The sequence below is a fragment of the Paenibacillus uliginis N3/975 genome, assembly GCF_900177425.1.
Classification (GTDB): domain Bacteria; phylum Bacillota; class Bacilli; order Paenibacillales; family Paenibacillaceae; genus Paenibacillus_AQ; species Paenibacillus_AQ uliginis.
Genome location: NZ_LT840184.1, coordinates 5,355,189 through 5,585,874 on the forward strand (window position 1 = coordinate 5,355,189; position 230,686 = coordinate 5,585,874).

Sequence of the window (230,686 nt, forward strand, 5' to 3'; positions counted from 1 at the left end):
ACCGAAGTAAGATCGGTTTAACTCACTCGTTGTTCAGTTTTCAAAGGTCAACTTTTCAGTGTCACCAGCGAATCTCGTTCGCCTCAGCAACTTTTATATCATAACACACTCTATCGAAGTTAGCAAGCTTTTTTTGAATTATTTTTTTCAATTCATTTTTACTTGTTCACCGTGAAATTCGTGTGTGCCAGCCGTTGTTCTCGGCCGGAAATATAATATAACATGACACTCACCTAAATTGCAACTGTTTTTCACAAAAATATTGTATCCCAATGCATATATACTTATTCCTTAAATAATCCCTTCATTATATGTGTCTAAATAAGTGATTTGAAATTATGTATTTGAAGAACAAAAAAACCGCCTCTTATAGAAGAGGCGGCTCTGAAATCTTTGTTATTCGATACCCATGAATGCATATCGGAAAATGATAATTACGAATAGTACCCACATCAACCAATGAACTTTCGTGTCACGGCCAGTCATTTTCGCAAAAACAGACAATACCACATGAGAGATGATACCCGCGGAGATACCGTTAGCGATACCACCAGTGAAAGGCATCAAAATAATGGTCAGAAACGCAGGGAAAGCCAAGTAGAAGTCATCCCAATCAATATCGCGCACTTGGCTCATCATCAGAACACCGACAATGATCAGAGCTGGTGCAGTTGCTGCGGAAGGAACAACCAAAGCAAGTGGGGCAAGGAATAATGAAAATACAAACAGTACGCCCGTCGTTACAGAAGTCAAGCCTGTACGTCCACCAGCAGCTACCCCAGAAGCACTCTCTACAAATGCCGTTATTGTACTTGTTCCGAGGAAGGCACCGGCACTTACGCCGCCCGCATCAACCAACATCGCTTTACCAAGTTTCTTCTCGCCTTCCTCTTTGTTTTTCAAGAGACCGGCACGGCCTGCGGTACCAACCAGTGTACCGAAGGTGTCGAACAATTCAACGAATGTAAAGATAAAGATGACTTCTAGGAGACCAATACCGAGCGCTCCCTTTATGTCCATCTGTCCAACCGCGAGGTTATCGAATGAAGGAATCCAGCTCGCATCGCTAAGGCCCGATACATTCGTTACCCCCATAGGAATTCCGATCAGCGTTGTAGCTACGATACCGATCAACAAAGCTCCTTTAACTTTCAGAACCATCAGAATAGCAATCAGGAACAACCCGATCAGTGCAAGTAGTGTATCTTTCTGTTCAATAAAATTCCCCAAAGCCAAGTTAAAGGCTCCACCGGCAACCGGATGACTGATATCCGTACCTGGGTTAACATTCACCATGACCAGGTTAGCCAGTTTCAAACCGACAATTGTAATAAACAAGCCAATACCGACCGTGATTGCAATTTTCAAATTGTTAGGCACAGCGGTCAATAGCATTTGGCGTACTTTCGTTACTGTAAGAATGATAAAAACAATACCGGAGAGGAAAACCGCTCCCAAGGCAGCCTGCCATGTAATGGCTCCGTTCGAGCTCAGTACGACGGTCATAAAGTAAGCGTTCAGACCCATGCCCGGAGCAAGCGCGATCGGAATGTTAACGAACAATCCCATCACAATCGTTACGAGACCCGCACCTACTGCTGTGGCGAAAAATACGCCTTCTTGCGGAATGCCCGCACCATCAGGTCCGAGAAACAGGTTGTTGACAAAAAGAATGTAAGCCATCGTCATGAAGGTCGTCAATCCTGCGATAATCTCGGTTCTGACATTTGTTCCGTGTTCCTTTAGTTTAAAGAAACGCTCCATTGTTGAGATATCCCCCTTAAAATTAGTGACCAACGACGAAAAAAAAGCCCTGAGAAGAATTCTCCCAGGGCACCCGCTTCAAAAAAAGAGTCGCTTAACAACCATGCATCGCACCACACACTTCCATCCGGGACCTGAACAAAATCATTCATTCACACTCCGGATGCAGCATATCCGCATTTGCACCTTTGCAGCTCTTCTTTTCGTAGCCAGATCATTACGGTGACCTTGTAGAGACTCCCGGGCCGATTCCCAGGATTATACGAAAAAGCACTTATCGTTGTTGTCATTTACTAAACTCATTCTAGGACGAAGCTCGAATCTTGTCAACAATAAAAGCGAATGTTAATAGTTTTGATTATTTAAATCGTTCGGAAATTGACGTCATCTTCATAGTGGACGTAGTCAATGAGCCCTATTCCCATAAAAAAACACCCCCAGCTAGCTGAAGTATCCCGCATTTGCAGAATCATCTTCATCCTGGCTGGAGGTGCATGCCGTTCATTCTAGTTCTAAGCTGTTAGAGAGACTACTCCCACTCAATTGTTGCTGGCGGCTTAGACGTAACATCGTAAACGATACGGTTTACGTTATCAACTTCATTGACAATTCGAACGGAAATCTTCTCAAGAACATCCCATGGAATACGAGCCCAGTCCGCAGTCATTCCGTCAATGGACGTTACTGCACGGATACCAACCGTGTACGAATAAGTACGGGCGTCACCCATGACACCTACACTCTTCATGTTCGGCAGTGCCGTGAAGTACTGCCAGATCTCACGATCAAGACCTGCTTTGGCGATCTCTTCACGCAAAATGTAATCAGAGTCGCGGACGATGGTCAGCTTCTCCTCTGTAACTTCGCCAAGAACACGGATCGCAAGACCCGGACCTGGGAACGGCTGACGCCATACGATGGCTTCTGGCAGACCCAGCTCTTCGCCGACCTTACGAACTTCATCCTTAAAGAGCGCCTTGAGCGGCTCGATCAGTTGGAATTTCATATCTTCAGGCAGACCGCCAACATTGTGATGAGACTTAATGGTCTGCGCCGTATCTGTTCCACTTTCAACAATGTCTGTATACAGTGTGCCTTGAGCAAGGAATGCGAAATCATCAAACTGAGTTGATTCCTCATCAAACACATAGATAAACTCGTTGCCGATAATTTTACGTTTTTGTTCCGGATCATCCACGCCTTTCAGCTTGGACATAAATCGATCGCGCGCGTCGATTTTGACAACTTTCATATCGAATTTGCCGACGAAAGTCTCCATTACACTTTCAGCTTCGCCTTTACGCAGCAAGCCGTGATCAATAAACATACAAGTTAATTGATCGCCGATCGCTTTGTGGATAAGCTTCGCTACAACGGAGGAATCTACTCCGCCACTCAATGCGCAGAGAACTTTTTTGTCGCCGACTTCTTCACGAATCTCACGGATCTGATCTTCAATAAAAGTTTCCATCGACCAGTTACCTTCACATTGACAAACTTCATAAAGGAAATTGCGGATCATTTCATTACCGTGTACAGAGTGGCGAACCTCAGGGTGGAACTGCACCGCATACAGCTTCTTCTCTTCATTACTCATCGCTGCAATCGGAGCGGACTCCGTACCAGCATCCAGTTTAAACCCGGATGGCAGGGAAACCACATGGTCGCCATGACTCATCCATACCGTTTGCTTCAACTCCAAACCTTCTACCAATGTAGTGCCTGCATTAAACTCCAGATCAGCTTTGCCGTATTCGCGCTTTGAAGAACGCTCAACTTTGCCGTCCAGCTGTTGTGCCATCAGCTGCATACCGTAGCAAATTCCGAAGATCGGAAGTCCAAGATCGTAGATAGCTGGATCTACATGCGGTGCATTTTCTGCATACACACTGGATGGACCGCCGGAAAAGACGATACCCCGTGGTGAGAGTTCTTTGATTTTGTCAACTGGCGTGTTGTAAGGCAAGAGCTCACTGTACACACCAAGATCACGAATGCGTCGTGCTATTAATTGATTATACTGTCCACCGAAGTCCAAGACGACGATGATTTCATTAGGTTTATTCATTACCGGGCCTCCCTTGATTATTGAGATTAATTATACGCAACCCCAATTCATACCGTCAAGAAAGGGGAGGTGTAGATTTCATACCAGTTTTTTGGCAATCGTACGGCATTGGCGTAAATAGAGTCTCTTTTCGGTTCGGGAAAGCGGTTCTTCCTTATACGCGGCTCTTTCCCAAAGGCTTGCAAACAACTGAATTTCCGAACGCAGATCTTCATTATCGATGTTTAAGGATTGTATGTATTTTCTAATCGTAATGCCGGTTTCAATAGCCCCATACTTCTTCTCAAGCTTCTTCCATAGCTTAGCCGATACTGCGGTCAATTTATCCCGTTCTGTAACAGGTACAGCAAACGAACGCACAGCAGAGAACACCGTTTTCCTCCGCACCAGCGCTAATACGGCAACAATCAGGATCGGTAATAGTACCAATACAAAAATGGCGGCTGTCATAAGCTGTGCATCTGTAATCCATGCCTGAATAGAATTCGCTATCATTTGAATCATTTCAGTAAGCCGCCAAGGCGTATCCGAAGGTACTCCCGAAGATGTCTCTTGTGGGGAAACAGCATCAAGCCCGGCGTTGAACCCTGGCGTAGGATCAATAGCAGCCCATCCCTCTCCGGGAAAATAAACTTCAACCCAGGCGTGAGCCTCTTCCTGAGTAACCCGATACGAATCTGTTGTACCGTTAATTTTCTCACCAGGAGCAAATCCCATGACATAACGGGCAGGGATACCCTGGGTCCGCAAAAGAACCACCATCGCCGTTGCAAAATGTGTGCAATAGCCTTCCTTAGCATCAAACAAAAAATGATCGGTAAAGTCCCGTCCAGCCGGAGGGACTTTCGTTTTCAGCGTATAGGTATACTCTTGTTCTAAATAGGATTCGACAGCCATTGCCATTTCATACCTGCCAGTGATCCCTGCCGTAATATCTTTTCCCAGATCACGCACCCGCTGCGGCAATGAATCCGGAAGCTGCAAATAGGTTTTTGCAATCGGTTCCGGATCGGGTTGGTCAGAACGGAGTTGAAGTCTCTCACGAGGGGTCTGCAACCTTGTCTCTAACGTGTAACTGGATATACCGGGGCTTGCTTTTTGGAACCTAAGACTACCGGACTCAGAATCAGCCATGATCCCGGACTCCAGCTTCTTCTCGTCATTTCCTTGAACTCCAATAATTCTCGTAATTAATCCCCCTGAAAAGAGAGGAAGACCCGCAGAAGGTGGAGCTGCCAAAGTAATTTTCTGAACGATTTCATTGGTTGGAATAACCGTCTGTTGCGGTAGCATGCCGCTTAAATCCTCAGCTATTTCAACGCTGGTTCCCGCCATATCTCCAGCAATCCATCGTCTTCCGTCATAATACTGAAGTGCCTCACCTCTCCAGTATGTAGGCACAGACGTTTCCCCCGTGAAGAAAAGATCCTGGCTTATCGTCAGCGGTCCTCCCATCTCTTGTGCCAATGAATCGTATCCGGTCAGACTTACACTTTCGGCCGGCGCATCTTTGCCTGACAACCCTGAGGACCAATCCTGAAGCTTATCAGTTATAGCGGCAATCGTAAGGCCGGAGCCAGTCCGTGCAGGCACAAAATCTCCTCCTGCGCGTATCAGGCTTGTAAGAGCAGCTGTCAGGAGAATTACACATAAACTCCAGCGTAAGATGACCGCCATTGGACGTTTCGGTTTAACTCCGAGAACTTCAAAGCCCGTCTTCGCACTCTCTTCACTCTTCAGCCTAAGAAATAACATCAGGCCTTGTGTGGTTAGAATGAAGCAGGTTGCCCTGAACATATCATCATACACAGGCTGCTCAAGACCCGATTCCAACGCAGCCAAATAGACAATGGTTGCCCCCCCGAACAACCACACCGTCCTGCGATATAAAGCCAGCATGTACACCGCTGACACCATAATCCCCCATCCGAGAAGCAGTACGAGTACTCTCGTCTCCTCACTAAGTTCACTGAACTGCCATGTACCTAAACTTAAAACCGTATTCGTATCTTGAGGAAGGACGTCTTGCACATATCCGAGAAACCACGTGAATGGATCGTTAGAGTCAAACAGCCGCCCCCATAATAGCAGGACGATACAAGCATTTAACGGAAGCCACACCCACTCCCGTATTGTAAAAAGTCCCTGCAGCAGCAAAAAAGCGGCCAGTATGAACAGTGTCTCCAGCATAAGATCATCATCGCCACCCAGTCCCTGTAGGGGGAGGAGCCACCCCGTAAGTAATCCGAATATCGGCAAGCTAATGAACAGCCTCATGGCTAGCGGTCCTGGTGAAGGGCGGAATACCATGCGTAATCCTGTGGATGCTCTGTCTGATGAATTACCCGGGTTAACGAGTAAGCTGCTGATATTTTCCATCCCCGTCACCCCCTCCCCCGCTGGTTGTGATTTCGTATAACTTTTCACCGGATATGTACAACAATCGTCCACCAGCACGGAAATACGGGTCTTCCGATACTTCTCCCATATGTCCCGGCTGTAGCATCCCTCCGTGGGCGTACTGATCCAGCGCCAGTTCAGGAGTAGGCTTTATACTCGTTACCGGAATTGGACTAGTGCAATAGATGCTCACTTTTCTTCCCGAAGACAGTATTTGAATGGCCGATTTCATCAAAGCCGGATTTATCGTTCCCGTTACAACGTGGAGTTCGGTTGTGTGGTCCTCATCAGCTGCAGCTCTCTCCAAAATGTCAACAGCCGTGCCATTGCCGGGTTGAGACGGGACGGAGGCCAGCGGGATCAGCATATCATAGTCCTCACCCCGCGTTCTTTCAGGCCGAACGGATGATCGGCCCATTCCTCCGATCCACAGGGACGGTGTTCCAAGAGTCACGGCCGAAGAGTACAGCAACCCTGCTGAAGCTGCAATAGCATCTTCAAAAGATGTATCGAGCTTTGACCCCACAGAATTCGGGTATCCGTCTTGTGATGTGATCAAAATAATACATCTGTCAATATTCCGCCCCGGTTGAGGAAGAAAAGTCTGCAACTTACCGAGACGGGCGGAGTTTTTCCAATGAATTCGGTTTAAGGAATCACCCGGTATATAATCTCTTAACCCGTGTCCCGGAAGAGCGAATTGTGAAGGACGATGTACGCTATCAACTTCTTCATCCGATCCGTGGGAAAGGTTAAGCATACCTCGCATGCTCAGCGGTCGTGGCAGAACGATCAGTCCTGCAGGGTTTACAACCGTTCTGCCTGAGCGAAACCATCCAAACAGATCTCCCCATTCGATAGATGAATCAATAGACGGCCAGTTTCCTCTCTTCAAGTTTCTGAGTGAATAGGAATAGCTGACAGAACGTCGAAACCCGGGAAACCACAGCTTGCGGACGGTAAACTCTCCGATCCGGTCCGTTAGCATGATCCATGGCAGCGGCATCCAGGATTTAAATTGAATGGTAACCGTGATTTCCGCTTCCTCTCCAGCGTACAGGCAGGTAGGCGATATGTCTCGCTGAACAGCGATGTTCGAGGGGCCGAACCCTTGTAGAAGCGCTCCGTTAAGAAGTATTGCAGAGCAAAGCCACCAAAGAAACTGCAATGACTGGCCGCCTAGCCAAACGTACAGTCCCCAGCTTGCTAGCCATATACACAGCGCCCTCCCCCACTCCAGTCTACGACTGTTCACATCCGGCCTCCCTTTCGACTGCGCTGCCGCGGAAGCTCAAACAACTTGATCAGCGTCTCTATCGTTTCCAGCTGCCCTAATCCCGTTGCACGTGCATCATGGGTCAAGTGAATCCGGTGGGCTAACACAGGACCCGCTACCCGCAGACAATCATCCGGAATAACGTACATACGCCCTTCCATAAAAGCAGCCGCCTGGGATGCCCGCATCCAAGCCAAGGTTCCCCGCGGGCTGATTCCAAGCCGCACACCCTTTTGCCTTCGTGAAGCATCGGCCACTGCAACCAAATATTTTTTAATGCTCTCATCGACAAAAACCCGAGCCGCCATCCGCTGCATAGACACCATTTCCGAGCCTGCCATTATCGGCTTAACGCTTTCTATAGGACTCCGATTGTATCCTCGTTCAAGCATTAACATCTCGTTCTCAATTCCTGGATAACCAAGAGACAAGCGCATTAAAAATCGATCCATCTGCGCTTCCGGCAAACGGCTCGTTCCTTCAAACTCATACGGGTTCTGTGTTGCTAGCAGGAAAAATGGTGAAGGAAGTGGATAGCTCCTGCCATCCACCGTAACCTTACCTTCTTCCATAGCTTCGAGCAGTGCCGATTGAGCACGTGGTGAAGCACGATTAATCTCATCCGCCAATACGATGTTTGACAGCACCGGACCGGGCCGAAATTCAAACTCACCGATGTGAGGATAATAAACCGAAATCCCTGTAATATCCCCCGGCATCAAATCATATGTAAATTGAATTCGTCCAAAATCACAACCGAGACAAGCAGCAACAGAACGCACAAGCATGGTCTTTCCTACTCCGGGCACATCTTCCAACAGCACATGCCCTCCCGCCAGCATGGCTATAAACGTCAATCGAATCTGCTCTTCATGACCGACAATAACACCGCCAACCCGTTTGATTACTCTTTCCAACAGTTCAGGAGCCCACTCCGGATATGGAGTCTCTTCCTGATAAATAGATGAACTGAACAATGGCTTCAAACCTCCGCTTCCCGTTCATTTCCTCTCCTGCTCATTACGCAGAGAGGTTAGGAGAAACTATTCTATGAATAGGTTTTCCAAGAAAGCGGAAAGATAGACTCCCCGGCGGCTTCAAAAAAAAAACGAGCCTCGACTGAGGCTCGTTTGATTTATGTCTTAATTACTGCCAATCGGCTTAGTAAGCCAGTGTGAACAGACCTTTGATGTGGGACAAGTAACGAAGGTTACTAGCTTCCTTCATCATCGTTGCAGGCAGACCTTTAAGCTGAGTTTTGTTGGCACCGATCGTTCCGATCGCGTCCTTGCGACCCAAGCTTCCCAGTGTACCAGAGAACACAGGGATGAACGAAGCCAAAGCTCCGCCTTTGGTATAGGCGTACATATTGTAACCAGCAAGTTCGCCCATCTGCCAAGCTAACTGTGCAGTCGGAGGATAAGGACGTCCTTCTGGACCCATAACTACCGCACTGTCACCAGCCAGGAATACATCCGGATGGGATGTGGACTGAAGGAACTCGTTAACTACGGCACGGCCGCGGTTCACTTCAATACCGCAGTTCGCAACCACAGAATTTCCTTGTACGCCGCCAGTCCATACGAGCGTGCTCGTTTCGAATGTGCTTCCGTCTTTCAGTTCAACCGTTGTACCATCCATTTTCGTGATCGGAAGACCCGTCAGGAATGTTACACCGCGGTTTTGAAGACTTGTCGTTGCACGATCAACCAGCTCAGCTGGGAAGCCTGGCAGGATCGAAGGTGCAGCCTCAACGCAGTACAGATTGATCTCTTCAGGAGAGATGCCGTATTTACGGGCAAGCTCAGTCTTCATGTCAGCATACTCACCGACAAGTTCAACACCAGTCAAGCCGCCTCCGCCAACAACGATAGTAGCGTCAGCTTTGTTTTTCGTTTTGCTGTATTCTGCAATACGGCTTTCCACATGTGCACGCAGGCGGTTAGCGTCATTAACAGATTTGAGGATAAAGCTGTTTTCCTGAAGTCCGGGAATGCCAAAAAATGCGGTTTCACTGCCCAAAGCGACAACCAGCATGTCGTAAGTGAATTGGCCTCCACCTTCCAATGACACGGAACGCTCATCCGGCTTAATTTCCTTTACCGTACCGATGCGCAGATCGACGTTAGCATCGCGGAGCAGTTTATCCAGTGGGAGGGCAACGGCCTTCTCCGAGATGTTACCTGCAGCCAGACGATGCAGTTCTGTAATGATCTGATGAGTCGGGAAACGGTTAACCAATGTAATTTTAGCGTCATTCACGCCGAAATGCTCCCGGGCAGAAAGAGCGCTCAGCAGTCCGCCATAGCCTCCGCCCAAGATTAATATGTGTTTAGACATGACCATCCTCCGTTCTTCAAATAATTATTGAGAATTAACGCTTGTTCTGTTGGTCGCGTTCGTTCATAACGTCCATAAAAGCCTGTGCATAGCGCAGACCTTTTTGAACTTGAGGGTCTTTCAGCATCTTCATCAGACCGAATACGCTGATTGCTCCCTGATCATTCTGATTGTGCACACGGTCTCCGGCTTCGATCGCTGCGGAAGTTACACTCTTCAGCGTATCTGTTACAGGCTTCGTAAAGCCAGTCAGCGAGGCCATAGTGTCTTCTGCAAGTACTGGATCGGTGGCTACCGATTTACCGAAATCATATGCTTTCGTGAAGAACGTAAGCATTTCAGTAAGCTTCGGAAGATTGTCCACGAGAATAGTCAGCGATTCCTGAACTTCCGGCTTCATCAATTGGTCGAACACATCGAGGCGGTCCGTCATCGGAGCTCCTAGATTTTCAGCAACAGTCTCCGAAGCTTCGGATTGTTGCGGACGGGATGTTTCTGTCATTAGAATTGCCTCCTTTACTTTAAATGAGTTCCCAAGAAGAACTTGGCGGCGATTTGAACCGATTAGTTGTAATTTTAGGATAACCGGTAGCTATTATGCATCACTGTCAAAAGTGAGAACTTCCGTTATTCTCTATCGCCAAAATAAAGCAGGGGGAACAATTCCCCCTCCCTTATTAAAACACGTCCGTTGGGATTGTGATAAATATCTCTAACATCTATTAGTCTATAACTTGTGTAACATAATTACAAACACAAAATACGATTATTTTGTCTATAAAGTTACAATTCTGTATACGTCACCGCCTGAAACGACATCCTTTACAGGATGACCGGATATTTCTAAAACATCCCGGATCGGCACCCAGACCGTATGACCGATAAATTTAACTTCTGATACAGCCGTTTTTCCGCGGATTCCGCTCAACGTCATTGTTCCCTTGATAGGGTCGGCCTCCCAACGAGCATCTGTCAAGGATACTTGAACCGTCCTACTCTCAGCTTTCCAAAATACACCTCCCCCGAGCCGCTCAACAGCCGACCTCAGAGGAACCATAAATTTCCCATTCTCCATACGGTATTCTCCGGGAGCAAATTCAGTCGCAAGTCCGCCCATGTCCACAGCCAGCGTCCTGCCCTGTTTAAACAATGCCGCATTATGTGCCACATTCTCCGCAATCCACCGACTTCCCGGCTGTTCTTGTTTCGTCTTTACATTGCTATGAAGCTTGAACTGAACAGGCTCCATCTCCGGCGTCAGGACATCAAAGTTATACCCCTTCTCTTTATAAAAAGCGATGATACCAGGGAGCGCCTTCACCGTTTCCTCATGTCCTGCCCCATCATGCAGCAGTACGATCGCCTCATTACCGCTTACAGGGGTTGTTGCTCCTTTTAAAATCTCCTCTGCAGGAACTCCTCTACGTTTAGAATCACCACTGTCCACATTCCAATCAAACACCTGATACCCTCCCTGCTTCAACAGTCGGAAGTAGGTTTCGTCAAATTTGCCTGCCGTCCCGCCCGGAGCTCTTACAAGCTGCGGCCTGACTCCAGTAATGAGCCTAATAGTCTCTTCGGTTTGTTTGACCTGTCTCCAAAACTCTTGAAACTTCTCATAGAGTTTGTTGTATTCGTGATTATATGTATGATTGCCAATAGCATGGCCCTCTTCAAATATTCTTGCAATCAACTCCGGACGAACAGCAGCCTGCTCTCCAAGCACAAAAAACGTAGCTTTTATTCCCGATTTTTTCAATATATCAAGCACCTCTCCAGTGAGTCCGGAAGGACCGTCATCAAAGGTAAGGTACACTGTTTTAGCAGAATGTTTCTTCTCTTTAACAGCAGTTGCAGGCGCTAAGACCGACTTCGTCGATACGCTTACAGCACCACTGTATACTGTTGCTTCAGATGCGTTATGTACTTCTGCTGTAAAAGGCGCTGCCTCTGCCATATCCTCAGCCAATGATACATTTATCAAAGAATGTCCTGGCTGAAGGGAGGTCATGAAACCGGTCAAAATAAGAACTGCTGCCAGAACGAATAACAGTGCGATTCGAGTAATGATTACAACGTTTTTATACATATAAACTACCTCCACCATTTCTATGAGTTCGGTTTGGCTTTCTGATAGATTATATGGAGAGCTATTCAAAAAAAGACTAGAATCTTTATTAAAGAGTTTGGCCCGCCGCGGCGAGGATCTTTCCCTACATAAAAAGCGGTCCCCATGGCCTGTACAGGCATGATGCGGGACCGCTTTTTATATGATTAGATTATGACTGTACAGCTTGAAGCACCTCTTCGGCATGACCGGCAACCTTTACTTTGCGCCATTCCTTTACAAGCCTACCTCTTTCATCGATTAGAAATGTGGAGCGGACAATGCCTTCAAATTCGCGTCCGTACATCTTCTTCAGCTGCCATACGCCGAACAAAAGACTGACCGTATGATCCTCGTCGGATAGTAACAGAAAAGGAAGGTCATACTTTTGAATAAACTTATGATGCGATTTGAGTGGATCTGCGCTTATGCCAAGGACAACAGCCCCTGCTCGCTCAAGCTCCCCGTAGTTATCTCGGAAGCTGCATGCCTCGTTGGTACATGCGGGTGTCATATTTTTTGGATAAAAATATAAAACGACCTTCTTCCCCCGGAAATCACTTAGAGAAACGCGCTCTCCGTTCGAGGCTGGGAGGGTGAAGTCTGGAATTTCACTGCCGATCTGTACTTGAATTTGAGTCATTTTTGCAAGTTCATCTCCTTGTGGGACGAGGTTTTTGCCCGTAAAAATTGATTGTCTTTTCAAAAAAAATTATAATGGAATGAATGCGGATTTTTCAAATGTAATACCAAATTATTCATCAAGCGTAATCCGAAAGGAAGAACTCAATGAACAAAAGAACAAAAAAGACAATTATATGGACCGTAAGCATTATTATTGCCGGTATTCTAGGCTATGGAACTTATTATGTTTCATCCATCTACAGCGGTCTTGAAGGTCTGCAAAAGAAAGGGGAAGCCTCTCCTTTCCGGGAGATTGAAAAGGTCGATGCCAAAGCACCGGAGCCCCCAAAATGGGAAGGAACAGAACCTGTTAACATTTTGCTCATGGGTGTGGATGCCCGCGGTTTTGAAGAAGGCGAGATTCCGCGTTCGGACAGTATGCTCGTTGCTTCAATCGATCCAGTCCAAAAGAAAATACATTTGTTCTCCATCCTCAGAGATACATATACAGAAATTCCCGGACACAGCCAGAACCGGATTAACACCGCCATCACCCATGGTCCTAACACGGCTATGAAGGCTGTCGGAGATCTGCTCGGCATTCCTATTCAATACTATGTGTACACAGACTTTCAGGGCTTTATGAAGCTGGTGGATTCCGTCGGCGGCGTAGAATTTTACGTAGAAAAAGACATGAAGTATTCCAGTAAGGCTGACAAGAACGAGTACGACATCGATTTGAAGAAAGGCATGCAGCATCTTGATGGCAATAAAGCGCTGCAATATGCACGTTTCCGTTATGACAAAATGGGCGATTTCACCCGTACGGAACGTCAGCGCGAACTGATGAAAGCTGTAGGCAAAAAAATGCAGTCCACCACGTCCATCATGAAGATGCCGGAGATTCTGAACGCGGTAAGTCCTTATATTGATACCAATATGGACGTCAATGATATGTGGAAACTTGCTAATGTAGCATATCAGAGTAAAATGAAAGGCAGCGAACAAGTTCCCCCAATGAAACTGTTGGTTGAAGCCAATATCGGCGGCGCTGCGGTTCTGACTGTGAAAGATCCGGGTACACTGAAACAGTATGTCCAAGATGTGCTGAATTCTCCAGTGTCTGAATCCGAAACAAACAACAGTGATACAGAATCGGGTAAACAGAGTGATAAACAGGATGCAAAAACCACGAATAATGCCGGTCTATCCTCGGATTCCAACTGACCTTCGCAACATAACTAACATCTTATAACAAGATCAGGACAGGCCGCGAATCGCAGCCTGTCCTGATTCATGAAGAAAGGAACTCTAAAAATGTCTAAATCTAGAAAACGATCGGAAGTATTGTACCAAGAAGCGCTTCAGCATATCGTCGGCGGCGTCAACAGCCCCTCCCGTTCTTTTAAAGCAGTGGGTGGCGGCGCACCTGTGTTTATGAAACGTGCAAAAGGCGCCTACTTCTGGGACGAAGATGGTAACCAGTACATTGACTATTTGGCCGCTTACGGCCCGATTATTACCGGACATGCCCATCCACATGTGACTAAAGCAATTACGGCAGCGGCCGAGAACGGTGTTCTCTATGGTACACCAACGGAACTGGAGATTACGCTAGCTAACATGTTGAAAGAAGCCATCCCTTCCCTCGACAAAGTCCGGTTCGTCAATTCTGGCACAGAAGCCGTGATGACTACGATACGTGTTGCGCGTGCATATACAAAGAGGAACAAAATTATTAAGTTCGCCGGCTGCTACCACGGCCATTCCGATCTCGTGCTAGTTGCCGCAGGTTCCGGTCCTTCCACGCTTGGCATCCCGGATAGCGCCGGTATCCCGACAAGCATTGCCCACGAGGTTATCACCGTTCCGTTCAATAACCTGAACGGTCTGCGCGAAGCGCTTGATAAGTGGGGCGAAGATGTCGCTGCCGTCATGGTTGAGCCGATCGTCGGCAATTTCGGCATGGTTATGCCGGAACCGGGGTTCCTTGAAGGACTCTGTCAGATGACTCATGAAAACGGATCGCTTGTCATTTACGATGAAGTCATTACCGCTTTCCGCTTCCATTACGGCTCTGCTCAAACGTATGCGGGACTGGATAACCACGAAGCGATTCAGCCGGACTTGACTGCTCTGGGCAAAATTATCGGAGGCGGCCTGCCCATCGGTGCTTACGGCGGTCGCAAGCATATCATGGAGCAAGTTGCTCCGCTTGGTCCGGCCTATCAGGCCGGAACCATGGCAGGCAATCCTGCTTCCATCTCTGCTGGTATCGCCTGTTTGGAAGTGCTGAAAGGCGAAGGTGTATATGAAGAGATGGAACGCTTGACCATCAAGCTTACTGAGGGCTTGAAAGCATCTGCTGATCGAAATGCCATCCCACTCACGATTAACCGGATCCGCGGCTCCTTCTCGGCACATTTCTGCGACCACCCTGTAACTAATTACGATGAAGCACAGGATACAGACGGTGAAGCATTTGCAGCCTTCTTCCGCCACATGCTTGACCGCGGCATCAACCTGGCACCATCTAAGTATGAGGCATGGTTCCTGACCACCTCGCATACCGAAGCAGACATTGACGCTACTCTCGCAGCTGCAGAAGAATCGTTTAAGGCGATGAAACAATAGAATATATGACTTAAAAAAAGAGCTGTCCCAGGTTGTTAACCTTAGGTACAGCTCTTTTTTAATTAGATGGCCATTGTACTAAATAAAATGTTCATTACGGATTAATAAAGACAGTTCTGAGCTTTGAATTATACTGAACATCAAACCCTAGCCCTGAAGCCAATACCGCCAGAGGAACATATGTCTTCTGCTCTTTGCCTACCTTGTGTAAAAAGGCTGGTGTATCGATGCTAACAGGAGTTCCGTTCACTTTAACAGACTTCGAACCGATCTTGATCACAACTTCTTTGTCACCGTAGGTGATGGTCGCGCTGGAAGTTTTGTTACTCCACTTGCTCTCTGCTCCGACAGCATTTACGATATCTTGAATAGCTACGAAATTTTGATTTTTAACCATCACCGGTTTGTAAGGCGTCTTGATTTCTTTACCGCTGACGATAATCCCCATCGGCTGCTCTGCTTCGTATACAACAGGTTTGGTATAACCGCCCCAGATTGTTTCCGAGAAAACACGTGCCATTACTTCATAACCGTACTGATTCGGATGAATATCTTCCTTCAAAATATGAGTCATCGTCATTTCAGACCCGACAAACTCCTTGGCCACATGCGCTACTTTAACGGTTATTCCGTTCTTACCAAAAGTTTCTGCCATTCCATCAACCAGCTTAGTAAACTGGTCTGCTGCTTCTAACAGCTTCGGATAAACAACTTTATCCGCCATTTTCGGAATCGGCTGATACTGATCTGCCAGCACGATCACAGCATCAGGATTGATGCTGTGTAGATTATTTACCACTGCTGTTACATTGTCAGTATATATCTTCAGCACTTCCTCAACACGGGCCATAAGCTCCTCCGTAGTTAACGTGCCTGCCGTCTTCACCAGCCCCATCATATCGTTACCGCCAATGGTCACTGTAATGACATCCGCACCGGCAATCAGCGTTTTAGCCTGAGCAGCTTCCGAGCCGATAGTAGCAACACGAGGATCCTGCAATCCGCTCTGGATATCATTTGCTGAAATCGCGCGTTCATCAACAATGGCTTGAACATATTGATGAAGCCCATCTGTCTTAAGGCCGGCTATACCAAGATTAACGACTTCCGTGCGGCTATGGTATAGTCCCTGCTCCAGCAGACGTTCTACGAAACCGTAAGGCTTCGAGTTCATGTCCATCCCCGGTTCATAACCTACCGTAAGCGAGTCTCCTAAAGAAACGATGCGGTATGTATTATCGTTTTTCGCTAACTGCTGCTCCTGAGCAGACGCTGGCGCTACCGCCCATGATCCCAATAACAGCATAGCCATCAGCATGATGGTGGTGACTGGAGCCAAACCCTTTTTCCAAACTTGCAGCATTGTTACACCCCTTTAGCTAAAATATCCAACATGTCAATTTTACCATATCCATTTCAGAATACCGAATATAGAAATTAAAAAAGCAGCCCCTGAAGGGAACTGCTCTTTCGGTGAATATCGTCTATGTGCTGCTACCGGAATCTGACGAACCGTCATTATTACCGCCTGCCCGCTCCATATATTTATCATACCGGTCATCCATCTCCTTGGCGATGCTACGGTACTTACGGGTTTCCTCTACAATCGGATCCAGCGTCGTTTGAACACGAACCTCATACTTGGGTGGAATGAGGCGACGGCCCTCCTCCTCCTTGTTCTTCGATTCCATCTCACCATCCGTCAACAGTTCACTGAGCTGCCGCTCCAAATCCTGATCCCGCTTATCATTCATCACAGACACTCCTTTATCTGTTGTGGTAGAGGGTACAAATCACAAATCTTCTCTTTTACTTCTTTACGTCTTGATCTAGTCTTTCCTGAAACCCGTCGCCTCTGCCTCGGATAAGGTATCCAGCACGCTTTCATGTATAGCTCCGTTTGTGGCTACAACATTACGGACAGCTAGGTCGTAAGGCCGGCCTTCGGTATCAGTTACCTTTCCGCCCGATTCCTGGATGAGCAGAGCACCAGCAGCGACATCCCAAGCATTCAATCCGAGTTCCCAGTAACCGCTCAGACGGCCTGCGGCAACATACGCCATATGAAGAGCAGCAGATCCGCCTCCACGCACATTACGAACCTTCGGAAGAAGCGCCTGAAGTCCTGCCATGTTTTGCGGTAAATTGAAAGATGTATCCATCGGGAAGCCGGTAGCCAGCAGGCTTTGGGATAACGACGATTCCTTGGACACCAGGGTAGGATTCCCGTGGACATATGCCCCTTTCCCTTTCTCTGCAATAAACAACTCGTCACGCGACGGATCGTATACAACACCAACGATAACTTCGCCTTTGTGAGCCAGTGCAATCGATACCGAATAAAAAGGAAAGCCATGAACATAATTAGTCGTCCCATCAATCGGATCAACAATCCACAAATATGGTTCTTCTTTCGCAGCTTCCAGTGCTTTCATGGAAGCCTCTGCTCCCGGTTCAACACCCTCTTCACCCAAAATGGCATGGTCCGGAAAGTGGGTCAAAATCAGCTTGCGGATCATCTGCTCCGCACCCTTGTCCACCTCGGTTACCAAATCTTGAGCAGAGGTTTTGGTGCTGAGCTGTTTTACGGTTCCAATCCTGCTCTTGATCCATTCCCCTGCTTTTGCAGCACAGTTGATCGCAACGGCTGTGTAACTTTTGCTGGTTACCACATAAGGTACCTTTTCTTTTTTATTCAATGCGTTCACTCTACTTTCTATATGAATCTTAATTAAGAGATTTATATTATCCTATTCATTTTATACGAGAGAAGTAAGGGCATGTTTCGCGAATAATGCCTTTGTTTCAAATTGTGCTTCAATTCAACAAAAGTCCGTTCCGTGCTGCGCTTTTCAGAGCCTGCCAAGAACGAACCTTCACCAATCCTCTATATTTCAAACGTTACCGTAATTCCATCTCCGATGCAAGTCGACTGGGTCCGGAAGCCTTAGGGAGTGATTTCAACAGAGGCACCGTTCACCATTCTAACCCCGTCGTTCTCATAGCGCGATAGATCTTTCATTAACCCGAACAAGGCGCCGTCTTTCAGTTTTGCTTCGATCATCACATCAAGATGCTGCGTAACTCCAGCGATTTTTCTCAAAAAAGACAGCAGCGGCACAACATCCACACCATCAGCATGACTTCGGATATCGGTAGGGCTTTTCGGGCTGGACACATGAATCTTCGGAGGCAAAGGATGATCCGGCTCAGAACCGGCTTGTGCCAAAGTTGTGTCCCATGTAGGGAGAATTTCGGGCCACAGCTCCCAAGGAGCTTCCCCCTCATTGTTCACCCACTGGTGATGAATATCGAGTACCATCGGCAGTCCCAATTTCCGGCATACAGCGAGCGTCTCCAGAGCATTAAACGTCTTGTCGTCATTTTCCAGCGTAAGACGTTCCTTAATATTCTGATCCAGTAGCTGAAAATGCTCTTCAAACCTTGCGGCCGCAGAAGGCTTGTCCCCATACGCACCGCCGATATGAATATTGTTCTTCATGGATGCACTAAGCCCCATCGCCATCATCATGTTCGTATGATGTCTCAAATCTCGTATGGAATTATCGAGCACCTCAGGACGGGGCGTGCTCAGCACGGTAAAATGATCCGGGTGGAAAGAAACCCTCATCCCGTGCTGCTTCACAAACTGGCCAACTTCGGCAAATCCTTCTTTAAGTGCAGGATATGGTTCCCAATCGCTAAGATCTCTGTGTGTACCGAGAGGAATGAATTTAGATGTCATACGGTAGACTTGAATATCATGAGCGAGATTATGTTTTAGCAGACGCAGCGTATTGTGCAGATTCTCGGCAGCCAGACGCTCCAGTTTCCGGATCGCCGCCTCACGGTCATCCAGCTTTATGAAACTCTTCATCGTCATCGTCTTGGAGGGCGAACAATTCTGAACGACCGTGGACATGGCCACATATCCGAACCTTACAATCATGCCTGGTTTCCGAAAAACATTTCGTAAGCCAGATCCGTCTGCACTTTGGACTCCTCGTCGGTCAGTTTGCGTACAAGCTGCAGCTCGACAGAAGTCACTTCACGGCCCTGAAAGTTGATCTCTGCCACACTGGCCGTGATCAATACAATCGCAACCGCTTTGTTGTCAGGGGTATAGGCAATCACCTTTTGTCCTGCTGGAAAAACACGAAGCCCTTCCTTCAGCATTTTTCCCCGTCCGTATTCCAGAAGCTCGTAAAGCTCCTGCTCATTCTTAAACTTACAAACGGAATTGAACTCGGTTTGAAATCCCATGCGCCAGCCTCCCTTTCCGATATAAAAGATTAGAATCAAGGGGAGCCGTGATATGCGCGGACTCCCCTTGGTATTCACTTACTATAATACTTTTACTTCTTAAGCTTCATTCTCGTAAACCAATGCCTGCTTGCGGTTATGCCGCTCGATTCCCAGATCAATCATCCGGTCAAGCAGTTCGCGGTAAGATACGCCAGTCTCTCTCCAGAGCAGCGGATACATACTGTAAGGTGTAAAGCCCGGCATTGTATTCACTTCATTAATAAGAATAGCACTATCCGAGCGCCGAATAAAGAAGTCAGCCCGCGTAATACCATTGCCTTCAATAGCTTTGAATGCCGTAATGGCAAGTTCCCGCAGCTGATCAGCCGTATCCGGCTCCACCGGAGCAGGAATGAGCATCTCTGATTGTCCATCCGTGTATTTTGCCGCATAATCATAGTATTCACTGGAAGAGACAATTTCACCCGGTACCGAAGCCATTGGCTCGTCATTGCCAAGTACGCTGACTTCAACCTCGCGAGCGTCCACAAATTCTTCCACAATAATTTTGTTATCAAAACGCAGTGCTGTCTCAATCGAGCTTCTCAGTTCCTCAGCATCTCTCGCTTTCGAAATGCCGACGCTTGAGCCCAGATTAGCCGGTTTCACAAAGCAAGGATAACCAAGTTCGTCCTCCATGCGCTGCAGCAGTTCATGACTGCTCCGCTCCCACTGGGATCGGTTGAAATAGCAATATTTGCACTGCGGCAGGTCCACTTGTGCAAATAGCTTCTTCATGACTCCTTTATCCATGCCCGCCGCTGAGGCAAGTACACCCGTTCCGACATAAGGAACATCTGCCATCTCGAATAGTCCCTGAATCGTGCCGTCCTCACCAAAGGTGCCATGAAGAAGCGGGAACATAATATCAACCGCTGTTTCCTCGTTACCGTACAGTCTGCTGAAGACCGCATTGAGCGCAGCTTGTGTACCTTCTCCGTCCTCAAGCTTCAGCTCAGAGGCATCTGAGAACGGTGTAGCGAGCTTGCCGCCGATTCTCCACGTTCCCTGTTTAGTAATATAGAAAGGAATAATTTCGTATTTATCAAAATCGAAAGCGTTCATGACCGCAAAGGCCGTCGAAAGCGAAACCTCATGTTCTCCCGATTTACCGCCATATACTAATCCTACCGTTAATTTGTCCTGTCCCATGCGAAACCTCTCTTTTTTACGAATTGTAGCATATCATGCTGTCACGCTAAAAGTAATCGGGTATATGGTAAAAACGGTACACTGTATTATCATTCCAGGCATACGAGTCACGATAATCCCAGTAACGGTGCTTGCTGCTGACCGTATGAGCGTTCACAAGCGGCATACCGCCGGCATCAAATGCCGTAACGATCGTACTGTGCTGAAATGCTCCGTCACCATCCCAATCATAGACGATGACATCCCCGAGCATCAGCTGCTCCGGACGCTCCACCATTTCCGCTCTTAAACCGGAAGTACTGGTGTTCAAATACCGAGCGAAGCTGTTCGAAACCGCCCAGCTGTAGCTCCACCATTCCCGGCTGTTCACATAACCCTTGTACCACCATCCCGTTTCTCTTTTACCAGTATAGTGGATTGGGGCTTTGCCTGCAAAGAGGCATTGAGAGATATAATTCGTGCAATCCACAGCGAATGTCGTAAACTCCGGGTTGCCCGAATCCCACCATTTATCAGCGTATGAGGCAGCCGCTTCTCGTTCGTAACGGCCTGTGCGTGAATGAGTTCCTGCTGCATAAACTCCATTGTTGATCAGAGGTATGGAAGGAACGGGACCTGAGGCTTCATGATGGGCATTAAATTCCCTATCAGGCTCATTCAAAGGATGTCGTTCATCTTCAATCCGCTCCACGCCAACAATAAGCCAGGCGTCACCGTCGCGTACAACTGTCAACCGTTCCTGGCTGATGGTGTCTTCCCGATGAGTCACGCCTCTTTTTTCATAAAAGAACACCGTGTGCAGGCGAACATCCGCTACAACATCGTCCTCCGTCTCCCGAAGGATTCGGTGGAGCTTCGCTCTTGTCTCGCTCTTCTGGGGAGTTACCTCCCGCTCGGCGTACCAGGCCTGAATGCGGAACTGCCTTTCTCCCCGCTCCATCAGATAATCGAGATCCGTCACGATTTGTTCTCTCAGGCCCGATCCGTAATCCACCCGGCTCTGGTTATATTGATCCACATAAGTATACAAAGCATTTTTCCAAGGTCGCTGTGCTTCTTTCGTTTTCACCATCTTCTTCGCCCCTTTCCGGACTTTCCATCGCCGTCATCATCCCGGGAAGATATACATAACACATTATATGAAGAAACAGGCCCCGCTATGAACCGAGCTTTTCGTCGGAATCGCTGGAAAATTGGGCATAAATAAGCTCGTGGAAATGCGTTATTTCCTGCAAAAAATGCTTTACGTCAGAACTTGTAAACGTTATACTTAAAGTAAGTTAAATTTTGAAATTGTGTTTCACCTAATGAAACAACTGTGAAAAAATCGATATGACTCAAGGAGGTTCATCTATGTCAGTTAAGGACCAATTTTCGATCTCCCGAACGCTTGAGGTGGGCGGGAAAAATTACCGTTATTTCAGCCTACAGGCTCTGGAAGAGCAAGGACATGGCAGTGTATCGAAGCTTCCATTCTCCATCCGGGTATTGCTTGAAGCGGCTGTCCGTCAATTTGATGGACGTGCAATTACGAAAGAACATGTGAAGCAACTCTCCAAATGGAATGAGGGACTGGACAGCAATAAAGAAATCCCATTCATTCCAGCCCGTATCGTATTGCAGGATTTCACCGGTGTACCGGTCGTTGTAGACCTTGCAGCCATGCGTGATACGGTTAAAAAATCCGGCGGAGATCCGAAGCAGATCAATCCGCTCGTACCTGTCGATCTCGTTATCGACCACTCGGTTATGGTTGACGCTTTCGGTACCGACCAAGCTCTCGAATATAATATGAAAGTAGAATTCGAGCGTAACGAAGAGCGCTATCGCTTCCTTCGCTGGGCTCAAACTGCATTCAATAACTTTCGTGCTGTTCCTCCGGGAACGGGTATCGTTCACCAAGTTAACCTGGAGTATCTCGCATCCGTAGCAGCAACGAAGACGGTTGATGGCGAAACACTTGTCTTCCCAGATTCCCTCGTAGGTACAGACTCCCATACGACCATGATCAATGGTCTCGGCGTTGTTGGCTGGGGTGTCGGCGGCATTGAGGCGGAAGCTGGTATGCTCGGACAACCACTTTATTTCGTAACACCTGAGGTTGTCGGCTTTAAGCTGACAGGCAGTCTGGCAGAAGGCGCTACAGCAACCGACCTCGCTCTGACCGTTACTCAAATGCTCCGCAAAAAAGGCGTTGTCGGCAAATTCGTTGAATTCTATGGCCCGGGTCTGGCCAATATCAGTCTAGCTGACCGTGCGACCGTAGCGAACATGGCTCCAGAATATGGTGCTACCATCGGCTTCTTCCCGGTTGACGACGAGACACTCGCATATCTCCGGAATACGGGCCGCCCTGATGATCAGGTTGAGCTCGTGGAAGCTTACTATAAAGCACAGAATATGTTCCGCACAGCTGAAACAGCTGATCCGGAATTTACAGATGTTATCGAGCTGGATCTGGCTTCGGTTGTACCAAGCTTGGCTGGTCCTAAACGGCCACAGGACCGTATTGAGCTCACGAATATGAAAGACAACTTTAACGACATTATCCGTACCCCGATCGATAAAGGCGGTTACGGTCTAAGCGATGAGAAAATCGAGCAGAAAGTAACCGTTAGCCATAAAGACGGTACAACTAGTGAAATGGGAGCCGGCGCGGTTGTTATTGCAGCGATCACGAGCTGTACTAACACATCCAACCCGAGCGTTATGCTGGGTGCAGGTCTCCTGGCGAAAAAAGCGGTTGAGCGCGGTCTGAAAAAACCAGGCTACGTGAAGAGCAGCTTGACCCCAGGCTCCCTTGTTGTTACAGACTACCTGGAGAAGGCAGGCCTTCTGCATTATCTGGAAGCACTCGGCTTCTACGTTGCCGGCTATGGCTGTGCAACTTGTATCGGTAACTCCGGTCCGCTTCCGGACGAAGTCAGCCAGGCTATCACAGATAATGACATGACTGTTGCGGCTGTACTCTCCGGTAACCGTAACTTTGAAGGTCGTGTTCACGCACAGGTCAAAGCTAACTACCTGGGTTCGCCGCCGCTCGTCGTAGCTTACGCGCTGGCTGGTACGGTAAACATCGATCTGCAGAACGATCCAATCGGCTACGATCCGAACAACGAACCGGTATATTTGAAGGATATCTGGCCAACAAGTGCGGAAATCCGCGAAGCGATCGGCCAATCCGTAAGCGCGGATGCATTCCGCAGCAAATACGCGAACGTATTTACTGCCAACGAGCGCTGGAACGCGATTCCTGTACCAGAAGGCGAGCTGTATGAGTGGGATAACCAATCCACCTACATTCAGAATCCTCCGTTCTTCGAAAACCTTGGAAACAGCCTGAACGATATTCAAGATATCCGCGAAGCTCGTGTACTTGCTTTGCTGAGTGATTCCGTAACAACGGATCATATCTCTCCGGCCGGTAACATTGCAGTGAACAGCCCAGCAGGCGTTTACCTGAACGAACGCGGTGTTGCACGTAAAGACTTCAACTCCTACGGTTCCCGCCGTGGTAATCACGAAGTCATGATGCGCGGTACTTTCGCTAACATCCGGATCCGCAACCAGGTTGCTCCAGGTACAGAAGGCGGCGTAACGACTTACCTGCCAACCGACGAAGTGATGTCCATCTACGACGCTTCGATGAACTACCAAGATGGCGGTCAGAATCTGATCGTTATTGCGGGTAAAGAGTACGGTACAGGCAGCTCCCGTGACTGGGCGGCAAAAGGTACCTACCTGCTTGGCGTCAAAGCTGTACTGGCAGAAAGCTTCGAGCGGATTCACCGTTCCAACCTTGTAGGCATGGGTGTTCTGCCACTTCAGTTCCAGGAAGGACATGGATGGCAGAACCTTGGGCTGAACGGACGTGAGACATTTGATGTTCTCGGCCTGGACAACAACGTGAAGCCGGGTCAAGAGCTGACCGTTGTCGCCACCCGCGAAGACGGCACTCGTTTCGAAATCCCTGTCATTGCTCGTCTGGACAGCATGGTCGATGTGGACTATTACCATAACGGTGGTATCCTGCAAACGGTGCTTCGCCAGATGATCGCAAATAACCAGAAATAACACATATGACCGGCGCTTTAGCCTTAGTAAAAAATCCCCATCTTCTTTTCAGGAAGGTGGGGATTTTTGTATTTACTAAGACTTTTCTCCCCTTTTTGGTAAAAAACGTTTCATAACTCATCGCAGGTGGTTAAAATGTAAAAAATCATTTTTTAAATCCGGTATATCTATACAAATCCCGGTATTAGGAGGATCGTCACATGCTGACTGTACATACGATGGTACCGTTCCATCACCAGTACCCACGGCCACAAACCGTTAATACCATCAAGAGGGAACAGACTGGGAAGAAGCGCATTACCTTTCATGAAATTCTGAAACAGAAAATGAAAGAGAAAACAACGAAACGTTAATATATACCGTTAACCGTACCTATGATTCCAGTCACCGCCCCACTATCACTCTCCAGTTGGAGTTGCATGTTGCAGTTATGGTTCCCTGCTTCACAATATAGTCGGTTACCAGATCAGACATATCAATTTGAATCTCCCTCATGACCCGCTTCCCATTGTACATGTCGTAATCCCCGCCCCCTCCGGCACGGTAATTGTTCATGACAACATCAAGTTCCATATCATCTGTGAGCGCTGCCCCGCCCCGGCTTAGCTTGACTACTCGCCGGCCGATCGGCCTAGTAACGTCCAATTCATATTCAATGCCTTCCCACATATCGTAATTGTAATGCTGCGCCTTCGGCTCCAAGTAAGCTGGATTCACACCCAGTCGTCCGCCCGAATCAAGCATGAAGTAAGCAGCTGTCTGCTCCAGCGCCGCCCGGATATCCCAGCCGGTTAGCCTCAATACAGTCAGCGTATTCGGGTACATGAAGTTCGTTAAGACATCCCTCATCGTGATCACGGGCCCGAACCCCGCCGACTCGTTATTCAGCAGTGCTGTATTCGATACCTCCACCCCCGCCGCATCCATCTGCACCTTGTTTACAAACTCAATGAAAGGATGATCGGCAGAGCGGCAGGCCAGCGGGTCGGATATCGTCAGATCGCCAATCACATGACCTATCGGCCGATCGAGCCAGTCCTGCGTCTCGGTCTCGATCTCATGTGTCAGCTCTAACACCGTGTCATCAGCCACTACCGTCTCATCAGAGATAAGCAGTTCAGCCCTCTTCTCCTGTATTCTCCATCCACCCTCAGCCTTTCTGGCAAAATCAACTGTGATCCTGCCGAGCGCTTGTCCGTTGCAACCCGGCTGTACGATGGTGACTCCCCCTGCCTGAGCAGCCAGAAGCCGATGCTGGTGTCCAGTGATTAGCACATCGATGCCGTCAACTTCCGTGCACATCGCGTATGCCTGATTCTCACTGGTCAATCTCTCCGCCGGGTCGCCAGTAAGCAATTCGCGTTCAAATCCGCCGTGGTAAGCGACCACCAACAGGTCCGGCTGTTCTTCTCGCCGAATGCGGGGGACCCAGGCCCTGACCGTTTCTAAGGCATCTCTGAATTGCAGGCCCTGAATATGTGCCGGATTCTCCCAGTGAGGGATATAATGCGTCGTTACGCCCAGAATCGCTACTTTAACTGCGTCTCCTACAACCTTTACAATATACGGTTTACCAAAAGCCGGTTCGCCCGTCTCCGAATCCACGATTCCTGCCGACAGCCAAGGGAAGTCTGATTCGCATATCACCCGCTTTAGCAAATCCATTCCATAGTTAAATTCATGATTCCCCGGCACGGCAGCAATATAATGCAGCTCATTAAGCACGGTTACCGCAGGATGCACACCGTCCCTATGTTTCAATGCGTATGCAGCGAGCGGAGTCCCTTGAATCAAATCTCCATTGTCCACTAGCAGCAGCTCCGGCGCCCGTAGCCGTTCTGCACGAATCATCGTTGCTATTTTGGCAAGACCGAGGTTCCGCTCCTCGCGAGTCCGGTAATCCGTCGGATATATATGCCCATGAATATCGCTTGTAACCAGTATTTCGCACGTAATCTGATGGTTATCCTCCATATTTGCACTCCCTCATTCCTAGTTTAGACCAGCCTTCTTAAGAGTTATTTATCCGGACTCTTAAAGTTTAGCAAGTAAAATCAAGTTTTATATTAAAATTACATACTTTTTTCAAAAAATTAACATTCGGATAACAACGGCTTAATAAACTGTTTTTATAGTTATATAAGTAATGAAAAATAGAATGTGTGGAGGTCATATCGTTTGAGAAAAATCGTGAAATTTGTTATGCCCCTGTTCTTATCTATCGCAGTCATAAGCGGTTGCGGGGCTAACTCCCCGGTCAGCAGCACCACTAAAGAAGCGGCCGCTAATAATAGCGCGACAAACTCCGCTCAAGACAAACCGCAAGATAACGCCTCGAATAACGCAGCAACGATTGATACCGGTTACGTTCCCGAAAAGCTCACCGTACAGTTTGTCCCTTCCCAAAATGCGGATACGCTTGAAGCCAAGGCCAAACCATTGGAGAAGCTGCTGTCCGACCGGCTTGGCATACCGATAGAAGTGAGCGTATCGACCGACTTTAACACGATTATCGAAGCGATGGCTTCCAAAAAAGTCGATGTCGGCTTCCTGCCGCCAACCGCTTACGTCCTGGCTAAAGAAAAAGGCGCCGCAGAAGTAATCCTTCAAGCCCAGCGCTATGGAGTAAAAGATGAGACCGGTGAGCCAACAAATGAGTTGGTTGACTTCTACAAAGCGATGATCATCGTAAAGAAAGACTCCGGAATCAAGACCGTTGCCGATCTGAAGGGCAAAAAAATCGCCTACCAAAATGTGACCTCATCCGCAGGTTATGTATGGCCTGCCGGGAAGCTGATCGAGGCCGGACTGGACCCGTTGAAAGATGTGGAAGCCATCACCGTAAAAGGCCATGACCAAGGCGTTCTCGCTGTATTGAACGGCGATGTAGATGCGGCCGCGATTTTCCAGGATGCACGAAATATCGTGAAGAACGACTATCCAAACGTTTTTGAGGATACTCGCGTCCTGACTTATACCGATAAAATTCCGAATGATACCGTTACCGTTCGCTCCGATATGAGCCCAGAATGGATCGAGAAGCTCCAAAACGCCTTCATTGAGATCGGCAAGGACACTGAAGGCCACGCCATTATTGCCGATATTTATACGCACGAGGGCTATGTGAAATCGGAGGACAGCATCTTCGAAATCGTCCGTGAATATGGCGAGAAGGTCAAGACCGAATAGTCTAACGAATCCGGCCCCTCATCGCATTGAGGAATCGAGGTTGATGATGGGTATTTTTGAAGAGCCAGTCAGAGTGCTATCTGCACTGTGGCTGGCTATGCTATTTTTTACGATAACGCATAAAGGAATGGTGTTTACGTGATAGAGATGCGCAATGTATCCAAGGTATATCCCAATGGGACAAAGGGGCTGAACCAGATCAATCTGACGATAGACAAAGGGGAATTTGTAGCCATTGTCGGACTGTCGGGCGCTGGCAAGTCAACTTTGCTACGCTCCATGAACCGCCTTCATGACATTACCGAAGGCGACATCCTCATTGACGGAAAATCCATAACAAAAGCATCCGGCAAACCGCTACGGAAGATTCGCCGGGATATCGGCATGATCTTCCAGAGCTTCAACCTGGTCAAGCGCACCACCGTACTTCGCAATGTACTCGCGGGCCGCGTCGGTTATCACTCTACCCTGCGCACGGTGCTTGGACTGTTTCCGAAGAAGGATATCGACTTGGCCTTTCAGGCACTGGACCGTGTCAATATCGTCGAGAAGGCCTATTCGCGAGCTGACGAGCTCTCCGGCGGACAGCAGCAGCGTGTGGCGATCGCCCGCGTACTGGCACAGGAAGCCAAATACATCTTAGCCGATGAACCCGTAGCTTCTTTGGACCCCCTAACCACAACGCAGGTCATGGATGACTTGAAACGGATCAATCTGGAGTTCGACATTACGACGATCGTGAATTTGCACTTTGTTGATTTAGCCCGTCAATACGCCACGCGGATTATCGGCCTCCGGGCAGGTGAGGTTGTATTCGATGGCCCCGTATCGGAAGCGACGGATGAGCGTTTTGCGGAAATTTACGGACGCCCGCTGAAGCAGGACGAATTACTAGGAGAACCCATCCTATGAATACCCAGATGGAATCGGAACGCCCTCAAGCCCCAAGCAAGCTGAAGCATTATTTGACCGCGGCCGTCATTCTTCTGCTGCTATGGGGAAGTGCCGTTCAGACGGACGCCACAATTAAGGAACTTGTCGAGGGAGTACCCAATATGCTGGATCTCCTTAAGGAAATGTTCCCGCCGAAGTGGAGTTACTTCGACAATATCCTGGACGCCATGCTGGAGACGATCCGCATGGCGTTAGTGGGCACAACACTTGGCGCGATTGCAGCCGTTCCGGTCGCCCTACTGTGCGCAAGCAATTTGACAAAGAGCAAGTGGGTTCATCACCCGGTCCGTCTTATATTAAATCTCATCCGAACGATCCCGGATTTGCTCTTGGCCGCGATATTTGTGGCGATTTTCGGGCTCGGGCCTTTACCTGGCATATTCGCTCTATCTGTGTTCTCGTTAGGCCTGATCGCCAAGCTCACGTATGAAGCTCTGGAGACCATTGACCGCGGACCTCTGGAAGCGATGACCTCTGTCGGTGCCAACTCCGTGCAGCGTGTCGTTTACGGCGTCATTCCGCAGATTCAGGCTCACTTCATCTCGTTCGTCCTCTACACATTCGAAATCAACGTTCGGGCGGCCGCGATTCTCGGCCTGGTCGGTGCCGGGGGCATCGGCCACTACTATGAAGTCACGTTAGGATTTCTGGAATATGATAAGACGTGCATGATTATTATTTTCACACTAGCTGTCGTTCTGATCATCGATTATATAAGCACGAAGATGCGGGAGAAATTGTTATGACGAAATCCTGGAATGAAATTGTACTGAAACCGAAAAAAAACCGTTATCGATGGCTTATCTATGTACTGCTTGCTGCAATTTACATTTGGGCCTTTGCCGGCATTCCGTATACGGGAATCAAAGAAACGGCAGGTCAAATTACAGCAGCGATTATGTCCGGCATCTTCTCGCCTGACTGGGATTACGTTTACTTGCCTGATGGCGAGGACTTGCTCCGAGGACTGCTGGACACACTGGCGATTTCTATCTTAGGCACTATCATTTCTACGGTGCTCTGTATTCCGTTCGCCTTCTGGGCCGCAGTCAATATGAGCCGGTCAAAGTGGGTGTCCGGATCGGGTAAGCTGGTTCTAAGCTTTATCCGAACCTTCCCGGAAATCATCATGGCAATCCTATTCATCAAGGCAGTGGGACCCGGATCCTTTGCAGGCGTGTTAGCCCTCGGACTACATTCCGTCGGGATGCTCGGGAAGCTGTTTGCCGACGAAGTGGAGAACATGGACAAGGGTCCCACAGAGGCGCTGATCGCCTCGGGAGCAAGCCGTCTGCAAATCCTTTGGTTTGCCGTCATCCCCCAAGTCCTGCCTGGTTTTTTGTCGTACACGTTATACCGGTTTGAGATTAATCTGCGCTCCGCAACGATTCTCGGTGTGATCGGCGCAGGGGGCATCGGAACTCCGTTGATCTTCGCATTGAGCTCCCGCAACTGGGACCGCGTCGGAATCATTTTGCTCGGAATCATCATTATGATTACCGTGATTGATATGATTTCCGGAGCAATTCGGAGGAAGCTGGTGTAGTTTAGTCAGACCTTGGGGCAATGAATAAGTTGAGGTGAATCCTCCATAATAGGGAAAGTCGGGCTGGAGACGACCTTCATCAGCTCAAGCAGGAGCTGGCAGCCCTTCGGGGCCTGGGTGCAGAAGATACGGAAACTCAGGAACGCATCCGGATGGAGAATCAAATCTCGTTCATTATGAACAAGTGTGATATTAACCGTTAAAACAAACAACCGGACATCCAAATACGGAAGTCCGGTTGTTTTGTTTCCTGAATCATCAAATCATCAAGCCCATTTCTCTTGCCGCTTCCCTGAGCACCGGGGCATATTCACGTAGCGTCTCTGCAGACAGACGGTTAACCGGCCCTGACATCGACAGCGCCGCGGCAATTTTACCGCTCCGGTCTATAATCGGAACGGATACAGCCGCTGCGCCAGGCTCGCGTTCCTCAATACTTATCGCATAGCCCTTCTCCACAATTTCAACCAATTGACGGCGGTACTGCTCCTTGTCCACCACATCAGGCCAATTCGGCAAGTTGAGCAGCTCTTCTTGGTCCGAAGGAGACGCATAAGCCACCAGCACTTTGCTGGATGCTCCTACTGATAGCGGCAGTCGTGTACCCACCTGGGCAACCCGGCGTATCGCCTGATTGCTTTGTACGGCCTGTATACGGATACGTTCCGCACCATCCCGGAGATACAGGCTTACTGTTTCCCCCAGCCGATCGCGAAGCGATTCCATGGCGGGCAGCAGCAATACCGCCGGATCGTCACTGTGCGATAAATGCGTTGACAGCTCCCATATTTTCATCCCTAGCCGGTATTTGTCCGTTCGGCTATCCCGAACGACAAATCCTTTTTCCTCCAAAGTGGTCATCAGTCGATGTACCGTACTTTTATGCAGTCCAATGAGAGAGGAAATTTCCGTTAAAGCCAATTCATGATTCTTTGTAAAACACATTAATATATCAAGCGCCCGTTCAACGGCACGCACCGTTAATTTGCGATCTTCCATACCCGGTTTCCTCCTCTCGTGTTTCATCACATGAAACCTGGTTACAAGAATTATATGAAAAAAAAGACGGGAAGTAAACTGAAATTCCTCATTTTACATTTGTCTAACAATCTCCTAATTTACATTGACTTTGATCTCGTCCCGGCATACGATAATTATAATTTATAAATTTTCATTTTAATGAAAGAATTCATGGTAAGGAGGGGCCACTCATGAGCATGGTCACTGGTAATAACGCCCCACTCTCCCAAATGAACGATACAGCGACCGGTCTTTCTACCCGTATGATCCGGTTCAAACATATTTTTCTTGCTCTCATTTTGTCAGTCGTGTTCTTTCTCGTATTTTGCTTCATAGCTCTGCATGCCTATATCGCCTGGGTTTTGTCGAATCCTACCGTAGCCCCCCTCTACTCCAACCCAAAACTTGCGAAGGATATGGAATATGAGAATGTGCTTTTTCCTTCAATCGACGGGAAAAAGAATATGAGCGGCTGGTACATTCCTGCGGAAAACTCCTCGCGGACGATCGTATTTAGTCATGGTTACGGAGCCAATCGTGAGGAAACGTGGATTCCGATGTACGACCTTGCCCACTACGCGCACAATCTGAACTTTAATGTGCTCATGTTCGATTATGGTTTTGCATCCCAGACCAGCAAAGAGGTTGCTACTGGAGGTAAAGAAGAGAAACGGCAGCTTCTCGGTGCCATTCAACTGGCCAAGCAGCGTGGTGCGAAGCAAATCGTCGTCTGGGGTTTCTCCATGGGAGCAGGAACGGCTTTACAGGCTGGTTTGGAAACCAAGGATGTCGATGCAATGATACTCGACAGCTCTTTTTTGCTGGAACCGGACACCCTGTATCACAACATTAAAAACCAGATTGATCTGCCCCGCCATCCGTCACTTGAAATATTGGAGCTGTTGTTTCCTGTCTTGAACGGCACGAGTCTCGACCAAATTCCTTACACGGAAGTTAAAAAGAACGACTATCCGTTCCCGACGCTATTCATACACGGTACGAAAGACGACAAGGCGCCTTATCCGATCGCGGAAAAAATTGCGGCCAACCAGACCCATCCCGATTCCGATTCGTGGATTGTCGAGGGCTCACGTCATGAACTCATATTCCGGGAATATCCACGCGAGTATTTACGCCGAGTGTCCACATTCCTCGGAAAGCTGCAATCTCCCGACGGACCTATGCCTGAATAATATACCGGTACAGCTTAAACTTAATATGATCCACCCCAAAGTCCGCCTCATGTATCAGATGCGGGCTTTTTTCTGCTGTTCAACTTCATAATACAGGCTGGTATACGAATATAGTTTCATAGTGAAGGAATGTGACAGGAGGAATAGTTCATGCTGTATATTTACGGAGCGATGCTCCCGGCAAGGATTTTGGAAGAAGTCCGCTTCTGGAAACGTCAGGAGATGGAACATACGGAAGTCATTAAAGCGATTGTCCCCGGTCTCGAGGCTCCTTATGTCAAACTGCTAGACGATTGGGCTGTTGTATTCGGAGAAACGGAAAAGGTGGCGGATCAGCTGCTCAGTCAAGTCCTTGCTTCCCCGGGCCCGCTGTCTCCACAACTTATCGCCCAGATCGAACTGCTGCTGCGGGTCTCCATCGAACAATCGAAGGAATTCATACGCCATCTGTATATGATGAAGAGCAACAGTGCTGCCGTAAGGCAAGTCCCCCTTGCCGATACGGTACTGCTTCACATTATCCGGGAGTCAGAATATTTCATTGAGGTTCTGGAGGAGCTCAGCCAACCTGGGGCACTGAAACGTCTGATCGATCATCCTGATCTTATCCCAGGTGCTTTAAAGGACCCGGTAGCCACACCGTTTCAGGTCGAGGAAATTGAAGCCGTCATCCAAAGCGTCTCCTCCCCCCCTTCCAAGCAACAACCTGTCCCTATCGGAGGTCACCGTCTTCCTCCACTTCCTTATCCGTATAATGCGCTTGAACCATACATTGATGAGAAGACCATGCGCATCCACCATGACAAACATCATCAAAGTTATGTTGACGGTCTTAACAAGGCAGAGACCAAACTGGAGGAAGCTCGCAAAACCGGCAATTTCGATCTGATCAAGCATTGGGAGCGTGAGCTTGCGTTTAACGGCGCGGGCCATTATCTTCACACTTTATTCTGGACCATCATGAACCCGAAGGGCGGCGGAGCTCCCCAGGGAGAGCTTGCACAGCAAATCAAAAAAGATTTTGGAAGCTTCGAGCGATTCAAGAAGCAGTTTACGGAAGCGGCGGATAAAGTCGAGGGAGGCGGCTGGGCGATCCTGGTCTGGAGCCCTCGCAGCCACCGTCTAGAAATACTGCAGGCTGAAAAACATCAAAACTTGTCCCAGTGGGATGTCGTCCCTATCCTTGCCCTCGATGTATGGGAGCACGCCTATTATCTTAAGCACCAGAACAATCGCAAGGATTACATCAAAGACTGGTGGAACGTCATATATTGGCCAGAGGCAGCGGAGCGCTTCGAGCAGGCGAAGAAACTTATGTGGCAGCCTTTCTAATCTCTTCAAGTAGAAACGGCTATGCCGTCCTTTAAAGACGGCGGAAGTTTCAAAAAAAGGCTCCGCCGAAAAACCGGCGGAGCCTTCTCTATATCACTCATCTAAGATGAGTCTTAGTTCTTAATCAGCGACATAAATTCGGCGCGCTGTGCCGAATCGCTTTGGAATGTTCCCCGTACCGCCGAAGTAATCGTCTTGCTGCCGGGTTTCTTAACGCCGCGAGCACACATGCACAGATGCTCACCTTCTACTACGACCATAACACCTTGTGGTTGAAGCACCTCAACCATAATGTTCGCAATCTGGGAAGTGATACGCTCTTGTACTTGTAGTCGGCGCGTAACCGCCTCTACCAGGCGTGCAAGCTTGCTTAAGCCTGCAATCTTGCCACTAGGAACATAACCGATGTGCACTTTACCGAAAAACGGCGCCATATGGTGCTCGCATTGGCTGTAGTACACGATGTCCTTCACGATAACCAATTCCTCATGCTGCTCGTCAAACGTGACGCCGAGCACGTCACGGGGATCGATCTCGTAACCGGCAAAAATCTCCTCGTACATCCGTGTCACGCGGGCAGGTGTCTCCAGCAATCCCTCTCGCTCGGTATCTTCACCGATCAACTTAAGAATTTGCTCTACATGGTATTCAATCTGCTCACGATGTTCCCCAACTTTATTGTTAACATAATCTTTTACGCCCGCCACGGTATATCCCCCTTTCCGTTAAAAAACAAACGGTTATACTCTTAATCCTTTATTTACGCTTGCGTCCTTGGCCTTTGCCCGACGCAGGCTGGTTTTTCATCATTTGCTGCGCTTTCTGCATTTGTTTACCGTTCAGATTGTAACCCATCTGTTTAGCCATCTTTTGCAGCATTTGCGGATCACTTTGCATTTTCTCCAACTGTTTGCGGAGATAAAACACACCGATAAAAAATCCGCCGACCAGACCCACGATTAATGTAATAATCGGAATAACAATATTCATGACTTGACCACCTTTTACATACTAATATTTACCATTTAATGGCGCATATACGAACCTATCATAGCATGTCCTTTTGAGGACAGCAAATGAAAAAACCGTGGGTCTCTGGTCTTTTTACCGCCTGATTTTTAAAGGCCTTTACGATCCGGAAGATATCCTTCCAGCGTAAGCAGAGATCGTTTGATCTCCAGTCCTCCGCCGTAACCCACAAGCGTGCCGTCCATTCCAATTACACGATGGCAAGGAACGATAATCGGAACCGGATTTTTGTTATTTGCACCTCCGACGGCACGAACCGCTTTCGGCCGTTCTATGGCGTCAGCAATATCTTTGTATGAACAGATTTCACCGTAAGGAATTTCCTTAAGGGCTTCCCATACCTGCAGCTGGAACTGCGTTCCACGCATATCGAGAGGTATCGTAAATTCCTTCAATGTCCCCTCAAAATACTGCTTTATCTGAGATGTAACGTCAGCCAGACGCTCTTCATTGCGCTCATATCCGACACCTCCAGCCCAGGTCCGCGACCACTGCTGCAGCACAGCCTCTTTGACGGTAAAGGTGCCAAACTCAATCAAACACAGCCCCAGATCAGACGCTACAACCGTCAATGTTCCAATCGGCGTGTGTACCTCATTGTAATACAAAACATCACTTTCAATAGTCGGAGCAGCCATAGGTTCTACTCCCTTCGGTGCAATGTTGACCGAAGAGGTGCCTGGTGACTGCACATCCTGTCCTGCTTCTTCCGATTGTTGAGAGGAATGCTGGACGCCTTCTTGTTTCTCTGTCTCTGCTACTGCCTTAGTCTCCGGCTGCAATTTATTCAAGGCTTGTGTCAGCATGTTACGTACTTTATGATCCTGTTCCGATTTCATGCCTTTTTCTAAGTTGTTCAAAGCTTCTTCGCCTCCAATGCGGCCCAGAGCCCATGCGGCAGTTCCCCGCAGCTCCGGACGCGGATCTTTCAGCAGCACCTCGCTGAGCTTCGGTACTGCCGAAGCGTCTTTAAAGTTGCCAAGGGCGATCACGGCATTGCGCTGAATCGGTTTCCTCCCGCGCCATGCTGCCGAAGTATCGCCGAATGTTTCTTTAAATTCGCGGTTGCTCATATCAAGGATTGGGAGAAGAAGCGGCTTCGCCTTTTCGGGATCAGGCTGCAATTCCTCGTGCTGTGTCCAGTTCAAGCCTTTGTTCTTAGGACAGACGATTTGACAGGTATCACATCCATACAGCCTGTTACCGATTTTGCGCATCACTTCTTCATCCAGAAATCCTTTAGTTTGAGTAAGAAAAGATACACATCGCTGTGCGTTCAGCTGCCCCGGTCCCACGAGGGCACCTGTAGGGCAAGCATCAATACATTTGGTGCATTCTCCACAGTCTTCCGTCACCGGTGAGTCCGGCGGAAAAGGAATGCTGGTTACCATTTCACCAAGGTAAATCCAAGAACCGTATTTCGGAGAAATAATAGCACAGTTTTTAGCGCTGAAGCCGATTCCGGCCCGTTGCGAAACTGCTCTATCAACCAAAGCTCCGGTATCTACCATGCTCTCAAGGACTGCATCCGGAACACGTTCACGGATAAATGCCTCAAGCTTCGCCATCGCTTCCCGCAACACATGGTGATAATCCCTACCCCAAGCCGAGCGGGCCATAATCCCCCGATATTTACCGGGCTCCGATTTGGGCGGATTGCTCATTTTGGACGGATAGGCTACAGCTATTGCAATGATCGAAGCTGGAGTCGTTCCCGGTAGTGAGGGAGTGACCCTTTTATCAAGATCAGGCTCTTCGAACCCGGATTCATACCCTTTATCCCGGTGCTTTTGCAGAATCGATTTCAGCGACACAAACGGGTCTGCCGAAGCGAACCCTATATCATCAATGCCCATGCTGGGCGCAGCCCGCTTCAGCTCTTCTTTCAATTCCTCCCAAACGGAGGACGAAGGAGCGTAGGCTCCAAGTCGTGAAGTCATCTCCAGCGCCTCCTTTCCTGTTTGAGCCTTACAGTCCCTTTATTTTAGACAACGGCCAAAGAATAAACTCCGCCCGTCCTACGATGTCCGACTCCTTTACACTTCCGAATTCGCGGCTGTCCTTGCTCTTTCGAAGATGGCGGTTATCACCCATGACAAAATAACGGCCTTCCTCTAAGGTAACCGGACCGAAATCAGGATCTTCGATCGGAACGTCTGTATAAGGTTCCTCTTGCGCCTCACCATTCACATAAAGAATATGTCCCTTGACCTCGACCGTGTCACCTGGAAGGCCAATAACCCTTTTTACAAGAAATTCCTTTCTGTCCGGACCGGTACTTGGATCCTTCAGCACAATCACGTCACCGCGGTTTGGATCAGCAAAGCGGTATACCAATTTATTGATAAACAGCCGCTCGGACGCTTCCAGTGTCGGCTTCATCGATTCTCCTTTAACCATAGACAGATTAAAGACAAACATATTCAGTAGAACCATGATACAAAATGCAATGGCAATCGTCTTAACCCAATCCCACAGCTCAGCAGCCCAGCTATTCTTCTCGGCCGGTTTCCCTTGGGAATTCGATGCATCTCCATTCTCACTCGAACCCGGTGGAATTACTTGTCCCATGCTACACCTTCTTTACTATCAAGTTAGCCTCCACTTGGAGACCGCTATATAAATTGGTACATTAATAGAAAAGCATATCTCTCTCCCATTTGCAACGGTCGATAGATATGCTTCATATAGAAATAAATGTCGTTTCCCGCTTTTACGCGTCCATTTGGACACATGTCGTGAAACCAGTTTAATCCGATCTGACCATTACGGCTGAGCTACTATGCTCAGCTTCTGGAAGGCTGTCAGGATTTTATTTGCGCCGTATCCCATCGCTTCATACAACGGCATCGCAGCTGCATTATGTTCATCACCGGCAACGAGAATCCGGCTGACCTTACGGGATTGGAACCGCTGTTCCATAGCCTCGACAAGGGCTTTTCCAATTCCTTGTCTACGGTAATCGGGATGAATGGCAATGCGGTAATAACACCCACTATTGCGTTCGATGGTCCCAATCAAGGCACCAACAATTTCGCCATCTTCTTCTGCTACCATAATCAGGTCTGAATCCCAGGCAAGCTGTCTGGAAAAAGGTTCCATCGTATTTTCGTAGCATTCTTCCGACAAAGCAATCTGTAAAAGCTCAGTTACTTGGTTACAGTCACTCAACTGAAAGGAACGAACATGCATCTCAAAATCTCCCTTTTCGTTAGCATGATGCGGTTTACGCGGCTTACAATTAAGTATTCCGTTGATGCAAACCTAACATTAATAATTACTACAAAAAATGCGAAAATCCTGCGTTCTTGTCCATTAAACCACATATTACTCCAGAATTCACGAGTTTTCTTTTGAAAACGCTTTATATGAAGCGGTTACATTTTAATCGCTGGCTAAATTTCTATCTTTGTCCTTCAAATCAAAAAAATGGATTCGTATCCCGGACTCACTTTATAAAAAAACAGCACCCTTCCGGCTAAATACCGAGAAGAGCGCTGCTCTTTAAGATAGAATCTTCTTTTACTGCAGGACCACTGAATCGCCGGCCTTAAGTCCTGATAAAACTTCTGTTTTGTCCAGCGTTACCATACCGATCTTAATATCCTGCCGCTCAATTTGACCATTTCCCTTGTCCACCATAACGTACGATTCGCCGCCTTCAGTCAGAACAGCAAGCTTCGGAACAACAATGGCTTTATCCTTCTGTTCGCTTACAATCTCACCGTTGAGCGTCAACCCACCGATTAAGCGGTCATTTTTAGGTAGCGAGATGATAACCTTAAACTGTGGTGTCTGGGAAGTTTGCTTCTCCTGGGTGACCGCCTCAGCGAATTTTGCCACTTCCACCACTTTTCCCTTTAGGCGCAGGTCCTTAATGGAAGGCATCTTCACCTCGACAGCCATGCCCGGTTTAATGCTGAATACATCATTTTCATCTACATATGCCACAAAGCGCAGAGAGTTTAAATCAACTATTTTTCCGATATATTGATTCGCTGTCACCGATTGCGGCTGCGGCTTTTGCGTGCTGTCGAACAGAAAAATCCCTGAATCCGGTGATCTGTACGTAGACAGATTCAATTTGTCATGCAAGTCAGCCATCGCCTGACGTTCAATAATGTCGTTTACTTCTTCCAGCTGACTGCTCAGCTGCGCATTTTCCTGCTCGGTTAACGTCTTAAGTTGCTCGGCTAACGCCTTAAGTCGTTCGGCTTCCGTAGCTCCAAGTGGGGCATTGTCCAAACCCTGATTCAAAATGAACTCCTCTAGTTCCTGCTCCTTCTTCTTCTTCTCCTGCTCCTGCTTCTTCTTCTCCTGCTCCAACTTCCGCTTCTTCTGCTCTGCTTCCTTCTGTTGAAGCTGCTGGCGCAGCTCTTTTTGCTCCAGGTTAAAGAGAATGTCCCCTTTCTTGATCTGTTGGCCGTTCACTACTTTCCAGGATGACACCTTCGCTTCAAAAGGTGTGTATACATTCGTTTCCCGTCCATACTCGGACCTGCCCTTGACCTGAACGGTCGACATGATGGTTTCCTCGGTTACAGGAAATGAAATGACCTGCGGCTCTTCCATCATGGGATCGACAGGTGCTGCCGGCTTCATCTTTCCATATCCCCAATAGCCCACGAAGGCCAGAACAGCGACAAGCACCGTCCATTTTATGATCTTCTTCATGCTCCTTAGCTCCCTTTCCGATGCTAATTCATAATCCTAATCCCGCTTAATCGCGAGCAATGCATTGGTTCTTGCGGCGCTGATCGCCGGATAAATACCTGACATGACCCCTGTCATCACAGCGAATGCAATTCCAATGGGCAGCGTGTCCAGTGTAACTACAACCTGCAGCCCCGACATGCCTGCAGAAGCTGTAATGAATGAATTCAGCCCGGTGACAATCAAATTAGCGAATACGATACCAAGCAGACCGCCCAAAAACCCAAGCAAACTGGCTTCAACAATGAACATGTTGCGGATCTGCGGCATATTGGCCCCGAGCACTTTCATAATGCCGATTTGCCGTCGACGCTGATGCGTAGACATCGTCATGGCAACAATAATAGATATGGAGGCCAATAACAGAATGAATACACCAACGCCCAGTGCGATCGCCTTAAATGTGTTCATTTGAGAGGCAATCTGATCGCGCATCATCAAATTGTCACTCGCGTTGAGCGAAAGCTTTTGAATCAATTCTTCCAGCGGCTTAATGCTTTCGAGATCATCCACTTTAATCGTAAGGGAATCGTATACCCGCTGTTTCGGAGCCGTGCCTCCCTGTGGACTTAGGCTGTTGCTAAGCCATTCCGCGGTTTCAAAAGATACATATGCCTGACGATCATAAAAAGCAAATTGAGCATTTTCTCCCACGGGGACATCGAGCACGCCCCCTACATAAAGCTGCGGGCTGAGTACTGTCTTTTCGTTCTCCCATCGCTCCATTTGAATGTTTTTGCCGTACATATCCGAAACCATGCTTTCATACATTTGCCATTCTTCCCACAGCTTCGGGTTTTCGGGATCTGTACTCATCATTTGGTTCAATCGTTCACTTGTCTGCTTATCGATCCACCCTGTTGTGGCTCCATAGTTGAACACAACGGCACCAAGCTGCTCCAAAGGGCCACCCTGTTTAAACTTATTCCCCTGTTCTTTAAGCTGCGAGAGATCCATGGCGACAAGAGACAGGTTTTGGTTAACTAAATTATCTGACGATATGGACCTAAAGTTTCCGACCCGTTTAGTAGCTATCGCGGATTTAACATGATCAAAGCCTTTAATCACTTCAAGCTTATCGTCTGTAAGCAAGCCGCGGTCCCATCCGGCGGATTCGCCCGATCCACTGGCACCGCCACTGGCACCGCCACCGCCACCGCCACCGCCACCGCCACCGCCACCGCCCGAGCTTTGGGGGGTAACATTAATTTCGTCAAGCTTCAGGCTCCCTATAATCTCTTTCTCCAAATAGCTCTGAGCGGAGTTACCGAGGCTAAGGGCAACAATAATCGCCGCACAGCCGATGGAAATACCGGTCATGCATAAGGCAGTAACTACTTTACGGCGCTTAATCTGACCCCATGCCAGCCGCATACTGTCTGCAAGTCTCACTTGCCATCGCCTCCCTCATCCGCGCAGGCCGGGGCACCGGACAAAACCGGGACAGAATACATCGCCTTATCAACTGTTTTTGGGGCCTGATAGTCCTCCGGCTGCACCAAAAAACCGTCACGGAGCATGATCGTTTTTTTCATCTGCGCGGCGACTTCCATCTCATGGGTTACGATGACAAAGGTCGTGTTCATCGATTGGTTGAGGTTCATCATGATACTGATAATTTCCTCTTCTGTTTTAGTATCCAAGTTGCCTGTCGGCTCGTCCGCAAAAATAACGGAAGGCTCAGTGATCAGCGAACGCGCAATACTAACACGCTGCTGCTGTCCGCCGGACAGCTGGGCCGGATACATTCCGGACTTATCGCCAATCCCCGTCATTTCAAGAAGCTCCATCGCTTTCTTGCGGCGTTTAGACGATGAAATGGACTGAAAAACGAGCGGAAGCTCTACATTTTCCCGAATCGTCAGCGTAGGGATGAGTTCATATGCCTGAAAAATAAATCCGATGTGCTTGCGCCGAAACTCTGCCAGCTTGTTTTCCCCAAACTTAACGATATCCTGATCAGCAATATAAATATGGCCTTCTGTCGGCTTCATCAGCCCTGCCATCAAATTGAGCAGAGTGGATTTGCCCGACCCGGAGCTGCCCAGAAGAGCGATCATCTCCCCTTTTTGGACTTCAAACTGAATGTTATGAAGCACCTTCAGCACTTCATTGCCATTTTTGAAGCTGTGCGACACATTTTCCAAACGCAGCATGTTCGCGTTTCCTTTCTGGTCCTTGATTTTACCTGTCTTCATACGGATCCTCGTTCAGCTGCACCGTCAAATTATAACTTTGGCTGCCAAGCGTAATTCGCTCGTTCTGGAATTCATCCACCAGTGTCAAGTTAACCCATCCGCCTCTGATCTTCTTATATAACTCATCAGTCAGTTCAAATGAAGCTGTCCGCGTGCCCGGAACCTGGATGTCTGTGCCCGGCGTAAGCGTACGCTCCTGCGTCTGCCCAAAATGGTCTTTAATGATTAAAATCAACTTGTGACCAGCATCGGCAGCGGTTATGTTCTCGCTGCGTTTCACGTCAAAAGTGACCTTCAGTGAGATTGTAGAGCTGCCTTCCTGCAGATTGCCTACCGCCTTAGTAACCGAGACGTTGTAAGGAAACCAATTTAACTGGGTCAGTGAGGAGCTTACAGCCGGTCTCACTGGATTGAGCATTAGCTTCTTCACACCCAGAACACCGGTTATGTCTTTGCCCGGTTCCGCAAACTTGCCTTCGGACATCGCAGTGCCCACAGCAAGACCTATATCGCTCGCGGCGCCCTTCGGCACCCTTGCCCAAAAGACGACCGACTGCTTGGCACCAGGTTGAAGTGCGGTTTCCGGCTGTACGGTGTCCGCTTCATAAATTTTTCCGTCTGTGCTTTGGAAATACCCTTTCAGCCGCGCTGCCTGCATCCGGCGCTGCTCACTGCTTGTCAGTGTTAACTCGGAGTATATAATATCTGAGTCCACTCCCTCATAAATGACCGTCCGCCGTTCTTGCGCTTCGGCACGTTTACCTGGTGTCGCGATGGAATAAGGCTCCCCTTTATCCAAAACCTTGATCGACTGCATGGTTGTTCCTGACGTGGTCAAGTTAAGGAAAGGTGCTTTTGCCGTATCTTTTTGGGTAAACAACTCAAAGCGGAGTGAACGAATATTTTGGGTATAAGGAATCCGTGTCAAGACATACACCTCGGTCGATGCCCCGGGGGCAATCAAGGAACCTTGCTCGTCCGCAATAACCTCGGAACTAGCCAGAACTGTCTTTTCGTCCGCTTTTACATTCACTTTCAGTTCAGGCAGCAGTGTTGAGTTCCAGTCTTGAGTATTGCGCAGACGCAACTTGGCGACAACGAGGTCCTTATCCTCCCAAGGAAGGCGTTGGATGGATTCCAGTGTATACGCAAAACCATTTGCCGTCTGCGCGCCGTATTCCACACCGATGGATGCTTTATGTTCAGGTTGATAAGACAGGCCAAAGTATGCAATCGGCACGATCATTCTGCCCGAGGCATCGGGAGCTGCAGATGTGTTGCCAGGCTCAGCCGGATTTACAGGCGATTTGGACGGAAGACCGGAACCGGACGGTTCAATCATTTGCAGTTTTAACCGATCCTGCCTGAGATTGAGCGGGAGCGGAATTTCCATCGAAATCGTTTTCTCCTCCGCAGGCCGTAGCGTTATCGTCGCCGCTTTATCATCCGGAATGTAAGGATGATAAGTTCCTTCCGAAGCTTTAATCGCAAACTCATAGGCAGGAACCTCCACCGGTTTATTGCCTTTGTTTTTGAAAGTCATTTCGATATTCCATAAGGCCTGATCACCGGATGCCCGTATAGTAGCGTGACGAACCTTGGCATCGACACGATTTCCTTGGAGTGTCAGCGCTTTAACAGATCCTGGCGCAATATCCCAATTGGGAGCTATTGCGTCAGGCAGCTTGAATGATGCGGTAGGCAGAGACAGCTTTAGCGTTTCATCGTTTTCCGTCCACAAGAAGCGTAAGTCCTTTGTTTTAAGATATGAAGGAATTTCAGTTATGTAATAAACGAGTTTCTTCTCTTTCGGCTGAACAGGTGATCCATCTTTTCCGGCTTCCGGCTGAAGAAGGAAAGAAGTACCGCTGCGTGTTACCAAATACGGGTCGTAACTGCTGTCTGTCCATACCATTCCGCCGCGATTTGTAATATACATTCCAACCTTGGCCATTACTTTGCCATTATACTTAATGATTTGCAGGGATTCCGTCTGAACGGTAATCGGTGTTCCGCCCAGCTTCAGCATAGTGCTCGCCCCAGGTGCCACAGCGGGTGAATAGTTCGTCGGCAATTTATACGCTCCTACACGCTGCAGATAGCCTTTTACTTTCGGATTCCATACATCCATAGCCACCTTCATGCCGGATAAGGAGCCTGTACTAATCTTGGCATAGTAGGTCACGCTCAAACTTTGGCCGGGTCCGACCCCTTTTTTAGTGATGTCGCGGGTAATCGGATTTGCTGCGGTTACAGAACCGTCGGGCAGCACCACTCTAGGAAAATAAGTAACAAGCCGTGCTGTGCTTTTGCCCTTATTTTTATAATTCAGCGTAAACACAGCCACATGGCTGCCGTTCTGCTGCCAGACATCTGCATGCTCTAGAGCTGCAGAGACACTGTTACCGAGCCCTATGTTCCCGATCGGAGTTAACGTTTTCTTTGCTGAGACCGGCACGTTAGTCTTTCCGGCTGCCGCATCGGCTTGCGGTGAGGCAGCAAGCACCGCGCCTAGCAAAATGGCTGTCACTTTGACCATTTTAGTATTCATTTATAGAAATACTCCCTTCAGATCCGCCATATCCACTCTCCAAGTTTCATGGTCAGGTTAATGGATTTGTTTACGGTTATATATGTAACGAAAGACTTCGTCACAAAGTTTGCGTGTTATATGTATCGAAAGATGTCATTATACAAGTTTTTGTGTTAAAAACGGGTTCACCTCCGACTTTTCAAACATAAAAGTTGATTTAATCCCCCCGAACGGTTTAATATATGTATGTAGCCGAATTACATATTGTATTTCTCCGGGTGATAAAGGCTTCCAGATCTAGGAAGGCCCTTTAATCATAACCAAAAAAAAACTATATTTACAGGAGGTATTTTCATTATGGCATTTCAATTACCACAGCTTCCTTACGCAAACAACGCGCTCGAGCCTCACATCGACGCACAGACGATGGAGATTCACCATGACCGCCACCATAACACCTATGTTACCAATTTGAATGCAGCGCTTGAGAACGCTCCTGAATTTGCGAACAAATCGCTGGAAGAACTCATCAGCAACCTTGACGCTATTCCAGAGAGCATCCGTACTGCTGTTCGCAACAACGGCGGCGGTCATGCAAACCACTCCCTCTTCTGGGAAATTATCGGACCAAACGGCGGCGGCAATCCTACCGGCGCTTTGGCTGAAGCGATCGACAGCGAGCTTGGCGGCTTCGATAAGTTCAAAGAAGACTTCGCAAAAGCAGCTACTACCCGCTTCGGAAGCGGTTGGGCATGGCTCGTGTTGAAAGACGGCAAACTGGCTGTAACCAGCACTCCTAACCAAGACAGCCCGATCATGGAAGGTCAAACTCCTCTCCTTGGATTGGACGTTTGGGAGCATGCTTACTACCTGAAATATCAAAACAAACGCCCAGATTACATCTCCGCTTTCTGGAATGTTGTAAACTGGGAAGAAGTTGGCAAACGCTACGACAACGCGAAGTAATTGCCGCTAAAAACCACATACAAGTTGAAACGCTATCGTTCTTCACTATGGACGATAGCGTTTTTTTGCGAGAAATATAAGCCAAGTCGCATCAAGCCGGATAGCGGCACCAAAAAGTTGGAATAAAAGTTTGACCATCTTTGATTTTTAACTGGAAATCAGATATGATAAAGATACGATTCTTGTCCTTCGCAATGCATGCATATCGTGTTTAAAGGGCCATTTTGATTATCGATAGAGTGCTTCGCAGCTAAGTTATTCCGTTACCGTGATATAAACTCATTGCATCAACAAGCTGCTCGTATCGACCTACTCATACGGCGGCTTTTTATTGTCCCATGTTGCGATTATTATGATTCCGTAGAAAAGGAGGCGGGGACTTGCCAACGGTAAGAGATATAGCACGTGCAGCGGGTGTATCGCCGGCGACCGTATCGCGGGTTCTTACGGGTAAAGGAAACACATCCTCCGAAGTGAATGAAAAAGTAGAGAAAGCGATACGGGAGCTCGGGTACGTGCACAACCCAAAGGCGAAGCCGAACGCTCCGGGCGCCGAATCCCGCACCATCTGCTATACAATCGCACGTGAACCTAGCGAAATTTTTGGGAATCCGTACTATTCCAATGTGCTCCTTGGTTTATCCAACGCTACTCAAAAATACGGATATGAATTGCAGATTTCCGCCTTTCGCTCTGTCGATCAACAAATCGAGAAATGCTTGGCGCTATACCGGAACAAAAGAGTGAATGGCTTTATTTTATCCGGCGTCATGTCGGCGGACAAAAGCTCGCTGATTCAAAGCCTGCAGCAGCATTCCATTCCATTCGTCATGATCGGGCGCAGTCTGCAGCACAATGTTTTTTGCATTCATAGCGATAATTTCCGGGATGGGTATGTCACGGCCCAGCATTTGCTGGACGAAGGGTACCGGCGTATCGTGTTCCTGACCGAGAGTCTGGACGTCGATGTCGTGCGCGACCGGATCGCAGGGTACAAGCAGGCGCTACACAGCAACGGTCTGGAGGCGGGAGACGACGACGTCGTCTTGTGCGGCTCGAAGGAAGCGGACATGATTGCTGCTCTGGACGAATACAGCTCCGGAGGCAGAGCATTCGACGCGATTATCGCTGCTGACAGCGTGTTGGCGCTCGGTGTATTGAAGTATTGCCGGGAGCGCGATTTGCGCGTTCCGGAAGATGTCGGCATCATCGGCTTCAACGATGCCGCCTTTCTTAACAAAATCTCCCCATCGATCAGCTGCACGACCATTCGAGGGGAGCATCTCGGTCTAGAAGCGCTGGAGATGCTCATTGAGCTGATGGACGATCCTGAGCGCATTAATAAGAACAAGACGGTAACGCTGCCTTCCGAGCTTATCGTTCGCCAATCGACACAACGGACAAGACATTCCTCATCCCATACATGAAGTAAGAGAGGGCGGATATTCCGCCCTCTCTCTCATTCCCACTTCAATTCAATTCCTACACATCATAGCGTTACTCTATTTTTACAGCAGTCACGCCTGGTATCGCCTTCAAGAGCTCAACCAGATCGCTCATCAGCTTTTTTTTCGGCATTACAATTGTGATCATCATCTGCAGTGGCAGAGCTGCCTCTTCCATCGGTTCCGGCGACTCCGCATCGGCCACGTTCATGTTCCGGATCTCTACCCGCTCCGCAATCAGTTGCTTCGAAATCATGCCCAGCGTATCTGGGCCTCCGGAACAGGTGACTTCTACCAACAGCGCCTTATTTGCTACCAGATAACGAAGCTCGATTTTGTTCAGCACCTGCAAGGAGAGGAACACGAGCCCGCAGGTTAAAATGGCCGGGAGATAAAATCCTGCGCCTACCGCGAGTCCTATCGCGGCCATTACCCAGAGCGTAGCGGCCGTAGTCAGTCCTTTGACGGACATGCCTGTTCGAATAATCGTCCCCGCGCCGAGGAAGCCAATGCCGCTGATGACCTGTGCCGCCAGACGGGCCGGATCGATCCGAACATTCGGCTCATCGACGAAGGCGTTGAAGCCATAAATGGACAGCAGCATAATAAGCGAAGAGCCGATGCATACCAAAATATTGGTGCGGAATCCGGCAGCATGCTGATTCATCTCCCGCTCGAAGCCGATAATGCCTCCAAGCACAAGCGCAAGAAGCAATCGCAGACATATACTTGCCGTGTCCAACGTCCAAGGGCTTGTCACCGTATCTCCCCCTCTCGTCACTACTGTTCTAATCTAATTTGCACATAAAAACTCCCGCAGGTTCTATCTCTAGCTCGCTTCCCTATGTTTTCGTTGCCCCCGCAGTCAGCCCGGAAATAAGGAAACGCTGCAGGAACAGGAACACCACGGCAATCGGAATGGCAATAAGCATCGATCCCGCTGCGAACCGAGTGAAATTGTTGCTGAATTCCTGATTGACCAGGTTGAACAAGCCGACGGCGAGTGTATAGTTCTCCGAGCTTCGAATGACGATCCGCGGCAGCAGGAAGTCCATGAACGGCGTCATAAAATTGAACAAGGCAACCACGGCCAGAATCGGCTTCGCCAGCGGCAAAATAATCTGGAAGAAAATCCGGAAATGGCCCGCTCCGTCAATCTTGGCCGACTCGTCCAAATCCCGCGGGATCGTGTCGAAATAGCCTTTGATCAAAAACGCGTGCATTGGAATGGAGGATCCGACGTAGACCAGAATCAAGCCAGCCAGCGTATCCAGCAGTCCTAAGAGGTTGAGCAAAATATAAATCGCGACCATCCCCATTAATACAGGGAACATCTTGATCAGCAGAAGCGCGTACAGACCGTTCTTGCGCCCTCTGAAGTTATAACGCGAGAACGCATACGCCAGGAACGTCGTGACAATAAGCGACAGCACCGTCTTCCAGCTGGCGACAATCAGCGTATTTTTGTACCACAGCGCATATTGACTGTCCGGACTGGAGAACAACCAGGAGTAATGCTCCGTCGACCAGTTCTCCGGAATTATTTTTGCACTGTATAAACTGGTCCCCGGATTTAGCGAGACGCCCATGGCCCATACCAGCGGATACGCAATCACGATGAACATGAACAAAATGAACGCGTAAATGCCGGTGAGCTCTAATCTCGATTTCCATCTCGTACTCATTAGATGTTGCCCCCTTCCTTGAAAGATCGGGTTCTCCTGAATTGGAAAAAGGCTACGGTTGCCACAATCAGACCCAGAATAATGGAAATGACGGCCGCCATGTTGTAGTTCAACGTTTCAAAGGTAAGCTTGTACACCCATGAAATGACGATATCCGTCGACCCTGCCGTCTGGCCGCGCACCGGCGGACCGCCTTGGTTGAACAAGTAAATCAAGTTGAAGTTATTGAAATTGCCCGTATATTGCATAATGAGCAGCGGAGCTGTCGCGAACAGGACATGTGGAAGCGTAATGAAGCGGAATCTTTGCCACTTGCTCGCTCCGTCAACCTCCGCCGCCTCGTACCAGTCGCCTGATATACTTTGGAGCACCCCCGTGAACAAGGCGAACACAAAGCTGAAGCCCAGCCATACTTGAATAATAATAATGGCTACCTTCGTCCATAGCGGATCGGACATCCACGGAATGGACAAGCCTAACGGGCCCAATATTTGCCGGTTCACCGCGCCGAATTGATCATTGAACATCGCGGCAAACACGAGAATGGATACGAATGAAGGAACGGCCCATGGCAGAATGAGCATCGTCCGAATGAATTTTTTGAATTTGACGCGTTTGTCGTTCACGATCACCGCCAAAAACAAGGCGAGCGCAATCTGCAGCGTCGACGCGACAAACGTCCATACGAGCGTCCACGACAGCACGGAGAAGAACGTATTGCGCCAAATCGGAATGGAAAAAATATTTTTGAAATTTTCAAATCCTACCCAATCCAGCAAATGACGGGGTGGCGAATTATAAATGTTGTAATTCGTGAATGCCAAGGAAACCATGAACAATAGCGGCAAAATAAGCACGAACGTAACCATGAAGATGCCGGGCCCGACGAATAGATAAGGAACCCCTTTATCCCATGCCTGCCTATAGCCTTCGCGAAGCGTCGTTACCTTCCAGCCTTCGCGGATTTTAAGGGCATCGTTGCGCGCATCGGTCAAGTTAATCCAGTAGAAAATAACAAAGAAAATGGTCAATATGATCGAAATAATGCCTTGAATGAGCAAGGAACGTGAGTCGTCCACCCCTTGCAACGTGCCCAGCGTCCAAAGCCCCCAATACCCGATGTTCAAAAAATCAGCGAACACGAAAAAGAAGGATAAAAATAATACAAAAAATAATGAACCCTTTATATATCTCCGGTTATACAGTTGCCCGAGCCCCGGGATACCGGACAGCAGCATCGCCAACTTGGCATTATGCGAACTGGTTTTCGGCTTGTCGGTTCGTGTCTGCGGTTCTCCCAATCTAATCAAGCCTCCTCTTTGACATCCGCAATGCAACGTCAATTGGATTGGGGTGCGAAACCCGCACCCCAATCCGATCATCATTCCTTATTTATTGGCGTTGTTGATCGCGATTTGCTCTTTGATTTGAACGACTGCTTCATCCAGCACCTCTTTGGTATCCTGACCTTTCGCCAGGAACACGAGCGCATTTTTCATCGGCTCCCATGTCTGGGAGATTTCCGGATTATTCGGTGTTGGTGTAGCGAATTTGGACTGCTCGGCCACAGCCGAGAAGTAAGGGTGCTTCGTAATGAGATCGCTTTCTAAAATCCCAGGACGCGCTGGAATTTCTCCGGCCGTTTCGAAATGGCTCGCGCCGTTCTCGTCATTGGTAATGAACAGAGCTAACTCGGTCGCCCATTCCTTATGTTTAGAGAATGGGGACAGCACCAGTCCTTTGACACCCAGGAAGGAAGGCGGGCGTTGGCCGTTGGCAAGCTTCGGCAGCGGGATAGCACCCAGCTTATCTCCAAGCGCCGATTCATAGTTTTTGATCGATGATGGCACCGAGACGACGGCACCAACCTTTCCTTCTTTGAACAAGCCGTCGATCACATCACCATTAATCGATTCCGGAATAAGCCCCTTTTCGAACCATGATTTGATCAGATTTGCGCCTTTGACAGCGCCTTCATTATTCAAGCCGATATCGTCCACGTTATAGCCTGTATCTTTGTCATATCCGAAAATATAACCGCCATTACCCTGCAGGAACATGTTGGCGTAATAGAAATTCGTCGCATCGAACAATAATCCATATTCATCCTTCGATACATCGGTGAACTCCAAAGCGAATTTCTCCAGTTCTTCCCATGTTTCCGGCGCCTTTGGCATAAGCTCCTTGTTGTAGAACAAGGCTGTCGTCTCGATGACCATTGGCAGGTTATATATTTTGCCGTCAATCGTTACAGCCTGGATCGCCTCAGGCGAATACTCGCTAATCTGCTCTTCACTGATCTGGAACGGCTCGGCCAGCCCTTGCAGCACGTTGCGGCCCATGGAATTATGGGTGGCGCTCCACAGATCAGGCCCGCGATCGGCCGGTCCATCAAGTGAGAACGCTTTCGCTTGTTCGCGCGGGTTGAACGGAATGACTTCCACGTTAATGCCCGTCTTCTCGGTAAATTTTTTCGTAATGGCCCGCATTGAATTTAATTCAGGCTCATTTTCAGGACCCCATATTTTCAGACGGTCCGGCTTCGGCGGCATCTCCCCTTCTTGTTGCTGGGCCGTATCCGGTTTGGCCTGTTCCGCATCACGCTTCGGCCCGCAGGCCGCAAGCGACAAAACGACGGTTAATGAGAGCAGCAGCAATAACATTTTCTTTGCCATACTTAAGTTCCCCCTTGAGTCTATGATTGAAATCTATTCGTATACGTGCGGACCAAGATGGTCTTTATGCAACGTTACACGCTCACATTGGCCTTGCGAACCGAGAACATAGTGCACAATCGCCGCATTATATACGGGATGAACGTCCCCGGGATTGACGATTTGCTTCAAATCCGAGGTCGACTGACCATGTCCGAATACTGCAATATGCGCGTCAGTTCCGTAATAAGCGGACAGCTTCGCATCAATAAATTTCTGGACGCGTTTGCGGACGATCGCATGATTCTCCGGCCAGGTCGGCCACCATTTTTGCTGCATATCCTGATATTCCACGAATTTCGTATGCGGGAATTCCTCCACAATCTGCGAGCAGGCTTCCCAATCGTAATCCCGGTAGTCTTTCCATTCCTCATTGAAAATCTCGGACATTTCAGGAATTAGCACAATCCCTAGACCCTGGTCCTTGGCAAAAGGTGTCGCCGTCTGAATGACTCTGCGCAGCGGGCTGCAAAATATCACATCCAGTTTGATATCTTTAAAAAACGAAGGGATCTGCTCCGCCTGCCATCGTCCCACTTCCGACAAACTGCAGTTCGGCCCGCCTCCTTGTCCAATATTCATCGTCGATTGTGCATGGCGAATGACATATAAGTGCATAGATCATGTTCTCCTCTGTGTTGTTAGATTTATCCGCTCCGAAAGCTGCCGGCAGCCAAGCCTGCCCGTTCGTACTCCCCGATCCGCAGATGCCCCGTATCGTTCAACTTCAGCAGTTCGGTCTCTTCCTCGCCAAAAACGATATGGTTTACCCCCGTATTTTCCTGAGGAAAACGGATATGTGCGGCTGATGGAATGCCGAGCGTTTCGCGGAGAAGATATTCATTAAAATTGCCGTGACAGAATACCGCAATCCGCTGCTCTCCGCACGCCCGGAGCTGCCGCAGCGCTTCCTGCGCGCGCCGCCCGACAGTCTCGGGGCGATCTCCCCCCGGGCATTCCCATCCATCCGTCTCTATCGTGTCCTCGAATATAGCTTCCGGGACGCTCTCCAATAATGACTGCTGGGAAAGACCGATAAACCGGCTGCCTTCCCTCACTTCATACAACGCTTTCATCACATGAATCGGCAAACCGAGCAGTCTTGCCAGCGGCTGCGCCGACTGCATCGCCCGAATCAACGGGCTGGCATAGATGGCGCGGATGCCACGCTCCCTCAAATAGATCGCCACGCGAGCAGCTTGAGCGTGGCCCTGCTCGGTCAGCGGCGAATCCGGCATATCCCGGTCCGGCTGCGTATTGCCGACTGATTGTCCATGCCGTACTAGATATAGCTCCATAATTGCTCCTTCGCTTGCTCTGTAATCTTTGAAACCACATGCAATCCGATCTGCGGGCCTATCGCATTCCCGCAGATCTGTGCCTGAGTGCCTCTATCTGACCTGCAAGGAAGTTCTTGCGGTCGATTGACGAATCATTAGCTTAGATGGAAGCGTCACGTTTTTTTTGAGACTCATCGTCTGCGGTTCATTCATGATCTCGTTCAGCAAATGAAACGCTTCCGCCCCCAGGTTGGCCCCATTCATCTCCACACAGCTTAATGTCGGGGATACCTTGACCAGATAAGGGGCGTCATTGAATCCGATTATCCCCACTTCTTCCGGAACGCGCAGACCCTTCAGCTGACAGAACTTCAAAACGCTAAGCGACATGACGCTGTCCATCGTGATGACGCTGTCAACGACGACGCCTTCATCAAGCAGGCGCTGCAGCGCATCCATGATATCCTCTTCTTCCGGTCCCGCCTGCACGATACGCTTGGGGCTCGCGTCCAGTCCGCCTTGCTGTACTGCTTGGCTATAACCGGATATTCTCGCCGCGAAAACATCCAACTGCGTGTCCTGCGTCAATACAACGAGATTCCGGAATCCGGTGTCAATCAGATGCCGAGCGGCCATATATCCGTCCCGCATATTATCGTTATGGACGGAGAATACGTCATGGCGGAACGTGCGGCCGATAATGACGAACGGAATATGCTCTTCATGAAAGGTTCGCAGTAGCCGATCCTTGTCAGCCGACAAAATCCCGGTCAAGATAAACCCATCGACCTTGTTTTGCTTGTACAGCTGCAAGCATTTCTCGATCTGCTGATCGACGTTGTGGAACACCGCCAGCTGCAAGTCCATGCCATGCTGCTCAACAGCGCTCGATACCCCGTACAGCACGCTGTCGAAGAACGGGTTACCGAAGATATGCGTCGAGTTTCGGGCGATGGTCAAGCAAATGGTCCTGTTGCTGGCGATGAGAGGCTTGGCGCCTCCGGTGCGAACATAGTTCGTCTTCCGAATCGCCATCTGAACTCTTGCACGGACATCTTCCGAGGTATTGCCTTTATTCGATAACACTCTTGATACGGTTGCTGGAGATACGCCAGCCAATTTTGCTACATCCTTGATGTTGGCCACGAAATCCCCCCTGATACCTCGTGAAACATTAATTGAAACAAATGAAACACGATTCATTCATATTAAACCATACTTCTCTCGGTTTGAAAAGATAAAATGTCGTTTTTGGCTTAAATTCTTTTATTCCATGAAAAACAAAGGTTTTTACTTGTTATTTTTATGAAACAATCACAATTTTGTTTCATTGTTTCATTTATAATGAAACAAAATCACCTCCTGTGCAAAATGACAGTGAGGTGATTTCATCGTTTCATATCGAACTGGGTGAATATCTGCATTCTTCTCAATTGGTTTATTCCGTCTTTCTTGAATCCTTCCCGTCTTTGGTTACCCGAAGGATGGCAAGGGCTCCTTTCTGTGCGTCTTTAAACTGATGGCTAACTATGGGATAGTCACCCTCCTCCTTAACCGTAAACTCAACCACCGCTCCGCCGCTTGCCGGCAGCATAACCGTTTGCATGCCGTATAAAACATTTTGAGGATTGCCGTCCAAGTATACTCGGTCCATCACAGTGCCAACGATGTGAAAAGAGCTCACCTGGTTCGGTCCCGCATTATTGATGTATAACCTTACCTTGTCCCCGGTCTTTGCGAGAAACGGATGTTCCTTAAGCCCATAGTCATTACCGTTAAAAACAACATAGGCAGGCTCCTCATGCAGGGAGCTGTTATATACGTCACCTGAATAAAACTCGCTCTGCACAATCGTATATTCCCGGTCGATCTCCGAGTCCGTCGGATAACCGTCCTTGGGTTCGACAATGATCATCCCATACATTCCGTTGGCGATATGAAGCAGAACCGGCTTCGTCCCACAGTGGTACATAAATACGCCGGGGGTGCTGGCCTTATATTCAAACGTGCCCTCCTCACCCGGGTGAATGTCGATAAACTTTTCCGACGGGGATGCATGCACAGCGTGAAAATCCATGGAATGCGGCGTATCCGGATCGAGATTCCGAAGTGTGAAGTGAATCGTATCACCCTCTTTTACTCGCAGTACCGGACCAGGAACTGTTCCGTTAAATGTCCAGGCGTTATAGGTAACCCCTTTTGATATTTCAATGTTGGTTACTTGCGCCGTCATCTCAATAAAAACATCGGTTCCTTCCCGGTGAACAACCGGCTCAACCGGAGCCTGATTCAATGGCGTATCGGCTAGCTCAGCTGTTTTATCCATTTTCGCTTCGGTCCAAGCCAATATAACGGCAGAACACATCGATAGAAGGATGATAATGGCAGCCGCCCGTTTGAAAGTTAACATGCCCGTTCATCCTTTCTTTCAAAAGATTAATATCCCAATTCCGCTTTCGCTTCATCCGACATCATTTCGGGAGTCCACTGCGGCTCCCAGACGACCTGAACATGAACGTCTGCGACATTAGGCAGGTCACTTAGCGCGCTTTTCACACCCGATACGATCATGTCATGCATGGGACATCCGGGAGTGGTCAGGGTCATAGCCACGTAAACCTCCTCTTGAACGTCGCGAACCTCATAAACAAGACCCAGATCAACGATATTGATCCCCAGCTCAGGGTCGTACACCTCGCGCAAACGGTTCACAATACGCTCCATTCGCTCCGCATCGCTATATATCGTTAGCATATAAACCACCCCTTATCTTTTGTTTAAATTTTATCTGTGCCAATAACTTATCTCGTGAAAACATATCCGATCCGGATCATGTAGATGACAGCTGCAACCGAGAGCGCCATGCCGGAAATCATGATCATAACCGAATTGTTTGTGCCCAAACCGGCCAATAATCCGCCCATGCAGAGCACGACTGACGACAAGCCGATATGGACGGGTCTTTCGGGCAGCAGCTGGGCCATGGTCGGCACCTTTGCTTTTCCCGCTTTGGGTCCATACTTGTAGGTCCACCAGAGAAAAGGAACGATTTTCGAAAGATATCCCATAATGGTGACCGCTACCCAGCCATATAAATAGGACCAGAGCATAAACACAATGAACGAGGTTTGATGAGCCAGCTCAGCGTTATACAGGACGGCTGCCGTCCCCATAATGACAAGTGCCAGCAGCATTCTGGCCGACCATGCCGTCCATTCAATGCCTGCACCGGCTGATTTTTTATGCTTGTGTTTCATGATTTGCCCAATGTGGACATTGTACAGGGACAAAGCGACGATCAGGACAATGAAAGCAGCCGCATTAAAGATGACTTTGCTGCTTAAGAATCCGTAACAACCCAGCCATACAGCGGCATTCCAGAAGACCAGCACCCACTTTTGCAAAGATACCGGATACTGGTGTGCCAAATAAAACATAGGAAGCAATTTATAGCTGAAGCCCGTAACCAATAAGCCGAACCAGCCTATGGTGCCAAGCCAAATATGAGCCCCAAGCAGCTTCATGTGGTAGATGCCCAGGAAATTGAATTTAAAATCCATCCCCATCAGCATTCCGGTTAAGGCGGCAAGGCATAAATAAATGATCGCGCACGCCGTGCTGATCGTTATCGGGTTCCATTGCTTCGCTTTTAACAGCGTAGCACCTATATTCCAGGCAAAAAGAAGAATGCCGGCAAAAGCCAGAGTTGCAAATGCCGCAATCCATTTGGCGTTAAAATGATCAAATCCGGCAAGAAGCCCCAATGTGCCTGTCGCAAACAGACCGTAATGGATATAGCCTAATCTTTTGCTGTGCAGCTCTGTCTGCAAAACTACGTTGATCAGCTGATAGACAGCCCCCATGGCCATCATGGTTGCCCATCCCAGGACGAGCAGGTGAATATGAAACCACCCGTCCGGGGATCTGGGTTCGCTGTGGACCCATCCGGCAAAATCGGCGAATGTAAGAAAATGAAAAAGCACGAAACTGATCATGCCCGTAATTATAAATGTAAACGGCAATCGAAACATAAATTTCACCCCATCACGTTTTGTGAATGGTCACCACGGCCGTCCCGTCGGGCTGCTCCTCAATCTCATAAGCATATCCGAGCGACTGCAGCTCTTCGATCAGGAACATGGGTACACGGTCATTGTGAATTTTAACCGTATCCCCAGGCTTCGCTTTCTCCAGTTGCTTGAGCGTCCGTATCATCGGTGTCGGCGGCTCAAGACCGCGGTTATCCAAAAAGTAAACCTCTACCTGTCCGTTTATGGTCGGATCGGAATGCTCCATTTGCGAAGCCGTTTCTTGAATTCCGCCTGCTTCCTCCAGATTTGAACTCTTATGGACAAAGGTTGCAATCCAATGATCCTTTTCTACTTTTTGGGCCGTGTGCCGGTATCCTTTTCTCTTCATCAACATCAGAAGCGGTGTCGGTTTAAAAGTAACATGCAACACGAATGTATCGTTTTTATTCAAGGATTTTACGGTATCCATAATGATTTGCAACGGTTCAATTTTGTTTTTTAAATGCGGGCGCACGTCCAATTCAATCGTTCTCGGATTATCCATACTGTTCCCTCCATGAGAATGCTTATCATTTACTAACCTCATTGTAGATTTGAATGAATTCAAGCCTTGTGATTTGAGTCACATAGATATGGTTTAAAATTTAATTTTATTTTTCATGTTTTTTCGGCTAAAAAAACACTTCGGTCATTTACGCAGTTAAGCGTAATGACCGAAGTGTCGGCGGCTCTGATCATCTTCGAATTGCTAAGAATTTACGTAACGTTCGCGCTTGATGTTTTGGTCTCGTAATGAGAGATTTTTGACGGAATATAGATCAAAAAGCACAGGAATGTGGAAATGACAATCGCAAGGAGCGCTCCGATCAGGCATACGGCCTGAACCGACAGTAGCTCTGCCGCAAAGCCCAATAGGAGAGTTAACAGGATTTGGGCAATCCCTTCCAGAAGACTCGCCGTACTGCTAAATCTGCCCATCATCTCTACCGGCACGCTATTTTGAAAAAACGTGGAGTAGCCGGTATTCGCGAAAGATGAGAAAAAACCGAATACGATAAATCCTATTGCCGCCATGACAAAGCCGGAAGCAGAATAAAACATTGCATATCCTACGCTAGAGAACAGAATCCCCAGACTGATCAACATCCGCAGCGACATCCGCCGGGAGGTCAGTGCGGCAGCCGTGGAGCCGGCTAAATATCCGGCGCCGGCCACGCTGATCAGCAATCCATAATTCCGGTCATCCAGATGTATCACCTGCTTGATAAAGGTAGCCTCCTGGGAATCCAGCGCAAAACTGATCATCATAACCGACTGGAACAATAAATAAATGAGAATGAAATATTTAGCTGATTTCCCATAGCTAATAACCCGTGCCCAATCCCCAATAATCGTTCGCAGGCTGATCCGATCACTTATTTTCGCAGCATCATCCCCCTGGTCCACGTCCGGCAGAAAGTAGATCACCAACGCACATACGAAAAACGAAATCGCATTGATGATAATACTTACACGAATATCCATATACATAATAAGCAGACCGGAAATTGCCGGTCCGAGAAGCGCGGCTCCCGAAGTTGTGAAGCTGAACCAGGAATTAAACTGTTTGCGGTTCTCCGGTGGCACCAGTTTGGTAACGTACGTCATGGAGGTCGGACCGAAAAACGCACCGGTGATGCCGATTAAAAACATAATGCTGTAAATAGCCCATATCGAATCCAGCCAAGGGATAACAAAAATGAGTAGCCCCCTTATACAATCAGCTGCTATCATTAATTTTCGCTTGTTAACCCGGTCTATGATGCTGCCAGACCAGGAGTTTGTGAGCAGTACAGCCATCGGCCTGATAATGAACATGCCAGCCACTGCGGCCGGTGAGCCGGTTATTCTTAATACCAACAGGTTTATGGCCACCAAGTAAATCCAATTTCCCAGGTTGGACACACCAATTCCGAATATGTACAGCAGCGGGTTTTTCCATCCATGCATAGGTACCACTTCTCCCCATGTTGAACTGTAACAATGCTATGTATATGTTAAAGGACATGGCATTACTGTGGGGATTCCCCCCTGTTGCCTACCATGTCCTCTCCTAACTGTGTTAATTCTGTACTGATGAAAAATATTGATTTAATATACGAAGGAATACATTCGGAAAAGCGTAAAATTCCATGTCATTCGGAGAAATCCAGCGAAATGGAACGTCTCTGCCGGACTCTCCCTCAGCCGCTTCCGCCAGGGTTAAGTCCGCCTCATAGGAAGCTGCACTTTCAGCAGCATACAAATGGTTGTTCCCTATATCGCGCCACTGACAGCGGAATACCCGCATGTTCCAATGAATATGGCTGAACGTATGCTCGGCGTTCATAAAATGAGCAATCGGTGTAATTGGGATACCTTCGCCCTTTAGCTCTCCGGCAAGCCTGTCCATAGCAGCTTCGTCCGGCAGGGAAGCGAGTGCTGCCCCTCCTTCCGGCGATACGGACACATGAGGCAGCTCCCACATCCCAGCCAGCAAACCGGTTGCCGGGCGCTTGCGAATGAATACCTTCCCTGCATGCTCATCCTTGCCTTCAACAATCGCTGTCACCCGATACTCAGGGCGGGGAGGTTTGGCTTTGGTCTTGATCGGAAGTGACTCCTCTTTCCCTTCAATACGACCGGCACAGTGCTCCATCACCGGGCAGGTGAGACATTTCGGAGATTTCGGTGTGCATACAAGCGCTCCGAGCTCCATCAGTCCTTGATTGAAATCAGATGCCCTGCCTTCCGGAATCAAACGGACGACGAGATCCTCCATATGTGAACGGGTGCTTCCCTTCATAATATCTTCTTCAATCAAAAAATATCGGGACAGCACTCTCATCACATTACCGTCCACTGCAGGTGCCGGAATGTTAAAGGCAATGCTCCGGATCGCTCCGGCTGTATACGGGCCTACTCCCTTCAACCCGAATACTTCCTCCTTGCCGCTCGGCATGATTCCACCATACTGCTCTTTCACCTGCCGGGCAGCATGCTGCAAATTGCGGGCCCTCGAATAGTATCCTAATCCTTCCCAGCATTTAAGGACTTCGTCCTCCGGCGCATCAGCTAACGACTCTACCGTTGGGAACCTTTCAATAAACCGGTTGAAATAAGGAATGACCGTATCCACCCGAGTCTGCTGCAGCATAATTTCCGAGATCCAAATGTAGTATGGATTACGGTGCCGTCTCCAGGGCAAATCCCTTTTGTTGCGCCCATACCAGTCCAGCAGCTCTCGACTGAAAAATCGTTGTTGCTCTATGTTATTCATCTGTTGTTATCTCCTTTTGTGCAACCTTACTTATCCTGGAGCTTCTCGACGACCGAAAAAGCAGACGCCAGCTCAGTCTGATGTGATATGGTCAAATGCAGCGCATAATGGTCCGGTTCGCTAATTCCCAACCGGGACCATGCCGAAGCCGATAACGTGACAACCGGCTTTCCCTGCTTGTCCGGCAGTATCTCTATATCCCAAAAGCCGATCACACTCCCAATTCCACAGCCAAAAGCCTTGCTTACGGCCTCCTTTGCTGCAAATCGTCCGGCAACAAATTCCGTGCGGCTTCCACCCTTGTTCTCAGCTAAAGTGCGTTCTGCCCTTGTCAGGACACGTTCCATAAACTTTTGACCGTGGGGGCCTTCCATCAACAGAGCAACACGCCTCATTTCTAGCACATCATGTCCGATTCCATAAATCACCGTTATCGCTCCTTCCCTTTAAAATCCGGTCTTAATTAATACATACTTTCCTATTGTAACAGCCACCTGTTATCTACGCGAGAGCCTCAACTATATTTGTCAATATAATACAATAAGCAAACTGCATTTCAATCAAAAGGGAAGACTACTTGGACGGCAGTCTTCCCCTTATACATCAAACAGGTTTATCGGAACTTTCGCGAAACGACATACTCTGTTGCCGGCAGAACAATAATACCCAGTAACAGCACAGCAATGACTCCGATGTTATCACGAGCGTATGCTATCTTTTCAATAACAAGTACGATCAGGGCCAAGGCAAGCAAAATAAAGTATGAGGCCTTGAAGCTCTGCGAAGAGATATGCCGCCCAAGTTCTTCTTCCGGTGAAATGTGCTCAGGATCTCCCTTCGACCCCCAGGTCATGGCACCCAAAAAAGCGGAAAGTACAATGGCGATGCTGCTCCACTCGTTAAACCCGACTTCTTGACCGCTCAGCCATTTCCAGAGTGTAAAGCCGATAACAATCAGAGACGTTACACCAAAACTAATCGCGATCCATCCTTTGGTTGAGACCTTTTTTTTGCTTTTGCCCATATACATCCCCCTGTCTTCAGAACATATCCGCTGCCTGACCTTTAATCAGGCCGAAACAGATCGTCAACGGTAATACCAAGCGTTTTGGACAACTGAAAGGCAAGCTGCAGGCTTGGGTCATACTTGTTATTTTCAATGGCATTAATCGTCTGACGTGATACTCCGCAAGCCTTTGCCAGTTCTTCTTGCGACATTCGGATTTGTTTACGCAATTCGTGAATTCGGTTTTCCATGGCAGACTCCAATGTCAAAAAGTTTTTACATTCCGATCATAGCATAATAACTTCCAAAATGTCAAAAGTATTTTACATCTTTATAAGCACAAATAACCCCGGAAGAATATCTCCCGGGGCCTCGGTCTGGAATCTGTATTAGATTCCCGGAATGGCGTTTCGTTTATGTGCTGTTCTACGGAAAAAGCTCTCCAATTTCTCGCGAGCTTCAGGAGCGATTTCCTTGCCCTCAAGGTAATCACTATTATCCTCATAGCTAATACCCAGTTCTTTCTCGTCGGTCTGTCCTTCCCACAGGCCTGCTGTCGGTGCTTTATCCAGCACTGACTGCGGTACACCCAAATAAGAGCCGAGCTGCTTCACTTGGCGCTTGTTCAGCGTGCTAAGCGGCGTAATATCAACAGCACCGTCTCCCCACTTGGTATAGAATCCTGTGATTGCTTCCGAGGCATGATCGGTACCGACAACGAGCAAATTTTGCTCAAACGACAACGCATATTGTACAACCATCCGAATTCTAGCCTTCACATTCCCCTTGCCGGGAATGCTAATATGCTGGTGAACCCCTATATTTTTCAATCCGTGCTCCACCTCAAGCGCAACCTCGTTCACCGTATCCTCGATGTTTGTTTCCACCGTATATTTAAGGTCAAACGCTTTAGCCGTTTCATAGCTGTGCTCAATATCTGCTTGTGTCCCGTATGGTTGAAATACGCCAAGGGTTTTGTACTCCTTGCCCAGTTCTTCTGTAAGCTCATCCGTGGCCCGCTTACACAGCCCGGTTGCGACAGCGCTATCCAACCCACCGCTGATGGCAATCAGTAATCCGGATGCTCCGGAATCTTTTACGTATGATTTCAAAAAGTCGACCCGTTTCCTTACTTCCTGCTCCGCATTAATGGAAGATTTCACACCTAATTCGGCAATGATTTGTTCTTGTAAGCTCATGTCCAGAACTCCTTTCATAATGAACAACAGCGGATGAACCAGAAAAGCCCCGAGGCTTCGGATATTGCCGAATGCTCCGGGGCCTAATGATCACTGACGATTAACGGCAGTAACGATCAAACGCATCCGTGAGATCCGCTGCAATTTCTTCAGCAGAACGATTCTCTACCTGATGACGCTCGATAAAATGTACCAGTTCTCCATCCTTCAATAAAGCAATTGAAGGTGAAGAAGGCGGATATGGAGCGAAATACTCACGTGCTTTCGCTGTTGCTTCCTTATCTTGGCCGGCAAAAACCGTACACAGATGATCCGGCTTCACTTCGTGCTGGAGTGCGTGGGCTACACCCGGACGCGCTTGACCTGCAGCACATCCGCAGACCGAGTTAACAACAACAAGGGTCGTACCCTTCGCCGTTGGCAATACTTCCTCTACCTCTTCCGGTGTTTTCAATTCCCGGATACCCAGTTCCGTCAGTTCATCCCGCATCGGTTGAACCATATCACGCATATACCGGTCAAAAGACATACCCATGCTACTTTCACTCCTTATATAAACAAGTTGTCAAATATAATAACAGCTTTCCGCTATTCTATATTATACAATCCCGATGGATGAAAGCAAGATAAGCAGAAAATAGGGCGGTACCTCGTGAAAGGATTCCGCCCTATCCTACTTATTTGATCGCTTAGCGTCTTAAGTTGAAGGATGATTAATGCCATCCAGCTTCTTGTCTGTAATCGTTTCACCCTTGCGGTGCTTATTCTCTTGCTTCTGTTGTTCCTGCTGTTTGGAATCATTCTTGTTCATGCCATGACCTCCTTTACCGATATTCTCGCCTTATTATGGCTTTAGTAAAGGTTCTTTATCCGTTTCGACTATCGGAAAGGAGACCGTAAATATAGTACCTACTCCCTCCTCTGATTGCACGGAGATGGTACTATGATGACGCTGCACAATGCTCATGCAAAGAGCGAGACCCAGACCCGTTCCCTTGCTTTTCGTCGTAAAGAAAGGCTCAAATAAACGATCCAGCTTATCCTTGGGAATGCCGGGCCCCGTATCTTTCACACGCATCTCCACTGTCTCCCCTGCCAAGCGTGTCTCGATGGTCAGCACTCCTTTATCATCCATAGCTTCCATGCCATTACGGCATAGATTCAAGATCAGCTGTTTCATCTCTTTAGAGTTAAGATGAAGGCTCGGAATATAGCTGCCCAGCCTCAGATCAATGCTCTGTCCCCGAAGGTTGGCATCCGCCCACAACAGAGGACTCAGTTCATGGATGATATCATGGAGATGACATTCTTCCTTTTCAGCAATCCGATTCTGAGCCAAAGATAAGAAATCACTAATAATTCCATTGGCACGGTCCAGCTCCTCCATCACGATCCGGTAATAATGATCTAACGTATCCGGACTCTTCTCTTTCATCAATTGAAGAAAGCCTCTTACCACGGCCATAGGATTTCGAATTTCGTGTGTAATGCTGGCAGCCATTTGTCCGACCAAGCTAAGCCGTTCAATATTTATGAACTCACTCTTAAGCCTCTCCAGTTCAGTAATATCATGTATGATCGCTACTGCACCTTCGATTTGCTGTGTTCCTTCATTAAAAAGCGGAAAGACTCCTGTTGAGTATATATTCATACCATTGCGTACAACCTCTCCACTAGAACGAAATCCTTGAAGGGCTTGAACGATTCTGCGTTTCAAATAATCTTGCTGCGTGGTGCCTTCAAACATCCCATAAAAAGCCCGACCGATAATATTATCACCATTAACATGAGGATAAGTCTGCTTGTAATTAATAACCAGCTGCTCGTTCAGCATGGCGATATTCCCTTTCCTGTCCACAACAGCCATTCCCAAAGGCACCATGTCTATTAATTGCTGCAGCAAAGGGTCAAACTCTTCCGGGAGATTTATGAATAGTCGGTTATACATTAATTCAATAAAATAAATAAGAAGTGCTCCATTAAAAATACTGAGAAAAACATATAAGAGAGTCATTAGGATTGTTTCTGAATTGTATGAGGTGTTACTGATCCCATCTTCTAAAATGGGGGAAGCTACGATGACAATCAGGGCAGGTATTAGTCCTGTCCATAAACATCCTATTTTCTCCATTACGTTACTTCGTTTAAATCGGGAAGAAAATAAGAACAAAAGAGGATACACAGGAAGGCCTGTATGCAGAACCATTCCAGAAATGGAAAATCCGTAAATAAGTTCGTGACAACCAATATTAAGAAGTGATAATAGTAAGCCGGCCGTTCTGCTGCCATATAGAATACCTACAAACAGCGGCAGAATACTCAGGTTGATCGGAATCATACCTTTATAAGTTGCGGACAGACCGAAACAAAGCAAAATACTGATAGCACAGGTTATCACAACAAGATTTCGGTATTGCAGTCTATCATCCTTACCATGCGGCTTGAGATGTTTACTAAATAGCAGTGGAATCTGAAAGGTAAACAAGCCGGACAGCATGATCTGCAGCAAAATGTCCTTCAATGCAATCAACACAACGCATCATCACCCCAATTGATCAGTGCCTCTGATATTGTTGATTAAATCACAGGCGACATCAGATTACAATACTTGTAAATTTATGTGGAAATAAAAGGATATTAATGACTTCAGCCCTAAACTTATGGGTTTGGGATATGCGTGAAAAATGTTTATAATAGACGTTATGTATTAGTGCGAGCTTCAAAAAGTCAGATTTTCAGCACCGAGAAGGTTGGATGAAGCTAGGGACTGAGGAGCGGAGCGTAGGGAGAACCTACGTGAGCACCGGAAGGCCCGGCTGAATTCAAGATTCGACGTCGATTTCGCTTCCTGATTCACTTCGTGATCAAAAGATGATTTTTTGAACAACCTCTATTAGTGAATCACCCCCAAAGGAGCTATGAAAAAATATGTCACATTACGATGTTATTGTTGTAGGGGGAGGCCCCTCTGGACTTATGGCTTGTGTAGCCGCTGCCGAACGGGGTGCATCCGTCCTGCTGATTGATAAAGGAGACAAGCTCGGACGCAAGTTAGGCATTTCTGGGGGCGGACGCTGCAATGTCACCAATGCTAAGGAAACCGATGAGCTGATTGCCCATATCCCGGGAAACGGCCGATTTTTATATAGTGCGTTTCAGCACTGGAACAACCGTGATATTATGTCCTTTTTTGAAGGACTTGGGATTCCATTGAAGGAAGAAGACAACGGCCGAATGTTCCCCGTCTCGGACAAGGCATCAAGCGTGGTCAACGCTCTGGTCGGCAAGGTAAAGGAGCTCGGCACTGAAATCAAGACAAACAGCCCTGTCGAGCGGGTCTTATATGGGGACGGGCAGACTGCCGGAGTAGAACTAAAATCGGGGAAAATTTATAAATCACCCTGCATTATCATTGCTACAGGAGGACAATCCGTCCCCCAGACTGGCTCCACAGGCGACGGTTATCCCTGGGCCACTACAGCGGGACATACGATAACAGAGCTGTATCCGACAGAAGTGCCGATTGTATCCACCGAGACATGGATCGCTTCAAAAGAGCTTCAAGGACTGTCACTGCGGGATGTGGAGCTGTCCGTCTGGAACCCTAAAGGCAAACGAGTCATTGCTCACAGGGGAGATATGCTGTTTACACACTTCGGTGTTTCAGGACCCATCGCACTGCGGTGCAGCCAGTTTATCCGGCAAGTTCAGCGTAAATTTGATACCGTCAATGTCGATCTGGCCATCGACCTTTTTCCGGACCTTGCTCTCAGTGAAGTAGAGTCGGCTTTTAAAGAACGACTGGAACAAGAACCTAAAAAAGCTGTTAAAAATGCCATAAAAGGATGGATCCCGGAACGTATGATTCCTCTTCTGCTCTCCAAAGCCGCAATTGACGGAAATACGGTCTGCAGCGGCTTGTCCAAAACGTCTGTCTCTGCGTTCGCTGCCGTCCTGAAGAAATTTCTCTTCCGTGCCTGCGGCACCCGTTCGTTGAAAGAAGCGTTCGTAACCGGAGGTGGTGTGAGCCTTAAAGAGATTCAGCCTAAAACGATGGAATCAAAACTTATGCCAGGCCTCTTCTTTTGTGGTGAAGTGATGGATATACATGGTTACACAGGCGGATACAATATTACTGCCGCTTTCTCGACCGGTTACACGGCAGGCAAACATGCCGCAGAGACGGCAGCCATGCTTCGCAACTGACTCTTATCTCTAAAACAAAGACGCGCCTTACGTCCGCACAAGCGGAAGTAGGCGCGTCTTGTTCATTTAACCGGAATCAATCCGTACAATTTACTTGTTTAATATTTCCGCTTCAGTGATGGCAGAGAAAATAGTATAGGAACAGAAAAAGAAGATATCAGAGTCAGTGGAACCGCCGACAGTAGACCAATCCAGCTCGGCCATATCGAGAAACTGAAAGCTAGCGAGATGATCAATGCCGGAATGAGCATTAATGTACGGACTGCCAGAGTACCAGCAGACATCTGCTGTGTGCCGCTGAATGGAAGAACCAATGAGAACTCTGCTTCCGCAAAAGCGGTCCATTTGATACGCAGCAGATAAGATACAAGAAGCATCAGAGCTCCGTACATAATCAGTTTGATAACAATAGGCGGAAAAAGAACAGCCGGTATGGCAACAACAGAGAATTGGACATAGAGCAGCAGATTTTCCGGATTCCTGAGAAAGGCTTTGACACCTGCACCAGCAAACCGCTTTTCCGGAGCACTGGACCGGTAAATCCGGCGGGATCTACGGAATAGCCATGCCTTACTGCGTATCCGGGGAGGCTTGCCCACCGCTTGGACGAGCACTATGTCCGTAAGCCACAACCGGATGCGGGCGTCTTCCCTCGTATCAGCAGTAAAGCTTCCCTGCATGGAAAGACGAAGCCGCATAAGGAGCACAGCCACTGCCATCAAGAGCAGTCCTGTTACAGCAGCGGATGCCGGCATACCCGGCAGAAGCGTAAATATAGTCAGGTAGAAGGCATAGGATAACCATCTCATGAAATTGGAGAATAACCATTTTTTGAAGCCTAGAAAACGTACCCGGATTCGCTGAACCATTAAATTGGTACACCAAGCGGTTCCGGCGGCTAACAGTCCCCATGCAATCAAAGTCCAGGAATCGAGCTGAAATCCCCGGTACAAAAATGGCAGCGCAATAAGCAGGAACAGCAAACCTTTTAAGGTGGTTACCGTTATGCTGTAAACCATTCCCCTTAGCATAAGCCCTTTCATCCAGCGGGGCTGCTGTCTTAGAAACAGCATGTCACCTTCCTCAACAAACAGCAGAACATTGCCCGAGAACATAAACAGTAGAGCAGCCGCAGCAGCCTGCTGAGGAATCCATTCCACCCACGCCGGAAGTGGTGAGGTCCAAAGCTCCATATAAAGTCCACCGCCGAGGAGCAGACCTGGAATCAATATGTACAGCATGACAGTCCAATCTGCCACCGATTTCATAACCGAAATCTGATGTTTCCAGTGGCTAAGCACTCTTCGTCTAAAAAGCTGCCCCGGATGGAGAATACGTGGCTTCCGTTGAATTTCCACTTTCTCTTTCATTTCCATGCTCCTCCCCTCATGTCAGGGCATCGAAGCAGTCGAACAACGATCCCTCCGGCAATCCGGCGGAACTACGTATATCATCCAAGCTTCCCTGAGAAGTGACTCGGCCTCCTGAGATAAGAACAAAGGAATCACAAATTTTCTCTGCAGTATCCAATACATGGGTCGACATCAGAATACCTGCTCCCCGCTGTCTCTCTTGGTTTAGTAGCTCCAGAAAGTCTTTGGTCGCCCGGGGATCAAGGCCGATAAAAGGCTCATCTACAATATAAATATCCGGCTGAGCCATAAACCCGATCATCAGCATCATTTTTTGCTTCATCCCTTTGGAAAATCCACCAGGCAGCCCGTCACGGACATGATCCATACCGAACTGCTGTAACAGACGATTTGCCTGTTCCTCGAAACGCTCCTCCTCCAGCCCAAAGGCTGCCGCAGCAAGGTCAAGATGCTCCCAGAGCGTCAGATCTTCATAAAAAACCGGTTGTTCAGGCACATATGCGTATCTTGGAGGATCACCCGCAATCTTCACTGCAGCCTTAGCATCTTTGAGCAAGCCCATGACCGTCTTAATGGTTGTACTTTTTCCTGCTCCATTCGGTCCGATCAAGCCAAGCAGCTCTCCTGCAGACACTTGAAAATGCACATCATGAATCCGCGGACGGCCCGGTTCATAACCAGCTTCCTCAATATCTATCTCCAGCACCGGCGGCCGGTGCTGTTTGTCGAATTCCATCATCTACTTCTCTCCTGCTCATATCTTGTTAATTTATGGTTTCATAAACAAAGTATTTTCTAGTTATTACGCAGGAGAAGAATCACGGTTACAACAAAAGTTTAAAGGGATGACTCTGTAACCGCCTGAAGCGGGCTTCTTTCACTCGTGGTAGAATGGTCTCTCTGTTCGATCCGTCCTTTTAATATCAGCAGTGTCATGCCCAAGAGCGCGGTCCCCAAACCTGAAATGATGAACGTTGTGACCGGACCCCACATTGTAACCAGCATGCCTCCAAGCATCGGTCCCACAATGACAGCTGCACTTGTAAGACTCCCCACTGTGCCGAACACACGGCTTGTCATGTGCTCAGGAGTCCGCTTCATCAGCAGCATTTGAAACGGGATAAATACAAATCCGCCCCCCGCTCCAGCCAGAAAGAACGCAGTAAAGAGAATCACGTACACCATCATTTCCGGCAAAGAAGATACGACGGCTACTGCCGCTAAAGCAAACACGATACCTGTTGCGGCCGCTCCGACACCCATTTTGTTCAGCGTACTCCATGATATTTTACGGACGATGAGTGCCGCGAGCAGTGTACCAAATCCGCTAGCTGAAATGCAGTACCCCAGAAGATCATCGGAAACACCAGGAATGATTCGGAACAGTGTAACTGTCTGGGTGTCTGCCATCTGAAGCACCAGCATAACGGAACATAGAGTAACAAGACCACTCAGAAGAAGCGGCATACTGTAAATGACGGATAGACCAGTGCTGAGTTCTTGCAGGAACGTCTTCTTCTCATGGGATGTGGTTTCAGATCCTGAAGTATTGGTTGACAGATCTGAAGATTCGACCTTCTTCTTCCCTTGAACTCCGATCAAAAACAGTGCCGATACCACAAAGGTGATGGAAGTCACCACAAAGCACATCCGAATCCCAAAAACCGCCATCACCAGTCCGCCCAGTGCCGGTCCAATAATCTTCATCATCTGCTCCATTGAAGAACTGATCGTCACGGCTTGCTCCAAGTGCTGAGGTGGTACGACTTCTTTCACTTTACCGCTCTTCGCCGGCGAGAATAGTACATCCATCATGCCTTTAAGAACGAGAAGAACGTAAATCTGCCACAGATCTCCGGAGAACATAATGCCTACCAGAATTAGCGCTCGGGTCAAATCAGAGACAATCATCAGCATTTTGCGGTCAAACCGGTCACCGATGACTCCCGCCACCGGACCGCCGATGAGTACAGGAATCGCCATACTTAATGTTATCGCCGTAATCTCCCACGGGGTCGCATTCCACTTGAATCCTACCATGGTAAGAAGAGCTATAATATATAACCATTCTCCCAGATTGGATATGAGCTGTGCTGCCATCAGCATCATATAATTTCGATTGCGGGTAAGCCCACCTTTAACAGTCCCTTGTAGATTTGGATTCATTATTCTTCTCTCCCCTGCCGTTTCTAACACCAATAATGTCATTATATGAATCGACATCTTACTTTGTATCGGTCTCGGGAAGGGGTTGTTACCGACCGGAGGAATGAAATGGAATGAGGCCTTTCTATTTTTAAATACTAAAATAGAGTCTAATTGTGATAAATCACATGTTTCTATTCCCAAGATTGGAGTAATCTATATTCAAGAAATCTATGGCATGACCAAAAAGGCGGGAAGAAGCATGATTCTGTCACATGAACGCGATACACAGCTGTCATTGCACCTATATCGGGTTTTTGCCAAGTCATTTAAAAGTGTAAGTGAGCATGCCGTAGCCGGCAGCAAAATTGAAGGATTCAATCCTACAGCTTTTGCGGTTATGGAAGTGCTGTATTACAAGGGGCCCCAACCCATTCAACAAATTGGTGCTAAACTGCTGCTGCAAAGCGGAAACGTCACTTATGTAATCGACAAACTGGAAAGCCGCGGGTACCTGCTTCGCAGACCTTGTCCCAAGGACCGCAGAGTAATTTATGCCGAGCTGACCCCTGAAGGGGAAGCGCTGATGAACGAACAATATCCTCAGTATGCGGAGCGGATTCATTTTGCGCTCAGCGGTTTGTCCGAAGAAGAGAAGGATCAAATGATCCATCTTCTGAAAAGGCTTGGGAAACAAGCGGAAAAATTGTCACCATTACTACGTAAGTGAAATAATACACAAACCAATCCGGCGGGGAATCCTCGCCGGATTTGGCACTTCTTGTTCATAAAAAGGTTACTGCTTTAAGAAGCAATTCTTTATCATTACATACAAAAGGCCGATCCTCTAATCTCCAAGCAAGAATTAGAGGATCGGCCTTTCTACATGAATAATGTTCTGAATCAGAGAGCGGCTGAAGCTCTGATTTCTTCAGTGTTGTCCTCAGGCTCAGGAGGCCTATTATTGTAACGGGCAACAATGACAAAGCAGACGAGTGCAATGACTGCCATTAAAATAAACAGCGAGTTCAGGCTGCTCTCCAACACCTGCTTCACCAAACCTCCGGATTCTGCCGGAAGGCTCATCTCGCCATGCGGCGAAAGCAGTTTGTTAATATCGTCGCTGCTGATTCCGGCTCCTGCCGGCTCCTCGGCAATCCGTCTTGCAATACCGCTGTTAAGCCAAGTACCGAACACGGCAACCCCTACAGTCTGCCCCAATGTCCGGATGAACGTGTTAAGCGCCGTGGAAGCTCCACGCAGCTCATAACCGACGGAGGACTGGGCGATGATCGAGAACAACGTAGAAATATAACCGAAGCCCAAACCGTATACAAAGGTATACAGCAGCAAGGCTACCAATGGAGTTCCCTCATGGGTAAAGGCAAGACCCGTAGCGCCTGCGGCAAGTCCGATCACGCCGATGAGAGCTGTTTTGCGTGATCCCGCCTTCATGATAAGCCTTCCGCTTGCCACAGATCCAATTAGCCAACCGATAGACATCGGAGCAAGCGTCAATCCCGACAACGTTGCGTTACCGCCCCTGACACCCTGAATCCAAAGTGGCAAATAGGTAGTCAGACCGATCAGCAGTGCACTGACCAGCAAATTCGCGAGAGTAGACACCGAGATATCTCGGATTCGGAACAGTTTCAAAGGCACCATCGGCTCTTTCGCCCGCGCTTCAACGAACAGAAAGGCCGTCAGCAGTACAACCGATGCAATAATAATGCTAAGCATCATTGGCGAAGACCATGGATACGTCTGTCCGCCGGCTGCTAGAGCGAAGAGCAGCAAAGTCATTCCGACCGTAAACAATCCGGCTCCCGCGTAGTCGATCGATACGCGCCGATGCTCCCTTTTTTCATCGAGATAACGATATATCAGCCAAATGGAAACGAGCCCAAACGGCACGTTAAATCCAAAAATCCAGCGCCAGGACAAGTAATCAACGAAATAGCCTCCAAGCAGCGGGCCTACCAATGAAGATATCCCCCATACCGAACTGAGAAGACCTTGAATCTTACCCCGCTCCTCCAGTTTATAAATGTCCCCGATAATCGTAAAGGTTACAGGAATGACCGCACCTGCGCCAATACCCTGAATTGCCCGAAACACAATTAGCTGGGTCATGCTTTGCGAAAATCCGCACAGTAGCGAACCGAGCAAGAACAGCATAGAGCCGTACAAAAATACAGGTTTCCGGCCATACAAATCGCTGATTTTGCCGAATATCGGAGTTGTTACTGCCATCGTTAGCAGGTAGGAGGTGAAAATCCAACTCATCAGGCTGACGCTGCCGAAATTACCGATAATGGCAGGGCCTGCGGGTCCCACAACCGTGCCTTCAATCGCCGCAAGAAACGTCGACAGCAGTATGCCTGCAAGAATATAGCTGCGTTTAGTCTGGTTTAAAGTATTCACTAGATGAGTCCCCTTTACTATAAAGAACAGCCATCTCGGCATTTCGTAAATTCGAAAAAGAGCGGCTGTTGAAACAACGCAAGTAGAAAAACCTTCTCATAGTAATGGAAAGCGTAAAGACTCCTTGTTAAGGCTACTCGAAATATAGTGCTGACGATGGCAGCGGACATATCGGTACTTGAATGAACCTCTATACGTTCCCATTCAATTTATAATCGTCAAGCACTAACTTTGGTGATAAACCCTTCTAAAACAGGAGAACTTTTTTCTTGCGCAACGTTTCTATTATAGTAGTTCGGGTGCGAGAAGGACAGACATCATTTTTCCATCCTGCAATTTCAACAAGGTATCAGCTTCGGTTTCCACCAACTCTGGATCATGTGTGATCATTAGCAAAGCCGCGCCCTGGTTGCAAGTTGAACGACACAATGTGATCAGTCTGGCTATTCCCGCATAGTCCATCCCGGACGTCGGTTCATCCAGAATATAAAGCTCTTTGGGTACGATCAATTGACTGATGACGCTTAACAGTCTTTTCTCCCCGCCGCTGAGCAGATAAGGCGACACATCGTTCTTATGATGAAGACCGGCAGTCCGGAGCAGATCATCTGCACGCCGTTTCTCATCTGCCGTAAGTTCCGGGCGCCTGGCTTGCGGAAGTCCGCCGTGCAGACTGTAAGTGAGTTCTTCCCACACTGTTGGGGCGGTAAAGGTATGTTCCGGCTGCTGAAAGACATAACCGATTTTCTCAGCCATACGGTAAACCGGAACGCCGGCTGTGTCTTCTCCCTGCCACGTTATACATCCTTTGGGTGCTGGCAGCAGACCCATCAAGAGGCGGCTTAACGTTGTTTTGCCAGAGCCGTTCACTCCGGTGAGCAGTGCCCATTCGCCGCTGCGCAGGCTGAAATGTACGTCCCGGAGCGCCTGCCTGCCGCCTGGGTATGTGAAGTCGAGCGACTTCACCTCCAGCAGTGTGCTGCTGGGGGAGATGACGGCGAAATCCTGTGCTGTAAGTACAGCGTGCGCGGCTGGAGAGGCAGTCTGCGCGGGCGGTTCGGCGAGCACGGACGGATTACCGGGCGTAGACGGTTCGGCGGGTGCGAGCGCTTCGCTAGGTACAAGCGCCTCGGTGTGCGCGGACCGATCGCTAGCTGCGGGCCGTTTGGCGGGTGCGGGTGGACCAGCGAGCGCGGACGACTCTGCCGCCGCTCCGGGCCATGCCCCTGCCTCCCCCCGCTGGGGAGGCAGCAGCCCCAGCTCCGCCAGCTGCTCACCGCAGCGGCGCAGCAACGCCTCCGGCGGCCCGTCGAGCACGACGGTGCCGCCGTCCATGACGATGACGCGCTGCGCTGCGCGCGCGGCATCGTCAAAGCGGCCGGACGCGGTGATCACCGTCCGGCCCTCCCCCTGCAGCACTCTGCATAGCTGCAGGAAGTCCGCCTGCGCCGCAGCATCCAGGCTGGCGCAGGCGTCGTCGAAGACGAAAAGCCGCGGCTGGAGTGCCAGCACGGCGGCTATAGCGGTGCGCTGGCGCTGTCCGCCGGACAGCCTGCGCACATGATCTCGGCGGCGGCTGATCAAGCCGACGGCCTCCAGAGAATTCACAATCCGGCGCTCGATTTCCGCCGGCTGCACACACATATTCTCGGGACCGAAGGCGACCTCGTCCTCGATGATCCCCTGCACCAATTGGGCATTCGGATCCTGAAACAGGACTCCGGCGGCCTGAGTGACCTCTGCCAACGCTGCTTCTGCCGGATCCATTTCGTCCAGCAGCAATGTCCCTTCCCTGCTCCCGCCTCCGCTGCGTGGAAGTAGACCATTCAGAAGCTGACATAGCGTCGACTTACCGCTACCGCTCGCGCCAATTACAGCGGTCCACTGGCCAGCCGGAATCACAAAGGAAATATGTTTTACTGCAGGGAGATCTTCACCTTCATAGATATACGTTATATCTTCACAGGTCACTCTCGTTCCCGTCATCCGCTTACACCTTCATACCAAGGGCGAATCGGCGTAAAAGCCCCGTACGCTTCAATGCATCCCCCAAAACCTTGACCAGAAGGCCGCATAACAGTACACCACTTAGGATGCGGACGAGCAGTGCAATGATGAGCACACTGGTCGGCCAAGCCGTATATCCGAACATATTAGCGGCAAACAGAAACCATAAAGGTACCATTGCCCCTCCTACGAGCATCAATACTCCCGTCCCCCACCGCTTGTACCGGAAGAAAGCGAATAAAGCTTCCGCGACAATCATATAACAAGCCGCTGCGACAAAACATGACGCTATTCCATATACCGGACCCGTCAGTGCCTGAATCGTTCCTCCAATACCGTATGTAATCGCTGCAGTGCCAGGTTTACGAATGATGTAATAAGCAAGCAAACCGTAAACGATGTACAATCCTGTCGTGACGGAGGTAGCTATGGGGCCGCCCAAACTGCCGAGAAGCTTGTTGACCGGGCCAAGATACACGGTGAGTACGGCGTTGACGGCAGCAAGCATGGCCATTAGCACGATGTCCTGTGTTGTGAATCGACTGCGGGATGATGTTTTCATGAGAACCCTCTCTTTCGATAACCAAATAATATTGTGCGGGAGACCCATTAGAGAGTATTAACATCTCTCGCTGAATGGACCATGATCATATTTTGCCTTCTTATCAGCAATTCGTCAACCAAAATTTATTGTATTATGGTTAACAATTTAGACGGTCCACCACGACCATGCGGTAAGAACGACCGCTATTATGGCTGCTGCCGGTCCCCAAAAAGGTACAACAACTTCCTTTCGGAACGTACGTTTCGGATAGGCTCCAAACCCTTTCGATTCCATCGCTCCAGCGGTTTGCTGAACCCGTCGTAAACTATTAAGCAGCACTGCAGCAACAAATCTGCCCCACCATGACAACCTACCAGCAATCCCCTTCGGAGGCCTGTGCCCCCTGACCTGTTGGGCAGCGCGAATGCTCGCCCCCTCCTCCTCCAGTGTAGGAAGAAACGTCAGTGCCGCCGAAATCCCGAAGGCAAAACGGTACGGTATCCGCAGCCTTCTAACCATTTCAGCTACCAGCTCCTGCGGATCTGTACTTACGATATAAGCTAGTGATGACAAAAATAAGGTGATCATCCTCAGACTCATCTCGCCTGCCTGATTAACCGATTCAGCCGTCAATCTTATAAGTCCCCACTGAAACCATACTGTCTCTCCGGGCACAGTCAGAGACGTTAAGACAAAATAAGGGATAGCAACCACGGCAATGAGCTTGATTCCCCGGAACAAATGACGTAAAGATAATCCTCCAGCCCATCTCGCCGTGATGATACACCCTGCAAGAAGAATCGTTTGTAAAAATGCTCCGTCCCATAGCATGGCCACTACAGCGGTACACATCAGGACAGCCAGCTTGCTTAATGGGTCCCACCGATGCAGCAGTGAGTTTCCCTGTTCATATTGAATTAACATTCATCCGCTTCCTTCCTCAACATTTTGGTTACCCCCGAATATCCTGATCACTAATATTCTCACGATTCCAGTCCCGGCGGAGCAACGAAAATACATTGACGTCTATATAGCCTGTCGAAGTATGCTTGTATTCCCGAAGAATTCCCTCGTGCTCAAAGCCGATTTTCCGAAAAAATTCGGCACCTCTTTCATTGCGTATATCCGAAAAAGCCTCCACTCGGTTTAAGCCCATTACACGGAATCCGTATTCGAGTGCCATCGCAGCCGCTTCTCGCATATATCCATTACCCCAATAGGAACTCGCAAGCTCGCATCCGAATTCTCCCCGGAAAGCCCCTTGAAGCTGCCACCCATTAAACCCGCAGCTCCCAATCATTATGCCGCTGTCCAGATGTTCAACTCCCCATCGTAACGAATCTTCAGACTCTGATAGCTCATTGAGCAGCAGGATTAGAGCTTCTGCATCATGTCTTCCAGTCATGGATGGAAGATACAAATATCTTGCTGTCCACTCATCGGACCAACATTGATACAGATCATCGGCATCGCGGGGAGACATTTTTCTCAGTCGTACGGTTGTCCCCCTTAGCTCAGGGATAACACCCTTACACTGGTACATAAGAAAGTCACTCCTGTCCTCCAATTTCAACTACAAAGCACAATCCCCCCCTAAACAGCAGCCATCTTGCTGGTTCAATGAAAGCCTTGTGTGTTTAAAAAATTTGACTTGTCCTTGATTTTTTAGGTGATACTATGTTCATGTATATAGTTACATTTGATCGTTTTGAATTTGCATGATTCATGTGTCAGTCACCGGGGCAGATGCTTCTATATTGAGTCACGCGGCACATTCCCGTCAATATTAGATCCCTCCACCCCGCTGAAGTAAAACGGAAGAAGAGGAGGAGTATTCTTGATGTATATCACGATCATAATACTGTTGTTTTTGGCCATTCTCGCGGCAGGTATTACGCATTTTGGATTCCTGCAGATCACACAAATGAAAGTCAAGAATGACCTCAGCCTGTTCACCGTACTTGAAAGTCTTGGTCTGTACAGCCGGGATCGCTACGAGGCTCTGGTCAAAAAAGAAATTATCCTCTCAAGCGTCGACGGACTAAAGCTGAGCGGAGCTGCGATTGAGCTTTATCCGGACTCCAAACGTTGGATGATCATCGTACACGGATATACTGGCTCCCGCGCCTTCTCCACCCAATTTATCGATATGTTTACGGACGAAGGCTATAATGTGCTGCTTATCGATCAGCGTCGTCACGGACGGAGTGAAGGGCGCTACACCACATATGGATTTTATGAAAAATATGATGTTCAGACATGGGTTAATTGGCTTGTCGAACAGCACGGCAAGGATACCGAGATCGGCCTTCACGGTCAGTCCCTTGGCGGCGGAACTGTTCTGGAATACCTGTCAATCGCGGCTCCGCAGGTTAAACTTATCATTGCGGATTGCCCTTATTCTGATCTCACAGATCTGATGAAACACCAAATAACGAAACTGAACAAAGTTCCCGCTGTACCTTTTTTCCGTTGGGTTCATAACCGGATCCGTAAAAAAGCCGGCTTCAGCTTTGAGCAGGTCAGCCCGATCCGTTCCGTACGGGAAAGCCATCTTCCGGTCATGTTCATTCATGGAACGAACGACACCTACGTACCGACCCATATGAGCCAGGAGATGTACGATGTGAAGCCTGGGCCCAAAAAGCTTGTTCTGATCCAAGGCGCTATTCACGCCAACGCTTATCATATCGATCCCCAAAAATATCGTCAGGAAATCCGATTTTTCCTGCACGAACATATGGGGAAACCCGAAATAAAGACTGCTACTGAACCAACACGGCTCGATTTTTTTAAGGACAATTCCCTTGAATCCGTATAATCCCGTATAAAAAACAGCCCCCGGAGAGGTGTATAACGCTCACTCCGGAGGCTATTTTTGCTATGGACCTCTTTCCGCGGACCTGTTTTCTTTATGCTGTGGTATCTTGCTTACTTCCGTTGCACTGGCTTAAGCATTTCACCGTACAGTTCCTTCGGCTTACTCTGGTTGGGCTCATATCACTGATCGTCAGGCTAACTCAGGAATCAGCCGATTTTAGCCAAAGCGTGTTCCAAACGGCCGTGAAGCTTGACGGAGTCCCGGCCGTGTACTATCTTAATTAAATTAATAGAGAATCAATCGTAAGAGAGGTGGATCGCCCATGTTTCAAAATATACCCTATGAAGGTACCCGCAACGAACAATTCGCCCAGGTACTCAATCAGTTAAAGGCACTTATCCATGATGAGCCGAATGCTGTAGCCAATCTGGCCAACGCCTCTTCTCTGCTGAATCATTTTCTGAAAGATATTAACTGGGTTGGTTTCTATCTCTATGACGGGAAAGAGCTTGTTCTCGGACCTTTCCAAGGCCTTCCTGCCTGCATTCGTATCCCTCTGAACCGAGGTGTATGCGGAACCGCTGCAGCTGAACTGAAAACACTCGTTGTAGAAGATGTGCATGCCTTTCCCGGCCATATCGCCTGTGACGCCGCATCCAATAGTGAAATTGTTGTCCCAGTAATAAAGGATGGACAGCTGTACGGCGTACTGGATATCGACAGTCCACTCGTAAACCGCTTCGATCAGGAAGACCGCGAATTTTTGGAGCAGTTTGTTCAAATTTTGGAAGGTCAATTATAGTCTTTTGACGACTCTAATTTGAATATTTTATGTATTCCTCCGCACAATAAACGAGGGCTTTGACCCACTAACCGAAGGAGGAATACATCACATGTATCAATCCAATAACATTCAGATTTCACAACAAGTCCGCCAATGCGAGCAAATGCTTCAACAGCTGAGCCAGCAAACCCAACAGGCAACAGCAATGTATCAGCAATTGCTGCAACAAGAGCAACAGAATGCTTCACGTCTAGAGGAATTGGCACAGCGTGAACGCCAAGCTTCCCAAATGATTCAATCTGCAATTCAAGGGCATCATCAGGCTATCCAGCAATACCAGCAAATATCCCAACTGGTGAAACAGGTAGAGCAGTCTGTGTATGCTCACAACCAGTCCCATAACCAGAACAACTTCCAGCCTTCTTTTGGACAAGGCTATTCAAACATGCCGCAAAGATTCCAATAAATTGACATAAAGTCATTTATTTATCTAATGAATAACTTCAACCATCGATAAAAGCCGTCCATGATGGGCGTCTTTTGTCTTTCACTCCGTAAATGATTCATCATGTTATCTAGTATTATTGCTGATGATATTCATAAATTTTGATATTGTCACGCAAAAAATCCACCAGCTGTGGATGATATCCAGCATAACTTTTTTAAGGCCCGACAGCTTCTTTACAAAGAAAAAGTCTGGGCGTATAATCATGAACACAAACGATGTTCGGCGAAGAAATACGTAGAGAGGGCCTGCCTGTTTGCAGGCTCCTTTTGTCGTCTGGATTACCCTGAACTCTTATTGGAGGCGCCCTGATGGAACAGCAAGCTATTTTGGCCATTGCCATATTTCTAATCGTATATGCCATCATTATCAGTGAAAAAATACACCGGACTATTGCGGCCATGCTCGGTGGAGTACTCATGCTCATGTTTGGCATAGTGGACCAGGAAACCGCTCTACACCACATTGACTTTAATACTCTGGGGCTTCTGATCGGTATGATGATTATCGTTAATATTACGGCAGAGACAGGGCTATTCAAGTACATGGCTGTCTGGTCAGCCAAAAAAGCCGGAGGGCATCCGGTCAAAATCCTGATCTATTTGTCGCTTATCACTGCGGTGGGCTCTGCCTTTCTCGACAATGTGACGACCGTGCTGCTCATGGTACCTGTTACATACAGCATTACACGCCAGCTACGAGTCGACCCCATTCCGTACATGATTGCTATCATCATCGCTTCGAATACCGGTGGGACGGCAACCATGATTGGCGACCCGCCGAATATTATGATCGGTAGCCGGGTTCCGGAACTGACCTTTATGGCCTTCATCCAGAACTTAACACCCATCGTCATCCTCATTATGGCGACCATACTGCCTCTACTTGTGCTCATGTTCCGCAAACGGATCAAGACAACACCCGAGCTTATGCACCAGGTGATGGAGCTGAACGAGAAAGATATGATCACCGACCGGAAGCTGCTCATGAAGTCGGTATCCGTACTTGCGCTCACCATCGCTGGTTTTTTTCTGCATCAGCTGATTCATCTGGAATCTGCCACAGTTGCTCTCACGGGGGCATTCATTCTACTGTTGCTGACGGGAGAACATATGATGGAACAGGCCATCGAAAAAGTGGAGTGGACAACCATCTTTTTCTTTGTAGGATTGTTCGTGCTCGTCTCAGGACTGATTGAAACTGGCGTCATCGCCCGATTGGCTGAGCAAGCGTTGGAATGGACCGGAGGCAACCTTACAGCCTCTTCCATGCTGATCTTATGGCTCAGTGGTATCGCATCTGCATTCGTTGATAACATTCCGTTTGTGGCTACCATGATTCCTCTCATTCAGGAGATGGGCCACGGCGGAATAAGCAATCTTGAACCCTTGTGGTGGAGTCTTTCTCTCGGTGCCTGTCTCGGCGGCAACGGAACACTGATCGGTGCAAGCGCCAATCTCGTCACGGCAGGCCTATCAGCGAAAGAAGGGCACCCGATCAAGTTTATGGAGTATTTGAAATACGGCTTTCCGCTTATGATATTGTCCATCGTAATCTCATCGGTTTATATATTCATTCGGTATTTGATGTAATAGAGAACTAGCATACAGTTAAAAAAAATGGGGTGCTCAAAAGGTTCGCAAACCTTGGGCACCCCATTATCTGTTATAAGACGCTACGCGTACGAATCGTTCCTACAATCGCTCTTGCCAATTAGCTCGTGTATATAGCTTTAACACGACCCACTTGTCCGTCCTGAAGCCGGACCTTAATACCATGCGGATGACGCGGAGAATTCGTTAAAATATCTTTTACAATACCTCGCGTCAGCTTGCCAGTCCGCTGATCCTGCTTCAACACAATATCTACTTCAATTCCGGGTTTTATGTCAGAACGATTCTGTCCATTCATAGATGTCACTCCTATTCAATCTTTCATGCGTTTTTTCATTTCTAATTATGACACACAATACGGAAATATAGATAAAAATGCAAATAAAAAAACGGACAAAAGGCCGTTCCAACCTTTTCATCCGCGTTTAATCCATAATATTGTCTTAAACTCACTTTACCTAACACGATTTCGTTATATTACACTTCCACCAAAGAGGAAACGATTCTTCCAAGAATCACTGAAATTACCGACCAGCACGCCGCCGGACTTTTGTGAGTATGTATGCAGGAGCTTATTGTCTCCAAGATAGATAGCAACATGGGTAATACGCTGCTTGGACTTGTCCAATCCGGCATAATTCGAAGCGGAAGAACCTTTATAACTCATGAAGAATACGAGGTCTCCGCGCTTCAAATTACTGATTTTGCTAACGGCAGTTCCTTTGTCCTTAATCCAGTCACCTTGTGTGCGGGAACTGCTTGGAAGCTTAATGCCTGTCCCTTCCAAAAATGCTCGACGAACAAAGTCAGAGCAATCAAAGGTTGTCGTCGTATTGCGGTCTGAACCAAATTCATAAGGAGTACCCAAGTACTTCATTCCGGCTTTAATAGCGTTCTCTACCATAACAGAGCTGGAAGCCGATCCATTGCTATTGTTATTCGATGAGCTTCCAACTGTATTTGTGCTTCCTCCAGGTACAATATATTTCGAAGAGGCGTAGCCCTGTTTCCCTGAGCTTGTCTTCACTTCATACCAGCTGCTGCTGCTTTTTTTTACAATCTGAACCTTTTCGCCTTTATTAATTTTGGCAACGATTTTGCCTGAAGTCGATGGCTTACTTCTCAGATTGACGTTACCATTAGCTTTTCCCTGCTGTACACTGACCTGAGCATTGGATGCCGCAGCCGCGTATGTAGTTGATCCATATGTGTAAGAACCCATAACCGCTGCAGACAAAAGCGCACCGGCCATTATTTTTCTCCAATTCATTTGCATGTGATGTGTACCTCCCTGATTCTCGTAAAAGTCTGGAATCCGAAAACATGTTCCGTTCTTCCCGTCCCCCATTATAGACAGGCCAAAACCGGGACTGCATGCTCCGATTTTCACAAATGAACAAACCAACTTCTACCAAAAACAAGGACTTTCGTCTTGAATCCGACCTAATATTGGGTACATAGGATTATTAATGAAATAACTACTTTTAATATTTTCCTTATTAAATGGGTAAATTTATATATTCTGCTTCTTATTTCTGGATCTACTTAAAAAAATGAGCGTGCACCAATCAAAAAAAGAGAGCTGCATACACCTGTTTGGTGGAGGCAGTTCTCTTTGTAGGATTCACAATGCAAAGGTTTATGGTTTCTTCTTATAAAGTGGATAACCTGGATTGTCAGGCACATCAATCAAAATCATTCTTAGTCCCTCACTAGCTGTAAGACTGAGTAATTCATTAGCATTCGAACTCAGAAGGACAAAATCCTTATGATGAAACTGAAGCTGGCCTCCCTCTGTTTGGCCATTCCAAATTCCGCTACCTCGGACAGCAAGGGCGGTTAACACGCGTCCTTGAAGCAGCATATAGGTTATGCTCTTACCTTCCTGAAGATGGATATCATACATGCGGGCATCTACCGATAAATCAGCCGGAGATCTATCACCAATGACCGTCTTGCGGACAATTCCATCCTCCCGTTCGATATGAAAATCTTTGTGCTGGTATCGCCGATAAGACGGATTTTGCTTCAAAGAGTCCCGCAATAGCGGTTCAAACCAGATTTGAAATCCTTCCGCATCCGGGCCAATAAAACGCTCCTCATGCCGGACACCAGATCCTGTGCGCATGAGCTGCAGACCACCAGCCTCTACCTCACTTGTAATACCGAGCGTATCACTATGAACCGCTCTGCCTTGAATCATATAGGTGATGACCTCAAAGCCTTGGTGTGGATGCAATCCTATATATCCCTCAAGAGGTGAGTGAAACCAGGACCAATAAAACAGCGGACCTACACGGGTAACAGCAGATCCCTCTCCCGAAAGACCGATCGGCTTCGATTCTGTAATTTTCCCTCCATCGTATATGCCTCTTCCATGCATTTCGGGTGGATACAGCGTCCCTTTCATGTCCTGACTCCTCCTTACGTTTTTGTATCGTTTTTTACTTTTAAACTCATAATATCTTAAATTAAGATAATATCAACTACTATTAAGATTGTATATTTAAACTAGCTTTCAGTTTATGTTCAGAAAAGTTTCAGGAGCCATTCAGCTTCCCGGTGTATGATCATTGTTAGTTAATATAGATACTGGAATGGATATGGGGGCTACAGTAATGAATACGATCAAAGGCATTAAAATTTTGCTAGTGGATGATGAGCCGCATATTTTGCAATTTTTGGAGCTTGGACTGCGCAGTGAAGGGTTTGAGGTGGAATCCGCTTCAGACGGCATAAACGCTGTTCAAATGGCTGATCTCTTCAATCCTCATATCATCATCTTGGACATCATGATGCCGGGAATCGATGGCGTGGAGGTATGTCGGCAATTAAAACAGAACGGAAATGATGCCGCCATTATTATGCTCACCGCTAAGGACGAGGTAAGCGACCGGATTCGTGGACTCACCACCGGTGCGGACGATTATATGATAAAGCCCTTCAGTTTCGAGGAGCTTCTCGCCCGGATTCAAGCGCGGTTGCGTAATCAATTCCCTAATCTTTTCGGAGAGATTACATTAGGTCCCTTTGGAATTGATGACCGTAAACGGGAAATCACGTACTTAGGGCAGGCCCTGACATTGTCCCCAACAGAGTATGACCTTCTTAAACTGTTAGTCATCAAACATGGCACCGTCATGAGCAAGAGCAAAATTTTGAATATCGTATGGGACTATGATTTTGGTGGAGAGGACAACATTGTCGAAGTGTATATCCGCTCTCTTCGTGAGAAGCTGAGAGATAAAGAACACGTAATTATACGCACCCTACGGGGCGCCGGATACCGGGTTGATCTGCCATGAAGGAACGTATCTCAAAGATATTTCGGAAACCCGGTTCTCTAAGGGTTCAGCTGTTATCTAGGTCGCTGTTCGTCCTGGCTGTACTTCTGATTCTGATAGGTTTCCTGCAGTATGTATTGATGAAAAATGTCATGTACCGTAGCCAGGCGGAAGCGATGACAGCCCAGCTGCGCTCCGTTCCCAGAGACGTCTGGAATTCTTCTGACAGACACTGGCCGGATCAGATAGATAACGGCAAGCAGGCCAAAGAACCCGACACCGGCCGGAGACCGTTGTTCTTCATGCCGGATATGTCATTGGCCGTTATCGACGCAGAGGGCGGTTTTAATGAGGTGCAGACTGATGGAGGATATAGCGCACCGCAGCTGTCGGCTGATACGTATCGTTCCATTTTAAGTGAAATGAAGGAACGTAAGCCGAACGAGTACCGGGTGGTAAAAGATAAGGATGGCATCGAACAATTGGTTGTATTCCTCCCTGCCGGCAATCCGGGAAATCCAGATAGACTGCTGCAGATGGGGAAAAATACAGATCCGATTCAGGATGTGATTCTGCGGCAATTGGTGACCTTTACTGCACTCGCATTGCTCGCTATGGCCGGCGGTCTGCTTCTCTATCTGCCGCTTCTGCGCCAAACACTAAATCCGTTGAACAACATGGTGGAGGCCGTAGAGCGGACGGATGCCGGCAATTTGGCTGACCGTTTTCCAGATCAGCAGGGTCAGCAGGAGATCGACCGCCTCGCGGAATCGTTTAACAGCATGCTTGAACGCTTGGACATTTCCTTCAGGGCGGAGCGTGAATCCAAGGAGCAGATGCGCCGCTTCATTGCGGATGCATCACATGAGCTTCGAACACCGCTGACCTCCATTCACGGCTTTCTGGAAGTGCTGCTCCGTGGAGCGGCCAATCATCCAGATCAGCTGGAAGCAGCTTTACGCAGTATGCATGGTGAATCAAACCGTATGAAAAAGTTGATCGAGGATCTCCTTCTTCTCGCCAAGCTCGACAGAGCTCCCGAACTTCAGCTAAAGGAAACTCAGCTGGATATGCTGATCATGGAGATGGAGCCGCATCTGAGAATGCTGGCGGATGAACGATTCGTGTCCTTTAATCTGGAACAAGGTATTCGCTGCATGTGTGATCCGGACAAACTCAAGCAGGTCGTGCTGAACTTGTTTCATAATGCCGTCCAGCACACTGACCCTAAAAAAGGACAGATTGAGGTCAGATTGAAACTCCATGAGAAACAAACCGTTCTTACAGTGAGTGACAATGGCCAAGGCATACCGTCCGATCATCTTCCTCACCTGTTTGAACGATTTTACCGCATCGATAATTCCCGAAGCCGTAAATACGGAGGCTCCGGGTTAGGACTTTCAATTACACAATCCATTGTGGAAGCTCATGGTGGAATGATTGAGGCAGACAGCAAGGTTGGTGAAGGATCTGTGTTTATAGTGACTCTTCCATCACTATAAACAATCAAGGGATGTCCGTAACGGTCGATACATGACCTAGGACAGTCCCTTGATTTTAGTAAGAATTCCGATATACCGTTTTTATTCCACCTGAGCTTTCTTATCAATAACCTCAGCCCTATATCAAATGTAAATATTCCCTTAAAGCTAACTGATTTTTAACAAAGATCTGTTTATTACCTGATAAAGTTATTAAACCTAAATCCTCAAACTTGCTGAATTTTCGGCTTACCGTTTCTCTTGCAACACCTACGTAACTCGCCACTTCTTCTCGTGTTATGGGTAATTCGATAAGAATTCCCTCATTTTTTTTCATTCCAAACTTTTGGCAGAATTCCAATATCATTTGTACGATTCTTACTTCAGCATCGTTAGTTGCTAAATTCTGTGCTAAATTTTCTATATGGGCTAACCGTTTTGTCACCGCTCTTAAAAGTTTTAGTGCAATTTCAGGATTGGCTTCCATAATACGATCAATATCATCTTTCGTTAACAGGCAAATCACTGTATCTTCAATGGCATATACACTAAAATTGTTTACTTCATCATGATTAAAAAGATGCAATTCTCCAAAAAACTCGCCAGTTGTCAAAATATATAAAATTTGTTCTTTCCCATTAACAGTAAATTTAGATACTTTTACTTGCCCTTTATTCACAATAAATAATTTGTCTGATTTCTCGCCCTCGTGCAGAAGCGCTTGCCCCTTTTTGAAATGGATGTGTTTCGTCATTTTAGCTACTTTTAAGATTTCCTCATCAGATAATTCCTTGAAAATCGGAACTTTTTTAGGGCAGGGCTCTATCATTTTGTGATTATCATGGTTACAATTATGCTCCTTCATTATCATCACCTAACAAGAAATTTTATTGTCGATCTACTATTACTTTGAGAATCAATATCAATAACAAAAATATATCATTATGCTAAAGGGCGTATTATGTTTTGAATCACACTGCCAAAAAGGTCCATTGACCTGGGACGCCCCCTATGTCTGTCGTAAGACGCTACGTGTACGAAGCGTTCCTACAATCGCTCTTGCCCCCGAATTTCCTGAATGATTTCTTAGCGAAAGAAATTCGGGGACAAAGGAGCGTGTGCTTTCGATGCGAGCTTTCCTTTGGAAAGCTTTTACCGCTGCCGCTTCTCCGGAATCGTTTCGTCCTCTCCGCTGCTTCGTACATATTCACTAATTAAACACAGAAACAAAGAAACTGCCCTTGGTAGAATGGAAGTGTTGAGCAACCAAGAAAAAGAGCGAGTGTTGATGGGGATATGCCCCTCAAACTCGCTCTTTTTTGTTAAATCATCGACTGTCTTGTAGACACTTGCTGTTTCACAAAGTTTGAAAACTACTTTTGGGACAGCCCCAATTAAAAATGATATATGTGCCGTTATCCTATTCTTCTACCTCTGCAAATTTATCTTTGTCTTCGCCACACACCGGGCATACCCAATCCTCCGGCAAATCCTGAAATAAAATCCCGGGATCAACACCTTCATCAGGATCCCCAACAGTCGGATCGTAAATGTAACCACAGGGTAAACAAATGTATTTTTTCATTTTGAAATCCTCCTTGTTGTTTAAGCGGGTGTCGTAAGCCGACCTTTCACTTCACTCATTAAATCCTTTATAGAACTATCGTTCAGATTAATCCCATCTAATGAAACTCCGCTTTCAATAGCTGTTTTATACGGAATAGACGCCAACATGTCACCAAGAGAAATAACCCCAACCATTTTATTATCTTTAATAAAGACTCTAGTGTACTTTTCAGCACCATCTTCCTCAATGATCGTTGTATCACAGCGGCTTTCATCTATGAATCCAATTGAAAACAGAGAAAGATTAAAGGCATTGAACACCGTAAACGGAGTCGTCTTCTGATAAGATTCAGCAACAGACACCATATTCTTACCCGCCACTTTTCCTTGGTCCATCGCCGGACCCCATAGACCTTCCACTTCACCATTTAGCTCTATTACATCACCAGCGGCATAAACATCCTTAATGTTCGTTTCCATTCGCTCATTCACAATAATCCCCTTGCCCGTATGGATTGGTGTGTTTTCTGTTAGGTCGATGTTCGGAACGACTCCGATGGAGTAGATCACACTGTCACAAGAAATGGTTTGGTCCCCCAGTACGATCCCTTCTACTTCATCTCCATCCATGATCTGCTTAATGGAGGTATTTACATGAACATCTACGCCTGCTTCTTCAATTTTATTTTTGAGTAAAGCGCTTGTTTTATCATCCAGTTGTCTAGCCATTAGCCTTGGTGCAGCTTCGACAATCGTAACCTTTTTACCCGCCTTAAAAATGGACCAGGCCGTTTCTAATCCTTGAATTCCCCCGCCAATATTTACAATGCTTGTTTTATCCTCTATAAATACTTTGAAGTCTTCTGCTTCATGCATTTCTCTAATGGTAAAAACCCCTTTTTTATCTGCCCCATCAATTAGCAGCTTCCGGTTTTTAGCCCCCGTACAAATGAGTAATTTATCGTACTGAATCGTTTCACCCGTTGACGTATGGAGGGTATGGTTATCGGAATCAATATGTTCGATTTTTGTATGAAGCAGGGTTTGGATATTTTGAGTTTGATACCATTTTTCCTTCTTAATTAGCACTTTTTCACTGCCCAAGTCTGAAAATAATTCTTTTGATAATTTGATTCTGTTATAGGGTAATGATGTTTCGGCTCCAATTAATAATATACTTGATTCCTGATCCAGGTCTCGTATTGCTTTCGCTGCATTTACAGCCGCAACACCCGTTCCGATGATACAATAATTTTTATTCATTTTTTCACCCACTTATCATGTTACTAGATTGCACTTAGCAGTAAATCGGCCACGTAAGTAGCGGAATGCTCAATTTTTTTCAACTGATCATCTTTAGGAGCAAATCTCACTCTTACAGGAAACTCCACATGCGTCATGCCCGTCGTTTTAATAACATGTGAGGTGCTTTGAACATCCATATTTGTCTGGTTGAGGTAGTCCTGAATGACTTCAGTGGCTTCTCCACTCCAACCGTATGACCCAAAGGCAGCCCCAATTTTTCCTTGGAGATCCATCTTTTTCAGCTCTTTAAGCAGATCCTCCAGATTACCAATCATATCCGCATATTTCGTCGAACTTCCGATGAATACGGCATCGGCTTCCTTAATGCTTTCAAGGATTTCAGCTTGATCTGACTTATCCGCATTGAACACAGAAGCTTGGATGTTATTTTCCTCAAAAATTTTCTTTAAATATTCTGCTATCTTTTTCGTACTGTTCCTAATCGTTGTATATACAATCGTTACTTTTTTGCCTTCAACCGTATCCGCACTCAATGTTGCATAGAGATCAATGTACTTTTGAATGTCGTTTCGTAAAATATAACCGTGGGAAGGGGCAATCATCTGAACGTCTAATTCTTCTAATGCATTGATTAATGTTCTTACATATCTTCTATGTGGGTGAATAATCGCATTGTAGTAGCCAATAAAGTCTTCTGTAATATCATAGCCTGCCTCATCAGCGAAAAACTCTTTACCTGCAACATGTGTGCTAAAGATATCGCAAGGGAATAAGATTTTATCTTCGATGCAATAAGTAATCATGGTTTCTTCTGTGTGAAGATATGGGGTTTCTTTGAACTTCAGTGTTTTGCCTCCGATATCTAATGTATCACCATCCTTTACTACCAGGAAATTTCTGCTATGAAGCTTGTACATTTCTTTTAATTCATTTACTGCAATTTCTGTACAGACAATCGTTGCATCAGGTGCTCTTCCTGCTAACGCTGCTAATCCACCTGAATGGTCGGGTTCCGTATGGTTAATAACGATATATTGGATTTCTTTAGGGTCGATCAATTCGCTTAAATACTCTACAAATTCTCTGCCAAACTCCAAATCCACCGTATCGATTACCGTCGGCTTTTCTGTTTTTAACAAGTACGCATTGTAAGTCGTCCCTTTTGCTAAAATTAATCTATGAAATGGCACTTCTCTATCATCAATTTTTCCTACCCAGAAAATATCCTTTGCCAGCATTACTTCATTCATCTATATCGCCCTCCTGATTTGAATGATATTGATCATGTGTCTCTTAACAAGATCCATCGTATAGTACTTTAAAAAATCAAATCAGGATTTGAATCACAATTTAAAAGTAATTTATAGCTTCCGCTTCGGAATCCGCTCTAATTTGCGTCGTTTTTCCTTGTGTCCAACAATTTGGTACAATTACAGTCGATACGTATGTAATGCTATGCCTAGAGAGAGGGACTTATCGATATGTTTAAAATATTTATCGTCGAGGATGACTATCATCTGGTCAGCCTACTCAAAGAACATCTTCATAAATTCGGTTACATGACTCAATCCGTAGACGACTTTGAGTCCGTACGCAGTCAATTCGAACATTATGATCCGCAACTTGTCCTTCTTGACGTCAATCTTCCCAAATATGATGGATATTACTGGTGCCGCCAGTTCCGCAGCATCTCCACCTGTCCTATCGTGTTCATCTCCGCTCGTGACGGCAAAATGGATCAGGTGATGGCACTGGAAAACGGTGCTGACGATTATATAACAAAGCCCTTTGATTATGAAATTGCTATGGCCAAAATCAAAAGCCAGCTACGCCGGGCCTATGGCTCCTACGCATCCGCAAATAACGAGCGTACGCTAACTGTTGCCGGTCTGACGTTGGACGTTGAACGCCTTTCCTTAACGCTAGGCGATTCCCAGATTGATCTTAGCCACACGGAAGCCAAAATTTTGGACGAGCTCATGCAGCGATCTGGACAAGTGGTGAGCCGGGATCGACTATTAGAGAAAATATGGGATGACCAGGTCTTTGTGGACGATAACACCCTCAATGTCTACGTAACCCGTGTACGCAAAAAACTTGCCCAATTCGGTATTGAAGAAGGGTTACAGACGATAAGGGGACGCGGCTATCGCCTCAGTCCGAATTGGAGTGAAGAGATATGAAACTGTTTCTGCGTGAGCAGCGGCCGTTGATCTTTGTTTATATCGCTCAGCTTCTCATCATAACGCTGGTTTACTGGCTGGACGGGTACAGAAATATGTCAGTCAGTATCTATGCCTGCTTGATCAGCGGCTGTCTGCTGGCTGGTTACCTCATCTTCCGTTACGTCGCCAACCGTTCATTTTACAAAAGATTAGAGCAGCCACATGCTTCTCCGGAACCGTTCCAGAAGGAATTCTCCCGCGAACCTTCCCAAACCCCGCTCGCCGAGGCACTGCAGCAAGTGCTGCGGAGCCAATTCAGACATTACACTACCGATCTGCATAACTATAAACATAGAATCGAGTCTCATATTCAGTTTATCAACCAATGGGCCCATCAAATGAAGACCCCCATATCGGTCATTCATCTGATCCTGCAGAAAAAGGACGACCCCGACTCCACAGCCATCGGTGACGAACTAGACCGTCTAAAAAAGGGGCTTGATCTCGTATTGTACAGTGCACGCCTTGATACGTTCGAGCGGGATTTCTATGTCGAAACTTTACAGCTGGAGCAAATTGTACGGTCAACAGCATCGGAGCAGAAACGTCTCTTTATCCGCCGGAGGATTTTTCCTTCTATTGATATTGAAGCAGGTATTTCGATCACTTCCGATGAAAAATGGTTGTCCTTTGTGCTCTCACAGCTCATTACAAATGCCGTCCGTTACACCCCCTCTGAACGAGGGAAACTATTTTTCAAAGGTTACCGCCAAGACCAAGACATTGTTCTGGAAATCCGGGATGAGGGGATCGGTATTCCTGGGAGCGATCTGCCGCGTGTATTTGATCCTTACTTCACCGGAGAAAACGGCAGACGTTATCAGGAATCAACCGGAATGGGACTGTATTTGGTGCAGCAAATTTGCAGCAAGCTGGGCCATGATCTCGAAATTGAATCCACCATTGGAGAAGGAACTACCGTCCGTATTACATTTCACAGTGCTTGAACCTTACAGAGTTGTAAGGTAACTGTAAGTTATCGCCATAGCGGCAGTCTGTGCTACTGTCCTACAATAAAGATACCAGGCAAGGAGTGTGAGCAAGAGTGCCTATCCTAAACGTCAAACATCTAACTAAAATTTACGAAGGCCAAGTGGCACATCAGGCTCTGCATAATATTCACTTCTCTGCCGAACGGGGTGAATTTGTTGGCATCATGGGCCCTTCCGGCAGCGGAAAAACAACGCTCCTCAACCTGATCGCAACCATAGACCAGCCGACAGCCGGTGAAGTGAACATCAACGGGCGCAATCCGCATCTCCTGGGCCGGAAGGAAGCTGCGCTCTTCCGTCGACGCGAGCTAGGATTTGTGTTTCAGCACTTCAATCTGCTAGACACACTGACGGTGGAGGAGAACATCGTTCTCCCTCTTACGCTGGAAGGAGAATCCTTGCGCGAAATGGACAGAAAACTGAGTGAGATTGCAGACAAACTCGGAATCCGGTCCATTTTGAACAAACGTACGTATGAGATTTCTGGCGGACAAATGCAGCGGACGGCTATCGCAAGAGCACTTATACAGCAGCCTTCTCTTATTCTTGCTGATGAGCCGACCGGAAATCTGGATTCCAAGGCATCTAAGGATGTCATGCAGGCTTTGTCGGGGATGAGCAAAGAGGCCTCAGCTACCGTGCTGATGGTGACGCACGATCCGGTAGCAGCCAGTTACTGTGACCGTGTCCTGTTCATAAAAGACGGCCAACTTTATAATGAGATATACTGCGGCGACAACCGCCAGGCTTTTTTCCAGAAGATTATCGATATGCTTGCTCTGCTCGGAGGAGGAAACCATGACCTTTCGGCAATTCGTTTTTAGGAATGTTGTCCGGAACAAGCGCACCTACGCCGCTTACTTTCTGAGCAGCTCCTTTTCGGTCATGATTTTTTTTGTTTGTGCGTTGTTCATCTTTAACCCGGAGATCAGGGATGAGACATTTTATCCTGTCGTTATGCAGGCTATGGTAGGGGCCGAGCTGATCATGTATATCTTCTCGTTTTTCTTCGTGCTATACTCGGTGAGCTCTTTTCTCAAAACACGAAAACGAGAATTCGGCGTACTGTTCATGCATGGGATGACACAAGGCCAATTTAATAAGATGGTCTTTCTCGAAAATATGATTATCGGCATCGGCTCCATACTGACCGGAATGACGTCCGGGATCATCACCGGCAAGCTGTTTCTGATGGCCGGGGCTGCATTTCTCGACGTCCCTTCCTTGCCATTTCATCTGTCGCTGCAAGCGATTGGATTGACCGTGGGCGGTTACATGCTTCTGTTTATCCTAATCTCGCTCTTTACATCCCTGCTGCTTCGTCCGGTTACATTAATCGAATTGTTCCGGTCTGGACAAAAGCCAAAGACCGAAGCTAAGGTGTCACCGCTTCTGTCGCTGCTGGCCGCAGCACTCTTGGTGACCAGCTACACGCTGGCAGCAACGACAACAGCAGCTTCACTTATTTACCGCATGTTTCCCGTGACCCTGATGACTATTGTTGGCACCTACTTACTTTATTCACAGCTCAGCATTTTCCTGATACGGTTACTGAAACGCAGCAGGCTGTTCACCTGGAACCGAACCCGGTTAATTTCACTTTCGAGTCTAAATTATCGATTAAAAGATAATGCGCAAATGTTGTTTATGGTAACGACAGTACTTGCTGTTTCATTCTGTTCTGTAGGCGTGTTTGCTTCCATACCCGTACTGACCAAGCAATTCAACGAAGATTTTCCCGCAGCCGTGGGTTATATGGCCAAAGAAGGTGATCCCTCGGAGTTTGAACATCTTCAGGAAATTCGGCAGGAACTAACCGAACGATCCATTTCATTTGAATCCATATCCTTGCCGGTTAAATATGTTGGGGTTGTGTCTTCGACCATTAAAAATCCTCCGGATCTGCTTCCGCTGCTGTCATTTTCCGATTACCGGAAGGCAGCTACGATGGCCGGATTTCCTTTTGACGAAGAACCTTTAATGGGGAACGATGCTCTGGTGCTCGTCAATTCGCAAAATAACCGGACTCATATCCGGGAGCGTGCCCAGGCATCTTACACACTCCGTGGTTCTGAAGCCGAAGTTACGGAAATTGGCTATACCCAGCATGTTGCGGTCCCGGAATATTTGCTACCAGAGCTATACGAGGATTCTTTATTAGGCGGGCTTGTTGTTAGTGACTCTCGCTTCGCACAAATCTCGTCACCAGAGAGAACGGATCGATATACAGGCTTTTATGTTCAAGATTTCCGGCAAACCGAAGGCATCGCATCCCACTTGACGACCAGAGGAGACGTTCGTTATGAGATGAATGAGTCGTATGCACTCACGGTCAGCGGAACGCTGTTTGCCCTGATGAGCAGCCAGTTCAGTATGATGCTGTTCGCAGCCCTGCTCGTGGGAACCGTGTTCTTCATCGCTGCCGGCAGCTTTTTATATTTCCGGTTGTATGCCGATCTGGACTATGACTTCCGTTTCTACGCTACGGTGTCAAGAATCGGGCTTACGGACCGTGAATTCAGCCGAATCATCACAGGACAGCTGGCCCTTCTGTTTTTCGTACCGATTGGCACAGCGATCCTTCATAGTATTTTTGCGTTCATTGCGCTTCAGAGCTATTTCTTCCTCTCTATTGCCGCAGAGATGGGCGTGGTGCTTATCGGTTTTTTGATTGCGCAGGTTTTGTATTTCCTGTTCATCCGAAGCCAGTACCTGCGAAAGCTCAAGAAAGCACTTATATAACAACAATTTTGGTACAATCATGTTAGTGAATTGAAAGAGGTGTACGTATTGCAAAACTGGATTACACATTTTATGGAGCAGTTCGGTTACTTTGGAATTTTTCTGATGATCGCACTGGAAAATGTATTTCCGCCGATTCCATCGGAAGTTATTTTAACCTTTGGCGGATTCATGACAACCTATACGGATCTCACGATTCCCGGTGTTATTTTAGCAGCCACTTTGGGCTCGGTCATCGGAGCTGTTATACTGTATGGTATCGGTTTGCTGCTCGATGTGGAAAGACTGGAGAAGATTATAGACCGTTGGGGCCACATTCTCCGGGTCAAAAAAGAGGACATTCGCAGAGCAGATGCCTGGTTTGACAAATATGGCTACTGGACTGTACTCTTCTGCCGTATGGTTCCCCTGATCCGAAGCCTGATCTCCATTCCTGCGGGCATGTCCAACATGAAATTTGGAATGTTCCTGCTGTTTACAACGCTCGGAACGCTGATCTGGAACATAATACTCGTATCCATAGGCGCTGCGCTCGGAGAATCATGGGAAGACATACTGGCCTTCATGGATGTATACTCAAACATAGCCTATGCCGTTATAGCAGTGGCAGCGATTGTATTCGTTGTGCTCTTCATCCGCAAGCGGAAAAAATCTGCTCAATAAGAACCTGTACTATTATTCAAAGCAAGGGAGAGATTCGCATTTATGGATTTTATTTTGTTTATTAAAGCCATTATTCTCGGTATGGTGGAGGGCTTGACCGAATTCGCTCCTGTATCCTCTACAGGCCATATGATCATTGTTGACGATATGTGGCTGCAATCGGAAGAGTTTCTGACCAAATATGTAGCCAATACATTCAAGGTTGTCATTCAACTGGGCTCTATTCTCGCCGTGCTTGTCGTATTCAAAGACCGTTTCCTCGATCTTCTGAACATTAAGCGCAAAAAACCGGAACTGGGTGCCCCTGTCGGAACCGGACGTTTGAAGCTGACCCAGGTTATTGTTGGATTGATTCCTGCTGGTGTACTGGGTGTATTGTTTGAAGACGTCATCGATGAACACTTATTCTCTATAGAAACGGTATTGATCGGCCTAGTAATCGGCGCTATTTTCATGATTATCGCAGACAAATTCAGCAGCAAAAAAGCACCTACTACCGTTACGGTTGACCAGATCACCTACAAGCAGGCGTTCAGTGTCGGTCTGATTCAGTGTTTGTCTCTCTGGCCTGGATTCTCCCGCTCGGGATCTACGATCTCAGGTGGTGTTATGCTAGGTATGAATCACCGCACTGCTGCGGACTTCACCTTTATTATGGCCGTGCCGATCATGTTCGGTGCAAGCTTCCTGTCCTTGTTGAAAAACTTGGAGTACTTCACGATGAGCGCGCTGCCGTTCTTTATCGCGGGCTTCATCAGCGCATTCGTGTTCGCGCTGATCTCAATCCGCTTCTTCCTGAAGCTGATCAACAAGATCAAACTTGTACCGTTTGCGATTTATCGTATCGTTCTGGCGGCTGTCATTTATTTTGTTTGGATTTTCTAATCGGTGAACACGTTAAAAAGGGCGTTCCCCAAGGTCAATTGTGGCCTGAGGGAGCGTCCTTTTGTTTGTGTATTTGTGCTACTTCTGCTGTTTCTGTTCTGTGACGCTTCTTGTACGAAACATACCTTTTTTGTAGCTGTTTCTGCTGTTGTTTTCTTTTTCCGTTGGGAAACGCTCCACGTACGAAACATTCCTACGATCGCTGTTGTCCCCGAATTTCTTTTAATTATATTTCTACAAGGTAGAAATTCGGTGACAAAGGCGACCTCTGTCGCTTCTTCGGAATTGTTTCGTTCGTTCCGCTGCAGTTCAGCTAACCCACCATAATCTGAAATACATTTTAGGCTTTACTCAAAACATAGTGCTTGACAATTGTAGCATCCCATATGATTGAAGACACATCAGCACTTGAATGAACCTCCTTACGTATGGAATGTGACTATTCAAATAATCCCACAGGATTCAGTGCGTGTTGTATAAAGTACAACAATATTTCAAGATATAGCAGCGAAGGACGGATTGTTGCACACAATACAATAATAGGGATAGGAAATCATTTATTTACCTCTTTTCAGGGGGATTGTTGTATATTCTACAACAGTACCTATAAAGCCCCCTAATCAACTTGGACACTTTCAGAATAAATAATATACAATTAATTTATCTGGAGGCAGTCACTATGAGAGTACAACATAGTAAGTTCGACGAGCTGCGGATACAGGTCGTCGAAGAAGCACTTGAACGGGGGAATGTAGCACTAACAGCACGAAAACATGGCCTCTCCCCTTACTCATTATATAAATGGGTTAAACAATATCGAGATGAGGTGGAGATGACGATGAGTAGAAAGAAGAACATGGACAGACTTGAAGTTCAACCTCAAACTACAGGTGATTGGAAAGAAAAGTATGAACAAGCCACCAAGTTAATTGGGGAAAAAGAACTGGAGATAGCCATCCTCCGAGACCTTGTAAAAAAAACTCATCCACACATCCAATGGAAGTGGCCCGGCAATGGATCCTAAAAGGTTATCCGGTAAGCAAGATCCTGAAGCTGTGTAATGTGCCTCGGTCTACTTACTATTATCAACGTAAGACCACTACCAATTCAAAACAATCAAATAAATCTGGGCGCCCAAAGCCAGGTTATTCCGTCACGTTTAACGGCAAAAAAGTAAGTGATGGACGAATTAAACAGATAATCTTAAAACTTCTTGAAGGTGAAGAATCTGCTTACGGATATCGAAAAATCACTCTTGTGTTACGTAGACGGCACGCTATTAAGATCAACAAGAAAAAGGTATACCGACTTTGTAAAGAACTCGATATTCTAGGCAAACCTAAAGAGCAGAAAGCGGCCTATCCACGCCGTCTAGCTAACAATATGGAAGTAACCGGTCCGAACCAGTTGTGGCAGATGGACGTTAAATACGGCTATATTGCTGGCCTACAGCGTTACTTCTATACGGCAAGTATTATCGATGTATACGACCGCAACGTAGTGGGGCAGTATCGCGGCAAGGAGTGCCTTACAAAAAGTCTTGTTGATACGCTTTATAAAGCATTAATCAAACGAAATATCTTCTCTCAAGAGAAAGAGTTAGTAATCCGAACGGATAATGGCCCTCAGTTTAAGAGTCACAAATTTGGAAAGTTCTTCGAGACACACAAAGAATTTATTATTCATGAACGTACACCGAATCGCAGCCCAAACAAGAACGCGTTCATTGAGTCGTTTCACAGCATCTTAGAACGGGAGTGTTTTAAGCGCCATATTTTTACGGACTTTCAAGAAGCATTTATGGTGCTGGACCGATTCATGGACTTCTACAATAATCGAAGAATCCATATGAGCTTGTATGGGTACTCGCCTGTCGAATTCGCTGAAAAACTTAAGAAAAATGAAGTGAACGCGTTTAAAATCGCGGTATAGTGCGTTCACTACAAGTTCCTTTACAAAGTGTCCAATATTCGGGGGCCTGACCGAGTACCAGTAGGTTCAGGCATTCTGCTTCTCCAGTGTTGTATAACATACAACATTACTTATCCCATCATGATACTAACACCCATCAGCTCAGCGGCCATCTATTAGGTATACAGCATTCCTTGCTAATCGCCCCTCCCTGTGAACTTGTCATAACTTCCGTCTTCACGCTTCACAATTACAACTGTGCCATCTTCTTTCGAAGAATAAATCTCTGCACCGACTTCTACGATGTTGGATGAAAAATTCTCGCGAGGATATTCTGCTGCAACTACTTTATGTTGTACCTCACCTATTTTTTCGCTCATTGTAAATTCATTAATATCTAAATCGCCTTCCCACAGATACTCCTTATCATCAACGATCAGAATACCGGCGTAACAAGCTTCCGAACTCGAATTACGGCAGCCCGTCAGTACAATGATTCCAACCATTACCGTTAGAGCAAGCAGAACAAATCTTCTAATCATTATGCTCCCCCTGTCATCTACAAAGACGGAACTATGACGATGAAAGTTGCCTCGATTATCCAATTTATTCAAAAAACAAGTGTCGTGCACCTCTAACAAAATAAAGAGGAACACCGGAAGCAACTGCTTCACGGATGTTCCTCTTAAATGCGTACATTGCTATAAAGGCGCTGGGCCAGTCACTTATCCTTGCGGCTTCAGTTGAACCGGTTGGCCTATACGGGCGGACTCGTAAGCGGCAAGCCCTACACGGGCGGACAGATAACCGTCCTCGCCCGAAACGCTAACTGGCTTACCTTGGACAATGCTGTCCACAAAGCTGTTGATCAGCTCGGTATCCATATCGTCACCCCAGTAACTCCAGTTGGCTTTCTGAGCTGCATCACTGTACAAATCGTTCTTCTGGGAAAACGCATCGATGGAGAGCGTCCCCTTGGTTCCGATGATCTCTAATGTCACATCGCCCCAAGTCGGGAAACTGCTAGAGCGGGACCAGCTTGGATCCAGCACGGCAAACACACCGTTCGCAAACTTCACATGCACCATGCCTGCGTCATCAATGTCCGTGTCATGAAATAACGTTTCTGCGTGGGCATATACTTCCTCCACTACGCTGCCTGTAAACCAGTGCATCAAGTCCATGACATGGACGGTATGATCAAAAACCGCACCGCCGCCTGAATGCTCCTTCTCAAGGAACCAGCCGCCGGGCATCGTACCGCGGTTCGTACCTTTCATGGCTAGAATATCACCGATTTTGCCTTCGTCAATTGCCTGCTTCGCCTGGCGGACCGCTGTCAGGAAACGGCACGGGAATGCTGTCATCAGCTGAACGCCCTGTTCCCTGCATACCCGGATCATACTTATCATTTCCTCTTCGGACAAGCCAAGCGGCTTCTCGCAGAGCACATGCTTACCTGCTTCGGCTGCTTTGAAAGTGAGCTCCGCATGTCGGGCGTTTTCCGAACAGATTACAACTGCATCGATGTCCTGCGCAAGCAGCTCGTTATAGTCTGCATAGTAAGGAATTCCTCGATCGGTTGTGAACGGAGCTACTCGTTCAGCATCCTCATCAGCGATTCCAATCACTTCCACATCACTTCTCTGAAGCATAGCGTTCAGATAGCTGACAGCATGCATATGGGCAAAGCTGATAAATCCTACTTTCATCTTGTTCATGACGTAATCCCTCCCATGCGGACGGGTTGTCCTGTCTGAGCCGAATGTTCGCATGCAAGAGCAATTTCAACAGCCCGACAAGCGTCAGCTGCGCTGACAATCGGCTCGCTGCCCTCGCGAATGCATTCGATAAAATGTTTCACTTCATCATAATAAGGATCATGTAGCGTCGGGCTCGACGGCACTTGAACTGCTACCTTCTGATCGTCGCCGCCAGTGGCGACCTTCAAATCAAGCGACTGTACCTGGTTGCTGTCAAAACGGATGATCCCCTCTTTGCCGGATATTTCAAACTGGGTAGTGAACGGCCCGGCGTATCCCCAGAATCCGGTCAAATTGGCAATAGCTCCGCTGGAAAACTTCAGTGTCACCTGGGCATATTCCATGGACAGGGACGGCTTCGTAACCGAAGCATATACGGATTCCACGTCTCCGAACAACCAGCAGGCAAAGTCGATGTCATGAATCATCAGATCCATAATGACTCCGCCGCTCTTGGAGCGATCACGGTACCAAAAACTAACTCCTATCGGATAGGAACCGTGACGTTTGAAATATGCCATTTTAGCCTCGCCAATTTTTCCGGATCGTACCTGATCGAACGCATTCCGGTAGTTCGGGAAGAAGCGGACAACATGGCCGATAAACAGCCGAACGCCATGCTTACTGCATGCGGCTTTCATCTCTTTGGCGTCTTCAAGAGTCAAGGCCGCAGGCTTTTCACAAATAATATGAAGTCCCCGCTCGGCAAGCTTTAACACAAGCGACTTGTGCAGATATGTCGGCAAACATACGACTACTGTATCCGGCTTTACCTGCTCAAGCATCAACTCCCAATCCTTATATGGCACTGCACCGCAGGCTTCTGCAGCTTGATCTGCACGCTTCTGAATCAAGTCTGCAACGCCAGATACTTTAACACCGGGCATCTTCCCCAGGTTATGGGCATGGGTCATGCCCATCGTTCCACAGCCGATAATGGCTATGTTCATGGAAATCCCTCCATTCTACTTCTTGTTAGGTTGTTTGATCCGTCATAGCCCACTTGACCGCACCGATGATGCCAGCGCGGTTGCCAAGCTCTGCCTTGGCAAGACGTACAGGCAATACGCACAGCTCTTGGAGCTTCTCATTCAGCGCCTTGCTCCATTTTTGGTAACCGTCGGACACCCCCCCGCCCAAAATAATAACTTCCGGATCATAGGCCTGCTGCACAGAAATCAAGCCTCTGGCGAGATCGGATAAATATTCATTCATTGCATCTGTCGCTTCTTTATTACCTTCCTCGTAAGCCTGTACCAGATACCGGCTGCTCCATTCCGGATTCACAGACTTCGCAATCCGGCTCAGCGCAGTACCGGAACACTGTGTTTCCCAACAGCCGTATTGGCCGCAGGTGCAGGCTACTCCGTCTTTATCCACGATTAGATGGCCGATCTCCGCGAATCCGCCTCGAATGCCCGGCAGTACGCTTCCTTCATAAAAGAAAGCGCCACCAATTCCTGTCCCAAGAGCGACAAGCATAAAGGAGTGAACCCCTTCTCCCGATCCAAGCCATGCTTCACCCCAGGCAGCCGCATTCACGTCGTTCTCAACCGAGACGGGGTAAGGGAACTGCTTCTCGATCTCTTTCTTGATTTCCGTACCGGTCCAACCCGGCATATTGTCTGTTGCATAGACGATGCTACCCGTGGAACGATCCACCCGGCCGGCAGTGCCGATGCCAATGCCACAAATCTCTGATTCTCCGGCTTGCTGTTCAAGAGATCGAATCAAGCCTACGGCTGCCTCCATAATCCGGTCTCTGCCTTCCAGCGCAGGGGTCGTGACAGCGAGCGGTTCCGTCATGTTGCCGTCTGTATCGACCAGCGCTCCTTTGATCTCCGTTCCACCAATATCCAGTCCAATCCAGCGTTTCATAGGTTCAGATACCCTCACTTTTCAATAAGTTACACCCCAAGTACATCAGATCTGCTGGTCATAATAATTCTAATAATACTATATTAGTACCGGTAAAGAGCCTCACTCTCTCCTGTTCTAACTATTCGATTTCACACCGTGAATCCCCTTCCTTTTTGACGTTATTTTATGATCGATAAAATACATGCTGTATATCGTATGTGTTGTTACTTATTTCAATGATTAGCTGTCGATATAGTAAGTTTTGATTACATTAAAGCTTCTTTTTTATTCCCAAAAGTTCCATATTTCGCTATTGTATATAGGTAACCCTTTTGCACTTCAGTCATAAGGAAATCTAAGAAGATCAGGTGATAACGTGAATGTGTTGGCTATTAAGGATGTAGAGAGATATACAGAAAATATGGTGGTGTTTCCGGCATTCAGCCTGGAAATCGTACAGCATGAGATTGTAGCACTATACTCCAGCATGAATGTCAGAAGCACCCTTCTACATATGCTCATTGGAAAAATCCCCCTATCTCGCGGTGAGCTGTCCATCAAGCAGGCAACTTTGTCTGGGAACCGGACGGAATACCTTTCACAGCTCGGCATATCCTTTCTCGATGACGGGCTCTATGAACGCCTAACTGTAAGGGATCACCTTATTTTTGCACATAAACTAAGCCTCTCCCCGTGGCCTATAGATGAAGTATTAAAAATTGTTCAGCTTGAGATGAAAAGTAATGTGCGTGTCTCCAAGTTAACTCTCTCCGAAAAGAGAAGGGTTCATTTTGCACGCCTGTTAATGATGGACCCAGCATTGTTCGTATTCGAAGAGCCTGTCCAAAATGTCGATAATGAAACGAAGCTTGTATTTACCCGGTTTGTTAACACGCTCTCCGAGAGAGGCAAAAGTGTGCTCATTCTTACCGGCAACATGGAGACTGCCCTTAGCGTAACCAACAAGATCTTCCGGTTGGACGAGAAAGGGCTGCATCGTTATGAAATTATAGATGAAACGGAACAGGAGGATTCCCCCTCCCCTCATCCTCAGGATAAGCATTCAGCTAAAACGGAAAATCCGGCTGAGACAACCGAGCTGCCTCTCGACATGGATTCTCCAGAAGAGCAAAACATCCCAGATCAAGAAGAAATATCAGAAGTATTCGTGCAACCTGTTCGGCTCGAAAAAATACCTACCAAGATGAACGATAAAATGATTCTGTTCGATCCGCCGGAAATTGATTATATCGAGAGCAGTGACGGACAATCGAATATTTATGTTAAGGGCGATGCCTATCCTTGTGTGTTCAAAATCAATGAATTGGAGGAACGGCTTCAGCCATTCGGCTTCTTCCGTTGCCACCGCTCGTACATCGTCAATCTGCAAAAAGTCAGGGAAGTGATCACATACACTCGTAACAGCTTCAGCTTGGTATTGGATGATCAAGCCAAATCTTCGGTTCCATTATCCAAATCCAAAATGGCGGAACTCAAGGAGATGCTCGGCTTAAAAGCGTGATCCATTCAACTGTCTCTATGCTCCATTCGTCTGTAAAACCGCGCTATTACAGCATTTTCAACGCTCCATTCATGCCTTGTTCTGCGCCACTCACCCCCTGAGATGCTCCTTTCAATGGGATTATAATGCGGGCATTTTCGGAAGGACGTAACATGAGGATATCGAAAAACGAATGAGCAAACGGAGGTACACGGCAGTGGAGAACATTATCGAAGTTACATCATTAGGAAAAACTTTTTCCGATCATCGAGCTTTAAAAGACGTTTCCTTTCAAGTACGTAAAGGTGAAGTGTTCGGATTTCTCGGACCGAGCGGTTCCGGTAAAACAACTACTATTAAAATCCTGACCGCGCAATTAAACCAGACCATAGGAGACGCTTTTGTATTCGGAGTGCCTGCACATCGTCTTAAGGAAGCAACATACCGCAAAAAAATCGGTGTTATTACCGACAACAGCGCTTTGTACGACCGGTTAACCGTTTATGATAACCTGAAATTTTACTGTGATCTGTATAAAGTTCCATATACCCGGATTCCTGAGGTATTAGAAATGGTGAATTTGGCTTCCGAACAGAAGAAAATTGTGTCCAAACTGTCCAAGGGAATGCTGCAGCGTGTTACTCTGGCGCGTGCCTTTCTTCATGAGCCGGAGCTATTGTTCCTCGATGAGCCGACCTCGGCGCTGGATCCAGCCAATACGAAACATATATATGAAGGACTCTTAAAGCTCAAAGAAAACGGAACGACTATCTTTTTGACCACACATGATATGAATGAAGCGGAGACGCTGTGTGACCGAATCGCCTTTTTGCATAACGGAGCGATTCAGCAGCTGGATACTCCGAAAAATCTGCGGAAAAAGTTCGGAGACGACACGATAACCGTGGAACTGACCGATGGAAGCAAAGTGACGGTGAAACGGGGGCCTGAAGGAGCAGAGAAGCTCTTCCATTATATGAATGAGGATCGTGTATCTTCGATTTATTCAAATGAGCCTACACTTGGAGACATATTTGTAGAAATTACGGGGAGGGAATTGGCATGACTTTTTCATTAAAGAGATCACTTGCTATTTTACAAAAGGATTATAAGGACGTTTCAAAAAATATGTATGTAAGCTTCTCGTTGATCATGCCACTGGCGATGGCAGCATATTACGGCCGGACGGGTGTAAATACAATCAACGTCGTGTACATGGTGATTAACCTCGCTCTCACTCTCGTGGCAACCTATTTACAGAGCGCCCTGATCGCTGAGGAAAAAGAAAAGAATACGCTGCGTGGACTGATGCTCTCACCTGCAAGCCCGCTTGAAATTATTGGCGGCAAAAGCCTGCTTAGTTTGATTACAACGATCATCGCTCTAATCGGTAGCGGATTACTATTAGAATACCAACCCGGAAACATGATTGCTGTAGGACTGGCTCTCTTTTTATCCTGTATTTTCTACATTGGTATCGGCACGCTGCTCGGTCTGGCTACCAAATCTGTTATGGAAGCATCTATTGCCGTTCTGCCTATTGTATTCTTCTTCAGCTTTACGTCCTATCTCACTCCTTTAATGGAAGATTATCCGATACTGGAAATCATGCCGAACCTACAGCTGGTTGATCTCGCGAACAAGGCTCAGGCTGGAACCAGCTTCATGGACGTCTTGTTTAATATAGCAATCATCTTGCTGTGGGCCGTCGTTATTAACGCGCTTGCTTATGTCATGTACAAAAAGCGTATGGTAGATGAATAAAAGGTAGTTATGTATGCAAAAACAGCAGGCCGGAAAAATTCCGGACCTGCTGTTTTCTCTCGAATACATGATCTATACTTTAAACTTGGACAGCTCTTTGCGAAGTTCTCCGACTACAGCTTCCAGCTCCTGTACCGAAGAAGAGATTTCCTCAATTGAACCAATCTGCTCTTCGGCAGCTGCGGCCGCATTGCTTGCGTCTTTGGAGGTCAGACTTGCAATGGATTTCATCTCTTCCACCGAAGCGCTCACCTGCTCCGAACCTGCCGACATTTCCTCGGAAGCGGCAGACACTTCCAAAATATGCTCGGCAACATTACGGGAGGCATGGAGAATGTTAGCGAACTTCTCACGTACCTCTTCGATCAGCGTAATACCTTCTTGAACATCTTTACGGCTGTCTTCCATCACTTGAACAGCGTTTAACGTATCCTCACGGATTTCGGTAATGATTTGTGCGATCTTATCTGTAGATTCTTCGGATTGTCCCGCCAGCTTCTTCACCTCTTCAGCTACGACAGCAAAGCCGCGACCATGCTCCCCTGCTCTAGCTGCTTCTATCGATGCATTCAGAGACAACAGACGAATCCGGGAAGTAATTTCGGTAATGAAGCCCAAAATCTTCTCAATCTCATGGGAACGTTCACTCAGTTGTTCAATAGCTGTTCCTACCTTGGTCGTTCCTTCACCAATGTTGCCGATCTGAATAACAGTCTGTTCAACCACGGCCGCACCTGTCTCAGCATGGCCTGCTGCTTCCTGTGCAGCTTCGGAAACCATGGAGGAAGTTTCAGCAATCTTCACAATGCCGCTGGCCATATCGCTCATCGACAATGCAATTTCTTCCGAGCCGGAGGCATGGGTCGTCGCTCCATCTGCAATTTGGCGAATGGAAGAACCGATAACGTTCACACTCTTTTTCGCAGAATCAATACCGCTAGAAACAGATTCAGTCACATTTATAACCTGGTTCGACGAATTATTTACGCCCTCGATCAGATGTTTCAAGTGGGATACCGTTTGATTAAAATCGCCCGAAAGCACAGCCACTTCATCTTTTCCTCGAACCTGAATCGTCTTTGTCAAATCCCCTTGGGCCACATCCTTCACAGCTGAGTTCAGCATCTGAATTGGACGAACCAGACGTACAGTGAACAGGTAAGCAACAGCAAAAGCAACAATCAATGAGATAACCGAAATGATCACAAGCGTATTCATCAGTTTGGCAATCGGAGCATGCAGTTCTTTGGTTGGTGCCGCAACAAACACCCCCCAATTATCAGTTGTTGGTGCAAAAGCAGCCGAGTAAGTTGTATTGTTCTGGTGCTTAGTATAATTAAATACACCCGATTTCCCCTGAATTACTTGTTCATAGGCCAAGGTGACCGGCTTAACATTTTGTTCCTGGACGGTCTTTTGCAGAATTAGCTCCTTCTCGGGATGCCATATAAATTGACCTGACAGGCTTACCAGAAACGCATATCCCGTCTTACCAAATTTTTGGTTAGACACACTCTTCTGAACCGTATCAATCGGCAACGTCGCTCCTATGTAACCATACTGCTTGCCGTCTTTCATCAGCGGAACAAGCAGACTAATGACGGTATTACCGGTACGGCTTGAATCTGTAGGTTCAGAGACTACAACCTTCCCCTCGCCCTTACTAATCTCCTGATGATGAGCACGACCAGACAAGTCTGTTGTTTTCCCAGTGAAGTTGATGACGTTTTTGGCGGTTAAGTCATGTGAAAAAAGGAATGTTTCAAATTCCTTATTGGATTCCTGTGCCTTCTGAACCAGTTTTAAATCCTCTTCCTTATTCCCAGTAAACAATTTTCCGACAGCCTCAATCTTGGCAATTTTAGTGTCAATAAATTCATTGATTTCCATTGCCAAATTTTCCGCGTTCAATCTTGCCTCTTCATCAATGCTTTTTTCCAACAGGCCAGAAGCGCTGTTATAGCTTACAATCGAGACGGATGCCAGACTGAGTAGCAGAAGCAGGCAAATCATACTAATCATTTTTTGCTTAAGACTTTTAAGCATTACAGTAAATCCTCCCCCAATAAAGTTCCGGGGCCCTATCCGATCATCTGTCCACTATTTTTTGCGCAATGTTCTTTTTGTAAGAGGACAAAAATCTCCATCAAAATTAATATATTTTCAGCAAAATGTTCGGGATGAATTAGGCGGTAAGACTCCACATATGTTCTTATCGGCATCAACTTTTCACTTTTTAAGTGAAAACATGAAAATTGCATAAAAAAGTTATTTTCATAGATAGCATTCATCTATCTATAAATCCAGACTAAAAACCTAAGAAAATTCCCTTGTCGTGTACAAAAAGCACATGATAGATGAGTAAAAGGTAGGTATCTACGAAAAAAACAGCAGGCTGGAAAAATTCCAGACCTGCTGTTTTCATTCGAATACTATTGCAACCATTTTTTGTCGAGAACGTCGAACTTGCCTTGAAGCTCCATTTCATCCATCCACATTTCCAAGTAGCTTGCATATTCAAAGTCACCACGAGGAATCATGTAACCTTTTTCACTGTTTGTGAAAGGCTTGTCTGTCAAAGCTGCATACAGTCTGGAATCAGCCTTTGCATAAGTAATTGCTTCTACAGTATCCGTAATCATAACATCATAAGTGCCGTCTGCAACCAAGTGAGGAATGTCCAGGTTGTTAGGAACAACGGTAACATTAGCTTTAGTCAGGTGCTGGCGAACGAATACTTCGTTAGTACCACCTGGGTTTACACCGATACGTACTGTCGGTTTGTTGATGTCTTCGATAGATAGGTATTTACCTTTATCTTCTGCACGGATCAAAGGCGCTTTACCGAAGGAAACATAACCTTGGGATACATAAGCGGTTTTTTGTCTAGCTGTGTTACGGGTAACACCACCAACAGCGATATCAAACTTGTCATCCTGCAGGTCTTTCATCATAGTGGACCATGTTGTGTTCACAAAACGAACTTCAACACCCAGATCTTTACCAAGCTCAATCGCTGCATCAACGTCGTAGCCTTCATACTTATTCGTTTTAGGATCCAAATATGTAAACGGTTTGTAGTCTCCGGTCATACCTACCCGAATGTATCCTTTATCAATGATTTTATCAAGCTGGGATTGAGCTTTCTTTTGTTGTCCCGGTGCATGCTCGGAAGCCGATTTTGCGGATGCGGATGGTGTGGTAAGCAGCTCGTTCGCGGCGAAGCCTGTTCCTACCAATGATAAGCTGACTACGCCAGCAATTACTACTTTTTTCCAATTCTTTAACATGTGTTGTTTCCTCCGATTTCTTCCTGTTGATTAGTTTTGTTGCTGCTTAAATGGCTGTTCAAGCAGACCTCTAAGCTTTGTTGCTCTGTTGCTCTGTTACTTCTAAAAATACTACTGCTTACCCAAGTCCAACCCTTACAGGCATCCCCCCTTTCAAGTGCCCTGCACACCGAACTTGGGAGTAGCATCATTTCATCTATACTTTAAACTTGGACAGCTCTTCTCGTAGTTCTCCGACTACAGCTTCCAGCTGCTGTACCGAAGACGAGATATCCTCAATCGAACCAATTTGTTCTTCGGCAGCTGTCGCCGCATTACTTGCGTCTTTAGAGGTCAGGTTCGCAATCGATTTCAATTCTTCAACCGAAGCGCTCACCTGCTCCGAACCTGCCGACATTTCCTCGGAAGCGGCGGACACTTCCAGAATATGCTCGGCAACATTGCGGGAAGCATGAAGTATGTTAGCGAACTTCTCGCGCACATCTTCGATCAGCGTAATGCCTTCCTGAACATCTTTGCGGCTCACATCCATCACCTGAACGGCGTTTAACGTATCCTCGCGAATCTCGGAAATCAGGCGAGCGATCTGATCTGTAGACTCCTCTGACTGTCCGGCAAGCTTCTTAACCTCTTCGGCAACGACAGCAAATCCGCGTCCGTGCTCACCCGCTCTAGCTGCTTCGATCGATGCATTCAGAGATAACAGACGGATCTGGGAAGTAATCTCCGTAATAAAGCTCAAAATCTCCTCAATTTCATGGGATCGTTCATTCAGTCGTTCAATAGCCGTTCCAACCTTGGACGTACCTTCACCAATGCTGCCGATCTGAATAACGGCCTGTTCAACTACAGTCGCACCTGTCTCGGCATGGCCTGCTGCTTCCTGTGCGGCCTCGGAAACCATCGAGGAAGTTTCGGCAATCTTCACAACGCCGCTGGCCATATCACTCATAGACATAGCAATTTCTTCCGAGCTGGAGGCATGGGTAGTCGCCCCATCAGCAATTTGGCGAATGGAGGAACCGATAACGTTAACATTCTTTTTCGCGGAATCAATGCCGCTAGAAACAACTTGGGTTTCGTGCATCACCTGGTTCGAAGATTTCGTTACACCCTCGATCAGGTGTTTCAAGTGAGATACGGTTTGGTTGAAGTCACCCGAAAGTACAGCCACTTCGTCTTTTCCTTGAACCTGAATCGTCTTTGTCAAATCCCCTTGGGCTACTTCCTTCACGGCCGAGTTCAGCTTCTGAATTGGACGAACAAGATGTACAGTGAACCGGTAAGCAATAACAATAGCCACAATCAGGGCAATGATTGAAATGATCACCAGCGTATTCATCAGCTTGGTAATCGGAGCATACAGTTCATTTGTTGGAGCAGCAACGAACACACCCCAGTTATAAGTTGACGGCGTATAGGCAGCCGAGTAATTTGTGTTGTTCTGGGTATATTCTAAATTGCCTGATTTAGCTTGCTTTACGTTTTCATAGGCGCTGACCACTTTTGGAATATTGATATCGTGGACGGATTTTTGCAGTACATAATCCTTATCCGGATGCCACATGAATTTACCAGAATTGCTGAGGAGATAAGCGTATCCTGTTTTTCCGAATGTTTGAGTGGATACACTCTTCTGAACCTCATCAATCGGCAGCGTTGATCCCATATAACCATACTGCTTACCGTCTTTCATCAGTGGAAGAATCATCGTAACGATGTTATTACCGGTACGTTTGGACACTACAGGTTCAGAGATTACAATCTTCCCCTCGCCCTTACCAGACTCCTGATAGTGAGCACGGTCGGACACATCCGTTGTTTCCCCGAGGAAGTTAATGACGTTTTTACCTGTTAAGTCATACGAGAAAAAGAAGGTTTCATATTCCTCATTTAATTCTTGTGCCTTCTGAATCAGTTTTAAATCCTGTTCCTTATTCCCTGTAATCAGTTTTCCGATGGACTCAACCTTGGCAATTTTAGTGTCAAGGAATTCATTGATTCGCATCGCCAGGTTCTCAGCGTTCAGCATCGCCTCTTTATTAATACTTTCTTTCAACAGGCCAGAAGCGCTGTTGAAGCTTGCAATCGAGACCGATGCCAGACTGAGCAGCAGAAGCATGCAAATCATGAGAATCATTTTTTGCTTAAGACTTTTAAGCATCACAGTAAATCCCCCTAATATAGTTCCAGGATCCTACCCCTTCATCTGTCCACTGTTTTTTGCGTATGTTCTTTTTGCAAGAGGACAGCTATCTCCATCCAAATTTACCAAAATGTTTGGGATAAATTAAGCGGCAAGACTCCATATATGTTGTTATCGGCATCCTCTTTCCAGTTTTTGAGTGAAAGAAATCACAAAAAACAGTTTAATTTTAGATGTGACCTTCACCTATCAAAAGCAAGAACAGCAACCTCCCTCCTTAAGTACCATAACCACAGACCCATTAGGTTGCGGGACGATTTCCATTTACAGCAAGCTCCATCTGGGACGCCGAATAGATGAGGGCTCCACAAAAAGAGACTGTTCGCTGCAGATTCACGCTGCTGCGAGACAGTCTCTTTGTTTTATCGATTGCTATTCCGCTGCGGGTTCCAGCCATGCTCCTGCTGTCGTTCGTTATACGCCCGCAGGAGCGTATAACGGTTGGCACGTACGCGAGGGGCCTCCCGCAAGCTGCGATCCAGCAAATCATAGTTTATGCCAAGCTCGATCGGTAATACGGTTCCACCGACAGTTCTTAGCAAGCCCCGAAGAGTCTCCTCATCCGGTATAAGAGCAATTTCTTTGGCAATAGCGTTCCAGTGTACATAGATGGATGCAGCTCCGCCCTTGTCACCACTGCCGAAAGCTGCCTCGTAGCTCCATTTATCCGGCCCTTCTTTGGCGATCCGGTGATACAGCTTGGAAATTTCAATACAAGCTGCGCCCACCTTGGCTCCGTGGAGAAGCTGCTTTTTGCCAAGACGAATGTACTCCATTTCCCAATAGTGTGACAAATGATGTTCCGAACCGGAAGCCGGGTGTGATTGAGCGAATAACAGCATGGCCAGCCCCGATTCAACCAGCGCTTCCATCAGAATCGTAACACCTGCTTCACTCCGCTCTGCTATTGAGCTGATATGATCCACACATTTTTGCAGCGCAGATCTTGTGATTTCAACGGAACGCTCCATATAAGGCTCTCCGGCAATCATGGAGCTAAACCTCCAGTCGAACAGAGACGTATACTTACCTAGCATATCCCCGAACCCCGCTGCAACGAGTCGCGCTGGAGCCCGGGTCAGAATGTCGGTATCCGCAAACATCGCCGACGGGCCGATGGCCGGAATCGTTACTTTCTCACCGCGGGCGATAATCGATGCCCCCTTCGAATTAAAGCCGTCTACCGAAGGCGCTGTCGGCACAGCCACAAATGGAATGGCAGTTGTATAAGCGGCGTAACGCGAGATATCATGAATCGTCCCCCCGCCAACCGCCAGAACAACTTCAGCGTCAAACTGTTGAATGTCGAGAATGGCCTGAATAAGTGAAGCCTCGTCAGCCAGAACATCTCCTTTGGCGTCAGGACGAAGCGTAGTCATATGAACAGCTATTCCGGATCCCTGCAGCAACGGCTCCAAAGTACGTCCGGCACATTTATACGTATTGGAATCCACAACGACTACAGCCCTTATGAACCCTTTTTGCCCAAGATATTCGGGTATTTCCTTAATTGCTCCCGGCTCGATGCGAATGACATCCACACCTTCCAAACGGCTCTGTTCTTCTCCCAAATCCAATGTCTGCTGTCTGATTCTCTTCAATATATCCGTCATATAGTCTTCCCTTCCCTGCTGCTTGCTATTTTCCATCCTCAATCTGAGGTTCAAATTCTGAATGACGGTATGATGATCGAATTGCTTGGATACTTTCACAAATTCGATGGATGCCAAGCGCTATTTAATTTGATTGTAGGATTTAAACATTTACGCAGTGTTAGACCAAATCACAGGTTTTGTAAATGCAGACGGGAAGCGAAGATTTAACATAGGTAACAGTTCTCCCTTACACTTGAATCAGATTCGCCATTCATACCGTGGTAACGGGCAAAGAAGCGTCAAATTCGGAGTTTCATGCTGCTTCCTGACCAAAAAGGCTCATGTGCCCCGCTTTGGGGAAACAAGAGCCTTTTTCTTTGAAGTCAACTTAGTCCATATATCCGGCAAGTCCTTTTTTCATGAGATAGTCCATCTCACTATCCAAAATATTTTCTACCGTCAGCTCGTCCAGCTTTACATCCTTGCGGCTCATGACGTAATCCACCAGGTCATCACTATCGATATCGATATCTCCTTTGGCACCCTTGTGCGCGTTATCGATATAGGCCTGTTCATGCTTCAGTACAAGCCGGATGTCTTGCGGAGTGGCCTTCGTTTTGCTCCCAATATATTCGACAAGCTCTTGCTCGTTCACTGTTTTATCCATTGTTATTCAGCTCCTAGAAGTAGATTACCGCCATTGTAACAGAAAGTGGTTCACGGGGAAAATAATATGACGCTCCGCGTGCGAAACATTCCTACGATCGCTGTTGCCCCTGGATTTCTTGAACTATATTTCAAGAATGAATCTAAAAGAAAGTATTACACAGCTAAAAAAAGGAATATGAACCTCTCTTCGCGAACTGTTTATCGTAAGTTATCTGATTATCATGATGGAGGTAACCATGGAGAACAGTGGACTCGGGGGAAAAAGCATCATTCTCAGACTGGAAATGAACACGCAGGAAATCAAATTCGGACAGGTAGCTTCCGCCATTTTTGAAGCAGGCGGCGATATGGTGGCGATTGACGTCATTCAGGCCAGCGGCCATATTACAGTCCGGGATATTACTATTACCGTGACGGACAGTGTGGACATCGACAAAATCACAAAATCTGTCAAAAACTTGCGCGGCGTCCGCCTCGTCAACGTTTCCGACCGCACCTTCCTGATGCATCTGGGGGGCAAAATCGAGACACAGCCCAAAGTACCGATTCAAAACCGTGATGACTTGTCCCGTGTATATACGCCTGACGTAGCCCGGGTGTGTACAGCTATCCAAGAAGATCCTAAAAAAGCGTACACTCTTACGATCAAAAGAAATACAGTTGCTGTCATTTCAGATGGAAGCGCTGTCTTGGGTCTCGGCAATGTCGGACCTTATGCAGCTATGCCCGTCATGGAAGGGAAATCCATGCTGTTCAAACAATTTGCCGGTGTCGATTCGTTTCCGATCTGTCTGGACACGCAGGATACCGAAGAAATCATTGCCTGCATCAAAGCGATTGCTCCCGCTTTTGGCGGCATCAACCTGGAGGATATCGCTTCCCCCCGCTGCTTCGAGATAGAACAGCGGCTCCGGGAAGAACTCGAAATTCCTGTATTCCATGACGACCAGCACGGCACAGCCGTCGTACTGTATGCCGCTTTAATTAATGCGCTTAAAATCGTAGGCAAGTCCATTGATCAAGTCAAAGTTATCGTCTGTGGAATCGGGGCTGCGGGTGTTGCCTGCAGTAAAATTTTATTATCCGCAGGCGTTAAGGAAATCATCGGCGTAGACCGGGAAGGTGCCCTTGCTTCAGGAAATAACTATACCAACAGCATGTGGCAGTGGTATGCGGAGAATACCAATCCACACCGTGTACAAGGTTCATTGCGGGAAGTCATTCAGGGAGCAGATGTCTTCATTGGCCTATCAGCAGGCGGACTGCTTACCCGCGAAGATGTGTTGTCAATGGCCGATAAGCCCATCGTATTCGCAATGGCCAATCCGAATCCGGAAATAAAGCCGGAAGAGGTTGAGGATATTGTAGGCGTCATTGCTACCGGACGTTCGGATTACCCGAACCAGATCAACAACGTATTGTGCTTCCCTGGTATTTTCCGCGCCGCCTTGGACTGTAGAGCTACCACTATTAACGAAGAGATGAAGCTGGCTGCTGCTGAAGCTATCGCGTCTGCCGTATCAGATGAGGAACGAAATCCTTCATATATCATCCCAAGCGTCTTTAATCAGAATGTTGTTAAAGCCATCCGTGAACTCGTTGTTAAAGCAGCGATCAGTTCCGGGGTTGCCCGTAGATTTCCACGGGAATAAGCTTAACTCTCCTAATGATCGGATGCGTAGAAAGCATCCGGTCTTTTTATGTGAATTTGGTCTATGGACTACAATCGAGAGGAGTTAATACAATTGGAAATCAGAACACCCACATCAGCTGAACTCGAACTAATTCTGACTCTGTCGCCGCAAGCTTTATTTGAAGGAACGCTAGGTGGTGTAATGCCGACGAGTGAGAAAATCAAAGGGCTTATTGAACCTCTCTTGGCAAAAGGCTGTCGCTATTTCATCGCTGTTGAAGGTGGTGACTTAGCTGGATGGATTCTTTTTGGTAAGAGCAAAGATCAATTTACAGATACGCCAATCGGCTTTATCTATGAGCTATTCGTTTTGGAGCAATTCAGGGGAAAAGGGTATTCAAAACAATTGTTATCCAAGGCACTAGATCACTTGAAAAGTGAAAATTTACTTGAAGTACGTCTTAGCGCTTTTTCAGGTAATCATGCCATTAAACTATATGAAAAAGCAGGTTTTCATGTAAGAACGGTGAACATGAGCTTGAATTTATAAAGCGCGGGTTCAAAAATCCACTATGTATTAGCTCCGTATTCATTTATAATAAATTGGAAAACTTTAGGAAGCAGGTGAATCCGTTGGTATAGTCTATCGCATCCGTCCTTCTATTCTTTGAAAACTAAATATAGCGGAGGTTCCGATAAGATGAGTCATTTCCAACGTATTATTGAACGTTTAGATACTATTTTGACAGAGTTCGTTCAGGATGAGCCTGTTTCGGGATTAGCAGTCGGCATCGTAAGAAACCAGGAGATATTCTATGTCAAAGGATTCGGAACGTCTGACATTCGAACGGGCAGTCCTGTTGTAGAAGGAACAATGTTCCATATGGCTTCCGTCTCCAAAACATGTGTGGCAACGGGGATTATGCAGCTTGTCCAGCAGGAAAAGATTGAACTGGACTCCCCTGTAGTTCAGTATTTGCCATACTTCAAGCTGAATGACCATAACTATGCTGATATAACAGTCCGCCAACTTCTTAATCACACTTCGGGTATGCCGGACGAGGATGATTTTGAATGGGATCGGCCTGAATTCGATGAACATAGCTTGGAGAGATATGTAAGACGCATAGAGAATCACCGTTTGCTGTCTACACCAGGCGAAAAATTTGCATACAGCAATATCGGTTACGAAATATTGGGCGACGTTATCGCCAAAGTGTCCGGTCTATCCTTCGAGGAATATATGAAGTCCCTCCTTCTGGAACCTGCGCAGATGCACGGAAGCTCTTTTTTTAAAAGCGACATCCCATCCGACCAGTTGGCATCACCCCATGTTCACGGATTTAAGGATGGCTATGGACCGGAATCAAGTGACATCTTTCCTTATCACCGAGCTCATGGACCGAGTTCAACGCTATACAGCAGCGCGGAGGAAATGTGCCGATATATGATCTTCCAACTGAACCGGGGAATGACGCCCGAGGGACAACAGATTTTACAGCCTGAAGGGTATGGACCATTATGGGAAGAATATGCCGAGACGCATTACGGCAGCTGGATGAACGGCATCGGTCTCTCCTGGTTTCTGGGGTCTTATAAAGATTGCCGCATCATGTCGCATAGTGGTATGGATACGGGCTTCCGCAGCAATCTTATGCTCATGCCCGATCAAGGCTTAGGCCTAGTGCTCATGACGAACTGTGATTATATTGGACTTAAAGTCGTCTCAACATCCATCATCGACCTTCTTCTCGGTGAAGATATAAGGTATGTTAAAAAATCACTGGCCCACTATCTGTCTAAAATCACGATCACTTCTGGTGTCGAGGCGGCTTGGCGGGAGTACAGTTCCATGTCTTCGCACGATCTGGAGCGCTATCTTATTCTTGAAGGTGAATTCAATTTCATCGCTTATACCATGATGGAAAAAGGCTTTCTCACCGAGGGAATTAAAGTCCTTGAATTATCTGTACAACTTTTTCCGGAGTCATCCAACCTTTATGACAGTCTTGGAGAAATGTATTTGTCAGCAGGAGAACCGGCTATGGCTCTTCGGCATTACGAAAAATCGGTTGAGCTTGACCCCACTCACCGTGAAGGTAAGATCATGATTGAAAAACTGCGAGCTTCTATGTAAGAAAAGATTCCGGCCCCTTCCATCATCAATTTCTGATCCACATGAGGAGTATGTATCATGAAGAAAAACACACTCGTTCGAAAATTCAACAAGCAGGCATCCATGTATGAACGAAACAGCAGACAGCGTACGCTCGGAATGTGGAGAAGCCGACTGCTCCAAGATATACATGGAAAGGTACTGGAAGTTGCCGTCGGGGCTGGAGCTAATTTCCCTTATTACAATCGGGATACAGTTGATCTGACCGCGGTCGATTTCAGTCCGGAAATGCTGAATAGCGCACGGCGGATGGCCTCAGAACTGCAACTTAAGGTGTCATTTCAGGAACAGGACATCGAGACACTCGAGCTGCCGGAAAGGTCCTTCGATTGTGTGGTTTCCACCTTGTCCCTGTGCAGTTACGATGATCCGTTAGCTGTGCTGAACAAAATGAACCGTTGGTGCCGGCCCGGAGGACACATATATTTGCTGGAACATGGGATCAGCTCCAACCGGTTGCTCGGTTTTACCCAACACCTGGTCAATCCCGTTGCCAGGCGTATATCGGGTTGTCACTTTAATCGGGATATGCTTCAGATCGTTCACGACTCCGAAGTTGAGATTGTGAACACCGAACGATACTGGGGCGGAATGGTTCACCTCATTTGGGCGGTATCCACCTAAGCAACGCATACTACGAAAACAACATAAACACAAAAAGGGCATTCCACAATTGAGGGAATGCCCCTTTTTGTCATTACATTCCGGATGGAGGTTGTGGCCCGCCCGGATTCATAAAACTTCCATAGCTATCCGTGTTGGTCTGCCCGGCCATGAATGGCCCCCGATTTTCCATGGCACCACTTTGCGTGTGAAGTCCGGACATGACGGAGTCCGACGCAGGCTGATAGGTGTTCAGATACGTCTGCGCTGTTCCTTGTTCAAAGGTAGGCACCGGATACTGGCCCTGCTCATTCATGAACACAAATACTTCGTAAGCCTGGTTAATGCAGCTAGCAGAGCTGTTCGTAAGCGCCCGACGCAGGTTGATGTCCGTGCATTCCAGCGCGGCGGTCGTGCAGTTTTTTGCACTGTTTTTATGCGCAATAAGCATGGCTGAGGCGATTTCGTTATCAGACATTACGGCATCGGGATGAGGCGTAACCGTTTGAAGGTTATTGATCCCATATTGCACGTTCTGTTGGATTCCTTGTACGCCAGCTGAAGGCATGAGTGGGTTCATACGGGTGTTTCCAGTCATGCCGGCGCCACGTGTAAGTGCAACAACTTCATTATAGGAACGGATACCTTCTTGTTGATGACGCTGGATCATACTTTGCAGCTGCGGATTTTTAGCTTGGGACGCATAAAAGCCCAAATGATTCATCATGTTCATTTTTTCTGCCAGAACTTCATGGGTATCCATGACTTCATGAGCTCCAAATTTCATAGGAAATCACTCCTTTGGTATAGGTTGCAACCAAGGATAATTTTTCCGATTTATTTGATAATTATTCACCTGATGAATGTTTCTACCTTATAAAACACCGTGGCGAGGGTGCCTCAACACTAGTTATTCCAATTCCACACTTCAACCCGTCCAAGCCCAAATCTCCGAAACTCCGGTACCTGCTTCAGCTTCTCCAGTTCTCTTGCGGGTCCGGTAACCGTAGCGCCATAAACTTGAATGCCGTTACGTTTCAGATAGGAAAGTCGCTGTTTATCCTCATTGACACCATAATAATTTACATGGCTTGTAAGCCACTCTAAGTCCTTCATCAATTGTTCTTCAGCAGGACCGATATCCTGTTTCGTCAGACTGAAAGATTCTCCTCCTCCCGTTCCGTCTTCACGAAAAGTAACCAGAGGCCGAAGCGTTAAATGAGGAGGGTAAATCGCGTCATTGGTCGAGCTATAATTGGACACTTTTACATCCTTCATTTCTCCGGAATAGACCGCCATTCCCGTAACCCAAAGATCATATTCAGACAAAACTTCCATAAACTGCTTCGGTGTCATTCCCTTTCCAAGTGAAAACCACATCTCAGCTACAAAGCCGTCCTCGATATGACCCAGTCGTTCCATCTCCGGTTCTTTTTCACCAATTCGTATGGTTTCACTCCCCCCATAAATCAAGGTCATTGGAAATCCAAAGAAAGGGCGTGTGTTCTCTCTTAAATATTTTTCATCTTCTTTAATCGAATACCTAAGCTCGCCAAACAAGCTTTTCTCCGCATGCAATTCACCTATTATGACACTCCACTCTCCAACCTGCCGGTAGACCTTGGTTGTCACGGTTTGTTTTAACAATGGACTTAATGAAACCATTCTGAAATCTTTGTCCAGTTTCATCCCGCTCCCCTGTATCTCAGCCAAGGTAGCGACTGCACGTGTAAACTGAGCGTTTTTCCCCGACTTTTCGAAATAGAAATAAGCTCCCCACATATAAACCATAAATATAAACGCCACCATGATTACCACAGCAGTTGTACGTAAAGCTAGCCTAATTCTATTGCCCCATTTCATCCGCCTCTTCTTCCGCTCCAATAAATCTGGAGAGAATTTCTCGGTTCCGGAAATTCCCACCATCTCATCACTCATGAACGATCATCCTCTCCGACTCTTATCTGTATAACACTCCCTCTCCTTGTAAAGTTATATAGCGCAGCACAAAAAACGCTGCACCTACGGCCAAAGTCAACCGCAAATACAGCGTCTCTATCCTAATTGATTAATTCGTTTCAACCGGGCTGTCATCCCAGCATTCCACATTTTTCAGTCCCGGAATACTGTCCTTCGTAAACACCGGGTCTTTTCCGGCTTTCTTCTGCGCTGTATAATCCTTGAGTGCAGCGAAGGCAATCTTGGACAACAGCATAATGGCAATCAGGTTAACGATAGCCATGAGGCCCATAAACAGATCTGCCATATCCCACACCAGCTTCACACTCGTAACGGAGCCAAACACAACCATAGCAAGAACAGCAACCCGGTAAACCCAAATCCAAATCCGTTTGGAGTTCAAAAACTCGATATTGGTCTCACCGTAATAATAGTTGCCTAGCAGTGTGCTGAAGGCAAAGAGGAATATCATAATAGCGAGAAAATCAGAAGCCCAAGAGCCCATTTGCATCCCTAGCGCCGCTTGAGTAAGCTCGATCCCATCTAGCCCTGTCTGTTTATAGGCTCCAGTGAACAGAATCATAAATGCCGTGCTTGTACAGATGACCAATGTATCAATGAGAACACCTAGAGATTGAATGAGACCCTGCTTCGCCGGATGGCTTGTCGATGCCGTGGCTGCAGCATTCGGCGCACTACCCATACCCGCTTCGTTCGAAAACAGACCACGTTTAATGCCGTTCATAAGGGCAGCACCGAACGCACCTCCGACCGCCTGCTCAAAGCCGAATGCACTTTTTACAATAACGGAGATCACTTCCGGAAGGCTTGTAATGTTAGCCAGCACTATAAACAACGCAGCACCTACGTAAATTGCAGCCAACACGACTACGATCCACTCGGACCATTTTGCTATCCGCTTTACACCGCCAAATATAATGACACCAAATACTAAGGCCATCACAATACCCAGTGTCAGACGATTTGTCCCGAACGAATTCTGAAATGCGATCGAAATAGTATTGGATTGAACCGCGTTAAACACAAGGCCGAAAGACAGCGTGATAAGAATCGCAAACAAAGTGCCCATCCAGCGTTTATTCAGACCAAACTCCATGTAATAAGCTGGACCTCCGCGGAAACCGCCAGTCTTGCTGTCTTTAACTTTGTAAATTTGGGCTAACGTACTTTCAATAAAGCTGGACGCTGATCCGATAATCGCAATAATCCACATCCAGAACACGGCGCCCGGACCACCAAGCGATATAGCCAGTGCGACGCCTGTAATGTTACCGGTACCGACACGCGCAGCCATACTGATAGCAAACGCCTGAAACGGTGAAATACTGCCCGGTTCGCTGCTTTTGGACTCCCGAATGACACGCAGCATTTCTTTGAATAATCGGAACTGCATAAATCTGCTTCTAAATGTAAAATAAAGTCCTCCGCCAATAAGCAAAACAATTAACAGCTTGGACCAAAGGAAATCGTTAACTATATTAATAAAATTTTGTACTACCTGCTCCATAGAATGTTCCTCTCTGTGTAGAATCTAGATGCTAATAGACCTTCTCAACTTACTATTATAACTTGTTTCCCGACCTCAAAAAACGCGGAAAAATATGGAATCCAAAAAAACCGCTCTAAAACAAATAAGGCCACCCGTTAATCCACTTAACGAGACGGCAGCTGGTTGGCGAGATAAACGAAATAATATGGCAAAAGCCCATCCGGATTAACGGACGGGCTTGATAGGTCATCTAGTGCCGTATGAAAAATCTTTCTGCATTTACAACTCGTCTTCCTGTACAAAATTCAGCACTGCATCGTCTACAGCTGCAGTCTTGCCAAGATCAGGGCGATCCGTCAGTTCGATCTCGCAAGATTCCGGACAGGCGTGCAGTTCTAAAAGAACCAGTTCATTTTGCCCCTTGCGAAGCAATGGACCTGGAATATACAACGCTCGCTGCGGACCCGCGTGCCAATAGCGGCCGAGATTGAAGCCATTAATCCAGGCGACTCCTTTACTCCAGCCGTCAAACCGGAGAAACGTATCGCCGATCTCCTCCACCTCGAAGCAGCCGCGGTAAAATCCCGGCATCCCGGAATGTTCGGAATTTTCCGGTATCTCTCCGCTCTGCTTGCTGTACACAAGCGAAGCCAGCTCTAAAGGCCCTAGAGGCAGCGTACGGATACTCCAGTCATACTGGAACTGATTGTCGATCCGAACCCCCTCTGTGATCCCTTTCGGGTCACGAATGAGTGGTCCGTAATTAATCCGTCCCATATTTTCAACGAGGATGTCAAGCCGTGCCCCTCCTGCCGGGACAGAAATATTCAATGGCTGCGGGTTCCAACGCTCAACAACCCCAATCGCCCTTCCATCCAGGAACACTTGCGCCCGGTCCCGAACCTCCTGAATGTACAGCTTCTGACCGGATCGCGGCCCCTGAATATAAGTACTGTACATAATAAAACCAAAGGACTGCCCGAATTTCTCCATCGGCTCTATGTTTACACTTTTCACCGGTTTGGATAACGTATCCAGATTGAAGTCAGCGAACAGTTCCGCCTTTTCCGTCAAGGCAACTTTTCCGTAACTTATTTTCGGGATCGGCTCGGGAAACGGACAATCAGGAGTAAATCCATGCTTTGCGAGCACCTTTTGGACAGCATCTATTTTCTCCGTTTTATCTCCCCATTCTGTCAACGGAGCGTCATAGTCATAACTTGTCGTCGTCGGCTCATATTTGGCAATATGATTTGCCCCGCTATAAAAGCCAAAGTTTGTTCCACCATGGAACATGTACATATTGATGGAAGCGCCCTGTTCCAGCATTTCATCCAGAACGCCGGCTACATCCGCCGCATCCCGCACATGATGGTCTTCCATCCAGTGATCGAACCAGCCGTTCCAGAATTCCATCACCATAAGCGGCTCTTCCTTACGGTATTCCCGATATTTGGCCAAAGATTCTTCTACCCGCGAACCGAAGTTGACTGTGGCATGCACATCGCCCAGTGTTCCTCCCAGCAGCATCTCATCGGTAGGGCCGTCGGAAGTAAAGAGCAGTACATCAATTCCACGACTCAGCAATCCGTCCCGTAAATAGCCCAAATACGCATGGTCATTGCCATAGCTGCCGTATTCATTTTCCACCTGGACAGCCAGAATCGGCCCGCCGTGAGTGGATTGGAGCGGAACAAGCCGAGGAATCAGCTCGTTATAATAGCGGTCCACCTTACTTAAATAGAAGGGATCGTAACAGCGAAGTTTGAGTTCCCCGTAAGCCAGCAGCCAGCCCGGCAAGCCACCGAACTCCCATTCCGCACAAATGAACGGACTTGGTCTGACAATGACGTGAAGGCCGAGTTCTCCGGCAAGCTCAATAAACGAAACTACATCGGCCATACCGGTAAAATCATACTCTCCCTCCTTGGGTTCATGCACGTTCCAGGCAATGTAGGTTTCAACTGTATTGAATCCGCAGGCCTTCAGCTTCAACAGCCGGTCCTTCCAATATTGCGGCACCACCCTGAAATAATGGATCGCTCCTGAGATAATCCGGTAAGGCTCCCCGTCCAGTAAATATTGTCCGTTGCTCCAAGTAAGTATGCTCATTATAGATGACCTCCGCTTAATAATGTATAGAATCTATTACTGGCGATTTTTCGTGATCATCGGAGTTGGACAGCTTCCATTACTCCAAGGATACCCAGATCGTTTCTCCCTGGCGTAAAGAAAACGTATACAGATAGCGTGCTTTCGTCACTGGAACGGAATGCCGATCCGAATCAGAGATCAAAAGAGGCTCCATGCTATATAACGTGCATTCTCCTGTATTAGCGGCGCAAATCTCTGCCAGCTCTAACATGCCGTCTCTCCAATCAATATTAATGGTAAATCCTCCCCTGGCCCGAAGCCCCCTGACTGAACCAGAGGGCCACGAAGAAGGTAGGGCTGGCAGCAAACGTATTTCTCCGCCATGGGATTGAATCAGCATCTCCTGTATCGCAGCCGCTCCTCCGAAATTAGCGTCAATCTGGAAAGGTGGATGATCACCGAATAAATTCGGATGGACTGCTTTTATCAGTAGCTCGCGAAGACTGTCATAAGCTTTGTCTCCATTGCCGAGCCTCGCCCAGAAGTTAGAAATCCATGCTTGGCTCCAGCCGGTATGTCCACCGCCGTTTTTCAAACGCCGCTCCAATGTTCTTTGGGCGGCCTCCGCAAGTTCAGGCATCCTGTGGGGAATGATTTGCTCCCCGGGGTGAAGTGCAAACAAATGAGAGATATGGCGGTGCCCCGGTTCTGCCTCTTCATAGTCGACGGACCATTCCATGATCTGGCCATGCCGGCCAACCCGAGGAGGGGAAAGCTTGGACCTTACGCTTCTCCACTCCTTGGTGAGCATGCTATCCACTTCAAGGTATTCGGCTGCTTCGATGCAAGCAGTGAAAAGGGCGTACACAATCTGCGAATCCATGGAGGGACCGGAACATAAGACCCCTGTCTGTCCTGTATCCGTTACGTAGCTGTTTTCTGGAGAAAGCGATGGTGAAGTGACAAGAAATCCGCTCTTATCATAGGTCAGAAAATCAAGGAAGAATAGCGAGGCTTCCTTCAGCACCGGATAGGCCCGATCACGTAAAAAGTCCTCTGAGCGGTTATATCGGTAATGCTCCCATAGATGCAGCGCCAGCCAAGCCCCGCCTGTAGGCCAAAAAATCGCAGGCGTCCAGGCTCCAAACAATCCACTCTCCGCCCATAGGTTGGATGAAGAATGGGCCGTAAATCCTCTTGCACTATACAAAGCTGCAGCAGTGTGCCGCCCGTTTGCAGCCAGCCGGTCAATGAAATCGAACAACGGTTCATGACATTCAGGCAAATTGCCCGTCTCCGCAATCCAGTAGTTCATCTGCAGGTTAATATTCAGATGGTAGTCGCTCTCCCAAGGTGGTGTAAAGCTTTCATTCCAAATACCCTGAAGATTGGCCGGCAGGCTGCCGGGTCTTGAGCTTGCCATCAGCAAATAGCGCCCGAATTGGTAGAACAACGCTTCCAATAATGGGTCCGCACCACCTTGTCGATAAAGCTGAAGACGCTCCGTGGTAGACTTATCCCTGTTCGTTTCGCTCACGGTTTCCTGAGGTGAAAGATCCAGCGAGACCCGGTCAAATAAGGCTCTGTGATCACTGATATGCGCTTCTCTCAATTGTTCATATGAAAGGGAAGCAGCGGACTCGGCCTGCCTGATAGCTTCCATCCGAGGATCATTGCAACGGAATGAGGTTTGAGCCGCGAGAATCAAAGTAACGGTATCCGCCCCACGAATATCCATATAATTTCCAACCGTCCGGCACTCGCCCCCCGTGATACGAGAGGTCAGAACCGTCGCATATCTAATGCCATCCGCTCCACAGCTTCCTTCCATCATCAGCAAACGATCATGGTCATGCTTTATCTCTCCTTCAAACGGCCGCCTGCTTAAGCGCGCAGTTAAGGAGATCGCTCCGGGTTCTGATGCCGTTAACCGGACCACAAGCACATGATTTATGGCGCTGGAGAATATTTCTCGGTTATACTGAACTTCCCCAATTTTATACGTTACCGATGCAACACCATTCCTCAGGTTTAATTCCCGCCGATAATCCGAACTGTCCCGCAGTCGATAATCGAACTGAAGCCTCAAGTCACCTAGCGGTTGATATGGCCCAAAATACTGCGGTATATTCGTGAGATGCAGAAGCGCCATTCTCTCCGCTTCCTGGGGTTCACCTTCACGAAGCAGCTTTCTGAGTTCCTCCACCGTTCCAGGAGCTGCCGGATTATCGCACCCTCTCGGTCCGCCGTACCAGACCGAATCTTCATTTAGCCCGATTCGTTCGGCTGATACATCTCCAAAAACCATCGCGCCTAGTCTTCCATTACCAAGCGGAAAGGCTTCCGTCCAGACACGGGCAGGTTGTTTTTCTATCAGCTTGCAAGTTTCGTTTGTCATCGTCCTACTCCTAAAAATCAATCATTTTTTCGCTGTTCAAATCGTTCGGTTCTACAAAATTCGTCCATTAGATAGAATAAAAAGAGCTGTCTCTCGTGGCCGGTACGATCCATAGAGACAGCTCTTCATAAGCAGACGATTGTGTTTCTCCTCGTTCCCCGACACTTTAAGAGGTTGTTCAAAAAGTCCGCTTTTGATCACGAAGTGAATCAGGAAGTGGGCTCGGCATCGAATCTTGAATTCAGCCGGTCCTTCCGGTGCTCACGTACCCAAAACGTACGCTCCGCTCCTCAGTCCCTAGCTTCATCCAACCTTCTCGGTGCTGATAACCGACCTTTTTGAACACGCACTTTAAGATAAATCTCAAAGCCCGTTGCGTAACCAGGATAGAGTGACTATCCTGCCTATTTGATTACACCTTTTTTATTGATGACTTTTGTTGCCTCATCAACCATCCATTTCTGTACATCATCGATCGATTCATTATTCAGCATATATCTGCTGAAGCCGTCCTCGATCACTTTGGTCAATTCCGATGAGGCCGTGGTCATGACCTGTGCAGCATCAAGATATTGGATTGCATCGTCAAACAGTGTGTATTTAAGAGAATCCATATCATACATATCTTCATTTCCAGCAACCAGCTTTGTTAACAGAGCTTCGTTATTGGCTTTTTTATAACCCGAGAATTCTGGTCTATTGTCCGAATCTGCTGTTGTCATAAATCTCATAAGCTTGAAGGATGCTTCCTTGTTTTCAGAGTTAGCGCCCATTACCAACTGGCCACCACTTGTGAAATATTTGCCTTCGTAATCTTTAGGTTCCGATCCTTTCGGAGGCACCGGTACCGGAGCGAAAGCTGTTTTGAAATCGTGTGGATACTGCTCGGTATTGCCCGGGTCAGCGATTGTCCAGTTACCTGTCAGAATCATAGCTGCTTCCTCATTGAAAAATTCGGTGCGATAGTTCAGCTTTGCAGCGAGAACATCCGAGAAAGGTTTAGCTGATTTGTCCTCCGACTCCATACCCTTGCGAAGCTGGAAGAAGTATTTGTAGGTTGGATCGGACAGAATCGTTGTTCCGTCATCATACAGGAATGGATCTTTCATCATCGTTTGCGCCGGAGCGTTTGAATAAAGCTCCCAAGTATGGAAGTACGTACCGTAACGTTTGTCAATGCCTTCACCTTTATTCAGCTTCTTGGCATATTCCCGGTAGTCATCCCATGTCCATCCGAACTTTGGAACTTCTAATCCCACTTCGTCAAGAGCATCCTTGTTGAGCATCACGTAGTTGAAACTCTTTGTATACTGCATACCGTAATAATTGTTATCAATCTTTGGGTTAACGAAATATTCGTCCTCGGGGACGATATTTTCCTTTTCATAGAATTCATTAAGTGGTGCCAGCGCTCCCCGAGTCGCCCGTTCAAGTACAGATCCCAAGCTTGGTATTTGTACAACATCGATCGCTTCACCGGAAGAAATGAGAAAATCGAGTTTTTTCATCATTTCCACAGAATCGCCGGGAACAAGTACCACATGCTCTACCTTGATATCTGGATTTTGATCCATAAATTCCTGCAGCATGGCATCCGTGCCTACCGACTGAGCTTCGTTATCCCAGTTATAATACTTGACGGTGACTTGCTTTCCGGTCTCGGCGCTGCCTTCATTTGCCCCGGAGCTGTCATTCGACGATGAACCTCCGGACTTTCCACAGCCGGTGAGCACCAAGGAGACGGCCAGAATCATTCCGAGTAATACAGACAATCTTTGCTTGACCTTTTGTTTCATTTTACTTCCCCCTGCACTTAATATTTAGGTGTAGTGCTGTATTCACTGTTCATTATAGGCGGCCGCTTTACTGGTCAAGTGCAAAATTTTGATATTGTATGATTACTTTTTTGACTTTTTCAAAAAGAAAGTATGATCAACCCTTCACGCCGCCCAGGGCAATCCCGTTAATTACCTGCTTTTGCAAAGCGATAAACACGATCACAAGCGGTATAATCGCCGACACCGCCGCTGTCATCATAATCGCATAGTTGTTCGTGTAATCGTCCCGGAACAGCGTCATGCCGAGCGGAATGGTGTACAGATCCTTGTCCAACAGGAAGATGAGCGGATTCTGATAATCGTTCCATGTCCAGATGAATTTAATGATGGCTACCGTAGCCAGCACCGGTTTGCATAGCGGAACCATGATGGACGAGAATATCCGCAAATGACCCGCGCCATCGATTTTGGATGCTTCCATATACTCATCGCTGATCCCAATCATAAACTGCCGCAGCAGGAACGTGAAGTAAATCGAGAACATGCTCATGAATATGATTGCGGCATGGGTATTATAGAGACCGAACCAGCGAACCAACAGAAAGCGCGGGATCAGCGTGGCCTGATCGGGAATGATCATGAAGGAGAGCAGGGCCACAAACACCAGATCACGCCCTTTAAATTTAATCTTGGTCAGCGAGTACGCCGCCATGGACGAAACGAGCAGCGTGATGCAGGTCGTAATAATGGCTATTTTAAATGAATTGAAGTAAAAATCGGTAAAAGGAACCCTTCCCATCCAGACCATCTTGAAATTATACGCCACATTAATCTTCTCGGGTATCCATTGAATCGGAAAACGCATAACATCTTTCTCGTATTTGAAGGCTGCTGAAATCATCCAGATCAGCGGAATCAGGAAAACGATAGACAACGCTCCCATAAAACCGGTTGTGATCAATTTGGACATATTTTTTCTAATCCATTGCATCTTTACATCCCCCTCCTATTCTTCATTTCTAAATTTCCAGGTGACTGCGGTAATCAAGCCGATAATAGCGAACAGCAGCCAGGAGATGGCCGAAGCGTAGCCCATATTGTAATATTTAAATCCTTCCTCATAAATCCGGAATACGAGCACGGTTGAAGAATTGTTCGGTCCGCCTTCGGTCAAAAAGGCAATGACGTCAAACACTTTAAACGATCCGATCAGCATGGTGATAAGGAGAAAGAAAGTCGTCGGACGAAGCATCGGTACCGTGATGGAGAAAAACTTTTTCATCACGCCGGCGCCATCAATTTCAGCTGCTTCGTAAATTTCATTCGAAATATTCGTCAGACCAGCCATATAGATAATGATAGTGTAGCCCAGAGCGGCCCATGAACTGATAATAGCAATCGACAGAAGCGATGTTTTTGGATCTACCAGCCATTTAGGAGGATTGGACAGCCCTAAATCCATCAGAAACTGGTTAATCGGTCCCAGAGACGGGTGAAATAAAGCGCTCCATACCGCAGCAATCGCGATAATGGAAGAAATATAGGGGATAAAAAATGCGACTTTGAAATAATCTTTAAAAAACACACTGTTATGAATCAATGTCGCCAGCACCAGAGCAATCGCAATCGGAATAGGAACCGTCAGAATCATATAAATCACATTGTTCTTCAGTGCCTGAATAATGGTAGGATCCTGGAACATTTGGATATAGTTATCCAACCCTGTAAACTTGATTCCTTCAACGCCTGACAGAAGGTCCCAATCGGAAAAACTCAAATAAAGAGAAAATCCAAGCGCAAACACGTTAAGAAATAGCATCCCGATAATCTCCGGGGCCAGAAACAGCCACCCGGTCAAAGCTTCTTTCTTCTGCGGAGTCCAAAATTTTCGCGGTTCACGCTGACTCTTTGGTACAGATTGTTTTATACTCTCCACGTTGTATCACCTCGGCAAATTAAATATGTCATTATAATAATTCATCCTCCCGCGGCATGAAGGAGAGATTATGACCAGCGACGTGCACGATTTTGACCTTTATTCGTATGTGTATAATAGCGAGGAACCGGTGACTGACGTCGATGCCGGATGTATTTAACAAACAAATCCAGCGCCTGCAGGCACTGGATTTGTTTATTGCAAATATTGGATTGTTTTTATCTGGAGAGAATCATTTGCGTGCCAAATGTCTGGCCTTGTACTCGCTTGGCGTAGATCCCACATATTTTTTAAACACTTTGGAGAAATACGTTCTATCTGAATAGCCCAATCCAACCGCAAGTGATTCTAAATTCTGGTTGGACATTTTCATCATGTTCGTAGCTACCTTCATCTTATACTGGTGCACATAGTCCGTAAAAGTCAGGCCGGTCATCCGCTTGAAATAACGTGAAAAATAGCTCGGATTCAGAAACAGATAGCGCGCCATATCGATTGAGGTAATATTATCGGCAAGGTGCTGGTCGATAAATTGCTGGATGACCTGAAGCTTGGGCTCCTGTACCGTGGTTACCGCTCCCTTATGCCGGCTTTTCATGGCCAGCATAAATTTTCTTTCCACCAGCTCCATCGTATCCTCTAGCGTCCGGGTCAGAGCGAGATAGGCGAACAGATCCTCATCGAATTTCAGACTAGAAAAAATCAGCTCAATGCCGCGGAGCATAGAAGACAACTCCCGGACAAAGTCGTCCGGAATGATAGACATCTCTCTAGCAATCCTGATGATTTCCTGCAGAATTCCGCTGATGCCTTCCAAATCATCTCGGATGACTGCCCGTTCCAATTCCGAAACATAGCCATCCAGAAACCCCTTCGGAGCAGGTTGAAACATTTGCGATGTAATATGCAACGTATCAGAATCAATATAATCGGTATTCTCGTAAAACTCGCACTTGTCCTGAACCATTTTTTGAAATACCGGGCCGATGGTGTCTAGCTCCACTTTGTCCGTAACCTTAATAACACTCGGTTGAATCTTAAGGAAATGGGAGCACTTAAAACGCAGCTGCTGCAAATAATTATGAAGATGCAGATTGGCGTTTTGCGCAAGATTAACCCGGAAATTATACATAATTACAATATTCTCCTGCTCAAGAAAAGGGGTTATCCCTTCGCTCGATTCGGACAGTTCCAAGGCAATGTTGTAGATGGCATATAAGATCAGCGGATATTCACTCTGCTTGTAACGGTTGTCGAAGCTGGAAAAATGAATGCTGACAATCCCCAACATAAACCACGGATAGGTCCAGGATATGCCGATTTGTCCCGCATAGGCCACCGTTGTCTCGGACGGGGCTCCGTCAATTACTCTTTGCAGCAGATCCTTCCGGAAAAGAATGCTGTTACAGCGCGCGGTCTCACGGTTAATCAACCCGACCCTTGATTTCAGCAATCGTACCGATTTGCCTAAACTTTGTGCTAATTGCTCTGCCGTAAGCTGGTCCTTGATCAAATAATCGTCGGCCTTCAGCTTGACCGCCTGCTGTGCATATTGGAAATCCTCATGACATGTCAGAAAGATCACCCTTATATCCGGTTTCATGCTGATAAATCGATCAGCCAGCTCAATGCCATTTGTTTGCGGCAGACCGATGTCTGTAATGACGATGTCAGGCTGCACTTCTTCAAACATATGTAGCGCCTTAGCGCTTGAATAGGTACTACCGACAATTTGCAAATGATGGGCTTCCCAGTCAATCATTTGCCGCAGCACTTTGAGCATGGGGACATCATCGTCAATGAGCATCACTCTAAACATCTTAATTGTCCTCCCTCAGACGGAAAAACATGATGGTTGTTGCCTGGAGGTAAATACAGAGATACGGACACCCCGCCCTGCCGCAGACTATGCAGGGATAAACCGGCTTCCTGCCCGTAGGTCAGCCTCAGCCTTTGAGCCACGTTGATTAACCCGACTCTTGTATAAGATCCATCCTGTTCATCATCCTTATGTAACAGCCTGTAGTTCAGCCCTGCCAGAATCTCTTCGTCCGCCCCACAGCCATTGTCAGAAATCTCAATCAGAATGCCTTCAGGGATAGTTCGTGAGCGAACGGAAATACGGGGCTTCGGATGATCGACCAGACCGTGGACTATGGCATTCTCTACGAGCGGCTGTAAAATAAGTTTGGGAACGATAAGTTCTTCGGTTTCCGGAGCCAGATCGATTTCCAGTTCCAGTGGGATTTCATTTCGGATTTTCATAATATCGACGTAGTGGCCGAGCAGCTTGCACTCTTCCCGCAGGGTAGCCGGTTCATTGACCTTGAGATAAGCCCGGAGCAGACTCATTAGAGAATCGATAATTCCGCTGTGCAGCGTATCTTTAGATAGAATAAGGCTGCATTTAATCGAATTCAACGTATTGATCAAAAAATGAGGGCGAATCTGCATAAACAGGGCTTCCAGCTCCATCACCCGCTTCTGTTCCTGCTCCTGCTCGATATCGTGAATCAGCCTCTGCAGTTGATCCAGCATCGTATTCAGCGTCTGTCCAAGCTCGGCGATATCATCCTTCCCCTTTACCTCCAGCCTCACGTCCAGATTACCCATTCCGAATTGGCGTACAACCCGCTGCAGCTTGAGAATCGGACTATGCAATCTTTTGGCAATCAAGATAGAAGTAGCGGAGAAAACGATAAACAGCAAAAGTACCGCTACAATACCACTGTAAAAGGTTCGTGAGATTTGGCCAGACCATTCTTTCTCCGAGGCTTCATAAACAATCCGCCAGCTGGATTTCGCGATGGTTCTGGCTGTGCGAACGCTTCCATTTGCATCCGCGTTATGCGGGGCAAGCTCTGTATTGCCAGCGATAAATCCGCCAGCGGAATCAAAAAGCGCAACCTTGCCGAATTCGACCGGTTCGAGCAGTTTGGTGAAATACTTGTCGGAAATGGAGATAAGCAGCACCGCCACATGCTGATTCTCGCGACTGTCATAGATCACTCTGGCAATATAGTAGCTGCTGTTTTTGCCAGATCCGCTGTCAGCCATGCCTAGCCATTGCAGCCTTTCAGGTTCATGAAGATTAACACGTTTCATCAGTTTGTCCATGTTATTTTTGATTACAGTCAGATCCTCAATGCCGGAAGAAATCACAAAATTCTGCCGGTTGACCAAGTACATGCTGATGTTATTGTTCAGCGGCTTGGAGTTAATCAGGGAAAACACATTTTGCAAATGCGTAAAAAACATGTAATCCTGGTAATTTTCAAGCCGCTTTGTCTCCGCAAAAGCCTTCAGGTTAGAACGAACATTGGTATCGTTTACAATAAAATGAGAGGCAAATGTCACATCATCAACGGTTTTGTTCAGTTCATCTATCATGACATTCAAAAAGTTATCGTTACTGAGCTGCAACTTCTCCACCATCGTACCTCTGATCAGGACAAAGGAGATGACTGAAACCGCAATCAACGGGATAAAAATAAGCAAAAGAAATGACAACTGGATTCTCTTGTAGTAAGTAAACTTGAACATGTTCTCCCGCGCCTTTCTCATGCTATCATCTTTTCTTTTATTTTATCAGCCCGTCGTCCAATATTCATGCATTAAATGATGACATCAACTTCTTTTTTGCATTTTGTGCCGGTAATCAGAACGACTCCGCCAAAGATTTGAACGCCTTCCACTATATAGGAATCAAAATGGCCGGACGGCACTTTGTGGCTGATCACGAGAGTGTGCTCCTCGTCCGTTCCCGGCATAACAATTTTGCACGCTGTCGCCTGAGCATCGTCCACCTGTTCGCCCGTATGGCGGAAAACCGGTACCTTCTCAACCACGGGACAAGCCGTCTCCCCGGGTCGTTGCGGGTACAGCACCTGCATGATGGATATGGTTCCTTTTCCCGTTCGGGAGTACACCGCATATTGATTGGGCTCTATCAGATTATATTCGCGGGAAATAACCCCTTCGTTAATGCTGCCCTCTAACCCTTCACGGTCAACCGGAATAATACATAGATTGGCCTCTCGTCCATTTAGCGTGCGGCCAATGAGCGAGTCTGCATCCAGCTCGACTTCTCCCGGAGCAAAATGAAACTGCTGGGTGAAGGTATGCGATTCCTTGCAAGTAAAGCTGTCAACCAATAGCCAGTAATACGGTTTGATAAAGATGATTCTCCTGAGCGGGTACACCGGGTCGTCCAAATGAAGGTATCCGTCATGACCGCCTTCAACATAGTCATAGCCAGGCTTGCTGATCCATCTGCATCCCGAAGGCTTCGCTATCCGGCCGAAGTCCCATGTGCTTACAATCTCCGTAAATCCGATGCCGTCAACTATAGTCGTATTATGGGAAGCACTCTCTTTTAACGCTTTTCTGAGCGGAGTGTGATCGCTGTAATTGTATCTGCCGAGATCGGTTAGCAAATCCCTGCCATAGGCATGCAGGTCAAAATGTAAAAGATCGGCATGCCCATGACCGCCCCCGAGAGGACCGCAGTGAAAATATAAGTACAAGTCCCGCGGTTTCCAGCCCGTACGCATCACGTAATGGCCGGAATGTGCAAAGGGATAGGAGAGATTAGCCGGCAACACCGCACGCAGCCGGTCGTAGTTTCGGACCCCCTCCACCCCGAACAACCAGGCATTGTCGTAGTCCATCTGCTGATGTCCGCCAAAACGCAGTATGCTATCCTGAAACAACCAAGCCGCATAGGTGAGAAGAGAACAGATATCGCTGTCGTCACTGTCGCCAAGGAGAGGCTGCCTGTGATTTGGCTTCGCCCAATAAAGGGAGGCGTTAGCCATTTGATGAACCGTGCGCCTAAAGTCATCATCAAGCTCAATCCCATTTATACGTGCCGCGTAAATACAATCGAGATAACAAGCTAGAACCTCATGATGGTAAGTTGGCGACTGTTCCCAATGGATACCGTCCGCCATAATCTGTATCCGTGCTGTCTCCTTGAGTCTTTGCTCACACAAACGCTTCCAGTCATCCGCAAGAGTGAATTCGGGAATGAACATCGCCACATGGTACAGGCCGCAGGTTTCCAGAACCCCCCAATTGCTGATTTTCTTCCAGCTAGTAAACGATGAGGCTAAATAATGAGCATGTTCATGCAAGGATATCAACACTTTGGCAAGGAGCAGCGGAGTCAGCAGCGGACTGTCTTTTACATAACGAAGCGCCTTGATCCAGTTAGCACAGCGAAGCCCTGCTTCAATCGTGCGCCATGTCAGGTTATCGTTCACAGGTCTTTCAGGGACAGGATTTCGATCAATCCAGTCTTCAAGCTGGCGGCAAAGGGCTGCCGCATACTTTTCATCTCCTGTCAGCGCGAATGCCTGACCCAAAGCTTGCCAGTAGCGGTGGCGATTCAGCATGTAAGCCCATTCAACATCATGATCGGGAATAAAACCCCAATCGATCTCCCCCTCAAATGTAACCGGGATGCGGCTCCGTTCCATATCCCATGGAAAACGGAAAAGAAACGTTTGCCGCACGACCTCATCCGCCGTCTTCATCACTGTTTCCAGGTCGCTTCCGCAGTTATGCTTCACATAGTCGGCGATCTGACCCTTCTCCTCCTCCCCTAGCGCCCAGCCGGGTGTTCCACGTTGGATGAAATGCTGATGTAGCTCAATCAGTGCTTCTTCGTATCGGTTTTCGCAGACTGCCTTCCTAACCGGTGCCAAGGCAGGCTCTGTCAGGTCAAGGAGCGTAAAGACGGCATAAGGAGCCGCTTGGATGCCATCAGCGTTCATACCAATACCCTCTTCCACCATTCTCCAGTCGAATCAAGGCTTCGAGATAGAAATAATCTCCCCAGATCATGTAATCATCGGGGGACAGTCCTCCGCGGACATGGTAAGAGCCGTGTTTAAGCAGACCTTCAGTGTTTTCGCTGATCGTGGAATAATTTTGTACCAGTGAAGTCATCGACTTCATGACCCCCTGCTCAAAATAGGTCCGCTCCTGATCATCCTTATCCATATGTCCGATCAATTCCTGCAGTCCGGCAGCGACAATGGCGGAGGCCGAACTATCACGGCTCGTTCCGTCAGTTACCGGAGCATTAAAATCCCAGTAAGCTACGTAATCTTCAGGCAAACGCTCCAGAAAATACCGTGCCATCCGTTTGGACGTTTCCAAATATACAGGATTCTGGGTATAGCGGTAAGCTAGTGCAAAACCGTAAACCCCCCAGGCCTGTCCGCGTGTCCAGGTCGATCCATTCGTATATCCTTGGTGTGTAGCGCCTCCAATCGGCTCGCCGGTTTTCGGATCGAAGAAGAACGTATGATATGAGCTGTCATCTCCACGTACGAGATAACGTCTCGATTTATCGGCCTGCATGGCCGCAATCTGATAATATTCGGGATCGCCGGTCTGTTGACCCGCCCAGAACAGGAGCGGCAGATTCATCAGGCAGTCGATAATAATACGCCCGCCTTCCTTCTCATCTCCCTCCGGTCCCCATGCCTGGATGTAGCCCCCTTCCGGACGCCAGCGTTTCAGCAGATGATCAGCGGCCTGCAGCGTCAACTGACGGCCACTTTCATCCTTGTCAACAATCCACTGTGCTTTAGAGGACAATGAATATAAAAATCCGATATCATGGTGATCAAGCACCGTTTTTTTCTCAAAACGACGGCGAAAGTCTTCCACCGTCCGGGATGCCGCCAGGCGGAATTCCTCATCCCCCGTATATTCATAGCACAGCCACAGCATGCCACTCCAAAATCCGTTCGTCCAATCGTCGTTATCATTCATCAGATAAGCTCCGTCCTCACTTACGTGAGGGAACCTTGTACCAAATCGATTGATGTTGGTCCGGATTTTATCTACTGCATCTTCTATCGCCTTGTTCCACATGAAATCTTTACCCCCTTCGTATCAGTCTTCTTACGATACATGATAAGGAGAGCTGTCAGATTCTAATAGGGGGGATTTTTGCCTTGATGTGCATTATTTTGACTTTCGTTATTTCGATTTTTGCTCAAGGATCCGCGTCATAATGACGACAGCCTCGGCACGGGTGGCTTGTACATCCGGAGCAAACCGGTTTTTATTACGCCCTTCGATGATACCTGCTTTTACAGCGGAGGCAATAAAGCCCTTGGCCCAGTTCGGAATGTCATCAACATCAGCAAAAGTTAAGGAATCCGGCGAGCTTTCTTTTAGTTGAAGCGCCTTCGCGGCCATCATTGCCAGTTCTGTTCTGGTCATTGTTTTGGAGGCACGGAAAGTGTTGTCAGCATAACCGGAAATAAAGCCATATGAGATTCCTGCAGCCACATAAGATTTCGCCCAGTTCGGAATAAGCCGTTCATCGGCAAAGGAAATTCCCGATTCCCCCTCTAAACCTAATCCTCTTGCCAGCAATACAACAAATTCTGCGCGCGTAACAGGTTTATCGGGCTTAAAAGTACCATCTGGGTAACCGGTGACGAGACCTTGATCCATGGCAACCTTAATCTTGTCTTCTGCCCAGTGTCCTTTCATGTCTGATATTACGATGTTTTTATCGCTCGAACCTGGTTTCGAAGTAGGTTGGCCCGTATCTCCATCGGCATGGCTTTCGGAGCCTTCCGTTGGCTTGCCTCCCTGTTCCCCCTTCGATGGCTTGTCCGTGCTGCCTCCATTCGAAGAACTGCCTGTTGTAATATCTTCACCTGATGAATTTCCGGCATTCCCTTCATCTGGTGGACTTCCGATGTTCCCTCCATCTGGTGGATTGCCTGGACTCTTCTCCGTCACAGTTACCACGCAAGTTGCAGTAAACGCTCCATTAACGGATGCAACGGTAATGGTTGCTGTTCCCGCTTTAAGCCCAGTTACCACTGTAGTTTCTCCATCTTGTTCCAATTTGACAATATCGCCGGAGTCCACGCTCCAGTGAAGGTCAAGACTGGCCGCATTAGACGGAACGGTTGCCGCTGTAAGACTTACGGAGTCCCCCACATTCAACGTAACAGCCTGTTTATCAAGCTGAATTCCGGCAGCAGGCGGGACGATCCGAAAGGTTGCCACATGGCTTTTTCCTCGGGCACCTGTCGTGTCAATTTCCAACTTCAGATAAGGTGAAGTCTCGATCACACGAATAGCAGAATCTTTTTCCAGCTCCTGTACATCAACTTTATCCAGAAGTTCGACGACAATCCTGCTTTGCTTTTGGGTAGGATCCGCTACCGCTACCGTCAGCTGGTCGCCCTGTTCATGCACCTGAACAGAAGCCGGACTGTAAGTGCGTAAAAAGGCGGAAGTGGCTGCTTCCCAGAAGTTAAAGCCATACCATCCGAGCTTGCTCTCCTTAACAGCGTGAACCTGATTGTTCTGGCTGATCACTTCAATATCCGGGTTTTGGCTGTATTGTTCCGTTGCCGCCGCATCTTTGTTTGGTAATAGCACGTAGGAATACGATGCATCCTGCGGCATCTTCCCATGATCAAAGGACAGACTGACATAATTTTTGGTGATTAGATCTGCCGAACCGCCTGTATTGATGTCCTTCCATGCCCCTTTCCTTGCTTCTCTTAACCCCCGAAGCTCAGGACTGTTCGGGAAATAATAACCGATATCCGAGCCGGGAACATGTCCGGCAAGATGAGCCCATTGTACATCCTTCATCGTTTCGTTCCAGCCAAGATTCACGGGTTGTAGCACGCCATTTACAGTTAAAGCATTTTCGCCCGATTCTGACACTTGGCGGTTTTCCACGATCGTTTCCACGACACGGGCTTCAGGACTTGTGATGCCTGAGCCTAGCGCGACGATTTCATCATCAAACATAAACCAGGATTTTTTGCCCCGCAGTTTGCTCCCTGTGCTTAATTCCAGAGAAAAGTCCATTCCTGCCGAACCATACAGGTTATCTATAGACGAGCCGCCAACCCAGGCTTTTGGGTTATAGTATGACGCCCATGCCTTCGGAGCCGGGAAGTATCCGTCCGTTGTCGTTCCCGCCAGGCGATGCATGTTTACAGTCGGCCAATACTGGTTACTGAATTGTTTCAAATCTTCATTATACAGGTTGGTCATACCCATTCCTGTGTACCAGCCTTTGATGTTCTCATCGTTGCCGAATTCAAAAGCAGAGATACGATCGGAGAACATACTGATCACGAACCCGTAATCGGGACGGAGATGGACAACCCGGTCCATGGCAGCAAAGTTCTGATGCTTGATTAATTCCCCTCTCGGCAAAACAGAGGAATCATTTACAATGCCTTTAATCAGGTTCATTTCATAAATAGGCATCCCCTCATAATAGTTCGGGAACGTAGTATCTGACTGAACCCATTCTTTAATCATGCTTTTTATTGTTGCAGATTGCTCAGCTGGCGCACCGCCGGCTAATCGTGCCAACGTTCGGATAACGGATCTGCCCGTTAAATGATCCGAGTCCTTCTCCCGAGAAATACTGCGCCCTTTTACAGCGTCCATCATAGCTCCCTTGTAAACTAGGGGTTCAAACGAATCCTCGACCCATTTATACACGTTATTTACATTCGGATCCGTAACTTCCCATGGCGATGAGGTAAAAAGGTACAAAAGATCAGCAATTCGTCCCACGAGCACCGTTCCATATGCCCCTGTATAAGCAATATTGGTATGCTGGATTAACGATCCATCCTCATAGATGCCATCCCCGCTCTGAACATAAAGAAATTCTCTAGCCATGGAATTTCTGGCTTGCTCGATTTTCGAGCTGTTTTTTCCTACGACTCCGCGGAGAACAACAGCCAGGGCTTTGTCCAACAGGTTGGCTCCGGTTTCAGTAACGTTTACGTTCTGTACTCTTCTAGTTGGATCCGGAACATATCTGTCCATAACTTTTATGTAGTTATCAATCTGTGTTTGACTCAACTCGTTGTACATCAAAACAACAATATTCATCAGGACTTGTGGAGTACCGATTTCCCAATCCCACCAGTTTGCTCCTGAAGGCATGGATTTTCCTTCGTTGTACTGGTTCGTATACATCCATTCCAGCGCTCTAATAATATCGTCACGCAGCTGCGCATTCCCGTATACAGCAGCTCCCTCGGTTGAATAGGCAACCGCCATATCACTGATATTCGTAAACCCTTTGGTCATATTGGCGGAGTTGGTATTGGCCTTATTTCCAAGTTCCGGCCACAAATAGTCGGGGCTTGACGCTTTATTCATGAGATCCCATATCCCCGTACCGGAGGCGTTGGAGATCCGTTCATTGAGTGAAGTCATATAAGCCGAAATATCAGGATCATTCAAATCCATTTGATCTCCGCCCAGCAATTTGTTGCGCCATTTCTGTCTTAACTCGTCATATGCCGCTTGCATGGCAGCCGATTCGACCATAACGGTGGATTGTCCCCGAATCAAGCCATCCCTTGTGGCTGCAGTAATCGTGACGCTCCCAATTTCATGGGCTGTAACCGTACCGTCGTCGTATACTGAAACAGTCTCTGGACTGGATGAAGACCATATTAATTCCTCAGATGCCCCTGCAGGTGAAAAGACCGGAGTAAAAGTGAACGTTTGCCCTTGATTTAAAGTGACGGCTGCGGGTTCGAGCTTCAGTCCGTTGATGCCGTTCCATTCGTGAATGCTAATGTCGTCAAACCAGGCTGTTCCTGTTCCCGTATCGAAAAAAGGCTCCGCCCTTACATATTTCGTGCCTGCCGGTACGGTGAATATCGCTTCCCGTAATGTCCAATCATTGGTTCCGGTTAACTTGGCGAGTACAGGTCCGTCACCCAATTTGACGTTGGATGTTGCCCCGTCCACCCCGTTGATGCTCTTATAGTACTGCGTTCTGACAAAAGCGCCGCCGTTTGAAACAACGTTGTCTGTTTTAATCTGGGCGCTGAGCTTAAAGGTTGTGCCGGTGCTTATTTTTACATTTCCGGAAAGGCCTGTCCGTGAAGAAACATCATGCTCCACTTGTACTGACTTGGTGCTGGAAGTATAAACCGCTTCATTAACAGATACCTTTCCCGACCCGCTAGCCTGCCAAACTCCCCAGCCCTGAGCTTGCTTGCGATCGATCCAGCCGACATCACCAGGATAGACTACTACCTCGAAATCCCCGTTAGGCACCAGGTTCATTCCAGAAATGCTTGCTTCCACCCTGTTTATCCCCCCTGGTTGAAACGATAAAACCATTTGGAACGTCATACAGACGACCAGTAATAACGATACCTTCCTTGTATACGCTTTCAAGTCTGGTTCCTCCTCTACTGCTGATGACTGACATCCCCTTGAAAATACATTGAAATGCATCTCTGTTGCATGTCATTTTTTGACTCATAGACGAACGATTTTGACTTAATTTATTGCAGCCCGTTCATTGCCAGAACTTCATCATTCACATTCAAGGCCGAGAATTCCCTTCAGGGGAGACTGAAAACACAAACTCACAAAAATAAAGCTGTCTTTCGTTCCACGCCAATGTGGGTCGAAAGACAGCTTGTAAACATATAAAAATGCACTTTCCCTTTATAGTAACCAAAACATAATCCTGTATCTCATAGGGATTATAATCTCATAAAGAGACAAGAGTTGGTCACTCGAAAGAAGAGTGCATTAAGTTGGAATAACCCTTCTGCGCTTACTAGGGCAATTATTCTGATTCAGCACCTGCTTGATCTTGCATGCGTTTAAAAATAACCTCATAACTGTGATTTCCATGATGTAACGAACGTTTTACGCGTGAGATGGTAGCTGTGCTGGCGTTAGCTTCCTCCTCGATTTCACAATATGTTTTGTGATTATATAACATTTTTGCTACTTGGAATCGTTGCATCAAAGTTTTAATTTCATTAACTGTACACAGATCATCAAAGAAAGCATAGCATTCTTCCATTGTTTCCAGTGATAAAATACCCTGAAAAAAATCATCCAACGCTTTTCCTTGAAGTTCTTCAACCAACATATGTTAACCTCCTTCAGTGATGACTGCATTTTGTTGCATGAAGAGTTTTCTTATGTATTTTTTCTTCCTAGGCATACTATTTTATAGTATACCACTTGCATTGTAAAACCAAATTAATCCGACACAGAAAAGTAGCTGGCATTTTACAAGTTATTTCTGTGTCGGATCTGAAGTTTTAACTTGCTTGTGAAGCCTTGTTCGATCTCATAAATCCGTACAAAATGTTAAGGGCCGGAGCAATAATACAGAAGATCGCGAATGGCAAATACTCAAGTGTGGAAACCCCTAAGGTTCCGGTTATGAACACACCGCTGACACCCCAAGGAATAAGAGCATTAAAGGCAGCACCTGCATTAGCCAAAATCCTCGACATTTCTTTGCGAGGAAGATGAATCTCATCAAATTGAGGCTTAAACGCTTCACCGGGTAAAATTATGGACAAATATTGTTCCCCGAGAAGAAGGTTAATTCCCATTGAACTGATAGCTGTCATAAGTATGAGTTTGCCTTTGGTACTAACAAAATCGGAAATTCGAGAAATTAAAGTACTGATGATTTTCAATTCTACAAGCAATCCGCCTAGCGCCAGTGCGAGCAGTATTAGAGATACAGACCACATCATGCTTTGAATACCGCCGCGAGAGAGTAGCTTGTCCACACTTTCCACGCCAGTGCTGGACACATAACCGTCTTGCATCAGCTTGGATATATCGAGGAAACTGGTTTGAGGATGATAAATAAAGAGAATGATGATCGTACAAGCAATGCATGACAACAAGGTCGGTATAGCGGGAACTTTTCGCCAAGCACATAGGAAAAGCACCAGCACCGGAATTAGTGTCACTGCAGAAATGGTGAAGGAAGAATTCAATGTATTCACCAGCTCATTGATCTCTTCTCCTGACGACAAGACCTTGGAATGTCCCACCACCATAAAAAACAGAAGCGAAATTAAAGAGGCTGGAATAACGACCCGCAAGATGTAGCGGATGTGTTCAAATAAATCGACCTCAGCTATGGCTGATGCCAAATTGGTTGTGTCCGACAACGGAGAGATATTGTTTCCCAGAAACGCACCGGAAATGATGGCGCCTGTTGTAATAGCTGGACTGTATCCCATGATCTGTCCCATGCCGAAAAAAGCAATGCCGACAGTAGAGATCGTTGTGAAGGAACTGCCTACAGTGACCCCTACAAGAGCGCAAATAATAAATACGGAAGGTAAAAAGAATTTTGCGGACAATATTCCAAATCCATACACCATGATGGTTGGAATGGTTCCAGCCGCAATCCAAACGCTGACCAGAGCGCCAATTAGCATAAATATTAGGATCGGTATTAATCCAGGGGTAATACCATTTTGTATGCCATTGTGAACACGATCCCAGGAAAAGCCCTTGATTTTAGCGAAGATAATAATGGCCCCAAGGGAGATTAGAATGGGGATTTGAGGATCCATACCCAATGCAATAATACAAACTCCGATAATTGCTAGTAGCACAACTAAAAGAAATAGGCTTTCTTTTAACGTTACCTCTTCTTTTTTCATAAGCTGAACTCCTTATCTGTAATAGGTCAAAACATGCTGTTACGAGTTCATGCGTTGTTCGGCCTTATTGTAAGCACCGTGCCATACAGGCCCTACAAAAGAGTTAAAAGCAAATCCGTTTTTAATCCCTTCGGTAGCAAACAACTTCGCTTTTGCAACGGCATCTCTTACAGGCATTCCTTTTGCAAGTCCGGCTGTAATCGCAGCGGCAAAAGTACAACCTGCTCCATGGTTATGACTCGTCTCCAGTTTGACACTTTCGAAGAGAGTAAACTCACTACCATCGAATAGCAGATCAATAGCTTTATCACCTTTAACTGACTTCCCGCCTTTGATAACTACATGTTTTGCACCAAGTTCATGTATGATCCGGGCGGCTTCTTTCATTTCTTCTACAGTGCTTAGGCATCGCATTCCCGCCAATTGCCCTGCTTCAAATAAATTTGGCGTTACAATGGTAGCCCGAGGCAGAAGAAGCTCACGAATGGCTTGTCCATTTTCAGGTTGGAGCACTTCATCTTCCCCTTTGCACACCATAACAGGATCGATAACAACATTGTGAATATCGTGTTCATCGATCATTTCGCTTAAAATTTCAATAATCTCCGTTGAGCCCAGCATGCCGGTCTTCATTGCATCCAGTGGACCGCCGGATAGAATTGTTTTCAATTGTTGTCTAACCAACTCGGAATTTACCGGATGAACGGCATGATTCCAGCCCTGGTCCGGGTCCATGGTTACAATGGAAGTTATTGCAGTAAAACCAAATGTTCCATATTCCTGAAAAGTCTTAAGATCTGCTTGCAATCCGGCTCCACCGCTTGAATCGGATCCAGCAACGGTCAACACCTTTTTAATCGCAGTATTTTGCAATTTTCGACACTCCTTGGGAATAAGTAGGAATGCGTAACAGCATACTGTTACGCATCCCATTTAGTGATGTTGTTATTAGTTCATTTGATACGTTAAGATCTTGTCGAGATTATCTTGCATAACATTCTCATACGTATAGACTTTCTCGAGATTTTCTTGCATAGCTTTCTCGATTTTAGCTGCATAATCTTCAAATACTTCTGGATCATGAGCATATGGAGACAGAGCACAAGCACGTAAGATAGTTACTTTTTCGACACGATCCCATTCTCCTTTAGTGAAACCAAGGCTTTGTACATATTCCAGCGGGCTGTTGCCATAGTCCGGAACAGCAAAATCCGTGTGAGAAGTAAAGAATTCATTGCTGTACAAGTCGCCTTTTACATAAGATGAATAGTCGAAGAAGTCATGGTTAAGTTTGTTCATTTTCTCCAGATCCGTGTTTCCTTCTTCATTGAAGACATAGTCAACCATGTTGAAGTCTGGTCTGGTCAATGGATATGCGGTAATGACTTTGCCATTCACATGGAATTTCTTGTTCTTCAGGAAGTTGTAGAAGCGGAATGCACCCTCGATGCTAGCTCCCATCAGTTTGCCGTAACCAGTGATGTTAAGCGGCAATACTTTGTGAGCAGTCCATACAGCAGCTGCAGTAGCGCCTGCTTTGGAACCTTCCATGATATAAGCGCCGAGCAATGCAGGAATGTCTGCACCTTTTTCAAATACATAAGTTGCGAAGTATGAGATCGCGTCGCGCATTCTGATATCTTTGATCGCAATGGCACCAGCAGAATAAGGAATGTATCCCATTTTGTGCGGGTCAATCGTGACCGATTCAACTTGGCTCATAGCTTTGAATGCATTGTATACATCATCAGTAAGCCATTCGTCTTTCAGCTTCATATCCTTAAAGACATTGTTTCTTGCATACACTTCGTCAATTTTGTCGTAGTCAATGAAGTTGTCATTTTCATCAAGGAAGATAGCACGAGCATAACCGCCGTAAGCTGCATCGACGTGAATATAGAAGTAAATGCCTTCCTTCATCAATTTCTCGCGCAAAGCAACCATTTTGTGGATATGGTCGATTTGACCTTCTTCAGTACTACCAACAACACCTACTACGCCAAGAATTGGAATATTTTGTGCTGCAAGCTCACGAATTCTAATTTCCAGCTTCTCGATATCCATGTGATAAGTGCTATCTACATCGATTGCTTCAACAGCATCCAGACCAACGCCCAGAATGTCGCCAGCTTTCAGCCAGGAATAGTGTTTCGTTTGCGGAATGAGCCATTTGCCCAATTTCGTAAGATGACGGCCGCTGCGAGCAGATTTTGCTTTAATTTCATCCATCTTTTCAGGAAGCTTGTCCATAATATCAAGAATTTCATCTGTGGACATATTAAGAAGTTCCCACTCGGATTTGCCTTCAACATATTCTGGCGCTACTTCTTTAATAGCAAGCGGCAAAGATTTCATGTTACGGGCATACCAGAGTCCCTCAAAGTTTGCGATCGAACCGTCGGCACAAATGTGGCCCCAGCTCTCGCCTGCTTTGTAGCTCATCATTTTGCACAGCTGGTGTCCGACTTCCTCTTCCATTTGCGATGTTCCCGGAGAGGATTCATAAGCCACGTTGTTGCCGTTCCAGAGCATAGCTGTGGAGTAAGCAATAATAGCTGGCATCAGAGTTTCGGAGTTCATATGGCCCCAGAAGCGGCCAGCAGTATGCCATGGCAGCGACTCTGAACGAAGCTTGGAGGATAATTCATTGAAAACACTACGCATATGGTCTGTAGTATCCTGAAAGCTTTTTGAGCTCTTATCAAATGGAGTGATTACAGGCAGATCCTGCGGCTGGTAATTTTGACGCCAGCCAACATGCTCGTCCACCATTTTAAGCAGCACTTCTTTGAAAATATCCACGTTTTCCCCTTTATGTCCAAGGAATAAAGCTTTCAGGTCAATTTCTGGAATTTGATAATTCATGTTTTAGTCCTCCTAATAAATTGAATGATATATGATTAAAAAGTTAGTCAACAATGTTATGTGAAGTTATTCACTTTTCTTCCAGCTTGGCTTCTTCATTTTATTGATAATCAGAGCAATACCCACCATCACAATCGTAGCTCCTACTTGATAAATGATGTAGCCTGTATACTGGCTTGGCTCCAGAACGGAAGGCGGAATCAAGCTGACGGTAAGTGTAATGCCTACACTAAGCAAGGACAACAGGGATACAAACCACATTAATCCATTGCCTTTGGCACCAAGTCTGAACGGTCTCTCAACTTCAGGCATTTTATAACGCAAGCGGATCGCGGAAATAGCAATCAACGCGTAAACGATACAATACAAAATCGTTGTTGTGATTGTTATGATAAGAAATGCGCTGTTGACATTAGGTACAACAATATATAGAACCGACACAAGCGAGATGACAATCGCTTGAATCATAACGAATGTAATAGGAACATTCTTGGAAGTTCTTTTTTGGAAGAACGGAGGCAAGTTACCCTCATCCGCTACTTTAATCATCGATTTACTTGGTCCAAGTACCCAGGCGCTCAGCTGAACCAACACACCAATCAAAATCATGCCGGAAATAAGATTGACGAAAATGGATGGAATGCCTAAATTCTCACAGAAAATCATATACGGTTGTGTAATATTCGCTAATTCCATCTTGCCCATTGGCACTGCATTGGACACAGTCAAACCGGCAACAAGGTTGAAAATAACAAGCAATATTACAGATGCAATAACGGCAATTGGATAATTCCGTTTCGGATTTTCAATGTTGTTCGCATGGACCGAAGAAATCTCCACACCAGCGAAGATAAAGATAATACCTGACAAATAAGCCAAACTTCCCAGATCTGAAAGGTTAGGTAGCAAGTCGCTTGCCTTGAAGTTGCCTAGGTAGCTTTCAGGTTGAATACCATTTTTGATCATGTACATAACGCCAAGGATTACGAGAAATACAAATGGAATGTATACACCGATAATTGCGCCCCAGTTACCCGCAATCTTTACCATGTCGAATTTCAGGTTCAACAAGGTTACACCCCAGTAAGAAATAAGAATTACTATAAAAATGAATACGTTATTGGATGAAAGCTCAGGTTTATTAATGACGTAACCAAACAGTACGCCGACAGTGGATGCAACCATTACCATCCCGAAAAACATTTGAACCCATAACAGCCAGGATGTAACGAAGCCCCACTTTTCTCCTAATGCTTTTTTGACCCATACTTGCGGACCACCCTCTTCGGGAAATCCTGTTGACATCTCGGCGGACATCAGTGCAATGGGAAGGGCAAACAAAATTGCCGCCACCAGCATGTAAAAAATCTGTGTCCAACCCGTAGCGGACAGCGTCGGTACACTACGTACGGTACCAAAGAAAGCCATGGTGATACCGATCAAGCCAAACAGAGTCAATTTTTTAGAATTGGCCATAAAATCCGATCCTTCTTTCTCTATCCTATTCTCTAACCTCGGTGCATAAACAATGAATTAAAACATAGGAACAATGTTTGGACTTCACCACCTTAACGTCACGAAAATTTATATTTTTTTGTTAATCGATTAACTTGTGTCGTCAGTATACGCCTCATTTTTTTGTTTTGTCAATTCGCTTCAAAGCCTTGTCACATATGGATTTTATCTCTTTTCCCAAAATCTTGTTGTTATATACACCAACGCTTTCACCACGCTATTCATAGATGCTTAAAAGGTTTAACGCTTTTATTGATAAAAGCATTTTCTAGATAAATTAATGTATAATTATTCTCATTTATGTATATTGAATTTATTTGACCTAGCTGATATTTCCCTTCTTTTATACCTCCCGTCTTCCTGTCTGAAGTAATTTTTCAAAAGAGCAGTACTCCACTTCCGGTAACTATAGATTGGCTTGTGAAAGATGATCTTCATCTGACACATGAATCAAGTATTGAAGATCGTGGGTCTTGTTTTATGAAGATTGGCATTCCATTCAGGAAACACAAAGTGAATACTTAATCACAACATAGTTATTCATTAAGGTTGTTGTGCAAATCGACATCATACTAGAGATGACTAAAATACCCACAGATTCCATTCAGGAACAGTTATAACCTTCCAATATGCGCAAATATAGCCTTTGTCTGAACTCATATATTTGGGCTAAAATGACAAAAAAAAGACTGGTTTTAGTCATTTTTCATGACTTAAAACCAGTCTTGGAGTGATGTAGATCACTATGAAATTGTGATATACATCACGGTAATTTTATATTTCCAAAGATAGGATTGATGTTTGCATCGTTTCGTACGCCCGGGTACCACTGAACCATCGATTCAAACGCGCTGTTAGCAATTGAATCTTCCGTATTATAGAAATTCATGTTAGAACTGGTGATGGATTTCGGCGGAACCATGTACTCTTTAAGCAATCTACTGTAACCGATCCATCTGCGTCCAGTAAGCGATCCGTTAAAACCAGCAGATTCACACCCCAGTTCTTGATGCAGCTGCTGCAATCCAAACTCCATTTTGCGAATAATTCGACGTTGATCGCTCTTTCCACTCATGACGCTCACATTGACAAGCGCCCTAAGATCTGATTCGCAGTTCAGTGCTTTGCGCCACAGAGACAACCATGCATCATACTTCAGATAGTATCTGCCCTGAAAGTAACTCTTTAACGTGGGCAGAAGAAGGTGAATCTTGGCTTGGTATAGATCGCCATGCTGCATAACATCCAGCATTCGAAAATAACCCAGTGCTACCTGTTTAACACTTTTGTATTTAAATAAACGATTAAATGCCACCAACATATGATCTAATTCTGCATTGATCTGATCGAATGGAACCTGATCAAGAACAAGATCCAAACTAAGCCAATTGACTTGCTGATCATGGTTAATGCCAGAGATGATTCGGTGATTAGTAAAAGCGTATTGAAGCGATCTTTTCCACGATTCAGACACTTTTAACCTCGCCTCCACGAGTGATGGGGTGGAGAATAGCTAAAGAGCTATTCTCCCAATTTCACCAGGCTGTAGTTCTTTTTGCCTTTGCGAATAATAATGAACCGTCCATCAAAGGAGTTATCGACTGAAACTTCCATATCCATATCGGTAACCTTCTCTCCATTCATAGAGATGGCACCTCTGGTAACATCTTCACGTGCTTGCCGTTTGGAAGGCTCAATGCCTAAATCGACTAGCCAATCGATGATATTTTTAGATTCTTTCGAAGCATGGAATGTCGGCATTTCTTTGAAGCCTTGCTCGATTTCATCGGCTGTCAGCGACTTAATTTCCCCGCTGAACAGAGCCTCTGTAATTTTCTGAGCTTGTATCAGAGCTTCTTCACTGTGAACAAATCTCGTCATTTCTTCAGCCAGTTTAAGCTGTGCTTCACGTTTGTGCGGCTCGGTCTGTACCTTAACTTCCAGCTCATCAATCTGTTCTTTGGTCAAGAAAGTGAAGAATTTCAGGTATCTGATAACGTCACGGTCGTCTGTGTTTGCCCAGAACTGGTAGAATTCAAATGGAGTCGTCTTATTCGGATCCAGCCAGATAGCGCCACCCGCAGTTTTACCAAACTTCGTTCCATCCGCTTTAAGCATCAATGGAATGGTAAGACCAAATGCTTTCGCTTCCGAACCTTCTTTTTTACGGATAAGGTCAAGACCACTTGTAATATTACCCCATTGATCTGCCCCTCCGATCTGAAGCTGCACATCTAATTGTGTGAACAAGTGATGGAAGTCCATGGATTGAAGAATCTGGTATGAGAATTCGGTAAACGAAATTCCACTATCAAGACGGCTTGCAACGATATCTTTGGCCAACATCGTGTTGACACTGAAGTTTTTCCCGAAGTCACGAAGGAAATCCAATATCGTTAAGTTATGTGTCCAATCAAAGTTGTTCACCATGCGTAATCCTGTGTCACCCTCGTTGACAAACAGTTTCTTCATTTGTGCTGTCAGAGCATCAACGTTTTTCTGAACTTGATCCATCGTTTGCAATGTGCGTTCTGAAGTTCTGCCGCTTGGATCGCCGATTGTACCAGTAGCTCCACCAATCAGAATAACAGGACGGTGACCGGCCATCTGGAAACGTTTCAGCATCATAAAGGGAATCAAGTGGCCAATGTGCATACTGTCTCCGGTCGGGTCAACCCCACAGTATAGCGATACCGATTTCTCGCTTGTCAGTTTACGCAATCCCTCTGCATCTGTTTGTTGATTGATGGCTCCGCGCCATTCGAGTTCATCGATAATGTTCATCATTTTGGTTCGCTCCCTTGGTAATTTATTTTAAGTTAGTGTGTTGATAAAAAAGACAAGAAAAACAAAAAAATCGTCGCCTAGTCTGTAATAGACATAGGGACGATTATTAACCGTGTTACCACCCAAATTGCATTAACAGGCTGCAGTCACTGTTAATACCACTCTCGGCAATAATATCGATTGCCAATCCGCTTAGCGTTACCTAAGATCCTCCAGAGTGTAATTCGCAATTGTGTGTGTGCCAGGTCGCATCGACCCCTGGCTTTCTGAGTACAGGGACAAAATTGCTACTTCGCTCTTTCATCGTGTTATCCAATATTAGATTAATACACATCTTAGTCCTGTACATATGGTTTGTCAACACCTATTTTCAAAAATCTACGTAAAAGATTTTGATCACCGTTTACTAGGGCTGTAGATGTGTTGCCAAAGGCTACCTTTGGGACTCATTTATTATCTGCATACTTTCAGTATAATATTTATCCATCTTTTTCCTGATATAATAATTCTCTCTCACACTATGCCATCTGAGTATAAATGAGTATCGCATCTCTCAAAAATTCAGCGGTTCCCGGCTGCTCTGCATCATAGTAAGCTTTAAATCGCTCATCGTCCACATACATTTGGGCCAAACCGGCGTGCGCTTCTTTACTGTACTGATTCCAATAAAAGGTTAGCCATTGTTTATGCAAATCCGCTGCTTTTTGAGCCAGCTCTCCTGCCGGATCACCCTGTTTAAAAGCCTGAGCGAGCGTATCTTTCACCTCTTCCGCTAGTCCAGTCACCTGTTCGTGCTGCTCCTGTGTCATATTTTTCAGTTTGGCATTGGATTGGTTTACGGTATCATCTCCGTATTTTTCACGAATCTCTTTCCCGTATTTTTTCTCGTTATCATCTATCATTTTTTGCTTGAAGCCTTCAAATTTCTCCTGATCACTCATCATGATTCTCCCTTCCGCGGATGCTATCGTTTTATCCACATTTACAATAAGCAAATCCAACTGTCTTCTTTTGTTCTGGAGCTGCTCACGGTGCTGTTTCAGAGCGTGTACGCTGTCAAAAGAAGGCGAGGTGATGATCTGCTTAATCTGGTCCAGCTGAAGTCCGAGCTCCCTGTAGAACAATATTTGCTGCAGCTGATCCACCTCGAACTGGCCGTAAATACGGTAACCTGACGAGTTGATTCTTGCCGGCTTAAGAATGCCAATCTCGTCGTAATATCGCAGGGTTCTCGTACTGATCCCGGCCAGATGCCCCAGCCTCTGAATGGTATACTCCATGAGTTCACCTCCTGACAACTTCACTGTACACCTTTACGTAACGTTAAGGTCAACATCTATTTTTCCCATTCAAAAGAAAAACGTTCTTGGGCATATTCTCACAGTTGACAGACCGCTTTTATCGGAAGTTTTTCATGCGATTAATTCTTTATATCTTGAAAAATTTGTATTAAAAATAATTGCTCGGGTGCGAACTTATGTTCTATAATATAGAGAAATAGGGAGGATGATTGGGGATATGAAATTAAATATTAATATGAATGAACGGATGGAGCATTATAATGTAACTGGTTTAAGCATTGCTCTAATTCATAATGGCCTAATTAGTATGACGGAAGGTTTTGGAGTTCTTGAGACAGGAACTAATAACAAGGTAAACAGAAATTCTATTTTTAGTGCTTGCTCAATAAGTAAATTTTTAACCTCCATATTAGTTTTGAAGTTAGCTGAACAAGGTATTGTTGATTTAGATGAAGATTTAAATAATAAACTTACTTCTTGGAAGATTCCTGATCATGAATTTACTCAAAGTAAAAAAGTTACCCTTCGAACATTACTTAGTCATCAATCGGGGGTAATTGAACCTGACGGAAGTTTTAGTGAACTTGATTCCACTCAAGGCATTCCTTCAATGGTTGATCTATTAGAGGGAAGAACCTCATATTGTAAAGAACCTATTAAAATGATGTATGAGCCCGGGAGTGACTTTCATTATTCAGATGCAGGTTTTTGTATCATACAACAACTGATAGAAGATGTTTTTGAAAAGCCTTTTGAGGTAGTAATGAATGAACTTGTATTTGAGCCGTTAAATATGAAAAACAGCACGATAATTCAGTCAATTCCAACCGCAATGAGCGAACAATTCTCTTGTGGACATCATAAAAATGGCAGTCTAGTTGATGGCAAGTATCCGATATGTCCTTATCCAGCAGCTTCTGGACTTTGGACAACACCGTCCGATTTAGCCGTTCTGATGATTGAATTAATAAATTCCCTAAAAAGCAAAAGTAAACTGGGCCTTTCTGTAAATAAGATGAAAGAATTGATTACATCTCAAGGTTGTAAAGAATGGACTGGACTAGGAGTTTTTCTAGATGGTTCACAACATGAACTTAAAATTTCTTCACTTGGTTGGGGTGTAGGATTTCAATGTATGATGGTGGCGTATCCATACTTAGAGAAGGGCGCAGTCATTATGACAAATACAGATTTAGGTGTTCATCAGTTAAAAGGGATTATTGGAGAAATATTCAACTCCCTTACACTTTAATGCAGGTAACGAATTCGAACCTGTCTTAAGAACGGAGTCAGCTGACTCATCTGCACCACACCGGTGAGTCCGTCTCCCCCATTTTTGCTTCATAAACTCCCTCTGCCTCGGTTTCCGTTGTTGTTTCCAGCTTTTTAATCCGGCGCTGTATGTTCATTCATCCATTATTTCTGCGACTCTGTCATATTGTCTATCAGCTTTTGGATCAGGAAGACCTCGCTTATGTCCTTAGTATCTGTATCCGTCCGGCTTTCCTTGTCATGTCCCATTTGACCGTTACCCTCACTGATTTTGTCATCCGCAACTTTCTTAGCCTTGTCCGACACAGCCTGATTGGTAGCCTTGTTGGAGGTATCTGTACTGTCAGCTAATGCATCGTTCTGCAGATAAGCGTCTCCTCCCAAAATCAAGCTTGCTAAAATACTTCCTGTAATTAATGTTTTACCTATATAAATCATCTCTCATCGCTCCTCAATATTGTTGTTTGATCTTATATTCCTAAGTATATAGCCTTAACCTGAGAGCAAGCTTAATAGATCGTTATGAGACACTTAAACTGCGGTAAATGTTTGCTTAAAATGCTGGAAGAAAGACTGCATATGAAACCAAGGGACAAACCGCTTAAGAAGACGGTTCGCGCACTCCGAAAGGACCTGCTGCCTCGTCTACGGAAATATGAAGAATACGAAAATCAAGAAAGCAGCAATATATAGAAGTAAAGAAATGACGGTGCATGAATAACCTCCTGCACCGCCGTTTCTTTATTTTTCGTACCTTTTTTTGATTAAAGCGATCTATTCTTCAAGTGAGGTTACCACTTTTGGAACGGACCCTTTTAACCCTTCATTATTCACTCTTTCCTTTAGCCTCCTTGATTCTGTCTAATTCCGCTTTGATATCTTCCTGTGCCTCAAAGACGTCCAACTTTTCTGCCGGATGAGAAGCAGCTGAGCCGTACTGCCGGACATTCATGCTTCTCTCCAAATAGCACAATTTTTCTTCCACCCGTGTAAAGCCCCTTGCCACTCTATCGGTGTCAAGATTCGTTAATGTCGAGTAAGCCGACTTCATCGATTGTGCCGCATCGATACGGGAGACTAGGAAGAACAACCGGTTCTGCAAATCCTGATGCATATCCGTTAACTGTACCGTCTGCTTCCTCAATAAATCCGCCTGCTGACGGATGACCTCCCTTTGTCCTTCATACTCCTGAACCAGCCGCTCATGATACAACTTGTCCTGAACAGCAATTTCCGCAATAGGCTCTTCATCACGTTCCACAGCGAGCTCCGCCTGGCGCAGCCTTTTTCCCACCATCTCTTTAGCCCTGGCTATCATCACATCGTACTTCTGCTCTGCAGCCAGCTGTTGAATCAGAGCCTGACGGGTATGATCCAATTGCTCCTCCACCTGACGAATATACTGCTTAGCCATAGGAATCGGATCTTCCATCCGATCCAGCATATGATGTATGTCAGCTACCGCTATCTCTTTCACTCTTCCGAAAACACCCATTATTGTTTCTCCTCCTTGTGATTACTTTTCTCCCATTCATCAAGCATTCTTCCTCGTTCATAAGCCGATGATGTGTAAAAACCGCTCACGTCATATACCGGATATGTACCGGTCGGCGTTCCTGAAAGATTTCCGTAATCATGCTTCAGCCGGTTCATTCTGCCCTTGGTCAGGAACAATACAATCATCACGGCGAGTCCCCAGAACGGAGTCAGCAGGCTCATTAGAACCACACCGGTGAGTGCGGCTCCCCCCCATTTCAACAGACCGGAGGCCTTCGCCCAAATAACTGCAAACAGAGCAAGCAGTGACACCTTCATTAACATTGCAAATACAGCTGACATTCCAAAAATACCGTAGCCATGATGGGATACTAAGCGGTGAGGGCCACCATGTCCAAAGCCCTGTCCTCGTCCGAATCCTCGCGGTCCCTCGACATGTGCCAAGTGACCGATTAAGTCGGCAGCTTTAATGCCAAGCCATATGAGAACGACTACCGTTAAGCCGATCCAAAACCACGATAATCCCCGTTTTTGTTTCATTTACTCCTCCTCCTTTCCTGCCTCTATTTATTAAGTAGCATCTGCCTCGGTTTCTGTTGTTGTTTCCGCCTTTTTATCCGGAGCTGTATGCTTCTCGTTCACCCACTGTTTCAACGGCTCTGTCATATTGTCTTTCAGTTTCTGGATCAGGTCTGTCTCGCTGATACCCTTAGACGCAGCAAGCTCAGCAATCGTTTTCCCCTCTTCAAGTCCCTCCTTCAGCTTCTCTTCCGTCATGCCGAGAATCTCAGCAATTTCATCTGTCTTTCCGAATCTGCCCATTCCGTGATCCATCCCGCTTTCCTTGCCATGTCCGCCTCTCCCTATGTCACTGCTCTCAATGGCCTGCTCCAGACGGTCACTCAGCTTCTCTTTCTGCTCCACTGCCTGGTTGTCCGTCAGCGCACCTTCGCTCTTGCGTTCATCAATCTTCTTCGTTTCGGCATCGATCAACTTTTGCAAAAAGGCTGCTTTCGTAAGACCCTTATCTTCCGCAATTCCGGCAAATGTTTTCCCCGCTTCGAGCTGAGTCCGGATGTCGCTTTCCTTCAAGTCCAGCACCTCAGCCGTTTGTTTGATCAAGCTACCGCCCCCGAATCCGCCACGGAAGTGTCCCATTTTGCTGTCATCCTCCCTGACTTTGTCACCCGCTTCTTTCTTAGCCGTGTCCGACGCCGCCTGATCCGTAACCTTAGTGGAGGTATCTGCACTGGCAGCAAACGTATTATTCTGCAGATAACCTGCTCCTCCCAATACCACACTTGCTATAATGCTCCCTGCAATTACTTTTTTACCGATATAAATCATCTCTCATCGCTCCTTAATGTTGTTTGGTCTTACATTTCGAAGTATATAACCTTAACCTGAGATGAAACTTAGCAGAACGTTATGGGACACTTAGGCTCCGCTGAATGTTTGCTGAATACTACAATTTTTGTCCATATCAAAACATAAACTGGCGAGAGAATTGTTTCTGTATTTCCTATAATGAAAGCGTTACAACAACGCCATGGCTTACTTTCGATCATTCCTAGGAGGTTAAGCCGTAGATCGTTCTGTACAGGAACACCGCTGGGTAAAAATTTCCGAATTATAACAATTTGAGGAGTGTTATCACTAATGAAAAAAGCACTGATCGTTTGGGGCGGCTGGGATGGTCATGAGCCGCAGCAAATCGCAGCTATTTTCGCAAATATTTTAGAAGCACATCAGTTTCAAGTAGAAGTATCTGATACGCTTGATGCTTTTGGAGATGGGTCCAAGCTAAAAAGCCTCGATCTGATCGTTCCAGTATGGACGATGGGAGAGATTTCGCAGGAGTATGTGAACAACATTTCCGAAGCGGTACAGGGCGGGACTGGACTAGCAGGATGCCACGGCGGGATGTGTGATGCTTTCCGTAACAATGTGGACTGGCAATTTATGACCGGAGGGCAGTGGGTGGCACACCCCGGCAACGACGGCGTGAAATATACCGTGGAAATAAAACAAAGCTCCAGCCCTCTGGTTCAGGGAATGGAAGACTTCATAGTAGAATCAGAGCAATATTACTTACATGTAGACCCCGCGGTTGAAGTGCTAGCCACTACCCGCTTTCCTGTCGCCGACGGTCCTCACCGGTTTAATAAGGCTGTAGATATGCCTGTTGTATGGACAAAGCGTTGGGGCCACGGAAGAGTGTACTACAACTCGCTGGGCCATCATGCCAACATTGTTGAAATGCCGAGTATTAAGGAATTGATGACCCGAGGACTGTTATGGGCTGCTGAAGGAAAAGTCTCTACAGAAGCGAATGCGGGTTTAGGGTCCGGCTCTAAGGCTAACATCTACAGCGGCATGGGCGATAGTCAAGTGGATTGATGAAAAGGAGATAACTACAATGCAAACTATAAAAGCTGGAATTATCGGTTGCGGAAATATCAGCAACATCTACATGGAAAACTGCAAAAAATTCGCAGTACTGGACCTCATCGCTTGTGCTGATCTAGATCTCGACAAAGCCAAAGCCCAAGCGGATAAACATGACATCCCTTTAGTTTGTACAACAGAGGAGTTACTCGCCCATCCTGAGATTAACCTGGTGATCAATCTGACGATTCCGGCCGTACACGCCGAAGTGAGCCTTCAGGCTCTGGAAGCCGGGAAGCATGTCTATGTTGAGAAGCCGCTGACTCTGACGCTCGAGCAAGGGCGTAAAGTATTGGATACAGCTGCGCAAAAAGGTCTGCTTGTCGGAAGCGCCCCGGATACATTCCTTGGCGCCGGTATCCAGACCGCTCTGAAATTGATTTCTGAGGGAACCATTGGCCGCCCTGTTTCGGCTACAGCGTTCATGATGAGCCGCGGTCACGAGCACTGGCATCCTGATCCGGAGTTTTATTATGCAGAAGGCGGAGGTCCAATGTTTGATATGGGACCCTATTATTTAACGGCACTCGTACAGCTGCTCGGTCCTGTCCGGACAGTAGCCGGCATTACGAGCAAAGCACTGACAGAACGGACAATTACGAGCCAGAAGAAGCATGGCAAAAGCATTCCTGTAGATATCCCAACCCATGTGGCCGGTACGATGCATTTTGATGGCGGAGCCGTGGCCACCCTCATTACGAGCTTCGATATTTTCGGGGGAAGCACGCTGCCTCATATTGAAATTCATGGTACGGAGGGCAGCCTGCTCGTGCCTGATCCTAATGGATTTGGCGGAAAGGTCATGTACCGAAAGCTAGGTCAGGAGCAATGGACGGAAGAGCCTCTTGTCCAGGGATATGACGGCAACAGCCGTGGAATCGGGCCTGCCGATATGGCTGACGCCTTGCTGCATCAGCGAAAGCATCGCGCGAATGGCGAGCTAGCCTATCATGTGCTGGAAGCGATGTGGGCCTTCCACCTCTCATCCGATTCAGGCAGCTATTATAACATGAAGAGCACGTGTGAACCTGCCGTGCCTATGGCGGAACTTTCGTTTACTTCGTGATTTCATTCGATTCGTCATTGTCTTTTTGAGTATGCTGAAATACAATAAACCTAACCATAAAACGGAGGTGTTCCAATCATGATGATGATGACCGTGTTCCTGACTGTTATTCAATAATGATAAATTGAATAACGCTTTATGCTTGAGACGAACTAACTCCTGTATAGGGGTTGGCTTTGTTATGGACTTCAAGCATGAGCTATCAGAAGAACTCGATCATCATAACGCCCATTGGAATGCATCGCTTTAGCAGGCTTTTTAATCCCTGTCTAAAACGGTTCTAAAGCCGTGACTGATCCTAAGAGGGTTCATCACGGCTTTTTTGCGTTCTTTTGACCGAGTTCATCAAACCACTTTTGAATGGAGATGGTCTTTTGAAATCGTTTAAGTTAAACATGGACATTCATGTCGCTAAAAAGAAATTGACGACGATCCTCGGTAGCCCCGTAACTAACCTGTCCCCTATTGAAATGGGAGAACTCAGCAGAGTATTCAGCTTCGAATGTAATGGCCTTCCGTACGTGGCCCATTTCAAAGAAACGAAGGAATCACTGGAAAAGGCACGCTATATGTACCAGACCTATGGTTCTCGTCTGCCTATTCCTAAAGTTGTAGAGGTCGGGGAACTTGACGGGGTATTCTTTGCCATAAGTGATAAGGTGCACGGAAAGCCTATAAGTGCCTTTCCTCCATCCCAACAAGAGATCATATTGAAAGACGTCGCTAAACATTTGGTGGCGTTAGGTCAACTGAACATTGACCGTTCCCAAGGTTATGGATGGATATCGCCGGAGGGCAGCACCTCATCTGCATCATGGGTCGAAACGATTGAAACATTTTTTAAGATTGATCCAAATGGCTTCTATCAAGATTGGACTCGGTTATATGACGAAAGCTTTCTGGAAAGGCCACTGTTCGAAGAAGGATACTCGGCTATGATGGAGCTGCTGCAATATGCCCCGGGCAGTCCGCTCCTTGTGCACGGAGACTTTCATTTAGGCAACATGCTGTCTGATGGCAGCAAGGTCACGGGGATCGTGGACTGGGAGATGGCCATGCATGGTGATTTTATGTTTGACGTTGCCGGTCTGCACTTCTGGTCTTCTACATTAGATTTCCCTCAAAAAGTACGGGATGTATGGAGCGCCAACAAAGTTGACATCCCTCATTTTGAGGAACGGCTGCGCTGTTATATGCTGGTTAAGGCCATTGACGGGCTTCGCTTTTATGCGAAACAGGATTCAAGACCGAGCTATGATTATATGAAAGAGCGGTTGAAGACTTTGTTGAAATAATAACACGGTTCGGCTGTTATGAGCCTAACGAATTCTCATTCCTATGCTATCATTGAAACATATTGCTTCACACGAATCTATTCAGTAAAATAATGTAAACTGGAGAAGGTGACATAAATGATTAGATATCCGTCTTTAGAAGAAGGAGCAACAATTGGTGTAACCGCACCCTCGTCAGGGGTAAAAGTCGAATTACATGATTTACTTAAACTTTCATGTAATCGTATGAAAATGAAGGGATTCAACGTTATTTGTGGAGAAACGGTTTGGACTCAAGAAAAGGCAAAGTCTTCACCAGCCAAATTACGCGCTACTGAATTCAATGAAATGATGAGAGATGATTACATCAGTATTATCATCCCACCTTGGGGTGGCGAACTTTTAATCGAAATTCTTGAATACATTGATTTTGAAAATTTAAAGAGTAAGTGGATCTTAGGTTATTCAGATATAAGTGGATTATTGTTAGCAATAACCTTAAAAACAGGCATAGCAACTGCTCATGGTACAAATCTCATTGATTTAAGAGGAGATTTCTCAGATAACACAACTGCAATGTGGCAATCTGTCTTATCAACTAAAACTGGCGAATCAATGATCCAACATTCATCGGAAAAATATCAAAAGGAATGGAAACACTCTGACCCTTCACCATGCGTCTTTCATCTAACAGAACAAACATATTGGAAAGTTATTTCGAATGCTGATGTGAAAATACAGGGTCGCTTACTTGGCGGGTGTATCGATGTGATAAGACATTTAATTGGCACACCGTTCGGTGATGTACAACATTTTCAAAAGAATCATATTAATAATGAACCCATTTTATGGTATTTAGAGAATTGTGAACTATCAACGACTGATTTACGCAGGTCTTTGGTTCAGATGAAATTAGCTGGTTGGTTTGATAACTGTACGGGTCTTCTGTTTGGAAGAAGCGATGCAAATCAAGCTATTGACAATTATACAGCGGAGGATATTTACAAAGAGCTATATGAGGAGTTGCAGATACCAATAATCTACGATATTGATTGTGGTCATGTTCCACCACAAATAACTTTCATAAACGGGGCATATGCTGAGATTGAAGTTGGAGATGGCAAAGGGTCAGTAAAGCAATCTTTTAACCAATAATTACTCCGTTCCCTATAAAACGATAAAAAAACAGCCGTTAAACTGTCTTTTTATCGTTTTTTAATGGGCAAAAGTGCTACCAATTATCTCGTCCAAATGATTTTTGCACCCAAACGAAGAACCCGTTAGATAGAGCCGGACTGTTATTTGGAATACGGTACGATCCTCCGTCATGCAGCGCTTGTATCGACTGTTCTCCATCTCTTCCCACTGCTGGACAAATACAGTTATCCTATCTATGATGGAATTGCTGAAAAGGGCTTACCCTTTAGACTATTCGATATTTGGTGGTGCAATGAAGCATGAAGTTTTTTTATCAGAACTGGCAATTCGACAGTGAGCTGCCGATGACGATTTTTTCAACTAACAATATCAGATATCATGCCCACTGCCATCCAGAAGTAGAGCTCATTTATGTGGTGTCGGGGTCGCTGTTCGTCGGCGTGAACGAAGATAAACGGCTGGTTTCCGGAGGACAGTTTGTCGTTTGCGGGAGTAATGACATTCATTACTACGAAAATAGCGGAACCGATTCAAACGTTATCATTCTTATTTTCAAACCAGACCTGCTGGGGGCATTACGTGTCTGGCCCAGTGAATTCCAGTTCTCCTCCCCCTACCTGACCGACAGCCAGAAAACACAGCCTCTAGGAGATCTCATGATTTCAATCCTGGAGGAAAGCACGAAAGCTAAGCCCGGTTCAGGGTTGATCATCAGGGGAATGATCCTTCAGTTGTGCGGCTCTCTGCAAAGATGCATTCCTTCACTTCCGAAGGACAAAGAACCTCATGAGCAAAGAGCCCGGATGCAGAAGATCCTTTCTTACATAGAAGGAAATTGCTGTTCAGAAATAACGCTGGACTCGATTTCCCGGCATTTTAACATGGATCCCCATCATTTTAGCCGGACGTTTAAATCGACGCTCGGGATCAGCTTCAAAACCTACTTGAATACCGTAAGAATCTCTTTAACGGAAATCCAACTGGAAACCACGGATGCCAGCATTACAGATATTGCGCTTGATTGCGGATTTACAAGCATCCGGACGTTCAACCGGGTGTATAAGTCGTTGAAGGGGCGAACACCCTCCGATCTGCGCAAGGGAGATTAACATCGGTAGTAAGTTAAAGCCATTCTTCGGCTCAACACAAAAATTAGTTTCTGAAGACTAACATCAATATGGATTAGTCGTTTACGCAAATTCGTGACTTTAGTCGTGAGTGGTTTTAAATAAACAGGCGATACATTGGGCGGACTCACGTTCCGTTATATGGAGCAATTTCGTCTATCAGAGTGAGGTATCGGACTGAAAGGCCGTTATTTGCGCCTATTCAAGCGGAATCGGTATGTTTTGGGGAAATAACGAACTCTCAGTCCGGAACGATTGCAAAACTCGTCGACTTTGGGAAAATAGCGGAATGTCAGTCCGCCAAAAAAGCCTGCTCTCCCCATTAAACCGGGAAAGCAGGCTGCTTTCATTCGTTTTCGTTTATCAGCTGCTATTCTTTTATTACCAACTTCAACGGTGCAGGAATTGTTTTCTCAACCGCTTTGCCCTGCTGCACATCTTTAGCTGCCTGGACAGCTAGTTGTCCGATCAACTCAGGCTGCTGTGCAATTGTTGCAGTCAGCTTGCCAGCCTTGATCGAGTTAAGCGCATCATCATTACCATCAAAACCGATGACCATGATGTCTTTACCGGAGCTTTGGATCGCCTCTATAGCACCCAGAGCCATTTCATCGTTATGGGCAAAGACTGCCTTCACATCCGGATTACCTTGCAGCAGATTTTCCATAACATTAAGGCCTTTGGTTCGGTCAAAATCTGCAGACTGCTTGGCTACCACTTTCAGTTTTTGGTCAGCTACGTCGTGGAATCCCTTGCCCCGCTCCCGGGTTGCGGAAGCGCCCGGTACACCTTCCAGCTCAATAACCTTTGTACCTTCACCAAGCTGTTCCACCATATATTCCGCTGCCATTTGACCGCCCTTGATGTTGTCTGAAGCGACCAGAGCTTCCACATCGCCTTGCTCAGCCGAACGGTCCAGCGTAATAACCGGGATGCCCAGACTGTTTGCTGTTTGCACCACCGTAGAAATTGCAGAAGAATCTGTAGGGTTTATCAACAGTGCATTTACACCCTGCTGGATCAGGTCGTCCACGTCATTACTCTGCTTGGCAGAGTCGTTTTGCGCGTCGACTACGACAACTTCTATGCCCTGCTTGGCAGCTTCAGCTACTACGCCGTCTTTTAGCGATACGAAGAACGGATTATTAAGCGTAGAAATCGAAAGCCCAATTTTCATATCTTTCACATCACCACTCGCTTTAGGCTTAGCCCACTCGGGCGGCTCTAACGAACATCCAGTCATGAAGATCAGCATCAATGATACAAGGAACAAAGTAGTTTTTTTCATCGTTAGTTCTCCCCCTTAAGCCGATTTTTTCCGGTCGAGCAGGACGGCAATCGCAATCACGATACCTTTGACGACCATCTGATAGAAGGAATTGACACCCAGCAGGTTCAATCCATTATTCAGCGTTCCGATAATAAGCACACCGATCAATGTACCAACGATCCGTCCTCGTCCGCCCGACAGGCTCGTTCCGCCCAATACTACCGCTGCGATAGCATCCAGTTCATAGGAAGTACCTGCTGTCGGCTGTGCGGAATTCAGACGGGAAGTCAGAATCGCGCCTGCGAGAGCGGACAACATGCCTGCTAGGGAGTAAATCATAATTTTTACGCGAGGCACTTTGATACCAGATACAAGCGAAGCTTTCTCGTTACCACCAATCGCATAGGTTTTGCGGCCAAACGAAGTTTTATGCAAGATAACCCACAGTACGGCAAACGTAATGATCATCGTAACTGCCGGTACTGGAATGCCAAACAGATAACCGCGTCCGAACAGCTGGAATACCAGACTATCGCCGAGACCTGTGATCGGGTTACCATTCGTATAAACGAGTGTAAGTCCTCTGAAAATCGTCATCGTTGCCAATGTTGCAATAAAAGGAGCCATCTTCCCCTTCGTGATCATAAGACCGTTGATCATACCCATCACACCGCCGAGCGCACAGCCAATAATAATCGCGAGAATCGGGTCGAACCCGGCCACCATCATATTGGCAACAAATGCACTGGACAGCGCCAATATAGATCCGACCGACAAATCAATGCCTCCTGTCAGGATAACAAACGTCATACCGAAAGCAATCAGGGCATTAATGGATACCTGACGAAGCAGATTCAGGATATTAAGCGGTTCCAAAAAGCTCGGATTCAGAACGGAGACAATAACAATGAGTATGATCAGTCCAAGCAGTGGACCGAGCTTTTGCGTCATGTTAGAGACCTTGAAACCTTTTCCTGCCTTAGCATCATTTATTGTTGTCATGTTACTGTCCTCCTGTAGCTAAAGTCATGATATGTTCCTGTGTCGCATGTTCGCGGTCCAATTCACCGGTAATCTTGCCCTCGTGAACGACAAGAATGCGATCGCTCATGCCGAGCACTTCAGGCAGCTCCGAGGAGACCATAATGATCGCCACGCCGCGTTCCGTCAGCTCATTCATCAGCTGATAAATTTCCCTCTTCGCCCCGACGTCCACACCGCGTGTTGGCTCATCCAGAATGAGGACGCTTGGGCCAATGCCAATCCATTTAGCGATAACAACCTTCTGCTGGTTGCCGCCCGACAGATTACGTGCGGCCGTCTCCGACGTATGCATCTTGATCTGCAGCCGTTTCGTTAGCGTATCAACAAATTCCTGTTCCTTCTTCCCGGAGATAAACCCTTTAGAAGAAAAGCTGAACAAGTTGGTCAAAGCCATATTTTCACGTACTGAGAAATCCAGTACCAATCCTTCATCTTTACGGTCTTCCGTAATAAATCCAATGCCATGCTTAACGGCATCATCGGGTTTCTTGATGGCAACCTTTTTGCCCCGAACCCATACCTCGCCGCTGTCCAGCGGGTCAAGGCCAAAGATCGCTCTCATCATTTCTGTGCGTCCTGCACCCATCAGTCCGGATATACCGACGATTTCTCCCGCGTGAACGGAAAAGCTTACGTCCTTAAATCGATCTTTACCGGAGATATTCTTCACTTCGAGCACGACGTCTCCGATATTCGGATGACGCGCCGGATAACGTTCGGTGAGCTCCCGTCCGACCATTTTCTTGACGACTTCATCAAAGTTCGTCTCTGAAATCGCTTTCGTATCCACCGTTTTACCGTCCCGCATGACCGTAATCCGGTCGCAGATAGCAAAGATTTCTTCCATCCGGTGTGAGATATACACGATAGATACGCCTTCTCTTTTCAATGAAGTGATCACTTCAAACAGCTTCTGAATTTCACGCTCGGTCAAAGCAGCCGTCGGCTCGTCCATAATAATAACTTTAGCGTCTGTCATCAGTGCCTTGGCGATTTCAATCATCTGCTTCTGGCCGACGGAACATTCCCCCGCCTCCTGCACCAGCGGGATCGTAACAGACAGTTTATTGAACTGTTCCTTCGCTAACGCTTTCATCTGTTTCATGTTGAGGAATCCGAATTTCGATGTCATTTCCTTGCCGATAAACAAGTTGTCCAGAACGGTCATCTCTGGCCAAATGTTCAGCTCCTGGTGGATAAAAGCAACGCCTCTCTCTTCCGCTTCCTTCGGACTTCCGAAATACGTTTCCTGCCCATCGATAACAATCGTTCCCTCATCCCGGTTGTGAAGGCCGGTCAATATATTCATCAGTGTCGACTTTCCTGCGCCGTTCTCACCCATTAATGCATGAACTTCTCCTTCACGGAGATCAAAATCCACGCCTGTCAAAACACGGTTCGTACCAAAGGATTTATGAATGTTTTTCATCTCGATGTTCATTATGCTTTCCTCCTTTTCAGCCGAAATTGACGCCTGCCTGCAAGATGCAATTCGCGTACGGCTTTGCTTCTCCCGTACGGATCACAGCCTTGGCATTTCGAGTTAGCTCCTTGAACTGCTCATGTGAGCAAGCTTCTATCGTACAATCTTTAAACTGATCATTTATATATTGCAGTGTTTCCATATTTTCCGCTTTGATTTCTTCCGCAATAATTACTTTCTCTATAACCATATCCTCAGCAATCGCATCAACCACATCACGGAAGCTTGGCTGTCCTAACGTTAGCGCAAGGTCAATCTTCAGAACCCCTGGAGGGATCGGAAGGCCAACGTCTCCAACAACGATCGTATCGGTATGTCCCAGATCCGCCAGTACTTTTGCGATGTGACTGTTTAGCATGCCACTCTTTTTCATATTAAAGACTCCCTTCAACTTCACTGCGTGTCGGCATACCGCCCTGTGCTCCGAATTTCATGACGGACAAGGAAGCTGCCCGGTTGGCAAATTTCAAGCTGTTCTGCAGACTCATTCCTTCTGCTAGTGCCACAGCAAATGCTCCGTTGAATGTATCTCCTGCTCCAGTTGTATCTACTGCTTCAACTTTATATCCTGGCACCAAAACTTCCTGTGTCCCATCGAAATACCGAACCCCATTCTTCCCTTCGGTTACGAACAGCTTGTTCGGATACCGACGCAGCACCTCACCCAGCTGCTCGTCTCCAAATAGAATGGCTGCTTCATGTTCATTTGGCGTAATGTAAGCAGCCTTCTCAACCACCACCTGGGGTACTGGACGGGCAGGTGCGGGATTCAGCATGAGCGGAACGTTATATTTCGCACATAGTTCACTGACATGAATGACCGTCTCCTCCGGAATTTCTTGTTGAATCAGAACGATATCCGATGCCTTGATGACATCTACTGCTCGGTCCACATACGCCGGTGTGACCCGGTCATTGGCCGCTTTGACAACAACAATACTGTTATCCCCTTCAGCCAAAACGATATGGGCTGTTCCCGTTTCCATACCTGTAACCGGTTCCACATTGTCTGTAATAACACCGTTCGACTTATAATTGCTCAGGAGCAATTGCCCGAAATGATCATCACCGACACACCCGATCATTGAAACCTCTGCGCCAAGTCTGGCAGCAGCGACTGCCTGATTGGCGCCTTTACCTCCGGGAACCGTCTTAAAACTCTCACCGAGCACCGTTTCTCCTGCTCCCGGACGTTTCGATGTAGTTACTACCAAATCCATCGCAGTGCTTCCTACTACCGTTATTTTAGCCATCATGATCCACCTTTCTCGTTGTCTGACGTTCTATAAATTTCACGGAATATTGTATACTGTTACGCTCTACATGATGTCCTTCAATCAATTGAATGAGCAAATCTGCTGCTTCCCGGCCCATTTCATAAGCGGGCTGATGAATCGTAGAAAGAGATGGAGCAAGCAGCTTGCTTAATGGAATATCGTCAAAACCGATGATCTGCACATCTTCCGGCACCCTTTTCCCCAACCGATGCGCTTCCTGCAGCACAGCGGATGCAACCATATCATTACTCGCTATAATGCCGTCGGTGTCCGGGTACTTGTAAAACAATTCCTTGGCCCAATCTTCTGCTTCGGTTAAAGAAAAGGATGTCGTCAGGAGCACCTCATAGGGAATGTTCAGCTCTTGAAGAATCTCGACCGCTCCTTCAAAACGGTCTATAGCGGGCCGTACATGTGCCGGACCTTGCAGTACGGTAATCTGCTTGCTGCCGCGCCGAACCATCTCCCGGGCGGCTATTCTTCCACCTTCCCGACCATCTGCGTAAACGGATGGGCGGTCATTGGAGGTTCTGTCCAAAAATACAACTGGAATGTTCAGTCCTGCGTAAATGTCTGCATCGGGATCATTTGTGGATGAAATCACACCGACAACATTGTTCTGAATAAAGGTCTGGATGTAATCCATTTCCTTTTGCCGGCTCTCATCACTGTTTCCGAAGATCAATCGGTAATCATTCTCCTGCATCTGGTCTTCAACACCACGGGCCAGCTGTGGAAAATATGGATTCGTAATGTCCGGAAGCAATAATCCGATCAATTTCGATTTTCTTTTATATAAGGAACGAGCTACTTCATTCGGTGTGTAATTCAGCTGGCGAATCGCATCTTCAACTTTTCGGCGGGTGTCTTCATGGACATAACCATTTTGATTCAAAACCCTTGAAACTGTTGCAACAGAAACACCCGCTGTCATTGCCACTTCTTTAATTGTCGCCATCTCAATTCACCTCATTCATGTGTAACCGGTTACAGGTATACCATAACATATCATTTTTATGTCTGCAAGCGTTTTTATGATGGAAATTGGAGGGATACTGTCACGATCGCTGGCTGCATCAATGATCAAACATAGGTGATAAGTAATGTTGTATGTAATACAACACTACATGAGCAGAATATCTATATCTACTGATATTCGGTCAGGCCCCCGAATATTGGACACTTTGTAAAGGAACTTGTAGTGAACGCACTATACCGCGATTTTAAACGCGTTCACTTCATTTTTCTTAAGTTTTTCAGCGAATTCGACAGGCGAGTACCCATACAAGCTCATATGGATTCTTCGATTATTGTAGAAGTCCATGAATCGGTCCAGCACCATAAATGCTTCTTGAAAGTCCGTAAAAATATGGCGCTTAAAACACTCCCGTTCTAAGATGCTGTGAAACGACTCAATGAACGCGTTCTTGTTTGGGCTGCGATTCGGTGTACGTTCATGAATAATAAATTCTTTGTGTGTCTCGAAGAACTTTCCAAATTTGTGACTCTTAAACTGAGGGCCATTATCCGTTCGGATTACTAACTCTTTCTCTTGAGAGAAGATATTTCGTTTGATTAATGCTTTATAAAGCGTATCAACAAGACTTTTTGTAAGGCACTCCTTGCCGCGATACTGCCCCACTACGTTGCGGTCGTATACATCGATAATACTTGCCGTATAGAAGTAACGCTGTAGGCCAGCAATATAGCCGTATTTAACGTCCATCTGCCACAACTGGTTCGGACCGGTTACTTCCATATTGTTAGCTAGACGGCGTGGATAGGCCGCTTTCTGCTCTTTAGGTTTGCCTAGAATATCGAGTTCTTTACAAAGTCGGTATACCTTTTTCTTGTTGATCTTAATAGCGTGCCGTCTACGTAACACAAGAGTGATTTTTCGATATCCGTAAGCAGATTCTTCACCTTCAAGAAGTTTTAAGATTATCTGTTTAATTCGTCCATCACTTACTTTTTTGCCGTTAAACGTGACGGAATAACCTGGCTTTGGGCGCCCAGATTTATTTGATTGTTTTGAATTGGTAGTGGTCTTACGTTGATAATAGTAAGTAGACCGAGGCACATTACACAGCTTCAGGATCTTGCTTACCGGATAACCTTTTAGGATCCATTGCCGGGCCACTTCCATTGGATGTGTGGATGAGTTTTTTTTACAAGGTCTCGGAGGATGGCTATCTCCAGTTCTTTTTCCCCAATTAACTTGGTGGCTTGTTCATACTTTTCTTTCCAATCACCTGTAGTTTGAGGTTGAACTTCAAGTCTGTCCATGTTCTTCTTTCTACTCATCGTCATCTCCACCTCATCTCGATATTGTTTAACCCATTTATATAATGAGTAAGGGGAGAGGCCATGTTTTCGTGCTGTTAGTGCTACATTCCCCCGTTCAAGTGCTTCTTCGACGACCTGTATCCGCAGCTCGTCGAACTTACTATGTTGTACTCTCATAGTGACTGCCTCCAGATAAATTAATTGTATATTATTTATTCTGAAAGTGTCCAAGTTGATTAGGGGGCTTTATAGATATTGTTGTAGATTATACAACAACCCCTTCTGGAAAGAGGTAAATAAACGATTTCCGATTCCTATTGTTGTACTGCATGCAACAATCCTCCCTTCGCCTCTACATCTTGGAATATGGTTGCACTTTATACAATATTCACTGAATTTTACTGGATTATATGAGTAGTCACATTGCTACAAATATTTAAAGTCATAAATTTTGTTATCCCCCCAAAAAAAGAACGATAAAACGCTGATAGATCAACATTTTATCGTTCTTTATAAGGAATCAAACCTAGTGCACTACAGGATGATTTTTTAAATCCAAAGGCTCAGCAAAGGAAACATCCTTCAGTATTTCATGATTTCTTTCCTGCTGATCTGCACGTGCTTGAGACCAGGAAGCATCGATCTCCTTGATTGTATTGTTTTGACCGTCACGCAGGGTTACCTTTAATGTGCGGTCAGTCTGCGTTATCACTAGCTCCGAACCAGGGATAACTTCCATCTCAACGATTTCAAAAGGAGAAATATCAATAGTCGCTGTAAACGACGCGTCCTTGAACTGATAACGATATTCCTTGGTAGAATCGGCATGATAACTTGCTGTAATGAGGCCATTGCCTACTTTTATCATATAATCAAGATCCTTAATCTCTTCTGGAATCCGCGGAGCAAAAGTCAGTGTATTGTTAATCAGATCCGGACGAACGCCCAAGAAGTATTGGTACCATACCCGCAACTGCTCAGCATTTGACCATGCTTGAAGGTACGCACCTGTCAGCTTCGCCCAGTTCTCACCTTCTTGAGGATAGGCATCCATGTTTTCACAAAGTCCACCAACAACCCCTTTATTCAGCGCCATCCAGTTCATGTTCTTAAAGAGTTGATAGGCTGTTTCTTGTGCTCCTACCTCAATCATACGCTGCATCGCGATTCCGTTCAGCCAAATCCATACAGCACCGTTATGATAAGCCGCATCTTTATGATAATGATGAGTTAAATGGAACGGATGAAACAACGGATGATTCCGGTCCAGAGATGCTACTCCCCAAGGATATACAAGCTCTTCCCAAGCTGTACGTATGGCCTGGCAAGCAAATTCCTGATCATCAAACATGTCAAAAGCAAAAAGCTGATTAGGCCGCAATGAGAATTCCGGCTTCCCTTCTTTATCCAGTCTGTCAGCCAGATAAGAATGCTGTGAATCCCGGTAATCCTTCTCAAAATTCATCTTCAATTGTTCTGCAATGCGCTTCCATTGCTCTGCATTTACTTGATCATTCATATATTCAGCAAAGTAAACACCGGCAAGCAGTTGATTGTACCATAACGCCTGAATATCATTGGCGCGTGTATCCCGAGGAGAATAGGACTTTAATTCGCTATCCCTGGCATCCATCCAGGTTTCATTGTCAGCGTGCATCAGGTACCCCTTCTCGTCCATCCAGTGATCAATGGATCCTTGGATACTATTAATGACCGCAGGATACAGCTCTTTTATGATTTCAGTATCACCGGAATATTTAACATAATCCTGCAGCTGGATAATAAAGCGCGGTGTCCCGTCTGTTGTATGGTAATCGATATTTTCAGGAGCAAGAATATTAGGTATTCTGCCAAAAAATTTAGAATCCTTATCCGTATTCTGAAATTTAGCAAAGGAAAGCAAAATATTTCTCGCCGTTTCAAATTGCCCGCTAACTAAAACAGCCCCCGGCATCGAGATGAATTGATCCCGTCCCCAATATTCATTAAACCAAGGGAGTCCGGCATAGATACCGTCTCCTTGCTGTCTAGTTACTAGCTGATCCATCGTAATGTTCATCCAACGATGAGCCAGTTCCAGAGTTTCATCCGTGCTCCGCATATACGTATTCTGGAGAAGTAGATTTTCCATGCGCCGGACTCGTTCAACCTTAAGCGGATCGACCTGCTTCATTGTGTCCTGCAAAAGAGCTACAGCTTCTGCTGCCGTTTTGCCAGCAGCGATGTAGAAGCCTTCATCCTTCGCATCCGCATAGATGATCTGCCCCTTCATAGTAATAGGCTGAAGCTGCTTGGAGCCAACAGCAATAACCCAGCCTTCTGTTAAAGACGAGAAGATAACGATATGGCCCTCTTGACCAACCACCTTCACATTCTCTCCTAAGAGCTCAATACCGATCTGCTGTTGTACACCCGTAAGGCTTACTTCTAGCACATTTTTATAATCCAACATCCAGAGCTCTTCTGTCAGTTGACCATGTTCACGCATCATTTTATATGGGTAAACGCACACTTTGGAATTTTGATTATCCAGCTTATTGCTGCCGTCATATAAATGATAGCCTTGAAAAATTCTGTTTTTCGCAATGTTTAATCCTGCAAAATAAGCATGCTCCGGATGATTGGTCAGATGAGATTGCGTAAAATAAAAAGCTGCTTCCTTATTGGTAAAGGAAATGCTTCGATTATCATCTCTTGCTACGAACGTTTTCATTTCATTTAAAATCGATTTCTCTTTGACATTCATCATTGCTAACCTCCCTGATTGGAAAATGCGGCTCATCCGTTCATGTCCGCCCTTTCGTTCTAAATAACCGTCTGTTTACAACAACTACAGCGCGTATACTCTTGCTTCATAAGGCTGCAGCGTACTTATGTTATTGTGATCTGCATAGTTGGACAGCAGTAATGTCGCATCCGCCAAGTTCAGTAGATCAGCATCTTTACCAAGCTTTGCAACCGTGTCGGTCAAGTTGGTGATGACAACAACTTTCTGGTCATCTAAAGTTCGGGTATAAGCGTAAATCGCCGGATGATCCGGCATAATCAGATCATAGTTACCATAAGTGAAAATATGGTTGTCCTTCTTCATTCGGATCATCTTCTTATAAAAGCCCAGAACAGAATGTTCCTTTTGAAGCTGATCCTGAACGTTGATATCCTTATAATTTTCGTTCACACCAAGCCAAGGCTTGCCTGTCGTAAAACCTGCATTTTCTTCAGATGACCACTGCATTGGCGTTCTTGAGTTATCACGACTTGATGCCCAAATAATCTTCATGATGTCTTCGTGAGGAACACCTTCCTCCCGTTTTTGCCGGTACATATTACGGTCTGCTACATCATCATACTCTTCAATGGTGTTAAATTTAACGTTTGTCATTCCAATCTCTTGCCCCTGATATATAAAAGGAGTCCCTTGCATAAGGAAGTACATTGCAGCTAAAGCAGTTGCACTCTCATACCAGTACACGCCATCATTTCCCCAAGTGGACACTGTGCGCGGCTTATCGTGATTCTCAATAAACAGGGCATTCCAGCCGATGCCTTCCAGAGATTTTTGCCATTTTGTTAATGTGTTCTTAAGTCCTAGAATATCCAGCTGATTTCCTGTGTCGGTCTGTGTCCAAAGTCCAAGATGTTCGAACTGAAACACCATATTGAACTTTCCTTTAGTTTCACAGATCCAATCCAGAAGATCTCCCTGATCTTCAACGTTGACTCCGTTGGCTTCCCCAACGGTCATAATGTCATACTTGGCAAACGTTTCTTCTTTTAATTCCTGCAGATAGGTCTGCACACCCTTAACGTTCATATGCTTCTGGAATGAAGGTACGTATTTTAAACCCAAAGGATTATCCATATCCATGAGCCCATCTTCCTTATGAATATGACTGATGGCATCTACACGGAAACCGTCTATTCCTTTATCCAGCCACCAGTTTATCATCTGATAAATGGATTGCCGAACTTCCCGATTTGCCCAGTTGAGATCAGGCTGTTTTTCTGAGAATATGTGAAGATAGTATTGTTCTGTTGTTTCGTCATACTTCCAAGCAGAACCACTGAAAATACTCTCCCAGTTATTAGGTTCTTCACCCTTTTTACCATCTCTCCAGATGTACCAATCCCTCTTCGGATTTTTTTTAGAAGAACGAGATTCCACAAACCACCGATGTTCATCACTCGTATGATTAATGACAAGATCAATGATGAGCTTCATTCCTCTGTTGTGAACCTCATCCAGCAATAGATCAAAATCCTCCATCGTTCCGAATTCATCCATGATGTCCTGATAGTCGCTAATATCATAGCCATTATCATCATTTGGAGATTTGTACATCGGACAAATCCAGATGACATCGATACCAAGATCCTTTATATAATCAAGCTTGGATATCATGCCTTGCAGATCGCCAATACCGTCCCCATTGGAATCCATAAAGCTTCTAGGATAAACTTGATACGCTACGGCTTCTTTCCACCATTTTTGTTGCATTATCTCTCAAAACCTTTCCAATACATTTCTCGAACATCACTTCGAATTCGGATTATTCTTCCGATCGCTGTTGTCCCCAGATTTCTATTATATATTTTGGCTCAAATCCAAAATCAGTACTTGCATAAAGCAATGAAGCCGCTACGTGGATGGATCGTTCTTACGATCGCTGTTGTCCCCAAATTTCTTATGAATCAACTTTTAATGTGGATGAAATTCGGGGACAGTGTATGCTTCCGAAGCGAGCTTTCCTGTGGAAAGCTTTCGGGCGAACGCTTCGCTTCTTCAGATCGATTCCATCCCCTCCGCTACTTTGCTTTTTATGTTAAGAACTGATTATAAGATTGAGCCTATATTTTTATACTATTGTTGAAATCCAGGTACAGCATATGCTTCCGAAGCGAGCTTTCCTGCGGAAAGCTTTCGGGCGAACGCTGTGTTTCTCCAGAATAATTCCGCCTTCTCCGTTGAAGTTCTTCTATTTTTTAATATTAAAGGGGCTGCACCCGTGACACACAAAGTGCAGCCCCAAAATTATAATTTTATTCTCAATAACAGTATGCTCTATTCCTTAACTGAACCAACTACGATCCCTGAAACAAAATACTTTTGCATGAAAGGATAAATCAACAGCAAGGGCAACGTAGAAACAACGATTTTGGCGGAATTCAAGGTCCTATCCGAGATTTTTGCATATTCAGCCAACTTCGCTGGATCCGTTATGTTCTGAACTTCCACACTTAATTGTTGGATATAGGTCTGTAACGGATAATTCGACGTTTTGTTGATATACACCAATGCACTGAAGTAATCATTCCAATGACCGACTATGGTGAACAACATGACCGTGGCAAGCGTAGGCAATACCACTGGTAAATAAATAGCTGATAATATTCTCCACTGTGAGGCTCCGTCAATCTTAGCAGCTTCCTCCAAAGATTTTGGAACGGCTCGGAATGCGTTCATAAGTAAGATCATATTACCAATAGGTACAGCCCCCGGCAAAATCAAAGCCCAGATGGAATCGAGCAGATTAAGCTCTTTTACCACCATATATGTTGGGATGAGTCCACCAGAAAACAACATGGCAAAAATAACGACATTCATGTACACTTTTTGCCCACGGAATTGTTTTGAGCTTTTGGATAATGGGTAGGCCATAAGGATCATCAGTGTCATATTGACACCCAGACCCAGTACCACCCTTTCCACTGAGATCATAAATGATCTCCAAAACTGAGAATCTGACAACAGTTTTTCATATGAGCTAAATGTGAAATTCACCGGGAAAATACCGACTAAGTTTGCGGATGCGGCTGCATTATCACTTAAAGAAATAGCTACCATATTAAGTAATGGAAAGAGACAGGATAAAGTAAGCGCCAATAATACGATCCAGATGATGGCGTCTGCAAAGCGGCTTTTAACACTATGAATTGTAATGAGAGACACCACCTAAATTAGAAAATACGATAATCTGTCAGCTTTTGAGCCAACTTATTCGCAGATAAAATCAAGATAATTCCGACAACGGAACGTAAGAGACCAACTGCTGTTCCCAGACTATATTGTCTTTCTACCAGACCTACCCGGTACACATACGTGTCAATGATGTCGGCAGTCTCGTAAACCAAAGGATTATAAAGATTAAAAATTTGGTCAAAACCAGCGTTCAATACATTCGGCAGATTTAAAGTTGTAACAAGTAGAATCGTAGGCAATAAGCCGGGCAACGTGATATACCATAGCTGTTTGAATCGATTTGCTCCATCAATGGATGCTGCTTCGTACTGCCCCGGATCAATCGAGGTCAGAGAGGCCAGATAGATGATGGATCCATATCCGAATCCCTTCCACACATCGGACACCACCAACATCGATCTAAACCATTCATTACTAGCCATAAATAAAATCGGATCTATACCAAACCATCCTAATATTGCGTTAATCGGACCTTCATAAGAGAAGATGTTCATCACTACAGTAGCTAGTACGGCCCATGACAAGAAGTTAGGCAAATACACTACGGTTTGCATGAACCGCTTGGCAAATTTCACACGAATTTCATTCAAGAGCAATGCAAAAGTAATAGAAACGAAAGTACCCACTACAATTTTCCATACAGCAATGACAATCGTATTGATGAAAATTTGTTTACTGTCTGGAATTTGCAACATGAACTTAAAATTTTCTAATCCCACCCATTCAGAACCTTTGATCCCTTTAGCTGGAACGTAATCTTGAAAAGCCATCACGATGCCAAACATAGGGATGAATGAGAAAATAATCAGGAATATCATACCTACTCCAAGCATGGAGTGAAACGCTAACTGATCTTTTTTATTCTTCATAAAGAACCATCTCTTTCACCATCATTTCGAGGCAATCGCTTCGTTAACTTCCTCCGTAATTAAATCGCCGCCCGTTTTCTTCCAACTATCGACAAATTTATCGAAATCATCAGGAGTCTGCTCTCCAGTAATAATCTTCAGATACATTTCAAGCTCCATTTTCATTAACGTAGGCCATTTCAAAGACATGGATTTCGTACTTCCGAAGAAAATTGGATTCACTTCTTTAGTATTGGAGTTTTGGACCAATTTAGCTGTAGCAATATTGGATGTATATCCTGCCCATGCATTGGAATCTACTGCATTTCCATTCTTGGAATCATCCAAATATTTTTTGTATGCTTTATAAGCAGCTTTATCCGAATTGCTGGTTAATTTGCTATCATCGCCTGTTGCTAGTGCGTCTTCCATAATTCCAACATTGCGGTAAAATGCATCATAATAGTCAATGTTGACTGCAAGTGGAGATCCACCAACACTATAAGTGCTGTAATCCTCAAATTCCTTTAAAGTGGCTTCGTCCTTTTCCTGATACCGCTGAAAGTCGAACTGAAGGCTAGCGATTTTAATAGCGGCTTCCGGATGGCTGAACCCTTTGCGAACAACCAGATAACTGCTAGTAGGTTTTCCAGTGAACATCGTTACCGAACCGTCTTCCGATTGTGGAGCAACGTAAGGAACCCACTCTGCATCCGGATTTAGCTTGAGAGAATCAGCCACTGTCCAACTACCCCACCAGTTGTCCAAGAACGATCCGCTTTTTCCGCTAGTAAGCAGCGCCTTACGGTCATCACTTGTACGAACAGCAAACTGACGATCAATGAGTCCTTTTTTATACATGGCCGCTACTTTCGTAAGGGCAGGCTTCATTTCAGGCTGTATGGAACCGTATACTGCTTTTCCACTTCCATCATCAATCCATTGTTTCGGGAATGCTCCATATAATGCGAATATGTTATTGATTTCATATTGTCCACCAGAAATTCCGACAGGTTGTTCATTATCAACAACAAGACCAATCGTCTTTCCAGCGCCATTTCCACCAGGATCTTTTTCTACAAATTGGGTTAAAATGTGTTCAATATCCTCTATTGTTTTAGGTTCTGAAAGCTCTAATTTATCCATCCAGTCTTTACGTAACCACAGGACACCTGGACCATGAGAAATTTCAGTGGTTGGCAAAGCCATCAGCTTATCGTCAAACTTTGCAGTATCCAGAACACGGCCATCATAAGAGTCATAGATTTCCTTGATTCGGTCACTAGCTGTGTTTTCATATGCAGATGTAAGATCCTCAATTAGATCATTTTCGTAAAGTTGTACCAATGTTTCACGATCAGGAACCACCATAATATCGGGAATCTCACCGCTTACGATGGCCATCGAAACTTTTTGCTGATAATCTGTACCGTCATTTGCCTCAAATGAAATCTCATTTTGCACGTTAAGTTTGTTCTTAAGGTATCTTGTCCATACATTGTTTATAGCATTGTCGCTCTCATATGGCGTACCTTTAAGCGAAGTATAATTGCCTGCCGTTTGACCTACGGAATAGGTAACGGTTTCAGGATATGGAGCAAAAGGAGTCGTCTTGGCTTCCTTCCACGCCGGGTCATTCATATCAATAGCGGATTCTTCTGCAGGTGCGTTGTCAGTTTTTGAACAACCAACCGTAGCAAGAACCAAGAGAAATGCTAATGCAATAAAGCTAGACTTTCTTAGTTTAGACATAACAAAATCCCCTTTAAGTGATTTACTATTTAGTGGTAACGATTTCAAAACGCCGGCTTGTTTCAAAATAGATACCCTATTACACTTTTATACGTCTCTAATTCTAATGTTTTTGCTTCACGATCGTATATATGAATAATTTGTGCTTTACACAAATTTTTTACTCAGTTTAACAATGACAGCTCCTTCTATTTCATTCGTTTTGAAAAGGCTTATAATAAACTATGATTAATAACGTTTGAAAAGAGGATACGAATGCTAACCATTTTAATTGCAGATGATCAACAGGAAGAAAGAGAAGGCATCGCTTTTCTCATACAAGAGCTTGGATTTCCTCTTAAAATTGAGTTTGCAGAAAACGGAAAAAAAGCGCTCGAGTTCTTGCGCCATCAGTCTGTCGATATATTGTTTACCGATGTTCGAATGCCACTTATGGATGGATTACAGCTTACCAAACAGGCCCTACAGCTTCAACCCCATTTGAAGATTATCCTATTTAGTGGTTTCGCAGAATTTGAATATGCTAAAACCGCCATCTCCCTGGGCGTATCTGACTACCTTCTCAAGCCAATCAATGTAGATGCATTTCAAGATACAATGGAAAAAGTCATCCATAAAATAACGGAACAAAAGCAAGTAGACGAAGCAACGAATATGTCACAAACCTATGTCAAAAAACATGTACTGTTCACTCTGGTTAACGGTGTTGGAGAACCACCTTCCTTGAAGGGGGTTTCATTGGATCTGCCGGATGTTTACCATAGAATGCTGTTGCTTGAATTTGAAAAAAACTTCTTTGAACATGTCGGACCGGAGTTCGAAAGTTTTGTCCTTTCTCTATTGGGAACGCCGGCTGAATATATAAATTTGAATGGATATCAAAGTCTGCTGCTATTTCCCGAAGCTAAGGTGCCTTCCCGCTTTTCCTATCGTGAAATGGCAGGACTCATTCATGAAAGCATTCTAGATAGATTTAATTTGATCTGCTACGTAGCAGTTAACGAGAGTCCCATTACTATTAAAGATCTGGCTACAGGGCTTAACCAATTAGAGCAGTTAATGGAGTACAGATTTTTCTCACCGGACCATTTTGTGTTTGAGGAAAATGACGACAACTTTTATTACTCCAATGAAACTGAATTATCTGATAGCGCTATTTTGGATACTATTCGGACGAATATTAAAAACCGGGATATATTCGGTCTTAAGGCAAACACAGAAATTCTTTATCAAAAATATGCAAAACAAGTGCAGTTTTCTCAGCTGTATGTGAAGTATATGTTTTCTAATCTCTATCAAGAAATTGTAACTCACCATATGGATGTTTCCGAAATGGAGCTGAACCACGGAATTGAGAAAATTTGCAGAGCTGAAGATATTAGAGATATAAAAAAGATTATTAATGAGTACGTCTTGCGGCTTGAGGAGGAATTTACCGACTCCGAATCCTCTTTTAATCGAGATATTGCTTACATTAAAAAATATATCGAAGATCACTATGCTGACGACCTGAGTCTGGATTCTCTTGCTGCCAAAGTATATTTATCACCCCATTACCTCAGTTCTATTTTCAAGAAGAATATGGGTTGTGGTTTGAACAAATTCATTAAAAACGTACGAATGCAGAAGGCGAAGGAGCTGTTAACAAGTACTCATCTCAAAGTTTCAGATATATCCACCGCTGTTGGATATCGAGATGTATCTTATTTTTGCCAAAACTATAGAGATTTCTATGGGCGTACTCCAGAAAAATTCCGGCAATTCATTGTAACAGGAGAAAGAGTATGAGAGTATGGCAAGCGCAAAAACAACGCATTCGCGATCTGAAATTTCAAACCAAAATCAAGCTTGCTTTTCTGCTAATCAGCTTGATCCCTGTTATTGTTTTGGGAGGATTTTGTTTTTATGAAACCAAGTCTCTCTTGTTGAAGCAGTCAGAAGCTGATATGAATGCAAATCTGAAGCAAAGTGTTCAATCTGTAAACAATCAACTGAATACCTACAATAAAATAATTACATTTTTGAGCTTTAATCAAGAAATCATTAATGCCGCTAGTCATACGTATGACAGTGCTTATGACATGTATGATCAGTTAAAAAATGTGATTGATCAGAATTTTTTCACAGCCCGTTTTCTGAATACAGAAATAGAACGAATCACTCTGTATACGGGAACCAATCTACCTAAACATGGAAACACAGTTATACCTATTGAAGAGATCACAAACACTTATTGGTACCCACAAGTCATGAAAACAACGGATATCCTTTGGTTCTTTGAGGAAAATACAATTTTCAGCGTTGGACGCATTTTTAACACAAAACAAAAAGATCCAAAAGATAATATTTTGTTTACACAAGTAGACTATGCTTCCCTGTTTAAATCCTTTGAGTCCTTACAATCCAATGGAGCAGAGATCCTCGTAACGGACTCTAACGGAAATTCTGTCTATTCATCGGAAGGGCTTAAGGGATATACCGATATTAATATCGCTAATAAAGCAGTTGATGAGTTAAGTTGGGATGGAAAGAAATACACGGTTTTGCAATCTATGATTCCAACCTCTGGGTGGGATGTGTTTTTATATAAGCCTATAAATCTCATTACGGACTCTGCTTGGTTGATCATTTTGACTATTGTGCTAATTATGATAGCCTGTATTATTGTCGTTGCTGTGACAGGCACTTTTTTTGCAAGAAAAATGATGTCCCGAATTGATCATCTGCATAAAAATATGAAACAAGTTGGAAAAGGCGTATTGGAGGTTACGGTCTCAAGCGAATCTAAAGATGAAATCGGAGACTTAATCAGAGGTTTTGGTAATATGGTGGAAGAAACCAAAATTCTTATTAAAAAAGTGTATGTTGAGGAAATAGCGCGTAAAGAGTATGAAATGAAGGCTCTTCAGGCTCAGATCAATCCCCATTTCCTTTACAACTCCCTCTCTCTTATTAATTGGCGGGCCATTCGGATCCGTGCGACAGATATCAGTGAAATGGCTCAGCTGTTGTCCACGTTTTATCGAACGACCCTTAATAAGGGCGACAATATGATCTTAGTCTCGGACGAAATTCTTAATATACAATCGTACATGAGTATTCAGCTCATCATGCACAGCAATAACTTCGATGTGGAATATCAAATCGATGATGAGATTCTTTCTTGCCACATGCCTAACTTAATGCTTCAACCTCTGATTGAAAATGCCATTATTCACGGGATTGAAAACAGAGAAGAAGGTGGTGGAAAAATCAGTGTTTCAGCAAAACGGGAAGATCAGTGCATTGTTTTTCAGATTAATGACAATGGGATCGGAATTCCGCCAGAGCGACTTCCTCATTTATTAGTAACGAAATCCAAAGGCTATGGACTCAAAAATGTACATGACCGGGCTAAGTTGATGTATGGACCAGAGTATGGGTTGACCATAAACAGTATTGTTGAAGTTGGAACTCAAGTGACGTTGAGAATTCCTATGGAGAAATAGAGACGCTACGAGTACGAATCGTTCCTGCGATCGCTTAAACATCACTACGAATGCATTAAGCCTAAACATCACTACGAATGCGGATTATTCTTCCGATCGCTCTTACCCCCAGATTTCTTTGAAGTATTTATACCATTGTTGAAATCTGGGGATAAAGGCGAACGCTCCGCTTCTCCAGAATAATTCCGCCTTCTCCGTTGAAGAGAGCGTTTTGAAGAAGTCTGGGACGGAAAGTATCCGCTCCATCGTTCGTTCCTGGCGGAACAATTGGGAGGAGCTGGCGACATTTTTAAGTATCCACCCGAATTTCGCAAGCTTATCTACACTACCAATATGATCGAAAGCTACCACCGACAGTTACGCAAGGTGACGAAGGGTAAGAGCATTTTTCCCACGGACGAATCCCTGCTTAAAATGCTCTATCTGGCAACGATGGATGTAACTCGAAAATGGACTGGCCGTGTTCAGAACTGGGGCCAGATGTTGCTACAGTTCTCGGTAATTTTTCCGGATCGAGTTGGCCACCACTTACGCTGATTCCCCCTCGGGGGAATTCCTTGGCAAAGAGTTTACACAAAATTATTGACAGACCCCCTTTTTTTTAGTTACATATCAGGTAACATTGATAATTTAACTGAGTTACTAAAGTATTAAGAAATTCCCATTTATGTTTCAATCACTTTCTGAGATTAATCTCTTTTTTTCGACTGTATTATAAAAATAATAATCATCAATATTAAACCAACTACCGATAAATTTGCTGGCATTTTTGAATAGTCCTCAGCCTCATTTATGTAATATATTAAGCCTATGCCGATAATTGTACATAATGCTATTAAAATATAGGGATTTGTTGCGGAGATAAGAACCTTCTTATACACTTTGGACATTATGTTCTTCTGAGATTCCGCTGGATGGTTATTTCTTTCGTTGTTACATATTTCCAATATTCTCTTTAAAGAGTCTATTTTACTTGTATGTTCAATTTCAAATTCACACTTCGTGTTTTGAATAAGTTGTAAACCCTCCGCAAATAGATATGTTTTTTTTATGTTATCAATTAACTCTACTACGATGTCTTTTTTATCATGTTTCAGAAAATTAATTAGATCAACAACGATTACTTTCTTGATGTCTCTGATTAGATTTATATTAAGTTCAGAGCTGTTAAATATAAAAACATTATTCACATTGCTCTCTAGCGCATTTAAATAGCGTATTAAGCTTCTATTTATCATCCTAATTTTCGCTCTACTTTTGTTTTCTTTCACGTACTCACCTAAAATATCAAAATAAATATATAATCTCTCATTTAACTCTTTTGATGAAATGATATCTCTTTCTAAAAGAAAGATTAAAATAACTGATACAATAAAAGATGCAATGGCCACAACAAAAAAGATTGACGCATACCCAAGATTAAAAAAAGCAAAAATTATCATAAGAAAAATTGATATTAAACTAAAAATTAAAAGACATAATCCCATATAAAGGAAATAGACATTTTGAGATATGAAAGACTCAATACTAGCCTTCTCTTTAAAACTTAGAATCTTATTTCTGTACCTTTGTTCATTTTTTATCATTCTTCACCTCTTGGAATTTTAGAGACTTTTGAAGGATATCTACATGGTAAATAACCCTTTTGATAATCTTAACTTCAAATAATCATCGAATTGTTCCAAACAAGACTAAAGTTATAGGTATGTTGTACCATATATCCCTGAATTATCTAGTCTATTGATGCAAGAACTAATGTTCGAATATGATTATAATAACACAATATTTCACAACATTTATCAGTAATTATGAAAAGTTTTTTCTCGTTGATTTAGAAAACTTTTTAAAGAATTATGACACCAGACAAGTTATTCTTTCTTTTGAGCGAAACCCATCTGCACAGGAATAATTTAACCAACCGTCAAAGAACATACTTCAAGTATGTATCATCTATAATCATAATTCTCGAACAAGTTTTATCAATAATTGAAGCCTCTCCCTTAATTCAAAGAAAAAAAGACCAGTTTAATCAAGGATTTGATTAAACTGGTCTTTTAAATTGTCTCATTTAAACGATATAAAAAGTCTCAAGTATTAATATAATCATTCTCAACTATAACCATTACTCACATCAAATTTGTGTGATGTCATAATTAGTGAGAAGGCAGCAGTAAAAAGTCTTATATTAGGAGGATCGAACTCCTGACTCTTCGCTGCCTGTAATGGGTCATATAGACAATCTATATTCGCACCGCTTCGTCTTATAAAACTCATGATACAACTTCATGAGCGCCCTCTTCTCAATTCGGACACATAACTCCACGAGATACCCAATTCCTTCGCAATCTCCCTCTGCGTTCGCTCTTCCCCACCCGCTTCCAAGCCGAAACGTCCAACAACTACCTCTTTTTCCCGATCATCCAATATCTCCAGTTTCTGATATATCTTACTCTTCTCGATCTTCAATTGCACCTTCTCAACGACATCATCCGCTTCGGAACCGAGAATATCGAGCAGCGTAATTTCGCTCCCTTCCTAATCCGTCCTAATCGGATATGCAAGGAGACATCCTTAAGAGTTTTTTCAAACTGCGAAGGTGCATAAGTATTTCGTTCTCGATACATCATGCCGCGAATGTCGCTAATTTGGTGTCTTTGTTCTGCTGTAAGCTCTGACGTTACAATTGCGCAAAAAACACACTATTTTCAGGAATGATCCGAAAACAGTGTGTTTTAGGAGAAATGCTCATTTAACAAGGTAGATGGCTCTCACCAAAGTGTGAAATTTTCCTTTATTCGGGATCAAGCTCTATGAATGAAAAGAAGTAGCTTATACTTTTGACCCTCATCGCATCGTTAAAAAAAATAAAGGAGATAGGGATACATTAATAACAGTTGCTAACACTTATAATGCTGAAGTCGCTGATTTCAAGTAAAGAATTTGGCGTTTGGCCTCCTGAAATGTCCTCCCTAAAGGGGCAGCAGTTCTTTTGTCGTCTCACAAATCACATTGTTTTATTCATTTTCAATAGATAACCTGCGGAATGCTTTGTTTGGAACTCTAATCAAATTGTATTTTTCAGCAGGTAACTTGCTTATAGCCTGACGTGTATCGCTATCTTTCACTGTAATTCCAACAATAACCTGACTATTCTTTAATTTTATAATATAATCAAAAAACTTCTCCATATCATTAATAACAATACTATGTTGTGCAGGTTCATCAAAAATTAGTACCCCTGGATGATTCCCAGATTTATCATTGGATGTTTGGAGCAATGCTAGTACGAATGCCCATATCGCTCTTATATTGTCACTCGCTGATGAATCAAACTTCATATCGAATCCTTCAATTACAGGGAGATATGATTCTAATGAGATCTCAACTTGATTTATGTTGAGTATACTTTTATATCCAAATTGTGTTAGGTTGCTAATGAAATGGTTTCTTAATGTTCTGATTTTTTCTTCATCCAAATCAGAGAACTTCTTTTTAGGAAGGGTTGATTTGTCTTTTAAATAGTCCTTCCATGCATCCGATAACTCCTTTAACTTGAGTTTTTGATTATTGAAAAACTCGGATAATCTATCAAGACTATTTATTTCAGAATCAAGTTGTAATCTCTTATGAATAATTGTTTCAGATATGTTATCATTTATGGAGTAAAGGTCATTGCGTAAAGACTTGGCTAGGCTACGGAGTGTAAATAGGCTATTCTCAAGTTGTGTTATTTTCTCCTGTATCTTCTCCTTATTTCTTCTGTGGCTGCTTTGTGCAAATTCAAGCATTTCTTTCTGAGCATTTAAGTGTCTGATATTTTCATCAACACTCATGACCTGTATATGACTAGAATCTGGAATTAATGTATCCTGAATAGCTTGATTACATACAGGACAGGTATCCTTTGAAGTAGCTAAATTTAGCTCTGAACCAAGATTTCGTAATCTAGCTGCGTCTTTATTGTTTCTAATATCAGTATCAATAATCTCAAGATTATTAGTTAATTTATCAATGCTACTATTTTCTGAATAAAGAAAACTCCTGTGTTTATAAAGTTCTCTCTCAAATTCTTCTATAGAAGTCTCAGTAGCATTTAGTTCTGTTTGAATTTCGTCAAAATTATCTATAATTTTGGGTTTCAAAACTGTCAATTGATTATACTGTTCTTTGATGTCTTCAATATACTCAATTATGCTATCATTGTCTTTATGAATACTTATTTTTGAAAAGTCTTCTTCTGATAGTATCTTTGGAGTTAGTGGAAGCCCTTGAGGGGTACAAGATTCCCTATTTGCAAGAACAATTAATTCTTTAATTAAGGAATCCCATTCATGCTTTATGCTACTATCCATTGTTCGTAAGTAATCTTTTTTCTTTTCATTTTCCAAGGTATCGAGACGCATAATAAACTCTAATACGCGCTTCTTAGACTCTCTAATGCCTAGAACGGGCATTCCTGATAAAATATCAGCCCACCCATGTTTCTGTTCAATAAACATTCCAGCAAAAATCAATTGCAAATATAGTTTTCTTGTTCCATCATCAGAAGCTGGCACTAAAGGTAACTCAATATGCAAAAATGCCTCTAAATAGCTGTGAAATCCTTTTTTATTAACCGCTGAATTAGGCATGTGTACATACATATCTTCGGATAATTTATTGGGATCTCCAATTTCATCGATTCCACAGTGATAGACTGTGATTAATCTATTATCTCTACTCTCCATTTTTGCTGCACGATATATGGTAATTGTTTCTTTCCCATTAGATATCTCCGAATAAGCTCCTGACTCAAGAACAGGCCAGATGCTTTCTCCCTCTTCTATAGAGGTTTTATATACTGATGTAAGTACTTTTTCACCTTTACCCCCAATTATCTCTTCAAATCCAAGGCAATAGTATATAGCAGCTATTATAGAGCTTTTTCCACAAGTGTTGTCTTCACTGGCAATAAAATTTAATCCCTCAGTGAATGTATTATCGAACCCATAAACACCATTACTCGTCTTAATCTCGATTTTTAACCTTTTAATCCTCAGCACTGGAATACCTCCAAAGAGAAGTAAGAGCTTTTATTTTTCCCTCTGTCAGCATAGTTGACAATGAGAACAAATATCGCTTTTCATCACTCATTAACTGCGCATCTTTTATGATTCGTTTCACATAGGTCTTACCTATTTTTGTTAATCTAAACAAACCATTTTGTTGTTGAAAGATTAGACCATCGGCTGTTGCATACCGTATAGCATGATTAACTGCTGGATCAAATCTAACAACGGTGTAACTTGTTAGCCTATCGTAAGCCAAATCCTTTAACATTTCCATATCCTGCTTCGTACTAAGGCCTATTGAAATCATGTGTAGTTTTAATAATGAACAGCCTCCACGACAACATATTTCAATTATTAAGCAAAGTTGGGCCATCTTATAGCTTATCCTATAATTATAGGGTACTGCGTCTGGTTTGGCTTCAAATAGTATTTCATCTGCTATTAAATAACTATTATCCATTGTTTACTTTGTTCACCTACCTCTAAATTGCATTGAGCAATCAGCAAGCCAGCCACTAATAAGGTCTATCTTTAGCTCCATTACTGACGCCAGTGTCAGATATTTAAATTGCTGTTCTAGCTTATTTTGAAAATCGTCAAGTATTTCATTAAAAAGCTGTGAATTTATTGAACTATTTGTATTCATTTTAGTCTTTAATGATACTTGCTTCTTATATGATTGCTCCAACATATATATATCCTCATAAACCTCGGAATAAGAAACTCGCAGTACTCTCAGAATTTCAATCCCCTTTATGTATGAATTTATATACATGTTAACAAGATCATTATAATCTTCATCAGAGTCATCAATGTCTCCCATAACTGCTTTAACCTTTCTTTTAATGTTGTTTGCTTTCTCTGAATCACATTGCGACCAATCAGGAGTAGTTGTATGATAGATAGCAAAATTAAGCTGCACGTCCGTCAAAGTTGTTCTAATTATTCTGGATATTTCAACTTTAAAATCTTCAGCCTGTTTAATGACAACAATAAAATCGTCATCAATGTAATCATAGTTACTAGGATCAGATTTCTTCAAGGAGAGTACTTCTTTGCGTTTAGTCTCTGCATGTGAAATAATTCTCGAGTCTCTATACTGGGGAATAACAAAATGCCATTCTTTTATCTTAGGAACCCCTAGTTCTTTTAATCTTCCAGCATATTTAAGCGATGTTAGTTTATTTATATCTTTGGTCATTTTGTTTCTTAAATGACCATATAACTCATCATCACTATACTCACGTTCAGGGCAGTAACATTGATAAACTCTACCTAGACGTGTAAAACCTTCTATTCCAGCATCACCGCCATGAACTGCAGGTATCTCTGTGAAATGCTCATCTTGAAATTTCATTCTATAACATGAATTTATTAAACTTTCCCAAGAATTACCATCTAACGGAGTGTCTATAAAATTAAGAATCATTAAACTACCCCACCTAATAACTTAATGGATATTGAGCTTCTTTCATCAGCGTATTGATATAGAACATTAATATCAACAATAAAAGTATCGAAGGAACTAAGATAACGAACTTCTGCCAATTGAAAACTCAAAAACACTTTAACAACGATTACTTCTTTATCAATAAAAAACAGCTGATCATTTTTACGAGGAAGTGTAGTAGGCATAATATCAGCTCCTCACTTAAAACTAGCAAAAACCGTTCCTTTAAATCCTCATATTACCATTGCTAGTACAAAAGTACAATCGTAGTATGAGCAAAAAGTTCTATCTCAATTCACTAGGATCGATGCTCGATTAGCACATTTCGGGAGCCCAGATTGTCTTCGGTCATCCTTTCCAGATGCTTCGCCTCCTCCTCCGTCAAGGCTGGGAAAAAACATTTTTACATAAAAGACTAATAAAATGATCTGCTGGACAAACAGGGCAACCGCACTGAACATTCCGGGTAAGGATGACACTTTCTGATGGATTGGGTAATGTTTGCTACAGTCTGTTCATTTTATGTGGGCATAGGCCCACTGTGTCTGTACTGAAAAAAAGAAACCGGGCAATTTGAAATGCACGCGGCCTCTATTTGTTTGAGTATTCAATTATAGAAAAATCCTTTAAATATCCTTCTTCTCTAAATAATATTTGGAAAGTACAAGTATCGATTCGTTTTGCAGAAGATTTCGGTGTTTCTCGCTTGTGCTTAAGAAAAAACGAGATAAAAAACATTCGTATATCCCAAACATAAAACATCCAAATACAACATAAAGGATACATTGAACTAAATTTAGGCTCGAAGAAAAAACAAACGTAACAGTACCTAGCAGGGTCAGTGTACAGACATACCAGCCTAGCAACCTAAAGACTACCCTAAGCGAGCGATACAAGATAGTTTTTGCCAATATGAGTTGCAAGTTTGATCGGTCAGAAGTATTGGGACTCAAAATGTTTGCCCATCGGTAATAGACAATCCATTTATTTCTATAGTCTACAGTCTCCCAATCAACTTTCATTTGGAGATGCAACTTTCTATCTATTAATGCAACTAACTTTTTGATTTCATTATACACATCTTTTAGTTTTTGTTTCTTATGCATATCCAACGAATTCGCATCTGCTGAATCAAGGTCTGAGCCTAGCGCCTCAGCTTTGGTACTCGTTTCACAATCATCCTTGCTATCAAATTTATGCTTCTCGGAGAATACAAGCCCGGAAATATAACAAACGATAACAACCAAAAGAATAATTAGGCTCTTATGAGAGACAATAGCTTGAATGAAGGGCTGCGATGTATCTGCCAACAGCAGTAGTTTTACTGGAAGCAGAGTAGAAAGAAATTGTATAGCTTCCATAGGAAGAAGCAAGACCGTTGTCAGCCAAAGGAATATCCAAAAGGTAACACCCGGAATAAATATTCCGATAAAATCATAAATGTAATCCAGCACTTTTTCCATAGTTCGTAATATCTCCTGCTTCACTATCTCTACTAGCTATGCTAACAATAATATGGATCTTTTAAAGCCTGAATTGTCATATCCAGGATACGCAAATATTCTGCCCGGCTTCGAGTTCCTCTAATAAATGACGTCTCCATGCCTGATTTCCTGAGTTTCTCAATCCAATCCAAAGCTGCCTCTCGCCCTATTCCTTGCTGCAGCATCCCGTAATATATGTACACTAATTCGTTGCTAACATTAGTGTTAAAGATCATCGGATCATCGGAGTTAATATTCACTAAAATGTTGGATAGATCCCGATTTCCAGCCGACTGAATTTTAAATAACTGGTTGCCAAACAGCGAGTCTATCTCCCCAATGGCTTCATTGGAGGACGGATTGACCTCAATGACAATGCCGATGGATGCAATTTTTTGAATCAGGTAATCTTGCATGTCTTTGACCATCATTTTCTCTATCTCATTCATAGCTACATATATTGGTTCATCCATTTTAGTTAAAGTACTTTCCTGGTGATAGCATATGAATAGTCTATCCTCAGCGTTCTCAATACCCATTAAGGGCCTGGTCGAGGTTTTGTGATAAAATGCTATCTCTCCTTCATCCTCATTCTTCTTCTGACTATTAACTCCATTTACTTCGTCCTTTATTCTCTTGAAGCGTCTTCTATACGTTTCGAAAAGGGAAGGCAAGCGAAGTTCACCTGCAGAAAGGATATCGCCAAAAATACATCGAGCCGTTTCATCGATCCGTCTCTCCAGATAAACCAACGTCTCTGTACGCAACTGCGTTGTACGGCTATATACTCCCCATACCCATAATAAATTGTCCAGATACTCTCCGCGGGGGATAATGACTATAGGGTTTCTTCGAATCCATTCCTCGATATCTACACCCAGTGCAATTCCATGCCCTATTCGATCTCCGGCATGCAACTTACAATAATCAATAACCTCGTCCATACGTCTCAAACCCGAATTCAAGTGGCGAAATTCTTCTCCTGCATGAAAAGTGAAAAACAAACTTTGTCTCGGCAGTACATTGCCTTCCGGATCTACGATCCTCAGCGAGTCATACTGACTATCTCGCGCTTCCTCAAATACGGGAGCAAATACTTGAACAGGTGTATAATTCTCTATACTCGCCGCATCCAGTCCAACGATAAAATTTGTAGCCATAGGAACATTTTTACGAAGCTGCTGTACCATCTGTACCTGTTTAATATATGTTTCTTGATGTACACCAAAATGAAGATACTTTAATGTATGGTCACGTGCTTCATCAAACCACACACTATCCTTATCCAAATTGTCTGGACGCTTAATCAAATGATACACAATGCCTATCAATGGAAATTCTGAATTGGGATCATCATTCACCTTATAGTCCTCAATCAGAATTTGTTTGTACGATTCCAATATATGAAGCAACTTTCTTCGGTTCTTAGCTTCACTATTTAAAATCGATATCCGAAGTTCGATTTTTCGTAAGTATTTGTTTTGAAGGAGCGTTCTCAGCATAATCGTGAAATACGCTTGATCTGCTAAAATCCCATCTGTTGCTCTATCAAAATATCCTCTAAAAAAATCCAAGCCATGCAAAACTGTAGGCTGTGTTACCTGCTGATAAAATTCATTTTTTATGGAAATATACATAAAAAATATTCGGAAGAATTGTTCATAATGACCTGAAAAATCAGCATTCTCCTCGATTTGTCGCTTGTATGCCATCACTTTATGTAGAAAAATATTTTCTCCATAGGTCTTAATATGTTGATGTTCGGGAAAAATCCTGGGAATATAATCAGAGTGGTTTTTCTCCTCTATCTCCAAAAATGTAATCTCTACGCGCTCAATGGCTTCTTTGAGCTTGTCTAATGGAGTGATCCGAAGGTCTCGATTATCATATAGATCAAGCAGCAGCTTACGAGTTTCAGGCTCCCCTGCAAAGTTGACTTCTATCCATCTATACAATGAAAGGGGAGTCCTTGTTTGAGTATCTTTTAAATACTGTGACATCACCAAACGCAGTAATCGTGCTGTCCATATATATTCCTGTACCTCTAAAGAGGCAGCCAAATGATTCGTTTCGAACTTCTTAAAATACTTTGATGGGTAGAGCCCATTCATCATCATTTGCCATAAAATTGAGAAATTGAATGCTGCTGAGGCATGTATATGATTCTCCGCCACTCCTCTTACAAGGATGTCGTCTAGTGGCGCATCCGCAAGATTAATGTGCTGGTAAAATTCGTGAAGCTGTATAGGATCATGAATATTATTTTTAGAGTGATGTAAGGCGATCAATAGATCAATCGGAATAAATCGACTGAACGCTTGAAAGAAAAGTACCTTATCCTGACCCTTATATTGATCCATAAAATCAATAAATCTCCATCGCTTGTGACCATTGGCATCATTTTTCCAATATTTGAATATGACATCTCCGTCGCGATAGGAAATTAATGCATCCGAGAACTCTTCTAAAATATGAAAATAGTGCTGATACAGCTTTTTTTCGATATAATGAGCTCTACTTTCTAAATTCATCGGTATAAAACCGCAGCGTTCCGCCCCTTTCTCACTGCATAGCATGGGATAAAATTTCTGCAGCATAAGATCGATTTCATCCAGACTATTCGGCTTAGCCTTACTAAGAATCTCAGCATACAACTTGCGTCGGATGATATTCTGCGCACTCTCTCGATTCTTCTTGGCAACACTTCCTGTTCCCACATAATCCAGGGCTTGCAAAATATCCAATTGACCATAAAACTTAAGATTCTGAATGGGAAACAACGAGACATGTATTAGAAGGTTAATTTTTGATATCATCTTTTTTCACCGTTGTCGTTCACTTATTCTTCAGCCCCCTCCAAGCTTAAACCAAATTCACGAAGTTCCATCTCGGTTTGGCCTTGAATATTCTTAAAGGCCTCATCCAGTTTCGTTTTAATGCTGGTTTTTGCACTTTCATATTCTTGTTCTTCTGAAAATTTCTGAGTACTAGCATAATATTGATAATATAGACTCAAGATTAATGTATCATTACCAGTGAAAAACGAGTCCCTATCCTCCTCAGTATTGTTTAGATCGCGATCAGCTATGGTGGAGGAGTATTGCAATGCGTTATACAAATTTCTGGCTTCCCTTCGCCCATACCACGCAAGGTTATTTGAAGCTAATCCTTTTAAACTTCTCATTATTTCTCTGTATTCGTCGAAAACAAGGGAGATACTCTTATTAGCTGGATCAAGATTAAGATACTTATGGAGAACATCCTTACATTTACGATACTTAGTAGTATTACTTTCTCCAGGATATCCATTCCTAAATTCATAGAACGCCTGGCTTATTAGTTCCGTGATTTCAATATGTACCTCAATACTTCGTTCCTTTAGCTTATCAAAAATGAATTCCCCGAATTTATCCATATCCCTTTCGATAATTTGGGTCACACTCTTTGGAAGCTCAAACGATGGATTTTTCGATAACTTTTCGGAAATAAACAGCAATCCTTTTGCCAGATTGAGATGTTCGTCTTTTGCTAAAACTGTTATATTACCAACCAAATCACTGCGATTTCTTTCAGTTAGCTCCTCCTGTTGTTTCTCTCTAATCTTAGTTAGATTGTTAATGAACAGAGTCCTTTTTATTTCTTCGTTCCTTAAGCCATTATAAGATTTTTCAAAACGGAAATTACGTAGTAACTCTTCGAATACTCGCTCTGTTATTTCAAATTCAGCGGGTACGGCGCATAAGTCGTGTAAAATATTAAGCGCCTTGTTGATTTCGCTATTTTTTTCATTCTGAGCTTTGTAATAAAGCGGCTCAAATATGGACGGATACTGTCCCAGTAAATATGCTACACTCTTCACTACAATCCGATCTTTTTCCCTTTTTCCAATATCCCATGTGTACTCGTAATAGTAAGAATCAAATGAAGACATTGAAAGATACTCTAACATCAACATTGCCGCTGGTACATCTGTATATAACACTATTCCGTGTATTACATGATATAGCCTGTATCTAGAGGGATGGAATTTATACTCTTTTTCGTTTTTCCCACGAATAAATTCCTCAAACAAACTGGCTTTGAACGTCTCAAAGGCTGCCGCATCATATCTCACATTAGGTAATAATTTTTTTATAATTTCTGCAACTATGAAGATTTGTAAATCCAGACCATCTTCAGCTAAATTCTTGGCGGAGTAATTAATAAAGGTTGATTTTTCATCACTGCCCCACCGTATAAAATGTTCAAACAGCCATTCCTGGTGCTTTAGCAAGTTCGTATTTGAAAGGATCAACGTATCCACAAAGACCTTGACAGGTCTAAACAATTCTTTCTTGCTGACCTCAATTTCATTTATCAACTGTACCAAATTGTAATAGGCATGAACAAGTCCACGCGGTCTTTCATCAAATACTACATAGCTGTTTTTAATCGGTAAATAGCGATCTTGTTCATTCTCATTATTTGTATTTTGGTTTGATTTTACATAACTAAAAATTGATTGTTCACCCATCAACTGAGCCATTCGGTCTAGCAAGTTAAACTGGCCGAATGAAAAGTACGGAATCGTCTCCGTATTCCAATTCACCAACTGATGTCTTCTGGCTGAAGGAATGACTTTCTTCAAGTATTCATGAGCTAGCTCTGATTTGCGTCGCATGATTGTAAGTAATTTATTTTTCTCTTCACTGGTTCTATTATAGGGCTGATCCAATGCTTTTAATGAATCATACGCATTTAATCCAATTTCTTTTAAAGGTTCTTCTGCAAACAATGCTAGCGTAAGCGATTCAAGCAGCATCTCGTAGTCTCCTGACAGTACCGTAACGATATTGGGGTGATCCGTATATTGCAATAGCGCCTCCATCAACTCTCTTGTTTTGGAGGTTTTGAGGTCAATATCATCGATAAAGATAAAGATTAATATCGGTTCTTCAGGTGTGTCCAATGCCTGCTTTACACGAATAATTTCATCTATCAACTCATTTAGCTTCTTCTTGAAAGCAATATCCGGACTAAGCACTCGGGAGGAATTTTTAATATAAACGGCTAAATCCTCATAATGCTGGGTCAGTATATTTCGATACTGATTTTCGGTATATAAGTGATATTCAATCGTTTCATTTATCACCTGTTGTAGCTTATTATTAGGCTTATATACCCCCGCATTATAGTAGTCAACCAAATTCTGTCGTTGTTCTTCCTTTAATCCCCCCTTTTTCAGTTCTTCTAACAAATCTTCTCCCTCTTTTTTCAAAAAACCAACAATGGATCCGATTATCTTCGTATTTTCACCAAAATTGTCTGGCTCAATTAAGGGAAATAGCACACTGGATTTTTTATCCATATCATTTTTCAAAGTAAAAAGTGCAGACGATTTCCCTGCACCTCTAGGCCCAAAAATGCCGATCGTATTATTATAGACCTGCTTTCTAGTGTCTCGGTCTCTTTTGTAGTCTTTCACTTGTTTCACTGCTTCTCTTATATCTTCTAATTGATTCAACATAATTTGATAAGTCGGCATGATTTTGACAACTTGATCACCTAGAGCTCTTGCCCCCAAAATCACTTCTTCTTGCTGCATTGCTTTCATCCTTCCTCGTTTTGAAGTAGTGTCTAATTAAGGTTAACTTTTCGGTTTTTGTTTCTCTAACCTAATGTAAGGCTGCTCAACTCTTGTTCTTCAAATGCTCACAGAACATACTTTCTACAAAGCAATAATACGATTTGTATCTCTCACATCTGTAACTTTTGATATATATCGTCTAATGATAAAGACCTATTGACTTTACACATCTACATATAAATACATAATTCAACAATAATCCCCTAAACCCTTCCAAACGTTCGTTCTGTTTAACCTGTATCTGATTTATAGATTATAATGATATTGGATAGCATAAACTGAAAAACACTGCGCCCTCTCAAATTGAGTTCGCAGTGCTTCATTCTAAAATTTCTCGTGTTAAATATCTCATATTTCAAGGTTAATCCATTTATTTCTATCCAGAAAAACTCTAGAATAATTCCGCCTTCTCCGTTGAAGTATCGCTATACAGCAGATCACCCAAAGAGGATGAACTGTGACCCGTTTTGAAGACAGTTTATAAAAAAGAGACTTAGGCTTAGCTAGCAAGAAGAAGATCCCTGAATTCGTCGGAGGTCAAAATAGCTTCTGATTGATTAGCCTCCTCACACTAAAAAGACGAGCCAATAGGCTCGTCTTCGTTCTTTTTCATATCAATAAATGGCGATATTCTCATTTGATAAGTGATGTACCAACTAAAAGGTTTAAAGACCCTAGAGCCAGAACGTTTATTTGCGCACGACGGTATATCCTTTATCTCGAAGCAATTGTATGACTCCATCTTTACCCAGATAGTGGGCTGCGCCAACCACGATAAAATACTCATCTTTCTTATCGCTTTTTAGATAACCATCGATTTTATCAGCCATGCCAATATTCCGATCAACCAACATCGCTTTGTTATACTCTGGATCACTGCCGATGCTGTTGGTGAGCTCAAGCAATTGTTGGTCATCCCCTGATTTCCACATGTCGGCCATTTGGTTTATATTGTCGTCAAGGGTGTCGAAGTTATCCAATGTAGCATTCAGATTCTTCTCTTGTAATTTATCAGAGAACCCATCGAACATGCCAAGCTGGGACTCATAGGATTCCAACTCCAGAACCGGTACTTTGCGTTCAACAGCTTTCTGGATGAAATACAGATCGATACCCGCAGCTACTTCGTAACCTGCCGTTGCCGATTTAAGGCTGCTGATCGTCGTCTCGACAACCCAAGGCTTAAACGCATCTAGCGCGTTCGATTCCATTCCGTTCCGTTTCAGAATTCCCTCTACCTTCGCATACGTTTCCTTGGACACATGATCCTTCAGTGTTGTGCCGTCCTGATACATCCCCATATTCATGATTAGCTTCTGTTGCTCTTCATTTGCTGCTTTACTAATATCAATCTCCACACCCAGATAGTCCGCTTCAACAAAAGCATCTTCAATTTCCGAACGCAGCGGGTAGAAGCTGTCGTCCGCAATATGCATCGATCCTACCAGATATACGGTATTTCCGTTATTCTCCACTTCCCACATGAAACCGCGGGCGGCTTCTCCAGTTACTTTGGAGACAAGCAGCACGGTGCGGGATTTCTGATCCCAACGAACTTCGTAACCTGCGGCTTCACCAACGGTTCGGATCGGTGCATACGTCACACCATTAATCAGCTTCGTCTTACTTTTCAGTGTGATCTCCTTGCCGTCAATAACCACATGAATGGTGCCATTCTGTACATTTTTCAGCTTAACATTCAAGCTCTGAAGTGTTGATCTCAGCGGTACCATCGTTGTTCCCTGATCCACAATAGGTGCACTCATTGCAAATTCAACGTTTTGGTTATTCACTTTCAATGCTGGTTGTTGCTGTGGAGCAGCCATTGCCGGGGCCGCTGTTGCAAGCAAACCCACAGAAATCATGAGTGATAAGAGCGATCGTTTCCAATTTTTCATGTTTTTATGTTCTCCTTCTGCATTAGATAAAAAGTAAAAATTCTAGCAATATTTATTCTCTAATTACATCTTATAAGCTTTCATCGCTTTAGCCAGTTCTTTGAAAGACGGACGTTTGCCGTACATCAGAACGCCGGTGCGGTAAATTTTTGCCGACAGCCAGCCTAAGACGAAAATCGATACGATGAGAATGGCAAGTGATGCAAGAATCTCCCACATTGGCGGATTACCCAATCCGATCCGTACAATCATCGAAGTCGGCGAGAAGAACGGAATGTATGCTGATACTTTCATCAGCGTTGAATTCGGAGCTGCCAGGCTGAAGATGGCGATGTAGAATGCAGCGAGCGACAGCATCGTAATTGGCATAATAGCCTGACCAAGGTCTTCCGTACGGCTTACGATGGAACCAACAGCTGCGTAAATCACTGCGTACAGGAAGTAACCAAAGATGTAGAAGACGATACCGAACACCAGCAGCATAGGATCAATCGCGCTCAGATTCAAATCCAGCGATGCAAAGGTATCGATATTGTGTGGCAGCATCAAGTTTACAACGAGAACCACTCCGAAAGTGACAATCTGTGCAAGACCAAGCAAGAACATACCGATAACCTTACCAAACATTTGGCTCAAAGGAGATACACTTGTAATCAGAATCTCCATAATACGGGAGCTTTTCTCTGTTGTTACTTCAGAAGCGATCATGTTACCTGTTCCCATCAGTGTAACAAAGAACAGAATAACGAGTGCGTATACAACTGCATAATTGATGGCTTCTTCACTAGGGTGTTCACCGGCAGTCACACCACCTGCTTCTCCGCCCTTCAGATCACCAACACTTTGGGAATTAATCTGAACGGGTGTATTGATTTCATTAATTTGTGCGTCCGTCAACGTCAATCCTTCAACAACACTGCGGGTTTTCGGTCCTTGAAGAGCCGCCTGCAGCGTGGACTGAAGCTCCGGATCAATTCCCTCATCCTCCGAGCTGTAGATAACTGCCGGGAAATTGCTTCCCTCTTGCGCTTCGAACTTAATGTAACCTTCGATAACCCCGTCCGCAACATCTTTATTTAGGGCCGCTTCATCCAGCGTGTCGTACTTGACCAACTCAAAGTTTGTTGTAAGACCGCTCATACCTTTGGTCAAATCTTCTGCAAGCTGCTGCTGTTGCTCATACACCAGACCGATTTTTTCAGGCGCACCTGCTTTTTCACCGCTAAACAATTGAATGATATAAGGAAGATTAACGCCGACTGAAATTAAAAGTGCAAAGATCAAAGTGGTAACAATAAAAGATTTGGTTCTCACCTTATTCATGAATGTAAATCGAATAACTGTCCACATACTATTCATTGGATTCACCTACCGCCTTAATGAATATTTGATTTAACGTTGGTTCCTTCACTTCAAACCGGTGAATGACACTCTGTGACATCGCTGTATTCAGGATAGCCTGTGCTGCATCTACGTTGCTGATTCTTACGGAATAGCCATCCTCTGTTCGGCTGACTCCAGTTACACCCGGCAGCTGCTCCAGGCCCTTCACTTCACTTGAAGTTCCTAGCAACACCTCTTCACGGGGATAACGAGATTTGATTTCCTTAAGGTTACCTTTAACAACCGTGTTCGAACGATCCAAGATCGTAATGTTCTGGCACAGCTCCTCAACATGCTCCATTCGGTGTGTAGAGAACAAGATGCTCGTGCCCTTGTCGCGAAGTTCTTTAACCGTTGTCTTCAGCAATTCCACGTTAACCGGATCGAGACCGCTGAACGCTTCATCCAGAATCAGAATTTGCGGATTATGAACCACAGCGGCGATAAAGCCCATTTTTTGCTGATTACCTTTGGAAAGCTCTTCAATTTTCTTATTGTAATATTCCGGCACTTCAAAGCGATCGAGCCAATAACGAAGGCTCTTATCAGCCTCCTTGGCTGACATTCCCCGCAATTGTGCCAGATATGTGATTTGCTCGCTTACCTTAATTTTCGGATACAAGCCACGCTCTTCAGGAAGATATCCCATAATACGACGCAGCTCTTTACGGTACGGCTTGCCATTGTACATAATACTTCCTTCATCAGGATAAATAAGTCCTAACACCATACGCATCGTTGTTGTTTTGCCGGCACCGTTCGCTCCGAGAAGACCGTAGATTTCCCCCTCTTCCACTTGAAGCGAAATCTGATTGACTGCCGTTTTGTCGGCATAAATCTTAACCACATTTTCCAATTGCAATCGTTGCATTGTATGAACTCCTCTCTCCTATTCCTGCACTCCGGCAGGTTTATTCCCATGTATCCATAAGTTCAGCACTTCATCCAGCTCCAAACTGCGAGTCTGATGAAATGATATGCCGGCAGATTGTAATATTCTCTCGACTTCCAAACATTCCGTTGTAACAAAAGAGACGGTGGTTACCGTTTCTTGCTTCCAACTCACAATGCCCGGCAATTCGTTGACCAGAGAAGCATCTCCTGTAACCCAGCATTCCTTCCAGTTGTCCAGCAGGCTATCCTTCTCTACCATACCGAGATATTTCCCGTGATGCATGAGGATAATGTAATCGGCAAGCCTGCGGATTTCATCCACAATATGTGTGGACAATACAACTGTGGTCTTCCCATCTTTCATGCAACTCCTGAGCTGTTCCATCATTAGCTTCCAGGCAAACGGATCCAGACCCGAAGAAGGTTCATCCAGTAGCAGCAGTTTGGGCCGCGGAGCCAGGGCAGCTGCTATTTCGAATTTCCGCCGTTCTCCTTTGGACATCTTGTTCAGCTTGACGCCGCGAGGAACGCCGAACTTGGATAGCAGCTCGTCAAAAAAGTAACCATCCCAGCTGTCGTACCAGGAAGAACGGAACGCGGCCGCATCATCGACCGTCATATATTTCTCCTCTAAACTCAGCTGCTCCGGAACATAACCGATCTGTTGCCGGATTTCCAAGGGCAGACCTTTAGGAAAATCCCTACCGAACCAGCTGATTTCCCCTTCATCTGGAAACACCGTCTGAATCATCATATTCAATATGGTACTTTTCCCTGAGCCGTTCGGTCCGACCAGAGCAATAATGTATCCTTCCGGAATCGACAGATTTAAGGGCCCTATGCTTTTGGTGCGACGTCGTTTGATGATATTACGCATCTCAATCAACTGGGGTTCCATCGGCTTCACCTCCCGCTTGCCCATGATATTTCTGCTCAACGATTTCCATGAAGATCGATTTCAATTCTTCTTCACTGCAATGTACAGAGAGTCCCGTATCGACTGCAGCCGTTAAAGCTTCAACAACGGTATCCCGCTTAAATCGCTCCCGCATCTGATCGCCGACGCCGGCAACGAATGTCCCAGTTCCTTGTCGCGTCCGCAGCAAGCCTTCATTCTCTAGGTCCTGATACACCCGCCGAACCGTTATAACACTACAGTTCAAACCACTGGCAAATTCCCTTATCGACGGCAAAAGTGTCCCCTCCTCGATCTGTCCGCTGATGATAAGTGACCTTAACTGCGTCTCAATCTGGTGATACAAGGGCTCAGCACTGTGCTCATTAATTTGAATCGGGATTCGCACCCTCTTTCACCTCACCTTGTCTACATAATCCGTGGCGCAGCAAAACATTTTTCGTATGATGTTCATCATGATAGATCCCTTAACCGCATACGCTTATAAGTCAACCGACACATCAGAATATATCCTGTAAGTCCTAGCGCTAACGAGCCCCACATCACTGGCGATAACAGCTTCCACTTATACGAAGCAACTACAAAGTAACCAAACAGGCTTATCCGGAAACCACTTACGAATATCAAGCCCAGCATGATAACTCCAAAAATGAACATTAGCAGAATGGTAAACCAGAAATAGGCCTTTCCGCTGCTCATAAATTCGAAATAGATGTACAGTCCGTGAATCAGAATTCCGATTCCGATCCAGCTAATACCAAAGGAAGCGTAAGCCGCCAAATCCATGTAAGATCTAAGGTCCGATGCAATCGCGTAAGTAACCCCGAAGAAAACAATTCCGTTCAAAACAAAAGCGCTTAACCCCATAAAGGCTCTGCTCAATATAACGGCTTCTGTAGGAACCGGAATACTCCGATAATAGAACAGCATCTGAGTGTATGAGTCCTCACTCAAATATTTGAATGATCTTCTTGAGAAAAAGAATCCCATCATAGGGCTCACCATCATCATAAGAAAGTCAGCAAACGGATTAAAAAATTCATGATCCTCAAATTGGCGGTTTATCAAAAAGCTGAATGAGATTGCCATATAGAGCATAAAAAATGTGGTCCACAACCACAGGAACTTATCACACTTGATGTCTTTAGACACAATCTTCATCGCATGGTTGACGATTTGCAACTCCGTTCACCCTTCCATCCGTGTTATATAACTGTGCTTATCTGTGCTTAGTGTGTATATCTTTATACACAGTATATAGTGCTGATTTAAAGGTGTCAACCCTAATAATTCCAAATTCCCGCACAAAAAAATCCGGCAGTTAAGACCTGCCGGATACGTTTCATGTATTTAATATCATTAATTTACGATCACTTACATACCGAAAATAACTTTCCACATAGGCTGCGTATGACCGCCCGGATACAAAACATACAGCAGTGAATACACCGCAACACCCGTAATTGCTGTGAAAAACCAAATGACTGCAGTTACTCGACCCCATTTCCGGTGCTTGGAATACTTCTCCTTAAACCCGAGAGTAAGGGTTGTAAGTCCGAATACCGCAGCTACGGTAGCCAGTGTAATATGGAAAATCAGGAATACCTGATAATATGGTTTCAGGTCATCCGGTCCTCCCCATGAAGTATTGCCGATAAATATGGTGCGTGAAGAATAGATGATAAAGAAGATAATCGCTGTGATAGCAGCCCATATCATAACCTTCTTATGCTGCTCTCTCTTACCTTTGATGATGAGTCTCCAACCAATCGCAACGAGCACGGCGCTGATGACGATAAACGTGGTGCTAATAGTGGGAAACAGTGTGTACAAATCCATGAATATCCTCCTCAATAAAATTACGCTTGATTCAGTTTACTAGTAGGTGGTTCTGTCGGTATCGGATCATCCTCTTTATTTTCCCGTTTGTACCAATGGAAAAATACGTAGGCCAGCATCGATGCAAAGATGATCTCCTGGAAAAACTTCATGGTAATTCCCCCCACGCGCTGGTCGATCTCAGGTGCGAGATACCCGAAGAAAGCTGGACCGCCAAACTGCTCCAGGAGATAGGATGTATCTCCGGGCACACAGTAACCCATCGCTTTTGCCCATGTATTAGGGTCACTGTACGTTGCATACAAAGGCTCAGGAGCGAATATAATTAATGCGCATGCCGGGGTTAGAAGTACCATGTTCAGGAAAATATATCCCATCTTCAACAAACCGGAACTCTTGTCCTTCTCAGGGATTGGCTGAATGATTGCCCACCACATCGTAAACGAGCTGATGAACAAGATGACATAATAGATCCGGTGCACCGTGAAGTTTAGCATAACAAAGTCATGGATAACTGGTATATGATAGAACGAGAACAAACCGTTGAACACGACTGAGGCAAGAATCGGGCGTGTCAGGAAACCGAGCTTCTTAAATGGATTTTTTCGTTCTATCGCACGCCACATCCACACCGGAATACCGAGAATCAGCAGCGGTGTAGCCATTAGATAGGACAGCGCCATACTAACCATATGGAATGAGAACATTGTATGTCCCAGTAGGTCAACGGGCCCGCCATGAGCCATATACATCGCTAACATACCGGAGACAAAAAGCACTTTTCTTCCTGCTGATACAGGCTTACTTCCTTGGAACATACTGCTGAGCGGTCCTGTCAGCAAGAAATAGCCTGCGGTCACCAGCAGCATGAATGCGAGAAACACGGGACTCCATTTAGCCTCAAAACTAAAATATTCTAAACCCAGCATGCCCAAAACCTCCCTCAACCGGGTAAAATTCTGTCTAAATTGTGACAAAGTCCTTCTAACAGAACAGAAACGGTTTTGCCGTCCATACAGCGGACAGTAACCGTTTCTGAGGGAGCACAAGCACAGCATAAACCATGAGTCTCATGCAAATTTGCAATTTTGAAAAAAAGAGGTGGCGCAGAGCCCACCTCTTTTTCAGTTTACCACCAAACCCAGAATAATGCCATGACGATAGCTGTACTAGCTACAAAAAATCCACCGATCATAAACAAGATAGGCATCAGATGGCCTTTATCCTTCATGTGCATCCAGTAACCCATTTGCACGAACACCTGCAGTAGCGCCATAACTAGTAGCAGGATCACCGTAAACACCGGGTTTATATCACCAGCAGCAACCGCCGCAAAGGCGATTGCTGTAAGCACGATGGAGAAAATAAACACAATAATGTGTTTCTGTGGACCTTCTGGCCTGTGGCGATGTTTAACCGCGTGACGATCTGATTGCTGTTGATCTGCAGTCATCCCTTAGCCCACCTTTCCAAGTAGGTATACGACCGAGAAAATGAACACCCATACCACGTCAATAAAATGCCAGTAGATAGCAGACACATAAATTTTCGGTGCTGTAACTACAGTAAGTCCCTTTTTAAACAGCTGCCCGATCAGTACGCTGATCCAAACTACCCCGAACGCCACGTGAGCGCCGTGGAAGCCGACCAGGGTAAAGAATGCGGAAGAGAATGCGCTGGTCGTCATACCGAAGTTTTTGTGTACGACATACTCATAGAACTCATAAATCTCAATACCCAGGAACGCCAGACCTAAGCCAACAGTAACCATAAGCCATATTCTAAGAGATTTCACATTATGTTTGTGCATCGCCTGAACGGCGAATACACTGGTCAAGCTACTGAGTAGGAGGATGAATGTTGCCACTCCCGTAAGCGGCAGCGAGAACAATTCATTAGCTGTTGGACCCTCGTTGTTCTGATTCCGTAAAGCCAGGAACGTTGCGAACAATGTGCCGAAGAGAACAGCCTCTCCGCCAAGGAAGAGCCAGTTTCCGATAATCTTATTACGGCCTTCCAAGGTCGCTTTTTCCGGCTCGTGAGGAAGTTCTCCGTTTACCGGTTCTGCGTGTACGGATGTCATGCTTTTACCTCCTCTTCCAGTTCTTCAGGCTCAATGTGATAACCATGATCATCGTACAGAGAACGAACAAGCATAGAGCCGAACGTTATCACAAGGCCGATAATCAGAACAATGTAATTATTGAAGATCAAACTCATAAAGGAATTCGAGAACTTTTCGGTACTAAACATAAAACCAAGACCTGCAATGAAAAGACCAAGCGACATAACGAAAGGTAAAATGGTTGGTGAAGGCATATGGATCGGACCAACTGGTTCAGCCGGAGTCATCTGTTTATTACCTGCCATTTTCTCTTTCCAGAAAGCATCGAGACCACGTACAAGCGGGATCTGCTTAAAGTTATACTCCGGAGGAGGAGATGGAATACTCCATTCCAGCGTACGTCCGTCTTCCCAAGGATCGGCTGGAGCATTTTTTGGCTTGCGCGCTGTAATGAAAATGTTGCCCAGGAAGAGAAGAACACCGACTCCCATAAGAATAGCTCCGATGGTACTGATAAAGTTCATCAAGTCGAAATTCTGATTCGGAAGATAACTTACGATCCGCCGCTGCATTCCGAGCAAACCAAGGAAATGCTGTACGAAGAATGTCATATGGAATCCGATCGCGAAAAACCAGAACGTCCATTTACCAATAGCTTCGTTCAACATGGAGCCGAACATCTTCGGCCACCAGTAATGCAATCCGGAAAATAGTCCAAAGACCAATCCGCCTACAATAACGTAGTGGAAATGGGCTACGACAAAATACGTATCATGGAACTGGAAGTCAGCAGGCGCAGAAGCCAGCATGACACCCGTTACACCGCCCATAACAAAGGTCGGTATAAATCCGATAGCAAACAAGTTCGCACTCGTGAAACGGATTTGTCCACCCCACATCGTAAAGAGCCAGTTAAAGATTTTGATACCGGTAGGTACCGCAATCAGCATCGTTGCGATCGAGAACAGTGCGTTTGCTACCGAACCAAGTCCTGTCGTGAACATATGGTGAGCCCAGACCATGAAGCCTAGGAAGGCGATCAGAATCGTCGCGAACACCATGGAGCTGTAACCGAACAAGCGCTTACGTGAGAATGTCGGGACAACCTCGGATATGATACCAAAGGCAGGCAGAATCAAGATATATACTTCAGGATGGCCGAAGATCCAGAAAATATGCTGCCAGAGTACAGGACTACCACCCGCTGCTACATCGAAGAAGTTAGCCCCTAAAATTCGGTCAAAACTCAGCAGAACCAGACCTACCGTTACGGCCGGGAAAGCAAACAGGATCATTGCGGATGTAATAAATGAAGTCCATGTAAACATCGGCATTCTCATGAAAGACATCCCTGGAGCACGCATCGTAATGATGGTTATCAGGAAGTTGATACCACCGATCAAAGTACCGAGACCTGCTATCTGCAGACCGATGGTATAGAAGTCAACCCCACGAGTTGTACTGTATTCTGTACTGGATAACGGTGTATATGCTGTCCAGCCCGCATCCGGAGCTCCACCCATAACCCAGCTCAAGTTCAGCAAAAGTCCACCGAACAGGAACGTCCAAAATCCGAGCGAGTTCAGAAACGGAAACGCGACGTCACGTGCACCGATTTGAAGCGGAATAATCGCGTTCATCAACGAAAAGATAATAGGCATGACGCCGAGAAAGATCATCGTTGTTCCGTGCATTGTAATCAATTCATTAAATACTTGCGCCGAGATAAGATCGTTCATCGGCTTAATCAGCTGCAAGCGAATGAGAATCGCTTCAATACCGCCGATACCGAAGAACAGGCCGCCTGCCACCAAGTATAATATTGCGATTTTCTTGTGGTCAACGGTCGTCAGCCAGTCCATTAACCCCGTGTAGCGCTTGACGCTATGGCTATGAGCATGAGCCAAGTTTGGTACCCCCTTTAAAAGTTCTTGCTGTATTAATACTCCAATTTATAATTGGCCAAGTATTCGGCAATCTGCTCGATCTCTTCATCACTGAATCCGAGATCCTTCGGAGCAGGCATCAGGTTGCCTGGTTTAACAGCCTCTGGATCAGTAAGCCATTCCACAAGGTTGTCTTTTACCGGTTTTGAGCCTTTTGCACCGTTCGTATCATTCAGCAAGATACCCGCTACGGTCTCACGCGATCCCATACCTGTCAGGTTAGGACCCGTAAATCCACCTTGGTCACCCACAGCGTGGCAAGAGAGGCAATTTGTCTTAAACTTCTCAGCAAGCTGCGTGTCTTCTGGAAGTACAGCCGGTGCTTTCGTTGCTTCAACCCATTGATCGAACGAAGCTTGGTCAACCGCTTTCACTCGGAATTCCATGAATCCATGTGATGGCCCGCACAATTCGGCGCACTTACCGATGTATGTACCTGCGTTAGGTGTACTAATCGTCATATTGTTGACGCTTCCTTCTGTATTCGTATCCATTTTACCCGCAAGCGATGGAACCCAGAAAGAGTGGAGCACATCTGCCGTTTTCAGCTCTAAAGCGATTTTCTTATCTACAGGTATGAGCATTTCCTGTGCAGTTTTCACACCGTACTGCGGATACTCAAACTCCCACCAGAACTGATGGCCTGTAACTTTTACCTGAACTGCATCCTTGTCGTTCCAATCATTCTCTCCATAAGCAAAAACCTTTTGAATAGTAGGAATTGCAAGCACGAGTACGAGGAGCAGCGGAATAGCCGTCCAGATGATCTCTAGCTTGAAGTTTCCTTCTACTTGCTCCGGAACCTCGTTCTGATCCGGTTTTCTGCGGAATTTAATCAGCACATACGTCGCTATGGCAAATACAACAATAACCACGACAACCATAATCGATATCGACAGCTTAATTAAATCCAATTGCCCTTCAGCTACCGGACCCTGTGGTCTTAATACTGACAAGTCCTCACGGCCGCAGCCGGACAAGAGCAAAGAAAACACGGCCAACAAAGGAAGGAGACGCTTTACAGCCTGCCACCGTTTCATCATTGATCTACCCCACTTTTCCGATTTTCGTAGACTACCATCCGGCGCAAACAGCGGTAATCTACCTGCAATATCACGGATGAAATAATCCTGTCAATTAATGCAATCACTTATTAAATATAAATTTAAGGCTACCTTTTGTCAATCATTCACAAGGAGTTCACAAATTGTTCGAAAATTTGTCAAAGTCGCGCTATATCTGATTTTGCAACCGTTTTCATAGCTTTCATTCATATGACCACCCCTTTCTCTGATCTTGACATCGACAATTTCCAACATAGTAGATAATATGTATATATTTGGACCGGAGGCATATTTTGAAACCTGATTTGCTTATACAGAAATAAGAGAGAGGGTCCCCTCTCTCCCTTATTCTGTCAAGATGAAGGGGCCATCTCTCGTAATTGCGATCGTGTGTTCATACTGAACCCCTACTGTTCCGTCAGCTGTCGAAATAGTCCAGCCGTCATCACCCCAAAGCACAGCACCAAACGGCCCGAGTGTAAACACTGGCTCAATCGTAATCACCATGCCCTCTTTAAGCTTCCTGCCCTTACCGGGCGTGCCGTAACAGGGTACGTCCGGCGGTTCATGAATAACATTACCTATACCGTGTCCAACCAGCGGCTTAACAAGGCCGTAGCCACCAGTTATGGCTTCCTGCTCGATGACATGACCTATATCTCCCAAAGTGTTGCCAAGCTTAGCCATTGCTATCCCCTTATAAAGGGCTTGCTGTGTATCTTTCATCAGACGCGCCACGGCTGGTACCGGTTCCGAAACAGCATAGGTCCAGCCGGAATCGGCCAGCCACCCATTCTTATTCACTACGATATCAATGGTCACTACATCTCCTGCCTGCAGCGGTCTGCGATCTGGAAAGCCATGGCATACAACATCATTTACCGATGCACAGGTTGCAAACGGAAATCCTTTGTAGCCTTTTTGTTCAGGGGAAGCACCGGCCCCCTTCAAATATTCCTCCACCCTGGCATCGATCTCAAGCGTTGTGACGCCTGGCTGAACCCACTTGGCTATTTCACGATGACAAGCGGCCAGAATCCGGCCAGCCTCCCTCATGTACTCTATTTCTTTCCGGCTCTTGATCACAATTTTCATGTCCTTCACACTCCTTTGCCGCATAACCCACGCTTCCATAAGCAGGAGGGTATCGATATCAATATATGTGTGAAGGCGCGCAAAAAAACCGTTTCTGGAGCATTTGCCCCAAAAACGGTTTAAAATAGTTAATCACATGTGAAATTTACGTTATGAAACATGCAAATGGCTTCTCTTAGGCGGGTTGAAGTCTTACGATACGGAAGAATCAAGTCTTCCCAGCTCATTCTCTACAACGAGTGTAAGCTCTTCTTCATATCCTCCCATTATATGATACTTCCGGACATACTCCTTTACAAATTTTTTCGGATCCTTAGGCCGGAAAATACGTGTCATTTCCCGCAGACTTTCTTTAACCTCATTGTGACCTTTCGTTGCCATGATGAATCCCCTCCCAAAACGTGGAAATAATAACTCCGTTTAAGAGAATGCCGAAAAGATCTACCTCGTTAAATTGTAGCTGACTGCAGTTCTGGCGGTGATAGGTTGATATATTCAGCAACTTACCAATGCATCTGACACTATACATACCACAAAAGTATGTAACTGAATCATTCTTATATTGTATCATATTCCTCTAATTGTTTCATCTTTCCCAAAAAATGTTTTTTTGGGCCATTATTTTTGTACAAACCGTTGATGATCGGGAATTTGGTTAAGATAACGTTAGATACGTACCTATTAATGATATACGCTGACCGGAAGGAGAATCAGCTTATGGATCAATCGTTATTCACACTTTCATCACCAGCCGCTGCTGCTCCGCTCTTTCCTGTTGGAAACCCGGAAGAAATGGGCTGCGAAGCAGCGGTTCTGGAAAAAGTGCATCAGACGATTATTCACCGCTACCCCAAGATGCGCAGTTTTCTTCTGGTACGCGGAGGAAAGCTAGTATTTGAACGATACTACGGAGGTCATCATGCGGGTGCATTAAACGACCTTCGCTCAGCCACCAAAAGCTTTACTTCCATACTCTTCGGCATAGCTGTTCAAAAAGGCAAACTTCCGCCGATCGATACATCGGTGCTTCCGATGCTTAAACATTACGTCACTTCGCGCTCTCACCCTCTCCTTCATCGGGTAACATTAAGGCACCTGCTAACCATGACGTCCGGATTTGCTTGGCAGACGGGTAAGAAGCTTGGAGAGCCTCTCATTCATCGGTTTCACCGTAACCGGAAATGGGCTTCCTTTGCTCTGTCTCTTCCAGTTAAGGAGGAGGAGATGGGGACATTCCAGTACCGCAGTACATATTCCCACCTTCTGTCCGTGGCCCTAAGTGAAGCAACTGGAATGGATGCTTTTACTTATGCCGGAAAAAAGTTATTCTCACCCCTTGATATAACCCACTGCGCCTGGACCCCGAGTCCGGAAGGCCACAGCATGGGCCATGTCGGACTTTACCTTACGTCCCGGGACATGGCCAAATTCGGGCAATGCTGTCTGAACGAAGGAAAATGGAAGGGGAAGCAAGTCATACCGAAGGAATGGTTGAAGGAAGCGCTGGCTCCACAGGTTGAGGGTTATCCCGCCTTTGGAGATTACGGGTTTCAGTGGTGGACAGGTAAAATCGACGGTCAGTCCTTCTCTTTAGCTCACGGCCACGGCGGACAACAAATTTACCTGTTCCCCGGACTCGACGCGGTGATAGTATTTACCCAGGACAGCCATGTCAGCCGTTGGAAAAATCCGCGCATGCTGCTGGAGCAGTTTATTTTGAAATCCATTCTGGATTGACTTCTAATATAGAACACTTGAACCAACCATACTATCAATATCTAACGTACTAAAATGGGAAAGGTGGATATGGCATGAGTAAAGGTTCACCACGCATTATGATTCTTTATGCCAGTTACGGAAACGGGCATCTGCAGGTCTCCCATGCCATCGAATCGGAATTGCGCCGAAGGGGTATGAACGATGTAGTCCTTCTTGATCTCATGGCCGAAGCTTATCCCCTGATGTATGAGATCAACAAATTCGTTTACATGCAATGTTTCAAGAACATTCCCCAGGTATACGGATGGATTTACGATAAAACTAAACATATGCAATCAGACTCTCCTCTAGGAAATCTGCTACACTGCCTGGGAATGACGAAATTGAAGGAGTACTTATTGAATGAGAAACCAGACCTTATCATTCATACATTCCCTCAAGCCGCAGTTCCTCTGCTCGCACGTCAAGCCGTCAATTCACCGCGTAATGTAACCATCATTACCGACTTTGATCTGCACGGAAGATGGCTGCACCCTGGAGTCGACCGATACTATGTCGCTACGGATGACCTTAAGAGCGAAGCTATTGATCGAGGAATATGCTCCGAACGAATTATCGTAAGCGGTATTCCCTTGATGCCATTGTTTGATGAACCTGCTGAGCAGCTAAGCGGACTCCCAGATGGCTTGACCTTGGACCCTGACCGCAAAACAGTGCTGCTTATGGGAGGAGCCTACGGTGCAATGAGGAACTGTGACGAAATATGCAAACACTTAAGTCTGGAGCCGGATCTTGAGCTGGTGATTGTATGCGGCCGGAATGATGCTTTATGCCGGAGACTGACTAGCTTGTTCAAAGACCATCCGAATGTTCATGTACTGGGTTACGTCAATCAAATATTCGTGCTTATGAAGTACAGCTCTTGCATTATCACCAAGCCGGGAGGAATTACCCTTTCCGAATGCATCGCTTGCAGTCTTCCTCTCTTCCTCTACTCCCCCGTTCCCGGGCAGGAACACGGTAATGCCCTCTATTTCGAAGGAAAAGGAGCTGCGTCCATCTCTTACGAGCCTGAGGAGTTAGTCCGTCAGATATGCGCTCTGGTTCGAAATCCGGAAGCCGTCAATGCGACACGTAATCGAATGAAATCCCTCCATAAACCTAAAGCCGCTGAAACGATTGTGGACGACCTGTTTAAAAATCTACTTCATCTGAATACAGAACTTCTGGGCGTATAGGTCTATGGATATTCCTCCTTTATTCTGGATACGTTATGCATAGGAATCTTATTAAACAACTTGAGAGGAGTACCGATATGTCCAGTAAAGATAAGAGCATGCTTCCTATTTCACGTGAAGAGGTAGAGGTTGACGGTGTGTACACTAACGAATGGGGGCGTGAACAGCATCTTAGACGCGGTGAGGATTTCCCTACTGACCCTATTATGGGAGCAACGGAATGGAAGCTGACGGAAATTGACTTTGAGAATCACCATGCCGGCCGCACAGACGAGCGATTGATTGTTAAAGAAAAAGGGCATGGCAAACAGGAGAAGGTTGAGCCTAAATACACCAGCAATCCAGAAATAAATGATCCCCGGTCGTAATGATTCGCCATCATGAAGGGATTCTATAAGATATGAAACAAAGATGGCTGATGCTTCTCATTTCCGCCATGATCATTTGCTCAATCTCCAGATGAAATAAACCAAAATAAAGAAGCAGATCTAACCGCCCTTAAGCGGGAAAGTCGATCTGCTTCTTATTTATGTGCCATCTTTATTGCAGGGCAGGCACATACTTTGTCCAAGGCGCTCATATTGTATATTAGCTTGCCCTAAAGACAAGGAGTTGGTTGTATGTCTCCATTCAAATCGTCCACAGGAATTCCGGAGAACCTGGCTGCCACCCTGTGTTACTTATTCCCTATGGTTGGCGGGATCTTTTTTCTTGCCCTGGAAAAGAGAAGCCGGTACGTCATGTTCCATGCGCTACAGTCTTTGCTGACGTTCGGGTGTCTGGCGCTGGCTCACGTGCTCTCCGGCGCCGTTCCAATTATCGGTATACTGGCCTCCGCTCTGCTCGCTCTGATCAGTGTCCTACTGTGGCTCGTACTAATGTTCCATTCGATTCAAGGCAGATGGTTTAAGCTGCCTTGGATTGGACACTTTGCAGAGAAGCAGATTCAGCGGATGTAGTGATTAATGCGAAATAGCCAACTAAATCGGCAAAAAAAAGGGCATCCGCTTACGCGGCATGCCCTTCTGCCGTCTCTCCTGTCTGGAGGGACACGGCCTTATTCTGTTTCAATCCGTTAAACAACAGGTTGAGAATGATTGCAGTCAAGCTACCGGCTACAATACCGTTGTCAGCCAAGATGCGGATCCAGTCCGGCAGCTGCGCGAACAAGTTCGGCACTGTCGTCACGCCCAGCCCCATACCTACGGAGCAGGCAATGATGAACAGATTTTCATGACGGTTCAGGTCAACCTGGTCACCGAGCATACGGATACCTGAAGAAACAACCATACCGAACAGAGCAACCATCGCGCCTCCCAGTACAGACGACGGTACAAGCTGCGTCAAGGCAGCAATCTTCGGTACGAATCCGATCAGAATGAGCAAACTGCCGGCCACAACGATTACGTCGCGGGTTTTGATACGGCTCATCTGTACAAGCCCGACATTCTGAGAGTATGTTGTATAAGGAAACGAGTTGAATATACCGCCAATTACGATGGCAATTCCCTCCGCACGATAACCGCGGGACAAGTCCTTTGAATTAACATCTTTGCCGACAATTTTGCCGAGGGCCATAAATACACCCGTAGATTCAGCAACACTGACAATGGCCACGAGAATCATCGTCAGGATTGGAGTCAGCTTAAACTCCGGCGTCCCGAAATAAAATGGCTGCGGTGCACGGAACCAGCCCGCTTCCTGCAGCGGTATCAGATTCAACCCTCCGAAAGCGGCTGCTGCCAATGTTCCGAGAATCAGGCCGAGCAATACAGATATGGAACGCAGGAAGCCTGTTGAGAAACGATTCATTAAGATAATGAATATGAGAACACCAAAGCCAAGCGCCAAATTAAGCGGGCTTCCAAAATCATCGCTGCCCTGACCACCAGCAAGGTCATTTAGCGCCACCGGAATGAGTGTTAAACCGATAATCGTGACCACCGAACCGGTGACGACTGGAGGAAACACGGTGATCAACTTACCGAATAATCCCGAGAACAGTACCACGAATAAACCGGAAGCGATAATGGAACCGTAAATAACCGACATGCCATGCTCCAAACCGATAATAATCATCGGACCTACAGCTTGGAAGGCGCAACCGAGCATTACAGGGAGTCCAATGCCGAAATATTTGTTGCCGAACACCTGCAACAAGGTCGCAACCCCACAAGCCAACAAATCGATCGCAATGAGATAAGTCAGCTGTTCCGTTGTCAGACTAAGAGCATTGCCTACAATCAGCGGTACAATAATCGCGCCAGCATACATTGCAAGAACATGTTGGATACCCAGTGACAAAGTTTTGGCTGGATGACGACGTTTATCAAAAATCGGTTCCTCTGCGGACAACCTCTGTTCTTCCATGGAAATTGAAAGCCTCCTGATAATTTGGATTATTGTTTTACGCGAATGTAACGACGCCGTTGTCCAATGCCGCAATACGAACCAGAGATTCTACACGGTAACCCGCTTCCGCCAGCAGCCTGCCGCCAGGCTGAAATGCTTTTTCAATCACAATGCCGATCCCTGCCACTTCAGCACCAGCCTGCTCCACGATACGGGCAAGACCGAATGCAGCCTCACCGTTGGCAAGGAAATCATCAATAATGAGCACCCGGTCGCCAGGATGAATGAATTTTTTCGAAACGGTAATTTCATTGCTCTCCTGCTTCGTGAAGGAGTACACCTTCTCCACATAAATATCCTCACGGAGGGTCAGCGATTTCTGCTTCCGGGCAAAGATCAGCGGTACCTCCAGCTCCAAAGCGGTCATAATACCAGGCGCAATACCGGACGATTCAATCGTCAACACCCGTGTAATGTTTTCCCCTTGAAACAAGCGTGTAAATTCCCGTCCAACCTCTTTCATCAGCACCGGATCCATCTGGTGATTCAGGAATGAGTCAACTTTTAAGACTTGTCCATTTAGTACAATTCCTTCCTCCCGGACTTTGTTTTGCAGCAATTGCATGATGCCCCTCCTCATTGTTTGTATGTTCGCTTTATCACCGCAATGCAAAAAAAACCACTTGTCTCGTTACCGAAACGACCGGTATACGGAACAAGCGGGCTTGAACAGCAACTCATAAATTTACCGTCACCATATAGCATGGTCTGGGCAAATCAACGAATTGTTATCATCCCGTAGTCCAATCATTCCGGTGATCGGGTAGAGACGTGCAGGCCAATTCCTACACATATACGAGAAACGTACACTATGAAATTTACATTTCGTGAATGAATGAAGTATACCTCATTCTCTATGAAAAAATAAAGTGAAAATTTTCGGAAATTTATTATCCACCCTCAGGTGGCCGTATTCATACATCGCTATTCATGAAAAGTAACATGAATCTGCACAATCTCGGAACGTGAGCCTAGCCGAATTGGAGGTCCCCAGAATCCATACCCTGAGGAAACAACAGAATGGAGATTTCCCTTTTGCAAATATCCCCAGTCGTTCTCAAACAAAGCTTGTGTGATCAAATGTGCGGGAAACACCTGTCCGCGATGGGTATGACCAGAAACGACCAGATCAACGCCCTGCTGTTCTGCCTCGTCCAACGCATTCGGTTGATGATCCAACAGAATAACCGGTTTGGTCAAATCGGCATTTTGCATGATAGAGGATAGCTCAGCTCTATCTTTATCCTGCTTGTCCCGTCTTCCTACCAAAGTAAGATCATCTACAGTTAACGTCTCATCATAAAGTATGGTCATTCCACTATTCTCAAGGACGCTGATCAATTCCGTAATTTCCCCTTCGAAACGGTCATGATTGCCAAGAGATGCATACACGCCATATGGTGCCTGAATTTTGGTTAATATTTCATCAATCCCCTGGCGTAAATAGGCGGCCATATCATCATCAATAATGTCACCGGGAAATAATACTATATCAGGCTTCAAGGCATTGATTTCCTTCACCATTCGCTCTGCATGATCTTTACCTGAGAGCAAACCAAAATGCATATCGGAAGCCATCACGATATCCAACTGTTCCAGTGAGCCAGCTCCCTTAGCTATGTTGATATCATATGACCGGACGGCCGGACTATAGGCGTTAAAAGTTCCATACCCGATCAAAGCTAGCATTAGCACCAACACGGCATATCCTGCGATTTTCTCCATGTAATGTCGGCGAAATGACGTCAATCGCAACAGCCATAGACCAACATGCATCAGCGGGAGAAGGATGATCAATACGTAAAATATAGCCATCCAGTAGGATCCAATAATATTCAGTACAGTGATGTTGCTGAAGAACCGCCCAGAAATGAAAGATGTCGATACAACAGTCAGTACCACGATGTACAAAATTTTAAGCAGTCTGGAAGACCCCGGACTCATCCACTTCCATATGCTCCGGCCGATATAATAGACCAGCAAACCGTAAATCAAAAGCGTTACAATTCCTATAACAATAAACATCGCCATCCCCTTCCGTGCATTCATTATATCAGGAGGATTTGCCATATCCCCGCCCATGCAACAGAAGGAGAATCTACCCTAAACTATAAACCAGTTGGCCCTTTCGGGAGCAGATTGGTCACAATCGATTTGAGATTGCGGTCCTCCGTATACTTGTCCTTCCCCATATCAAGCTCGTTGACCCGGATGTATTTGTACTTCTCACCCGCGTCTACCGGCCTGAATACCAGCTCGTCATCAGTGTCCTGGGCCACCTTATACTCCATATCGTGAAACATCTCCAGGATCTGGCTGCTATCGGGCAGCTTTCCTTTATCTACAAAGATTAGCCCCCGAAGTTTTTTGGGGCCCTCCTCATTCATGACTGTAAAGTGAACGATACATTCCATTCCCAATATCTCCTCTCCAGTGGCTTCCCGCCGACCTGCTGCGCAATTCATTCGGGACAGCCTTCATGTATGTATTTTCGGGAAACAATTTCTAAAAACAGTAAAAGCCGGGATAGTCTCCCGGCGCCATCCCACTGCTAGTCTGTCCAGTATATCTATTTTTTCTACTTAAAGTAATAATAAAGTTAACTTCATGAAGAATCAAATGAAGCCTGTTTCTTACCCGACCTCTTCCCCTTCACTTGCAGGTTCCTCTGCCGTATCACCTTCCGAGGCAATGTACTTGCTTTGGATGCGGCCGTAATGCGGACCGTATGTGTTCTCCAGCTGCCGCCCCATATCCTGCTCAAGCTCGAACAGAACCATTTCCTGTGAGAAATGGTGCAGCAGCAGCTCCGCCATAACTGGATGTGCGGTAACGACAGCTTGGGTTTTCATTTCTCCTCCACGCATGCCGAGCATACACCATTCCCTATCGATAACAAAAGAGAATTTACGTCCGCCCTGTTTACGCTCCTCAATTCCCTTCCAGCCGGTCCAAGCCAATGTACGAGCGAGACCGTTATCAGGGCCATCGCAGGCCCAGAGCACCCGAACGCCCCGGTTCTCTGCAGCCTCAAGTTCCTCGCGCAGCAGTGTTGCTTCTTCTCGCCACACGTCAACCACAATTTCACTTTCAGCCTGCGCCAGTTTGCGTGTAACTTGCTCAAGCACTGCCTTATCGCCCTCCACACTCAGAAAAGGAGCCTCATTTCCATCTTGTCTCGGCAGACTTTTCTCCACAAAGGCGAGCGAAGCTTCCACCCTGCCCGATATCATCCGGGTTAGCTCCTCCGGCTTCAGTGTCTTGTAGCGAACCGGCTCCCCGGTTCCCCGCTGCAGCGCACCTTGGCGCTCCAGCCGCTGCATGGCAGCATACACATTAGAGCGTGAAGCGCCTAGACGCTTCGCGACCTCATATCCTCCAGCCGGCCCGTATTCGGCAAGGTCAACCATAATTTTTGATTCAATCTCTGTAAATCCCAAGTTGCGCAAATGATTCAGTAACTGTTCCATTTTCCTGTCCTCCCAAAGCTGCCTGAACGAACCATCGTCCACTTGTCCCTCGATCCTCGCGCAATCTGGCTTCTGCTGCGATGCTGCTAAATTTGTTCAGCACCGCACCTCGGGCACCATTTGGAGCCCTTCGGCAGGTCTGTACTGCAGATCTGGCATTTCACCGTATCCCGTAACTCCCCATCTTTAGGTAGATTCTCCTGGCTCTGATTGTTCTCCTGCCAGAAACGGATGCGCCGATCCAGCTCTAACTGACGTTCACGCTCACGCTCCAGCTCTTCCAGATGACGACGCTCCTTCTCGCGTACCTCCTCCTCAATTCGTCGAAGTTCCTCATCTTCCTCATCAAATACGGGCTGCTGCTCTTCAGCTTCCACCGCAACACTCTCAGGCTCCGGACGGTAAATATAAGGACTCTCGTCCTCTTCCGTAACCGTAATCTCTTCGGAATACAGCACTTTACGCTCCGGCTGTGTATCTTTCTCCTTCGGCTCGCTCCATTGCTCTGTCTTCGCCGTCAGATCCCCCAGCTTGCTACCGCAATATGGACAGAAGTTCGCGTCGAGGGCGACGGTACGGCCACATTGGCAAAGCCGTTCATTTTTCAAAATGGCAATCCGGTTGCGCAGTTCGTCGACCTGCTCTTGCAGACTGTCGCACGATTTAGCCAAATCTACCATTTCCTTCTCGGCAATGGACATATCCTTGGAGCGATAGCCCTCATAGAATACTTTTCCCATTTCCATATAATAAGAAGATTTTTTGTGCTCAATGTCAGAAATTTGGCTGTTCAGTTTGTTGATTTCAACAACATGCTGGGCTTTCTCGGTCGCTTTGTTTGCCCCGTCTTTCAGCCTTTGCAAAATATTCATCCGTATCTCCTCCTCATTTCCGCATGCGAGTTGTTCCGGTTATCCGGTTTATTTTCGCGAATCGTTCCTTCTTTGTTTTAACGATTTTAGTCAGCCGAAAACCGGCTGTACCGAATGTTTACTCAACATCCTATGTTATTGCAGTTACTTCCATGCAGGACCTTCCCATTCACTTCTGGCCTGGAATGTGACTCTATCATACCAAATTTACTAGCCTGATGGAAAAAGGTAGCATTTACCATTCTTCATCCTCTGATTCACCGCCCCCCGGACCGTATATACATAGGATAAATGAAACCCCGGGGCAATCCGGAACACTCCACAACCTGATACAAGATGTGCAGAACGAGTCCAATGAATTTGTAGTAAAAATAACATACAGAAACAAAACCCGGAGCCGCTTTCGGCTTCGGGTTTTGTTCTATTCATGCTGTATGCTTACAACTTGATATTGGCCTCGTCAAAGTATTCCTCAAGTGTCAAACCGCTCTCGGCAATATCAGGAGCAAGATCTTCCCCAACGTAGCGGATATGCCAAGGCTCATAAACATATCCGGTGATTCCTTCTTGGCCTTCCGGATAGCGGATAATAAAACCGTACTCCGGTGCGTTCTCTGCCAGCCATATGCCTTCCTTCGTCTGTCCAAAGGATTGCTCCAGCGCATTGCCTGCGCTTGGGCTGGATACGTCAATGGTAAGTCCCGTCTGATGCTCACTCGTGCCCGGAACTGCACTGATACGGGACGCTTCCTCTTCACCCTTGGTAGCCACATGGCTCTCATATACCGACTTTTGCCGCGCAAAGGAACGGTATCCGGATACGGCTCTCAGCTCGATCCCCTCGGCATCAGCCGCTGCGAACAGCTTCTCCAGCGCCTCTGCCGCTTCTTTTCTCATATTCCGCTTTTCATGCGGCTCATCGAAAGAAAATGGCACATTCGGTTCCACCAGATCACTCGGCTCATAACCATCTGGCAAGCTGCGCTCTTTATTGACAATTACCGTAACCGAGTTTTCGTTCGTCACGACCTGCTTTCCGTTCTCCTCACGTGCTGTAGCTTGAAGAGAATTTTCGCTGCGTTTTGTCATTACCGGGTCAGCTTGTCCACCATTATCCGGCAGGGTACCTCCCTGCTGTTCGCCGGCCTGCGCTTTCAGGTCTTGTTCCTGCTTCTCACCGGATCCTTCGGATTGACAGCCGGCCAGCATTGCTCCGGCAAGCATTAGAGAAGACAGCATCAGGCTTATCCGCCGTGTTCTTTTCCCTCTATCTTTGCTCATTGTCCGCTTCTTCCTTTCGTCCTCTGTCTCCTAGATGTCCATTGTACCCTATCCATTTGGGAGGGACAAACCCAGAAACGACAGAAAATGACAGTTTCCCGGCATTAGAGCCGAAGTTGCGGTAAACAAGTCGTTTTTTCGGCGTTTCACGCGGTATCTAAACAATCGCGATTCGACTGCATTCGCGTCTACTTGCTCTTCAGACCGCGGCGCCGGCGCTCGGCTTTGTTGGCCGCCTCGCGGACCACAAGCCCCAGCGCCTTCGATGCGCCGCGCACCTGCGGCAGCAGGCCGGCCCAATCCCCGGCCGGTCCGAGCTGACCCGGTGGAGGAGGCGGCGCAAGCCGTACCTCCACCTCCTGCAGCAGCGGCCCGGGGCGATGCAGCCGGCCCTCGGCCGCAGCCTCGGCCAGCCACTCGCCTGGAGAAGGGCCCGATAGGGCCTTCTCCTTCGGCCGGGCGGCCGCTTCTTCGGCGGAGCCGCGCGCCGCAGGCGGGGCTGCTTCGGCCCAGGCGCCGAAGACGCCGGCCAGCAGCGCTTCCCGCGGCAGGCCCAGCAGCGCCAGCCGCTGGAGCGGTTCCGCCGCAAGCCGCTCCCGTGCGGCTTCCAGTACGGCTGCGGCATGTTCGCAGGCTGCGCGCCCGCAGGTGCAGCGCGCGGCCGATCCTTCATCCGGTACGGATGAAGGGGCCCACTCGTCCAGCCATGGGGCTGGACGGCTCTGCAGCAGGCGGTACAGTGCCTGTGGGTCGCCGCTTAGGCGGTGTAGCACACCGTCCTTGGCGGCGGGTTCAAGCATTTGAACCGGGATGCTGACCCTTGCTGCCTTGTCGCTGGCTATCGTTCCGCACAGCAGCCCCGGCGTAAACTCCAACGTTATCTTTTCCTGTTCCTCCGGCGTCACCATCGCGGCGCTCACCATCCCTTCCCACAGTCGTATCTCGTGCAGTTACTCCAAGAACGAAGCCCTGCACGTCACATCCAGTCCTGTCCCTGCAGCTCGATGAGCTGACGCAGCTCTCCATCGGACATTTCTGTCAGCCACGTCTCACCCGATCCAACCACCTGCTCGGACAGAGCCTTTTTCTGCTCAATCAATTCATCGATCCGCTCTTCCAGCGTTCCCTGGCTGATCAGCTTATGAACCTGAACGTTCTTATGCTGACCGATCCGGAACACCCGATCTGTTGCCTGGTTCTCCACCGCCGGATTCCACCAGCGGTCATAATGAAGCACATGATTCGCACGCGTTAGGTTCAGACCGACTCCACCCGCTTTCAAGGAGAGTACGAAGAAGCATGCGCCTTCGCCTTCCTGAAAAGCACGAACCATATCATCCCGTTCTTTTTTAGGCACTCCTCCGTGCAGAAACGCTGGCTCCTTGCCATAGCGCTTGGTTAAGAACTTCACCAGCAGCTCACCCATGCCAACATACTGTGTAAAGATGAGTGCCGATTCCTCCACATCTGCTATACTGTCAAGAATTTCGAGCAGCCGCTGCATTTTGCCCGAGGACTCCATCTTCGGTGAACGACCGTCTTCTCCCCGCAGCAGCTGCGGATGGTCACAAATCTGCTTCAGCTTGGTCAGGGAGGACAGCACTAACCCCTTACGCGCCATGCCCGTACGATTCTCGATCTGTCCCAACATTTCATCCACGATAGCCTGATACATAGCCCCCTGGACCTCTGTCAATGGACAGTAAGATTTGATCTCCAGCTTCTCCGGCAGATCCTTACGGATGTCCGGATCGCTCTTGAGTCGGCGAAGCATGAACGGCGACACCAACCGATGCAGCTCATGAAGTCTTTCCTCCTGACCTTCTCCAAGGGCGTAACGCTGGCGGAAGGCATTAAACGAACCCAGATAGCCCGGATTCAAGAAGTGGAAGATTGACCATAACTCTCCCAGCCGATTCTCCACCGGGGTACCCGTCATGGCGATCCGGTGTGGCGCAGATAGCTTCATCACGCTTTGCGCCTGTTTGGTTCGATAATTTTTAATATATTGAGCTTCATCCAGCACAACGCTGGACCAGCTAACGGACGATAAATCCCCGCCATCGCGTCCAGCCAGGTGATACGTGGTTAACACGATATCATACTGGAGTGCTTCTTGCTGAAACGACTCGCCCCTCAGCCGGTGGACACCATGATGGATATAAAGGGAAAGATCGGGCGCGAAGCGCTGCAGTTCCCTCTGCCAGTTTCCAAGCAATGAGGTTGGACAGACGATTAGAACAGGACCGCTATGCGCTTCTCTTCTCTGGTCTAACAAACATGTAATGACCTGAATCGTCTTACCCAGACCCATGTCATCAGCGAGACAAACACCAAAGCCCAGATCACGCATAACACTCAACCACTGGTAACCTCGCTCCTGATAGGGTCTCAACTGACCGTGAAGGGAAGACGGAATCTGGCGGCTAGGAAGCCTGCGCTCTCCTTCCCCGTCCAGCAGTGCCGATAATAGCCCCGTCGTCTCCACTTCTTCAATAAAGAGCCCCTTCCACATGCGCTCTCCGTCCATTTCGGCCGTAAGATGCATCCATTCGGACAGCTCCATTTCACCCTGTTCATGCCGCTTCATGAAGCGAAGCACCTGATTGATCTCCTTCAGATCCACCTCAATCCACTCGCCCCGGAACTGTACATATGGCATATTGGCCTCCGCCAATGCCGCTAGCTCTTCACGGGAAAGCTGCTGTCCACCAACGGCAGCCGATACCTCAAATGATACAAGATGCTCCATGCCGAGAATAGGCAAGTGGTTGTCTACGCCGCCGTTTGGAGACGTGTCCTGCATCATTTTTAGCGACAAACCAACCCGGCGTCTCCCTTCCCGGCTCCACTTGGATGGCATTTGAACCGTCACACCGGTACGTGCTAGCCTTGGCACGGATTCCCTCATGAAAGATGAGAGTTTCTCCAGCGGCAGAACCACACCTTCCGGAGCAGGTCCCCTCAAACCTTCTACCAGCTCAGCAGATTGATCAGCCGCGCCCCCAATCGCTAGAAGCAGCTGTTCCTGAATCGATGTATATATACGTCCGCGGACCAGAAGATCCTTCTCTCTGCAGCTCCATATACTGTGCGCCGGTAACCACAATCCTTCATCCTCCCGGCCTCCGGCCCATAAGGATAAACGCCAATCCTTCTGCCCCTCCTCAAGCGGTGGTTCCAGCCGGAGGCCAAGCCGAATATTTCCATTCTCCGGAGGCAGATCTTCACCCTCTGTATAGGGGAGAACTGTGTGTCCGGCAGACTCGACTTCACGGGTTAGATCATAGACCTCCTCCGCAGCTCCCTGCACAGCAAGTTCACGGCTTACGGTAAGTAAACTGTTCCACCACAGCTCTGTCAGCGGTGAACGTCCTCGACGGTAATCCCGCAAGTAAGAAGAAAGTTTCCCTTCAATGCCCCGCACTGCTTCCCTGGCCTCGGCATCGATAACTGAACAGAGGAACGAATAGAGGACAACAGCCCCCGCCTCTTCCCGAGTCGCCGGTTCACTTCCTGCCAGTGCCGCAGGGACGCCCATACATAACGGCGGTATATTAGCTGCCAGTTGCAAAAATCGCTCCGCGTCTTCTCCTGTAAGCTGAGGCTTCCACACCGCTTTGACCATGTGCATGGTGGCGCTCCTTCGCCGTCCGGCCGAAGGAACCTCAGCGGTTCCCGGCGCAATCCGGCCGCGGAGCTGCAGCTCCAGCGCAAACCTGGCTGCCGTTGACCAGTATTCCATTTCTTCTCCCAGTATAAGACCCTTGCTCTGATAAAGCCCGGCATCCAGTGAAAGCAGCATCGTGAAAGCATCTCCCGGGGTCAGGGCCAAACCTTCCATCGTTCGCCCTCCCAGTGTCTTGCGTTCCGTACGCCGCACATTTTTCACCACTGCCGATTGAACAGGGTATCTCATTTCTGCCAGCCGGAGCGAGGCATGTGCAAATGGACGGATTCCGTCATCAAGCTGAACCTTTCTTATGACCCTGCTCCATGCATCCACTTTGGGTTCCGATACTTCACCGGAAAAACAAAAGAAAGCGTCTCCTAGCCATACGCCATACAGCGGTTGATTCATGGTTGTCTCCTGTCTTTTTTCCTGCTTTACAGATATTATTCTTATCTTAAACGATAGCGGACTAATTTCAAAACGATATCCTGTTCATGAGACATCCTACATATTCATCATTTTTCCGTTCATGTGACACTTTTTAGTTTTTCTACCGTAACTATTTATTATAACGTGTTTCGGGGAGGTTGGTTTACATGGCTATCGGTTTTATTAGTATTTTTGGAATCTTTGCGTTACTTATTCCCTTTATGTTCTTCATCCTTCATATCGCCATCTGTGTCTGGGGCTTCCGTGACGCCAGACGCAGAGGCAGAAGTTCTGAATATGCCCTGCTCGTGGTTCTGGGCCTCTTGTTCTTTCCCGTCGTCGGCGTCATTGTGTATCTCCTGATACGTGATTATTAACAGAATGAGCCTTCAACAGTCAGTTACCCAAGAAGAAACGCCTTCAGCATCCTACATTAGGATGAAGAGCGTTTCTTCAGAAAATATTAGATTATATATACGTGAAACAGGTAAATTCTAATATTTATGACTAAAAACAGCAATTATTGCTTGACGGCCAGCTATCGGCTAGCGCTCGACTGATACCTATGCTCATGTTAATGACTAGTACTGACGCGATACGCCTGCCCCTACTGCTACTGATACTTATATAAATCCACGACTAACGGACACCACAGCCCTTATTTGCTGAACAATCATCCGATTTGGGTTCTAACGGACACAAGCGACCTTGTTTTGGAAAAAGTGAGCGAAACAAGACATTTGCACCTGCTATAGCGTCATCTGTGTCCGTTAGCATTCAAAATGTCTAAAATCACCCCAAATAGCGTCTCCTGTGTCCGCAGCTCTCAAACCTGCTCATTGTCCAGGTTAATAAAAAGTCTTATAGCGATCGATGTAGGTATGCTTATGGCATACCATCGCCATTTCTTCATCGGTACTATGAAGTCAAAGTCAAACACTGACTTTGAATTTGAGCTATATTTGCACAAAAAAAAGGTGTCCACTGCCGGTTACGGCAAGCGGACACCTCTTTTAACATATGGCGGGATACCCGCATTTACATACACTGTTACGCTAATTGCGCAAACTTTTTCCAACTTCTTACTTCTTACTCCATACTTCTTACTTCGTTTTCAGACTAGCCCAAGACTGTTCCAATGCCTCGAACAGTTGAGTTTTGTCCACATTGCCTGCGACATACCCCTGCATTTGGCTACCGAATTCGTTCATACCGCCATCAGGGAATTTGTTGAATTCCCAAGAAAGTGCTTTACCTTCCTGGCTGTATTTCATAACATCGCTTCCCAGATCGCCAAGCAGCTCCTTATTCGCTTCAATGGATTTGAAAGCCGGAATGAATTTAAAGTCTTCTGCGATATATTTCTTACCTGTCTCAGAAGTTACTAGCCAGTTCAGGAATTCTTTTGCTTCATCCTTCATCTTAGAGTCCTTATTGACAACCCAGTTGTTAGGTACGCCGATTGGAAGCTTATCGTTCTGCTCTGCATTGTCGTTAATTGGCATCGGTAGGAAACCGATATTCAATTCCGGGTTGATGCCGTCAATCTGAACCTGTGTCCAGTTACCGTTTTGCGTCATAGCAGCTTCACCACTTGCAAATGTCGTAATTTCGGTATTATAGTCGGTTGTCAGCGGGTTCTTCTGTCCATATTTCAATGTCAAATCAAACAGTTTAGTCCACTCGTCAAGCACTGCATTACCGGCCATTTTCTCTTTGCCTTCGTTCAGACCTGTAACAAATGCATTTGGGTCCTTCTGATGGGCAAACCCGATGTTAAGCAGGTGGTTGGCCAAAATCCATGTTTCCTGATATCCGTTCACAAACGGTGTGATTCCGGCTGCTTGTAGCTTCTGAGCTGCTGCTTCCAACTCGGTCAACGTTTTAGGAAGCTCTGTAATCCCTGCCTTGGCAAACAGGTCTTTGTTATAAATAAATCCATAACCTTCGATTGCCATTGGCTGACCATAAAGCTTGCCATCCTTCGTCATAGGCTCCTTCGCAACATCCACAACGTCACTTACCCATGGCTGGTCCGATAAATCTTCAAGCTTCTCAAACCAGGTATTCAGATCTCTGTAGCCGGCGACATTAAAGACGTCAGGCTGATCGCCGGAGGCAAATTTCGCTTTCAATGCAGCGCCGTAGTCCGAACCACCACCGACGGTCTGAATGTCCAGCTTGATGCCTGGATGCTCTTTCTCGTATTCTTCCTTCATTTTGTTCATGGCTTCAGCAATTTCCACTTTAAATTGGAAAATTTTCAGCGTCTTGGTTCCGCTTTGGCCTCCATCAGCCTCCTTGGTATCTTCCTTGGCACCGCCGCAGCCTGCCAGAAGAGTTGAAAATGCCAATACCATCACCAGCGCGAGCTTACTGTATTTCTTCATTTGTGAATCCTCCCTTTTGTGTTTGCTCAATTGAAGATGATCAATGATAACGCTTACTTTCTTAGTATAATAAACCTTTTCTTATATCATCAGGTACGATATTGATATAAGAGGGGGATGGAATTGACCAGTCCTGAAATTACCCTTTAACCGCACCTGCAGTGATTCCTTCAATGATATATTTCTGCATTGCAAGGAAAAATATGATGACTGGCGTAATTCCGAGCACAAGGGCCGGCAGGGCCAGATCCCATTGTTTCGTATACTGCCCAAAGAAAGCAAAGGTTGCAATCGGAATGGTCCGTAGCTCGGCGGATGTCAGGATCAGGGACGGAAGCAGATAGTCATTCCAGATCCAAAGTGTGTTCAGAATGATAACCGTCACAAACATCGGCTTCATGAGCGGGAATACAACCCGGAAGAACACCCCGTAAGGACTTGACCCATCCACTGTTGCCGCTTCTTCGATTTCGAGTGGAATCGATTTTGTAAAGCCATGGAACAGGAACACGCTTAGCGGTACGCCAAATCCAAGATAACATATAATGAGTCCATACAAGCTGTTGCTGAGCCCAATCGTTGACGTCACTTTCACTAGTGGAATCATAATAGATTGGAAAGGAATAACCATCGCCGCTACAAACATCGCGAAGAGCAGCCGGTTAAACCGGGTATCGCGGCGTACCATCTGATAGGCTGTCATGGCGCTGAATAGAGCAAGAAGCAAATTGCTGACAACCGTAACAACGAGCGAGTTCCAGAGCGCAGACGGGAATTTCGTAATGGTCCAGGCCCGAGAATAGTTGGTCCATTCAAAAACCGTCGGCAACCCTGCAGAATCCGTTAGCAGCTCGCCGAACGATTTAACCGAGTTCACGAACAGGAAGTAGAACGGAACCAGAAAGATCAAACCGACCAGAATCATCATAATTTCAGTAAATAAGGTGCCAGTACGGTATTTTTTGATCGTGTCCATCAGGCTTCGACCTCCTTGCTTTTCGTGAATCGAACCTGCAAACTTGTAATAATGGCTACTACCAAGAAGAAGATAACTGCTTTGGCGGTACCAAGTCCAAGACGATTGTTCGTAAAGGCTTCATTGTAAATATTCATAGCAACCGATTCGGTGGAGCCGAACGGTCCGCCCTTCGTCAGGGACAAGTTCAGGTCAAACATTTTGAAGGACCAGGAAATAGCCAGGAACAAACAAACCGTGACAGCTGGCATAACGAGCGGTAGAATGATAGACCGGAGCACTTGTCCGCGGCTTGCGCCGTCGATCTCGGCCGCTTCCAAAATGTCCTTCGGCACGTTGTTGAGCGATGAGATGTAGATAACCATAAGGTAACCGGCTGTCTGCCACACGAACACAATGACAATCGCCCAGAAAGCCGTTCCCTTTGTACCGAGCCATGGGAGTGTAAAGAAGGGAATGTCGGTCATATTGCCGATAGCTGCAAACCCTTTCACAAATATGAACTGCCAGATGAAACCGAGAAGCAAACCGCCGATCACGTTCGGCATAAAAAAGATGGTCCGGAGCACATTACGTGTCTTCAAAGGCTTCGTAAGCAAGTACGCCAGGGAAAACCCAAGCAAGTTCGTAAAGATAACACCCAGCACAGTAAAGCGAGTTGTAAACCAGAAAGCGTCGCGGAACTTCGGATCATTCGTAAAAATCGTAATAAAGTTGTCGAATCCGACCCACTCAACCTGTTCGGATACCCCGTTCCAATTCGTAAAAGAGTAATATAAACCGAGCAGGAATGGAATGATCATGATAAGGATGAAAAAAAATGTGGAGGGTCCCACGAAAATGAGCTGTTGAATCCAACCTGATGCTTTTTTCCGTTTCATCCTGATCTCCCCCTTTTCTTTTTCGTTTTTGTAGTATGTAATGCAATTATGCGATAACAGAAAGACTATAAACACAGAGGATCATGAACCGATAGGAGTAAAATATTGACCTGATCATTTGTCCTACATAAAAGTCTGAGGTGACCCTATGAAAGTCCGGAGTATCCGTACCCGTCTTATTCAGTTCATGCTTGCCATAACAACCATTCCACTGCTTCTGTCGCTAATGATCACATGGATGCACACTCGGGAGTCCGTCAAGGAACAGACTGTGAATGAGAATGTGCGGTTGATTTATCAAGGAAAAACAAACCTGACCAACTATTTGAACAACATCAACCGTGCTTCCCTGTCCATATACTCCGACAATCACTTTCTTCTCAATCTGGTACTGAGTCCGGACAACTACCGGGTGGTAGCGGAATTGTATACCACGCTCCAATCCATCTTAAACACGAATTCGGATATTCATCAGATTTACATGCACAACAATCTCTCCGGCCAATCGACTCAAATTACGAGCGGCGTTCCCCGCCGAGAGTTTCGTACAGAGCCGTTCCGTCGCCTGGAGCAGTTCGGTCATGGCGACACCGCTATTGAGCCTGTTCATATGAGCCACAGTTACGGCTTCTCTTACCGGCCAGCTGATCTCGCTAGTCTTCCGGTATTTACGTTCTATCGTTCGATTACCAATATACCGTCTAGCAAACAGCTAGCCTTGATGGCCATCGATGTGAAACTGGACAGTGTAACGGAGATCTGTGAGCAGCTCTATGCTGCAGGAGAGGAACAATTCTACTTGATTGATGATACAGGCCTTGTGATATATAGCGGAAATCCCGATGAGATTGGGACAACGTTAAAAGATCAAGCTTTAATGGATGAGATTTCAGACAAAAAAGGTGGGTATTTTGACGGTAGCAACGCGATGAACATTTATGAAAAACTGGATGTGACCTTTGCTCCATGGACGTTGGTGAAGCAAATTCCACACCAATCCTTGTACAAAAATTCAACGGAGCTGACAAGTATCAATCTGATCATTGCCTTGCTGGCACTCCTAACCGTCATTTTCGGAACACTGTGGATTTCAATACGTATTACACAACCAATTAAACAACTTGCAAGCTATATGAATCAGGTACAGACCGGTCGACTGGACGTTGAGATTGATGTGAAGAGCCCGGATGAGATTGGTGCATTGGCCCGCCGATTCCGTCAGATGATGGATACCATTAACAACCTGATTCTTAAGGAATACAGACTCGAACTTGCCAATAAAACGAACCAGCTCAAGGCGCTTCAAGCTCAGATCGATCCTCATTTTTTGTACAATTCCCTGCAATCGATCGGCACATTGGCCCTTCAAAATAACGTTCCGCGAATCTATTCGTTGCTCTCTTCTCTCGCCAACATCATGAGGTATAACATGCGCAACAGTGAGGCCATGGTTACACTGAGAGATGAACTAAACCACCTTGAGTTATACCTTGAACTGCAGAAAGAGAGATTTGGTGACCAGCTCGAAGTCGTATGGGATATTGAACCGGATACCCTGAGCGCTCCCGTTCCCAAGATGATCCTGCAGCCTATCGTTGAAAATTATTTCAAGCATGGCATGGACAATCGTTCGGATACCGGACGCCTGTCGGTATCTGCGAAGGTTACTGAAGAACATCGATTAATCATCAGGATAGAAAACACAGGAACTTCTATCGATACAGACGAGCTGTTAAAGCTCCAGAAGCTGCTCCAACATGCCGCCGGACATGAGGAAATAGATAACGGCTATTCTATCGGACTAAACAACGTGCTGATGAGACTCAATCTGTATTCCGACAATTCCGCGCTGCTCTCCATCGAGAATGTGGAGCCGCACGGCGTTGCAGTCACTTTAGAAATCAACGCATGGGGAGTGAAATAAGTGATGAAAGCAATAATTGTTGATGATGAAAAGCATGTCAGGGAAGCCATTCAACTGTTAGCGGATTGGAAAAAACACGGTATCACAGAAATACTCCAAGCCGCTGACGGTGAAGAAGCTGTGGAATTAATCCGTGAGCATTCGCCCCAGATTGTCATGACCGATATGCGGATGCCACGAAAGAACGGCGCTGAACTGCTGACCTGGCTGTATACCGATATGCCTGATGTTAAAGTGCTCGTCATCAGTGGTTATGACGACTTTGAATATGTTCGCCATACGATCCGCTATGGGGGTATGGATTATATTCTCAAACCTGTGGATCCCGCCGCTTTGAACGAGGCGCTGGAAAAGGCAGCCACAGCCTGGCACCGTGACGAGGAAAAACGCCGCCTGAGTACAATCCAGGAGATTGAAATGAATCAAATGAAGCCTCTTTATATGGACCGCCTCTGGACAAACCTCATCACCGGTAGAGGAAACAAATATCAGCTGGTGGAACAGCTTAGAGATCGGAATTCACTCGCGATTCATGTCAACGCCTGCTCCGTAGCCGTGATCAGTGATATGCACTTCGACAAGGAGCTGCTAGCCAAATTCCGCAACCGGCGTGATCTCCTTGCCTTTACCCTGATTAATATTTGCGCGGAGCTGCTGAAGCTTAAGGGCGCAGCTTTCCGGCACATGGATAAACCGGGCACAATCATCATTCTGTGCTGGGATACGGTCGTTCCTTTTTCTTCGATCCTTAGCCGGATTAATGACGGAATTTATGCCACGCTTCACCGCCGCGTCCATTTCGGCACCGAAAATACAATGAAGTTCCCTGAAGAACTTCCAAGGGCCTATCAAGATGCCGAACAAGCACTGTGGAGCCGCAATCTGTTGGACAGAAATTCCCGTATTCACAGCGGCTGCTGTGTTGAAAGCAGCGGCGCCAGAACATTAAGACTTGCCTCCTATGAGGAGAAATTCCGGCTGGCTGCACTAAGTGGCAGTAAAGAACAGATTGAATCCGCAGCTGATCAATGGCTGAACGAAGTGCGTCAGCGGGGGGCTTTATCTCCCGAGCATCTGACACGGTGGAATTCGGAATGGGATTGGCTCCAGCATCACTGGACTGAACCTGAAGTCATCGGAGGACAAACACCTGAGGAGGATGCTGAGATTTCACAGGACCTCCCTTCCCCACTTCCATTGGATAAAGAAGGACTGCTCTCTTGGGATATTTGGAGACAGCAGATTACGGGACGAATTCAATCTGCTTCGAGGGTTATGACACAGATTCATGCCAAGGAGAACCATATCATCCATGATATCGCCAGGTATTTGGAGCATTCGTACCATGAGGAAATATCGTTGCAGGATATTGCCTCCCGCTTCTTTTTGAGCCGGGAATACATATCCCGCAAATTCAGACAGGAATTCGGCGTTACTCTGTCCGATTTTCTGGGCCGCATCCGGATCGATAAAGCCAAAATGCTGCTCTTGAATCCTCATCTACGGATTGCCCAAATTGCCGAGATGGTCGGATATCAGGATGAGAAATATTTCAGCAAAGTGTTCAAGAAGCTTGAAGGGCAACCCCCTAATGATTACCGGAAGGAAAGGGCATCAGAGTAAGCTTCTCGATCAGGTTACAGGCTTGATTTCAGATGAATTGGGTATATTCAATAATAACGATAGAAATGTTGAGTTGCAGAGTTTATCCATTTATACAATGATCTGAGGCTGTATAGGAGGAGATAGGATGTACCGAACCAACCCTTTTCGTTGGTGGAACGTATTGGCTTTTGCTGCCGTCATCACTGTTAATGTCCTTTCCCATCTGCTGCCGCTCGGCGGCAAAACAACAAAACAAATTTCAGACCAATATTATATTTACATAACCCCTGCCGGTTACGCGTTTACGATCTGGTCCTTGATCTATGTACTTTTAGCCGGGTTTATTTTCTATCAGCTGCGCAGAGATACCGGGACACGCGACTCCGTTGAAGATATAGGCATATGGTTTATTCTCAGCTGTATATTCAATATCGCTTGGCTCTTTCTGTGGCATTACCTCTACATCGAATGGTCGGTGGGGATCATGCTGCTGTTGGTGCTGTCGGTCTTGGTCATATACCGCAAGACACGCAGCATTCATTATCCGACAACCGGAGAAACGCTATTTGTAAAGCTGCCGTTTAGCATCTATCTTGGCTGGGTATGCGCCGCTTTTGTGGTCAACGTTGGAATTGTCATTCATAAAAACGGCTGGTCCCCTATCGGATTAACCGAGCTCGGCTGGAGCATTACCCTTCTGTGTATTGGAGCTGTTCTAGCTATACTGATCAGCCGACATTACCGCGACAGCATTCTTCCGCTGGTGTTCGTCTGGGCTTATTTGGCGATTTCTATCGAGCATAAGGACGTGGATAAGATTTTGCTCTCTTCATTTATTCTGGCTGCCATTCTGTTCATTTACGCGATATGGCTCTTCTTTGCCCGAAATAGAGAACGGGATTAACCTTGGTATTGAGGCAGCGCTTGACAATAGTAGCAATCCATATGATTTAAGGATTGTTGTAAAATTTACAACAAAAAGCTGCCCCACTCTTTGGACCCTTACGGGATCCTCGAGTAGGACAGCTTTTTTTTCGGCTGACTGTTCTTATTTCTTAACTGCAATGACCTCGATTTCTACAAGTCCGTCCTTCGGAAGACGGGCTACCTCTACCGCACTACGCGCTGGATACGGCTCTGCAAAAAAGCTTCCGTACACCTCATTCATCGCGGCAAAATCATTCATGTCTTTCAGGAAAACCGTCGTCTTAACGACCTGATCAAGCGTTGTGCCTGCGGCTTCCAGAATCGCCCGTACATTACTGAGGGAGTACCGGGTCTGTTCAGCAACTCCTTCGCCAAATTGTCCTGTCTCCGGGTTTAACCCCAGTTGGCCGGAAGTATACACAAACCCTCCGATTTCTACACCCTGGCTGTAGGGTCCAATGGCTCCAGGAGCCTTTGTGGTGGATAGAATATTTTTCGTCATATGTATTCCCCTCTCTTTAGACTATCTAGGTCCTATGTAATAATTACCGGGTTGTTACTCACCCAGAACATGGATAACTTCGTTAGGATATATATGATTTCCTCTTGTATCGGTCATGGAAATATTAACCATAGACTTGGCGACTTTGACAGCTGGCACTGCACGATACGGAGCGAGTCGTCCCTTAAAGGCAAAATCCAGCTTTGTCAT

200 protein-coding genes, 1 pseudogene, 2 riboswitches and 1 other annotated feature (1 of these 204 running past the window's edge) are annotated in these 230,686 nt (G+C 46.0%); of the genes and pseudogenes, 54 read left to right on the top strand and 147 right to left on the bottom strand.

Annotated features, from left to right (window positions below):
• Nucleotides 1–396: 396 nt before the first annotated feature.
• From B9N86_RS25025 to bcp, 9 genes are all read right to left on the bottom strand, one after another.
• The gene (locus B9N86_RS25025; RefSeq protein ID WP_208915797.1) at nucleotides 397–1,764 is read right to left on the bottom strand and encodes an NCS2 family permease; all 1,368 of its coding nucleotides are present in this window, start codon (nucleotides 1,762–1,764) and stop codon (nucleotides 397–399) included.
• Nucleotides 1,765–1,950: 186 nt separating this feature from the next.
• Nucleotides 1,951–2,050, bottom strand: a riboswitch (purine riboswitch).
• Between the two features lie 243 nt (nucleotides 2,051–2,293).
• Nucleotides 2,294–3,832 (bottom strand): glutamine-hydrolyzing GMP synthase, encoded by a 1,539-nt coding sequence (gene guaA / locus B9N86_RS25030; protein ID WP_208915798.1) that lies wholly within the window; start codon nucleotides 3,830–3,832, stop codon nucleotides 2,294–2,296.
• Nucleotides 3,833–3,910: 78 nt separating this feature from the next.
• Nucleotides 3,911–6,211, bottom strand: a complete 2,301-nt coding sequence (locus tag B9N86_RS25035; RefSeq protein WP_208915799.1) for a transglutaminase TgpA family protein — start codon at nucleotides 6,209–6,211, stop codon at nucleotides 3,911–3,913.
• Nucleotides 6,183–7,487: a DUF58 domain-containing protein gene (locus B9N86_RS25040; protein ID WP_208915800.1), complete on the bottom strand. Its 1,305-nt coding sequence runs from the start codon at nucleotides 7,485–7,487 to the stop codon at nucleotides 6,183–6,185. Before B9N86_RS25040 ends, B9N86_RS25035 begins: the two co-directional genes overlap by 29 nt.
• Nucleotides 7,484–8,485, bottom strand: a complete 1,002-nt coding sequence (locus B9N86_RS25045; protein WP_208920732.1) for an AAA family ATPase — start codon at nucleotides 8,483–8,485, stop codon at nucleotides 7,484–7,486. Before B9N86_RS25045 ends, B9N86_RS25040 begins: the two co-directional genes overlap by 4 nt.
• Before the next feature lie 184 nt (nucleotides 8,486–8,669).
• Nucleotides 8,670–9,848: an NAD(P)/FAD-dependent oxidoreductase gene (locus B9N86_RS25050; protein ID WP_208915801.1), complete on the bottom strand. Its 1,179-nt coding sequence runs from the start codon at nucleotides 9,846–9,848 to the stop codon at nucleotides 8,670–8,672.
• 34 nt (nucleotides 9,849–9,882) lie between these two features.
• A complete protein-coding gene (locus B9N86_RS25055; RefSeq protein WP_208915802.1) occupies nucleotides 9,883–10,350 on the bottom strand; it encodes a DUF1641 domain-containing protein in 468 nt (155 codons plus the stop codon).
• A gap of 273 nt (nucleotides 10,351–10,623) precedes the next feature.
• Nucleotides 10,624–11,937 carry a polysaccharide deacetylase family protein gene (locus B9N86_RS25060; protein ID WP_208915803.1) on the bottom strand — a complete coding sequence of 438 codons (1,314 nt, stop codon included), beginning with the start codon at nucleotides 11,935–11,937 and terminating at the stop codon, nucleotides 10,624–10,626.
• Nucleotides 11,938–12,127: 190 nt separating this feature from the next.
• Nucleotides 12,128–12,598 (bottom strand): thioredoxin-dependent thiol peroxidase, encoded by a 471-nt coding sequence (gene bcp / locus B9N86_RS25065; RefSeq protein ID WP_208920734.1) that lies wholly within the window; start codon nucleotides 12,596–12,598, stop codon nucleotides 12,128–12,130.
• A 146-nt stretch (nucleotides 12,599–12,744) separates the two neighbouring features.
• On the opposite strand from bcp, the gene B9N86_RS25070 reads away from it, so the two are divergent.
• Nucleotides 12,745–13,806, top strand: coding sequence for an LCP family protein (locus B9N86_RS25070; protein WP_208915804.1), 1,062 nt, complete (start codon nucleotides 12,745–12,747; stop codon nucleotides 13,804–13,806).
• 90 nt (nucleotides 13,807–13,896) lie between these two features.
• Nucleotides 13,897–15,213: a glutamate-1-semialdehyde 2,1-aminomutase gene (locus B9N86_RS25075; RefSeq protein WP_208915805.1), complete on the top strand. Its 1,317-nt coding sequence runs from the start codon at nucleotides 13,897–13,899 to the stop codon at nucleotides 15,211–15,213.
• Between the two features lie 94 nt (nucleotides 15,214–15,307).
• On the opposite strand, the gene B9N86_RS25080 is transcribed toward B9N86_RS25075, so the two are convergent.
• The 7 genes from B9N86_RS25080 to B9N86_RS25110 form a co-directional block, all read right to left on the bottom strand.
• On the bottom strand, nucleotides 15,308–16,576 hold the full coding sequence (locus tag B9N86_RS25080) for a stalk domain-containing protein (RefSeq protein WP_208915806.1): 1,269 nt from the start codon (nucleotides 16,574–16,576) through the stop codon (nucleotides 15,308–15,310).
• Between the two features lie 121 nt (nucleotides 16,577–16,697).
• Nucleotides 16,698–16,967 (bottom strand): hypothetical protein, encoded by a 270-nt coding sequence (locus B9N86_RS25085; protein WP_208915807.1) that lies wholly within the window; start codon nucleotides 16,965–16,967, stop codon nucleotides 16,698–16,700.
• A gap of 75 nt (nucleotides 16,968–17,042) precedes the next feature.
• Nucleotides 17,043–17,912: an inositol monophosphatase family protein gene (locus B9N86_RS25090; RefSeq protein ID WP_425298554.1), complete on the bottom strand. Its 870-nt coding sequence runs from the start codon at nucleotides 17,910–17,912 to the stop codon at nucleotides 17,043–17,045.
• A gap of 248 nt (nucleotides 17,913–18,160) precedes the next feature.
• A complete protein-coding gene (gene uvsE / locus B9N86_RS25095; RefSeq protein WP_208915809.1) occupies nucleotides 18,161–19,162 on the bottom strand; it encodes a UV DNA damage repair endonuclease UvsE in 1,002 nt (333 codons plus the stop codon).
• Entirely contained in the window at nucleotides 19,159–19,476 is a 318-nt protein-coding gene (locus tag B9N86_RS25100; protein ID WP_208915810.1) for a hypothetical protein, read from the bottom strand. Before B9N86_RS25100 ends, uvsE begins: the two co-directional genes overlap by 4 nt.
• 99 nt (nucleotides 19,477–19,575) lie before the next feature.
• Nucleotides 19,576–20,670, bottom strand: coding sequence for a D-alanine--D-alanine ligase (locus tag B9N86_RS25105; protein ID WP_208915811.1), 1,095 nt, complete (start codon nucleotides 20,668–20,670; stop codon nucleotides 19,576–19,578).
• Nucleotides 20,671–20,716: 46 nt separating this feature from the next.
• A complete protein-coding gene (locus B9N86_RS25110; RefSeq protein ID WP_208915812.1) occupies nucleotides 20,717–21,742 on the bottom strand; it encodes an amidase domain-containing protein in 1,026 nt (341 codons plus the stop codon).
• Between the two features lie 281 nt (nucleotides 21,743–22,023).
• On the opposite strand from B9N86_RS25110, the gene acnA reads away from it, so the two are divergent.
• Together acnA and B9N86_RS25120 are read left to right on the top strand one after the other, a co-directional pair.
• A complete protein-coding gene (gene acnA / locus B9N86_RS25115; protein ID WP_208915813.1) occupies nucleotides 22,024–24,744 on the top strand; it encodes an aconitate hydratase AcnA in 2,721 nt (906 codons plus the stop codon).
• Nucleotides 24,745–24,944: 200 nt separating this feature from the next.
• Nucleotides 24,945–25,097: a hypothetical protein gene (locus tag B9N86_RS25120; protein ID WP_208915814.1), complete on the top strand. Its 153-nt coding sequence runs from the start codon at nucleotides 24,945–24,947 to the stop codon at nucleotides 25,095–25,097.
• Nucleotides 25,098–25,128: 31 nt separating this feature from the next.
• Here B9N86_RS25120 and B9N86_RS25125 read toward each other — a convergent pair whose 3' ends face one another.
• Nucleotides 25,129–26,718: a bifunctional metallophosphatase/5'-nucleotidase gene (locus B9N86_RS25125; RefSeq protein WP_208915815.1), complete on the bottom strand. Its 1,590-nt coding sequence runs from the start codon at nucleotides 26,716–26,718 to the stop codon at nucleotides 25,129–25,131.
• A 228-nt stretch (nucleotides 26,719–26,946) separates the two neighbouring features.
• Between B9N86_RS25125 and B9N86_RS25130 the strand changes: the two genes are divergently transcribed.
• From B9N86_RS25130 to B9N86_RS30500, 5 genes are all read left to right on the top strand, one after another.
• A complete protein-coding gene (locus B9N86_RS25130) occupies nucleotides 26,947–27,933 on the top strand; it encodes a phosphate/phosphite/phosphonate ABC transporter substrate-binding protein (protein ID WP_208920736.1) in 987 nt (328 codons plus the stop codon).
• Between the two features lie 138 nt (nucleotides 27,934–28,071).
• A complete protein-coding gene (gene phnC / locus B9N86_RS25140) occupies nucleotides 28,072–28,845 on the top strand; it encodes a phosphonate ABC transporter ATP-binding protein (RefSeq protein ID WP_208915817.1) in 774 nt (257 codons plus the stop codon).
• On the top strand, nucleotides 28,842–29,633 hold the full coding sequence (gene phnE / locus B9N86_RS25145; protein ID WP_208915818.1) for a phosphonate ABC transporter, permease protein PhnE: 792 nt from the start codon (nucleotides 28,842–28,844) through the stop codon (nucleotides 29,631–29,633). Before phnC ends, phnE (B9N86_RS25145) begins: the two co-directional genes overlap by 4 nt.
• Nucleotides 29,630–30,433 (top strand): phosphonate ABC transporter, permease protein PhnE, encoded by an 804-nt coding sequence (phnE, locus tag B9N86_RS25150; RefSeq protein WP_208915819.1) that lies wholly within the window; start codon nucleotides 29,630–29,632, stop codon nucleotides 30,431–30,433. The genes phnE (B9N86_RS25145) and phnE (B9N86_RS25150) overlap by 4 nt, the downstream gene beginning before the upstream one ends.
• A 38-nt stretch (nucleotides 30,434–30,471) precedes the next feature.
• Nucleotides 30,472–30,636, top strand: coding sequence for a DUF2524 domain-containing protein (locus tag B9N86_RS30500; RefSeq protein ID WP_244563168.1), 165 nt, complete (start codon nucleotides 30,472–30,474; stop codon nucleotides 30,634–30,636).
• Nucleotides 30,637–30,691: 55 nt separating this feature from the next.
• On the opposite strand, the gene B9N86_RS25155 is transcribed toward B9N86_RS30500, so the two are convergent.
• Nucleotides 30,692–31,432: an IclR family transcriptional regulator gene (locus B9N86_RS25155; RefSeq protein ID WP_208915820.1), complete on the bottom strand. Its 741-nt coding sequence runs from the start codon at nucleotides 31,430–31,432 to the stop codon at nucleotides 30,692–30,694.
• Between the two features lie 212 nt (nucleotides 31,433–31,644).
• Between B9N86_RS25155 and B9N86_RS25160 the strand changes: the two genes are divergently transcribed.
• Together B9N86_RS25160 and B9N86_RS25165 are read left to right on the top strand one after the other, a co-directional pair.
• Nucleotides 31,645–32,646, top strand: coding sequence for an alpha/beta hydrolase (locus B9N86_RS25160; protein ID WP_208915821.1), 1,002 nt, complete (start codon nucleotides 31,645–31,647; stop codon nucleotides 32,644–32,646).
• A 150-nt stretch (nucleotides 32,647–32,796) separates the two neighbouring features.
• Entirely contained in the window at nucleotides 32,797–33,978 is a 1,182-nt protein-coding gene (locus B9N86_RS25165; RefSeq protein WP_208915822.1) for a Fe-Mn family superoxide dismutase, read from the top strand.
• A gap of 113 nt (nucleotides 33,979–34,091) precedes the next feature.
• Here the strand turns inward: B9N86_RS25165 and folE are convergent, their stop codons facing one another.
• From folE to B9N86_RS25210, 9 genes are all read right to left on the bottom strand, one after another.
• Complete coding sequence (gene folE / locus B9N86_RS25170) at nucleotides 34,092–34,685, bottom strand: GTP cyclohydrolase I FolE (RefSeq protein ID WP_208915823.1); 594 nt, start codon at nucleotides 34,683–34,685, stop codon at nucleotides 34,092–34,094.
• A 49-nt stretch (nucleotides 34,686–34,734) separates the two neighbouring features.
• Nucleotides 34,735–34,968: a YneF family protein gene (locus B9N86_RS25175; RefSeq protein ID WP_208915824.1), complete on the bottom strand. Its 234-nt coding sequence runs from the start codon at nucleotides 34,966–34,968 to the stop codon at nucleotides 34,735–34,737.
• A gap of 128 nt (nucleotides 34,969–35,096) precedes the next feature.
• A complete protein-coding gene (gene queG / locus B9N86_RS25180; RefSeq protein WP_208915825.1) occupies nucleotides 35,097–36,947 on the bottom strand; it encodes a tRNA epoxyqueuosine(34) reductase QueG in 1,851 nt (616 codons plus the stop codon).
• A 28-nt stretch (nucleotides 36,948–36,975) separates the two neighbouring features.
• Entirely contained in the window at nucleotides 36,976–37,578 is a 603-nt protein-coding gene (gene lepB / locus B9N86_RS25185) for a signal peptidase I (protein WP_208915826.1), read from the bottom strand.
• A gap of 195 nt (nucleotides 37,579–37,773) precedes the next feature.
• The gene (locus tag B9N86_RS25190; protein ID WP_208915827.1) at nucleotides 37,774–38,199 is read right to left on the bottom strand and encodes a GNAT family N-acetyltransferase; all 426 of its coding nucleotides are present in this window, start codon (nucleotides 38,197–38,199) and stop codon (nucleotides 37,774–37,776) included.
• 330 nt (nucleotides 38,200–38,529) lie between these two features.
• Nucleotides 38,530–39,681: an efflux RND transporter periplasmic adaptor subunit gene (locus tag B9N86_RS25195; RefSeq protein ID WP_208915828.1), complete on the bottom strand. Its 1,152-nt coding sequence runs from the start codon at nucleotides 39,679–39,681 to the stop codon at nucleotides 38,530–38,532.
• 36 nt (nucleotides 39,682–39,717) lie between these two features.
• Nucleotides 39,718–41,112, bottom strand: coding sequence for an ABC transporter permease (locus B9N86_RS25200; RefSeq protein ID WP_244562843.1), 1,395 nt, complete (start codon nucleotides 41,110–41,112; stop codon nucleotides 39,718–39,720).
• Nucleotides 41,109–41,876: an ABC transporter ATP-binding protein gene (locus tag B9N86_RS25205; protein WP_244563169.1), complete on the bottom strand. Its 768-nt coding sequence runs from the start codon at nucleotides 41,874–41,876 to the stop codon at nucleotides 41,109–41,111. Before B9N86_RS25205 ends, B9N86_RS25200 begins: the two co-directional genes overlap by 4 nt.
• A gap of 28 nt (nucleotides 41,877–41,904) precedes the next feature.
• Nucleotides 41,905–44,469, bottom strand: a complete 2,565-nt coding sequence (locus B9N86_RS25210; protein WP_208915829.1) for a hypothetical protein — start codon at nucleotides 44,467–44,469, stop codon at nucleotides 41,905–41,907.
• Nucleotides 44,470–44,808: 339 nt separating this feature from the next.
• Between B9N86_RS25210 and B9N86_RS25215 the strand changes: the two genes are divergently transcribed.
• Together B9N86_RS25215 and B9N86_RS25220 are read left to right on the top strand one after the other, a co-directional pair.
• Entirely contained in the window at nucleotides 44,809–45,417 is a 609-nt protein-coding gene (locus B9N86_RS25215) for a superoxide dismutase (protein ID WP_208915830.1), read from the top strand.
• Nucleotides 45,418–45,797: 380 nt separating this feature from the next.
• Entirely contained in the window at nucleotides 45,798–46,844 is a 1,047-nt protein-coding gene (locus tag B9N86_RS25220) for a LacI family DNA-binding transcriptional regulator (RefSeq protein ID WP_208915831.1), read from the top strand.
• 70 nt (nucleotides 46,845–46,914) lie between these two features.
• Here the strand turns inward: B9N86_RS25220 and B9N86_RS25225 are convergent, their stop codons facing one another.
• The 19 genes from B9N86_RS25225 to B9N86_RS25315 all read right to left on the bottom strand — a co-directional run bounded on the left by B9N86_RS25225 (nucleotide 46,915) and on the right by B9N86_RS25315 (nucleotide 64,608).
• Complete coding sequence (locus B9N86_RS25225) at nucleotides 46,915–47,622, bottom strand: MgtC/SapB family protein (RefSeq protein WP_208915832.1); 708 nt, start codon at nucleotides 47,620–47,622, stop codon at nucleotides 46,915–46,917.
• Between the two features lie 82 nt (nucleotides 47,623–47,704).
• Entirely contained in the window at nucleotides 47,705–48,547 is an 843-nt protein-coding gene (locus B9N86_RS25230; RefSeq protein WP_208915833.1) for a sugar ABC transporter permease, read from the bottom strand.
• Nucleotides 48,547–49,848 (bottom strand): carbohydrate ABC transporter permease, encoded by a 1,302-nt coding sequence (locus tag B9N86_RS25235; protein WP_280174958.1) that lies wholly within the window; start codon nucleotides 49,846–49,848, stop codon nucleotides 48,547–48,549. The genes B9N86_RS25230 and B9N86_RS25235 overlap by 1 nt, the downstream gene beginning before the upstream one ends.
• Before the next feature lie 87 nt (nucleotides 49,849–49,935).
• A complete protein-coding gene (locus tag B9N86_RS25240) occupies nucleotides 49,936–51,222 on the bottom strand; it encodes an extracellular solute-binding protein (protein ID WP_208915834.1) in 1,287 nt (428 codons plus the stop codon).
• Nucleotides 51,223–51,255: 33 nt separating this feature from the next.
• Nucleotides 51,256–51,879 carry a histidine phosphatase family protein gene (locus B9N86_RS25245; RefSeq protein WP_208915835.1) on the bottom strand — a complete coding sequence of 208 codons (624 nt, stop codon included), beginning with the start codon at nucleotides 51,877–51,879 and terminating at the stop codon, nucleotides 51,256–51,258.
• Between the two features lie 29 nt (nucleotides 51,880–51,908).
• Nucleotides 51,909–52,559 (bottom strand): histidine phosphatase family protein, encoded by a 651-nt coding sequence (locus tag B9N86_RS25250; protein ID WP_208915836.1) that lies wholly within the window; start codon nucleotides 52,557–52,559, stop codon nucleotides 51,909–51,911.
• Nucleotides 52,560–52,652: 93 nt separating this feature from the next.
• Nucleotides 52,653–53,687, bottom strand: coding sequence for a LacI family DNA-binding transcriptional regulator (locus B9N86_RS25255; RefSeq protein ID WP_208915837.1), 1,035 nt, complete (start codon nucleotides 53,685–53,687; stop codon nucleotides 52,653–52,655).
• Nucleotides 53,688–53,979: 292 nt separating this feature from the next.
• The gene (locus tag B9N86_RS25260; protein ID WP_208915838.1) at nucleotides 53,980–54,951 is read right to left on the bottom strand and encodes a multicopper oxidase domain-containing protein; all 972 of its coding nucleotides are present in this window, start codon (nucleotides 54,949–54,951) and stop codon (nucleotides 53,980–53,982) included.
• Nucleotides 54,952–54,977: 26 nt separating this feature from the next.
• Nucleotides 54,978–55,295 (bottom strand): metal-sulfur cluster assembly factor, encoded by a 318-nt coding sequence (locus tag B9N86_RS25265; RefSeq protein ID WP_244562844.1) that lies wholly within the window; start codon nucleotides 55,293–55,295, stop codon nucleotides 54,978–54,980.
• 47 nt (nucleotides 55,296–55,342) lie between these two features.
• Nucleotides 55,343–56,572: a hypothetical protein gene (locus B9N86_RS25270; protein WP_208915839.1), complete on the bottom strand. Its 1,230-nt coding sequence runs from the start codon at nucleotides 56,570–56,572 to the stop codon at nucleotides 55,343–55,345.
• A 13-nt stretch (nucleotides 56,573–56,585) separates the two neighbouring features.
• Nucleotides 56,586–57,116, bottom strand: coding sequence for a DUF2249 domain-containing protein (locus tag B9N86_RS25275; protein WP_208915840.1), 531 nt, complete (start codon nucleotides 57,114–57,116; stop codon nucleotides 56,586–56,588).
• A 212-nt stretch (nucleotides 57,117–57,328) separates the two neighbouring features.
• On the bottom strand, nucleotides 57,329–58,561 hold the full coding sequence (locus tag B9N86_RS25280; RefSeq protein ID WP_208915841.1) for an MFS transporter: 1,233 nt from the start codon (nucleotides 58,559–58,561) through the stop codon (nucleotides 57,329–57,331).
• Nucleotides 58,562–58,673: 112 nt separating this feature from the next.
• Entirely contained in the window at nucleotides 58,674–59,870 is a 1,197-nt protein-coding gene (gene mutY / locus B9N86_RS25285) for an A/G-specific adenine glycosylase (protein WP_208915842.1), read from the bottom strand.
• 26 nt (nucleotides 59,871–59,896) lie between these two features.
• Nucleotides 59,897–60,298 carry a holo-ACP synthase gene (gene acpS, locus B9N86_RS25290; protein ID WP_208915843.1) on the bottom strand — a complete coding sequence of 134 codons (402 nt, stop codon included), beginning with the start codon at nucleotides 60,296–60,298 and terminating at the stop codon, nucleotides 59,897–59,899.
• 185 nt (nucleotides 60,299–60,483) lie between these two features.
• The gene (locus B9N86_RS25295; protein WP_208915844.1) at nucleotides 60,484–60,894 is read right to left on the bottom strand and encodes a hypothetical protein; all 411 of its coding nucleotides are present in this window, start codon (nucleotides 60,892–60,894) and stop codon (nucleotides 60,484–60,486) included.
• Nucleotides 60,895–60,935: 41 nt separating this feature from the next.
• Nucleotides 60,936–61,127: a helix-turn-helix transcriptional regulator gene (locus B9N86_RS25300; protein ID WP_208915845.1), complete on the bottom strand. Its 192-nt coding sequence runs from the start codon at nucleotides 61,125–61,127 to the stop codon at nucleotides 60,936–60,938.
• Between the two features lie 138 nt (nucleotides 61,128–61,265).
• A complete protein-coding gene (gene nadE / locus B9N86_RS25305; protein WP_208915846.1) occupies nucleotides 61,266–62,075 on the bottom strand; it encodes an ammonia-dependent NAD(+) synthetase in 810 nt (269 codons plus the stop codon).
• 100 nt (nucleotides 62,076–62,175) lie between these two features.
• On the bottom strand, nucleotides 62,176–62,610 hold the full coding sequence (locus tag B9N86_RS25310) for a BrxA/BrxB family bacilliredoxin (RefSeq protein ID WP_208915847.1): 435 nt from the start codon (nucleotides 62,608–62,610) through the stop codon (nucleotides 62,176–62,178).
• A gap of 309 nt (nucleotides 62,611–62,919) precedes the next feature.
• Nucleotides 62,920–64,608, bottom strand: coding sequence for a two-component system sensor histidine kinase NtrB (locus B9N86_RS25315; RefSeq protein ID WP_208915848.1), 1,689 nt, complete (start codon nucleotides 64,606–64,608; stop codon nucleotides 62,920–62,922).
• A gap of 395 nt (nucleotides 64,609–65,003) precedes the next feature.
• Between B9N86_RS25315 and B9N86_RS25320 the strand changes: the two genes are divergently transcribed.
• The gene (locus tag B9N86_RS25320; protein WP_208915849.1) at nucleotides 65,004–66,281 is read left to right on the top strand and encodes a BaiN/RdsA family NAD(P)/FAD-dependent oxidoreductase; all 1,278 of its coding nucleotides are present in this window, start codon (nucleotides 65,004–65,006) and stop codon (nucleotides 66,279–66,281) included.
• A gap of 98 nt (nucleotides 66,282–66,379) precedes the next feature.
• Here the strand turns inward: B9N86_RS25320 and B9N86_RS25325 are convergent, their stop codons facing one another.
• The 3 genes from B9N86_RS25325 to B9N86_RS25335 form a co-directional block, all read right to left on the bottom strand.
• The gene (locus B9N86_RS25325; protein WP_208915850.1) at nucleotides 66,380–67,651 is read right to left on the bottom strand and encodes an ABC transporter permease; all 1,272 of its coding nucleotides are present in this window, start codon (nucleotides 67,649–67,651) and stop codon (nucleotides 66,380–66,382) included.
• 16 nt (nucleotides 67,652–67,667) lie between these two features.
• Nucleotides 67,668–68,393 (bottom strand): ABC transporter ATP-binding protein, encoded by a 726-nt coding sequence (locus B9N86_RS25330; protein ID WP_208915851.1) that lies wholly within the window; start codon nucleotides 68,391–68,393, stop codon nucleotides 67,668–67,670.
• A 98-nt stretch (nucleotides 68,394–68,491) separates the two neighbouring features.
• Entirely contained in the window at nucleotides 68,492–69,820 is a 1,329-nt protein-coding gene (locus tag B9N86_RS25335; RefSeq protein WP_208915852.1) for an MFS transporter, read from the bottom strand.
• 241 nt (nucleotides 69,821–70,061) lie between these two features.
• Here B9N86_RS25335 and B9N86_RS25340 point away from each other — a divergent pair, with 241 nt between their 5' ends.
• A complete protein-coding gene (locus tag B9N86_RS25340; RefSeq protein WP_208920745.1) occupies nucleotides 70,062–70,529 on the top strand; it encodes a MarR family winged helix-turn-helix transcriptional regulator in 468 nt (155 codons plus the stop codon).
• Between the two features lie 173 nt (nucleotides 70,530–70,702).
• On the opposite strand, the gene B9N86_RS25345 is transcribed toward B9N86_RS25340, so the two are convergent.
• The 5 genes from B9N86_RS25345 to B9N86_RS25365 form a co-directional block, all read right to left on the bottom strand.
• Entirely contained in the window at nucleotides 70,703–72,223 is a 1,521-nt protein-coding gene (locus B9N86_RS25345; protein WP_244562845.1) for an MDR family MFS transporter, read from the bottom strand.
• A 285-nt stretch (nucleotides 72,224–72,508) separates the two neighbouring features.
• A complete protein-coding gene (locus B9N86_RS25350) occupies nucleotides 72,509–74,209 on the bottom strand; it encodes an ABC transporter ATP-binding protein (RefSeq protein ID WP_208915854.1) in 1,701 nt (566 codons plus the stop codon).
• 4 nt (nucleotides 74,210–74,213) lie between these two features.
• On the bottom strand, nucleotides 74,214–74,792 hold the full coding sequence (locus B9N86_RS25355) for an ECF transporter S component (protein ID WP_208915855.1): 579 nt from the start codon (nucleotides 74,790–74,792) through the stop codon (nucleotides 74,214–74,216).
• Between the two features lie 147 nt (nucleotides 74,793–74,939).
• Nucleotides 74,940–75,698, bottom strand: coding sequence for an energy-coupling factor transporter transmembrane component T family protein (locus tag B9N86_RS25360; RefSeq protein WP_208915856.1), 759 nt, complete (start codon nucleotides 75,696–75,698; stop codon nucleotides 74,940–74,942).
• A 28-nt stretch (nucleotides 75,699–75,726) separates the two neighbouring features.
• Nucleotides 75,727–76,317: a GNAT family N-acetyltransferase gene (locus B9N86_RS25365; RefSeq protein ID WP_208915857.1), complete on the bottom strand. Its 591-nt coding sequence runs from the start codon at nucleotides 76,315–76,317 to the stop codon at nucleotides 75,727–75,729.
• A 297-nt stretch (nucleotides 76,318–76,614) separates the two neighbouring features.
• Between B9N86_RS25365 and B9N86_RS25370 the strand changes: the two genes are divergently transcribed.
• The 4 genes from B9N86_RS25370 to B9N86_RS25385 all read left to right on the top strand — a co-directional run bounded on the left by B9N86_RS25370 (nucleotide 76,615) and on the right by B9N86_RS25385 (nucleotide 80,476).
• Nucleotides 76,615–77,595: an alpha/beta hydrolase gene (locus tag B9N86_RS25370; protein ID WP_208920747.1), complete on the top strand. Its 981-nt coding sequence runs from the start codon at nucleotides 76,615–76,617 to the stop codon at nucleotides 77,593–77,595.
• 322 nt (nucleotides 77,596–77,917) lie between these two features.
• Nucleotides 77,918–78,397 (top strand): GAF domain-containing protein, encoded by a 480-nt coding sequence (locus B9N86_RS25375; protein ID WP_208915858.1) that lies wholly within the window; start codon nucleotides 77,918–77,920, stop codon nucleotides 78,395–78,397.
• A gap of 91 nt (nucleotides 78,398–78,488) precedes the next feature.
• A complete protein-coding gene (locus B9N86_RS25380; protein ID WP_208915859.1) occupies nucleotides 78,489–78,845 on the top strand; it encodes an AMP-dependent synthetase and ligase in 357 nt (118 codons plus the stop codon).
• Nucleotides 78,846–79,195: 350 nt separating this feature from the next.
• On the top strand, nucleotides 79,196–80,476 hold the full coding sequence (locus B9N86_RS25385) for an ArsB/NhaD family transporter (protein ID WP_208915860.1): 1,281 nt from the start codon (nucleotides 79,196–79,198) through the stop codon (nucleotides 80,474–80,476).
• Between the two features lie 121 nt (nucleotides 80,477–80,597).
• Here the strand turns inward: B9N86_RS25385 and B9N86_RS25390 are convergent, their stop codons facing one another.
• From B9N86_RS25390 to B9N86_RS25400, 3 genes are all read right to left on the bottom strand, one after another.
• A complete protein-coding gene (locus B9N86_RS25390; RefSeq protein WP_208915861.1) occupies nucleotides 80,598–80,795 on the bottom strand; it encodes a YwbE family protein in 198 nt (65 codons plus the stop codon).
• Between the two features lie 174 nt (nucleotides 80,796–80,969).
• Nucleotides 80,970–81,767 (bottom strand): C40 family peptidase, encoded by a 798-nt coding sequence (locus B9N86_RS25395; RefSeq protein ID WP_425298622.1) that lies wholly within the window; start codon nucleotides 81,765–81,767, stop codon nucleotides 80,970–80,972.
• A gap of 369 nt (nucleotides 81,768–82,136) precedes the next feature.
• Nucleotides 82,137–82,907, bottom strand: a complete 771-nt coding sequence (locus tag B9N86_RS25400) for a pirin family protein (protein ID WP_208915862.1) — start codon at nucleotides 82,905–82,907, stop codon at nucleotides 82,137–82,139.
• Nucleotides 82,908–83,115: 208 nt separating this feature from the next.
• Here B9N86_RS25400 and B9N86_RS25405 point away from each other — a divergent pair, with 208 nt between their 5' ends.
• Together B9N86_RS25405 and B9N86_RS25410 are read left to right on the top strand one after the other, a co-directional pair.
• Nucleotides 83,116–83,802: a response regulator transcription factor gene (locus B9N86_RS25405; protein ID WP_208915863.1), complete on the top strand. Its 687-nt coding sequence runs from the start codon at nucleotides 83,116–83,118 to the stop codon at nucleotides 83,800–83,802.
• Nucleotides 83,799–85,283: a sensor histidine kinase gene (locus B9N86_RS25410; RefSeq protein ID WP_208915864.1), complete on the top strand. Its 1,485-nt coding sequence runs from the start codon at nucleotides 83,799–83,801 to the stop codon at nucleotides 85,281–85,283. Before B9N86_RS25405 ends, B9N86_RS25410 begins: the two co-directional genes overlap by 4 nt.
• A 118-nt stretch (nucleotides 85,284–85,401) precedes the next feature.
• Here B9N86_RS25410 and B9N86_RS25415 read toward each other — a convergent pair whose 3' ends face one another.
• From B9N86_RS25415 to B9N86_RS25430, 4 genes are all read right to left on the bottom strand, one after another.
• Nucleotides 85,402–86,127 (bottom strand): Crp/Fnr family transcriptional regulator, encoded by a 726-nt coding sequence (locus B9N86_RS25415; RefSeq protein WP_208915865.1) that lies wholly within the window; start codon nucleotides 86,125–86,127, stop codon nucleotides 85,402–85,404.
• 555 nt (nucleotides 86,128–86,682) lie between these two features.
• Entirely contained in the window at nucleotides 86,683–86,847 is a 165-nt protein-coding gene (gene rd / locus B9N86_RS25420) for a rubredoxin (protein WP_208915866.1), read from the bottom strand.
• A 20-nt stretch (nucleotides 86,848–86,867) separates the two neighbouring features.
• Nucleotides 86,868–88,091: an NAD(P)/FAD-dependent oxidoreductase gene (locus tag B9N86_RS25425; protein WP_208915867.1), complete on the bottom strand. Its 1,224-nt coding sequence runs from the start codon at nucleotides 88,089–88,091 to the stop codon at nucleotides 86,868–86,870.
• A 23-nt stretch (nucleotides 88,092–88,114) separates the two neighbouring features.
• The gene (locus B9N86_RS25430; RefSeq protein WP_208915868.1) at nucleotides 88,115–89,344 is read right to left on the bottom strand and encodes an FprA family A-type flavoprotein; all 1,230 of its coding nucleotides are present in this window, start codon (nucleotides 89,342–89,344) and stop codon (nucleotides 88,115–88,117) included.
• Between the two features lie 231 nt (nucleotides 89,345–89,575).
• On the opposite strand from B9N86_RS25430, the gene B9N86_RS25435 reads away from it, so the two are divergent.
• The 8 genes from B9N86_RS25435 to B9N86_RS25470 all read left to right on the top strand — a co-directional run bounded on the left by B9N86_RS25435 (nucleotide 89,576) and on the right by B9N86_RS25470 (nucleotide 97,533).
• Nucleotides 89,576–90,277: a response regulator transcription factor gene (locus B9N86_RS25435; RefSeq protein ID WP_208915869.1), complete on the top strand. Its 702-nt coding sequence runs from the start codon at nucleotides 89,576–89,578 to the stop codon at nucleotides 90,275–90,277.
• Entirely contained in the window at nucleotides 90,274–91,266 is a 993-nt protein-coding gene (locus B9N86_RS25440) for a HAMP domain-containing histidine kinase (protein WP_208915870.1), read from the top strand. Before B9N86_RS25435 ends, B9N86_RS25440 begins: the two co-directional genes overlap by 4 nt.
• Nucleotides 91,267–91,364: 98 nt before the next feature.
• The gene (locus B9N86_RS25445) at nucleotides 91,365–92,135 is read left to right on the top strand and encodes an ABC transporter ATP-binding protein (RefSeq protein WP_208915871.1); all 771 of its coding nucleotides are present in this window, start codon (nucleotides 91,365–91,367) and stop codon (nucleotides 92,133–92,135) included.
• A complete protein-coding gene (locus B9N86_RS25450; RefSeq protein ID WP_208915872.1) occupies nucleotides 92,110–94,053 on the top strand; it encodes an FtsX-like permease family protein in 1,944 nt (647 codons plus the stop codon). The genes B9N86_RS25445 and B9N86_RS25450 overlap by 26 nt, the downstream gene beginning before the upstream one ends.
• 48 nt (nucleotides 94,054–94,101) lie before the next feature.
• The gene (locus B9N86_RS25455) at nucleotides 94,102–94,716 is read left to right on the top strand and encodes a DedA family protein (protein ID WP_208915873.1); all 615 of its coding nucleotides are present in this window, start codon (nucleotides 94,102–94,104) and stop codon (nucleotides 94,714–94,716) included.
• 42 nt (nucleotides 94,717–94,758) lie between these two features.
• Nucleotides 94,759–95,601, top strand: a complete 843-nt coding sequence (locus B9N86_RS25460; RefSeq protein WP_208915874.1) for an undecaprenyl-diphosphate phosphatase — start codon at nucleotides 94,759–94,761, stop codon at nucleotides 95,599–95,601.
• A gap of 679 nt (nucleotides 95,602–96,280) precedes the next feature.
• A complete protein-coding gene (locus B9N86_RS25465; RefSeq protein ID WP_208915517.1) occupies nucleotides 96,281–96,625 on the top strand; it encodes a transposase in 345 nt (114 codons plus the stop codon).
• Nucleotides 96,604–97,533: an IS3 family transposase gene (locus B9N86_RS25470; RefSeq protein ID WP_208915516.1), complete on the top strand. Its 930-nt coding sequence runs from the start codon at nucleotides 96,604–96,606 to the stop codon at nucleotides 97,531–97,533. Before B9N86_RS25465 ends, B9N86_RS25470 begins: the two co-directional genes overlap by 22 nt.
• Nucleotides 97,534–97,709: 176 nt before the next feature.
• Here B9N86_RS25470 and B9N86_RS25475 read toward each other — a convergent pair whose 3' ends face one another.
• From B9N86_RS25475 to B9N86_RS25490, 4 genes are all read right to left on the bottom strand, one after another.
• A complete protein-coding gene (locus B9N86_RS25475) occupies nucleotides 97,710–98,054 on the bottom strand; it encodes a hypothetical protein (protein WP_208915875.1) in 345 nt (114 codons plus the stop codon).
• A 183-nt stretch (nucleotides 98,055–98,237) separates the two neighbouring features.
• Nucleotides 98,238–99,233 (bottom strand): Gfo/Idh/MocA family protein, encoded by a 996-nt coding sequence (locus B9N86_RS25480; protein WP_208915876.1) that lies wholly within the window; start codon nucleotides 99,231–99,233, stop codon nucleotides 98,238–98,240.
• Nucleotides 99,230–100,225: a Gfo/Idh/MocA family protein gene (locus B9N86_RS25485; protein WP_208915877.1), complete on the bottom strand. Its 996-nt coding sequence runs from the start codon at nucleotides 100,223–100,225 to the stop codon at nucleotides 99,230–99,232. Before B9N86_RS25485 ends, B9N86_RS25480 begins: the two co-directional genes overlap by 4 nt.
• Before the next feature lie 25 nt (nucleotides 100,226–100,250).
• A complete protein-coding gene (locus tag B9N86_RS25490; protein WP_208915878.1) occupies nucleotides 100,251–101,153 on the bottom strand; it encodes an ROK family protein in 903 nt (300 codons plus the stop codon).
• A gap of 364 nt (nucleotides 101,154–101,517) precedes the next feature.
• On the opposite strand from B9N86_RS25490, the gene B9N86_RS25495 reads away from it, so the two are divergent.
• The 3 genes from B9N86_RS25495 (at nucleotide 101,518) to B9N86_RS25505 (ending at nucleotide 104,400) form a co-directional block, all read left to right on the top strand.
• The gene (locus tag B9N86_RS25495) at nucleotides 101,518–102,657 is read left to right on the top strand and encodes a LytTR family transcriptional regulator DNA-binding domain-containing protein (RefSeq protein WP_244562847.1); all 1,140 of its coding nucleotides are present in this window, start codon (nucleotides 101,518–101,520) and stop codon (nucleotides 102,655–102,657) included.
• 196 nt (nucleotides 102,658–102,853) lie between these two features.
• The gene (locus B9N86_RS25500) at nucleotides 102,854–103,702 is read left to right on the top strand and encodes an ABC transporter ATP-binding protein (RefSeq protein WP_208915880.1); all 849 of its coding nucleotides are present in this window, start codon (nucleotides 102,854–102,856) and stop codon (nucleotides 103,700–103,702) included.
• Nucleotides 103,699–104,400 carry an ABC transporter permease gene (locus B9N86_RS25505; RefSeq protein WP_208915881.1) on the top strand — a complete coding sequence of 234 codons (702 nt, stop codon included), beginning with the start codon at nucleotides 103,699–103,701 and terminating at the stop codon, nucleotides 104,398–104,400. Before B9N86_RS25500 ends, B9N86_RS25505 begins: the two co-directional genes overlap by 4 nt.
• Nucleotides 104,401–104,472: 72 nt before the next feature.
• On the opposite strand, the gene B9N86_RS25510 is transcribed toward B9N86_RS25505, so the two are convergent.
• From B9N86_RS25510 to B9N86_RS25530, 5 genes are all read right to left on the bottom strand, one after another.
• Complete coding sequence (locus tag B9N86_RS25510; RefSeq protein WP_208915882.1) at nucleotides 104,473–106,446, bottom strand: methyl-accepting chemotaxis protein; 1,974 nt, start codon at nucleotides 106,444–106,446, stop codon at nucleotides 104,473–104,475.
• A 386-nt stretch (nucleotides 106,447–106,832) separates the two neighbouring features.
• Nucleotides 106,833–107,690 (bottom strand): transporter substrate-binding domain-containing protein, encoded by an 858-nt coding sequence (locus B9N86_RS25515; protein ID WP_208915883.1) that lies wholly within the window; start codon nucleotides 107,688–107,690, stop codon nucleotides 106,833–106,835.
• 196 nt (nucleotides 107,691–107,886) lie between these two features.
• The gene (locus B9N86_RS25520; protein ID WP_208915884.1) at nucleotides 107,887–109,854 is read right to left on the bottom strand and encodes a methyl-accepting chemotaxis protein; all 1,968 of its coding nucleotides are present in this window, start codon (nucleotides 109,852–109,854) and stop codon (nucleotides 107,887–107,889) included.
• Between the two features lie 404 nt (nucleotides 109,855–110,258).
• Entirely contained in the window at nucleotides 110,259–111,626 is a 1,368-nt protein-coding gene (locus tag B9N86_RS25525) for a sn-glycerol-1-phosphate dehydrogenase (RefSeq protein WP_342193365.1), read from the bottom strand.
• A 253-nt stretch (nucleotides 111,627–111,879) separates the two neighbouring features.
• A complete protein-coding gene (locus B9N86_RS25530; protein WP_208915885.1) occupies nucleotides 111,880–112,158 on the bottom strand; it encodes a hypothetical protein in 279 nt (92 codons plus the stop codon).
• A gap of 238 nt (nucleotides 112,159–112,396) precedes the next feature.
• Here B9N86_RS25530 and B9N86_RS25535 point away from each other — a divergent pair, with 238 nt between their 5' ends.
• The 4 genes from B9N86_RS25535 to B9N86_RS25550 all read left to right on the top strand — a co-directional run bounded on the left by B9N86_RS25535 (nucleotide 112,397) and on the right by B9N86_RS25550 (nucleotide 116,593).
• Nucleotides 112,397–113,812: an NAD-dependent malic enzyme gene (locus tag B9N86_RS25535; RefSeq protein WP_208920753.1), complete on the top strand. Its 1,416-nt coding sequence runs from the start codon at nucleotides 112,397–112,399 to the stop codon at nucleotides 113,810–113,812.
• Nucleotides 113,813–113,905: 93 nt separating this feature from the next.
• Complete coding sequence (locus B9N86_RS25540; protein WP_208915886.1) at nucleotides 113,906–114,343, top strand: GNAT family N-acetyltransferase; 438 nt, start codon at nucleotides 113,906–113,908, stop codon at nucleotides 114,341–114,343.
• A 150-nt stretch (nucleotides 114,344–114,493) separates the two neighbouring features.
• Nucleotides 114,494–115,930, top strand: a complete 1,437-nt coding sequence (locus B9N86_RS25545) for a serine hydrolase domain-containing protein (RefSeq protein WP_208915887.1) — start codon at nucleotides 114,494–114,496, stop codon at nucleotides 115,928–115,930.
• 57 nt (nucleotides 115,931–115,987) lie between these two features.
• A complete protein-coding gene (locus tag B9N86_RS25550) occupies nucleotides 115,988–116,593 on the top strand; it encodes a class I SAM-dependent methyltransferase (protein ID WP_208915888.1) in 606 nt (201 codons plus the stop codon).
• 73 nt (nucleotides 116,594–116,666) lie between these two features.
• Here the strand turns inward: B9N86_RS25550 and B9N86_RS25555 are convergent, their stop codons facing one another.
• The 22 genes from B9N86_RS25555 to B9N86_RS25655 form a co-directional block, all read right to left on the bottom strand.
• Nucleotides 116,667–117,359: a spore coat protein gene (locus tag B9N86_RS25555; RefSeq protein ID WP_208915889.1), complete on the bottom strand. Its 693-nt coding sequence runs from the start codon at nucleotides 117,357–117,359 to the stop codon at nucleotides 116,667–116,669.
• Nucleotides 117,360–117,478: 119 nt separating this feature from the next.
• Entirely contained in the window at nucleotides 117,479–118,510 is a 1,032-nt protein-coding gene (locus B9N86_RS25560) for an anti sigma factor C-terminal domain-containing protein (RefSeq protein ID WP_208915890.1), read from the bottom strand.
• Nucleotides 118,511–118,640: 130 nt separating this feature from the next.
• Entirely contained in the window at nucleotides 118,641–120,059 is a 1,419-nt protein-coding gene (locus B9N86_RS25565; protein ID WP_208915891.1) for an alanine/glycine:cation symporter family protein, read from the bottom strand.
• A 261-nt stretch (nucleotides 120,060–120,320) separates the two neighbouring features.
• Nucleotides 120,321–122,153: a glycoside hydrolase family 35 protein gene (locus B9N86_RS25570; RefSeq protein WP_208915892.1), complete on the bottom strand. Its 1,833-nt coding sequence runs from the start codon at nucleotides 122,151–122,153 to the stop codon at nucleotides 120,321–120,323.
• A gap of 79 nt (nucleotides 122,154–122,232) precedes the next feature.
• Nucleotides 122,233–124,533 carry a glycoside hydrolase family 95 protein gene (locus B9N86_RS25575; RefSeq protein ID WP_208915893.1) on the bottom strand — a complete coding sequence of 767 codons (2,301 nt, stop codon included), beginning with the start codon at nucleotides 124,531–124,533 and terminating at the stop codon, nucleotides 122,233–122,235.
• A 404-nt stretch (nucleotides 124,534–124,937) separates the two neighbouring features.
• Complete coding sequence (locus tag B9N86_RS25580) at nucleotides 124,938–126,329, bottom strand: ABC transporter substrate-binding protein (RefSeq protein ID WP_208915894.1); 1,392 nt, start codon at nucleotides 126,327–126,329, stop codon at nucleotides 124,938–124,940.
• Nucleotides 126,330–126,465: 136 nt separating this feature from the next.
• A complete protein-coding gene (locus B9N86_RS25585; RefSeq protein ID WP_208915895.1) occupies nucleotides 126,466–127,302 on the bottom strand; it encodes a carbohydrate ABC transporter permease in 837 nt (278 codons plus the stop codon).
• Between the two features lie 15 nt (nucleotides 127,303–127,317).
• A complete protein-coding gene (locus B9N86_RS25590; RefSeq protein WP_208915896.1) occupies nucleotides 127,318–128,247 on the bottom strand; it encodes a carbohydrate ABC transporter permease in 930 nt (309 codons plus the stop codon).
• A 232-nt stretch (nucleotides 128,248–128,479) separates the two neighbouring features.
• Complete coding sequence (locus B9N86_RS25595; RefSeq protein WP_208915897.1) at nucleotides 128,480–130,066, bottom strand: response regulator transcription factor; 1,587 nt, start codon at nucleotides 130,064–130,066, stop codon at nucleotides 128,480–128,482.
• Entirely contained in the window at nucleotides 130,054–131,790 is a 1,737-nt protein-coding gene (locus B9N86_RS25600; protein WP_208920755.1) for a sensor histidine kinase, read from the bottom strand. Before B9N86_RS25600 ends, B9N86_RS25595 begins: the two co-directional genes overlap by 13 nt.
• A 71-nt stretch (nucleotides 131,791–131,861) precedes the next feature.
• Nucleotides 131,862–134,024 (bottom strand): alginate lyase family protein, encoded by a 2,163-nt coding sequence (locus B9N86_RS25605; protein ID WP_208915898.1) that lies wholly within the window; start codon nucleotides 134,022–134,024, stop codon nucleotides 131,862–131,864.
• On the bottom strand, nucleotides 134,014–135,135 hold the full coding sequence (locus B9N86_RS25610) for a glycoside hydrolase family 88 protein (RefSeq protein WP_208915899.1): 1,122 nt from the start codon (nucleotides 135,133–135,135) through the stop codon (nucleotides 134,014–134,016). Before B9N86_RS25610 ends, B9N86_RS25605 begins: the two co-directional genes overlap by 11 nt.
• Nucleotides 135,136–135,243: 108 nt before the next feature.
• Entirely contained in the window at nucleotides 135,244–139,374 is a 4,131-nt protein-coding gene (locus tag B9N86_RS25615) for a polysaccharide lyase family 8 super-sandwich domain-containing protein (protein ID WP_244562848.1), read from the bottom strand.
• Nucleotides 139,337–139,555, bottom strand: a complete 219-nt coding sequence (locus B9N86_RS30505; protein ID WP_244562849.1) for a hypothetical protein — start codon at nucleotides 139,553–139,555, stop codon at nucleotides 139,337–139,339. Before B9N86_RS30505 ends, B9N86_RS25615 begins: the two co-directional genes overlap by 38 nt.
• A 312-nt stretch (nucleotides 139,556–139,867) precedes the next feature.
• Complete coding sequence (locus B9N86_RS25620; protein ID WP_208915901.1) at nucleotides 139,868–140,179, bottom strand: YerC/YecD family TrpR-related protein; 312 nt, start codon at nucleotides 140,177–140,179, stop codon at nucleotides 139,868–139,870.
• A gap of 175 nt (nucleotides 140,180–140,354) precedes the next feature.
• Nucleotides 140,355–141,728: a Na+/H+ antiporter NhaC gene (gene nhaC / locus B9N86_RS25625; protein WP_208915902.1), complete on the bottom strand. Its 1,374-nt coding sequence runs from the start codon at nucleotides 141,726–141,728 to the stop codon at nucleotides 140,355–140,357.
• Nucleotides 141,729–141,767: 39 nt separating this feature from the next.
• Entirely contained in the window at nucleotides 141,768–142,601 is an 834-nt protein-coding gene (pdxK, locus tag B9N86_RS25630) for a pyridoxine/pyridoxal/pyridoxamine kinase (RefSeq protein WP_244562850.1), read from the bottom strand.
• A gap of 75 nt (nucleotides 142,602–142,676) precedes the next feature.
• On the bottom strand, nucleotides 142,677–144,593 hold the full coding sequence (tdc, locus tag B9N86_RS25635) for a tyrosine decarboxylase (RefSeq protein ID WP_208915904.1): 1,917 nt from the start codon (nucleotides 144,591–144,593) through the stop codon (nucleotides 142,677–142,679).
• A 66-nt stretch (nucleotides 144,594–144,659) separates the two neighbouring features.
• Nucleotides 144,660–146,069 (bottom strand): tyrosine-tyramine antiporter, encoded by a 1,410-nt coding sequence (tyrP, locus tag B9N86_RS25640; RefSeq protein ID WP_208915905.1) that lies wholly within the window; start codon nucleotides 146,067–146,069, stop codon nucleotides 144,660–144,662.
• Between the two features lie 802 nt (nucleotides 146,070–146,871).
• A complete protein-coding gene (locus B9N86_RS25645) occupies nucleotides 146,872–147,582 on the bottom strand; it encodes a protein rep (RefSeq protein WP_208915906.1) in 711 nt (236 codons plus the stop codon).
• A 47-nt stretch (nucleotides 147,583–147,629) separates the two neighbouring features.
• A complete protein-coding gene (gene tyrS, locus B9N86_RS25650) occupies nucleotides 147,630–148,892 on the bottom strand; it encodes a tyrosine--tRNA ligase (protein ID WP_208920758.1) in 1,263 nt (420 codons plus the stop codon).
• A gap of 95 nt (nucleotides 148,893–148,987) precedes the next feature.
• Nucleotides 148,988–149,208, bottom strand: a binding site (T-box leader).
• 205 nt (nucleotides 149,209–149,413) lie between these two features.
• Nucleotides 149,414–150,175, bottom strand: a complete 762-nt coding sequence (locus tag B9N86_RS25655) for a MerR family transcriptional regulator (protein ID WP_208915907.1) — start codon at nucleotides 150,173–150,175, stop codon at nucleotides 149,414–149,416.
• Nucleotides 150,176–150,413: 238 nt separating this feature from the next.
• Here B9N86_RS25655 and B9N86_RS25660 point away from each other — a divergent pair, with 238 nt between their 5' ends.
• Nucleotides 150,414–151,448: a serine hydrolase domain-containing protein gene (locus B9N86_RS25660; RefSeq protein WP_208915908.1), complete on the top strand. Its 1,035-nt coding sequence runs from the start codon at nucleotides 150,414–150,416 to the stop codon at nucleotides 151,446–151,448.
• Nucleotides 151,449–151,612: 164 nt separating this feature from the next.
• Here B9N86_RS25660 and B9N86_RS25665 read toward each other — a convergent pair whose 3' ends face one another.
• On the bottom strand, nucleotides 151,613–151,906 hold the full coding sequence (locus tag B9N86_RS25665; protein ID WP_208915909.1) for a hypothetical protein: 294 nt from the start codon (nucleotides 151,904–151,906) through the stop codon (nucleotides 151,613–151,615).
• Nucleotides 151,907–151,990: 84 nt separating this feature from the next.
• Between B9N86_RS25665 and B9N86_RS30050 the strand changes: the two genes are divergently transcribed.
• Nucleotides 151,991–152,161 (top strand): hypothetical protein, encoded by a 171-nt coding sequence (locus tag B9N86_RS30050; RefSeq protein ID WP_210190707.1) that lies wholly within the window; start codon nucleotides 151,991–151,993, stop codon nucleotides 152,159–152,161.
• 133 nt (nucleotides 152,162–152,294) lie between these two features.
• Here the strand turns inward: B9N86_RS30050 and B9N86_RS25670 are convergent, their stop codons facing one another.
• Genes B9N86_RS25670 through B9N86_RS25680 form a run of 3 tightly spaced genes read right to left on the bottom strand, consistent with a single transcriptional unit; the run spans nucleotide 152,295 to nucleotide 154,312 of the window.
• On the bottom strand, nucleotides 152,295–152,963 hold the full coding sequence (locus B9N86_RS25670) for a PspA/IM30 family protein (RefSeq protein ID WP_208915910.1): 669 nt from the start codon (nucleotides 152,961–152,963) through the stop codon (nucleotides 152,295–152,297).
• Complete coding sequence (locus B9N86_RS25675; protein ID WP_208915911.1) at nucleotides 152,963–153,505, bottom strand: hypothetical protein; 543 nt, start codon at nucleotides 153,503–153,505, stop codon at nucleotides 152,963–152,965. Before B9N86_RS25675 ends, B9N86_RS25670 begins: the two co-directional genes overlap by 1 nt.
• A gap of 30 nt (nucleotides 153,506–153,535) precedes the next feature.
• On the bottom strand, nucleotides 153,536–154,312 hold the full coding sequence (locus B9N86_RS25680; protein WP_208915912.1) for a hypothetical protein: 777 nt from the start codon (nucleotides 154,310–154,312) through the stop codon (nucleotides 153,536–153,538).
• Nucleotides 154,313–154,624: 312 nt separating this feature from the next.
• Between B9N86_RS25680 and B9N86_RS25685 the strand changes: the two genes are divergently transcribed.
• The 5 genes from B9N86_RS25685 (at nucleotide 154,625) to B9N86_RS25705 (ending at nucleotide 160,020) form a co-directional block, all read left to right on the top strand.
• Complete coding sequence (locus B9N86_RS25685) at nucleotides 154,625–155,365, top strand: ThuA domain-containing protein (protein WP_208915913.1); 741 nt, start codon at nucleotides 154,625–154,627, stop codon at nucleotides 155,363–155,365.
• A gap of 19 nt (nucleotides 155,366–155,384) precedes the next feature.
• Nucleotides 155,385–156,479 (top strand): Gfo/Idh/MocA family protein, encoded by a 1,095-nt coding sequence (locus tag B9N86_RS25690; protein ID WP_208915914.1) that lies wholly within the window; start codon nucleotides 155,385–155,387, stop codon nucleotides 156,477–156,479.
• Between the two features lie 374 nt (nucleotides 156,480–156,853).
• A complete protein-coding gene (locus B9N86_RS25695; protein ID WP_208915915.1) occupies nucleotides 156,854–157,774 on the top strand; it encodes an aminoglycoside phosphotransferase family protein in 921 nt (306 codons plus the stop codon).
• Between the two features lie 117 nt (nucleotides 157,775–157,891).
• The gene (locus tag B9N86_RS25700; protein ID WP_208915916.1) at nucleotides 157,892–158,908 is read left to right on the top strand and encodes a S66 family peptidase; all 1,017 of its coding nucleotides are present in this window, start codon (nucleotides 157,892–157,894) and stop codon (nucleotides 158,906–158,908) included.
• 302 nt (nucleotides 158,909–159,210) lie between these two features.
• On the top strand, nucleotides 159,211–160,020 hold the full coding sequence (locus B9N86_RS25705) for an AraC family transcriptional regulator (protein WP_208915917.1): 810 nt from the start codon (nucleotides 159,211–159,213) through the stop codon (nucleotides 160,018–160,020).
• 388 nt (nucleotides 160,021–160,408) lie between these two features.
• Here the strand turns inward: B9N86_RS25705 and rbsB are convergent, their stop codons facing one another.
• From rbsB to B9N86_RS25770, 13 genes are all read right to left on the bottom strand, one after another.
• Nucleotides 160,409–161,326 (bottom strand): ribose ABC transporter substrate-binding protein RbsB, encoded by a 918-nt coding sequence (gene rbsB / locus B9N86_RS25710; protein WP_208915918.1) that lies wholly within the window; start codon nucleotides 161,324–161,326, stop codon nucleotides 160,409–160,411.
• A 15-nt stretch (nucleotides 161,327–161,341) separates the two neighbouring features.
• Nucleotides 161,342–162,310: an ABC transporter permease subunit gene (rbsC, locus tag B9N86_RS25715; RefSeq protein WP_208915919.1), complete on the bottom strand. Its 969-nt coding sequence runs from the start codon at nucleotides 162,308–162,310 to the stop codon at nucleotides 161,342–161,344.
• Between the two features lies 1 nt (nucleotide 162,311).
• Nucleotides 162,312–163,793: a sugar ABC transporter ATP-binding protein gene (locus tag B9N86_RS25720; protein ID WP_208915920.1), complete on the bottom strand. Its 1,482-nt coding sequence runs from the start codon at nucleotides 163,791–163,793 to the stop codon at nucleotides 162,312–162,314.
• Nucleotides 163,794–163,809: 16 nt separating this feature from the next.
• Entirely contained in the window at nucleotides 163,810–164,208 is a 399-nt protein-coding gene (gene rbsD / locus B9N86_RS25725; protein WP_208915921.1) for a D-ribose pyranase, read from the bottom strand.
• A 1-nt stretch (nucleotide 164,209) separates the two neighbouring features.
• Complete coding sequence (rbsK, locus tag B9N86_RS25730) at nucleotides 164,210–165,088, bottom strand: ribokinase (protein WP_208920760.1); 879 nt, start codon at nucleotides 165,086–165,088, stop codon at nucleotides 164,210–164,212.
• The gene (locus B9N86_RS25735) at nucleotides 165,081–166,070 is read right to left on the bottom strand and encodes a LacI family DNA-binding transcriptional regulator (RefSeq protein ID WP_208915922.1); all 990 of its coding nucleotides are present in this window, start codon (nucleotides 166,068–166,070) and stop codon (nucleotides 165,081–165,083) included. The genes rbsK and B9N86_RS25735 overlap by 8 nt, the downstream gene beginning before the upstream one ends.
• Nucleotides 166,071–166,322: 252 nt before the next feature.
• Nucleotides 166,323–167,252: an IS3 family transposase gene (locus tag B9N86_RS25740; RefSeq protein ID WP_208915516.1), complete on the bottom strand. Its 930-nt coding sequence runs from the start codon at nucleotides 167,250–167,252 to the stop codon at nucleotides 166,323–166,325.
• Nucleotides 167,231–167,575, bottom strand: coding sequence for a transposase (locus B9N86_RS25745; RefSeq protein WP_208915517.1), 345 nt, complete (start codon nucleotides 167,573–167,575; stop codon nucleotides 167,231–167,233). Before B9N86_RS25745 ends, B9N86_RS25740 begins: the two co-directional genes overlap by 22 nt.
• 349 nt (nucleotides 167,576–167,924) lie before the next feature.
• Nucleotides 167,925–170,147 carry an amylo-alpha-1,6-glucosidase gene (locus B9N86_RS25750; protein WP_208915923.1) on the bottom strand — a complete coding sequence of 741 codons (2,223 nt, stop codon included), beginning with the start codon at nucleotides 170,145–170,147 and terminating at the stop codon, nucleotides 167,925–167,927.
• 81 nt (nucleotides 170,148–170,228) lie between these two features.
• Nucleotides 170,229–171,896 carry a glycoside hydrolase family 13 protein gene (locus B9N86_RS25755; RefSeq protein WP_208915924.1) on the bottom strand — a complete coding sequence of 556 codons (1,668 nt, stop codon included), beginning with the start codon at nucleotides 171,894–171,896 and terminating at the stop codon, nucleotides 170,229–170,231.
• Between the two features lie 564 nt (nucleotides 171,897–172,460).
• On the bottom strand, nucleotides 172,461–173,339 hold the full coding sequence (locus tag B9N86_RS25760; protein ID WP_208920762.1) for a carbohydrate ABC transporter permease: 879 nt from the start codon (nucleotides 173,337–173,339) through the stop codon (nucleotides 172,461–172,463).
• A 17-nt stretch (nucleotides 173,340–173,356) separates the two neighbouring features.
• Nucleotides 173,357–174,247: an ABC transporter permease gene (locus B9N86_RS25765; RefSeq protein ID WP_208915925.1), complete on the bottom strand. Its 891-nt coding sequence runs from the start codon at nucleotides 174,245–174,247 to the stop codon at nucleotides 173,357–173,359.
• Nucleotides 174,248–174,268: 21 nt separating this feature from the next.
• The gene (locus B9N86_RS25770) at nucleotides 174,269–175,978 is read right to left on the bottom strand and encodes a type 2 periplasmic-binding domain-containing protein (RefSeq protein ID WP_208915926.1); all 1,710 of its coding nucleotides are present in this window, start codon (nucleotides 175,976–175,978) and stop codon (nucleotides 174,269–174,271) included.
• A 255-nt stretch (nucleotides 175,979–176,233) separates the two neighbouring features.
• Here B9N86_RS25770 and B9N86_RS25775 point away from each other — a divergent pair, with 255 nt between their 5' ends.
• A complete protein-coding gene (locus B9N86_RS25775) occupies nucleotides 176,234–177,766 on the top strand; it encodes a response regulator transcription factor (protein WP_208915927.1) in 1,533 nt (510 codons plus the stop codon).
• Nucleotides 177,763–179,466 carry a sensor histidine kinase gene (locus B9N86_RS25780; RefSeq protein WP_208915928.1) on the top strand — a complete coding sequence of 568 codons (1,704 nt, stop codon included), beginning with the start codon at nucleotides 177,763–177,765 and terminating at the stop codon, nucleotides 179,464–179,466. The genes B9N86_RS25775 and B9N86_RS25780 overlap by 4 nt, the downstream gene beginning before the upstream one ends.
• Nucleotides 179,467–179,568: 102 nt before the next feature.
• On the opposite strand, the gene B9N86_RS31050 is transcribed toward B9N86_RS25780, so the two are convergent.
• Nucleotides 179,569–179,817, bottom strand: coding sequence for a hypothetical protein (locus B9N86_RS31050; RefSeq protein WP_208921001.1), 249 nt, complete (start codon nucleotides 179,815–179,817; stop codon nucleotides 179,569–179,571).
• Here B9N86_RS31050 and B9N86_RS25790 point away from each other — a divergent pair.
• Nucleotides 179,722–180,003 (top strand): transposase, encoded by a 282-nt coding sequence (locus tag B9N86_RS25790; RefSeq protein WP_425298623.1) that lies wholly within the window; start codon nucleotides 179,722–179,724, stop codon nucleotides 180,001–180,003. The two genes, B9N86_RS31050 and B9N86_RS25790, sit on opposite strands and share 96 nt — an antisense overlap.
• A gap of 152 nt (nucleotides 180,004–180,155) precedes the next feature.
• Here the strand turns inward: B9N86_RS25790 and B9N86_RS25795 are convergent, their stop codons facing one another.
• The 23 genes and pseudogenes from B9N86_RS25795 to B9N86_RS25905 all read right to left on the bottom strand — a co-directional run bounded on the left by B9N86_RS25795 (nucleotide 180,156) and on the right by B9N86_RS25905 (nucleotide 206,558).
• A complete protein-coding gene (locus tag B9N86_RS25795) occupies nucleotides 180,156–181,052 on the bottom strand; it encodes a hypothetical protein (RefSeq protein WP_208915929.1) in 897 nt (298 codons plus the stop codon).
• 641 nt (nucleotides 181,053–181,693) lie between these two features.
• Nucleotides 181,694–182,140: pseudogene (locus B9N86_RS25800) on the bottom strand (sigma-70 family RNA polymerase sigma factor); the annotation flags it as partial.
• A gap of 340 nt (nucleotides 182,141–182,480) precedes the next feature.
• Nucleotides 182,481–184,508 (bottom strand): hypothetical protein, encoded by a 2,028-nt coding sequence (locus B9N86_RS25805; RefSeq protein ID WP_208915930.1) that lies wholly within the window; start codon nucleotides 184,506–184,508, stop codon nucleotides 182,481–182,483.
• Complete coding sequence (locus B9N86_RS25810; protein ID WP_208915931.1) at nucleotides 184,495–184,977, bottom strand: hypothetical protein; 483 nt, start codon at nucleotides 184,975–184,977, stop codon at nucleotides 184,495–184,497. The genes B9N86_RS25805 and B9N86_RS25810 overlap by 14 nt, the downstream gene beginning before the upstream one ends.
• A gap of 12 nt (nucleotides 184,978–184,989) precedes the next feature.
• Nucleotides 184,990–185,946 carry a hypothetical protein gene (locus B9N86_RS25815; RefSeq protein ID WP_208915932.1) on the bottom strand — a complete coding sequence of 319 codons (957 nt, stop codon included), beginning with the start codon at nucleotides 185,944–185,946 and terminating at the stop codon, nucleotides 184,990–184,992.
• The gene (locus tag B9N86_RS25820) at nucleotides 185,946–186,152 is read right to left on the bottom strand and encodes a hypothetical protein (protein ID WP_208915933.1); all 207 of its coding nucleotides are present in this window, start codon (nucleotides 186,150–186,152) and stop codon (nucleotides 185,946–185,948) included. Before B9N86_RS25820 ends, B9N86_RS25815 begins: the two co-directional genes overlap by 1 nt.
• Nucleotides 186,153–186,593: 441 nt before the next feature.
• A complete protein-coding gene (locus tag B9N86_RS25825; protein WP_208915934.1) occupies nucleotides 186,594–187,430 on the bottom strand; it encodes a hypothetical protein in 837 nt (278 codons plus the stop codon).
• Between the two features lie 41 nt (nucleotides 187,431–187,471).
• Nucleotides 187,472–190,267 (bottom strand): amidohydrolase family protein, encoded by a 2,796-nt coding sequence (locus B9N86_RS25830; RefSeq protein ID WP_210190617.1) that lies wholly within the window; start codon nucleotides 190,265–190,267, stop codon nucleotides 187,472–187,474.
• 23 nt (nucleotides 190,268–190,290) lie between these two features.
• Nucleotides 190,291–193,035, bottom strand: coding sequence for a P-loop NTPase fold protein (locus tag B9N86_RS25835; RefSeq protein ID WP_208915936.1), 2,745 nt, complete (start codon nucleotides 193,033–193,035; stop codon nucleotides 190,291–190,293).
• A gap of 731 nt (nucleotides 193,036–193,766) precedes the next feature.
• Nucleotides 193,767–194,975 (bottom strand): TraB/GumN family protein, encoded by a 1,209-nt coding sequence (locus B9N86_RS25840; RefSeq protein WP_208915937.1) that lies wholly within the window; start codon nucleotides 194,973–194,975, stop codon nucleotides 193,767–193,769.
• Between the two features lie 63 nt (nucleotides 194,976–195,038).
• On the bottom strand, nucleotides 195,039–196,334 hold the full coding sequence (locus B9N86_RS25845) for an ABC transporter permease (protein WP_208915938.1): 1,296 nt from the start codon (nucleotides 196,332–196,334) through the stop codon (nucleotides 195,039–195,041).
• A complete protein-coding gene (locus B9N86_RS25850; RefSeq protein WP_208915939.1) occupies nucleotides 196,327–197,229 on the bottom strand; it encodes an ABC transporter ATP-binding protein in 903 nt (300 codons plus the stop codon). Before B9N86_RS25850 ends, B9N86_RS25845 begins: the two co-directional genes overlap by 8 nt.
• An 18-nt stretch (nucleotides 197,230–197,247) precedes the next feature.
• Nucleotides 197,248–198,150 (bottom strand): ABC transporter ATP-binding protein, encoded by a 903-nt coding sequence (locus B9N86_RS25855; RefSeq protein WP_208915940.1) that lies wholly within the window; start codon nucleotides 198,148–198,150, stop codon nucleotides 197,248–197,250.
• Nucleotides 198,131–198,556, bottom strand: a complete 426-nt coding sequence (locus B9N86_RS25860; protein WP_208915941.1) for a GntR family transcriptional regulator — start codon at nucleotides 198,554–198,556, stop codon at nucleotides 198,131–198,133. The genes B9N86_RS25855 and B9N86_RS25860 overlap by 20 nt, the downstream gene beginning before the upstream one ends.
• A 65-nt stretch (nucleotides 198,557–198,621) precedes the next feature.
• Nucleotides 198,622–199,350 carry a hypothetical protein gene (locus tag B9N86_RS25865; protein ID WP_244562851.1) on the bottom strand — a complete coding sequence of 243 codons (729 nt, stop codon included), beginning with the start codon at nucleotides 199,348–199,350 and terminating at the stop codon, nucleotides 198,622–198,624.
• Between the two features lie 192 nt (nucleotides 199,351–199,542).
• Nucleotides 199,543–200,007 carry a DUF420 domain-containing protein gene (locus tag B9N86_RS25870; protein WP_208915943.1) on the bottom strand — a complete coding sequence of 155 codons (465 nt, stop codon included), beginning with the start codon at nucleotides 200,005–200,007 and terminating at the stop codon, nucleotides 199,543–199,545.
• A gap of 20 nt (nucleotides 200,008–200,027) precedes the next feature.
• Nucleotides 200,028–200,936: a cytochrome c oxidase assembly factor CtaG gene (gene ctaG, locus B9N86_RS25875; protein WP_208915944.1), complete on the bottom strand. Its 909-nt coding sequence runs from the start codon at nucleotides 200,934–200,936 to the stop codon at nucleotides 200,028–200,030.
• Between the two features lie 200 nt (nucleotides 200,937–201,136).
• Nucleotides 201,137–201,460 (bottom strand): cytochrome C oxidase subunit IV family protein, encoded by a 324-nt coding sequence (locus B9N86_RS25880; RefSeq protein WP_208915945.1) that lies wholly within the window; start codon nucleotides 201,458–201,460, stop codon nucleotides 201,137–201,139.
• Nucleotides 201,461–201,463: 3 nt separating this feature from the next.
• On the bottom strand, nucleotides 201,464–202,090 hold the full coding sequence (locus B9N86_RS25885) for a cytochrome (ubi)quinol oxidase subunit III (RefSeq protein WP_208915946.1): 627 nt from the start codon (nucleotides 202,088–202,090) through the stop codon (nucleotides 201,464–201,466).
• The gene (ctaD, locus tag B9N86_RS25890; protein ID WP_208920764.1) at nucleotides 202,087–203,934 is read right to left on the bottom strand and encodes a cytochrome c oxidase subunit I; all 1,848 of its coding nucleotides are present in this window, start codon (nucleotides 203,932–203,934) and stop codon (nucleotides 202,087–202,089) included. Before ctaD ends, B9N86_RS25885 begins: the two co-directional genes overlap by 4 nt.
• Nucleotides 203,935–204,011: 77 nt before the next feature.
• The gene (gene coxB, locus B9N86_RS25895) at nucleotides 204,012–205,061 is read right to left on the bottom strand and encodes a cytochrome c oxidase subunit II (RefSeq protein ID WP_208915947.1); all 1,050 of its coding nucleotides are present in this window, start codon (nucleotides 205,059–205,061) and stop codon (nucleotides 204,012–204,014) included.
• 366 nt (nucleotides 205,062–205,427) lie between these two features.
• Nucleotides 205,428–206,177 carry a type I methionyl aminopeptidase gene (map, locus tag B9N86_RS25900; protein WP_208915948.1) on the bottom strand — a complete coding sequence of 250 codons (750 nt, stop codon included), beginning with the start codon at nucleotides 206,175–206,177 and terminating at the stop codon, nucleotides 205,428–205,430.
• A 192-nt stretch (nucleotides 206,178–206,369) separates the two neighbouring features.
• Nucleotides 206,370–206,558, bottom strand: coding sequence for a hypothetical protein (locus B9N86_RS25905; RefSeq protein WP_208915949.1), 189 nt, complete (start codon nucleotides 206,556–206,558; stop codon nucleotides 206,370–206,372).
• A gap of 336 nt (nucleotides 206,559–206,894) precedes the next feature.
• Here B9N86_RS25905 and B9N86_RS25910 point away from each other — a divergent pair, with 336 nt between their 5' ends.
• The 4 genes from B9N86_RS25910 (at nucleotide 206,895) to B9N86_RS25925 (ending at nucleotide 210,093) form a co-directional block, all read left to right on the top strand.
• On the top strand, nucleotides 206,895–207,914 hold the full coding sequence (locus B9N86_RS25910; protein ID WP_208915950.1) for a serine hydrolase domain-containing protein: 1,020 nt from the start codon (nucleotides 206,895–206,897) through the stop codon (nucleotides 207,912–207,914).
• 74 nt (nucleotides 207,915–207,988) lie between these two features.
• Nucleotides 207,989–209,134 carry an MGDG synthase family glycosyltransferase gene (locus tag B9N86_RS25915; protein WP_208915951.1) on the top strand — a complete coding sequence of 382 codons (1,146 nt, stop codon included), beginning with the start codon at nucleotides 207,989–207,991 and terminating at the stop codon, nucleotides 209,132–209,134.
• Between the two features lie 77 nt (nucleotides 209,135–209,211).
• Nucleotides 209,212–209,502 (top strand): transposase, encoded by a 291-nt coding sequence (locus tag B9N86_RS25920; protein ID WP_208915952.1) that lies wholly within the window; start codon nucleotides 209,212–209,214, stop codon nucleotides 209,500–209,502.
• A 252-nt stretch (nucleotides 209,503–209,754) separates the two neighbouring features.
• Nucleotides 209,755–210,093 (top strand): DUF4870 domain-containing protein, encoded by a 339-nt coding sequence (locus tag B9N86_RS25925; protein WP_208915953.1) that lies wholly within the window; start codon nucleotides 209,755–209,757, stop codon nucleotides 210,091–210,093.
• 49 nt (nucleotides 210,094–210,142) lie between these two features.
• On the opposite strand, the gene B9N86_RS25930 is transcribed toward B9N86_RS25925, so the two are convergent.
• From B9N86_RS25930 to B9N86_RS25970, 9 genes are all read right to left on the bottom strand, one after another.
• Entirely contained in the window at nucleotides 210,143–211,504 is a 1,362-nt protein-coding gene (locus B9N86_RS25930; protein ID WP_208915954.1) for a nucleobase:cation symporter-2 family protein, read from the bottom strand.
• Between the two features lie 37 nt (nucleotides 211,505–211,541).
• Entirely contained in the window at nucleotides 211,542–212,111 is a 570-nt protein-coding gene (locus tag B9N86_RS25935; RefSeq protein ID WP_208915955.1) for a xanthine phosphoribosyltransferase, read from the bottom strand.
• 154 nt (nucleotides 212,112–212,265) lie between these two features.
• Nucleotides 212,266–212,365: riboswitch (purine riboswitch) on the bottom strand.
• Between the two features lie 105 nt (nucleotides 212,366–212,470).
• Nucleotides 212,471–213,571, bottom strand: coding sequence for a metallophosphoesterase (locus B9N86_RS25940; protein WP_208920766.1), 1,101 nt, complete (start codon nucleotides 213,569–213,571; stop codon nucleotides 212,471–212,473).
• Between the two features lie 83 nt (nucleotides 213,572–213,654).
• Nucleotides 213,655–213,960, bottom strand: a complete 306-nt coding sequence (locus B9N86_RS25945) for a hypothetical protein (RefSeq protein WP_208920769.1) — start codon at nucleotides 213,958–213,960, stop codon at nucleotides 213,655–213,657.
• A gap of 219 nt (nucleotides 213,961–214,179) precedes the next feature.
• On the bottom strand, nucleotides 214,180–215,016 hold the full coding sequence (locus B9N86_RS25950; RefSeq protein ID WP_208915956.1) for a TrmB family transcriptional regulator: 837 nt from the start codon (nucleotides 215,014–215,016) through the stop codon (nucleotides 214,180–214,182).
• A gap of 86 nt (nucleotides 215,017–215,102) precedes the next feature.
• Entirely contained in the window at nucleotides 215,103–215,888 is a 786-nt protein-coding gene (locus B9N86_RS25955) for a zinc ribbon domain-containing protein (protein WP_208915957.1), read from the bottom strand.
• 438 nt (nucleotides 215,889–216,326) lie between these two features.
• Complete coding sequence (locus B9N86_RS25960; RefSeq protein WP_208915958.1) at nucleotides 216,327–217,169, bottom strand: M15 family metallopeptidase; 843 nt, start codon at nucleotides 217,167–217,169, stop codon at nucleotides 216,327–216,329.
• Between the two features lie 188 nt (nucleotides 217,170–217,357).
• Nucleotides 217,358–218,077 carry a hypothetical protein gene (locus B9N86_RS25965; RefSeq protein WP_208915959.1) on the bottom strand — a complete coding sequence of 240 codons (720 nt, stop codon included), beginning with the start codon at nucleotides 218,075–218,077 and terminating at the stop codon, nucleotides 217,358–217,360.
• A 68-nt stretch (nucleotides 218,078–218,145) separates the two neighbouring features.
• On the bottom strand, nucleotides 218,146–221,250 hold the full coding sequence (locus tag B9N86_RS25970) for a DEAD/DEAH box helicase (RefSeq protein ID WP_208915960.1): 3,105 nt from the start codon (nucleotides 221,248–221,250) through the stop codon (nucleotides 218,146–218,148).
• A 188-nt stretch (nucleotides 221,251–221,438) separates the two neighbouring features.
• Between B9N86_RS25970 and B9N86_RS25975 the strand changes: the two genes are divergently transcribed.
• Nucleotides 221,439–221,648 carry a PLDc N-terminal domain-containing protein gene (locus B9N86_RS25975; RefSeq protein WP_208915961.1) on the top strand — a complete coding sequence of 70 codons (210 nt, stop codon included), beginning with the start codon at nucleotides 221,439–221,441 and terminating at the stop codon, nucleotides 221,646–221,648.
• 726 nt (nucleotides 221,649–222,374) lie between these two features.
• On the opposite strand, the gene B9N86_RS25980 is transcribed toward B9N86_RS25975, so the two are convergent.
• The 3 genes from B9N86_RS25980 to B9N86_RS25990 form a co-directional block, all read right to left on the bottom strand.
• Nucleotides 222,375–223,661, bottom strand: a complete 1,287-nt coding sequence (locus tag B9N86_RS25980; protein WP_208915962.1) for an ABC transporter substrate-binding protein — start codon at nucleotides 223,659–223,661, stop codon at nucleotides 222,375–222,377.
• Between the two features lie 139 nt (nucleotides 223,662–223,800).
• Nucleotides 223,801–224,637, bottom strand: a complete 837-nt coding sequence (locus B9N86_RS25985) for a carbohydrate ABC transporter permease (protein WP_208915963.1) — start codon at nucleotides 224,635–224,637, stop codon at nucleotides 223,801–223,803.
• The gene (locus B9N86_RS25990) at nucleotides 224,637–225,518 is read right to left on the bottom strand and encodes a carbohydrate ABC transporter permease (protein WP_208915964.1); all 882 of its coding nucleotides are present in this window, start codon (nucleotides 225,516–225,518) and stop codon (nucleotides 224,637–224,639) included. The genes B9N86_RS25985 and B9N86_RS25990 overlap by 1 nt, the downstream gene beginning before the upstream one ends.
• A gap of 148 nt (nucleotides 225,519–225,666) precedes the next feature.
• Here B9N86_RS25990 and B9N86_RS25995 point away from each other — a divergent pair, with 148 nt between their 5' ends.
• The 3 genes from B9N86_RS25995 to B9N86_RS26005 all read left to right on the top strand — a co-directional run bounded on the left by B9N86_RS25995 (nucleotide 225,667) and on the right by B9N86_RS26005 (nucleotide 229,951).
• Nucleotides 225,667–227,442: a cache domain-containing sensor histidine kinase gene (locus B9N86_RS25995; protein WP_208915965.1), complete on the top strand. Its 1,776-nt coding sequence runs from the start codon at nucleotides 225,667–225,669 to the stop codon at nucleotides 227,440–227,442.
• Between the two features lie 3 nt (nucleotides 227,443–227,445).
• Nucleotides 227,446–229,065 (top strand): response regulator, encoded by a 1,620-nt coding sequence (locus B9N86_RS26000; protein WP_208920778.1) that lies wholly within the window; start codon nucleotides 227,446–227,448, stop codon nucleotides 229,063–229,065.
• A 127-nt stretch (nucleotides 229,066–229,192) separates the two neighbouring features.
• Nucleotides 229,193–229,951 (top strand): tryptophan-rich sensory protein, encoded by a 759-nt coding sequence (locus B9N86_RS26005; protein WP_208915966.1) that lies wholly within the window; start codon nucleotides 229,193–229,195, stop codon nucleotides 229,949–229,951.
• Nucleotides 229,952–230,095: 144 nt separating this feature from the next.
• Here the strand turns inward: B9N86_RS26005 and B9N86_RS26010 are convergent, their stop codons facing one another.
• Together B9N86_RS26010 and B9N86_RS26015 are read right to left on the bottom strand one after the other, a co-directional pair.
• Entirely contained in the window at nucleotides 230,096–230,476 is a 381-nt protein-coding gene (locus B9N86_RS26010) for a RidA family protein (protein WP_208915967.1), read from the bottom strand.
• 54 nt (nucleotides 230,477–230,530) lie between these two features.
• On the bottom strand, nucleotides 230,531–230,686 hold the end of the coding sequence (locus B9N86_RS26015; protein ID WP_208915968.1) for an NAD(P)H-binding protein. Its footprint extends 507 nt past the window's final position; only the last 156 of its 663 coding nucleotides appear in the window; its start codon lies beyond the right edge, outside the window; it ends in the stop codon at nucleotides 230,531–230,533.

What these genes read in the sequence shown, in the direction of transcription:
- B9N86_RS25025 (WP_208915797.1), bottom strand. Translation starts at nt 1,764, where the DNA reads ATGGAGCGTTTCTTTAAACTAAAGGAACACGGAACAAATGTCAGAACC.
- guaA (WP_208915798.1), bottom strand. Translation starts at nt 3,832, where the DNA reads ATGAATAAACCTAATGAAATCATCGTCGTCTTGGACTTCGGTGGACAG.
- B9N86_RS25035 (WP_208915799.1), bottom strand. Translation starts at nt 6,211, where the DNA reads ATGGAAAATATCAGCAGCTTACTCGTTAACCCGGGTAATTCATCAGAC.
- B9N86_RS25050 (WP_208915801.1), bottom strand. Translation starts at nt 9,848, where the DNA reads ATGTCTAAACACATATTAATCTTGGGCGGAGGCTATGGCGGACTGCTG.
- B9N86_RS25055 (WP_208915802.1), bottom strand. Translation starts at nt 10,350, where the DNA reads ATGACAGAAACATCCCGTCCGCAACAATCCGAAGCTTCGGAGACTGTT.
- B9N86_RS25060 (WP_208915803.1), bottom strand. Translation starts at nt 11,937, where the DNA reads ATGTATAAAAACGTTGTAATCATTACTCGAATCGCACTGTTATTCGTT.
- bcp (WP_208920734.1), bottom strand. Translation starts at nt 12,598, where the DNA reads ATGACTCAAATTCAAGTACAGATCGGCAGTGAAATTCCAGACTTCACC.
- B9N86_RS25070 (WP_208915804.1), top strand. Translation starts at nt 12,745, where the DNA reads ATGAACAAAAGAACAAAAAAGACAATTATATGGACCGTAAGCATTATT.
- B9N86_RS25075 (WP_208915805.1), top strand. Translation starts at nt 13,897, where the DNA reads ATGTCTAAATCTAGAAAACGATCGGAAGTATTGTACCAAGAAGCGCTT.
- B9N86_RS25080 (WP_208915806.1), bottom strand. Translation starts at nt 16,576, where the DNA reads ATGCTGCAAGTTTGGAAAAAGGGTTTGGCTCCAGTCACCACCATCATG.
- B9N86_RS25085 (WP_208915807.1), bottom strand. Translation starts at nt 16,967, where the DNA reads ATGAATGATAAGCGGGATCAGGATTTGGAGCGGCAGCTCAGTGAACTG.
- uvsE (WP_208915809.1), bottom strand. Translation starts at nt 19,162, where the DNA reads ATGATTGTAAGGTTCGGATATGTGGCCATGTCCACGGTCGTTCAGAAT.
- B9N86_RS25100 (WP_208915810.1), bottom strand. Translation starts at nt 19,476, where the DNA reads ATGGGATTTCAAACCGAGTTCAATTCCGTTTGTAAGTTTAAGAATGAG.
- B9N86_RS25105 (WP_208915811.1), bottom strand. Translation starts at nt 20,670, where the DNA reads ATGGGACAGGACAAATTAACGGTAGGATTAGTATATGGCGGTAAATCG.
- B9N86_RS25110 (WP_208915812.1), bottom strand. Translation starts at nt 21,742, where the DNA reads ATGGTGAAAACGAAAGAAGCACAGCGACCTTGGAAAAATGCTTTGTAT.
- acnA (WP_208915813.1), top strand. Translation starts at nt 22,024, where the DNA reads ATGTCAGTTAAGGACCAATTTTCGATCTCCCGAACGCTTGAGGTGGGC.
- B9N86_RS25120 (WP_208915814.1), top strand. Translation starts at nt 24,945, where the DNA reads ATGCTGACTGTACATACGATGGTACCGTTCCATCACCAGTACCCACGG.
- B9N86_RS25125 (WP_208915815.1), bottom strand. Translation starts at nt 26,718, where the DNA reads ATGGAGGATAACCATCAGATTACGTGCGAAATACTGGTTACAAGCGAT.
- B9N86_RS25130 (WP_208920736.1), top strand. Translation starts at nt 26,947, where the DNA reads ATGCCCCTGTTCTTATCTATCGCAGTCATAAGCGGTTGCGGGGCTAAC.
- phnE (WP_208915818.1), top strand. Translation starts at nt 28,842, where the DNA reads ATGAATACCCAGATGGAATCGGAACGCCCTCAAGCCCCAAGCAAGCTG.
- phnE (WP_208915819.1), top strand. Translation starts at nt 29,630, where the DNA reads ATGACGAAATCCTGGAATGAAATTGTACTGAAACCGAAAAAAAACCGT.
- B9N86_RS25155 (WP_208915820.1), bottom strand. Translation starts at nt 31,432, where the DNA reads ATGGAAGATCGCAAATTAACGGTGCGTGCCGTTGAACGGGCGCTTGAT.
- B9N86_RS25160 (WP_208915821.1), top strand. Translation starts at nt 31,645, where the DNA reads ATGAGCATGGTCACTGGTAATAACGCCCCACTCTCCCAAATGAACGAT.
- B9N86_RS25165 (WP_208915822.1), top strand. Translation starts at nt 32,797, where the DNA reads ATGCTGTATATTTACGGAGCGATGCTCCCGGCAAGGATTTTGGAAGAA.
- B9N86_RS25175 (WP_208915824.1), bottom strand. Translation starts at nt 34,968, where the DNA reads ATGAATATTGTTATTCCGATTATTACATTAATCGTGGGTCTGGTCGGC.
- queG (WP_208915825.1), bottom strand. Translation starts at nt 36,947, where the DNA reads ATGACTTCACGACTTGGAGCCTACGCTCCTTCGTCCTCCGTTTGGGAG.
- lepB (WP_208915826.1), bottom strand. Translation starts at nt 37,578, where the DNA reads ATGGGACAAGTAATTCCACCGGGTTCGAGTGAGAATGGAGATGCATCG.
- B9N86_RS25190 (WP_208915827.1), bottom strand. Translation starts at nt 38,199, where the DNA reads ATGCATGTTCGTTCCTTTCAGTTGAGTGACTGTAACCAAGTAACTGAG.
- B9N86_RS25195 (WP_208915828.1), bottom strand. Translation starts at nt 39,681, where the DNA reads ATGAAGAAGATCATAAAATGGACGGTGCTTGTCGCTGTTCTGGCCTTC.
- B9N86_RS25205 (WP_244563169.1), bottom strand. Translation starts at nt 41,876, where the DNA reads ATGCTGCGTTTGGAAAATGTGTCGCACAGCTTCAAAAATGGCAATGAA.
- B9N86_RS25210 (WP_208915829.1), bottom strand. Translation starts at nt 44,469, where the DNA reads ATGAATACTAAAATGGTCAAAGTGACAGCCATTTTGCTAGGCGCGGTG.
- B9N86_RS25215 (WP_208915830.1), top strand. Translation starts at nt 44,809, where the DNA reads ATGGCATTTCAATTACCACAGCTTCCTTACGCAAACAACGCGCTCGAG.
- B9N86_RS25230 (WP_208915833.1), bottom strand. Translation starts at nt 48,547, where the DNA reads ATGAGTACGAGATGGAAATCGAGATTAGAGCTCACCGGCATTTACGCG.
- B9N86_RS25240 (WP_208915834.1), bottom strand. Translation starts at nt 51,222, where the DNA reads ATGGCAAAGAAAATGTTATTGCTGCTGCTCTCATTAACCGTCGTTTTG.
- B9N86_RS25245 (WP_208915835.1), bottom strand. Translation starts at nt 51,879, where the DNA reads ATGCACTTATATGTCATTCGCCATGCACAATCGACGATGAATATTGGA.
- B9N86_RS25250 (WP_208915836.1), bottom strand. Translation starts at nt 52,559, where the DNA reads ATGGAGCTATATCTAGTACGGCATGGACAATCAGTCGGCAATACGCAG.
- B9N86_RS25260 (WP_208915838.1), bottom strand. Translation starts at nt 54,951, where the DNA reads ATGTTAACTTTCAAACGGGCGGCTGCCATTATCATCCTTCTATCGATG.
- B9N86_RS25265 (WP_244562844.1), bottom strand. Translation starts at nt 55,295, where the DNA reads ATGCTAACGATATATAGCGATGCGGAGCGAATGGAGCGTATTGTGAAC.
- B9N86_RS25270 (WP_208915839.1), bottom strand. Translation starts at nt 56,572, where the DNA reads ATGTTTCGATTGCCGTTTACATTTATAATTACGGGCATGATCAGTTTC.
- B9N86_RS25275 (WP_208915840.1), bottom strand. Translation starts at nt 57,116, where the DNA reads ATGGATAATCCGAGAACGATTGAATTGGACGTGCGCCCGCATTTAAAA.
- B9N86_RS25280 (WP_208915841.1), bottom strand. Translation starts at nt 58,561, where the DNA reads ATGCATGGATGGAAAAACCCGCTGCTGTACATATTCGGAATTGGTGTG.
- mutY (WP_208915842.1), bottom strand. Translation starts at nt 59,870, where the DNA reads ATGAATAACATAGAGCAACAACGATTTTTCAGTCGAGAGCTGCTGGAC.
- B9N86_RS25295 (WP_208915844.1), bottom strand. Translation starts at nt 60,894, where the DNA reads ATGGGCAAAAGCAAAAAAAAGGTCTCAACCAAAGGATGGATCGCGATT.
- B9N86_RS25300 (WP_208915845.1), bottom strand. Translation starts at nt 61,127, where the DNA reads ATGGAAAACCGAATTCACGAATTGCGTAAACAAATCCGAATGTCGCAA.
- nadE (WP_208915846.1), bottom strand. Translation starts at nt 62,075, where the DNA reads ATGAGCTTACAAGAACAAATCATTGCCGAATTAGGTGTGAAATCTTCC.
- B9N86_RS25310 (WP_208915847.1), bottom strand. Translation starts at nt 62,610, where the DNA reads ATGGGTATGTCTTTTGACCGGTATATGCGTGATATGGTTCAACCGATG.
- B9N86_RS25320 (WP_208915849.1), top strand. Translation starts at nt 65,004, where the DNA reads ATGTCACATTACGATGTTATTGTTGTAGGGGGAGGCCCCTCTGGACTT.
- B9N86_RS25325 (WP_208915850.1), bottom strand. Translation starts at nt 67,651, where the DNA reads ATGAAAGAGAAAGTGGAAATTCAACGGAAGCCACGTATTCTCCATCCG.
- B9N86_RS25330 (WP_208915851.1), bottom strand. Translation starts at nt 68,393, where the DNA reads ATGATGGAATTCGACAAACAGCACCGGCCGCCGGTGCTGGAGATAGAT.
- B9N86_RS25335 (WP_208915852.1), bottom strand. Translation starts at nt 69,820, where the DNA reads ATGAATCCAAATCTACAAGGGACTGTTAAAGGTGGGCTTACCCGCAAT.
- B9N86_RS25340 (WP_208920745.1), top strand. Translation starts at nt 70,062, where the DNA reads ATGATTCTGTCACATGAACGCGATACACAGCTGTCATTGCACCTATAT.
- B9N86_RS25350 (WP_208915854.1), bottom strand. Translation starts at nt 74,209, where the DNA reads ATGACGGGAACGAGAGTGACCTGTGAAGATATAACGTATATCTATGAA.
- B9N86_RS25355 (WP_208915855.1), bottom strand. Translation starts at nt 74,792, where the DNA reads ATGAAAACATCATCCCGCAGTCGATTCACAACACAGGACATCGTGCTA.
- B9N86_RS25360 (WP_208915856.1), bottom strand. Translation starts at nt 75,698, where the DNA reads ATGTTAATTCAATATGAACAGGGAAACTCACTGCTGCATCGGTGGGAC.
- B9N86_RS25365 (WP_208915857.1), bottom strand. Translation starts at nt 76,317, where the DNA reads ATGTACCAGTGTAAGGGTGTTATCCCTGAGCTAAGGGGGACAACCGTA.
- B9N86_RS25370 (WP_208920747.1), top strand. Translation starts at nt 76,615, where the DNA reads ATGTATATCACGATCATAATACTGTTGTTTTTGGCCATTCTCGCGGCA.
- B9N86_RS25375 (WP_208915858.1), top strand. Translation starts at nt 77,918, where the DNA reads ATGTTTCAAAATATACCCTATGAAGGTACCCGCAACGAACAATTCGCC.
- B9N86_RS25380 (WP_208915859.1), top strand. Translation starts at nt 78,489, where the DNA reads ATGTATCAATCCAATAACATTCAGATTTCACAACAAGTCCGCCAATGC.
- B9N86_RS25385 (WP_208915860.1), top strand. Translation starts at nt 79,196, where the DNA reads ATGGAACAGCAAGCTATTTTGGCCATTGCCATATTTCTAATCGTATAT.
- B9N86_RS25390 (WP_208915861.1), bottom strand. Translation starts at nt 80,795, where the DNA reads ATGAATGGACAGAATCGTTCTGACATAAAACCCGGAATTGAAGTAGAT.
- B9N86_RS25395 (WP_425298622.1), bottom strand. Translation starts at nt 81,767, where the DNA reads ATGAATTGGAGAAAAATAATGGCCGGTGCGCTTTTGTCTGCAGCGGTT.
- B9N86_RS25400 (WP_208915862.1), bottom strand. Translation starts at nt 82,907, where the DNA reads ATGAAAGGGACGCTGTATCCACCCGAAATGCATGGAAGAGGCATATAC.
- B9N86_RS25405 (WP_208915863.1), top strand. Translation starts at nt 83,116, where the DNA reads ATGAATACGATCAAAGGCATTAAAATTTTGCTAGTGGATGATGAGCCG.
- B9N86_RS25410 (WP_208915864.1), top strand. Translation starts at nt 83,799, where the DNA reads ATGAAGGAACGTATCTCAAAGATATTTCGGAAACCCGGTTCTCTAAGG.
- B9N86_RS25415 (WP_208915865.1), bottom strand. Translation starts at nt 86,127, where the DNA reads ATGAAGGAGCATAATTGTAACCATGATAATCACAAAATGATAGAGCCC.
- rd (WP_208915866.1), bottom strand. Translation starts at nt 86,847, where the DNA reads ATGAAAAAATACATTTGTTTACCCTGTGGTTACATTTACGATCCGACT.
- B9N86_RS25425 (WP_208915867.1), bottom strand. Translation starts at nt 88,091, where the DNA reads ATGAATAAAAATTATTGTATCATCGGAACGGGTGTTGCGGCTGTAAAT.
- B9N86_RS25430 (WP_208915868.1), bottom strand. Translation starts at nt 89,344, where the DNA reads ATGAATGAAGTAATGCTGGCAAAGGATATTTTCTGGGTAGGAAAAATT.
- B9N86_RS25435 (WP_208915869.1), top strand. Translation starts at nt 89,576, where the DNA reads ATGTTTAAAATATTTATCGTCGAGGATGACTATCATCTGGTCAGCCTA.
- B9N86_RS25440 (WP_208915870.1), top strand. Translation starts at nt 90,274, where the DNA reads ATGAAACTGTTTCTGCGTGAGCAGCGGCCGTTGATCTTTGTTTATATC.
- B9N86_RS25450 (WP_208915872.1), top strand. Translation starts at nt 92,110, where the DNA reads ATGACCTTTCGGCAATTCGTTTTTAGGAATGTTGTCCGGAACAAGCGC.
- B9N86_RS25460 (WP_208915874.1), top strand. Translation starts at nt 94,759, where the DNA reads ATGGATTTTATTTTGTTTATTAAAGCCATTATTCTCGGTATGGTGGAG.
- B9N86_RS25465 (WP_208915517.1), top strand. Translation starts at nt 96,281, where the DNA reads ATGAGAGTACAACATAGTAAGTTCGACGAGCTGCGGATACAGGTCGTC.
- B9N86_RS25475 (WP_208915875.1), bottom strand. Translation starts at nt 98,054, where the DNA reads ATGATTAGAAGATTTGTTCTGCTTGCTCTAACGGTAATGGTTGGAATC.
- B9N86_RS25480 (WP_208915876.1), bottom strand. Translation starts at nt 99,233, where the DNA reads ATGAACAAGATGAAAGTAGGATTTATCAGCTTTGCCCATATGCATGCT.
- B9N86_RS25485 (WP_208915877.1), bottom strand. Translation starts at nt 100,225, where the DNA reads ATGAACATAGCCATTATCGGCTGTGGAACGATGGGCATGACCCATGCC.
- B9N86_RS25490 (WP_208915878.1), bottom strand. Translation starts at nt 101,153, where the DNA reads ATGAAACGCTGGATTGGACTGGATATTGGTGGAACGGAGATCAAAGGA.
- B9N86_RS25505 (WP_208915881.1), top strand. Translation starts at nt 103,699, where the DNA reads ATGACTTTTTCATTAAAGAGATCACTTGCTATTTTACAAAAGGATTAT.
- B9N86_RS25510 (WP_208915882.1), bottom strand. Translation starts at nt 106,446, where the DNA reads ATGCTTAAAAGTCTTAAGCAAAAAATGATTAGTATGATTTGCCTGCTT.
- B9N86_RS25515 (WP_208915883.1), bottom strand. Translation starts at nt 107,690, where the DNA reads ATGTTAAAGAATTGGAAAAAAGTAGTAATTGCTGGCGTAGTCAGCTTA.
- B9N86_RS25520 (WP_208915884.1), bottom strand. Translation starts at nt 109,854, where the DNA reads ATGCTTAAAAGTCTTAAGCAAAAAATGATTCTCATGATTTGCATGCTT.
- B9N86_RS25530 (WP_208915885.1), bottom strand. Translation starts at nt 112,158, where the DNA reads ATGGATAAAACAGTGAACGAGCAAGAGCTTGTCGAATATATTGGGAGC.
- B9N86_RS25535 (WP_208920753.1), top strand. Translation starts at nt 112,397, where the DNA reads ATGGAGAACAGTGGACTCGGGGGAAAAAGCATCATTCTCAGACTGGAA.
- B9N86_RS25545 (WP_208915887.1), top strand. Translation starts at nt 114,494, where the DNA reads ATGAGTCATTTCCAACGTATTATTGAACGTTTAGATACTATTTTGACA.
- B9N86_RS25550 (WP_208915888.1), top strand. Translation starts at nt 115,988, where the DNA reads ATGAAGAAAAACACACTCGTTCGAAAATTCAACAAGCAGGCATCCATG.
- B9N86_RS25555 (WP_208915889.1), bottom strand. Translation starts at nt 117,359, where the DNA reads ATGAAATTTGGAGCTCATGAAGTCATGGATACCCATGAAGTTCTGGCA.
- B9N86_RS25560 (WP_208915890.1), bottom strand. Translation starts at nt 118,510, where the DNA reads ATGAGTGATGAGATGGTGGGAATTTCCGGAACCGAGAAATTCTCTCCA.
- B9N86_RS25565 (WP_208915891.1), bottom strand. Translation starts at nt 120,059, where the DNA reads ATGGAGCAGGTAGTACAAAATTTTATTAATATAGTTAACGATTTCCTT.
- B9N86_RS25570 (WP_208915892.1), bottom strand. Translation starts at nt 122,153, where the DNA reads ATGAGCATACTTACTTGGAGCAACGGACAATATTTACTGGACGGGGAG.
- B9N86_RS25575 (WP_208915893.1), bottom strand. Translation starts at nt 124,533, where the DNA reads ATGACAAACGAAACTTGCAAGCTGATAGAAAAACAACCTGCCCGTGTC.
- B9N86_RS25580 (WP_208915894.1), bottom strand. Translation starts at nt 126,329, where the DNA reads ATGAAACAAAAGGTCAAGCAAAGATTGTCTGTATTACTCGGAATGATT.
- B9N86_RS25585 (WP_208915895.1), bottom strand. Translation starts at nt 127,302, where the DNA reads ATGCAATGGATTAGAAAAAATATGTCCAAATTGATCACAACCGGTTTT.
- B9N86_RS25595 (WP_208915897.1), bottom strand. Translation starts at nt 130,066, where the DNA reads ATGTTTAGAGTGATGCTCATTGACGATGATGTCCCCATGCTCAAAGTG.
- B9N86_RS25600 (WP_208920755.1), bottom strand. Translation starts at nt 131,790, where the DNA reads ATGTTCAAGTTTACTTACTACAAGAGAATCCAGTTGTCATTTCTTTTG.
- B9N86_RS25605 (WP_208915898.1), bottom strand. Translation starts at nt 134,024, where the DNA reads ATGAACGCTGATGGCATCCAAGCGGCTCCTTATGCCGTCTTTACGCTC.
- B9N86_RS25610 (WP_208915899.1), bottom strand. Translation starts at nt 135,135, where the DNA reads ATGTGGAACAAGGCGATAGAAGATGCAGTAGATAAAATCCGGACCAAC.
- B9N86_RS30505 (WP_244562849.1), bottom strand. Translation starts at nt 139,555, where the DNA reads ATGAGTCAAAAAATGACATGCAACAGAGATGCATTTCAATGTATTTTC.
- B9N86_RS25620 (WP_208915901.1), bottom strand. Translation starts at nt 140,179, where the DNA reads ATGTTGGTTGAAGAACTTCAAGGAAAAGCGTTGGATGATTTTTTTCAG.
- nhaC (WP_208915902.1), bottom strand. Translation starts at nt 141,728, where the DNA reads ATGAAAAAAGAAGAGGTAACGTTAAAAGAAAGCCTATTTCTTTTAGTT.
- tdc (WP_208915904.1), bottom strand. Translation starts at nt 144,593, where the DNA reads ATGAATTATCAAATTCCAGAAATTGACCTGAAAGCTTTATTCCTTGGA.
- tyrP (WP_208915905.1), bottom strand. Translation starts at nt 146,069, where the DNA reads ATGGCCAATTCTAAAAAATTGACTCTGTTTGGCTTGATCGGTATCACC.
- tyrS (WP_208920758.1), bottom strand. Translation starts at nt 148,892, where the DNA reads ATGAACATTATCGATGAACTCGAATGGCGCGGAGCCATCAATCAACAA.
- B9N86_RS25655 (WP_208915907.1), bottom strand. Translation starts at nt 150,175, where the DNA reads ATGGAGTATACCATTCAGAGGCTGGGGCATCTGGCCGGGATCAGTACG.
- B9N86_RS25660 (WP_208915908.1), top strand. Translation starts at nt 150,414, where the DNA reads ATGAAATTAAATATTAATATGAATGAACGGATGGAGCATTATAATGTA.
- B9N86_RS25665 (WP_208915909.1), bottom strand. Translation starts at nt 151,906, where the DNA reads ATGATTTATATAGGTAAAACATTAATTACAGGAAGTATTTTAGCAAGC.
- B9N86_RS30050 (WP_210190707.1), top strand. Translation starts at nt 151,991, where the DNA reads ATGAGACACTTAAACTGCGGTAAATGTTTGCTTAAAATGCTGGAAGAA.
- B9N86_RS25670 (WP_208915910.1), bottom strand. Translation starts at nt 152,963, where the DNA reads ATGGGTGTTTTCGGAAGAGTGAAAGAGATAGCGGTAGCTGACATACAT.
- B9N86_RS25675 (WP_208915911.1), bottom strand. Translation starts at nt 153,505, where the DNA reads ATGAAACAAAAACGGGGATTATCGTGGTTTTGGATCGGCTTAACGGTA.
- B9N86_RS25680 (WP_208915912.1), bottom strand. Translation starts at nt 154,312, where the DNA reads ATGATTTATATCGGTAAAAAAGTAATTGCAGGGAGCATTATAGCAAGT.
- B9N86_RS25685 (WP_208915913.1), top strand. Translation starts at nt 154,625, where the DNA reads ATGAAAAAAGCACTGATCGTTTGGGGCGGCTGGGATGGTCATGAGCCG.
- B9N86_RS25690 (WP_208915914.1), top strand. Translation starts at nt 155,385, where the DNA reads ATGCAAACTATAAAAGCTGGAATTATCGGTTGCGGAAATATCAGCAAC.
- B9N86_RS25700 (WP_208915916.1), top strand. Translation starts at nt 157,892, where the DNA reads ATGATTAGATATCCGTCTTTAGAAGAAGGAGCAACAATTGGTGTAACC.
- B9N86_RS25705 (WP_208915917.1), top strand. Translation starts at nt 159,211, where the DNA reads ATGAAGTTTTTTTATCAGAACTGGCAATTCGACAGTGAGCTGCCGATG.
- rbsB (WP_208915918.1), bottom strand. Translation starts at nt 161,326, where the DNA reads ATGAAAAAAACTACTTTGTTCCTTGTATCATTGATGCTGATCTTCATG.
- rbsC (WP_208915919.1), bottom strand. Translation starts at nt 162,310, where the DNA reads ATGACAACAATAAATGATGCTAAGGCAGGAAAAGGTTTCAAGGTCTCT.
- B9N86_RS25720 (WP_208915920.1), bottom strand. Translation starts at nt 163,793, where the DNA reads ATGAACATCGAGATGAAAAACATTCATAAATCCTTTGGTACGAACCGT.
- rbsD (WP_208915921.1), bottom strand. Translation starts at nt 164,208, where the DNA reads ATGAAAAAGAGTGGCATGCTAAACAGTCACATCGCAAAAGTACTGGCG.
- rbsK (WP_208920760.1), bottom strand. Translation starts at nt 165,088, where the DNA reads ATGGCTAAAATAACGGTAGTAGGAAGCACTGCGATGGATTTGGTAGTA.
- B9N86_RS25735 (WP_208915922.1), bottom strand. Translation starts at nt 166,070, where the DNA reads ATGGCGACAATTAAAGAAGTGGCAATGACAGCGGGTGTTTCTGTTGCA.
- B9N86_RS25745 (WP_208915517.1), bottom strand. Translation starts at nt 167,575, where the DNA reads ATGAGAGTACAACATAGTAAGTTCGACGAGCTGCGGATACAGGTCGTC.
- B9N86_RS25750 (WP_208915923.1), bottom strand. Translation starts at nt 170,147, where the DNA reads ATGATGAATGTCAAAGAGAAATCGATTTTAAATGAAATGAAAACGTTC.
- B9N86_RS25755 (WP_208915924.1), bottom strand. Translation starts at nt 171,896, where the DNA reads ATGCAACAAAAATGGTGGAAAGAAGCCGTAGCGTATCAAGTTTATCCT.
- B9N86_RS25765 (WP_208915925.1), bottom strand. Translation starts at nt 174,247, where the DNA reads ATGAAGAATAAAAAAGATCAGTTAGCGTTTCACTCCATGCTTGGAGTA.
- B9N86_RS25770 (WP_208915926.1), bottom strand. Translation starts at nt 175,978, where the DNA reads ATGTCTAAACTAAGAAAGTCTAGCTTTATTGCATTAGCATTTCTCTTG.
- B9N86_RS25775 (WP_208915927.1), top strand. Translation starts at nt 176,234, where the DNA reads ATGCTAACCATTTTAATTGCAGATGATCAACAGGAAGAAAGAGAAGGC.
- B9N86_RS25780 (WP_208915928.1), top strand. Translation starts at nt 177,763, where the DNA reads ATGAGAGTATGGCAAGCGCAAAAACAACGCATTCGCGATCTGAAATTT.
- B9N86_RS25795 (WP_208915929.1), bottom strand. Translation starts at nt 181,052, where the DNA reads ATGATAAAAAATGAACAAAGGTACAGAAATAAGATTCTAAGTTTTAAA.
- B9N86_RS25810 (WP_208915931.1), bottom strand. Translation starts at nt 184,977, where the DNA reads ATGGATAATAGTTATTTAATAGCAGATGAAATACTATTTGAAGCCAAA.
- B9N86_RS25815 (WP_208915932.1), bottom strand. Translation starts at nt 185,946, where the DNA reads ATGATTCTTAATTTTATAGACACTCCGTTAGATGGTAATTCTTGGGAA.
- B9N86_RS25820 (WP_208915933.1), bottom strand. Translation starts at nt 186,152, where the DNA reads ATGCCTACTACACTTCCTCGTAAAAATGATCAGCTGTTTTTTATTGAT.
- B9N86_RS25825 (WP_208915934.1), bottom strand. Translation starts at nt 187,430, where the DNA reads ATGGAAAAAGTGCTGGATTACATTTATGATTTTATCGGAATATTTATT.
- B9N86_RS25830 (WP_210190617.1), bottom strand. Translation starts at nt 190,267, where the DNA reads ATGATATCAAAAATTAACCTTCTAATACATGTCTCGTTGTTTCCCATT.
- B9N86_RS25835 (WP_208915936.1), bottom strand. Translation starts at nt 193,035, where the DNA reads ATGCAGCAAGAAGAAGTGATTTTGGGGGCAAGAGCTCTAGGTGATCAA.
- B9N86_RS25840 (WP_208915937.1), bottom strand. Translation starts at nt 194,975, where the DNA reads ATGAAAAATTGGAAACGATCGCTCTTATCACTCATGATTTCTGTGGGT.
- B9N86_RS25845 (WP_208915938.1), bottom strand. Translation starts at nt 196,334, where the DNA reads ATGAATAGTATGTGGACAGTTATTCGATTTACATTCATGAATAAGGTG.
- B9N86_RS25850 (WP_208915939.1), bottom strand. Translation starts at nt 197,229, where the DNA reads ATGCAACGATTGCAATTGGAAAATGTGGTTAAGATTTATGCCGACAAA.
- B9N86_RS25855 (WP_208915940.1), bottom strand. Translation starts at nt 198,150, where the DNA reads ATGGAACCCCAGTTGATTGAGATGCGTAATATCATCAAACGACGTCGC.
- B9N86_RS25870 (WP_208915943.1), bottom strand. Translation starts at nt 200,007, where the DNA reads ATGGATTTGTACACACTGTTTCCCACTATTAGCACCACGTTTATCGTC.
- ctaG (WP_208915944.1), bottom strand. Translation starts at nt 200,936, where the DNA reads ATGCTGGGTTTAGAATATTTTAGTTTTGAGGCTAAATGGAGTCCCGTG.
- B9N86_RS25880 (WP_208915945.1), bottom strand. Translation starts at nt 201,460, where the DNA reads ATGACTGCAGATCAACAGCAATCAGATCGTCACGCGGTTAAACATCGC.
- B9N86_RS25885 (WP_208915946.1), bottom strand. Translation starts at nt 202,090, where the DNA reads ATGACATCCGTACACGCAGAACCGGTAAACGGAGAACTTCCTCACGAG.
- ctaD (WP_208920764.1), bottom strand. Translation starts at nt 203,934, where the DNA reads ATGGACTGGCTGACGACCGTTGACCACAAGAAAATCGCAATATTATAC.
- coxB (WP_208915947.1), bottom strand. Translation starts at nt 205,061, where the DNA reads ATGATGAAACGGTGGCAGGCTGTAAAGCGTCTCCTTCCTTTGTTGGCC.
- map (WP_208915948.1), bottom strand. Translation starts at nt 206,177, where the DNA reads ATGAAAATTGTGATCAAGAGCCGGAAAGAAATAGAGTACATGAGGGAG.
- B9N86_RS25905 (WP_208915949.1), bottom strand. Translation starts at nt 206,558, where the DNA reads ATGGCAACGAAAGGTCACAATGAGGTTAAAGAAAGTCTGCGGGAAATG.
- B9N86_RS25910 (WP_208915950.1), top strand. Translation starts at nt 206,895, where the DNA reads ATGGATCAATCGTTATTCACACTTTCATCACCAGCCGCTGCTGCTCCG.
- B9N86_RS25915 (WP_208915951.1), top strand. Translation starts at nt 207,989, where the DNA reads ATGAGTAAAGGTTCACCACGCATTATGATTCTTTATGCCAGTTACGGA.
- B9N86_RS25920 (WP_208915952.1), top strand. Translation starts at nt 209,212, where the DNA reads ATGTCCAGTAAAGATAAGAGCATGCTTCCTATTTCACGTGAAGAGGTA.
- B9N86_RS25925 (WP_208915953.1), top strand. Translation starts at nt 209,755, where the DNA reads ATGTCTCCATTCAAATCGTCCACAGGAATTCCGGAGAACCTGGCTGCC.
- B9N86_RS25930 (WP_208915954.1), bottom strand. Translation starts at nt 211,504, where the DNA reads ATGGAAGAACAGAGGTTGTCCGCAGAGGAACCGATTTTTGATAAACGT.
- B9N86_RS25935 (WP_208915955.1), bottom strand. Translation starts at nt 212,111, where the DNA reads ATGCAATTGCTGCAAAACAAAGTCCGGGAGGAAGGAATTGTACTAAAT.
- B9N86_RS25940 (WP_208920766.1), bottom strand. Translation starts at nt 213,571, where the DNA reads ATGTTTATTGTTATAGGAATTGTAACGCTTTTGATTTACGGTTTGCTG.
- B9N86_RS25945 (WP_208920769.1), bottom strand. Translation starts at nt 213,960, where the DNA reads ATGGAATGTATCGTTCACTTTACAGTCATGAATGAGGAGGGCCCCAAA.
- B9N86_RS25950 (WP_208915956.1), bottom strand. Translation starts at nt 215,016, where the DNA reads ATGGAACAGTTACTGAATCATTTGCGCAACTTGGGATTTACAGAGATT.
- B9N86_RS25955 (WP_208915957.1), bottom strand. Translation starts at nt 215,888, where the DNA reads ATGAATATTTTGCAAAGGCTGAAAGACGGGGCAAACAAAGCGACCGAG.
- B9N86_RS25960 (WP_208915958.1), bottom strand. Translation starts at nt 217,169, where the DNA reads ATGAGCAAAGATAGAGGGAAAAGAACACGGCGGATAAGCCTGATGCTG.
- B9N86_RS25965 (WP_208915959.1), bottom strand. Translation starts at nt 218,077, where the DNA reads ATGGTGACGCCGGAGGAACAGGAAAAGATAACGTTGGAGTTTACGCCG.
- B9N86_RS25970 (WP_208915960.1), bottom strand. Translation starts at nt 221,250, where the DNA reads ATGAATCAACCGCTGTATGGCGTATGGCTAGGAGACGCTTTCTTTTGT.
- B9N86_RS25975 (WP_208915961.1), top strand. Translation starts at nt 221,439, where the DNA reads ATGGCTATCGGTTTTATTAGTATTTTTGGAATCTTTGCGTTACTTATT.
- B9N86_RS25980 (WP_208915962.1), bottom strand. Translation starts at nt 223,661, where the DNA reads ATGAAGAAATACAGTAAGCTCGCGCTGGTGATGGTATTGGCATTTTCA.
- B9N86_RS25985 (WP_208915963.1), bottom strand. Translation starts at nt 224,637, where the DNA reads ATGGACACGATCAAAAAATACCGTACTGGCACCTTATTTACTGAAATT.
- B9N86_RS25990 (WP_208915964.1), bottom strand. Translation starts at nt 225,518, where the DNA reads ATGAAACGGAAAAAAGCATCAGGTTGGATTCAACAGCTCATTTTCGTG.
- B9N86_RS25995 (WP_208915965.1), top strand. Translation starts at nt 225,667, where the DNA reads ATGAAAGTCCGGAGTATCCGTACCCGTCTTATTCAGTTCATGCTTGCC.
- B9N86_RS26000 (WP_208920778.1), top strand. Translation starts at nt 227,446, where the DNA reads ATGAAAGCAATAATTGTTGATGATGAAAAGCATGTCAGGGAAGCCATT.
- B9N86_RS26005 (WP_208915966.1), top strand. Translation starts at nt 229,193, where the DNA reads ATGTACCGAACCAACCCTTTTCGTTGGTGGAACGTATTGGCTTTTGCT.
- B9N86_RS26010 (WP_208915967.1), bottom strand. Translation starts at nt 230,476, where the DNA reads ATGACGAAAAATATTCTATCCACCACAAAGGCTCCTGGAGCCATTGGA.